Genomic DNA, 183,803 nt, shown 5'->3' with positions numbered 1-183,803 from the left:
GTACCACATCGCTGCGCGATGTGCAAGCGAAGGCACCCGCTTCGCGGTGCCGGCGGTTCGCTTCGCTCACCGCGCCCGGCTTCGCCGGGTAACTCCTCCGCTTCGCTTCGGGAGTTGAGGGAGGCCGCCGCTTCGCGGCCGGTGGGCCGCGCTGCGCGCTGCCCGGGGTTGACGGTGTGTCAGGTGCGGCTATTTGCGTTTTTAGCAAGGGAGTTGGGGAGTGCTTCGCACTCCTGGGGCGGGTCCGCTGCGCTCCCCCGCCCTGACGGCCCTTCAGGCTGCGCCTTACGGGCCGTTAGCCCGCTGCCGCGGGCTGGGCTGGCTGCCGGGGTGGTGGGTCGCTCGTTCGTGTTCTGGTTTCCGTGTAACGCATCGTCGATTTGATGCAGCATGTAGAGTTGGTGGAAACAGGAGACACACTCTGGCAGCGAGGGAGCCGGGTTCATGTCGGTCTACGAATATCTTCCGGCTGAAATAGCCCGGCTCGGTGTGACGAGAAAGGCCGCCGGGCTCGTCCTCGGCCAGGTACACGCGCATGCACGGCACTCCCGGGAGCGCGAGGAACGTGCACGCCAAGGACCAGCAGAGATCCTCAACTTGAGTGAGCTGATGATCGCCATGTGGGAGTGCGCTGAATGGGAGCGGATCGCCTACGTGATGACGGAGCAGCAGATGCCTGTCTACGTACCGGGGCAGGATCCGCGTGTAGGCCGTCGTGAGGAGCAGCGGATGCAGCGTGTAGCCCTTGACGTAGCCGCTGCAGAGCGGCACGGCGGGGCACCGGCCGAGATGCTGCGTCATCGGGTCTACCGGATCGTCGCCCAGCGGGCCGGCCCTCCGGGCGGAGGCGAACCACGGCTCACCGTCCACATGATGGCCTCCTCCCTCAGTGAAGCCGCCCACCGGGCCTGGACCGTCTACGGGCGGCCAGGCGGTCTCTATCAGCAGGGCGCATACCGGATTGCCTCGGTCGAGCAGGTCCTTCCCCAACCCGGAGAATTGCTGTGATCCAGCTTCGAGAACACCAGATGGACGCGAATACGCGTATCCACAAATGGGTGGGATTCCCTGCAAGATCACCTGTGCCCTCGCTGGGAGCGCGCGCCACAGTCGTGTCCGCCACCGGCTCCGGGAAGACGATCACGGCCGCTACGGCCGCGCTGGAATGCTTCCGGGGCGGGCGGGTCCTCGTCATGGTCCCCACCCTGGATCTTCTGGTGCAGACCGCGCAGGCGTGGCGCCGGGTCGGCCACAACTCCCCCATGGTCGCCGTGTGCTCGCTGGAGAAGGACGACGTCCTGGAGCAGCTCGGGGTCCGTACGACCACGAACGCGATCCAGCTCGCCCTGTGGGCCGGGCAGGGGCCCGTGGTCGTGTTCGCCACGTACGCCTCCCTCGTGGACCGCGAGGACATCGACGCACCGATGGGCCAGCGGAAGGTCCGCGGGCCGCTGGAGGCCGCCCTGGCGGGCGGGGAACGGTTGTACGGACAGTCGATGGACGGCTTCGACCTCGCCATCCTGGACGAAGCCCACGGACTCGCCGGGGACACCGCCCGGCCCTGGGCAGCCATCCACGACAACACCCGCATCCCCGCCAACTTCCGGCTCTACCTCACCGCCACACCGCGCATCCTCGCCTCCCCCCGCCCGCAGAAAGGCGCGGACGGCCAGGAACTGGAGATCGCCTCCATGACCAGCGACCCGGACGGGACGTACGGCGAGTGGATCTACGAGCTCGGGCTGTCCGAGGCGATCGAGCGGAACATCCTCGCAGGGTTCGAGATCGACGTGCTGGAGATCCGCGACCCCTCCCCCGTCCTCGGGCTGTCGGAGGAAGCGCTGCGGGGCCGGCGGCTCGCGCTGCTGCAAACCGCCCTCCTCGAGCACGCCGCGCGCCACAACCTGCGTACGGTCATGACGTTCCACCAGCGGGTCGAGGAAGCCGCCGCGTTCGCGGAGAAGATGCCGCAGACGGCCGCGGAGCTGTACGTGACCGAGGCATCCGACGAGGCCCTGGCCGACGCGGACGCGCTGCCGAAGTCGTCGATCGACGCGGAGCTCTACGAGCTCGAGGCCGGCCGCCACGTACCCCCGGACCGCGTGTGGTCGGCGTGGCTGTGCGGCGACCACCTCGTCGCCGAACGGCGCAAAGTCCTCCGGCAGTTCGCCAACGGCATCGACGCGGCGGGCCGACGGGTACACCGCGCCTTCCTCGCCTCGGTGCGGGTCCTGGGCGAGGGCGTGGACATCGTCGGAGAGCGGGGAGTCGAAGCCATCTGCTTCGCCGACACCCGCGGCTCCCAGGTCGAGATCGTGCAGAACATCGGCCGCGCCCTCCGCCCGAACCCGGACGGCACGACCAAGGTCGCGCGCATCATCGTGCCCGTCTTCCTGGAGCCCAACGAGGACCCGGCCGACATGGTCGCCTCCGCCTCGTTCCGCCCCCTCGTAGCCGTACTCCAAGGCCTGCGCTCACACTCGGAACGACTCGTCGAGCAGCTCGCCTCGCGGGCACTGTCGAGGCAGCCGCAGACCAAGCTGCACCACCTCGTCCGCGACCAGGACGGACAGATCACCGGCGCCGACGGGACGCGTGGCGAGGACCAGGAGCAGGACGACACACAGGGCGCGGTCGAATCCGCGCTGCTGCACTTCTCCACCCCCCGCGACGCCGCCACCATCGCCGCCTTCCTGCGCACAAGGGTGTACCGGCCCGAATCACTGGTCTGGCTCGAGGGCTACCAAGCCCTGCTCCGCTGGCGGAAGAAACACCACATCACCGGCCTGCACGCCGTGCCCTACGACACCGAGACCGAAGTCGGCGTCACCCAGGCGTTCCCCCTCGGCCGGTGGGTCCACCAGCAACGAAAAGCCCTGCGCGCGGGCGAACTCGACGACCACCGCAAGGAGCTCCTCGACGCCGAAGAAGCCGGGATGGTGTGGGAACCCGGCGACGAAGCCTGGGAAAACAAGCTCGCCGCCCTGCGCTCGTACCGGCGCGCCCACGGCCACCTCGCCCCACGGCAGGACGCCGTATGGGGCGAAAGCGACACCGAAGGCCTCGTACCCATCGGCCAGCACCTCGCCAACCTCCGCCGCAAAGGCGGCCCCGGGAAGGACCCCGAACGAGCCGCGGCACGGGCCGCGCAGCTGACCGCCATCGACCCCGACTGGGACTGCCCGTGGCCCCTCGACTGGCAACGCCACTACCGCGTCCTCGCCGACCTCGCAGACACCGAGGCCGGCGGCATCCTCCCCGACATCCAGCCCGGCGTGACCTTCGAAGGCGACGACCTCGGCAAATGGCTCGCACGGCAACGGGAAGCGAGCACCTGGGCGCAGCTGTCCACCGAGCAGCAGGAGAGGCTGACCGCGCTGGGCGTACAACCCCTTGAAGCCCCGTCCCCCGCCCCGGCGGCCCCGCGGTCGACGAAGGGCCCGAGCAAGGCACAACAGGCGTTCCAGCGGGGCCTGACAGCCCTCGCACAATGGGTCGAACGGGAAGGCGCGGACCGGCCCACGCCGCGCGGACACGCTGAGGAGATCGCGGTCGACGGCGAACCGGAGCCCGTAACAGTCCGGCTGGGCGTGTGGATCTCGAACACCAAAACGAGACGCGACAAACTCACCCAGGAACAGCGCGACGCACTCCGGGAGCTCGGCATCGAATGGGCTTGAGACCGCCGCGTGGGGCGGTCGCACACCGGGTCGCGGTGCACGGCGACGTACAGGCCCCAGTCGGCGTCACCGGCCATGAGCCATTCCCCGGCCCACGGAACATCGGTGGTCTCAAGCACGCGACCGGTGAGCGGGCCGCCCAGGAGTCGGACGATCACAGCAGTACCTCCATCCCTGCGGGACTCCCCCGCCTCACCCCTTAGATGAGGACTCAGCCCAAGCGGGACGGCGTCGGGATCGTCGGCGGATCCTCCGCTACGCGGGGTTGGCACCACCTGAGCGGGACCAGAACCTGCGCTGCCGGGGGGAGCTCGCCGTGCTCTGTGCCGTGCTTGGCTTGCTTGTCCGGCCGGAGTGGGGACGTCCGAGCGCGGACGTCCGCACTGCCGACCAGTCTTGAGCGCGCCACCAGTCGAAGAGCTGGCCGGTGGTGAGCACCGGAGAGTTGAGGGCGTCGACGAACTCTTTGCGCTGGTACGCCTCGGGTGGGCGCTGGGCTGGGTCGAGCCGGTGCTGATGGTTGACGATCAAGGCGGCGCAGGTGACCGGCTGGTTGGGGCGTAGCTGTGGCCAGGTTTCCAGGTGCCGTTGAAGGTGGGAGACCAGTTTCTCTGGTGCTGCGCCGGATGTGGATTTCACCTCGATCAAGCACGCGTCGCCGTCCAGCACGGCGAGCAGGTCGGCCAACTTGGTGGTGCACAGTTCCGCATCCAGGTCGGTGACGGTGAATCCGGCGGCGCGCAGCACGACGTCGACCGCGTCGGCAAGTTCGCCGCCGCTGCCGTACAGGAGTCCGGACCGTACGGGTTCGGCTTCCTGCCGCGTCCGTGCGAGGTCGGTCTGGAAGCGGGCCTTGTCGTCGATGTAGCGCCGCTCCAGGTCCTCGAGGGCGACGCGGGCTTGCGTCTCTGCGGGTGTCTCCAGGTCGGCGTCTATGCTGTGCGGGGAGCGGACTCGGCGCAGGGCGGCAGGGACGTGCGCGGGCAGGGCCCGCTGGACGATCCAGTCGATCACGGTGTTCCAGTCGACCGCGTCAGGGATCAGGTACCAGATCTGCTGGCCGTCACTCCGCGTCGGGCATCATGGGCGCGGAAGCCGCCACAGCTCGGTCCGCGCACGGGCCTGGTCCGCGGGGATCTCACGGACCAGGTGGTAGAGGTTCTCGAAGTACTCCTGCCAGCGGTTCGGATCCGGCATGGCGTTCCTGGCCCGCTTGGCCCGCTCTGCTTCCACCAGCGGCCGCATCCCTTCCCACACCGAGACCACCGACCCGCCCAGATATCCGGAGACAGGCTCGATGTCCACCACACCATGCGCGACCAGAGCACCCAAGTTGTCGTAGAACCAGGCCAGCTCGCGCACCAACTCCCGCTGGGCTTCCGGTACCCCGTCCAGACCTGCCGACAGATCACAGCCCGGCAGCCGCTCATGCACGAACTGCCGCGCACCCGCCAGACGGGCGCTGCGATGCTCACGGAAGAGATCCACCAGCACCGGCAGGGTGTTGGCATGCTGCGCCAACCTCAACTGCCGCAGCGACGCCCACCCGGACACCCCCAGCGCCACCACCGACACCACCAACGCCGCAACACCCACCACGCCCCCCAAGCACGGACCGTCACACTTCTCGCCTTCGCCCAGCAGGGTCTCAGGCCTGCTGCCAACGGGATACCTGAAGTCGAGCTGGGACTGTAAATCGTTCGGTGTCCCACTCAGTAGGAGGAGAGCAGGTGCAGAAGATGCGAATCAGAGCCGACAGCCCTGGAGTGGTGCTGAGTTGTCTGAATTGAATGGGACGGACGTGGCGGTTGGGGTCTTCGTTCTAGGATGGCGTGAGGGGCGCCGGGCGGCATACCGCAGTCATTTGCTGGCGGGCTACCTGCGGTGGCGTGTACGTCAGGAAAGTGAGCAGGCGCGTTGTACCTCAACAGCTTCTCCGTCAGCGGGTTCCGTTCGCTGACCGATGTCCGTGAGATCCCGGTCCGCAAACCGACGATCTTGGCCGGTCACAACGACGGCGGCAAGAGCGCTGTGCTCGACTCGCTGCACTTTCTCACCGGATCGCAGAAGCTCAAGGAAGACGACCGTACGTTCGTGGCGCAGCCCGGCGGACAGGAGCTGGCGGCTGGCTCTCCCCCTCAGCGGTGCGAAGAGACCGTGGTGGTCGGGGAGTTTCAGCTCGACGAGTGGGAGCAGGCGGAGCTTGAGTTGCCCGCACTGGTACGGATTCGCCGCCGGGCCGGTCAAGACCGTGTAGGGCACCTTGAGTACTGGAGCTCGTTTCCGGATGACGAGCGACTGCGTGATTTGTCGTCGCTTCTGGTCCCGGCGCTGAAGGCATTGGTCAAGGAGTACGGGCTCGACTCGGCGAGCGGCAAGAAGGAAGACCTGCAGAAGGCACTGCGCGCCTACGCGCGCGAGCACTCCAGCGGCGAGACATGGCTCCCCGCGCCCTCGTTGCTGGATAAGCGGATGCCACGACTGTTGCCCTTTGACGGCAAGACCGCTCACCCTGATGCGGAGATCAAAAGTGCCCTGAGCGGCCGGTTCAAGCAGTACATGGAGGATCCGCAGCTCAGGGGCAAGCTGAGTGAGCTGGAAGACGAGGTCAAGGATCGTCTTCGGACCGAAGCCAAGTCCCTCTGTGATCACATTCAGCTGCGCTGCCCGGACCTGGCTGACGTATACGTGGATCCGGACGTCTCCTTCGAGCATGGCTTTCGCGGCGCCCCGCTGCGGGTGGCCCGTGCTGCCGGGGAGTCCGTCGGGCTGGAGGGCTCGGGGCTCGGCCGCAGCAGACGAGTCGCCTTGGCCGTGTGGGAGTGGACCAGCGAGTTGCTGGCCGAGGAGGAAGAGGACCAGCCTGCGGTCCCGGCCGAAGAAGAGGACGCCAAGCCTCCCGCGGTGCAGACGATCGTCATCTACGACGAGCCTGACACGCACCTGGACTATCACCACCAGCGACGCGTCATGCAGCTCATCCAGGACCAGAGCGCGCTGTCACACGTCGGCGTCATCGTCGCCACCCACTCGATGAACCTCATCGACGGCGTCGAGATCTCCGACGTCGTCCACCTCAAGCTGGAGAACCACCGCACCGTCATCGAGCGGATCGGGGCCGGGGTGGTCGGAGACGAGCTCGAGCAGCACCTCTGGAAGATCGCCGCCGGGCTCGGCCTGCGGAACTCCGTTCTGCTGCACGAACGCTGCTTCCTCGCTGTAGAGGGCGACACCGAACAGCGCGCCTTCCCCCTGCTATTCAAGCTCTGCGAGAGGCTGTCGCTTCAGGCAGCCGGCATCGCCCTGTGGGCATGCTTCAACAATGAGGGAGCGCTGCATCTGGCCCGCTACCTCGCCGAACACGAGCGGTCCTTCATGCTGGTGGTCGACGCCGACAGCCGCAACCTGCCCAAGAGCATCTTCAAGCCCGCTAAGCTGACCCAGTTCTTCGGTCCGCGCGCGGCTGACTACGTCAAGTTCATCGGTGAGCCCGACCTGAGCCTCCCCGGCGGGGAGAAGTTCAACGAGCTCGAGGAGGCCTTCACCGACGAGGTCTGGGCCCGTGTCGCCAACAAGATCTGGCCCAGGACCGAAGGACTCTGGGCGCCCGAGGACTTCTTGCAGCTGCGCGGGGGCAAGTTCAGTGACGCGGTCAAGCAGACGTTGCGGGAGCAGAGCGAAAGTGGCCCCGGAGGCAAGCCCGACATGATGTATCAGCTCGCTTCGGCGCTCGAGGACCCTCAGGACGTCCCGGAGCAGTTGCGTCTCGTCTTCAGCCAGCTCAGGAAGCTAGCGGCATAGCCGCAAAACGCAGAAGCCGGTTACCGGACGCACGACGGCGCCGGGCCAGCATCCTGTCCTTGCGCTGCTCCAGCGTAGGTGGCTCCCACTTGTGCCAGCCCACCGGCGGCTTGTACCGCTGCATGTGCTCACGCTCGTCCACCCCACACCAGCGACACCCACTCGGCAAAGGTATATGCAGGTCAGAACCACTGTCCGCTGCGGACATCAAAGCCTCCCTCCACTGCCACAGATTCTTCCCCATCCCACTGACATCAGCCTTCCGAAGGCTGAGACAAACAAGCACATACGTTGCGATTGTGTGCGTCCGGACGAGCTGGGGTCCGCTTCGAAGCAGGAGAGCAGCACGCCGGACCTGTCGACTAGCAGCCTGGCACGCCTGTACGCACGCATTGACGGACGCGGCCGTGGGAAGGCCGTCGTTCACTGCCTTACAAAAGAAACCGTCACTGTACGTCTCCCGAGACGGCAGTGGTCATCCGCTTGGCCCGGGTGAGGGCCACGTAGAGCTTGCGGTGGTCTTCGCTGTCGGAGCTGAGGCCTTGTCGCAGGGTTTCGCGCTCCGGGCCGGTGAGGCACACGCCGACGGCGTCCCACTCGCGGCCCTTGGCCTGGTGGGCGGTGAGGCCGGGGATAATTCGGGATGCAGAGGTGTGGAGGCGGGCTCTCAGGTTCTCCAGGCGTGCGGTGTGAGTGTGGTTGCGGCGTCTGGGCAGGGGACGGTCGGTTTCGCTGGCGACGACTGTGTTGAGGGAGGTCCAGATCTCGGCGATGCCAGTCGTGCCCGCGAGGTCAGCGGCGATGGCCTGGAGGGGGGAGCGCAGGCGCTGCGCCGCCTCGTGGTCGATGCCGAGGGTGATGAGGGCGTCGCTGTGGAAGGTGGCGTTTTCCCCGAACGTCCGCTGGGTGACTTCGCTGAGCAGCAGGGTGCAGGCTGCTTCGTGGATTTGGCCTGTGGTCGATCCGTAGGCAAGGGGCAGGACATGGGGGCCGGCCTCCCACAGGGGTTTCCATCGCAGGGCGAGGAGGACGTCCATGTTCTCGGCCTGTCCTTCGGGAAGGGCCACACCCTGTCCTGCGCGCAGTCGGTCAGCCAGTAGGGCTTGTTGGGCACTCTTCCACCGGAAGGAAGCGCGCAGGTCACGCCGGACAAAGTGAGCGTCCTGGACCAGGCAGGGCACTTGTTCCGGGCGGGCGCCACGGAAGCCGTACAGCGCCTGCCACGGATCACCGACCACGGTGACTTCCAAGCCTGCGTCGACGGCGAGGCGGACCAGAGACAGGTCAAGGGCATTGGCGTCGAAGATCTCGTCGACGATCAGCGCCCGGGCAGTCTGGGCGAGGCGTGCGAGCAGGACGTCGCGAACGCCGTGGGCCCCCAGGGCTGATTCGAGGAGATGGCGTGCATCCTGGTGTGTGCAGTACCCCGCGGCCAGGGCCTCGCCAACGTCCACGGTGCTGGGTCTGTTCGCTTTCCCGGCCCGTCGCACGACCTGGGTGACGACCTGGCTTGTTTCCAGGACCACGGTGGGCTCTCTGTCGGTCCATTGAGTGGATAGCAGCACCCGCCAGTGGTCGATGACGGTGAGGTGGCGGTGGCCTGCGGGCCACCGCACGTGCCCGGTGTGCAAGAGGTGGGTGAGCAGGTCGCACACAATGGTGTCGAGTGTGATGATGCGATGCGGCCAGGCGAGAGCGTCCGGGCCCCATTGGCTGAGCACACGATCGCGGAGTTCGGCGGTCGCGGAGCGGGTGAAACTGACCGCGATGACGGCGCGCTGGTCATTGCCGTGGAAGCGCTGGATACCGAAGCGTTGAGCCGCCACGGTGGTCTTGCCGGATCCCGGGGCCGCTTCGATGTAGAGGCGGCGGCGGGGTGTTCCGGCCGCGGTCACTTGTTCACGGGTGAGAGTGCTGGCGGTGTCAGCTGGGGTCACGGTCCGTGTCCCCCCATGGGTCCGCTGCCCACGGCTCAGATCCCCAGGTACTGGCTGCCCACTGGTCGGTGTCAGCGGGCTGCGCCGGGGCGGTGGGCCAAGCTCCGGCGGGCACGGGCGCCGGCGGCGTAGCAGGGCTGCCAGGGTCGGCCGGAGACAGGCCAGGGACAGTGGGCGGCAAAGCGGGCGGGGCGTCTCTCTCCTCTGCTTCCTCCTCGGCGCCGTCTCCGTCCTGGGGCTCTGCGGGGTGTGGGAAGAGGAAGTCGAACAGGTTCCTGAGATGGCTGGGAACCTGGACCGGTTTGCCGTGTTCGACTGCATCGGCCAGGAGAAAGGCCAGTGCGTCGGCGAAAGCCGCCTTGTCCCTGGCGTGCGGGCCCGCCGGCACGTCGGGAGCGCCCTTCTTGCCTTTACGGGCGCTCTTGAACAGGTCGTGCACCGTCTGCGGGGTGATCGGCCCGATGGGTGCTGCGCCGATGTCGGTCAGCGCGGCCTCGATGAGCTGCTCGTTGCCCTGGGTAATAGACGGCTCCAGTGTCGGATGGCTGATGAAGGCCTGCACCACGGCCGGATCGTGGTCGGCCAGCCAGGCGGGCGAGGTGGGCTCTTCTTCGAAGGGCTTGTCGCTGTCGCGCAGAACGGCCAGCCGGGCGCATATTTCCGCGTCCTTTGTCGCCAGGAGCCGTGAGGTCCACGGCCCAACCTTCGTCCCGACGTACAGGATGCTGAGTGCCTCGACGAAGGCCCGCTTCGCCTCGTCCGGACCAGCCCAGGCCCTGCCGAAGTCGCGGAGGATGGCGGCTTCGGTCACGCCTTCGACCACGACGAGCCGTTCGGCAAACAGTGCGGCCGAGCGGCTGGCGTCCATGTGCAGGCGGGCCATGCGCAGTGTCTTGTCGCGCTCGACCATCGGGATCATGGTGATCGGTCGGCAGACGCGCTGACCGTCCGGCGTGCGCCGCAGCACGACCAGTTGTTCGGGGTCGCAGGAGGTGATGATGTCGGTGGCGTGACTGGAGAGCACGATCTGCAGTTCCGGACGCTCGCGCACGGTCTTGCGCAGGTAGCGCACGAGGGCGTGCTGCAGCTGGGGGTGGAGGTGGGCTTCGGGCTCCTCGATGACCACGGTGGCGTGGAACGGGGTGCGAGGAAAGAAGGAGTCCGCCTCGGATTCGGCTTCCGCCACTGCCTGCGTGCGGCGCTCCCGCGCCAGTTGCTCCTCCTCCGCTTGCGTCAGTTCCCCGGGTTCGCCGCTGGTTTCGGACGCCTCTCCTGCGGCTGCGGCTGCGGCGCGCGCGGCGGAGTCGGGTATCGCGGCCAGCGTGACGGCCATGTGAAGCAGGTTGACGTAGCCCAGACCCGAGACCTCCAGCGGACGGGCCGCTGTGCGGCCTTCGATGACGGCCAGCATCAGTTCCAAAACACGCGCAAGGTAGGAGTCGTCTATCACCTGTCCTCGCACGTAGGACCACTGGCGCTGCACGCCCGATGTGAGAGAGGCGAGATGGTTGCTGATGCGTTCTTCGACGGCTTCGATGAGCCCGTCCTTGGCGAGGTTCTCCAGGAGCCGGGAGGCCTTCACCCGCAGCGGCACCAGGCTGCGGCTGCCGTCGAGGCGTTCCTGCTGAGCGCGCAGCAGCTCGATGAGAATCCGGGTCTCCCGACGAGCCAGCTCATCCAGGGGGTGGCGCCAGGCTGGCAGGTAGATGAACTTGAACGGATCCGTCCCCAGACCCGGTTGCAGTATTCGGTGTCGGTCGACCTGAGCACGGACCGTGCCCAGGTTGCGCTGGAATCCGCTGAACCATTGCTGTGCGACGCCGCTGGCGGAGCGGTGCAAAGAGCCCTGAATCTGCTGCCCCAGAGGACCTTCGGCATCCGCGGCATGCTCCAGGCTGTACTGCACCTCAACGCCCGGTGCATCGCCTGTGCCCAGAACGGCCGCGCTCTGCCTGGGCAGCAGGGGGAAACGGCTGGTGTGCGCCAGGTACAGGGAATCGGTGATCGTGGTCTTACCGGCTCCGTTCGCCCCGATCAGAACGCTGAAGCGTCCCGGCAGCTGGCACTCGATCTCTCCCTCAGCGCTCGCTCTCAGCCCAGAGACCTTCACACGGCTCAGATACAACGGATCCCCCTAACAACCCTGGTGACACAACAGCCTCCATCATCACTGCTGGCACGGACATCCCGCACTCAAAAAGGACACTGCCCCCGACCATCCGTGCCGCCACTCCAGCAGCGCCTCAGACCATTTACACATCAGCCAGCCAAACTGCACAGTCCCAGGCGGGAGCCGAGAATCTTCACCGCGCCTACTGGGGCGGGACCGCAAGCAGCAACAAAGCGAACCCATAGCCCGGCAAGAGCCCGGCGGTGGTTGGTGCTTGGTGAGCCCCTGGCTTGGCAGCAGCGTAGAAACCGGAGTGGGCGAGGCTCGAGCAGTCGGCGAGCACGCTTCGATGCTGCTGGGGGTAAGTCGTACCGCGTCCGCAGTAGCGTCTCCCCAACTGACGTCGCACCAACCGGGGACTGGGTCGGCGGTCCCGTATTCAGTGGCGAGTGCTCGATCCAGTCGTGGCTGGCGAAAGGACTCCGTGAGTCGACTTACGGAGCTATGGGTAATGCAGTGGCGGCCCATCCCCGCGGGCGCGGGGATGGGCCGCCACTTCAACGAGTCGTCCGGCCTTCCACGTGAAGGCCTCATGGAGGCTGGTCTACAAAGACTCTCCCATCTGTGGGCGCGCGACGCGCTGTCGTGTCAGCACCGTGGCCCGCCGGTGGTGTGGTCCAGGTGCACCAGGAAGTCCTCAATCTCACGCACGAGAGCTTGCGTTGCTTCAGACAGCCCGACTCCGGCTTCCCCCAAAGCCCAATCGACCCTGTCTGTAGCTACGCGAATACCGGCCGACCGGCATACAAAGCCACTCACGAATGATCTGAAAGCTTCCTCAGCGTGTTCTTTCCCGTGCCCACAGCATGTCGATAGCTCTTCTTCTCTTTCGACATCGAGGATATGAAGATAGTCCCGCGCATCTTCGTCACCCTTGAGAGCTGCTCTTTCCCACCAGCTTCGCGCCACATTATCCCTGTCCAGGAACTCAAGGATTTCTGCTACGCGCCGCGTTTCCTGCGGTGTCGCGGAATCATCGATTTCCTTTTTCAGGAGACCGTGTAGTTCACGGAACGCACCGATTCGATGGTTTCCGTTTCCGTGGTCTTCCAGGCAGGGGGCGGGGGCCGGGGGCCAGCCCGAAGGCTGGCCCCCCTCCGCCTGGACGGGGTCCTCGCCGATCCGAGAACCCTTTGAAAATGCCTGCTCAGAGCCTTCAAGCAGGAGCCACAGGGCGAGGAGCCGGATGGTTCCCCGCTCCTCGGGCTGGTGCGTCCAAGCGGACAGGTATGTCATGCGGTGGCCTCCTCGCTGTACTCGTTGATGGATTTCTTCAGGTTGTTGGCGGCGGCTTTGATGTAGCGCTTCACCGACTCCTCCTTTATCTGGAGGCGCTGCGCAACCACTGCAGGGCTGAGGTCCTGCAGAACACACAGGGTGATGACCTCGCGCTGCCGTTCAGGAAGACTGGCGACGAGTTCGCCGATACCTTCCTTAATCATTTCGTAGGCGGCCTCGGGGATTCCGATGCCTGATTCCGTTTCGGGCAGTTCATGAACCGGTACCGCGACCATCCGCTTGTTCCGACGGAACTGGTCGATGACCGCCCGTTTCACCGCGGTGCGGCCGTATGCGGTGAGCGACCCCTCTTGCGCAGAGATCGTCGCCCACCGCCGGTACATGTTCAGGTAGACGTCCTGCACAGCATCTTCTGCGCTGTGCAGGTCGCCCGCCTCGACCCGGGCCAGTCGGGAGAACGCCTCAATGGTCTCGAGGACGAAGGACTCAAAGTCCGCTCCCGGGGCGGCCTCGCTCACGCAGCCTCCCGCGTGGCGATGGCCCGATGGCCTGCCGGATCGGCTGCGTCCTTGCGGAACAGCCAAGCCGGCCGTCCCTCCTCGAAGCGGGCCGCGGCGCCGCCGTCGGGCAGGGACTGCGCCATCGCGACCATGGTGGCGCGCTCCTCGCGCTCCATCCGGGTCTCGATGTACGCCTTCACAAGCATCTCCACGACGCCCTTGGCGCGGCGCATCGCGAAGAACAGCAGGAGCAGCAGGGGAACCCCGCCCGCTCCTGCCCAGTACGACCAAGTCATCGACCAGGCCTCCCAGTAGAAACGAACTCGTTGGTGAAGGCCCAAGGGCCTTCACTCCCTTACACGCCGCCGGAGGCCAGATCCGGATGCCGGAGACCAAGATCTTTTCCCAACTCCCCCTGATTCCCCGCCTGTCGCATCGTCTTCGCAGGTCACAGAGGTAGCAGGGGGACAGGAAAAACGGTCTGAAGGGCCCCGTCGAGTGGGAGTGACGGCCCCGGGGAGGACGGGGCGCCTGGGCATCCTCTGCAAAAGCGCCCGCCCGGGACAGCGGGCACGAGACCGTGGTGGAGTGATCCATCGCCCTGGCGTACTGCGGACCGCTCCCCTGCGGGGAGAGACGACCTCGTCGCTGATCTGCCGCATCGCGAACCGCTACGGGATGGAAGCGAAGGTGTTGCGGTCCTGCTGGCACTGGCGCAACTACCAACCCGGGCACGACGGCGGGGGCGCGCGGGCCGACGCCGAGGTACTGCTGAACGCAGCCGGACGGCAGCTCCTGGCGGGCCTGTGCGGCGTCAAGGAAGACGTGCTGGCGCGGGCGTTGCCGTCCTGGGAACGGGAGGACGCCAAGCTGCCCGCCGAAGAAGACGGAGTTCCGGCTGCAGCATGGCGGATCGGCGGCGCGGTCGCCGGGCCGGTGGCATTCGGCTGCCGCCTGTGCACGGCCCGGCGTACGGGGACGGCCGTGCGGGTGGTGCGGTACGCGCCGCTCTGGTCCCGGGTGTGTGTCCGACACGGGCGGTGGCTCCTGGACGCGGACGCCGACCAGCCGCACGAGTATCTGGACGTGCGGCATCTGCCGGAAGTGGCCGTGGCGCAGCGGCGGTGGGCGGGTGTAGCACGGCGGGCGGTACGGGCCGGGGCGGAGCCGGAGAGGGTGTTCGCGCTGGCGCACGCGGTGGTGGCCCGGTGGTGGGAGCAGGCCCTGCACTGGGAGCGGGAGACGATCTGGCCGCGGCGGCTGCACCAGGTCGCCGACGGCAACGCCGGAACGGATCTGGAGCGGTGGCGGATCGTGGGCCGGGACGCGGCCATCTTCCCCGACATAGTGGCCGTGGCCGACGCGCTGCTGGATCCGGCTATGGCCGAGCTGGCGTGGAGGGACAGCGGGGCCGGGCAGCCGCGGCTGCTGCCCGCCGACGGGGCGTTCTGCCGTCGGCTGGGCGAGCGGGTCGGGCGGGGGTGGCTGGGGCCGCTGGCCGCCACCGACTACGGCGGCCCGCTGACCTCGTGGATGGGCGCGGTCATCCGCCTGCGCCGTGGTGCTGGAGGACCGCCCGGCTACGGCAACGACCCCTGGTGGCTGAGGCAGGAGCACCAGCCCGCGTCCATGGCCACCCAGCTGCGCGTCCTGTCCAAGAAACGCAGCTCGCCCGGCTCGGGCACCACGTGGCGCTCTACGGTGCCGGCCGAGCAGCGGGCACTGATCACCAGCCTGGTCAACGACGCCGAAGAGCAGCTGACCCAGTTGCGCGGCGCCCAGTACGGCAAGACCGCCGACGCCGCACAGCAGTTGCTGGGCAACCTCGGCCATGCCGCCACGCTGATTGACCAGGCCATACGGGAGACCGCAGCAGCGGCCCTCACGGTCGGGGTGGCACTGGAGGATCTGGCGCGCTGGGCCCGTCTGCCAGCCGGGGCCCTGGCCGAAGCGCTCGCGGCCCACCGTAACGAGCGGCCCGGAAAACAGCGGTGAGTACGTATCCAGGAGGCGGCAGGCATGCACGGCCCGCCATCCCCGCGGCCGTACCTCATCGCCCGCGGCTACGTGATCAAAATCCGTGAAGCCGCCCGCCACCCGGGCAGGAAGGGCTTGACTGGGGCGCGTGGGCGGCACGGACGCAGCGGCCGCATCGGGCGGCCGCTCACAGCACATGCGGGCGGATACCGGATCCGGGTGGGAGGCGGTCTTCGTCGACCCCGTCGGGCAGGTGGTGCAGCAGCGGTGGGCGGACGCAGCTCTCGCGGTGGCTTTCGAGGAACTCGAGCCGGTGTCGGCGTTCCCGGTGGTGCCGGGGCGGCGGTGGGGGCCCGGGCAGTGGTGGTCGGCCACGACCGGCCGGCATGTGGCCTGCGGGTCAGCCGCGATGCGGGCGCAGCTGATGGTGCTGGACCGCGACCCTGAGGTGGTCGGCCTCGCCGGGAGGCCGGTCCGTCTGCTGTGGCGGGAGGGCCGCGGCCAGGTGCGCTCGTGGGTGCCGCAGCTCTTCGCCCGCTACCGCGACGGCGCCGCTCTGCTGGCCGACTGTCCCAGCCACCCGGAGGCCGGCGGTGAACGGGCCCAGAGGGCCGCGGTGGTTCTCGAGGCGGCGTGCGCGCAGGCCGGCTGGAGCTATCTGCGCCTTGAGCCGCTGGAGAAAACGCTGGCGGCAAACCTGAAATGGTTGGCCGGCTACCGCCACCCCCGCAACGCCGGCCGTCCCCATCTCGCGGCCGCCGTCCATGAGGCGTTCGCACAGCCGCGGCCGCTGATCGAGGGCGCCGAGACGGTGGGCGACCCGATCGAAGTCCTGCCCGCCGTCTTCCACGCCCTGTGGCACGGACACCTCGCCGCGCCCCTGGACGTACCGCTGAACGAGCGGGTCCTCGTCAGCCCCGGCGCCGATGGTGCGAACGGCCACGGCGGTACCGGCGGCCCGGGCAGCAGGGATGGACGGTGAGCGTGCGGCGTAGCGGACGGCCGGTGCTGCAGGTCGGAGCGCACGTCCGCTTCCGAGACCGCACCTGGCAGGTGGTCGCTCTGGCGGGGCAGCAGGTCCACCTGGCCGGTGAGACAGGAGGAGACGAGACGGTCGTGGCCGGGCATCTGTTCGCCGACCCGTCCTTCGCCATCGTGGGCGCCGAGATGCCGCAGGCCGTGACGCGGTGGGGGCTGTTCGAAACCGCACCCGAGGACGCGCGGCGCAAGGCGCTGGCCTGGCAGCGGCACATCCGCGAGGTGGAGTCCGGCCTGCCCGGCGGGACGGACAGCGGCGGGGTGCCCCGGGCCGAGTACGACCCCGACCGGTTCACACTCGCGCAGCGCGAGAAGGCCAAGGCGGCGGAGCTGACCGCGATCGGCTTCGGGCCCGTCTCCCGGACCACGGTGCAGCGCATGCGCCTGGCCTACCGCAAGCAGGGCCTTTGGGGGCTGGTCGACCACCGCACCACCCGCCGCCCCAGCCCTACCGGGCGCACCGACGAACGCGTCATCGCCGCGATCGAGGAAGCGCTGCGCCGCCAGCGCGGCCGTTCCAAAGGCACCGTCAAAGGCCTGACACCCCTGGTCGCGCAGATCCTGGAGGACCGGTACGGCTGCGGCGCCGTGCCGATGCCCTCCCAGGCCACCTTCTACCAGCTCGTCCACCAGCTCGCCCACCCCGCCGAACACCCTCACCGCCCCGCCCGCGCCCTTCCGGCCCCGGCCGGCAGACGGGCATTCACCCCGACCGTGGCGCTGCGGCCGGGCGAGCAGGTACAGGTCGACACCACGCGGCTGGACGTCCTGGCCGTCTTCGACGACGGCACCACCGGCCGGCCCGAACTCACGATCGCCGTCGACGTCGCCACCCGCGCCATCCTCGCCGCCGTCCTGCGCCCCGCCGGCACCAAGGCCGTCGACGCCGCCCTACTGCTGGCGGAGATGGCCGTCCCGCACCCGGCCCGCCCCACCTGGCCCGACGCCCTGCGCCTCGCCCACGCCCCACTCCCCCAGCTCCAGCGGCTGATGAGTCTGGACGAACGCCTTCAGGGCGCAGCCGCCCGGCCGGTCGTGGTGCCCGAGACGATCGTCGTGGACCGGGGCAAGGTCTACCTGTCCACGGCGTTCACCGCCGCCTGCGAGACCCTCGGCATCAGCGTCCAGCCCACCCCGCCCCACGCCCCCGCCGCCAAAGGCATCGTCGAGCGCACCTTCGGCACCATCAACGCCCTGCTCTGCCAGCACCTGCCCGGCTACACCGGCTCCGACGTCACCCGCCGCGGACCCGCTGCCGAAACCGAGGCCTGCTTCAGCGTCGCCCAGTTGCAGGACCTGCTGGACGAATGGCTGATCCACTACCATCACCGCCCCCATGAAGGCCTGCGCCACCCCACCCTGCCCAAGAAGGCCCTGACCCCGAACCAGATGTGGGCCGCCCTCATCGCCGTCGCCGGCCACGTGCCCCTCCCGCTGAGCGGCAGCGACTACCTCGAACTGCTGCCGGTGCGCTGGCAGGCCATCATCGAACGCGGCATCCGCATCGACCACCGCACCTACGACCACGATGTCCTCGCCCCCTACCGCGGCCAGCCCTCCCCCGTCACGGCGCGCGGCGGCAAATGGGAGATCCACACCAACCCCCACGACGCCCGCCAGGTATGGATCCGCCTGCCCGACGGACACCTGACAGAGATCCCGTGGATCCACCGCGACCACATCCACCAGCCGTTCAACAGCGCCACCTGGCAGCACATCAAAACCATCACCACCCGCCACGGCGACCGCAACACCCACGAAGCCGACCTCGCCGACGCCCTCGACCAGCTCATGCGCCGCGCTCACACCGGCACCGCCACCCCCGGCGAGCAACGCCTCCTCACCCGCACCGCACCGCTGAAAACACCCCCGCCCACGGCCGGCCCCCGCCCTCCCTACGCCCCGGACCCGCAGGCCGACGGCTCGGACGACGACAGCCTCGACGACCTGGACGACGGCCAGGAGCAGGCCGACGGCGAGGACGAACCCGGCGGCACCCCCGTCCCGTACACCGGACTCGGCCTCTACGACCCCGCCCAGGAAGCCCTCAACTGGTGACCACCCGCCCGCACATCACCACCGCCAGCCACACCCCCAGCTCGGCAGGCCAGCCTGTCCGCACCGCCGACGCCCCGTGGCCCGACGTCCACGAGGCCGAACCGCAGTGGCCGATCACCACCTGGCAGGGCTGGCAGCACTTCGCCAGCACCCCGCCCCAAACCCCGCCCAAGCCCGGCGATGCGCCCCGCAGCACGGAAGAACGCCTCGCCTACCACTCCGCGTTCGTCACCGTCCGCACCCCCGCCATCGACACCCTCGCCACCCAGGTCCGCACCCTGATGATCCTCGGCCGCCACCAGCAGACCACCGCCCGCCCCTCACTGATCGTCACCGGCCCCGCCGCGGCCGGAAAAACGACCGCCCTCCTCGAAGTCGGGCGCACCTGCCACCTCGCCCACACCCGCAAACACCCCGCCCCGCCCGGACGCACCCACCAGCAGATACCGGTCGCATACCTGCTGGTGCCGCCCGGCGCCACCGCCAAGACCCTCGCCACCGAATTCGCCCACTACCTCGGCATCCCCGTCACCACCCGCATGACCCAGACCCAGATCACCGAGGCCGTCTGCCACACCTACACCGCCGCCGGCGTCCGCCTGGTCCTCATCGACGAGATCCACCGCCTCAACCCGCGCACGACCACCGGCGCGGAAGCCGCCGACCTGCTCAAAGACCTCACCGAACGCATCAGAGCGACCTTCGTCTACACCGGCATTGACGTCGCCTCAACCCCGCTGTTCGCCGGAGTCCGCGGCGCCCAACTCGCCGGCCGCGCCAGCCTCATCACCTGCGGCCCCCTCCCCGCCCGCCACGGCCAGACCCGGCCCTTCACCGACCTCATCACCGACATGGAGAACGCCCTCGACCTGAACCGGCACCCACCCGGCACACTCCCCCGCCACGCCTCCTACCTCCACCAGCGCACCGCCGGCCGCATCGGCAGCCTCGCCCGCCTCATCCGCCAAGCCGCCATCACCGCCATCTGCGACGGCACCGAACGCATCACCAAGAAAGCCCTCGAAGCCATCCAGCTCGACCACCTCGCCGAAGAAGCAAACCGACCCCACACCCGACGAACAGCGACAACGGCATGATGCGGACGTGAAGAAGACGACGGGCACACCGGCCCAGGAAGAGTCCGCTGCTGTCCGCAGCCGGGCATGGGACGTCCTGATCCCCGCCCGCGCCAGCTACCTGGCAGACGTCTCACCGCACTACGACGAGGTCTTCCACGACGTCGCGCAGCGAACCGAGCGCGCAGGCAGCCTCGGCAAGACGGACATCGCAGCCCTGGTGGTCTGGAAACGGCTCTCCGCACAAACCCGTTGGGTGACAGAACTGATGTCCCTGCCCGACATCCACGTGCGAGCAGTCACCGAGCGGGCCGTCACCGCAGTCCGCGACACCACCCTCCCGCGCAGCGAGGCCGCCCGCACAGGGCGCGGCATCATCTGGGAACTGCCCGGCTTCCGCACCGGCGACGCCCTCGCCTCAGCCATCCTCACCGCAGCAGCACCACAGCGGATGGCCGTCTACGACAGCCGTGTCCAACACGCCCTCGACACCCTCGGTCTCACCCTCACCCCCTCGCCGGGACGCTACGGCCGCTACCTGCAACTCCTCGACGACCTCCTCCAACACCGCGGACCACACGCCGACAGCTGGACCGCACGCGACATCGACACCGCCCTGTACTGGACCGGCAGACCCGACCCCGCGCCAAGCCGCTGACCAGCACAAACCCGCACCGGTCCTTTAGACGCCGGAAGCCCTCGGCGCGGCAGGGACCGCTCTGCTGGTGGGTTGGTTCAGGACGGGCCGGGCTGGTCATCGGTGTCCGTGAGCAGGGGTGCGAATTGGTAGTGCCCGCGGTAGGTGGCTCGGTTGATGATGTCGCGGGCCAGTTCCTGGTACTCAGGAGAGGCAAGTCCGGCCAGCAGAACGGCGCGGATGTCGCTCTCCCTGATCCGTGGGGCGTAGTCGTACATGTCCAGCGTGGCGACCCATCTGTGCACCAGGTCCAGGACTGGTCCCAGGTAGCCGGTGGCCGCTTCGGCCAGGAAAGAGTAGACGCGTCGGTCACGGCCGAGGCTTCCGGTCGTCTCGAGGGCAACGCTCAGCTGCTGCAGGCGCCAGGTGACCGGGAAGGCGTCATTGCGGGCCAGCGGGCCGATCAGGGCGTGGATCTCGTCGGGTTGCGGTGCAGGTCCATGCGCGTTGTCGTCCCGAGCGGTCAGGCGCCAGGTCCACCACTGCATGATGCGGTCGCGGGTATCTGGTGGCAGGTCGCGGTCATGGACGACCTCGCTCAAGAACGAAGCGAGCTGAACAGCAACCACGGGTGAGGAGTACAGGTAGTCGGCCATGGTGCTCTCGTCGTCCAGTCCGAGCAGACCTGCCAGATAGATGGCCATGAGGTGATCACCCAGCCGCCGGTTCAAGTCCCGGTGATCCTGACCGTCCACTGCGGGTGTGCGTGCTGCGGTGCGGTAGATATCCATGAGGAGGCTCACGACGGACTCGGTGAGCGATGAGGTGCTCAGGTGGGCCATCCAGCTGGCACGGCCCAGTGCGGTGTCGAGGTTGAACAGGACCTCGATTCGGCGTCGCATCCACGCCGGGTCGAGAGCATCGAGTCGGGTGATCAAGGATCCGACGGTCCGACCGACGGAGCTGGCGCCCGGGGCAGCGGGCGTGCCAGCCGCGTCCAGCAGCAGGGTGTCCAAGGCGGTGAACAGCACCTGGAAGGCAGCGCCGTGTTCGCGACGCCACAGTGCCCACGCGACGGCGGCTCGCAAGGCTGTTTCCAAACTCTCGTCCCAAACAGACTGCTGGTCGTCGTCAAGGTCGTCTTGTGGTGACCTGGCGGCGCTCCAGACCGACTCGAGTACGTCCCACAGTGCGTCGCCGAGCAGGGTGGGGATCTGCTGGGTGTTCTGCAGCGCCAGTCCCGCCAGCACAAACCGGGCGACGGCCAGGTGCAGGGCGCCGGTGTCGGAGGTATGAGGGCGGCCGGTAGCCGACTGTACGAGCGGGAGGATGGTGTCCCAGCTGAGTTGCTGGCCAGCCTGAACAGCCGTACGGAATCCGTCGAGGACGGCGGCGAGGTGATCATCAGCCAACTCGGCGAACTGCGGGGCGTCCTCCTGGTAGACGAGGGCCTGGCTGGTCACGGCAGCTTGCAGCTGACTGCAGAAGGCCTCGGCGTTCGTGCCGAACCGGGTCGGTGTGGGCTGGAACTTCCGGGCGTGGCTGATCAGGCCGGTGGCCGTCATCGCAGCCAGGTTCTCCGGCGAACCCTCCTCTTCGGCCGCCGACCAGGCCAGAGGCTGGGGAATCGTGTCCAGCGACGGTGCCGGACCGAGGCTGTCGCACAACTCTCGGTAGCGCCGCAGCTGCTGCTCGGGCAGGGCATCGGCCAGTGCGGCATAGCGGTCTCGCTGCCAGGCGCCCGCCCACTGCTCGACGTACTGCTCCGGCGGTTCCGCACCACCGGAAGTGCTGCGGAACCGCTCTACGAACCGTTCGGTGTCCGGCCCGGCGTCGATGACGGCCAGTACCCCTTCGAGCGCGGCCGGGCCCAGCGAGCTGGCGCAGGCGCGCGCCAAGAGTGCCCACTCACGCTGCGACCGGGCGGCAGCAATCTGGTCAAGATCCGTCAGAATGCTCTCCACCACGTCCGGGGCGTTGGCACCGTGACGCTGGAGAATATGCAGGCGGAGCCTGCGGAAGACCAGCCACGGCTGAGACTCCAGGATGGAAAGGACCCGGCGGATGTCCGTGGCCGCAAGATGGTCGGCCGTGTCGCGGACCGCCTCGGTGAACAGGGCACGGTCATCAGAGCGCATCCCCCCGTGGCCCGGGTCCAGCACCGGGTACCACACCCTGGACAGGTCCTCCCCGCCGGCGCGGTCAGGGTCCATTCCGGTGGCAAGGAGCGTGCTTGCCAGGCTGCCGGTCAACGCCTCCAACCAAGCCGCCCCCAGGTGACGGGCCAAGGCGACATTGTGCGTACGCAGAATCTCCTGGAGATCGTAGTCGTCGATCCGGCCACCGTGCTGAGCGGCCTGCAGGAGCGCGGCCATCACCGCCAGAGCCTGCTCGGTGTGGCCGCCCTGAGCGCAGTGGACTGCGAGTTGGGCGTAACGGTCCGGGGCGATCAGGTAGGGGCCACGGATCGCTTCCACCGCCCGCGGCACCAGACGCGCCGCGTCCGCGGGGGGCAGCAGGAGTGCCACCTCCACAAGATCGAGGTTGACCCGCGGGTTATCCGTCGACGGGATCTGCTCGGCAATTGCTGCCGCGCCTGCTGGGGCAACACTGGTCATCCGCACCAGATACGTTGAGGCCGGCCAGGCGGGAAAGACCACCGTGCGCGCTTCATCGTCAGTTTCCGGTGCCGGCGGCGTACTGAAGAATCCGTACTCGCGCAGGTGCGGCAGCCACCGGGGGGCGTCCAGCAGTCCGAAAAAGCGTTCCTGGGTCAAGTAGTCCTGGGGGAAGGCATTCAGGAGCAGCTTCACATGGGCCTTGGCCGGCTCGCGGACGGCAGCCAGGGTCTCCAAACGCTGCAGCACGGCGACGTAGCGGGTCTCGAAGCGGTCGAGCACCACATCGAGCATGTCCTCCAGATCGGCCAGGCGCACACGGACCGCTGAGTCCATCGGCGTCTGTTCCATACGGACCCGGTGCGCGTAACCGTGCAGTTTCGTCGCCTCTGCCAACCAGACGACGCCCGCGGGGCTGTCGGTCGGGATGCCCAGCCAGTCCAGCACACCCTTCACTTCGAACAGGTGCCGTCGCTCCTTGGTCGGGTCATTCCGGGTGGCATCGGGCAGAAGGACCTCGCGGAGGGCGCTCTCCAGCTCCCGGAACAGGTGCGAGACCAGCATCCCGGTCGAACGCAGCGGCAGATCCTCATCCAGCAGGGTGCAGATATCGGCGTACCAGCCCGCGGGCCCGGGGCCGAACCGGCGCAGGCGGCTCAAAATCCGCTGCCGCCTGTCAAGGTCGGCCGGGTCGGAGTGTTGCCCGGACAACCGCTCCAGAGGAACCTCACGGTCCTGCGCCTGTGGCACCGGTGCCACCCCTATCGGCCGGCCCAGGCCAGCGCCCCCACCGGAGAGCTGACCGTCCCAAGGACACGCCGGACTACACCCTGATCGTTCCACAGCCACCCAGAATTGACGCAGTACCGGATGGCCGTACCGGAGCAGTTGCACTGGATGATCGCCTCGGGGATGCACATCGAGCGACCCGCCGACGACTGGCCCGGCTGCGGGAAGAAGATCTGGTCGAACCGCATCACCCTGCTGCAGGCCGGACGCATCCGGGTATGGTTCCCCACCCAGTACGACGTGCAACTCGTTGCCGAATGGCCCGAGATACGCGGGCGCCGGCCTCTCACGGGGGGGTGTCCGATCCGACCGCCATACGCCTCCAGGCCGCTCACACGCTGGCCGTGACCGAGACCGCGCTCGCCTTCCTCACCGATGCCCGCCGCCACGGCGCCCCGTGCCGACCGCTGAACTGGATCTGCGAGGTCCACCACCCGATTCCGGCTGGACGGCACCGACCCCACCGGCATCGAGAACCGGATCAGTGCCCTGCGCGCGGCCGCCAGGGGCCTAAGGTCGTTCCGCTTCGTGCACGACGTCCCCGTCCTCGCGGCCTCGCTGACCGACCTGCTCCACGGCCCCACCCGCCCATCCCGACCACACAGCAAGCCCCTGAGCAGCATGAACACGCATCGGTCCATTAGGTACTAGAAACCACCACCAACACCACACCACCCTTATCAACAGACCCCCAACAACCGCAGGTCAGAAGCCTCGTCACCACCCGCCGGAGCATCCCGCAAGCGCCCGCTCCCTTCTCAAGGAAGTCCCAACACCACAGCTCAGGCCACCCACACCACACCAACTACGAACCTCGGAATCACAGTGCTCTCGCTGTCCAGACGGATGCGGTGGACGTACCAGCGGCGGATCAGCATGTCCCGGTCCACGGGCACCGGCATGCCCAGCACCGGCTCGCTGTCCGCGTCCCACTCCGGCATCACCGCCTGGTCCAGATGCACGCGCAGCCCGCCGCGTCGTAACTGAATGTCCACCACGGAGCCGATCGGCGCTCCGTCGGGCTGGGCGAAGTCGAAACGGGCCTGCTCGCCCCGGCCGTGAAGCCAAGCCGCGGCCGCGGACTTCACGTACAGGTGGTCGGCGCTGTTCACCCCACGGGCGCGACGGCCGCACAGGTGAGGGTGCCCGTCAGGGCCCGGGTGGTGGGCAAAGTGGCAGACCCGGTCGGTGTACAGCTTGGTGGTCAGCTGAAGGCCGCAGCCGCCGAGTAGCAGCCCGCACCAGAACGTGTCGAGCTCGTGACGGCGGCGGAAGGCGTCCAGCTCGATCGCCTCCAGCAGCAGGATCAGCGGCTCCTCCGAGTCCGCTCCGCCCAGGACCGCCGTTTGAATCTGCCGCCTGTCACCACGCACGAAACCCCGCCTTTCGTCCCAACTCATCCTGCCACCCGGGCCGTTGGTCTCACAGATGATCGATGTGCTCACGCCGTCGTACGCAGCGGGGCAGGCTCGGCAGCAACAGCCGACGTGCCGGGCCCGCCGCACCGCAAGAGCCCGGGCGGCCTCTGATTCGCGGCGACGACGGACACGGGCCGCCTCGATCGGGGCCGGCGCAGCCATCTGCGACGGGATCAGCTCCACCGCCTGCCGGTCTGCTTCCCCCCGGGCGGGGCTCGGCCTGGGGACGGGACTGGCCGTAGGTGAGGGTGTCGTGGCCGTACGGGCTTCCCGTGCCGCCCACCGCACGGGAAAGTCCACGCGGCGGTCGTACGCGTCGCTACGAGTACGACGCGCGTGGCAATCTGACCGCTGTCACCGAACCCGACGGCTTCCGCACCGAGTACGAAACTGACGAATACGGTCATGTGTCGGCTATCCGCGACGCTGCCGGAGGAGCCACGGGGACAGGGACGAAATCCGTCGGTCTGCCGGTTTCCCTCACGGCACCGGACGGTGTCCGTGTGATCTTCGTACGGGACGCCTTCGGCCGCATCACCGAGGCCACCGATGCCCTGGGCGGGACTCTTCGGCAGGGCTGGACGGTCGAGGGCGAGCCCGCCTGGTGGGAACTGCCCGACGGCACCTGTGAGGAGTGGTCCTGGGACGGTGAGGGCAACCTGGTCAGCCACACGACCGTCTGGGCCGTACCAGCACACACGCTGTCACTCACGGGCGAGGTGGACGAGATCGCCGCAGCTTTCCCATATCTGTTGAGGCCTGATGCCCGGTGGACCACCGAAAGAGCGTATTCATATGAGTTCGAGGCCTCCGTCGATTGTGAGAATCTGGCCCGTCAGCCACGTCGCGGTGGGATCTGCGAAGCGGACGAGCCAGGTCGCTACTTCCTTCGGGTGTCCCCTCCTTCCCAGAGGGATCCGGGATGCCTGCTCTTTCTTGACCGCCATCACTTCCTCCTCCGTGAGCCCGCTGACGGACAGAGCCTCGCTCTCGGTCGGACCGGGGGCAATGGCATTGACTCTGATCCCGTCCTTGGCCAGCTCGACCGCCCAGGTACGCGTCAGCTGTTCCAGGGCGGCCTTGGTCGCCCCGTAGTGGGCACCGCCCGGGTGGGGGCGATGGCCGTAGGTGCTGGAGACGTTGATGATCGAGCCCTTGCTGCGGCGCAGGTGAGGCAACGCTGCCTGGGCGAGCATGGTAGGGGCAATGACGTTGAGGTCGAACAGGTCGGTGATGCGCGAGCGTGTCACCTCGTCGAACGAGACACGTGCAGTCGCGCCAGCGTTGTTCACCACCACGTCAAGCTGCTTCCATCGGTCGATCGCCGTACTGATGATCAGCTCAGGGGCATGCTCCAAGCGAATGTCAGTAGCGAGAGTCGCGATGCCTGGGTGCATGGCGGCAGTCTCGTCCAGGGCCACCTGGCGTCGGCCGACACCGAGGACGTGCGCCCCCGCCTCGGCCATCGCGACCGCCGTTGCCCGGCCGATCCCGGTACCGGCTCCGGTGACGATGACGACGCGGTTATGAAGGGGGCGAGTGTGCTGGTATTCCATCAGGGAGTCTTTCACTTGCTGTTCGACTGGCGTCTGTGGCCGCTGCCGGGTACGAGGACCTAGATCTCTGCCAAGGCGTTTATAGTGGTTGATCACTTCAGAACCACTGCAGGTACTGCGGCAGGCCGCCGGAGCGGATGCCGAGACCGCAGCAGCGCCCCTCGGACCGACTGCCGCTTGCCCGGCGATCCGGTCGGCTCTCGCCCTTCTTGAGGGCGTCGCCGGTGTGCATGCGCAGGCAGAAGACGCAGCCGTTGATCTGGGAGGTGCGGATCCTCAGCAGCTCGACCAGGAGCGGGTCGAGGCCCGCGGCGGTGGTGGTCTCTCCCACCTCCGAGGACAGGGCGATGAGGCTCTTGTAGGCGGCCGGGGCTGCTCGCCGATGTGGACGCGCTGGGGGTCGGTAATTGTTCCTATGATTCCTTCGTGTGGTATAAGCCGCGCTTTGGGCACGTTGGTGGAGAGTGGGCGTGCTTTGGCGGGGTGGTACAGGGTGATGCCGCCCCGCGCATGCCCCGGGGGCTACGACTTCGGATCGTCGATCTTGAGCTTGTCTCCGGTGTTGGAGACGAAGACGACCAGGAGCTTGGCCCGTTTGGTCCGGCTGGTGTTCTCGGTGAGGAGGTGGTGGGCGCCCGGCTGCTCGACCCAGTTCTCGCCTTGGTGGTAGGTAGTCGCGGGCTTGCCTTCGAGCTGGCTGCGCACGGTGCCTTCGAGGACGTAGGCGTAGACGAACGCCTGGCCGTGCCGGTGCGGCATCGCGCTTGCGTTAGGCGGGAAGTCCACGATCGCCGAGGTGAACGTCTTGCCCTTCACATTCGGAAGGGCCTGCTGGAGCAGCGGCTTGAGGGTTTCGGTGGGACGTGTCGATGCCATGGCCGCAGGCGATGCCATGGCCGCGGTCGTGCCCGTGGCGTGGATGGGCTGGTCCGAGGTCGAGCAGGCCGTGGCCGCCGTCAGCGTGCCGACGGCCAGGAAGCCGGTGGCGATTCGCATTCCGATCACGATGGGTCTCCTGATTCAGTCTTCCGTGACGCGGATGATCGTCTTGCCCGGGGTGCGCTTGCCGGGGGCGAACGCGGCGGCTGCCTCGGCGAGGGGCCGCACAGCACCGACGACCGGCTTGAGCCGGCCGTCCCTCAGCCGCGTGGCGAGGTCGGCGAGCCGGGCGCGGTCGGGTTCGACGACGAAGAAGACCGCCCGCCCGTCCTTGGGCTGGACCTTGGGCGGCATGACGATGGAGACGAGCGTGCCACCGGCCCGGACGAGGGCGGCCGAGCGGTCGAGGATGTCGCCGCCGATCACGTCGAACACGACGTCGGCCTCGCCGGCGTCCTCCAGCTTCTCGGCCTGCAGGTCGATGAAGGTGTCGACGCCGAGTGCGAGTGCGCTGTCCCGGCCTGAGGCGCGGCCGGTGCCGATGACGCGGGCGCCGGCCTCCCGGGCGAGCTGTACCGCGATCGAGCCGACGCCGCCCGCGGCACCATGGATCAGAACGGTCTGGCCTGTGGTGAGGCGGCCGTGGTCGAACAGGCCCTGCCAGGCGGTCAGCCCCGAAATGGGCAGTGCGACGGCCACGGTGTGGTCGACGTCCGCCGGCAGCGGGGCGAGGTTGCGGGCCTCCACCGCGGTGTACTCGGCGAGAGTGCCGTCACGGGTCCAGTCGGCCAGGCCGAACACCCGCTGTCCGACACTCAGGCCGGTGGTGCCGTACCCCAGCTCCACGACGACACCGGACAGCTCGTGCCCGGGCACGCTCGGCGTCCGGTCACGGCCGGCGCGATCGGTCCACGTGGCGGGCCAGTCCAGCTCGCCAGGGGTGAAGCCGGCGGCGTGCACCCTCACGATGACGTCGTTCTCGGCCGCGTGAGGGTAGGGAATGTCCGTCAGGGACATCCCGGCAAGACCAGCGTCACGGTCTCGCACAGTGATGGCTTGCATACAGATCCTTACTGGGAGGGGCGACCCGAGCGCACAGCGCACTCACGCGCAGGGCTCATAGCGGCTGCAGATGGATGTATGCCGTGCCGCATGATCGATCTCACCTGCTCGCGCGTATTCCTTCGTCGCCCGTTGTGCGTTCTCAGCAGGGAGACGAGATAGCCCCTCCGCGTGTGACAGCTCAGACGCGCACGAGTTTGTCGGGGTTCATGACCCTGCGGTACGCGGTGATCAGGCCGTCTGTGATCTGGACCGTGTCGACGGAGTAGACCCGGCCTTCCCGGTGGAACACGAGGGCCAGCTCGCCGCCGACCTCGGCGAAGTCGATGCGGTCCGGGTGCCACTGGCGTCCCGTACGCACCATGACCTCGGCGACGCGCTCGCCGCCGTGAATGAGCTTGCGTGCCGCCAAGATCTTGCCGCCGCCGTCGGTGACATACACGGCGTCCGGATGCAGGAGCCTGACCAGGCCGACCAGGTCCCCGGCCTCGTAGGCGGCGCGGAAGACCGTGAGGACCCGTTCGCGCTCCGCCTTCGACGCCTGCGGCGTGGAGTGCTTCGCCTTGGCCACCCGCCGTCGTGCCCGCGAGGCGAGCTGCCGGGCACCCGGCACGGAGACGTCCAGCACCTCGGCGATCCGGCCGAACCCAAGACCGAAGACATCGTGCAGGACGAAGGCCACCCGCTCCGGCGGACTCAGCTCCTCCATGATCAGGAGCATCGCCGAACTGACGGACTCGTCAACGAGTACCGGCTGCGACGCGTCCGGCCCTGTCAGCAGCGGCTCCGGCAGCCACGGCCCGACATAGGTCTCCCGGCGGACACGGGCGCTCTTGAGAATGTCGTACGACCGTCGCGCGGCCACCGTCACCAGCCAGGCCCGCAGATCACCGATGTCCTGCAGATCCGCTCCGGCCGCCCGCAGCCACACGTCCTGGGTGACATCCTCGGCATCGGCCACAGTCCCCAGCAGCCGGTAGGCCACGCCGAAGACCGCGGGCCGGTGCGTCTCCCATTCGGCTCCGAGCTCGTCCTCCAGCTCAGACCCTCCGGGCCCGTCTCGGCCACCCATACAGATCGCAACCTCCTCCAGCTTGCGGATGCAGCGTAGCTATTTCGATCTCAGGATCTTCGAAGACAGCTCCGCGGAAGCGAGCCGACCCGCTCCGACACGGCAGCCGTAAGTCCTGATCAAGCTGCTTCGGGGATGGTGTCGGCGTGGGACGTACGGCGTGCTCAGCAGCGGGACCGTTCGCTGCGAGGTCCGCTTTCCCAGCCCGTGCGTATCGGATCGCCGCTGGGCCTGCGAGCACGTGATCGTCCGGCGTGCAGGGCTGCACCCAAGGACAGCGCCCCGACGAAGCCGACGTACAGATAGCCCGTGGTCTCCAGCCCCCATGAGGGCGCCGCGAGCCCGGCCGCGAGGGCCGGAAGACTCAACGCCGCATAGCTGATCACGTAGACGGCCGAGAAGACCTCCGACCGCGACTTCGCGGTGGTGACCGCGCTGATGGCGCGGAGGTTGCCGTTGAACGTCAGGCCGACGCCCAGCCCCGCAATGACCGATCCGCCCACGTATATGGCCGGCGACGCAACAGCGATGGCCACCGCCAGTCCGGACGCACCCAGAGCCAGGAGAACCGCCCCCAGCAAGGTGGCGAGCCGTGCCGTATGCCGAACGGACCACAACCCGCCCACGCTGTTGGCCAGAAACAGCGCCGCGATGCTGAGCCCGCCCGCAGCGCCGGACCGCACATGCAGGACATTGCTCACCAGGGACGGAGTGAGCGCGAGGAACAGACCCGTGACGGACCACCCCGCGACCAGGGCGGGAACGGAGGCGAAGAACTCCGGCCGGGCTTCCCGAGGAACCCGGACGCTCGGTCGCAACGACGCAAGTCCCGTCGCGTGCGGGGCGAGGGTCTCTGGGATCGTGAGGACGACCGCGGCCAGAACGACGAAGGTCAGCATCAGGACGGGAAAGACATACGCATCGGGGCGTGAGGTCGACTGAACCAGCAGCCCCACCACTCCGGCACCGGCGGCCATGCCGATACTCGTGCCCACCGCTGTCGTGGTGGGCCCCAGTTGCGGATGTCTCTTGGGTGAGAGCTCGACCAGTCCGGCGGCAAGAGCGCCCGTGGCCGTCCCCGTAGCGATGCCTTGCACCACCCGGGCGATCAGGAGGGAGACGACGCCGTCGGCCGTCCAGAAGACCGCCGTGCTGGTCGCCGCCACCAGAAGGGCGGCGACCAGCACCGGGCGGCGACCCAGCTGGTCGCTCAGCGATCCGACCGTCAGCAGGGCGCCGAGCAGACCCACGACATACACCGCGAAGATCACTGTCAGCATCGTGACCGACAGGCCCCAACGCTCCCGGTACAGCGGATAGATCGGTGACGGTGCGCTTGCCGTGGCCATCATCACCACAGTGGCGCAGGCCAGCACGGCGAAGGCCGCACCTCGCCCGAGACGACGCCCGTCGGGAGGGCCACTCACACGTCTCATCACGTTTTATGGCGCCTTTGATCAGCTCGGCCACGGAGCGCCCATGATGCGCTCGACCGTGGTCGTGCGCTGGAAGCCGGGAATGAAATGCTCCAGCACATCCGAATTCACGGTTCCGTTCGTGGTCTCCGGGCGGTGCTTGAGTCCCTCGACGAAAGCCTGCAAAAACTCGTTCTTGAAGTCACCCCGCGGATGGACGGCGGTGATCTCGTCCACCTGGCTGCGATCCAGCTCGTTCAGGCCCAGGCCGAGCACGTCGGTCAGAACCCCCAGATTCGTGATAGCGATCTCCGGGCCCATCCGCCCGGGAATTCCCGGGGTCGTGTGCAGCGCGATCGCCGTCCACACCACGTCGGCAGCCCCGGCCGGGAAACCACGGTCGAGCATGAACTTACGTGCATGGTCGGCTCCATCGACCTCGAAGCGCTGCTCCACGTCGGAAAACGGCGTCAAGAGGCCCGTGTCGTGAAACATGGCGGACAGGTAGAGAAGCTCCGGGTCGGGCTCCAGGCCGAGCCTGTGAGCATGCATGGCGCCGAAGACGAAAACGCGCCGGGAGTGGTGGTAGAGGAGGGGGCTGGTCATCTCCTGCATGAGGCGGGTGGCCTCGGCGACCGCCGCCGTTTCAGGAATCTCTACCCCCGCGATGATCTCGCTCATGACCTCTGCTCCTTCCGATATCGGTGTGTTACGAATGGACGGTGCGTCCGTCTTCCACACTGCCAACCACCCGGCGTCCGGCGCTCCCTCGGTCCGGCCATGAGTCACCCGAATCCGGACAGGCGGGCAGCGGGGTTGTGGGCTCCGCCACGCATCGGGTCGCGATCCTCGTCTATGACGGGGTCAAACTCCTGGACGTCGTCGGCCCCGCGGAGGTGTTCGGGGAAGCGAACCGGCTCGGTGCCGACTACAAGATCGTTCTGGTGTCGCCGACCGGTGCCGATGTCACCTCGTCCATCGGGATCCGGATCGCGGTCGACGCCGCCGCCACGGAGCCCGCTCCCGACACGTTCCTGGTGGCCGGCGCGGACATCTACCCGCGCACACCGGTCCCCCGTGATCTGATCGAGGCCACGCGAACGCTGGCGGGCCGGGCCGGCCGGGTCGCGTCCATCTGCACCGGAGCATTCATCCTCGGCGCCGCCGGCCTCCTGGACGGCAAGCGCGCGACCACGCACTGGAAGGTCGCGCACGAGCTCGCCGCCCGCTGCCGGGCCAGCCGCGTCGAACCCGACGCGATCTACGTCCGTGACGGCACCATCTACACCTCGGCGGGCGTGACCGCCGGCATCGACCTGGCACTGGCACTAGTCGAGGAGGATCACGGCCCTGATCTCACCCGCGACGTCGCCCGCGCCCTGGTGGTCTATCTGCAGCGTTCGGGCGGCCAGTCGCAGTTCTCCGCCCCACTGCAAGGACCGCCGCCCCGGTCTCCGGCCCTCCGTAAACTCACCGACTTGATCACGGCGAATCCCGGGGGAAACCACTCACTCGGCGAACTCGCCAAGCACCTCAATGTGAGCCCTCGGCATCTCACTCGGCTCTTCCATGACGAGCTGTCCACGACGCCGGCCCGGTACGTGGAGATGATCCGGTTCGACATGGCGAAAGCTCTCCTCGACCAAGGGCATACCGCAACGCAGACGGCATCCCTTGCCGGATTCCCGAATTACGAGAGCATGCGGAGAGTTTTCGTGAGGGAATTGTCGCTCAGCCCTGCCGCCCATCAGCGACGCTTCAGCACGGCGCGCCGAGCCGACGAGGGGCAGTAAGACGAAGCTGTCGCTGCGCGTTACAGACGGTTGCGCTGCCCGTGTGCGTTTTGTTCCACGACGGGTTCGTCCACCACATCCGCGACAGCACAGCCTTCCCAGGCGGGCTCAGCGAGTACGAACTGGCCTGCTCACCAGAGCCCGCCCCGCGGGCCGACCTCGACCTGCCCGACCTCCCTGGCCACCAACCTCTGCGCCATCGGAGCCATGGCACCGGACCGCATCGCTGTACGCCTCGAAGCTGCACGAGCAAGCGCGCGGCATGCGCCAGCGCGGAGCAGTCGGCGAGGTGTTCGGGGCTGTGGCGGGCATAGCGGGCGAGCGCGTCAGCGAGGCGTTGGAGGTCGGCGTCGATGTCCTCGCCGCGGCGTTCGATGAGGCCGTCGGTGTAGAGCACGAAGGTATCGCCGGGAGTGAAGGTCAGGTCGGCCTGGGGGCGGGGGACGTGTTTGGGGCGGGCGCCAGCGGAGGGTCGCTGCCCTGATTGAGCAAGTCGCAGGTGCCGTCTGGAGCGCCGGCAGGCTGTTCGACGCCCGGCATACTGCACACCACCGATCTGTTCACAAAGGTGAGGGATGTGCCGGTCGGCCCCCTCCCCGCGAGGGCGTCTCTCGCGCACCGCGGCCACTCACCAGGCCGGCATGATGGGAGCAGGGATGAGCGTTGCGACAACCACGACTTCCGTGACCAGGGTCCTCAAAGTCTGGAGCCGGGCGGCGCTGCACCCGCTCTTCCTGGTCGTCCCCCTGGCCCTGATCGTCTCCATCCCGGCGGCCGACGCGTTCCTGCCTCCGGACATCCACCTCGCCCACCTCCTGGTCGTCGCCACGGCGGTGACCGCCATGGGCGCGGGCCCACGCCCCACGGCCCTGATCGGTGGCCTCGCGATACTCGCGCTGATCGCCGCGGGGGCGGAGCGTCGGACCCTGGGCACCGAGAGTGTGCTGGTCGAACTCGCTTCGCTCACCGTGCTCTCCGCCCTGCTGTTCGCCTTCACCCACCTGCGGGACCGGCATCAACGGGAACTGAGCAGAGCGCGCACCGTTTCCGACACCGCACAGCGGGTCGTCCTGCGCCCGCTCCCCCGGCGGGCCGGGCCGATGTCCCTCGCAGCGGAGTACCACAGCGCCGAGGCCGACACCTACCTAGGCGGCGACCTCTACGCCGCGGCCCGTACCTCCGACTCCACCCGACTGATCATGGGCGACGTCCGGGGCAAGGGCCTCGCCTCGATCAGCGACACGGCGATCGTGCTGGGTGCCTTCCGCGCCGCGGCCCATCGGCAGATCCCGCTGACGGAGCTGGTCGCCTACCTCGAGGACGCCGTCCGCTGGGGCCTCGCGGAGTTCTCGGAATGCGAGCCCGACGCCGCCGAACGTTTCGTGACCGCCGTGGTGCTCGACATCCCGGACGACGAGCCGGTGGTGCACATGATCAGCTGCGGCCATCCGCCGCCCCTGCTGCTGCGCCGGGCGACCGGGACCGTCACCGCGCTCCAGGTGAGCGAACCCGCCCCGCCGCTCGGCCTCGGCGCCATGTCCGACGACACGTATACGGTGGCGACCTTCCCCTTCCACGAGGGGGACAGGATCCTGCTCTACACCGACGGCGTCACCGAGACCCGCGACGGCGCGGGCATCTTCTACCCGCTCGCCGAACGCCTCGCGAGGTGGGTCGACCACGCCCCCGGGCCGCTCCTGAAGCAGATCACCGCCGACCTGCGGGCCTATGCGGGCGGTCTACTCGACGACGACATGGCCATGATGATCGCCCAGCGCGGCCAGGCACCGGCGGCCGCCTGAGCGGAGTCGGGAACGCTGCTGGGCCGGCGCCCCCGGACTACCCGGCGGGCCATGTCGGCGCGCAGTACGTGATCTGGACGGCGGACGGCCCAGACGACTTCCAGCGGTGCGAGCGCGTGCTCAGCGCCCGGTCCGGCCATGTGTACACAAGGCAGGCTGAGGGATTCACCTTCTCGAGGGCATGGACCCCAGCGGTCTGCCGGTGCTGGTGGCCTATCCGGGGCCGGACGAGGTGGCACGGCTTGAGATCATCGCCCGCTACCACGTGTGATGCCGAAAGAAGCGGAGTACCCAGCTCACCAGGAGGTTCCCCATGGCACGCAAGAAGACCGTGCACGTCCGCAGGGTCTACGAGGCTCCGGAGCAGGCCGACGGCACCAGAGTGCTGGTCGACCGCATCTGGCCACGGGGAATGACCAAAGAGAAGGCCCATCTCGACGAGTGGTGCAAGCAGGTTGCCCCGTCCACGGAACTGCGCAAGTGGTACAGCCACGACCCGGAACGCTTCACGGAGTTCAGCCATCGCTACCGGGCCGAACTCGAAGATCCCGAGCATGCAGACGCGCTGGCTCACCTGCGCGCCCTCGCCAAAGACCGGACTTTGACGCTCCTCACCGCGACCAAGCAGCCCGAGATCAGCGAAGCCGAGGTGCTGGCCGAGCTGCTCCGCGGGTAACCACGGGGCGCCGCCCACGCTGACGTCGATCAGGAGGGTAGTGAGGCCGGTGTCACCGGATCAATGACGTTTCTCGGGGAGCGGCGTGATCAATGTCAGTGACTTTTGGGTTCTGGCACAGATCTTGGGGAGCGGTCGCGGAGGGTGACGGTGGCGTTCGAATGCAGGGGATGGTCACGACCCTGGGCCCGTCACCGCGCACCTCGACCACCATGAGCCCTGTCCAACCTGGCACATACGCTGTCGCGACGGAACTGAGATCCTGAAGGTGGAGGCGGCATGTCTTTGACGTGGCTGGAGACGGAGGGCGGCCCGTTCATCGTGGTTCCACGCACCGCGCTGGCGCACTGGTCGGGAACGGAGGGCGACTACGACCGGGCTTGCGAGGTGAGGGATTTCGTTGGAGTCCTCGCACTGCCTGACGGAGCTGAGGCGCTGGTCCTGGGGGACGAACCTCTCTCCACCGCCTACCTTCCTGAGTACCGAGTCCTCGTCCGCTGGTGCTATGCGGAGAGCGAGGATGGTGTCGCCGACTTCATCCGGGCTGGGCTTCCCACCGCCGAGTGGGAGGAAGGACCTGTACTGAGCACCACTGGCGAGCTCGTGATGTTCGATGCCGCCTACTTCGGCACCGAGGTCGGGACACTCACGGACAGCACCGCTCTCGAACTCGCCGCTGGCCGCTACCGGGTGGACTCGGCAAGCATCGAACCCGACCAGCTGACGTCCTTTCGCGTCCACCGATTTGTCGAGCTGGCCTGACCCGACGTTGTAAAGATCCCGGGGCGTCGCTGCTGAGGGTCACTGAAGCAGGATCATCTTGCGTAGGAGTTCGAATCCGGCTCGCCCGTAGAGCTGCCTTTTGATCTTCTTGATGCGGTTCACGGCGCCTTCGATACTGCCGGAACTCCAGTCCAAGGTGAGGCCAGCTATCACGGCGTCGAGGTCCCGGAGCAGGTGGAGTGCGAAGCCGGTGAGGCCGGGCAGTTGGCTGGCGTCGACTGCGTCGATCCAGGCAGGGAGCACCGCTCCGAGGCGGCTCGTGAGTATCTCGCCGAAGTCACGGACATGCCCGGCGGCCGTCTCCAGTTCGGGGCAGCGTGCCAGGACATCCTTCAGGCCAGCCCGGTCTTCCTCGGTCAGGGTCGTGGGATGCCGGGTCAGCCAGCCGGTCACCTGTCGCACGTGGAAAACCGCGCTGACCGCTTGCGACATCACCTTCGACAGAACGAAGGCCACGTGCCCTCCTGTCGAGGGGCAGCCGTTGACCTTGTGGTGGGAGCCGGACGCGTCCGTCATCGAAGAGAGAGGATTCCATGGTGGCCGGTGAGAGGAATGGTGTGAGGTCAGGCGGGCTATCGCTGCTGGCGGACTTCAAACAGCTCAGCGCGCTGCCGTCTGCGCACAAGTGTGGCTACCAGCTGGAGGCGCTGCTGGAGCAGCGGTACAGGCGGGCGCACTTCCGCGTCGTCCGCAACGCGTCCATCGCGAAACCCCGGCAGACGGACCTGGTGGCCCGCTACGGGGATACCTGGTATTTGATCGAGGCCAAGTGGCACAGCGATCCCGCCGATATCGACATCTTCGACACGGTCCGGTCACGGATGGAGCGGGCCCTCCGTATACATGGGTGCTGGGAGTGTCCTGCATACCCAACGCCATCAACGCATCGGGGCGACCTCGAAGAACTCGTCCTGGGACGACAGCACTCGCATGCCCGCACGGACTACAAGCTGGTTCAGTTGCCGGTGACCGGGTATCGACTTGTAATCGCGACGCGGTTGAAGGCGTTCATCAACGTTGACAGCCAGGCCACCGCCGAGACCTGATCTGCGGAGAGCACGGCTGCTGCCGCGTTGTAGTCGTCGTCGCTCACGTGCCCCTCGGACACGTGCGCGATGGCCTCTGTAAGGCGTAGGGCCGCGCGGTCGGTCTCGGAGAAGTAATCGGTTTCTTCCCACGCGGGCAACACTGCGATCCGGTCCGGGTTCTCGCCCTTCTTGAGCGCGTCGCGGGTGTGCATTTTGAGACAGAACGCGCAGCCGTTGATCTGGGACGTGCGGATCTTCAAAAGCTCGACCAGAAGCGGGTCAAGACCTGCCGCGGTGGTGGTGTCTTCCACTGCCGAGGACAGGGTGATAAGAGCCTTGTAATTGGCCGGGTGCTGCTTTCCGATGTTAACGCGCTGCTTCTCAGTCTCTGAATCAGTCATGGGTTCCTCCTCTTCGCGTGGCCGGACGCACCCCGCAGGGGCATCCTCAGCCTCACCTAATCTGTGGCATTGTTACTAGCGGCGGGTGATACGCAATGGGAATTGCGACTTAAACCTTCTCGCCGCGCTTTTGTTCCCGTCTGGCGCCGATCAGGTACCCGGTCCCATCCGGTGCGTGGGGCATCTTTCGGTCGGCCTCCGGAATCCGGTCAAAGTGGAACTCCTCCACAAGACCAGCAGTCCTGGTAGTCGGCGAGCTTGAGGATGGCATCGGCGTCGTCGACCGGGGCCATATCCCTTCGGCTTTGATCCGACACTTGTCGCTCAGCCGTTCACCCGGGCACTTCCCAGGCGAGGTGGGAAAAACAAGAAGCGGATTCGCGACGCCACGACGCATCAGGCGCATGGGCGACATGAGACCGCGCGCCGAACTTACGAGCATCAACTCCTCCTGTCCGGTTCGAGCCCCCGGGAGGGCCTCCAGGCTCGGCAAACAGCTCACTGGGCTTCGACGGGGCGGCCTTCTTCAGCCGCCCGGCCAGTCTGGACCGGCAGGAGAGTGCTGCGCTCACGGACGTGGGGCGCCGGCGTTCGTTCGATCTGCAGGCTGACCAGTTCCGGGCGGCTGTAGTGGCCGCGCGCATCCATCAGGCGCTTGCGCAGGTCGATCTGCGCGAAGTCCAGGTCGGCGATCACTTCGCCTTCGCCGGATGTGAGCGGCTCGCCGATGATGCGGCCCTCGGGATCGATAATGGCGGTGAAGAAGCCACCGGAGATCGCGCCAACGGGGCCGCCGGTGTCCTTGGCGATCTGCGCCTGCTGGTCGGCCTCGAGCCAGGCGGTGGCGTTGACCACGAAGCAGGCCGATTCCAGCGCATGCTGGCGGATGTTGACCTCGATCTGGTCGGCGAACTGCTGGCCGCCGAAGGAACCGGGGTACATCGCGGCGTGGATCTGCTCGCCGTCGGCGATCAAGGCATAGCGTGCTAGCGGCAGGTAGTGCTCCCAGCATGCGAGCTGTCCGATGCGGCCGACGGCGCTATCTACCGCGCGCAGGCCCGAACCGTCGCCCTGGCCCCAGATCATCCGCTCGTGATAGGTCGGCGTGATCTTGCGGCGGCGCTGGATCAGTGTGCCGTCCGCGTCGAACAGCAGCTGCGTGTTGTAGATGGTGCCGCCGTCACGCTCGTTGACGCCGATCGAGACGACCATGTGGGCTTCCCGGACGGCTTCGGCGATCGCCTCGGTCTCGGCGGACGGTACGGTCACCGCCTGATCGAGCAGGCGCAGGTGCCCCTCGGCCATGGTGTAGGGCGGCTGCACGAAGGAGAAGTAGGGGTAGTAGGGAACGATGGTCTCAGGGAAGACCGCGAACTGGACACCCTGCTCACCCAGGTCGCGGATCTTTTTCACGACCTTCTCTACGGTGCCCGCGCGGCTGTAAAGCACGGGACTGATCTGGACTGCAGCGGCTTTTACGACAGTCATGGTGATACTCCTTGCAAATGTACGGTCGGTAAGACCTCGCGATGCTGCGCGAGCCCGGACGGGCACGCGATAAAAAGGCAGCCAAGGCGGTCCGGGAGGGATGGGGCCCGGCCGAGCGGACAACTTCAGCTCCGCTACGTGACTGTCGAGCCGATAGGAGCATATGCTCCTATCGGCTCGACAGCAAGGAGCAGATCCTCCCGAACCCTTTCGACTCGGCGACGCCGAGTCGCCCGGGCACCCATCGCCGCGCCCCGAAGGGGTGGCCGCGCCCACCCCTCACACGGCCATCACCTTTGGCGGCATGTCGCATCTGCGACGCCTGACGCCGGTGACATACCGGTACCACCGCGACCGCCTCCAAATGGGCAACAGGGAAGGCGCGGCGGGGTGCGCGTCGCATCCGGCGTCCGCAGCGATGAGGACGTCCGGGTCGCGGATGGATCACCGTCCGACCGAAATCAGCCGGGGGGCGACTCGACCATCCGGCGATGGACCGGGGGTCACGGTAGGTGTCGCCCAAGACCCGCCCCTTGCCATTTCGATAATAGGCGCATATGCTCCTATTGCCGGTAAGTCACGTCGCGACGACATGGCCCCGACGCGGGTGGACCTCGTCGACGCATGCAACAACCTGACACTGCGCAAGGTCCGCACCAGCAAGAGCATGGCTCGGCATCCAGGGCGGTCATCACCTGATTATCCGTCACCCCTATGGCAGGTGACGTAGGTTGTGTGAGTGTCGAAATGCCACCCCAACAGAGGTTGTTCACAAGTCGATCGGAGCAGGCGTCGGCCCCCGTGCATCCGGGCCGAGGTTCTGCCGCCACCGAATCGACACCACAGAACGGAGCGGCAAGTTGCCGACTACATTGAAGATCAACAAGCTGCGTTACCTGAGTGCAGCCGCCGGCATCGCCACTGTCGTCGCCGGTGGCGTCGCCATCGCCCCGCTGGCGTCGGCCGGCACGTCAACTTCTGCCAGTGCGCACGTCGTTGACCAGCGCGCGAAAACTTTCGAGCTGGTCGGCAAACAGACCTCGCTCGAAGACCTCGATCTGGGCCGGGCAGGAATCAGCCCGGGTGACCAGCGCGTCATCCACGAAGACCTCTACCGCGACGGCGAGAAGGTCGGCGATCACAGCGTCGTCTGTACCTACACCCACGTCGATCCGGCCGCGCTCCAGTGCCTGGGCACCTTCTCTCTGCCTGAGGGACAGTTCGCCGCGCAGGCGCTGCTCCACCTGCCCGCCCCGTCCTACGTCGACGTCGGCATCACCGGCGGATCAGGCGACTACCGCAACGCCCGAGGCTTTGTTCGCACCGTTCCTGCCGGTGACACCGAGAGGCACTTCACCGTCCACCTGAAGCGCTGACGGTTGGCTGTCGTACGCCCTCGCCGCCACAGCCCGCCCATCTGACACCTGTGCAGGTCGGGTCGTCGCGCTCGACCTGGTGGCCGGCGCCGAGATGCACCTCAAGAGCGGCGGCATCGAGCAGGCGTGCGCCACCTGGGACGCGATCGTCCGCCCTCCGGATCGCAATCCCCGAGCCGGTGGGCAGCTCGTACTGCTCCGCCGCCCCCGGCCCCCATCGACCGGTGACTCGCAGGTGTGAGATTCACCGACATCAAGAGAGAAAGACCCCTACATGTACATGAAGCTCGAAGTCACCGTGCTGGCTGTTTCCGATGTCGATCGGGCCAAGGCCTTCTACGAGCAGGTGGGATTCCGTCTGGACATCGACATGGCCGCCAGCGAGAACTGGCGCGCGGTGCACTTCACGCCGCCCGGTTCCGAGTGCTCGATCATGTTCGGCACGGGGATCACCTCCGCCGCGCCCGGCTCGGCCCAGGGCCTGTACCTCGCCGTCTCCGACATCGAGGAGGCCCGCGCGGAACTCGTCGGTCGCGGCATCGAGGTGGGCGAAGTCTTCCACGACGCCGCAGGACTGCTCTACCACGGCCATGAGGCCGGAGAGGTCACCCACCGGGTCGAGGGACAGGGGCGGCTTGCCGGCCTGCACCCCGGCCGCGCTTCCTACGGCTCCTTCGCCACCTTCAGCGACCCGGACGGCAACGGCTGGGTGCTCCAGGAGATCACGCAGCGGTTCCCCGGCCGCTGACATCTCATCAGCCACCCGGGAATGACGGGCGACGACCAGCCTGCAGGACGGCCGGCCCCGATCAGCCCCTGAACACAGCCCCGGCGCACCATCAGTCGGATTCCGAAGCCGACACAAATACGAGCATATGCTCCTTAGTCTCGAGGTCCTGGCTTCGCCCTGACGCTCGAGCAACGTTCGAAGGGAAAATTTTCATGACCATGTCTCCCATGGAGCCGCCCACGCAGGAAGGCCCCGGATCAAAGCCGGTGTCACACCGTGCCCGGCGCGGGCTGTCCCGACGCGGCTTCGTCGGCGGCGCGGCTGCTTCTGCTGCTGCCGCAGCCGGTATCTCGCTGGTAGGCGGATTGACCACCGTCGCCGCTGCCTCCCCCGCCGTGCGCAGGCCGAGGGGTTTGGGTTCGGTCTCCACGGCTCCGGGGCTTCCGGCCGGGTTCACCAAGACGTTCACCAGCCGGTTCATCCAGGCCGGCGGACTGCGCCAGCACGCGGTCATCGGAGGCGACGGGCCGCCGCTGCTGCTGGTACACGGCTGGCCGCAGAACTGGTACGCCTGGCGCATGGTGATGCCGGAGCTCGCCCGGCACTACACGGTCATCGCCGTCGACCAGCGCGGCATCGGTCTGACCGAGAAGCCCAAGAGCGGGTACGACACCGCTACCCTCGCCAACGACCTGGTCGCCCTTATGAACGCCCTCGGTCACCAACGGTTCGCCGTGGCCGGCCATGACACCGGCCTGATCGTCAGCTACGCGCTGGCGGCGGACCATCCACAGCGTGTCGCCCGCGTGGCCCTCCTGGAGGTTCCCGGACCCCCGACGCTGAAGGCCTCGCCGCCCCTGTTCATCGATGAGGACCACAACAACAGGCTCTGGCACATCCCCTTCAACCGGGTCAACCACAAGCTGACCGAGAAGCTGGTCAGCGGCCGGGAGGAGATCTTCTTCGGCTACGAGTTCGACATCCAGGGCGGGCAGAAGCTGCCCAACTACGCGCGCGAGTACTACTTCCGTCTCCTCTCCGACCCCGAGACCCTGCGCGGCAGCTTCGGTCTCTACCGCGCATGGGACACCACCACCGCGCAGAACGCGACGCGCGCCGAGAACAAGCTGACGATGCCCGTCCTGGCGATCGGCGGATCGGAAAGCTGGGGTGACCTGGTCGGAAAGGCGATGATTCCCCTCGCGAACGACGTACAAGGTGTGGTCATCCCCGGTGCCGGCCACTGGGTCGCTGAGCAGGCCCCCAGGCAGCTGCTGTCGGAACTGACGCGCTTCCTGGCCCCGTACCGCCGCGCCGCCGGCCCGTCCCGCTAGCGGACGGCCAGACGTCCGGGCATGCCCCGGGCGTGACGGCACGCGCTCGACCAGGCGGCAGTGTCGCCGCTTTCGAGCAGCCGGAGCTCCTCACCGAAGAGCCCGGTATGTTCGCCCGGCTCCTGCGCTAATCCCACCGCAGGGGCCCTCGACCGAGGTCGTCCTGCCCGCCGGGTGTCCCGGCGGGCAGGACCGGAGCGAACGCTCTTGCGCAGTTGTACCCGGGGTGGTCAGCCCCCGGGGAGCCGCACGCCGTCGTGCGGCTGGCCTGCGTTCGGCAGGCGCCCCTTCGGACGACTGGCACGCCACGCTTCGCCCCCTTCCAGGAGCGGCGGAGCCTTCACCATCCCCGACGGGAGGCATGGATGTTTTCCGACATCGGCCCACTCGAAGTTGTGACGCTGATCGTGCTGGCCGTCATTCTTGTCGGGCCCGACAAGCTCCCCAAGATGGTGTCCGACACCATGCGGACCCTGCGCAAGCTCCGCGAGTTCTCGCAGAGCGCTCAGGCGAGCATTCGAGACGAACTCCCCACCGAGCTCAAGGACCTGAATCTCGAGGACCTCAACCCGAAGACCTTCGTGGCCAAGAACCTCTTGGGTGACCAGAGCCTGGGCCTGGGCGACCTGACCGCCGACCTCGGCCTAGGGGACGAACCGCTTGACAGCGCCGGAACCAACACCTCAAAGGGCCTCGGCAAGACCACCGCACCCGACCCGCTTCCCGCGGCCACCGGCCACGGGCCTCGGGAAGCCACCGGCACGGGGCGCTACAGCCTCGACAAGAACGGCCCGTAACCGGGAAGGACCACGGCCGCCTCGCCGTCGGCCCGCCCCGTCAATGCACTGACCGGCACGCAGGGCCTGGCTGCCGCATCCGTCCGCAGCCAGGCCACCGCGCAGGAGCACCGCCCCTGCGCTTTCAGACCCTCGGAAAGGAAACGCCCATGTTCGGCAGGCTCGGAGCACCCGAGATCATCCTCATCCTCCTCGTCGTCGTGCTCCTGTTCGGCGCCAAGCGGCTCCCCGAAATGGCCCGCTCCTTCGGGCAGTCGCTGCGGATCCTCAAGAGCGAGACCAAGGCCATGCAGAAGGACGACGCGGACGAACCCCCGACCGTTCACGCCACCGCAGCCCACCAGCTCGCGGCCGAGAGCCGGCACACGGCCCCGGAGGCGACCGAGGCAGACACCTCCCCCCGGCGCTGAAACACCGAAGCCACCGACCAGCACCCGGCCGGTGCCGCACTTGAAGGGACCGGGACCGCCCATGCCGACCCAACCAGCACATGACGCCGCGCCTATGCCCCTGCGGGAGCACCTGCGCGAGCTGCGCAACCGCCTACTCAAGGCCGTCGGAGCGATCCTGCTCATCACCGTCGTTGCGGCCCTGTTCTACAAGCAGCTGATCGGATTCCTCATCGATCCCCTGCCCGGCTGCGCTCCGGGCCAACCGGCCGGCACGGACGACGCGGGCCGCTGCGGCGTGATCTCCCTCAACGGCCTTCTGTCACCCTTCACCCTCGCGCTGAAGGTGTCCATCACCGCGGGGGTCGTCGCCGCGAGCCCGCTGTGGCTGTATCAGCTGTGGGCCTTCGTCGCACCAGGACTGCACCGCAACGAGAAGAAATACACCCTGACCTTCCTCGGGGCCGGCATCCCCCTGTTCCTGACCGGTGCCGCCGTGGCGTACTGGACCCTGCCCACCACGGCACGGGTACTTATCTCCTTCACCCCGGACAACGCCACCAACCTCCTGCCCGTCGACGACTTCCTCAACCTCGCCACCCGCATGGTCCTCGTCTTCGGACTCTCCTTCGAACTCCCCGTCCTTCTCGTGCTGCTGAACCTCGGCGGCGTGATCAGCGCACGCCGGATGGCCGACTGGTGGCGCGGCATGTTCATGGCCATCGCCGCCTTCGCGGCGCTCGCCACCCCCAGCACCGACCCGCTCAGCATGCTGCTGCTCGCCACCCCCATCAGCCTGCTGTACCTGGCGGCGTGCGCCATCTCCTGGCACAACGATCGCCGCCGGCAGCGCACCGGCACCACCCGGCCAGGCGGAAGCCCGGACACCGAGGCATCCCCCATCGACCTCACCCCGGCCCCCCTCGACATCTCCGTCAGCCGACCCTGACAAGCCCCTTCTCAAGGAGCGGCCCGCCGCCGGTGGTCAAGGCAGTTGCTTGCGACGAGCCCGGGAGGCCCGCAGATTGACGGCGTTGCCGCAGTTGCGTACGTCGTGCCAGATCCCGCTTTACTGCGCGAGCGGTCGTAGAACGCCACGGCGCACTTGTTCGTAGTGACACGCCGGTTCCGGGGCGCCGGGTACCGAGGGCGTGACCGCGAGACCTGCGGAACGGCGGACCTTGCCCTCGGCGTTCAGATCGACTCCGTCATCGAGTGTGGATGGGGTTGGGGAAGAAGGAAGCGAAGGCCGCGCTGCAGGGCGTGATGCCGTGGCTGCCGCCGACTGGGAAGCTAACGGTGGAGGCGTCGTCGAAGCTGGACCGGCCGCTGGATGATGACGTTCATGCAGTGCGGTTGTAAGCGCTGATCAGGGCGATGAGGGACACCAACCCGGCCAACTGGTCCTCGTCGTAGCGGTTGGCCGCGTTCGCCCAGGCCTCGTCGGTGACGCCACCGGACGATGCGCGTGCCCTGTTCCGCCAGTTCCAAGGGCGCCCGCTCGGCCTCGGTGAACACCGTGCCCTCAGCCGTTGATCTGGCCGGCCCGGATCTTCATCAGTTCCTGCGTCGCGGCCGACAGAGTCGACTCCGTGATGACCTTGCCTGTCAGGCTGCGCAGCGAGTCCCTGCCGTCGACGCCCGATCTCACACACCCTCGACGACTCCCCCCATGCGCTCGCTCCTTGGAAGCAGCCGCGTCAAGGGGTCCGTCACGCCCGGCGTGTTCACGGGCACTTCGGTGACGTCAGGGCGGCCGACGCCAGCCCTCAGTAGCGCCAGAAGCGTCGTGTCCTACTCGGCCCAGGGCTCGAATCCGGTGTGAAGGACGGCGTCGAGGTACGCGCGCAGATGGGCTGCCTCGTCGGCGCCGAAGTTCTCCTCGAACTGGGCCTGCACGGCATTCCACAGTGGTAGCGCCGCCTTCAGTCGGGTGAGGCCGTCCGGCGTGATGGCGGCGATCCGTGCGCGGCGGTCGGCTGCCGATGACTCGACGGTTACCAGACCCTCGCGGGCAAGCGGCTTGAGGTTTGAGGCCATCGTCGTGCGGTCCATGGCGATCACGTCGGCAAGGCTGGTGATCGTCATTTCTCCGTGCCCACTCAGCTTCTGCAGGATGCTGAGCTGCGTCGCACGAAGACCGACGGGGGCCAGGGCCTTGTCGTAGGTCGCACCGAGGTACCGGGCCGCCTTGCGCAGGGCCAGGTTGTTGCACGAGTCGGCGGGATCCGTCGGCGCAGTGGTCATTGTCTCCTCCAGAGCTTCACCCACCCATGATACGAGCAGGTGCTCTCAAATGCGACAGTCACCCTGCCGCCAACGGTCGGCGACGGGCCGGCGGGTCCACCCCGAACCACTCGCTCTTGCCATCAAGGCAAATATGAGCATATGCTCATAGCTGTGGCGCGATGCCCCCTCCTGACCCCTCCAGCGAGCCTCGCACCCCTCCACCCGAAAGCCTTGCAGAAACCCCCATCGGATCTGCTCCCGTGCGTGGGCCGACACTCTCCGCAGCGGCCGAACTCTTCCCGAGGCTCCACCTCACCGCCCGCCGCCCGCCCGGTTTGGCGAGCTGCCGAAGCGAATCCTCCCCGAGGAGATGATCGAAGAACGGGCGACCACGATGCCGAACCCGGCGCCGAATACACACAACGCCGACAAGTGGCTCGTTCGGTACTGCCCGTAAGCCACATCAGCCCAAACAATGGAGGATTCCCATGCACGTACCCAAGCCCCTCATGGCAGTCTCGCTGGCGGTGCTCTCGATAGCTGTCACCCTGGGCTGCTTCGCCCAGGTCTTCTGACCGCCGGACAAGGCCTGGAGGCCGCCGGCACCGGCACCGGTGCCTCCCGCTCCTCAGGGTCTGCGGGCTCAATGAACGCCGCCCCGGCCCCTTCGCAGGCGTGGACCACCATCCGGCGAAGGCCGACGTCAAGGAGCTCGTCCAGGCCAAGCCGCCCAGGCCAGCGAGGAACCTTGCGGACGGCGCCCGACGGGGCCGATCCGGGGAGCGGCGTCACACCGGAGTGGGCGCGTGGGCGCACATCAAGCGGTGCCTGGCCAACCTGGCCGCCCGCGCCCTCGGCGACCTGGAGACTCTGCTCCCATGTACTCACAGCTTGCGGCCGTGACGAGGCCAGCCTGCCCCTGGTGGCGCCACGTCGGCCGGACGGCAGGCTTGCTACCAGGAAAATAAGAGCATATGCTCGTATCTACTGCTGGAATCACTGGTAGCCGGTCCATGCGTAAGCGGCCAGGGCCGGATCTCGGAAGTAGGCATGACATGACGAACGCGGAAGACAGCGATAACGGCCGCCAGGGACTCAGCTACTACCCATGGTGGCTGGACAACCTGGCCGACGACGTCACCCTGGAAGGCGCCGCCATGAACGGCACCGCCCGTGGCGCGGAGGCGGTCCGCGCCATCGTGGTCAAGGCCCGCGAACTGTACGAGTTCCAGGACTTCAGCTTCACCGGAGACTTCGGCGACAACGGCTTCCTCGAGATCTACGATGCATCAGTCCTCGGCGAGCCCATGAAGGTTGTCGTCACGGTCACCCGCAACGCCGTCGGACAGGCCCAGGAACTCGCGGTGCTCCACCGGCCGCGCAACACGCTGCTGCTCTTCTCCCGCGAGATGAACAAGAAGTTCGCCAGCACCCCCCTCGCCGAGCACTTCCTCGCCGACGAGTCCTGAGACGACGATTCCGGGGGCAGGCCTTACTGAGGCGCCCCCCGGAGTGTGGACACAGGGGATCATGCCGCGAGTGTGAGTCTACGTTCTGTTTGGTGCTGCTGTTCGAACTCGACGGGTGAGAGGTAGCCGAGCGAGCTGTGGCGCCTTCGCCCGTTGTAGTACGTCAGCCACTGGAAGAGTTCCAGCCTGGCCTGGCTGATCGTCGTGAAGAGCCTCTGGTGCATCGTCTCTCTCTTCAGCCCCTGCCAGAAGCTCTCGGCGAGGGCGTTGTCGTAACTCGACCCGACGCGGCCCATGCTCCTGCGGATCCCGAAACGGTCGCAGACCTGGGCGAACGCGCCCGAGGTGTACTGGGAGCCCCTGTCGGCGTGGAAGATCACCCCGGCCACGCTGCCGCCCCGGGTCGCCACCGCCATCTTCAGTGCGTCGATGACGAGTTCGGTCCGCATGTAGGTGGCCATCGACCAGCCGAGCACCCGGCGTGAACAGATGTCCAGGACACAGGCGAGATACAGCCACGTGCCACCGACCTGCACGTATGTGATGTCGCCGCACCACTTTTCGTCGAGCTGCCCGGCATGGAACACGCGGTTCACCAGGTCCGGGGCCGGCGGCGCGAGCCGGTCCGGGGCCGTGGTGCGTTTGCGCCGCCGCAGATGGCGGCCCTCGACCCCGTTGACGCGCATCAGCCGTTCGACGCGCTTGCGGTTGACGGTGTGGCCGAAGCCGCGCAGTTCGGCGTGGATGCGGCGGACTCCGTACGTGCCCTTGTGATCGGCGTGGATCTCGCGGATCTCCTCGACCAGGGCGTCGTCGGCCGCCCGGCGGGCCTGCCGGGCCTCCGCCCCCGCAAGCCACCGGTAGTAGCCCGAGCGCGAGACCTCAAGAACCCGGCATATCCGCTGCACGCCGAAGTCGGCGCGGTTGGGGCGGAGATGAAGTCCCAGCGGCCGGTCATGCCCTCATCTCCTTGGCGAAATACTGGGCCGCCCGGCGCAGGATCTCCCGCTCGAGTTCCCACTCCTTCTCGGCCTTGCGCAACCGGCCGAGTTCGGCCCGGAGCCTCGCCAGTTCCTCGTCCCGATCCTCTGCCGCCTCGTCACCACGGACCTGCCCACGGCCGGCGACCTCGTCGGCCTGCCGGACCCAACTGCGCAGCGTCTCGCCGCTCACCCCGACGTCCGCGGCGACCGCGGCATACGTCCGCTTCCCGCCCCCCGCGCGGTACAACGCCACCGCGTCGTTCCTGAACTCCACGGGATATGGAGACTTCCGTCCCACCAGACACCCTTCCTCGGGGCACTGTCACGTTGTCGGGTGTGTGGAGATCTGGCGGCGTGTCAGGGTGTGGTGTTGCTGGGTTCCGGGCCTTTGGTCAGACCGTGGTGGGTCGGCCGACAGCGTCGGTGATCTGGTCCCAGATGGCGAAGCGGATGGTCATCTCGGCTCGGTGGTCGGGGGCGGTCATCAGGTGGCGGTGAGGTCGGAAGTGGGGTGAGATGCCGCTGAACGCGGACAGGAACCGCTGTGCTCCACCGATGCTGCGGAAGCCCTTCATCGCGCGTTCGCGCTGCCGGGTGGGCTGGTGGGAGTTCTCGGCCCGGTTGTTCAGTCCCTTGTGTGAGCGGTGCTCGACGGAGGGCATGACCTCGCGGTGGGCGGCGCCGTAGGAGCGGAGCTTGTCGGTGACGACCACCCGCGGCACCGTGCCGGTCTTCTTCATCAGGCGGCGGAAGAAGCGCCTGGCGGCGGCCTTGTCCCGCCGGTTCTGCACGAGGATGTCGAGCACGTTGCCGTCCTGGTCGACGGCCCGCCACAGGTACTTGTGCTCCCCGTTGATCTTGATGAAGACCTCGTCCAGGTGCCACTTGTCGCCGGGCCGTGGCCGACGGCGGCGCAGTCCGTTCGCGTAGGCCTGGCCGAACTTGGCGCACCAGCGGCGGATGGTCTCGTAGGAGACGATCACGCCGCGCTGGAGCAGCAGCTCCTCGACCTCGCGGAAGCTGAGCGGGAATCGGTGGTACAGCCACACGCAGTGGGATATGACCTCGACCGGGTAACGGTGCCCCCTATACGACGGCGACGCGCTCTCCACGGACGATCCCCCTCCACCACGACCAACCAGAAGATCATCCCACCCAGTCAGTCAACGTGACAGCGCCCCTCATGGGGGTATCGCCGGATCCACGGTGAACTCGCGACCCTCGGCATCAAGGTCGCCGCATCCACCGTCTGGGAGATCCTCCGCGAGCACGGCATCCCGCCCGCGCCGGAACGACACAGCACGACGTGGGCCGACTTCCTTCGCAGCCAGGCCGACGCACTGCTCGCGTGCGACTTCTTCGAGACCCGCACCCTGACCGGGGCACGCCTGTACGTCTTTGCCGTCATCGAGCACTCCACCCGGCGCATCCGGGTCCTGGGCGTAACCGCGCACCCCACCGCGCAGTGGGTCGTGCAGGTCGGACGCAATCTCCTCATGGATCTCGAGGACGCGGGCAGCAGATCCAGGTTCTTGATCCGCGACCGCGACTCCAAGTTCACGCAGGCCTTCGACGCCGTGCTCGCCGACGCCGGACTCAGGATCGTCAGAAGCGGCATACGGATGCCGCGGATGAACTCCATCATGGAGCGCTGGATTCAGACCTGCCGACGCGAACTCCTGGACCGAACGCTGATCTGGAACCAGAGCCACCTTCTACACGCGCTCCGCGAGTTCGAGACCTTTTACAACGAGCATCGACCGCACAGAACGTTGGAGCACGCCGCTCCGCTCCGCCCGATACCCGAGCCGATCAGCGCGCCAGGACACATCAGCCACCTGGAGGTCCACCGCCGAGACCGCCTCGGCGGAGCCCTTCACGAGTACCGACATGTTGCTTGACCAGGCCGGATAATTAATCGGCACCCGCAGTGCAGCGTGGCCCACGGACCGTACCGCTCGGGCACATCCCTCCAGGCGGTGCCGGTCCGGAACTTCCACACGATCCCGTTGAGCACGGTGCGGTCGTCCAACCGCTTCCGCCCCCGCAAGGGCTCGGGCAGCAGCGGCCGGACGAACTCCCACTCGGCGTCCGACAGTTCATGGCGACGTATCACCCCACCATGATCCACCACTCAAGATCTTTTGAAGACACGACCTAGGGGACAACTGACCAGCGGGAGACCGAGGCTGGGGAAGGCGGACAGCCCCAGCCAAGCGACCGCGGGGAGCAAGAAGGCCGCGGGCGCCGGGCTTGTCAGACCCGGACGGTGCTCCTGTCTGGGCTCTGCCCGCCGCGCACCCTGTAGACGCCTGGACTCACCTCGTCGGACCGCTCGATAACAACCGATACCAAGTCGGCAGGCCACCTTGTGCGCGAATCCCAAGTTGCTCCTACCGGCAGGTGCATGTTCACAACACCTGTGAGCCGCGCACCCTTCAGGTCCGCGTCGGTCAGGTCCGCGCCGTTCAGGTCCGCGCCGTTCAGGTCCGCGCCGTTCAGGATCGCGCGGTACAGGATCGCGCGGTTCAGCTGCGCGTCGGTCAGGTGCGCGCCGTTCAGGTGCGCGGTGGTCAGCCTCGCGCCGTTCAGGTCCGTGCCGCGCAGGTCCGCGCCGTTCAGGTGCGCGCCGTTCAGGTCCGCGCCGCGCAGGTCCGCGTTGGCCAGGTCCGTGCCGCGCAGGTCCGCGCCGTTCAGGTCCGCGTTGGCCAGGCCCGCGCCGCGCAGGTCCGCGCCGCGCAGGTTCAGCTCGTCCAGCGGCGGCTTGGTGCGACTGAGCTGAAAGGCTTGCAGGAAGGGCGTTTCCTCTGCGTTCTCAGCGATGGCCTCCGCGGTTGCCGTGATGGCGGTGGCGGGGGCGTCGGGGCAGGCGAGGTAGAGCAGTCCGCGTAGGCGGGCTGCGTGCTCGGCGCGTTGAGCGTCCGTCACCACGTCTCCAGGGTAGGCCAGGGAGTCACAGCGCATCCCGTTGCTGCTTGACGCAGATGGGGCAGCGATAGCGCGGAACTGTGTTCAGCGTGAGCAGGAGTTGGACGGCTTCGTCTTCGGCCAGGTGGACGGTGTCCGTGCTGCGGGTCTGTGCAAGTGCCGCCGTTCCCATGATCACCTCGATCAAGCGGGTGAAGTGCTTCTCTGCCCATTTCCAGTCCGGTTCGGCGTCCGGCCTGGCGCCGTCGAAGGGGTGGCGGGCGCCGAAGGCCAGGACCGCGGCCTTGACGTCCTCGCCGTCCCGTTTGTGCACCTCGTGCAGGGTGATCACGAGCCGCTCCCGGATGGCGGGGGCGGGCCGGGGGGGTCGGCCAGGCGGCGCAGTTCGTCGAGGACGTCACTCAGCTCGCGCGCGTGGTGGGCCTGGATCTGCTCGGTGATGACGTAGCCGGCGGCAGCTCCGATGATGGCAGGGATTGCGGCCCAGCCGATCAGGGACAGCGGCCACGCGCACCACTGGGGGCGGACGGTCGCGGGCGAGGTGATGCCGGTCAGCACGTCGTAGGCGTTTGCCCAGCCGATCAGGAACCCGTTGAGCACGTACAGGGCACCGCACATCGTCAGCACGACGGCGCCCCGGCTGAGCAGCCAGTAGCCGAACCGGGGCAGGGCATGCCGGTCGGCCCAGCGTGCTCGCAGCCGCTGCCGTCGGCCCGGTGGCGGGGGCCCGCCGGGCGGGGGCGCAGGTGCGGAGGACACATCGCCCACGGTAGGGGCTAGATCGCCTCTCTGGCAGGTGAAGGGCGGTCTCCGCGGCAGGAATTGAAGTGTATTGCCCGGCGCATAGCGGCACGGCCGGGCCCGGCAGAGTGAGTCCGCGCGCTACAGCTGCGGTGCCGTGCCGAACTTGGCGCCGGCGTCGGTGAGCTTGGGCCCGTCCGTCTGCTGGAAGTCGGCGCCTGCCCGCGCTCACGCAGCGCCTCCAGCACCGACAGTGCCCTCTCCCAGTTCCTCATCTCGCTCCCCCAGCGTGTGCCCATGTACGCGTGCACCGAACGTAGACGCCGACACCGGTCCGGACAGCGCCAAGTCGGGGAAGGCCAGCCCACCGGGTGACACCGGCCGCCACAGACGTGCCGGGCGGGACGCCACCCGGTAAGACACTGCGGTACCGCCGGATCCGGCGGTACCGCAGTCGTCTGATGCAGGGTTTTGCGCCCGTTCACCCCTCCCGCTCAACACGTTCCAGGCCCAGCTACCGGGCCAGGGCGGGACGGCGCGACTTTCGTGCTTCGCAGGATCTACAATTGAAGAGTTCTTCAATTCGTTAATTGCATGATGTGGAGGTCGGGGTGGACACAGTCACCGAGGCGCTGTTGGCGCGGGTGCGGGCGGCCCGGGCCCAGCTGGCGGATGCCGTGGCGGCCGAGGACGTGTACGCCGTGGCGGTGGCGCAGGACGAGCTGGACGACGCGGTGCGGCTGGCCCACGGGCTCGGGCTCGACGTCGAGGCCGCAGGGGCAGACGAGGGGTGACGGGCATGCAGGTGCCGCTGTACGAGGCGAAGGCGGAGTTCTTCCGGATGCTCGGGCATCCGGTACGGATCAGGGTGCTGGAGCTGCTGCAGGACGGGGCGAAGCCGGTGCGTGACCTGCTGACGGCGATCGAGGTCGAGCCGTCGAACCTCTCGCAGCAGCTGGCGGTGCTGCGCCGCTCCGGGATCGTCACCGCCACCCGTACCGGCTCCACCGTGATGTACGAGCTGGCGGGCGGGGACGTGGCCGAGCTGCTGGCCGCGGCGCGCCGGATCCTGTCCGTACTGGCGGCGAGCCGGCGGGAGCTGCTGGACGAGCTGCGTGTCACGGAGTCGGCGCAGTGATGGGCGGACGCTCGTTCCGGCCGTGGCGCCGAAGCCGGCCCGCAGCAGCAATAGAGCATGTGCCGGCGCAGATGCGACGCCACTTCGTCTCCGTACCGGTAGGACCGGACGCGGTGCGGCAGGCCCGTGAGGCGGTGACCGGGCGCTTCGGCGGGGTCGGCGTCGCACCGGGCTCCGCGTTCGCCGACGCGGTGGTGCTGGTGGTCAGTGAGCTGATCGTGAACGTGCTGCGCCATGCACCACGGTCCCCGGTCGCGGACGTGGGCATGACGGTCGGGGCGGGGCGGCTGGTCGTCAGTGTCGCCGACGCCGAGCCGCATCTGCCCGAGCTTGAACCGGGCGCGACGGGCGCAGGGCTGCAGCTGGTGGCCGAGCTGGCCGCCGAGTACGACGGCGACGTCAGCGCGGAACCGGCCGCCGACCATGACGGCAAGGTGGTCCTCGTCCGGTTCCGCATGCCGTCGTAGGCCGTATCAACGTGGAGATCGCGGGAAGCAGGGAGACGACACTGTGAGTGATGATGCTGAGGCGACCGAGCGGCCGGAGAGCAAGCGGCGCGAGCGGAAGGCCAAGAACAGGGAGTGGCAGATCGAGCGCGGTGTCGCGATCCGGGCGGGCTTCTACATCTTCGGCACCCATCTGTTCGCCGGGTTCGTGTGGCTGCTCTTCTACCTGGGCGAGCACGCGCACAAGTAACCAGGAAGCAGAGAGGTCGCGTTCCCCACGGACCAGGGCCGACCGGCCTCGCCTTGGGGCCGGTCGACCCTATGGGAACACCGGTCCAGCAGTGAAGCTGTGGATCGAAGGAGCCGGCGGGCGGCCGTTCTCCTCGCACGCGGCCACCCCTGTCTCCCACCCCGCGCACTGCCCTGAAACACAGCTGAAGACCTCTTCGGTTGGCTGGTGGCCGTGACCGGGGTGGACGGGGAGAAAGGACTGCGGAGGTTGATCGCTGTAGTGGGGCACGCGGATCTCGCGCCCTGGACCCTGGCGCTGCTGGAGGAGGAGCTTCGCGTGCGGCTGGCCCAGTGTGCCGAGGCCGGCCGAACGGGCCTGGTCCGGGTCGGGCAGGGGCTGCCGGTGGCGTTCGGGCGGGCCGCGAAGAAGGCTGGGCTGGCGCTGGTGGCCGTGGTGCCCACGCTGAACCGGGTTCCCGCGCTGCTGCGGGAGCGGGATTGGCTGGCGGCCGGGGAGTTGCTGCTGCTGTCGCAGCAGGTGCGGCTGCTGGAGTACGACCCGGCGGACCGGGATGCCTGCGTCCGCGCGGACGAGCGGCTGTTGCGTTCCTGTGCCCGGATGGTGGCGATCTGGGACGGCACCGCGTCCAATGGCCATGACGCCACCGCTCACTTGGTGGCTTATGCGCGCAGCCACGGAATCGGCGTCGAGGTGTTGTGGCCGGACGGTGCCGAGCGTGTGCCGGGGCTCAGGGAGAAGTCGTCATGACGGCGGGTCATCACCGCGTACCAGACCGCGGCCTCCCGCACGGCGGGCCGGGCGCGGTGCTCGGCCAGGACAGGAGGAACGTCGACACCGAGGCCGCCGCGGGCACCAGCAGCAGGGTCAGCGCGAACAGCGGGAGCACTGCCTGCGCGCCCCGCGAGCCGAGGCCGTACGGCACATGCCCGGCCACGTAACCGATGCCGTAGACCGCCACCGCCGCCACCACGGCCCCGGCCACCGCCATGAACAGTCCGGACAGCGCGTCCACGGCCAGATGCGTCCCGGCCAGCGGGAGCAGCCCGGGGATCTCGGCCGACCAGCGGCTTCCGCCCAGTGCTGCCACACCCGACGCGTCACCGGCCATCCCCACGCCCGCCGTCAGCACACCCACTGCCCAGCCGCGCACCCGCTGCGGCAGGACCAGCCCGGCCGGCGCGCCCGCCACGCCCAACGCGGTGGCCGTCGCGAGGGCGGCCGGAATCAGGCTCACCGTCCGGTGACTCTCCTCAGCGCCGCCACAATCTCACCTGGCTCCGGCGGGCACCCGGGCACTTGAAGATCCACCGGAACGACGTCGGAGACGGCGCCCTCGACGCCGTACCCGCCCGCGAACTCCCCGCAGTTGATCGCACAGTCACCGACCGCCACCACCAGCCGCGGCTCGGGCATCGCAGCGACTGTGCGGCGCAGCGGCTCGGCCATGTTCCGCGTCACCGGCCCGGTCACCAGCGCCACGTCCGCGTGCCGGGGCGAGGCCACCAGCCGGGCGCCATACCGCTCCGCGTCGTACACCGGGTTGAAGGCCGCCGCGATCTCGATCTCGCACCCGTTGCAGGAACCGGCGGCGACGCACCTCACCTGCACCGAGCCGCCGAACTCCCGCGCCTGCGGCAGGACGCCCTCCGGGCGCGGCGGAGCCGGCTCGGCCACCCGCCCGGTGTCCCGGATCTTGCGCAGCAGGCCCATGAACCCTCCCTGGCACAGTGAGGACTTGTCGGCAGGTGCCCGACAGGCCACCTGCGACCGGACATACGTCACTCGGGGGTGAAGCGGCCGCCTCCCGCTACCACAGAGCGCTGTCAGTCCCGGGAAGCGGCCGCCGGTTGAGGGCCGCCGTTACGAAGGCGGTTTCGCCTGGGGCCGGGCGGCCTGCAGATCGGCGAGGAGTTCGGCCTGTCCGGTGAGCACGCCGGACAGGATCGTGCGGGCGACCCTGAGCAGCTCGGCGATGTGCGGGCTCGTCAGCGAGTAGTACACGGTCGACCCCTCCCTGCGGGTCACCACCAGGTTCGCCCGGCGCAGCACCGCGAGCTGCTGCGACAGATGCGCTGCTTCGATCCCTACCTCCGGGAGCATCTCCGCGACCGCGTGCTCGCGCTCGCTCAGCAGCTCCAGGACCCGGATGCGCGCCGGGTGGCCGAGCGTCTTGAAGAACTCGGCCTTCAGTTGGTACAGCGGCGTACTCATCGTGTCGTCGCCTCCCCGGTACGGCCACACGGCCGCACCAGGCCGTCCTCGGCGCATCGCATCAACCCACTCGTCAAACACATGTGGCCCATCCTCGCGTGGGGCAGCGGCCCAGCCGAATCCGCGCACGAGAACCGAGCCGCCCGAAACCAGCAGTGACGACCTAAGCAATTGCTAAGATTAGCAACTCTATACGCGATGTGAGGGAGGCTGGCGTGAGAATCATTCCGCTGCGTGGCGCGGGCGTCGCCTGGTTCAAGTGCCCCGCCTGCCGCCTCAAGTGCCGGCCCACCGCCGTCGGCCCGGACGGACAGTGCCCGCGGTGCGGCGGGGCCCGCATGCTGAAGCTGTCGTTCGGCGGCCGGGCCACCGCGCCGGACGGCGGCCGGAGCTGACCCGCACGCGGCTCCGCAACGGGGGGGATGGACCATGGGTGACTGGACGGTTCAGTCCGGCACCGGGATCCGCTTCGAGTGGGGACCCGCCGGCGCGGGGCGCCTCGCCGGAAAGGCTGCCTGTCTGATCGCCGTTGACGTGCTGTCCTTCACCACGGCGGTGAGCGTCGCCGCCGAGAAGGGCATCCGGGTTCTCCCGTTCTGGCTGCCGGACGGCCCCGCCACCACGGTCGAGCGGGCCGCATCAGAGAAGGCCGCCGCCGTCTACGCGCAGCAATCCGGAGCACGGCTGGCCGTCGCCCGCCACGCCGTCACGCCCGACAGTCCCTGGTCCCTCTCACCGGCCCACATGCGCCGCGCCCCGTTCGTCGCGCGCCTGGTGCTGCCGTCCCCGAACGGCGCGGCCATCGCCGCGGCCGCACCACCCCACGTGCGGGTGGTCGCCGCCTGTCTGCGCAACATCACCGCGGTCGGCAGCTGGCTCACCACCCGCGGCTACGGCACGCCCGCGCATCCGGTCGCCGTGATCGCAGCGGGCGAGCGATGGCCGGACGGCAGCCTGCGCCCCGCGCTGGAGGACCTGCTGGGCGCCGGCGGCCTCATCTCCGACCTGCACGCCCAGGGCGCGGGACCGCTGTCCGCCGAGGCAGCCGCCGCGAGAGCGGCCTACGAGGGCACTGCCGACCTCACCCGCGCGGTCGCCGCCGGTGTCTCCGGGCGGGAGCTGGCAGCCAGGGGCTTCGTCCAGGACGTGGCCATCGCCACAGAAGGAGACATCTGCGCTGCCGTGCCCGTACGGGACGGGGACGGAGCCTTCTCCCCCGGCTGAGCCCGGGCAGGATCAGTCCCGCTGCTGGTCTCCGGTCGGCCGCCCTGTCGGCCGCCACTCGTGGCGGCCCTGCGGCGGCTCGCCGTGCCGTGTGCTGTGTGCGGCGAGCGCGCCGGCCAGGTCGGCGTGCACGGGGATGAGCGGGCAGTCTCCGCCGGGGACGAGGGATCCGTCGGCGGGGATCGCGGCCAGTTCCAGGCTGCGGCCCGCTGCGGCGAGACGGCGCGCGGCCTCGGTGACCGCCAGCTGCCCCTCGGCCGACCAGCCGCGCAGTCCGGTGAGGTCGACGATGACCGGACCGGTGCCGCGGGCCAGCGCCCAGCCAACGGCACCGGTGAAGCGGTGGACGGCGTCCGGGCCCAGGTAGCCGGAGACGGAGAGGATGCCGAGGTCCCGCTCGACGGTATAGCGCCACTCGATGGTCATGTTCGTCAACTTCCTTGCGCGGTCAGCCCGTTGATTCAGAGAGGGAGGGTGATCCAGATGCTTTTGCCCTGGCCGTCGGCATCACCCCGTACGACGGCCGTGCCGCCCAGGCCGAGGGTGAGCTCCATGACCGTGCCCAGACCGCCGACACCGGTTTGGGTGACCGCGCCGTACAACGCCGGCTGGTAGGGGTGACGGTCATGGACGGCGAAGGCCAGACAGTCCTTGCCCGCCGCGTAGATGACGGTCAGCTGCGGAGAGAGGTCGACGGCATGCCGGACGGTGTTGGTGACCAGTTCACCGAGGATCAGCAGGGCCGGATCGACGCTGGGGTGACGCAGGCTGATACCCCACTCGGCCAGCGCCTGCTCGGCGGTTTCCCGGGCCATGCGGACCGCGGACGGCATCGTCGGCAGCGTGAGGACATGCCGGTAGGGCAGGGTTTCGAGCTGAGTGCTCATCACGCCTCCGCGCGGGCGAGACGGAAACCGGTCACCGTCTTGGGGTGCAGGCGCAGCAGGGTGTCGTGCGGGCCGTGGCTCCAGCCTGCGAGGGTGCGCTGGTAGTGGGCGGCCTCGTCAGGCTCGGTGATCACGTCGACCGGCCCGGCGACCGTGACGCTCCAGCCGGTACCGGTCGCCGCGCGGACCTCATCCACGTGGTAGGTCGCCGTGGCGGGGACCGCAGCGGCAGGTGCCGGGGTGCGCACCACCAGGCGGCCGTACTCCCAGGTGTGCCGGCCCGGGCGCAGGACGGTCAGGTCCCGCTGCGCGTACACCAGCCGTCCCAGCGCACTGCCCTCCAGCAGCCACAGGGCCTCGGCACCTGAGACCTCGACCATGCGCAGGGATGCGGGGGGAGTGCTCATCGGACGGTTTCCTCTGTTTCCTCGCTGCTGGGCCGGGACATCTGGGCGGGGCGGGGCGGCATGACACCGGCGGATTCCAGGTAGCTGCGCGCGCCCTGGATCGCCTCCGGCGTGGTGGCGTATTCGCGTCCCTCCAGACGCAGCAGCTCCAATGCGCCCACGGAGTCCAGGACCTGGCGCTGGCTGGGGCGTATTCCGGAGGCCAGAACGGCGATGCCGCGCCGGTTGAGTTTCTCCACCGCGTCCTTGAGGACCAGTGCGCCGGTGGCGTCGATGGTGGTCACGCGGGACATGCGCAGGATGACGACGCGTACGTCGGCGACCTCGGCCAGCTCCAGCAGGAAGCGGTGGGCGGCGGCGAAGAACAGCGGCCCGTCGATCCGGTAGGCGACGATGTGCTCGGCGAGCAAGGCATGTTCCTCGGCGCTGTGGTCGCCCTGGTCGAGGGGTATCTGGTCCAGGCGCGCCTGTTTGGCCACGGCGCGCAGGGCGAGCGTGCCCGCGACCATCAGGCCGAGGACCACGGCGTAGACGAGGTCGAGGGCGAGGGTGGCCAGGGCGGTCAATACGAGGATCAGGGCGTCGGAGCGGGTGGCCTTCGCCATCGCCTTGAGCGAGCCGACCTCGACCATGCGGACAGCGGTAGCCAGCAGCACTCCGGCGAGCGCGGCGAGCGGGATCCTGGAGACGAGGGGCGCGGCAGCAAAGACGATCACGGCGAGGATCGCGGCGTGGGTGAGGGCCGCCAGCCGGGACCCCGCCCCGGTACGGACGTTGACCGCGGTCCGCGCGATCGCGCCGGTCGCGGGCACCCCGCCGAACAGCGGGGCGGCGATGTTGGCCAGGCCCTGGCCGAACAGCTCACGGTCCGCGTCGTGCTTCTGGCCGACCGTCATGCCATCGGCCACGGAGGCCGACAGCAGCGACTCCAGCGCGGCCAGTGCCGCCACAGCGGCCGCTGGAGCGAGCAGCGAGCCGAGTGCGCCGATGTCGAGGAAGGCCAGCGAGGGGGCGGGCAGGCCTGATGGCAGGGCACCGATCGGCTTCGCCGCGTCCAGACCGGCTACCTGGGCGACGACGGTGGCCGCGATCACCGCGAGGATGGAGAAGGGCACCATGGGCCGCCAGCGAGCCCCGGCAAGCATGACGGCGGCGACCGCCAGGGCGAAAGCTACGGCGGTCCAGTTCGGGTTCTTCGTGAACGCCTCCAGGGCGCGCCAGGTCACCACGAGGACACGGTCGCCCTCCGGCTTGGGTACCCCGAGGGCATTCGGGATCTGCTGCAGACCGATCACACAGGCGATGCCCAGCGTGAAGCCCTCCACAACGGGCGCGGGCACGTATTGCATGTATTTCCCGGCCCGGAGCAGGGCGAGCGCGACGAGCATCACGCCCGCCATCAGCCCGACGGTGAGAACCCCGGACGGCCCGTGCTCGGCGACGATCGGCACCAGCACGACCGTCATCGCGCCCGTCGGTCCGGACACCTGCAGATTCGAACCACCGAACACCGCGGCCAGCGCGCCGGCGATGACCGCGGTCGCCAGACCCGCCTCCGCGCCCAGCCCGGAGGAGACGCCGAAACCGAGCGCGAGCGGCAGCGCGACGATCGCCACCGTGAGGCCGGCCAGCAGGTCCCGGCGCGGGTCGCGGCGTATCTCCGCCAGATCCGTACGGCCCGGCAGCAGCGCGGTGAGCCGGGCCCCGGCCCGGCCGAACGAGAGTCTCATCGCCCGGCGACCTGAGTTTCCCGCAGCTCTGCCAGCAGCTCGTTCTTCCCTGCCAGCATCTCGGTCAGAATGCGGCGCGCGGCCCCCATCAGGTCGGCGACATCTCCGCTGGCCAGTTCGTAGACCACCGTCGAGCCTTCGCGCCGGGAGGTGACGATGCCCGAGCGCCGCAACACCGCCAGCTGCTGCGACAGGCTGGCGGGCTCCACCTCGATCTCGGCGAGCAGCGCACGTACCGGCATCGGCCCGTCCTGCAGCAGCTCCAGCACCCGTATCCGTACGGGATGCCCCAGCATCCGGAAGAACTCGGCCTTGGCCTGGTACAGCGGAACGGACACGACTCCTCGACTTCCCCGGCAGCGCCCCACCCGGGGCAAGCGAAGGCTGCGCCCGCGACTACCTGCAGGCATAGCTATGACAGCATCTAATCAATTGCGAAATTTTGCAATTCGGCATCCGACTGCTGCCGGGGCGCCCCGGCGACTGGGGCGGGCTGGTCAGCCCTTCTTGACCACGCTCGACTTCAGCTGCATCGCCCCGAAACCGTCGATCTTGCAGTCGATGTCGTGTCCGTCGACTCCGTCGACCAGTCGGATGCTGCGCACCTTCGTGCCGGCCTTGATCCCCGAGGGGCTGCCCTTGACCTTGAGCGCCTTCACCACGACCACGGAGTCGCCGTCCTGCAGCACATTGCCGACGACATCCTTGACGACCCGCTCCGCGGGGGCGCCGGAATCCGTGCCGCCCTCGGCGGGCACCCATTCGTGGCCGCACTCCGGGCACACCACCAGGGCGTTCATCTCGTAGGTGTACTCACACGAGCACTTCGGACAGGGAGGAAGATTCTCGATCACCCCGCCAGCGTATCTGGCCTCGCTCTCCGTCCCGACAGGACGAGAAGGCCCCGGCGGCCGCCAGGCCGCCGCAGTCTTCGTGGCCCCGGTGACGCTTTCGTGGTCCGCGCTGTCGCGTACGTCTTGGTGATGCCGAGGCGGGAGGAAGAGCCCTCCACGACGCTCCTCTCGTCAGCGAAAGCAGCGATCAGCGCCTACAAGGCGATGTTGTTAACCGAGCCGGGCAGGCCGTGACTAGTGAGGTGGATCAGGCCGCCGGTGCCATCCGGGAACACCGGAGCGGGGCCGACCGGCCGTCGAACTCCCACCGCGACACCGTGTTCACGCGGCCCCAGTTCACCCCGGCCTCCCGATGGGCGGCCGGGGTGTCCGAGACGGCGTCCGTCAGCGGAGTCCGGGACGGGTCGGGCATCACCGGATCATCAGCGGCCGCGACCGGCGCGACAGTGAAGTACCGGCGATCGTCCTCCGACTGCCCGCGGAAGCGGCGGATCCAGCGTCGGACCGTGCGCTCAGCCCGGTCCAGATGCGTGGCGGCGGCCTGGCGGTGGCCCCAGAACCCGGGGGACGTTTCCAGACCAGCCCCTTTTCACCTCGGCCGCATCCGCCCACCGCGGCCAGATGGTCTCCGGGAGCAGCACGTGCGGATGCCGCAGTCCGAACACCGCGGCCGGCGCGGGCGTACGAGCAGACGGGACCCGAGATCACCGTGCACTTCCCGCGGCCGGCCGTGCCCCACGGCACGAGGACCACCTTGTTCAAACGGACCATTCAATTGACCCGCCCTCAAACTGGCGCCCCACGCACACGACACAGTCATCGACGATCCGCACGAGGCTGCCGTGAACTCAGCGCCGGGACATGTAGAGGTCGAGGGCCTTGTGCAGGGCCTTGCTGAGCGGAAAGTCCCACTCGCCGAGGTATTCCACGGCCTCGCCGCCGGTGCCGGCCTTGAACCGGAGCAGGCCCAGCAGGTGATTGTCCTCCTCCAGGGTGTCGGTGATGCCGCGGAAGTCATAGATGCTCGCGTCGAGTTCGTGGGCGTCGGACATCATCCGCCACTGGATCGCGTTGTTCGGCTGGACCTCGCGCTTGCGGCTGGTGGAAGCTCCGTAGGAGTACCAGACGTGTTCGCCGACGGTCAGCATGGTGGCCGCCGCAAGCACCTCACCCTCTTGGTGAGCGAGGTAAAGGCGCATGCGGTCCGGGTCCTCAGCCGTCAGCGCAGTCCACATCCTCTGGAAGTAGGCCAGCGGGCGCGGGATGAACCGGTCCCGCTCGGCGGTCTCGATGTAGATCTCATGAAAGGCGGGCAGGTCCTCGTATCCGCCCCGCACGATCTCGACGCCGGCCTTCTCCGCCTTCTTGATGTTACGGCGCCACTGCTGGTTCAAACCCCGCTGGACCTCCTCCAACGACCGCCCGGCGAAGGGAACTTGGAATACATACCGCGGCTGCCCGGCGGCGAAGCCGTCCTCGCCACCAGGCTCAGCCTGCTCCCAGCCCATCCTGCGCAGCCGGTCCGCGATGTCGAAAGTCCGCGGCTCGTGCACGGTGGCCTCCACATCCCGCAGCCGCCCGGCCAGCGGATCGGCGATCGCGGCCTTGACCGCCTCAGCACTCCAGCGGCGGGCCACCACCGGCGGCCCCAGCAGCATGGGCCTCGCCTCCACGGGTGGGGTCGGGCGGGTCAGGAGACGCGCAGGAGTGTGGTGGCGGGGCGGATCGCGCCGGGCCCGAACTTGGCGCGGATGCGGTCGCTGACTTCTTCGGCGACCAGCCGGGCCTCGCGCGCGCCGTCGAAGCTGATCTGCTCGGCAACCTGGTCGGCGGCGATGAGGTCCTCGCCTTTCAGGGTGATCCCGGTGAGGCAGCCGCGCTGGAGTCCTGCCGCGTCGATCAGCCGGTAGGCGAGCGTGCGGAGGTCGTCGTCGTGGGCGGAGGCCTCCGGGAGCCGGCGGGTCTTCTCCCACGTGGTGCCTTGGGCGAAGCGCAGCGCCAGGGTCAGGCCGCGGGCCGCCTGGCCACGGCGACGCAGCTGGAGGGCGAGGGTGACGACCAGGTCGAGCAGGGCCGCGCGGACGGCGGCGCCGTCCAGGATGTGCCGGGGGAAGGTGCGGCTCACGCTCGCGGAGGCGGGCAGGGCGCGCGGGGCCACAGGGCGGGGGTCGATGCCGCGGGCCCGGTCGGCCGCCTGGCGGCCGGCCCGGCCGCCCAGGAGGCGCTGCACCGTCGCCGGCGGAACGGCGGCGAGCAGGCCGACGCAGTGCACGCCGTAGTCGCGCAGGACCTGGGCCTGGCGGGGGCCGATGCCGTGGAGAGCTTCCACGGGCAGCGGTCCGAGCCAGTCGGCCACCTGGCCGGGGCCGACGGCGAGGACGCCGCCCGGCTCGGTGATCTGGCCGGAGGCGGTGGCCGCGACCGTGATGGACGGGCCGATCCCGACCCGCACGTCGACACCCAGCCGGGAAATGGTCCGCACCCGCAGCACCTCCCCCAGCCGACGCCCATCCACGCCGTGGTAGCGCAGCGCGCCCTTCAGCTCCACCAGGGCCGCCGACGGGGGCAGCGCCTGGACAACCGGGGACAGCTCCGCCAGCTGCTCAAGGACCTGCCGGTAGACGTCCTCCGCCAGCCGGTCCGGGCAGCGCACATGCATCACACTCCCCGCCCGTCGTGCCTCCGTCCCTGCCTCCATGACACCCACCTCCTCCACCCCACGTTATCGAACTAGAATTCGAACACGCGAGACGGAGAGACCGGTCACCCTCAGATCTAGAATCGGAAACATGTTCGATGACCTGCCACCTGACCTGGCGCGACTGCTCACCCTGCGGGTGTGGCACGCCATGTGGCTGCAGCGCATCGACACCAAGATCGCCGCCCTTCAGAAGCGGGAAGCCGAACAGGAACACGGCCAGAAGAACCGGCCGCAGGAGCCGGACTGGATCATCGAACTCGGCATCGGCAACGGACGCCCGCCCATCGAAGTCCATGTCGGCGGCTGCTACGCCGCGGGCAAACGACGACGCCCCGTCCCGCGCGACGAAGCCCGCCGCCTCCTCACCTCGGGCGTGCGCGCCTGCACCCACTGCAAACCCGACGCCCAGCTCCGCATCCTCGACTGACCCGCCGCCGATGCCGCGTCTCTACTCCCCCGTCCTGCACGGGACTTCGGCCTAGGCACCCCGCTGCCGCCGGGCCGGCTTCTTCGCCGCCGCGGCCTTCTTCGCAGTCCTCTTGGCGGGCGCCTTCCCCGCTGCCTTCTTCTTGGCCGCCGGCATCTCATGGACCTCGGCATCACCCGCACCCTCGCCGCGCGAAGCCTGGGCCTTGCGGACACTCTCCTGCAGCGCGGCCATCAGGTCGACAACCTGGCCGCCCGTCTCCTCAGCCTCGGTCGGTTCGGGCGGCTGCCGGCCCTCGGCCTTCGCCTCGATCAGCGCTTCCAGAGCCTTCCGGTACTCGTCCCGGTAGCCGGAGATGTCGTCCGTCGTCATCGAGTCGACCAACTGCAGCGCCTCGTCGATCTCGGAGTCCGTGACCTTGGCTTCCTTCGGGGCGAGCTCAGAGGGGTCGCGCACCTCGTCGTCCCACTTGAGCACGTGCGCGACCAGCGCCCCGTCCCGCACCCGCAACAGCACCAGGCGCTCACGCCCGTGCCACGCCAGCTTCGCCACGGCCACCTTCGTGTTGCGGGCCAGCGCCCGCGCGATCAGGACGTACGGCTTCGCCGCGACCGGGCCGTCGTACTGCAGGAAGTAGCTGTCTCCGCTCAGCCGCACCGGGTCGATCGACGCAGCCGGCACGAACGCGACGATCTCGATCGCCTTCGCGGTCGGCAGCGGCATCTGCTCCAGCTCTTCGTCCGTGACGGCGACCAGCGTGTCCTTGGAGACCTCGAACCCCTTGCCGATCTCGGCCGCGGACACCTCGCGGTCCTCCGCCTCGCAGTACTTGCGCACCCGCACCCGGCCCAGGTCTTCCGTATGGACCTGATGGAACCGGACCGAACGGTCCTCGGTGGCGCTCATCAGCTTCACCGGAATGGTCACCAGACCGAAGCTGATCGCGCCGCTCCACAGCGGTCGGGGCATCACAGACCTCCACGACAACCCCGAGCCCCACCAGCCTAGAAGCCCCCAGAGCGGCCCGCTTCCCGACGACACCGACGCGCACCACAGCTGACACCGCCGCAGGCTGGACGGGTGGACTGGCCCGCCTCCGTCGCCCTCGCCCAGCCCGTACCGGAACTGCCCACCGGAACGGACTGGAGCTATGAGGTGAAACTCGACGGCCACCGAATGATCATGTGGCGGACCGAAGCCGGGGTCCGCCTGCAGGCCCGCTCCGGACGCGACGTCACCGCCGCATGGGGAGACCTCGCCCTCGCCGGCCACCACCTCCCAGCCGGGACCGTTCTCGACGGCGAGGCCGTCATCACCACCGAGGACGGACGGATCAGCTTCGAGGCCGCACAGGCCCGAGCCGCCTCCTCCCCCACCCGCGCCCGCCGCCTGGCCGCCCAGCGCCCCGCGCACTACATCGCCTTCGACGCACTGCAACTGCCACCGCCGAACGGGGACATACGAGCGCAGCCGTACAGCGAGCGCCGCGCTGCTCTTCTCAGCCTCCTGGCAGGCCTGCCCGCGAACACCCCGATCCAGGCCGTCTCTAGCACCACCGACCGCGACACCGCACTCACCTGGTACGACACCCTCCACGACCAGGGCGTCGAAGGCATCGTCGCCAAACGCACCACCTCCCCCTACCGGGCCGGCCGTGCCGGAGCGTGGTTGAAGATCCGCCACGCGGACACGATCGAGGCGACCGTGGCCGGATTCACCGGCACCGCGCGCCAGCCGCGGGCACTCGCCGTACGGCTCCCCGACGGCCGCGTCGCGCTGTCCCAGCGCCTGACCACGGCCTTGGCCACCCGGATCGCCCCGCGCCTGGCCCCCCAGTCCGGACGCGCGTACACGCAGGGCGGCGACGCCTACACACCCGCGAGCGGGAAGGTCGTCGTAGAGGTCGTGGCAGGCACCACCCGGCACGCGGTCGTCACTGTGGTTCGCCTGCGCTGACCCGACCACAGGCTCCTGCTGGACTGCACCTCGGCCTGCTTGGTCTCCTCCTTCGCGGGCAACGGAGTTCCCGTATGACCGCGGAGCCGATATTCATCGTTCATGACAACCGCCGACCACGGGTCCGGAGCCACCAGCGCGCATGAGACCGATAGGGAGAAGCTCGACCGCATAGCCGCCTACGTGGACGACCAGCGCAAGGCGGAAAAGAGCTGGTTCCAGCAGTGGAGCACGTTCACCGTGTATCTGGCGCTTGCGGCGTTCTTCTTCGGGATCGGTACCTGGTCCGATCTGCGCAACCGTATCGCCGCACCGCCCCCGGATCCCGCCCAGTTGACCAAGGACAGCTTCGTCAAAACGCTCGAGACCTTTTGCAAGCCCTACGCGGGACAGGTTCCGAACAAGAACAAAGACACCGGATTCGCCCGGGTCGCCGCCGATGATCTGGACGTCCTGAAAGTACGCCAGCAGATGGGCCTCGTTTGGACCACCTATTCCGCCCCGACGGGCATGGCCCCAAAGGACATCGGCTCGTTAGCATCGATCAAGTCGAGCTACTTCGCCGCCAACTCCTTCCTCCAGGGCGCAATCGGCCGGGCAAAGGCAGGCGACCGCGACGGCTACGCGCTCGACGTCGGCCTGTACCGGCAGGCCAACGCCGCCTACCTGAAGGCACCAGCGACCTCGGCTTCACCATTTGCGCTCACTACTGGGGCGTCGACGACGTCCCACAGACACCCCCGTAAGGGTCACGGCCGGCGGCCGAGGCTGTGTTTGCCACCCCGGTCCCACCCGCCAGCCCTCCAGTGGAGTCAAGGCTCACTTACACACTTTCTCGGCGCCGCCAGACGGAGTCAAAACTCAGTAGCTGTTGTCGTTCCGATCTTGAGGGGTGCGCATCGAACGGGAGTCTCGATCGGGTGATCGCAGCTGGCTGCGGGCATGAGTACAGGGCCTCTTGGTAGCTCGGGGTTGCGAAGCCAACCGAGATCCAGGAGACCCTGTTGCCGCAGTTGTACGCGCTCGCGCCGGTGGAGTTCAACTCGGCTGCACCGACGTGTGATTGTGTCGCTCACCGGTTCGGGAATGCGGCCGATCACCCGGAACGTGTTCGGCGGTATCCCTCGGACATGACGGACGCGGAATGGGCCGTGGTCCGGCCGCTGCTGCCGGTGCCAGGCTGGATGCGCGGCCGGGGAGGGCAGCCCGAGGGGTACTGCCACCGGGCGATACTCGATGCAATCCGCTACCTCGTCGACAACGGCATCAAGTGGCGGGCCATGCCCGCCGACTTCCCGCCATGGGACCGGGTATACGCGTTCTTCCGCCGCTGGCGCGACCACGCCTTGGTCAAGGAGTTCCACGACCGGCTGCGCTCGAGGATCCGCGAGAGGGAGGGGCGGGACACGGAGCCGACGGCCGGCGTGATCGACTCGCAGTCCGTCAAGGCGGACGCCGTCGTCGGATCGGACAGCCGCGGGTTCGACGGCGGCAAGCTGATCAATGGGCGCAAGCGGCACGTCGTGGTCGACACCCTCGGTCTGCTGCTGGGGGTGATGGTCACCGCCGCGGACACCGGCGACCGCATCGCCGCCCAGGTCCTGCTGCGCCAAGTCGCCGACGCACACCACCGGCTGGCCATGGTCTGGGCCGACGGCGGATACACCGGCAGCCTCGTCGAGTACTGCCTGGCCACGCTCGCGCTGGTCCTCGCGATCGTCAAGCGCAGCGACGGCCAGAAGGGGTTCGTGGTGCTGCCCAAGCGGTGGATCGTCGAGCGCCTCTTCGCCCACCTGATGCGCACCCGCCGCCTGACGCGGGACTACGAGCGGCGCACCACCAGCGCCGAGGCGATGGTCTACTGGTCGATGATCCTGCTCATGACCCGCCGCCTGGCCCGGCCACACCCTGCGCGAGCGTGAACCGGCCCGGCGCGGGTTCGGCCAGCCAGCCGCGCGCGACCAGTCGTTTCGCCTTCGACCGCAGTGCCTCCACTCGCGCCGGCACCACATCCATGCCAAACACGGCGGCCATCTCCTGGCAGGTCACCGGCCCTTGATGAAGCCGGACACGGTCCGCGAGCGCCTGAAGGATACGCTGGTAGTCCACCGACAGCACCGACCAGGGCAACTCCTCACGCCACACCGGCACCTGCGATTTCGGCTTCACCGCACCCCGGGGCGCCGACGGTGCGTCCGCATCCAGCGCACCCGGGGTGATCTCCGTGCCGGCGGTGTCGCCGCCATCCGGAGCGAGCACCGTATCGACCCGCCTGCGGGCGATCCTCCACTCCTGCCATTCCTGCTCGGCCGCGGCCAGCTCGGCCTGGATGCGGTCGGCCTCCTCTCGCAGCTCGTCCACGCGACGGCGAGCACCCAGCTCACGCTGTTCCAACAGCCCAACCACCGACGGCATTCACGACCTCCCGAGGAGCGACTGCACGACAGGCGACTACTCCCACGGGATCTCCGAACCTACGCCCGACCAGCGGAAACACAGCCCTCAAGTCCGGAAACAACAGCTTCTCAGCCATGCTGTCCCCTCGACGCAAATGATCAACACGGCCCATCCTCTCCTACACCACTGACAGCGGCAGACATCCATCTCTGCGCACACTGACCCGTCGGACAGGCCCTTGGCGCACCGCCGTGGGACTGCAGGATCACTGATGCCTAATCAGGTCTGACTGCGACGTTTGGCTTCGGGCGACCTGAAACGAGGGTGTACGACTGAGTGCCGGTCTAGATCCAAATACCTCGGCATCAAACGCCATCGCAGCGACCCCGCACAGCGAGCCGGGTACCGTATGCCCGAACAGCACACCGCCGGACCACACGCGGGTGTGGTCGGGACCGACGGAGAGGGCTGGTAGGAAAGCTATGGAAGAGCCGCGTCGCCTCGGCGGCCGGTACGAGCTGGGCCATGTGCTCGGCCGTGGCGGCATGGCCGAGGTCTACCTGGCGCACGACACCAGGCTCGGCCGCTCCGTGGCGGTGAAGACGCTGCGCGCGGACCTCGCACGCGATCCGTCCTTCCAGGCCCGGTTTCGCCGGGAGGCCCAGTCGGCCGCCTCGCTCAACCATCCCACGATCGTCGCGGTGCACGACACGGGCGAGGACCACATCGACGGGGTCTCGATCCCGTACATCGTGATGGAGTACGTCGACGGGTCGACGTTCCGCACGCTTCTTCACAGCGGCCGCAAGCTGCTGCCGGAGCGGTCCATGGAGATGACCATCGGCATCCTCCAGGGCCTGGAGTACTCCCACCGCGCCGGAATCGTCCACCGCGACATCAAGCCCGCGAACGTCATGCTGACGCGCAACGGCCAGGTCAAGGTCATGGACTTCGGCATCGCCCGCGCCATGGGCGACTCCGGCATGACGATGACGCAGACGGCCGCAGTCATCGGCACCGCCCAGTACCTCTCCCCGGAGCAGGCGAAGGGCGAGCAGGTCGACGCGCGCTCGGACCTCTACTCGACCGGCTGCCTCCTCTACGAGCTGCTGACAGTCCGCCCGCCCTTCGTGGGCGACTCCCCGGTCGCGGTGGCCTACCAGCACGTCCGCGAGGAGCCGCAGCCGCCGAGCGTCTTCAACCCCGAGATCACGCCCGAGATGGACGCGATCGTGATGCGGGCGCTGGTCAAGGACCCGAACTACCGCTACCAGTCCGCCGACGAGATGCGTTCCGACATCGAGGCCTGCCTCGACGGCCAGCCGGTCGCCGCCGCAGCGGCCATGGGCTCCGTCGGCTACGGCGGCTACCCCGACGATCAGCCGACGACGGCTCTGCGCACGGACTCCAGCGCCGGCCCGACCACGATGCTGCCGCCGATGAACCTCTACAACGAGCGCCCGGACCGTCGCCGGCAGAAGAAGAACAACAACACGTCGACGATCCTGCTGGTCGTGGCCGGTGTGCTGCTGCTGGTCAGCGCGATCCTCATCGGCAAGTGGTTGGGCAAGCAGTTTTAGTCTGAAAGAGCGCTTTGTCCCACCGGTCGTAACCACTGGCACTGACATCGCCACGAGGCTCCGACCGAGTACCGCGCTGGGCCGTCCCTGGGCCGTGCGAGGCCGACCGGCGACGACAGGCGACACCCACAGGCGACCGCCCCCACCCCGCTCTGGCCTGGGCTGGCGGAGTTGATCTGCGACAAGTCGAGAGCCACACCACTCCACGGCAGAGCCCCCGCCCAAGTTGCTTCGGGACGAAGGCATCTTGGGTTCAAATCCCCGGTAGAGAAGTGACGGATCAGAGGGTCCTTACCGAATCGGTGAGGACCCTCTGGCCTTGCTTCCATCGACCGCGGTCTGTAAGGACGTGGGAGACTCGCGGGTGGGTAACAGGGCCGCCAGCGAGGTCTACCGGGGGATGACCATGTCAACGTCGTTTGCGGGCATGCTTCTGCCGCTGATTGCCATGGTGGGGGCGATCTGGCTTGCTTGTGCTGTTCTCGGCCTCCACGCCCTGCTCCTGGGACGTATGCCAGGCCGATGGCTACAGCGCCATGTTCGGCAGCCGAGACTCTGGGGAGCGGGTGCCCTGTTCGTTGCGTGGAGCGGGTTCGAGCATTCGTCGTTTCTCGTGGTCGGAATCGGCCTCATCGCCTTGGGGCACGTAGTGAAGCCAGCCTCATGATCGACTGTTAGCTCTTAACGTGTCCGTGTCTTGAGCGACGCGGCGGACGATACCGAAGGCTGAAGCGGCTGTCGGCACGTGCCATAGCCCGTGACACATCGTGCGGTCAATCACAATCAACGGCGGTTTGCTGTAGTCGAGATGCACCGCTGAGCTGGGCCCTCACCGAACCCAGGGTGAGCCACGCGGGCGGCCCGTACGGCTACGGCCGGTGGCACATGCCTTCCGGGAAGCTCGACCAGGGCGAGCCCCTGCCCGTCGGCGCTGCCCGCGAGCTGTACGAGGAGACCGGCATCACCGTCGACCCGGCGCACCTTCGCCTGGTCCAGGTTGTACACCACCGGCAGAGTCAGGACGTCGAGCGGATCGGCTTCTTCTTCGAAGCCACGAAGTGGGAGGGACAGCCCGTCAACAAGGAGCCAGAAAAGTGCATGACACTCGAATGGTTCACTGTCCACGACCTGCCCGACGACATCATCGAGTAACCGGAAGCCGGCCTGAACGGCTACCTGAGCGAGAGCAGCCCTCTCGTGGAACACGGCTGGCAGTAGCGCAAGTTCTGGCCAGACGTACACGCGTCTGGCCAGAACAACCCAGAGCGATGCGGAGGACGAAGCAAGGTGCCCCAGCTCCCCGTGAACGACGTTATGATCATTCCAGACGACCTGCCTCGCGGGAGTCCAGCTCACTGCCTGAGCGGCACCGGCCTCGTCCGAGAAGGACCCGTCTTGCCGAGGCAGGAACTCGGGTCCGATACGCGCACTTGTTGGGTAATTACTGAGGCCCTGCGTCGTCAGGAATTGTCCCTGGTTCGTGCGGCCACCCACAGAGCGATCCGGGTGCGTGAGCGCAGGCCCAGTTTGTCGCGGACCTTGTCCAGGTGGGTGGCGACAGTACGCTCTGAAAGACCTAACCGTGCAGCGATCTGGCGGTTGGTCAGTCCCTCGGCGACGAGCTCGGCGACCGTGAACTCCCGGCCCGTGAGCGGGAACTGGTCCACGACGACCGCCGTGGCGTCAGAGGCCGAGCTAGGGTAGCCGCTCCCTCTCCGCAGGGCGTATGCGACGAGCCGGTCTCCCCGCAGTCGCCGGCCACCGCTGACAGCAGCGTCCTGCGCAGCGGCCGACAGCCCTGCTCGCGCACGAGCCGCGGTCAGTTCCACCCGTCGGCGCCACGGGTCCTCCGGCTCGGTGTCCAGCCGACGGCGTGCCTGCGCGCTCGCCTCGTACAAACGCAGGGCTCGCCGCAAGTCACCGCTCTCGGCGGCCACGAGGGCCAGGCCCTCGACCGGGTACAGCGCGTGGAAGCTTGCTTCGGGGACGATCCGGAGCACCTCGCCGAACAGTGCCTCGGCGTTGTCCAGACGGCCCAGGGACAGCCGTACGGCGCCGGCGGTGTGTAGGGCGGCGGCAGCCCGGCTCCAGTGCGCCTGCGCCCTGAGCACCGGAAGACAGCGAGCCATGAGCAAGTCGGCCTCGGCCTCCTCGCCCGCCTGAAGCAGGGCCCAAGCCAGGTGATGGGTGCACCATGCTGTGTCCTCCCGTCGGCCGAGCGCGGAGACGACACGCAGGCAATAGCGCAGGTCCGCGACGGCGGCGGCGAATTCACCACGGCACAGCCGTGCTGCCGCCCGCGCGTCCAGTGCATTGGCGAGACCAGCGGGGTGGTCACGCGTGCGTTCCTGGCGTACCGCCTGCTCACCAAGGCGTAGCGCTGCGGCCAGGTCGGTCTGCTGGCAGGCGACACGGGTGGCGAGTGCCGCTACCGCGCGGCCGAGGCCAGGCCCGGCAGGCAGCCGCAGAAGTCCGTCCAGTAGCGAGCGAGCGGCCGAAGGCTGTTCATGCTGGTAGTACACGCGGGCCAGTTCCAGGGCCAGCCGGTCACTCAAGGGGCCATCGCTGCCGTTGGCGCTGGCCAGGGCCGCTGCGAGATTGTCCCGTTCGCCGGTGAGCGGCCCACCTGCCTGGTCGGCGAACACCTCGCCACCGGTGAGTTCCGCGAGGCTGCCCAGCCAGTCGAGGGACCGCCGCCGTACGGCGTCCAGCTCGCCCGACACGATCAGACGCTCCATGGCGCAGGCGCGAACGGCGTTCAGCTGCCGGAAGCGCGCGGGGTACGCGTTGCCCGGCAGCCGTACGATCAGCGACTTGGCCTCAAGTCCGCACAAGATGCCGAGAATTTGGCATGGGGCGACGCCGCCGCCGGCGCAGACTGCCTCGGCGGCGCCTGTGTCGAATCCTCCGACGAGCACCGCGAGGCGCCGGAAAACCGCCTGTTCCGTCGGCTCGAGCAGCCGATGGCTCCAGTCGATCGCGGCGGTCAGTCCGTTGTGACGACGGGGACCGGTCCGGCTTCCGTCGGTCAGAAGCGACAGCTGGAACAGCCGGTTGTCCAGTCCGGCGAGGATGTCGCCCAGTGGGAGCGTGCCGACGCGGTGCGCCGCGAGTTCGATGCCGAGCGTCAGACCGTCCAACCGACGGCATATCTCGGCAACGGTCGCAGCGTTGCTACGCCAGAGGGTGAAGCCGGGCACACGGCTGGCGGCGCGTTCGACGAACAAGCGGACGGCGTCCGAGCGCATGAGGGCGGCAGGGTCGTCACCGGTGCTGGTAGGCGGCAGAGACAGCTCGCCGACCCGGAACACGGTCTCTCCGGGAACCCGCAGCGCCTCCCGGCTGGTGGCCAGGATCCGCAACCGGGGGCAGTGACTCAGCAGGGTCGCGGCCAGCTGAGCGCACGGCTCTGCCAGATGTTCGCAGTTGTCCAGGATGACAAGCCAGGAGGTGTTGCCGATCGCACGGACCAGGGCGTCGGTGCCGGATCGCCCCGCTCGCTCGCCCACGCCCAGCGCGGTGGCCACGGACTGCGCGAGCGGAGCGTCGTCGTGCAGCGAGTCGAGTTCGATCAGGTCAACCCGCGCGTAGCGCCCAGGCAGCCCTTTGGCGAACTCCAGCGCCAGCCGCGTCTTGCCGACGCCTCCGGCTCCGGTCAGCGTGAGCAAGCGCGATGTCCTCAGCAGGGTGCGCAGGACGGAGAGTTCCTGGCGTCGCCCCACGAAGGAGTCGAGCGCTCGCGGCAGCCCGCGACCTGGCTAGGGCGTCCGCTATCGGCCCCACCGAGGCGAGTTGAACTGGCCCCGGTTCGCGGATGATTCGTGAAGATTGGGCGCTGTGTGGTGGCCCCGGTGGGCGGCTTGATTTGGGACCACCGCTGACAAAGGTGCGGAGCGGCGAGCGCCTGGTCGGATTTCAGCGCGGGCGGTGATCTTCGGCGCGTCGAGCGAGCGCGTCATGCCGTATTCCCGTCGGCGTGGGTGTGGCGTGGGAGCAGGCAGTCGAAGACGACCTCTGCCAGCCTCCCGGGCCTCTCACTCGTGCCGCGTCGGCGGCCGGCCGTCAGTGCGGCCACGACGATGGCCTGCACGTCTGCTGCGTCCACGTCGTCGCGCACCGCCCCGGCCTGCTGGGCGCGGGAGAGGAGCGTGCCGAACAACTCGCGCAGCTGTGCCGCCAGTTCCTCGGCCTCGACGCCCATGGGGGCGCCCGCCGCCGTGATGGCCTCGGTCAGGTCCTGCTTCGCATCGGCCTCGGCGGTCATCCGGGCGAGGAAGGCGAAGAACGCCGGCCCGGCCTCTGCCTCGGCCAGGGTGGCGCGGGCGTCGAGCGTCAGCTGCTCCAGGTGCTCGCGCACGACCGCTTCGAACAGCACCTCCTTGGTGGGGAAGTGGCGGTGGACTGTGCCCGGCCCGACCCCGGCCCGCCGGGCGATTTCGTCCAGCGGGACCGCGAGGCCCTCGGCGGCGAAGGCTGTGCGGGCCGTTTGCAGGATGCGCTCCCGGTTGCGGCGTGCGTCTGCGCGCAAGGGGCGCTGTCGCTCGGTGGTCAAGTGCCCTCCAGGGACGGGGGTTTGGAGTATTGATAAGCGGGGCCTGCGCCCCGTATATTCAATCACGTAACCGGGGCCATCGCCCCGGTTGCGTCGAGAGGAGTGTCCCATGACCACTGCAGCACCGTGTGAAGTCCTCCAGCATTTCCTCCGTCTGACCGCCGACGGCCCCAGCGAGGCGATGGCCGACCTGTTCACCACGGACGCCGTCTTCGAGATGCCCTACCTGCCGCCGGGCGCACCCGTGCAGGAGCCGGGACGGGACGCCTTCCGGGCCCACCTTCACGAAGGGGCGAAGCTGCAGAAGTTCACGGCCGTGGACCACGTCCAGGTGCACGAGACGACCGATCCCGAACTCGTCGTCGCCGACTACCGCCTCCACGGCCGCGTCCTGGCCACCGGGAAGCAGTTCGCCTTCGACATGGTGATGTTCGCCCGCATCCGGGACGGACTGATCACCTGGTCGCGCATCTACTCCAATCCGCTCGACGGGGCGATCGCCTTCGACGCAGCCGAGGGACTGCTCGCCGCGATCACGGCTGCTTAGGGCCCCTCGTCCCTGCTGATCACAGGCGATCACTTGGTCCCGTCGGCTTTGTTCGCCCTGGTGCGAGCCAGGCGATAGGACTCGGTGCCGGTCTCGATGAGGCTGGCATTGAAGGTGAGCCGGTCCACGATCGCCGCGCAAAGCCGCGGATCAGTAAAGGTCTTGGACCAGCCCGTGAACGCCTCGTTGGAGGCAATCGCGATGCTGTTCTTCTCCTCACGCTCCGTCAGAACCTGGAAGAGCATCTCTGCGCCGCGACGGTCAAGTTCGAGATAGCCGAGCTCGTCGATCTCCAGGAGGTCGACGCGTCCGTAGCGGGCGATGGTCTTGCCCAGCTGCTTGTCGTCGGCCGCTTCGACCAGCTCGTTCACCAGGGCGGCGGCGGTGGTGTAGCGGACGCGGTAGCCGGCCATCGCGGCCGCGGTGCCCAGGCCGATCAGCAGGTGGGACTTGCCGGTGCCGGAGTCCCCGATCAGACACAGCGGGTAGCCCTTGGTGATCCAGTCGCAGGTGGCCAGGGAGTGGATCACCGCCGGGTCGACGTTGGGGTTGGCGCGGTAGTCGAAGTCACGCAGGGACTTCTCGCGCGGGAAGTGGGCGGCCCGGATGCGGCGTTCGGCCCGGCGGCGGTCGCGGTCCTCGCACTCGGCCATCAGCTACTCGGCGAGAAAGCCCGCATAGGAGAGCCCTTCGCGTTCGGCTCGGGCGATGAGTTCGCGCCCTCGGGCTTGAGGCGGTGCAAGAGTACGCGTGTGGCCCAGCTCTACCGCCAGGGCGCCGGTGAGGTCGCCGAGGATCGCGGCGTCCGGGCCGGTGCCGGGCTTGGGAGTCAGGTCCAGCCGAGCGGGGGCGGTGACGCATGGAGGAACGTCTCCCCCACCGCAATGGCACCCCGGGACGTACCCGGTGCACCCTGGGAGTGGGCCTCTCCCGCGCCTGGAGCCACAGGCGTGTCCCGCTCTGCCGAAGGGAGGAGGCGTGATGTCCTCATCGGCTGGCTGGGGCCGGCTGACGATCTACCTCGATGAAGCGCGGCAGTGGCGGGGTCGGTCGCTGGTCGAGGAGGTCGTGCTCCGTGCGTGGGAAGGCAAGCTGCGGGGGGCAAGCGTGCGCCGTGGTATTGCAGGGTTCGGCGATGCCGGCACCGTACGCAGGCAGAGTGTGCTCCCGCTTGTTCAGCATCTGCCAGCCGAGATCGTCCTCGCCGACGACATGGTCGTCCTGCAGGCCTTCTTGACCCGCCTGGACCGTATGCAGGCGGTTCTGCTGGCGACCCTCCAACCCGTCGAGGTCGTCGATATCTCCGCCGGGGCCAGCTGCGATGCGCACGAGTGGTGAACGCCCCCGCCTGCGGCCATCCGCCCCATCCCGGCGATCCTCCCCGGAAAGGAAGCTTGCGATGACCCCGCACCTTCCCCGGCACCACCACGGGGACGACGACCTCCCTCCGCGCGCGCCCCGTGCGCCCCTCAAAGGCCCGGTCCTGCGCATGACCGTCTACCTCGGCGAGTGGGACCAGTACCACCACAAGCCGGCCTACACCGAAATCTTCCACCGCGCGCACCGCGCCGGGCTCGCCGGCGCCAGCGTCTTCCGCGGCTTCGAGGGCTTCGGTGCCTCCTCGCTCGTGCACACCACCCGCCTGCTCGACCTCGCCGAAGACCTCCCCCTGACCATTGTGGTTATCGACGAGGAGGACCGCGTGCGTGCCTTCCTCCCACAGGTCCGCGACGTCGCCCCCGAGGCGCTGGTCACCCTGGAGCCGCTGCAGGCGGTCTGCCATCTCACCGGCGTGCCTCGCCCTGCCGCCGGAGAGGAGATGCGCTGATGCCCGTCCTCATGGTCTTTCTGGCACGGGACTCCGGCCCGGCGTAGTCGGATCGAAGAGCTGGACGACCGGGTCGAGGACGTCGCATACGTCGGCTGGAGCGGTCCGCGCTCTCCACGGGGGTGTCCCGTCCCGTTCGAATTTCCCTCCCGGGCGGCAGGGCGACCAGCAGATAGGTAATTCCCGGTGAGATCACCGGCCTGTCCTGTCCCAGGTCTTGTTGCCGCTGAGTGAGCTTTGGGGTGTGACCGTCCCGCTCTTCGTTGTTTGCGAGACGGGAGTGCGGGTGGGCATGATGCCGCGCATCCCCAGGAGCGAGGTTTAGGGTGGTCGTACGGCATCGGTGGGGTCGCAGGAGATGGTGCCCGAAGGGCGGCAGTGACGCGACGACGGTCCTTGCTCACCTGGAGCAGGGACGGGTGCACGGTGGTCGGTGTGCAGAGGCGCGCGGGACGTAGCGGTTTGAGGAGTGTGGCCGGAGGGCTGAGGACGGTTGCCGGGCCGGCCGAGCGGGCTACGGCAGGCGAGGAGGCGCAGCTGCGGCGTGCAGCGCGCCGCCGGGAGTTCGCGGTGCTCTCTGTGATCGCCGTCGGTGGGGCGGTAGGGGCGGGCGCCCGCTACGAGGCGGGGCAGCTGTGGCCCACCGGCAGCAGCGCGTTTCCGTGGACAACGCTGGGGATCAATGCCGTTGGCTGCCTGATCATCGGCGTGTTTCTGGTGGCGGTCACCGAGGTGTGGTCGCCGCACCATCTGTTGCGGCCGTTCTTCGGCACCGGGGTGCTGGGCGGCTTCACCACCTTCTCCACGTACTGCGCCGACATCGAGCGCCTGGTCGCACAGGAGCGGGCCGGTATTGCGCTGGCCTACCTGGCGGTGACCGTCGTGGCCGCGATGGTTGCGGTGACGATCGGCGTGGCGGCCGGGCGCCGCGCCCTAGCCGGAAGGATGCAGTAATGAAGCTCACTGGTCGCGCGTTGCGCATGACGGTCTTCGTGGACGACACAGACACCTGGCACCACAAGCCGCTTTACACCGAGATCGTGCATCGTGCTCACGCGGCGGGACTGGCCGGGGCGTCGGTCTTCCGCGGGGTGGAGGGGTTCGGGGCGTCCTCGATCGTGCACACCACCCGGTTGCTGTCGATGGCGGACGACCTGCCGACCGCGGTTGTCATCGTGGACGAGGAAGACCGGATCCGTTCCTTCCTGCCACAGCTGGACGAACTGGCCATCGAAGGCCTGGTGACCCTGGAGGAGGTTCAGGTGGTGCACTACGTGGGACGGGAGGCCGTGAGCCGATGAGGCTCCTGCTGGTGCTGCTGGGCGGCGCCATCGGGGCCCCGCTGCGGTACCTGACCGACCGGGCGGTCCAGGCGCGCCACGACACGGTCTTCCCCTGGGGCACCTTCGCCGCCAACATCACCGGCTCGGTGATCCTCGGCGTGCTGACGGGGGCGGCGCTGTCCGGCGCCGCGTCGAAGGACGTGCAGCTGTTCCTGGGGACGGGGCTGTGCGGGGCGCTGACCACGTACTCGACGTTCTCCTACGAAACGCTGAGCCTGGCCGCGGCTGGCGCGAGGTTCCTGGCGTTCGCCAACGTGGCGGCTTCGGTCATCGCCGGGCTCGGAGCGGTGTTCATCGGCTTGGCCGTGGCCAAGGCGGTGTTCGGATAGGCCCCGCCCTCACCATCCGGACACCGCTAGGGCCACCGTTCGCTCCGGCAGCGCCGCCCGCGTCAGACGGCGTCGGCGTGCGTCTGGCCGATGCGGCCCACCTCGACCTCTTCGACGATCACCAGGCCCTCGGTGACCAGTTCCTTCAGCGTGGGCAGGAAGCACCGGATGCGTTCCTCTTCGTCGACGATGACGATCGCGAGCGGCAGATCCTGCTTGACCGACCACAGCCGGTAGCCGTGGATGACCGTGGATGCCCCGTAGCCCTCCACTCCGCGGAAGACGGACCCGCGGAAGACGGACGCGCCGGCCAGTCCGGCCTGGTGGGCCCGGTGCACGATCTCCGCAACCAGCGGCCTGTGCCCCCAGGTGTCGGATTCCTCGATGAACACCGTCAGCCGCAGGGCCCTGTCAATTAGCCTCATGATGTCCTCCTGGCCGCCACGCAGTGCATGTCGCGCCGCACCCCGCACCGCTCGCGGTGCGGCCGATCCCGTGCAGCCCTGGCCCGCAGCCGGGCCCCGCCGCCCAGCCGGTAGCCTCTCCGAGGCGGCCGGCTCACCGCCACTGGCGAGGTTGTCCCCTGCCTGCCGTGCGGGCTGTCATGACGGCTATCAGCACCAGGGCCAGGGCCTGGAGCCGTACGGACCTGCTCCGCCAGCCCATCAGCGGGCGGCACACGGAGCCGGCCGGTCCTCTCAGCGGTCCAGTGCGGGCAGGTGGCAAGGCCGGTGTCGAACATGATGCGGTCGACGGTCTCGTGCAGGGCGCTGTCGGCGCCGAGGACGGTCTCGAACCCGTCGGGCAGCAGATCGCGCGGCCGGTGCCAGTCGCACAGCTGCCCTTCCGGCTCTTCCACGAGGCGGGCGCCGCCAACGCCGCCACCTCTCGGCTCGTCCCTAAGCGACCGTGAGCACAACCTTGCCCCGGATGTGCCCCCGGGCGACGCGCTCGTGCGCCGCCCTGGCATCCGCGAGCGGGAACATGCTGTCGATCGCGACGCGAATCTTCCCCGCGTCGACCAAGCTCTGCAGTTCGGCGAGCTGCGCGCCGCTCGAGCGAACCGACACGGCCGTGACCGTGACACCCAGTTTCGCGTTCTCCTCGTCGTCGAACTGGCCGAAGTACACCGGGTAGAGGAACCCGCCGCGCTTAAGGGTGCGCAAAAAGCGCCTGCTGTCGGGACCCCCGACGGTGTCCAGGACCAGGTCGACGTCACGAACAACCTCCTCGGGCCGCTCCTTGGTGTAGTCGATGAACTCGTCGGCGCCGAGCTCGCGCAGGAACGTCTCGTTAGCGCCGGAGGCCACGGCGATGACGCGGGCCCCCTTCCACTTGGCCAGCTGGAGAGCGAGGTGCCCCACGCCACCGGCAGCGCCGTTGATGAGCACCGTGCTCTTGCTGCCGAGTGCCATCGGGCGGTGCTGGGCCTCCTGGAACGGCGAGGGATGATCGTGCCCGAGCTCGATCAGGAACTGCCACGCCGTCAATCCCGACATGACCAGGGCGGCGGCGCGCACGTGGTCGATGCCGGTCAGCTTGCGGGCGAGGTCGGACGCCGGCGCGGTGACGTACTCGGCGTACGCGCTGCTCTGGAGAAGGGTGGGAAAACGCAGAAGGCCGATCACCTCGTCTCCGACCGCGAAGCCGTTGACGTCGGCGGCGACGGCTTCCACGACGCCTGAGACGTCGGTCCCCGGAATCAGGGGGAGCTGGAACTCGGGCCTGATCTCGGGAGGTATGTCGGGCATCCCCTCGCGTGCATACCGGTCAGGAGGGTTGATGCCGACCGCGTGCACGCGCACGAGCACCTCACCCGACCCCGGCACAGGAACCGGCACCTCCTCGTAGCGCAGCACCTCAGGGCCGCCGAACTCGTGCAGCCGGATCGCTTTCATGGTCTGTCTTGGCACAGCGCTCTTCCTGCGTCTCTCGCGGGGACAAATGAAGTGAATCAGTGATCCACTTTTCCGGACCACTGATCCGAATATATGGACCACTGATCCGAATAGTCAAGAGGGGGCAGACGCGGGCCGACGCCAGGACGGACCCCGACCACCTGTTCGCCGCAGCGGGGACCGCCATCAGCGAGCAGGGCGTCGACATTCACGGCGCGACATCGCGCGCAGGGCCGACGTCAGGCTCGCGAGGCTGCTCCAACTCAGCACGCGTGGGCGTCACTTCGAAGGCCTGAGGCCTGGCGCGAGCGAGATTCCGACGACCGCAAGGAGCGTCCGGGCCCGACGGGGAGCGTCACCCTCAAGCCTGCAGACGAAACCGTCTCGCTCGCAGACCGACAAACTGGGCCGCACGCTCGACGGGAGCGGTTCGAGGCCGCGTTCGCCAAGACGGTCAAAGGGTGCCGGCATCGAGCCCCCCCGGGAGCGGACCGCGATCGCCGCGAATCGGCTGACGATGGCGGCGCGCACGAACAGTTCGAGACCCAGGGCACCTTGTTCGCTCCCTGCTTCTCGCCGGCCCGGGTCGACTCAGCAGCTACCGCGAGCCGACGGGACCCCGAAGAGGCGGTCGGCGCATGGTACGAGCGAGCGCTGATCGCCGAGCCGAGCGAAGCGTCGCCGACAGTGCAAACAAGTCGGCGCCATCAATCCGCGCCATGACCGCGCCCCAGGCGCGGGCAAGGAGTCGCGCACCGTGACGCAGCAGCGTCTCGAGTCCGGCCTCCGCCTTGCGCGCGATCTCGCGCAGCGACACATCGACGCCCCGCTCATGCATCAGCCCACATCTCCCCCTCTTGACCATTCGGATCAGTGGTCCATATATTCGGATCAGTGGTCCGGCAAAACGGACCATTGGTTCAGGTCGGACTGCAGCGGATCAGCCACTCCCCCTTCGGCGTCACGCCGCCCGCCGCAGCAGCCGGAGGCAACGAGACCCCGGCCGCGACCACCACCTGTTGAACCGGTGACGCATTGGGCGTAATCCACCGACGTCAAGAAACAAGGACACCCCCCATGAAACTGAAGCTCGAAATGATCGTGCTGCCCGTCTCCGACATCGACCAGGCCAAGGCCTTCTACGCGAAGGCCGGATTCCGCCTGGACGTCGACTACAAGGCCAGCGAGGACGTCCGGGTCGTGCACTTCACACCGCCCGGCTCCGAGTGCTCGATCATCTTCGGCGAGGGGATGACCCCCATCACGCCCGGCTCTTTCCAGGGCCTGTACCTCATCGTCTCGGACATCGAGGAAGCCCGCGCGGAGCTCACCGGCCGCGGCATCGAGGTCAGCGAGATCTTCCACGACGCAGGCGGCCTCTTCCACGGCCACGAGGACGGGAACGTCACCCACCGCCGCCCCGGCCAGGAGCGGCTGGCCGGCCTGCACCCCGAGCGCGCCTCCTACGGCTCCTTCGCCACCTTCAGCGACCCGGACGGCAACGGCTGGGTGCTCCAGGAAATCTCGGAGCGCCTCCCCGGCCGCTGACCTCCCCCACAAGCCGCCAAGCCACCGTCCAAGGGCTGCAACAGGCCGTCGCCGGCCCGGACGACAGCCAGTCCGGACCAGCACCTCTCGCGGTCCGGACCGAAGACCGGCACCGGACCGCCGGGCGAGCGCACGGGTGGGTGCTCTCCGCCGCCCGGCAGTCCGGCTGCCACGGGGCCGCGCTGGCCGCCACGGCCGACCCAGCCCGTGACCGCCCCTCGACCCCGTGCGGTGCGGCGGCCCCGCCGTCCGGCGGCAGGCAACGGCGAACGCGGCCGGCAAGGGGCCGCGGCCGTGGAGAGTCCGGCCCAGGCACGCAAGCAATGACGAACGAAACAGTGAGGAACACAGCAGTGACGAACGCAGCAGTGACGAACGCAGCAGTGACGAACGAGACCACCCGCACCTACGACGTGATCGTCATCGGCGCAGGGCCGGTCGGCGAGAACGTGGCCGAACGCGCCCGCTCCGCCGGACTCAGCACCGTGATCATCGAGCGCGACCTCATCGGCGGCGAATGCTCGTTCTGGGCCTGCGACCCCAGCAAGGCGCTGCTGCGGCCGGTGGTCGCACGTGCCGACGCGAGCCGCGTACCCGGACTCGACCCGGCCGTCGCCGGCCCCCTGGACGTCGAGGCGGTCCTCGCACACCGCGACAAGATGTCCTCCTACTGGAAGGACGAGGACCAGGTCGACTGGCTCAACTCCGTCAACGTCGACCTCATACGCGGTCACGGCCGCCTCACCGGCCCCAAACAGGTCGCCGTGCAGACCCCGGAGGGCGACACCGTCCACCTGACCGCCCGGCACGCCGTCGCCGTCTCCACCGGCACCCGCGCCGCCCTGCCCCCCATCCCCGGATACGACACCGTCCGCCCCTGGACCAGCCGCGAGGCCACCACCGCCACCAAGGCACCCGGCCGCCTCGCCATCGTCGGCGGCGGCGTCGTCGCCGTCGAGATGGCCACCGCCTGGCAGGCCCTCGGCTCCCAGGTCACCATGCTCGTCCTCGAAAACGGGATCCTGGAGCGTATGGAACCCTTCGCCGGCGACCTGGTCACCGAGGGGCTGCTCGAAGCAGGCGTCGACATCCGCTTCAACACCACCGCCACCTCCATGACACGCGAGGACGGCGAAGTGCGGATCACGCTGTCCGACGGCGGACAGCTGGCCACGGACGAGATCCTGCTGGCGACCGGCCGCGCCCCACAGACCCGCGACATCGGCCTGGAAAGCGTCGACCTCACCCCCGGCGACTGGCTCACCGTCGACGACACCTTCCGTGTCACCGGCGTCGACGGCGGCTGGCTCTACGCCGTCGGCGACGTCAACCGCCGCGCCCTGATGACGCATCAGGGCAAGTACCAGGCCCGCATCGCCGGCGCCGTCATCGGCGCCCGCGCCAACAGCGAGCAGGTCGACGACGCCCCCTGGGGCGCGCACGTCGCCACCGCCGACACGGCCGCCGTCCCCCAGGTCATCTTCACCACCCCCGAAGTCGCCTCCGTCGGCCTGACCAGCCGCGAGATCGAACAGAGCGGCCGCCGCATCAAGGTCGTCGACTACAACCTCGCCCACGTCGCCGGTGCCCACCAGTACGGCGAGGACTACCGCGGCCACGCCCGCATGCTCATCGACACCGACCGGGGCACCGTCGCCGGCGTCACCTTCGCCGGCCCCGGCGTCGGCGAACTCGTCCACTCCGCCACCATCGCCGTCGCCGGCGAAGTCCCCCTCGACCGGCTCTGGCACGCCGTCCCCGCCTTCCCCACCCTCGGCGAAATCTGGCTGCGACTGCTCGAGACTCACCGCGGCTGAACATGCTCCCGCCGGCATGCGGGGCGGTCCTGGCCCGCGCCCGGCGACCCAGCCGTCCGCAGGCAAGGAACGGACCTCCGACGCCCCTCCTTCTCGGGGCAATAGCCAGCCCTCTACCACCTTCTCGGACCATAGCCAGACCCTCTGTCAGAGGGCGCAGACCAAGGAAAATGATCATGAATCACATGTTTGGACGACGGGCCACCACCATGGCCGCCACTCTCGCTGTCGCAGCAACCACCCTGCTGGCAGTAGGCGGCAGGGCATCGGCGACGTCCGACCCGTCCGTCGACCGCACTGCGGACGCCTCTCACTCCTCCAGCATCACCGTCCAGTACGGCGACAATCGCGGAGGCGACCGTGACAGCGACCGCGACCGCGAGAGCAGCAACCGTCGCATCGACCGCGACAGCAGCGACCTGTATGTCTACGACAGCCACCGCAGGTGGGAGCGGAACGACAACAAGTGGCACCACAACAACGGCGGCCAGCAACACTCCTACGACGGCCAGCAGTTCCACCACTGGAACGCCGACAAGTGGGTCACCGTGAGTGCCAAGGCACACGGGCTCAACGACCACACCTCCCGCTGACCGTCGGAGCACAGGACAGGTACGTGCGTGTGCCCGGACATGCGCGGGCACCGACTTCGGAGGGTGTGGGTGCACCGCTGCCGGCTGCAGTGGTGCACCCGTCAGCCCGTCAACCTACAGCTGGAATCATGAGCGTTGCATAGATCAATCTCTTTATGCCGAGTTCACACTCACGCCGGACCAGCGGGTGAAGGTGCCGACCCGTCTCCTGTACGAACCGCGCGACCCTATGCCGTGCACATCATCTTCTATGCCGATACCGACGAACCGGTCGCCTGGGTGTTCGACCGCGATCTGCTGGCGCAGGGCATACTCCGGCCGAGCGGAGAAGGAGACGTGCGACATTGGCCCACCCACACACGGCCGGATGCCGTGCTGAGTCACGTACTGCCCCCTCCGCACAGGGCCGCCCACCTCACAGCCTCCCTCTCAGTGGTGACGCACTGGTTGGAGCGCACCTACCACCTGGTGCCGTCCGGGCGGGAGGGTGACGGCATCGACCTGAATGCCGAGCTGTCCCGGCTGCTACACGGGACGGCCTGATGAGGAGACATCCAGACCGCCGGCAGAGACCTCGTGTCACACCTGAAGCTGCCCCGTGATGGCAGGTTTCCAGGTAAGGCCGGCTCTCGTCGTTGGCGCTGAAGGCGACGTCGCCGATGAGCTTCATCCCGGGCCTACGGATGACACTCGCTTTCCCACCCGCCGCCCGCGCAACGAACCGTCCAGGGAGCCATCCTCCGGCGCGCCGCGAGCAAGCACCCGCGCCTGCGCTTGGACGGACCGTCCCCGTCTCGACAGGGACCTCGGCCGCACGACGCACTCCGCGTCAATTGACGCATCAGCACGGACGGCGGTAAAGGCCGCAGGAGGCGGCTCGCCCCTGCCCGCGCTACACGATACCCTTATCCGGATCAGTGATCCATGTAATCGGACCACTGATCCTAATAAATGGATCACTGATCCGGATACTCAAGGGGACAGATGCGGGCCGATGCCAGGAAGAACCGCGACCACCTGCTCGCAGTAGCGGGCGCCGCCATCAGCGAGCACGGCGTCGACGTGTCACTGCGCGACATCGCGCGCAGAGCCGATGTCGGTCTCGCGACGCTGCTGCGGCACTTTTCGACACGCGAGGCGCTGCTCGATGCCCTGCTCCACACGAGCTTCGGCGAGCTGACCGCCAAGGCGGACGCCCTCGCAACGGACGACTCGCCCGGCGATGCTCTCGTTTCATGGCTGCGCGAATGCGTCGGATGGACAACCGAGTACCGGGGCGCGGTCGTGCTGATGGCCGCCGCCATCGCGGACCCCGATTCCGCACTCCACGCTTCGTGCGTCACCCTGCGCGCGGCCGGTGCCCGGCTCCTTGCCCGCGCCCAGGCCGCGGGCCTGGCGCGGACCGACATCGACGGCGACGATCTGTTCGCGCTGGTGGAGGCGCTCGCCTGGCTCGGCGATCAGCGCTCGCTCGCGCCCCGCGCCGATCACCTCTTCGACGTGGTCGCAAGCGCGATCCTGACCAGCACGGCGAACAGCACCCGCAGCTGAAATCGTCACGCACGCAGACCGGCGAACTCGCCCCGCGCGCTCGGCAAGAGCGGCGCGGCGCCCAGGTCGCCATGGCGGCCAAGGTCGCCGGCGTCGGGCCGCGCGATACCAGGGAGCGGACCGCGACCGCTGGGAAGCGGCCGGCGAAGATGGAGGCGCGCTGCTGATACGACCTCACCCATATGCTTAGCAGTTTCCTGCCGCGCCGGCGCTGAGGGCGGTCACCATCAGACGCAGGGAATCCCGGTCTTCAGGCCGGGCGGGAATGCGCTCCTCGGTCTGGAGGCGCGAAGCGCCGGATTTCTCTGCGCCTTTGTGGTGACGGTCAGGCTGGGCGCTTCTGGTTGCTCACGCGGGGTGGAGCAGCTCGGTAGCTCGCTGGGCTCATAACCCAGAGGTCGCAGGTTCAAATCCTGTCCCCGCTACTGAAACCTGAGGGGCCGGCACGATGTGCTGGCCCCTCAGGCGTGCCCAGCCCGGGGCACGCGGTCGCAGAGCGCGGATAGGCACCTCTGAGGGAAGAGCAGGGGCGGCCGACGCCACCACGTCAACAACCCCGCTCAGAGACGCGCGGCCTGGGTTGGGAACCCGAAGAACACGCAAGCTCGAAAGGCGGCATGCTCTGCTCGCTCCTCTCACCCACGTTCCACGCGGCAAAGGCAAACGCGTGGGCCGCAACCGGCGGGGAGCCACACCCTGGACTCCGTGCCGACCAGCTGCGCGTCCGGGCTGCCCGCACTCCTGGGACAGCGCCACGGTCGCAACCTGACTGGATCCCACCTCAGGCACCGGGCGCAGCCACCGCAGACACCGGGCAGCGTGGACGTCGGGGCTGCGCACCGCCGAGCAGCCAGTCGACTGACCGGCGGGCGCCCTCCTGAATGCACGGCTGCTGTCCGGGGTGGTCATGCCCGTGCGGCACCCCGTGGGAGCGCGCGGGCTACCGGCCGGTGTCTGCGTACGGGGAGTTGCAGTAGTCGACGCTGTCGATGACCACGCATGCCGTGAAGAGGACGATCGGATTGCTCTGGATGTCGGTGGTTTCGCTGCAGGTGTTGTTGCCCTTGAAGTTCGACAGCGTCTGAAGGTTTCCGATCTTGCGGTAGTAGCGGACGGCGACCGTAGCCGTGACCTGCTGCGCTGGTTCCCTTCAGTACGACATCCCTGGTGAGAGGCGGGCTGAGCCGATCGGCGTGACGATGAGGGCGGAGGTGTTTTCGCATGCCCACCGGTGACGTGCTCCTACTCGTCGATGAGAGTGGCCGGGTGATCGAGTGGGGGCGTCCGGCCGAGGAGCTGTTCGGTTGGTCCGCCGAAGAGGCCGTCGGCCAGTCCGTGACCGCACTCATGCGTGAGCTCGCCGCTGACGGCAAACATCGGGGGGAAAGCTTCTCGGATGCGGCCGCGGTGCTGGTCAAGCCGGTGTTGCGGGGTACTTCCGTGGTGTGGCAGATGCTCGCAGCGGGGGACACCATGTCGGGGCAGGACGTGGCGATCTTGAAGGCTGCGTTCACCCATTCCCCGGTGGAACTGCACGTCCTCGACAATCAGCTGCGCGTGGTCCGCATGAGCACCGCCACCGGCGGGATGCCTGACACACCAGTGAGGCACCTGCTGGGCAAGCATTTCACCGAGGCGTGTGAACTCGCGGACTCCGAGGAAGAAACCGCTGTGGCGCAAAGGGTCCTGGAGAGCGGAGAACCGGTCGTGAACCGGATCGTCCATTGCATCAAGGCACCAGGCCAGCCCGCGCGTATCCAGTCCGTCTCCTACTTCCGTGTGGAGGACTCTCACGGCAATGTGGTCGGACTGGTGGCGTCCACGGTCGACGTCACCGAGCGGGAGAACGCACAGAACCGCCTGGCCCTCCTGGACACGGTCCGCACACAAGTGGGGCACCGGCTGAGCGTGATGGATGTCTGCTGGGAACTGGTGGAGGCGGTAGTGCCAGCCTTCGCCGGCATCGCCGACGTCGAGGTGATCGAAGACGTCGTCCGCGGAGAGGACCCTCCCCTGGTACCCGTCCACGGGGACGTCCCACTGCGCCGAGCAGCATTCCAAGGCCCAATCGCGGGTCACCCGCTCGGAGCCGTGCGGCCCCTGCCGGTCGGCACCCCCTTCTCGGACGTCCTGTCCGACCTTCGGCCGCGCCTCGTGGCGATCGAGGAGGACAGCTCGTGGCTGGCCGCCGACCCGGCCCGAGCCGACGTCATCAGGCGATCCGGTGCCCACTCCCTGATCGTGGCACCGCTGACATTGCGCGGTCATGCCCTGGGCGTGGTCAGCTTCTACCGCCACCAGCAAGAAGACCCCTTTGAAGAGGAGGATGTCGCGTTGGCGTCCGCGATGTGTACGCACGCTGCGCTCTGCATCGACAACGCCCGTCAGTTCATGCGCGAGTGGATCATCGCGCGCACCGTCCAGCGCAGGCTTCTCCCGCACCAACCGGCCACACATTCCACCGTGGAGATCTCCCCACTGCACCTTCCCGCTCCGGAGGGCGGCGGCGCGTGGTCCGACGCGATCGCGCTGCCCGGTGCACGGACCGCGCTGATCGTCGGCGACGTGGCAGGCCAAGGCATCGCCGCAGCCATCGCGATGGGACTCCTGCGGACGGCCGTCCATACGCTCGCCGCCCTGGATCTGCAGCCCGACGAGCTGCTGGCCCGCCTCAGCGACACCGCAGCCCGTCTCGTGGCCGCGCGGGCAACGCTTCCTCCCACGGATCCCCTCAACCGCGAGCCGCTCACCGCCGGCTGCATCATCGCGATCTACGACCCGGTCGATCTCACCTGCACCATCGCCCGCGCCGGCCTCCCCGAGCCGGTCGCGGTCTTTCCCGACGGCACCTCGGCCAGCTTGCCCGTTCCCCCAGGCCCCCAACTCGCCGAAACGGGCAACGCCCCTTTCCCCGCGACCACCGTCGACCTCCCCGAAGGAAGCACTCTGGCGATGGGCACGGCCGCGCTCGCGGACGCGGTCCTGGCACCATCGGGTCCCCTGCGCCCGCTCCTGGACGGCGCCAGCACAAGGCGCCTGCCGGACGTGTGCGACGACATCGCGCACGCGCTCACAGCCGGCCACCCGACCGGCGAGAGCCAGATGCTGCTCGCCCGCACGAAGGCGCTGCCCCAAGACCGGGTACTGACCCTCGCTCTGCCTGCGGACCCCGAGGCTGCCCCGATCGCCCGCGCAGCGGCCCGCCGCCAACTGGAAGCCTGGGGCGTGGACGAGGAAACGGCGTTCACCACCGAGCTCATCGTCAGCGAGCTCGTCGGCAACGCTGTCCGCTACGGCGCTCCGCCCCTGCAACTTCGCCTCGTCCTGGAGCGGATGCTGACCTGCGAGGTCAGCGACACCGCGGCCAGCGCTCCGCAGGTGAAACATGCCCGCACCATCGACGAGACAGGCCGAGGGCTGTTCATCATCGCGAGCGTCGCGGAACAGTGGGGCACCCGCTATCAAGCCCGGGGAAAGACCGTCTGGGCTGAGCAACCGGCAGTGGTGTCAGCGGAGCGCCGGAACGCTGCCGGGCGTCCTGCGTGAGCGCGGCAGGGGCTGCCCGCCACGCCGAGCGGCTCAGCGAAAAGACCGCAATACGATGGAAAAGGATCGTTTGGGCCATCGCTCGAGGATTGTCAGGGAGCGGCAGATGGATACCTGGGACGAATTCCTTCGCTGGGCCACCCCATCGGCTCTTCTGACGCCAGATGGCACCATCCACTCCCTCAACGCCCCGATGGCCGCGACGCTGGGCAGGCCGGCGGAGCAGTGCGTAGGTTACGACTTTCTCGACTTGCTGCCCGAAACGCAGCGAGCCTCGGCCGAGAGCCTGCTGATACACGGGGCCACGACGAAGACGGTCGCGATGCGTGTGCTGGAGTTCTCCGGACCGGACAGAGCGTCCGTGGTCAGCCTCATCGAAGCCCGGCCGGTGAAGGATCCCGCAAGTCGCGAGCGGCTGGTGTGGGTGCACTCGGTGGACGCGCGAAACGACCCGGGCGGCCTGCTGATCCCGTTCCGGCTGGCGGCCGCAGCCGCGGACCTCGGCCTGTGGATGTACGAACCCCGGAAGCGCCGGCTGGACTGGCTGGGGGGCGCACCCGCGCTGGCCTCGCTGTTCCCGCATGCCTCGACGTCCTTGGCCAGGGTGGTCCGGCGGGTTCACCCAGGCGACCGGGAGGCCCTGAGACGGCTCGTGCGCTCGACCGGAGCCCAGTCCTCCTGGATCAGCCTGCGGTTCCGTGCTGAGAACAACGGGTGGAACCACATCGCCTGCCAGACCCGTCGGATCCAGCTGGGCTATGGCGGCCCTGAACAGGTCTTCGGGGTGATCCGCGACGACACCCTCCTCGAGGCGGGCCGACAGAAAGCGCTGGCCACGCTCTGGGCAGAGCGGCAGCGTGCCGACGAGATCGCCGCCTTCTCCGCCGCCCTGATCACCGCCGCCACGGAGCAGGAACTCCAGCAGGTCGTCCTGACACGGGTCGCCGCGACCTTCGGCGGCACGGGCGCCGTGCTTACGCTCCTCGACGGTGAGACAGGGCGGCTGCACGCCTCCTCCGATGCCAGGATCGACCCGCGGCAGGCCGACGCCATGGAAGGCGTGTCTCTGGATGAATCGCAACCGCTGACCTGTGCGATCCGAACCGGCACGCCGCACTTCATCCCCAATCACGAAGAACTCATACGCGACTGGCCGCAGACAGCCAGTATTCCGTGGCTCGGCTCCTTCGTCGCCATTTCGATCGCCCCGCTCAGTCCGGTCGGCGACCAGCCGCTCGGGGCCTGGGCGGTGACCTACGACAGCGAGCACCACTCGCCCCCGGACGAACGTGCCCTCATGAGTACTCTGGCCGACCTGGCAGGCCAGGCACTCAGACGCATCCGATTGCAGCAGGCCCGCGTCGACCTGGCCGCGGCGCTCCAGCAGAGCATGCTGCCCACGCTGCCCGAGCATCTCCCGGGCCTGGAGGTCGCCGCCCGCTACCGGCCCAGCCGCGACGGGCTCGACATCGGCGGGGACTGGTACGACGCCTTCGTGATGCCCGGCGGTGCGGTGGCCCTGGAGATCGGCGACAGCCAAGGACACGACGTGGATGCCGCTGCCTTCATGGGACAAGTACGCACCTCCATCCGCGCGATCGCCCCACACGAACCGGAGCCGGCCACCGTGCTGACGCGCACCAACGAACTGCTCGTCACGATGAACGCGGCACGATTCGCCAGCTGCACCATGCTCTACATCGGCCCACGCGAAGGACAGGTCACCGGCACCAGCGCAGGCCATGTGCCGTTGCTCTGCATACGCGAGGACGGCAGCAGCGACATCCGCGAACTGCCGGGCGGTCCGGTGCTGGGAGTCCTGTCAGGCACCGACTACCTCGAGGAGACCTTCACGCTCGAGGAGGGCACCGCGCTGATCATGGTCACCGACGGTGTGGTCGAAGGACCGGGCCTCACACTGGACGACGGCCTGGAGCGAGCCGGAACACTGGCCGCCCAAGCCCTCCACGACGGGCTGAACGCCGAGGCGATCGCTGACCGAATCCTCGACGCCGCGGTCGCGGTGGACCACCTCGACGACGTGGCCGTGCTGGTCATCAGACGCATATGACGACGCCCTTCGTGAAAGCAGTGCGTTCGAGATCCAGTTCATAGCGCGGCAACGTATGGCTGCCGCGCGTTGCGGGGCGGTCCTTTCCAGGTCATCGGTCGCCTTGGCTCTCACTGCGGCGGTGCCCGGCTACTGGCGGGTGAGCCCGGCGGGATCGATGTCGACGGGAAACGGTGCGTGGATCCGGGTGGTCGCGCCCCGTTCTCAATCCATATGCGGCCGTCGCATCCGACCTGCAGCACCGCAGATCAAACGGCCTGCCAACGTAGCAAAACCCGTCGCAATCTACCTGCGGGGGCGCAGGTCAACGATAAGGCGCTCGCAGCAACATCAGTGAGACCTCACAGCCGAAGTCGGCGGCCACCTGCTCGAGTGTCACGTCCGGACCGCGGTTCCTCGCGACCCGCGCGACGTCCCCGCGGAACTCCTCGGGATAAGGCTTGGGCACAGCGACATCCTTCCGACCCGCCCCACAGGGCAAGCCAGTTCAGATGTCACCCGGTCGTGCACCAGACCCTCACGTCCGATAGCTTGTCATGCCTTGAGCTGCCGACCTATGTTTCGATGATCATGCGCACATCCCCAATGATCAGCGTCATAGTCGCCGCTCACGACCTGCAGGGTCAGCTGGAGAGCTGCCTGCGTTCGATCCTGAACCAGTCCTTCCGGGATCTGGAGGTCGTCGCGGTCCTGGACCAGTCGCCTGAGTGCCCTGCGAACGTGGTGGATGACTACGCTCAGCGTGACGGGCGCGTGTCCGTCGTGCGCTTGAAGGGTGTCGTCGGCATCGGCCGGATACGTAACGCAGGCGCGGAGCACGCCGCCGGTGATTACCTGCTGTTCCTGGACAGCGATCACATCGTCGGGGGTACAACACTTCAGGCCATGGCCGACCAGCTGCAAGCTACAGACGAGCCGGACGTTCTTCTCTTCGGGCATACGCGTCTGCATCACCGTCGCTCCTGGCACGGTGCCGCCGCCGAGCTGATTGCCCAGCAGGGGCGTGAGTCCTTCGCCCCGATCGATCTGCCTGAGTTGTTCGGTGCCCCCGCCTACTCCTGGGACCGCTTGTTCCGCCGCGACATGTGGATCCGGCAGCACCTCTCATTTCCCGACGGTCTCTACGAGGAGGTCTCGGCCGTCCACCGCGCCATGCTCGCCGCTGACCGGATCGGCGTTCTGAGATGGAACTGCGTGCAAATCCGCCGCCGGCTCACCCAACACCCCGCAGACGCGCCAGGCGGCACCCACTTCGACGTCTTCGCCAGGTACGAAGAGAGCTTCGGTCTGCTGCAGGAGCGCACCGCCCTGGACGCTCTGGCTCCCTTTCTCTTCACTCGCATGATTCGTCACTACCTCTTCCTTCTCAATCTTGAGGGGTGCCTCTCCCGCGCCGAGCGCCCGCAGTTCTTCCAACGCGCCAGCGAGCACTACCGCCGATTCCTCCCCGACGGCTACGAGCGCCCCGATGGCCGCGAGGGCGTCAAGTTCCAACTCGTCGCGAGCGGGATGTACAGCGCTTTCGAGGCCGCCAGGCTCCCTCAGCTCGCACGCGGCTTCGTCTCCCGGGGCGCCACCGTCCGCGGAGGGTAGCGCAGGCTGAGCGGCACCGACCGGGACACTCAATGTCAGGACGTGGCCTCACGCCCGTGACACGGCTTCCCGCCGCGCCGACGGGTGAACTCACCGAGCAGCCAGTCCTGATCCTCGACCTCCTCGCCAAAGTGGGTCTTCAAAGTTGAGCGGTCCTAACTTGTTCGTGGGTTGGACGGGCCATCGTAAGGTCCAGAGGCCCAGAGACACCGGGTATGGCTTTTGAGGGCGTTGTCACGTTGCTGTGTGTGTGGGTGCCTGATGGCGCGTCGGAGCGTGGTGGGGCCCGGGTGCCGGCCTGTGGTCAGGCCGTGGTGGCTGTGGCGACGACTCCGGTGACGTGGTCCCAGACGGCGAAGCGGATGGTCATCTCGGCGCGGTGGTCGGAGGCGGTCATCAGGTGACGGTGGGGCCGGAAGTGGGGGTGAGATGCCGCTGAATGCGGACAGGAACCGCTGGGCCGCGCCGACGGAGCGGATGCCTTTCATCGCGCGTTCGCGCTGGCGGGTTGCGATGTGCCGGCTTCGTGGCAGTGACCCAGCTGGGGATGTACCACCCCATGACAGCCGCGAGGTCGCGAAGTACCACCGCCGTGTCAGTGGCAAGCCCCCAGCCACAGGCCGACGACCAGCAGGTACACAGTTCTCCCACTCAACCGTGACTGACACGCTCTCACTGACACGAAGCCGACACATCGCACCCAGGAGCCACGTAGAAGCTGTTGTCTTTTCGATTTTGAGCGGTGGCGGTCGAACGCGGATTCCCGGTCGGGTGATCCTGTCGTGGCCAGAGCATGAAGGCGGGGCCTCCTGAACAGCTCGTGGGTGTCGAATCCATAGAGCAACAGGAGGCCCCTGTGCTGCAGTCTTCCGTGTCGATGGCCGGACGGTCCAACTCGGCCGCTCCAACGTGTGATTGCCTCGCGCACGTGTACGGCAACGCGGCCGACCGGCCCGAACGGCAGCGCCGGTACCCGACGGACATGACGGACGCGGAGTGGGCCGAGGTCCGGCCGCTGCTGCCGGTGCCGGGCTGGATGCGCGGGCGGGCGCTGTGTTCGTTCCTGCGGTCACGGGAGCCCTCTAGTCCGCCGACGCGTCCACTGGGTGGGTTACAGCGCTGGCGATTGCCGCGGTCCAGGGGGGACTTGGCTCGCCGTCAGCGTCCAAGCCGTACGGCCAGCGATCTTTGAGCCCAGTGTGGTTCAGCTCGCCGGCGTTGACGGCTTGCCGGTCGAGGGCGTCTGCTCCCACCTGGTCGCCTTGAGCGCGACGCAGCTGTGCCAGTGCGATCAATATGCTTGTGTCGCCCCCAGCACCTGCTTGCTGGGCCAGAACCTCAGCCCCCTCTCGGTCGCCAGTTTCCTCTCGTCGCAAGGCCAGGTCGAAGAGGGCGTTGGTGTCGCCGGCGTCGGCAGCCTGTTGGGCGAGGGCCTCGGCTTCGGCATGGGCCCCGGCTTCTTCTCGCATACCCGCGAGGTGGGTTAGGGCCGCAGCGAGTCCGGCTTTGGCCGCGCACTTGTAGAGGGCATCTGCTCGGTCGTGCTCACCGGACTCTTCTCGTCGAAGGGCCAAGTCGAAGACGGCACTTGCGTCACCGGCTTCGGCGGCTTGCTGCGCGAGTGACTCAGCCCTCTCATGTTCTCCGGCTGCTTCTCGAAGACGGACTAGGTCCACGAGGGCGCTGGTGTCGCCCGCGTCGGCAGCCTGCCGAGCGAGGGTCTCGGCCTGCAGATGCTCTCCACTTTCCTCTCGTCGCAGAGCGAGGTCGAAGAGGGCGCTGGTGTCGTCGGCGTCGGCAGCCTGTTGGGCGAGGGATTCGGCTTCGACATGGGCTCCAGCCGCTTCCCGTAGACGTGCGAGGGCTGTCAATGCCGCGACGGAACCGGCCTCGGCCGCACGCTTGTACAGCGCCTCCGCTCGGTCACGGTCACCTGAGTGCCCTCGCGCTCTTGCCAGGGACAGCAGGGCCTGTGTGTCGCCGACCTCAGCAGCCCGTTGGGCGAAGGCCATTGCTCCGTCGTAGTCTCTGGCGTCCTCACGACGGAGAGCAAGGTAGAACAGGGCGCTGGTGTCACCGGTGTCTGCGGCTTGCCCTGCGAGGGCTTCCGCATCATCGTGGGCTCCGGCTTCCTCCCGTAGCCGAGCGAGGACGACCAGGACGCTCGCGTCGCCGACATCAGCCGCCTCTCGGGCGAGAGCTTCGGCGTCGGCATGGTCTTCAGCCTCCTCCCGGATCTGCACTAGGTGAGCGATCGCTCTGGCATCGCCGGCGTCGGCTGCCCGACGGAAGAGACGCGCAGCCCGGTCATAGTCCTCAGCTTCTTCCCTCCACAGCGCGAGGTCGAAGAATGCGCTGTTGTCGCCGGCGTCAACGGCTCGCTGGGCGTACGCCTCCGCTCCCTCATAATCGCCGGCTACTTCCCGGATTCGCATGAGGTCGAAGAATGCGCTGTTGTCGCCGGCGTCAACGGCTCGCTGGGCGTAGGCCTCCGCTCCCTCATAATCGCCGGCTACTTCCCGGATCTGCATCAATCGGAACAACGCTGGGGCACTGCCCGCATCTGCGGCGTTCTCGTAAAGCGCCTCGGCGGCCTCGTGGTCCCCAGTCTCTGCCCGATCCTCCGCCAGTGCAGTGAGGGCCGGCGCGTCGCCGACTTGAGCAGCACGGGCAGCCAAAGTATCGACCGCGCCAACGTCGCCGGCTTCTTCTCGGACTCGCGCCAGTGCGATCAGTGCGTGAACGTCTCCCATCTCGGCAGCCTGCCGGTAGACGGCCTCCGCGCCATCGCGGTCTCCAAGCCGCCTCCGTAGCAGGGCAATGCTGAAGTAGGCGCCGGTGTCCCCCGCTTGGGCGGCTTGCTGGGCGAGGGCTTCAGCTTCGTCATGATCTCCGGCCTCCTCGCGCAGCCAGACGAGCTTGACGAGAGCCTGGATGTCACCGGCATCAGCGGCCTTCCTGTAGATGGCCTCGGCTGCGTCATGATCCCGAGCACTGGCGCGAAGGAGTGCGAGGTTATGAAATGCAGTGGCGTCCCCTGCATCAGCGGCTCGCTGGGCAAGTTCCAGAGCCTCCTCATGGTCTCCAGTCCTTGCCCGATGCTGCGCAAGCGTGATCAGAGCATCGATGTCGCCAGCCTCAGCGGCTTTGCGATAGAGAGCCTCGGCCCCGTCAGATTCCCCAACCGCGGCACGTTGGCGCGCAAGCTGGATAAAGGCGCTCGTGCTGCCGACCTCACCACTGCGATAGAGGAGGTAGTAGGCCCACTGGAAGCGCGCACGCGCATTGGCTGCTTGAGCAAGCGATCTGAGGTCTTCGGGCCTTGTGAGGTGTCGGCGGCGGCTGAATCCTGACCCAGTTTGGACGGTCGAGTTCTGACCCACCGGGTCTGGTTGCCGGTGTTCAGTCGGTGTCGTGTGTCGCGGTGGGGACGCGTCCCAGTTGGCGTCCGCGCATGCGGTAGGAGTCGCCTTTGAGAGAGTGGACCTCGGCGTGGTGGACGAGGCGGTCGATCATGGCGGCGGCCACGGTCTCGTCGCCGAAGACCTCGCCCCAGCGTCCGAAGGGCTTGTTGCTCGTGACGATCACGCTCGCTCTCTCATAGCGGTTCGAGACCAGCTGGAAGAACAGGTTCGCGGCCTCGGCTTCGAAGGGGATGTAGCCGACCTCGTCGACCACGATCAGCGGATAGCGGGACAGTTTGGTGAGCTCGGTCTGGAGGTGTCCGGCGTGGTGGGCTGCGGCCAGGCGGTCGACCCACTCGGCGGCAGTGGCGAACGCGACCCGGTGACCGGCCTGGCAGGCGCGGACCGCGAGCCCGATCGCCAGGTGCGTCTTCCCGGTGCCCGGCGGTCCCAGAAAGACGGTGTTCTCCTTCGCGGCGATGAAGTCCAACGTGCCCAGATGCGCGAGCTGTTGGCGAGTGATGCCGCGCAGATGGGTGACGTCGAGTTCCTCGATCGTCTTGATCGCGGGGAAGCGGGCGGTGCGGATGCGGGCCTCGCCGCCGTGGGACTCACGGGCGGAGACCTCCCGCTGGAGACAGGCGACGAGGAACTCGGTGTGCGTCCAGGTCTCCTTCAAAGCGCGTTCGGCCAGCCGCTCGGCAGCGTCCAGCAGGGCCGGGGCCTTCATCGCCCGGGCGAGGAAGGACAGGTCGGCGGCGGTCTGACGGCCCGTCCTGGGCTTGTCCGCGGCGGCGGTCTTGGTGGTGGCGGGCATCAGGAGACCTCCGGCTCGTCGTGTCCGCCGCCACCCTCGATGAGGGTGAACATGCGGTCATAGGAGTCGAGTTGGCGCTGCTCGACCTCGACGAGATCACTGGCTGTCGCAGCGTTTTGCCCACGGGCGGCGAGGGCCTGGGAGGCTTGGTGGTGGCGATAGTCGCCGCGCAGGAGGGCGGCGGCGCGGGCATGGTCCGGGTCGGTGATGGTCTGCTGCTTGGCCCAGCACCGCGGATGGCGCGCGACTTCCGCCCCGCCGGGGGTGAGAGTGACGATGACTTCGTCGGTGTCGGTGCGGACCTGGACTTTCTTGCCGATGGCCAAGGGGTGCACGGAATAGTCGCAGGTGTCGACGCGGATGTAGTGGTCGCGGCCGATGCGGGTCGCGAAACGCCACCAGCGTGGCGGGTCGACCGGCGGCAGGGCGAGCATCTGGGCCCGGTCGGCCTCCCACCGGTCAACCGGACGGGCGCCCAGGGTGCGGTGCTGGCGCCGGTTGGCGACGGCCAGCCAGGCAGTCAGCTGGGTGTTGAAGTCATCGGCCCCGGTGAAGGTGCGGCCGGGAAGGAAGCTGGTCTCCAGATAGCCATTCGCCCTCTCCACCAGCCCTTTCGCTTCGGGATCGCGAGGCCGGCAGAGATAGATCCGGGTGGCGAGCAGGCCCGCGAACGCAGCGAAGTCCCCGGTCACCTTGCCCCGGCCGATCCCGGCCTCGTTGTCCCAGACCAGCATCCGCGGCACTGCATCCCAGCCGGTCAGAAGCTTCCAGTGCCCGTCGATCAGGTCGCCGGTGGTGCGGGTGGGCAGCATCCGCGCGGCGATGATCCGCGAGTAGCCGGACACCATCACGAGCACCGGAGGCCGGCCGCTCTGCCCGTATCCGAGCGGGATGTCGACGGGCGGGAACCACAGGTCGCACTGAGCCAGCTCGCCGGGCTGATACGTCGTGCGCGAGACCGGATCGACGGGCAGATAGGCCGGCCGCAGCTCGCGTACGCGTTCTTTGAGGACGGTCATCCCGCGCTCCCAGCCGATCCGCTCGGCGATCACGGTCGCCGGCATCGTCGGGGTCTGCTTCAGCAGTTCCCGGATCTGCGGCTCGACCGCGTCGACCGCCGAGCCCTTCGGCGGCCGCGAGTAGACCGGCGGCCGGTCCGTGGCCAGGGCCCGCTTCACGGTGTTCTTCGAGATGCCCAGCTGCCGGGCGATCGCCCGGATCGGCATCTGCTCGGCCCGGTGCAGCCTGCGGATCTCTGCCCAGTCCTCCACGGAAATCACCCTCTTCTCCTGACCTTCGATCAAGATCAGGTTGGTCAGAAGACCACGAAGTGGGTCAGTTTTGATCCGCCGTCAGAGGGTCACGATTCACCCGTCGCCGACATGAGGTGCCTGTACGCAGCGTCCCAGAACGATGCGAGCGGGCAGACGAGGCCGCGTGTAGCCCGGCCGTGCTGTTCAAGATAGTCGGCGAGCCGGAACACAGGCTCTTCCGGAGGTGACGGAAGAGCGGATTGCGTAAGACTGCCAGGCGAGCGCCGCTTGGGGCGGACTGGAGTGTGGCGAAGGGGAGCCTGCTTCCCGTGGACCGGATGGGCAAGTTCAGCCAATGCGGCCTGTACCCAGTCCTCGCTGAGCTGGGCATGGTCGTTCTCACTGAGGTAGTCGATCGCGGCATCCACGAGGAAGGCCTGTGGAAGGTTCAAGCTCACTCCGAGACGACGCGCGTCCATGGCGACCTCCAGGACCGCTCTCGCCGCGGGCGAACTGTGCTCGAACCGGCGCAGCAGCTCCGGCGCCCCCGCGAGGTCTTGTGTCACACGCCCATCACCGCCAGCCCGGCTGAGGGCATCAGCCAGGAGACGGTCTCCATCCCTAGCAAAAGCGGCCGCTGCCCGCAGAGCCCTTTGGTTGAAGGCTTCTGGGACGGAGAGCATGCGGTCAGCGAGCAGTTCCCTCACTCGACTATGGGGGTCCGGGGCGCCGGCACCAGGCAGGGCAGTGAACCGATTCGCGTACTCCGGCCACAAAGTGGCCAAGATGAGCACTGGCTGGCGTTCGTGTTCAGTGAGCAGGCTGTGCAGGGCGGCTGCGATCCGCTCGCCGCTTTCCATGGCGCCGAGGTAGTGCTGAGCTTCGTTCAGCCACACCACCGTGAACGGCTCTACACGCACGAGATCGGCGAGAGCGGCCTCTGCGCGCGTGGGGTCGAAGGGGTGCCACAATCGCCATCCTTGATCGGCAAGAGGTTGAACCGCTTCCCAGCACGCTCGTGTCTTGCCAGTGGACGAGGAGCCGACCAAGACCACCATCCGGCTTTTGCTCTGCTGGACATCTCGCACTGCGTCAGCCAGTAGATGGTCATGGTCACGTGGCACATATCGAGGTAGCGCCGACACAGGGTGGGAGGCATACCCACGTCCAAGAGGCCCGGCCGGATGCACCTCCAACTGATGCGGGCCCCACTCGCTGATTCGCTTGCCCAGACCTGAAGCGAAGACGGTTTCGTCGTCGTCCCCCGACGCGGTCCTGCGCAGATCCAACAATGGCTGCTCTGGCAGCCGCAAGGCGCGAGCCAGAGCAGCGACGGTCTCAGCCGAGGGTGCGGGAGCATCAGCCTGGAACGCGAGCTGCACAGTGGTACGGCCCAACGCTGCTCTGCGGGCGAGTGCCGTCTTGGTCAGTCCAGCCAAAGCCAGACCGTCGGTCAGCCTGCGGCGTAACTCGACGTGCGCGGCCTCGCGCTTCGTACGCCCGTCGTGCATCCGACCGTCTCCTGCTCGGTGTGTTCGCCGATGTTCATCTTCGCCCGGCTGAACCACGGCGAACACCGCTTCCGGGACCTTGGGTCACGTCAATGTCCCACCGTCCTCTGGGAGCTCGTGGTGTCGAGTGTCGCTGTTGTACTGTTCGCCGTCGTCTTGGTGGTACTCGTCGCGTTGCTGGTAGCCGCCGGCACCGGCAAGCTAGCCCGTCTGGACGGCGCCACATACCCGGCCGCCCTGATGCGGTCCGCCGCCGCCTTCGCGGCAGTCCTCACCCTTGCTGCTGCCGTGACAGGCGCCCTCTCCGCCATCCTGAACTGAAGAGTTGGTCCCGTTGGGCAAGCCCCGGGTCTGACCCGATCCAGTCCCGGTAGGTCCTGCGAGCTGTGGCGCCGGACGTCCATTCCCCGGCGCGAGCGGCCCGGCCCCCCGCCCCTGGTGACCCGGCCTGGCCGCCCCGCGGACACGACCGGCTGGCCGTACCGGCGGCGCAGGGCCGCGCTGGAGTCCGTGTTCGCCGCCCGCCAACTGTCGGCGCCGTGGACGCTGTGCCCGTCGACAGCAGAGGCCGACGTCGTGCGCGAGTGGCTGACGGGGTCGACGGTCGGGATGGAGGCGGTGATCTTCAAGAGGCTGGACGATGCCTACCGGCCCTCGGTGAGGGGCTGGCAGAAATACAAGGTCCGAGAGACGAGCGAGGCGATCGTCGGCACAGTCACCGGCCCTCTGGCCACTCCCCGCACGCTGCTGCTCGGCAGGTACGACGACCAAGGCCGCCTTCAGTACGTCGGGCCGCACCACCACCCTCGCCCAGGCGGCAGGTGCGGCGGTCGCTGGCCTACTCGCTCCGGGACGGGGCGGTCATCCGTGGACAGGCTGGTCGTTCAGCGTCGGGTGGGGCAGCCGGGAAACGTTGGACGTCACGCTGGTGGAACCCGAGCTGGTGATAAAAGTCGACGTCGCACGCGACGCTGCCGGCCGGTGGTGCCACCCTGCAGGCCGGCACCGCGCCCGCCCCGACCTCTTCCCCACCGATGTCGCCCGTCTGACGGCGCCGCTCTGACGCGGCGCAGCGCGGCGGCCCCGGCCGACGCGCGAGGAGCACCGCCGGCGCCCGATCCCCTCGCCCGCCGCCCGGGACCTGTCCCACCCACCCACTTTCCTTGTTCTTCCTGCTGTGGGGCGTGTCCGGGGGCGTAGAGGGGATGTCGGCCTCCCCACCACGGCCGCACCAGCGTGGTGACCTGCGCGTTCCCGGGCGGGTGCGGGAGTGGGTGCGGACGGTTGTCGGCCGGGTTGTCGGAAGGGATGTGAGCCTGGTCCACGGAGGCGTTGTCGCTTCGTGACCGTGGTCGGGCCTTCGTGGTCGGGGTTCTGGTGAGGGCTGGCTGCTGCTGTGACCGGTACGCGCGGCGCCGGACAAGCCGGTGCCGCACCGGACGGGAAGCGAGCAGATCCGTGATGATCGGCGTGGACGCGGGCAGCGGAGACCGGCTGGCGCTGGGCGTGCTGACGCAGTACCGGATGGCCACCACCGAGCAGATGCACCGGATGATCGCCCCTTCGGCGCGCTTCGAACAGACGAGGCGCAGGCTGGCCAGGCTGCGTGCCGAGGGGCTGGTCGACCGCGTCACCCAGCCGCAGGCCGGCGGAAGCCTCGGTGGAAGGCTGGGCGGATGGAGTCCTTCCCCGCGAACCCTGACAGCCTGCACGACCCTGTGACACTCCTCGACGAACAGGGCACCGCTTGGGTGCTCCACCGTAGGCGGGTGGACCTCCGCATCGTGCGCCGACTCATCAAGGACGCCGCCACATCAGTGGTGTGGGCGGACATGGGCGGCATCAGACCGCGTCCCACGACCGAAACCGAACGCTCGGCACTCTGGGACCGGATCAAAAACGACTACAGGGGACCTGGTGGAAGCGGATCGACCGGGCGCTGCCTGGCTCACGAATTCCGCACCGAGCCGGGGCGCCGCATGCTCTACGTGGCGGAAGACTGCTGACGCCACAGAAATTGCGCCAGAGCCCGTTCTCATGAACATAGCCACTGCACGAAGCGGTGAAAGGTCAGGCCCGGACAACTAGGCGCTGTGTGGCTTCTTCGGCGCCGGCTTCTTGGTGGCCTTCTTGGTAGCCGCGTTCTTGGTGGGCGCCCTCTTCGTCGTCTTCTTGGCCGTCGTCTTCTTGGGTATCTCGTTGACGGTGGCCTCGCCGCGGGAGGCCTGCGCCTTGCGCACGGACTCCTGGAGGGCGGCCATCAGGTCGACGACCCCGCCTGGGGCTGCCTGTTCCTCGGACGCCTTGGGCGGTTCCTTGTGCTCCCGCTTCGCGTCGATGAGCTTCTCCACGGCCTCCGTGTACCGGTCGGTGAACTCGTCTCCTTCGAGGCCGTCACGGGACATCCGCTCGATGAGGTGCTGAGCCTCTTCGATCTCGTTGTCGGTGAGCTCGACGGCCTCGGGAGCCAGCTCGGCGGGGTCGCGGATCTCGTCCGGCCAGCGCATGGCGTGCAGCACGATCACGTCGTCCCGCACCCGCAACATGCCCAGCCGCTCCCGCCCGGACCAGGCGTACTTGGCGATGGCCACCTTCGACGACCGCTCCAGTGCTATCCGCAGCAGCTTGTACGGCTTCGCCGCGGCACTCATGTGCTTCCGGCGCCTCTCGCCGCAGGCGTGAGGCAGCGGCACTGCCGCTACGGGACGTTCCAGGCGGCGATGAACGGCTGCCCGTCCTCGGTGGCCAGGAAGCTGAGCGTGCCTGGATGCGGATGGCCGAGCAGCCGGCTGGCGGAGGCGTCGAGGCCGAGCCAGCGCACCGTGAGCACGCGCGCCAGATGACCATGCGCGACGACGGCAACATCGCCGTCGTCCAGCAGCGGCCGGATCCGGTCCAGCACCGCGTCCGTACGCGCTGCCACCTGCTGGAGCCGCTCGCCAGGATGGTCGTCGTCGCCGGGAATGACGCCGTCCCGCCACAGGTCCCAACCCGGCTTCATCTCCTGGATCTGCGCCGAGGTCAGGCCCTCGTAGCCGCCGTAGTCCCACTCCAGCAGACCGGGATCGGGCCGGACGCCGGCCAGGCCCGCCAGCTCGGCCGTCCGCAAAGCGCGGCTCAGCGGGCTGCTGAAAACCGCCACCAGATGGCGTCGTGCCAGCCTCGGAGCGAGCTCCTTCGCCGCGGCCTCGCCCGCGGCAGTCAGCGGAACGTCGGTACGGCCAGCGTGCTGGCCCGACAGGCTCCATTCAGTCTGGCCATGCCTGATCACTATCAGTTCACCCATGGCCGCGCACGATATCTGATCATGCGACACGGCCGACCACTCCTCGCCTTCGCCGCCACCGCCCGCTCCCTGATCTGCGACGGCTGACTCGCCAACTGAGATGACCTCTTATCCACGGGCCGGACGGTGATGGGCAGTTCCTACATACGCTGCTGGCCAAGTCGATCACACGGGGGTGTGCGGAATGCGGTACGGCGTGGTGGTGGAGGAGCTCGCGGTGGAGGTCATGGCGCAGCTGCCGGACGACCAGGCCCAGCGGGAGGTAACGGCGTGTCGACGACGGCGTAATTGGCTTTGACCGCAGTTCCGCGAAGGCTCATGACTGCCAGGTCAGATGGAGTTCTCGCGAATCAGCTCGATCCAGACCGGCTGAGGATCCTCAGCCGCGACTGCATGGTCGAGGCGTCGTGCGGCGTCCACGACAAGCTCCACGCATGCGTAGAGACGGTCGTAGTGGCGGACATGGTCCGCTTCTGAAGCCGTGTATGCAGGTTCCTCGACCTTCCGGAGGATCTGGATCGCCGCGCTCCAGCGCCAGGCAGTCTCGACGTACTGGGCAACCGAGGAGCTCAAGAAGGAGACCGCTGGCTTGTGCAGGCCTGCATGGTATGGCCGGAGGACCTCTGGGATGTCGTCGACGGTGATCGGTGCGGGACGAAGACACATGACACGGCCATCGCCGGGAACCACGCCGACGACGAAGCTGTCCTCGCTGGGCCCCCAGAATCCCAGGTCGTAGAGCTGCTGGCCGTCTTTGACCAGCCGGCGCTCGTGCTCGCCTGCCACGTTTGGTACCAGGACTGGATCCGGTCCGGCCTGCGGCCTGGGCGTGAAGAGCGGCAGTTGCGGCAGGCCCCACTCGCTCAGGGCAATCCGGTCGCCCTGGGGGATGTCCCACTCGTGAGCTACCCCGATGAACAGTGGCCGATCCTCAGTGGTGACCAACCGCGCCAGCGGCTGCGACAGCATGAACCGCAGTTCGTCCTCCACCGCCGCCCGCTTGTCTCCGCGCTCGTTCCTCACAAACTGCAGCATCTCCTGGCGCGCCAGCCCAACTCAAGATCGTTCACGAAATCGCGGTCAGAGCCGCGTAGTTCCCCAGGGGCTGTGGTCACGTAATTCCCCAACCTCTGGCCTGTCGGCGTGCGTCTGTTCTTGAAGTGATCTTGCCGAGTGGATTCTCGGTGCTGAGCCCGGGGGCTCAGCACCGGAGGAAGATCAGACGCAAGTGCCTGAGGCTTGTCGCATGCCGGAACTCTTCAAGTCCCCGGGCATGAAGACAGCCGCGGCAATGCGGAGTTGGGACGGCAGCCCCGACCACAGCTCGTCGAGGAGATCACTGCTCGTCTCAGCGGTGGTGCGGATTTCCATGAATGGGTCACCGGTGGCGATCTCCTGCCCATCCGAGCGATAGGTCGTCATGAGCACTCCCTCGCCGGGAGCCAGGTCGCTGACGTGCAGGGTGAGCCTGTTCGTGGCGGTGCGGTCCGCGGTGCTGCGTCGCGCGGCACCGAACCAAGCCTCGCCGCCCTCGTGGTTGTCCGCGATCACGGTCAGACGGGGAGTGAAGATCGGCGGGTCCGGTTCGTAGTCCAGCCCGTCCAGAGCCGGGAGCGGATCCTGCCCGGAGGCCAGTCGGTCGGCCACCGTGGACACTTGCTCCCCGTTGCCGAAAACCAGCCGAGTACCGATTTGACGGGCGCGTGCCCCGGCCCGCAGTTGGTGGTGAAACACCATGACCGAGGAGACCAACAACGTCGGAAACGTAAGCCAGTCCCGTTACGAGCAGATCGTGGCCGAGCTGCGGGACGTGGTGGAGCAGCAGACTCGTGGCCAGTTCACGATCGGGGACCGCGCCCTGGAGATCGAGCCGATCCGGGAGCACGGCGGCAACAGCCGAGGCGATGCGGAATGGTCGGTGACCGCGACGCTGATGCGGCTTGCCGAGGACATCGGCCTGAAGTTCAGCACAGTGAAGTCGGCGAGGTGGACGTCCTCGCGCTGGCCGGCGGAGCGCCGGCAGAAGGGCGTCTCCTACACGGTTCACCGGACACTGGCCTACATCGAGGACGACGAGGAGCGGTTCGCCGCGATCCTCACGCCGCCCGAGGGCAAGGGGCGATGGACACCGGACGACGCCAAACGGCGGGTGGGCAACCAAGTCGAGACGCCGGTGACGCCGACGGAGAAGATCACCGCGATTCACTCGCTCGCCTAGGACGACCAGGTCGCCGCGGCGGTGACGAGTGACTTCCTGAAGCGGCCCGAGGTGACCGCCAAGGTGACCACGGTGGACAAGGCCCGGGTGGTGGAGGAGTTCACCCGCGACGAGTCGGTCGCGGCTAACGCCGCGACCAGCCTGCTGCGCAGGCCGGACGTCGCGTTCAGGGCGATGAGCGACGACACCGCCCGGTTCCAGGTCAACCATGCCCAGAACGAACGCAGCCGGCAAGCCCGCGAGGACTTCGAACGCACCAGCCCGGTCGCGCCCGCGGTCCGGCACATCGAGCGGAGCATGGAGTTCCTGGACCTGGTCACGGCCTTCCACTCCTTCGTCGCGGCGGCCGGGCGGATCGTTCCCGGACTGCGCAACCACACCTTCAGCGACGACGAGCGCACGATCGTGCACGAGAACGTCGCACGTTGCCGGGCGACGCTCGACTGGGTCGAGACGGCCGTCGACACCGGCAGGGTCGACGTCGACGACGAGCTCGCCCGTCTTCTGAAGGGCGAATGAGGATGCCCCGTCCCTCACGGCGACGGGGCGATGCAGCCAGACGTCACGCGGACACTCTCCGGTTCGTGCTGTTCGAGGCCAGACCCGCCGGCCTTGAGTTCCCCCAGCTGGTACGCGCCAGCGACCTGACCGCTAGCCAGGTCCGCTCCGGACTTGCTGCGCTGAAGGACCAGGCCGCGGAGAAGGGATGGCCCCCGCTGACTTGGAACCGGGCGGGCGGTTACCAGCTCGGAGCGGAACGGGACGTGCTGGAGGCATACGAACGGGCGGTGGTCAGGGAGAAGCTGACCGAGTTCCGCCGGTTCATCACCGGCACGGTCGCCCCGCACGCCGCCGCCCACCCGGGTGACAAGTGGGTCAAGCACATCGTCGCCCAGCTCAACTCCATCGAATCCACCCTCGACCTCGTCGCCAGCTCCTGACCTGCGGTGGGGCCGCCCTGTGGGCGGCCCCACCGCACAGCTCGAAGGCCTTCGTCATGCGCTCTCGCCGCTACCCCTCGGACACCACGAACTCTGAATGGGCGCTGATCGAGCCGCTGTTGCCCACTCCGGCCTGTGAGACGTCCACCGGCGGGCGGCCGGAGAAGCATCCGCGCCGCGAGATCGTCGATGCCATCCGCTATGTCGTCGATACGGGCTGCAAGTGGCGGGCCTTGCCTGCGGATTTCCCGCCCTGGCGCACGGTCTGGGGGTTTATGGCCCGCTGGGCAGCGGCCGGGATTGTCGGGCAGATCCGCGACCAGCTCGCCGGTCGGATCCGCCGGGGCATGGGCATAGGCCCCCGGGCGGTCGCCACCGTGATCGACTCCCAGAGCGTGAAGGCTGCCGAGACGGTCTCCAAGGCCACTCGCGGCTACGACGCGGGCAAGAAAATCAACGGCCGCAAGCGCCATATGGTCGTCGATACCCGCGGACTGCCTCTCATGGTGATGGTCACCCCCGCTGACCTGCACGACTCGGCTGCGGCGAAGGAGGTCCTGTTCCGCCTGCGCCTGATGCACCTCGAGATCACGATCGTGTGGGCGGACTCCGCCTATGCCGGCAAGCTCGTCGACTGGGCCAAACAGCACCTTAACCTGACGATCAAGCCGGTCAGCCGTCCCAAGGACGCCTCAGGCTTCGTCGTGCTGCCTCGTCGTTGGGTCGTCGAACGCAGTCTTGCGTGGATGATGCACGCGCGCCGGCATGCCCGGGACTACGAACGGCTCGTCCAGCACTCCGAGACTCTGATCACCTGGGCTGCCATCACCCTCATGACCAGGCGCCTGGCCCGGAAAGGCGCCACCCCCAGCTGGTCGAGGAATCCGGTGCCAGCCGACTCGACCAGGTAGGCAGGTCAGTTGTCGATTGCCTGGTAGAGGGTGGTCCAGAAGTCCTGCATGGCCCGTGCCGAGTCCGGGGTGGACATCCCGGTCTGGGTGAGCAGGATGCCGACGAGTTGGTTGTGCGGGTCGGCGTAGGTGGTGGTGCCGGCTCCGCCGTCCCAGCCGAACTGGCCGATGGGCGCGTAGTCGCCTCGGTAGGTGCGCACGGTCATCCCGAAGCCCCAGCCGCCGGTCTGCCCCTGGCCGTGTGACAGGTGGATGACGCTGCGGGCCCAGGCCTGTAGGGCGGATGTCTGCTCGGGTGTGAGGCGGTTGGTGGTCATCAGCTCGACGGCGGCCCGGGACAGGATCCGTTCGGTGCCGTGCATTCCGTGGTTGAGGAGCATCCGGAAGTAGGCGTGGTAGTCGTCGGCGGTGGAGTCGAGTCCGCCGCCGCCGGACTGGAACGCCGGAGGCCTGCTGTGGTGTCCCCCCTCGGCCTTGTCCTCCACGGTGAACTCCCCGGTCTGCGGATCGGGGGCGTACAGGGGCGGCAGCCGGTCGATCTTGTCGGCGGGCACGTGGAAACCGGTGTCCTTCATGCCCAGCGGATCGAAGATGCGCTCGCGCAGGAACGCCTCGAACGACTGGCCGGTGACCCTGGCCACCAGCACCCCGAGCACGTCGTCGCTGACGTTGTACAGCCACCGCTCTCCGGGCTGGTACATCAGCGGGAGCGTGCCCAGGCGGCGCATCCACTCATCCGGCTCCACCGCCGGCAGCATCCATCCGTTCTCGCCGTAGACCTTCTGCTCGAAGTACGCGCTCATCATCGGGGAGCCCATGGCCGTCGTGTCCAGCCCGAGCCCGCAGGTGGAGGTGAGCAGGTCCCGCACGGTGATCGGACGCCGTGCCGGCACGGTGTCGTCCAGCGGGCTGTCGGGCCGCTTGAGTACCTGCCGGTCGGCCAGTTCCGGTAGCCACTGATCTATCGGGTCGTCAAGTCGCAGCCGGCACTCGTCCAGCAGGACCATCGTCGCGGAGACCGCGACCGGCTTGGTCGTCGAGGCCATCCGGAAGATGGTGTCCCGGCGCATCGGCGGGCCACCGTCATGGCGCATCGTCCCGATCACCTCGACATGGGTCTCGCCGCCCCGGCCGACCAGGGCGACGAGTCCGGGGATCTTCTTGGACTCAACATGCGCTTCCAGTACCTCGCGCAGTCGGCGCAGCCCTGCTTCGGACAAGCCGTTGTTGCCGTTTCCCATCATGAATCTCCTTGCACGCAGTGGTCGGTCTCGACGGCGCCGCGGGCATGCGACGCGAGGCGGCCGGCCGGGCATGACCCCGCGGCCGCACTGTGCAGAAAGGCGATGAAAGTGGCGCTCGGCCCCCCTCGGGGGGCGATGTGCTGAGGCGCGATCAGACCGTCTTGTCGTCTGTTCCGGTCTCGTTGCCGGCGGCGCGCTCGATCTCGTCGGTCAGCTGCTTCCGTGCACGGGCGGGGACGTAGCCGCCCTCCGAGTAGTTCTCGGCGAACGCGTTGACGAACTCCACCGGGTCCTCCCCGACAACCTCGCGGATCGGAGTTCCGTTCACCGCAGCCTGCTCGAACAGGTCGGCGAGGTCTTCGAACATCGACGCGTTGCTTTCGCCGTCGGTCGGCACGAAGTGCATCAGGTACCGCTCGATCGCCTCGACCGCCGCACGGTAGTTCTCGGGAAGCTCCTTGACGCGCGCCTTGTACGCCCTCCAGCGCTTCTTGGGCCCGATCACCTTCGAGATGAAGCCGCTCTTTTCCACATCGGACATGGCTACTTTCCCCCTTCGCGGAGCTGTTCCAGTCGTTCCGTGAGGAAGCTCCACGTCCTCCAGAACTCTTCGAGGTACTCCCGTCCCTGAGCGTTGAGGGAGTGCACCTTGCGTGGCGGCCCCTTCTCTGAGGGAACCTTCTCCACGTCGACGAGACCGCGCTTCTCCATCCTGAGAAGCAGCGCGTAGATGGTCCCTTCGGCGATGTCGGAGAAACCCTGCTCCCGCAGCCGCGCCGTGATCTCGTAGCCGTAGGCAGGCCGACCGGCCAGGGACGCGAGGATGATGCCCTCCAGCGTGCCCTTGAGCATCTCCGTCTCCAGCTTGGTCACAGAACACCTCCTCCCTGCACTAGTCAGCGCTATTGAGTACCGGTACACAGTAACGCTGACTACCGGTACTTAGCAAGACGGAATAGTGGAGGCGGCAAGCCGACATCGCAAGCGCCCGGTCCAGCAGCCTCACCGGCAGGACCCCGAGCAAGCCGCTCGGCGCGCGGAGATCGACGGGCACCCGTACGTGGGCCGCGTCGCCATCCGTCAACTTCTCTATCTATCGCCCCCGGCCCGCCACGTCTTCGACGCTGCGAGTTGAGAAACACGCACTAAGAGAGCATCTGATCAGCTTTCAGATTGCTATGGCAGTGTTGTCCGTTTCGATTCGCCACGTTGGGGTGGATTCTCCGGTCAGCTCGCGGGACATTTTGTTAGCCATTGCCCAGTGGATCATCGTGCGGGATCTCTGTGGGAGGGCTTCGTAGTCCCGCGCGAGGCGGCGGTGCTGCATGAGCCAGCCGAAGGTCCGCTCGATCACCCATCGCTTCGGCAGGGGCTCGAACCCCTTCGCCCGAGGCCGCTGCACCACCTCGACGTCGATGCCGAGTCCGGCGCCGTGGTTGAGGATGCTGGTCTGGTAACCGCCGTCGGCCCACACCTTGGTCACGCCGGGATGGGCGGCGGCCAGGTCGTCGAGCAGGAGCTTGCCGCCGGCGGTGTCGTGCACGTTGGCGGCGGTGATGAGGACGGCCAGCACCAGGCCGAGTGTGTCGGTGATCAGGTGCCTCTTGCGTCCTTTGATCTTCTTGCCGGCGTCGATGCCCTGGCTGGTCTCGGCCACGTTTGCCGAAGTCTTCACGCTCTGCGCGTCGATCACGGCGGCGGTTGGCTCCGCGTTGCGGCCGTGGGAACGTCGGGTCCGTTCACGCAACAGGTCGTGGACCCGCTGGGTCGTGCCATCCGCTTCCCACTTCGCGTAGTAGTCATAGACGGTTTTGTACGGCGGGAAGTCGTGCGGCAGGTACTCCCAGGGAATGCCGGTTCGGTTGACGTAGAGGATCGCGTTGACGATCTCCCGTAAGTCGTGGACCCGGGCCGCCGTACCGGGGCCGGTCCGGCCGGCTCGCCAGGCCGTGAAAACCGGTTCGATCAAGGCCCAGCGGGCATCGGAGACATCACTGCGGTACAGGCGACGAGCGTTCACGCCTCGCTCAACGACAGCCATCCCCGACAGTCACAAAAACATCCCTAACTACCAACTACCTAGATCAGATGCCCTCTTAGCGATCGAGTGCGGGAAGGCCGACCAAGCCGGTGTCGAGCATGATGCGGTCGACCGCCTCCTTGAGGGTGCTGTCGGCGCCCATGACGGTCTCGGTGCCGCCGGGCAGGAGATCGAGCTCCCGGCTTGCCCGCCTCGACCTCTCCCTCGCCGCGTGACCGAATAAGCCAGCAGGATCGGTGACACGGTTCTTACCGCCCTGCTGACTGCGCGGCTTCTGCGGCTCGCCGCCGAGAGATGATCTCCGGACCCGCTCGGAGACCGAGGCCCGCTCAGAAGTCGTAGCAGACGTAGGCGCCCTCAGGCCCGCGGGCAATCCGGTCCGAGCCCCAGCAGTGGAGCATTGGCCCGACGCGGTACAGGGCGGTGCCACCGGCCAGCAGGACAAGGACGGCGAGCAGTGCGGTCACAATCCGCATGGCGGTCATCCGCCGCACGAGCCACCAAGCCCCGGCGACCGCAAGCGCCCCCAGCCCCAGCATGACGGCCGATATCGGGGCGGTGTTCTTCTGAATCCCGGGAAAGCGGCCTGGGTGCGCGGCGTGTTGAACGGCGGCGAAGGCGAAGAAGAACAGCAGCAGCCCCAGCAGCAACAGCCCGACGGAGGCGACCCCGCGGCCGACGGCCCGGCCCCGGCTCCGCGGGCTTCCGGGCGCCTCGGCGCCGTCCGCGCGCACGAGTCGCCGGTCGAGGACCGCCCGCAGCCGGTCCACCTCCTCCGGGTCCGCCACGGCCCGCTTGGGCAAGACGGCGAAGCCGACGGCGGACTTGTCGGCGCTGAGAAGCACGAACAGCTCCGGCGTCTCCACATAGCGCGAGTAGAGGTGCCAGTTGTGGCTGGCCGAGCTGTGCGCGGTGGTGAGCCGGACCCCGGTGTCGTCGACCGTCCCGCGGATGTCCCCCTGCCGTTCGGCGAGCCGGTGGAGGCGGCGCGCCTGCAACCACGGCACCGCAGTCATGAAGGCGACGAAGACCACCACCCCTGCATACAGCGGCCAAGGTGTGTCCCGGTGGCCGGAGCCAGCCGCCGACAGCAGGGAGCCGATGCTCGTGACCGCCACCGTCCAGACCAGCGCCCCGCGCTGAAAGCGTCCCGCGCCGGTGCTCCTCGCGCGTGCCCGCAGCGCGGACGCCAATTCGCCGACGGTCGGCCGGTAGGCCAGCTCCACCGGTCTCTCGGCGACCGCGTCCGTTTCCCGGCCCTCGGCCATGTCCCCTCCCCCGTTCGGTGATCAACCGGATCGTAGAGGCTTTCTCAGCCGCTCCGGCGACCTGGCGGTGGTCGGCACCGTACGTCATCGAGGTCACGTAATGGTCGGAGTGCCGCGGTCGACGGAGCACGGGCACCTCGAGAGGACCAAGACCGTCCCCCGCGAGCCTAATAGGACTCCGGGGTCGAATTGGCGGGGCCAGGCCAAGATCGGCCCCCCGGTCAACAGCTCGCCGGCCAGTCGCACGGTCACGCTGCCGAAGTCGACTTCCGCCTCGTGGCCCGGCAGATGGGTCTGCAGCACGAATGCTTCCACCGGGACTTTGCCCGAGGCCGCGAGGACCTCCGGCTTCCGGTCGGAGACGTAGCGCCGGACCATCGGGTAGGACACATCGGTGCCGTGCTCCGGTGAGTAGCGGGACCGCGAGGCCGACCCAGGTCAGTACATCGGTCTTGCGCTTCAGACGGTCGGCCCGCTTCTGAGACGCGGCACTCAGATGACGCCGGCGTTTCCGGAGGTGGTGTCCGGGGCTGCGCAGCTGCCGGACGCGACAGCGCTGGACGGCGTTATGTGACCTGTGGGGGTGTCTCAGGCGGCGCAGCTCCCATAGACGAGACGTGAGGGGCGTCGCGGCCACGTGCCGCAGCGGCCGCTCACAGGTGGCCGTCCAGGAACTCCCGTACCTCGGCGATGGTCATGGGCCCCGTGCCGTGCGCCACCGCCTCTCCCTCCTTCAGCAGGACGTAGGACGGGGCTCCGGTGATCCCGTATCGCTCGGTCGCAGCCGGACAGCGCGTGATGTCAGCGCGGACGGCCGTCAGGCGGCCCGTGTACTCGTCGGCGATGCCACCCACGACGAGGTCCATCACCCGGCAGGGCTCGATCGCCTTGGGCCATGTCCCGGTGAAGTACGCGAGGACCGGAACTGTGCTCATCCCGAGGATGAAATCGAACTCCGCGTCCTCACGGGGTTGGTGAACCCGCTTCGCCATGGATACTCCTGACCTCACGTTCCGTCATTCCATCCCCATCATCCCTCGCGCGGTGTGCCAGGCCGGCCCGGTCGGTCGTCCGGTTGACCTGTCGGAAGGGAGGCACGGGGCCGTCGCAGAACCACGGTGGTCCCCGGCGCGAGCGGCCCGGCCCCCCGCCCCTGGTGACCCGGCGTGGCCGCCCCGCCGGTCACCCAGCTGCAGCCCGCCGCGCGCCCGTGGGTCAGCTCGTGCCAGGACAGCGCCATCCACGACGATATGAAAGCCGTTTTCCAGGGCATAGCTGCCCAGATCACCGACCAGATGCTCGATGAGCGCGTCGGCGAGCGGGCCGGTGCGCATCGTCCACCGGATCCAGTCGAGCCGTATCCGCCACCGCGCTTCTCGGAGACAGCGCCCCCGACGGGCTTCCTGAGGCCTTGTCTGGTCTTCACATCAACCCCCGGTCTCAGCTGGCTAATACCGCTCTTCCCCGGGCCGCATGAGCTAGCTGATGGCACCGAGAACGAGGCACGATTCCTGGTCCGCTCGCGGGCGCGGGCGTGGACGGTCGAAGTACGCGTCAGCTGACCCGAAGACCGACCGCCAGCGTCAGTTCAAGGACCCGCTGTGGCGATGCGAGATCCGGAAACAGCTCCCGCAGCTGCGACATCCGGTACCGGACCGTCTGGGGATGGACGAACAACGCCGCCGCCACCTCGTCCCGCCTGCCCTGGTGCAGCAGCCACGCCCGCAACGTCTCCTCCAGCCGCCGTGCGGTCGCGACAGGCAAGGTCCGCAACGGTGCGAGGGCCCGGGCACGCAGATCTGCGAACGCGTCCGCGTCAGCGCTCAGCACCAGCTCGGGCAGGTGGTCCTCGGTGTCGCGAATATCAGAGGAGAGGAGCGCGCGCGTACGGCTCGTGCGTACGAGGCGGACGCACGAGTCCATGGCCGGGCCGGGCCGACCACGGCGGTGCGGTCGGTCAGCTGCCGCAGGAGATGTGACCGGTCGGCATCGGGGACGAGCAGCACACCGGTGGCGTCCGGCAGATCGTCGAGGACGAGGGTGCTCGGGTCGAGCGCGCGGTAGGCAGGCCTGGCCTGGGCGGCGGGCAGCAGGACCGCGGTCAGTGACACCGGGGGCTGCCACCCGGCCCGTTGAACAGAGGCCAGCAGCACGTCCGGGCTCGCGCCGGCGAGGAGGTCGCGGGCCAGGTGTTCCAGGTGCCGCTCGTGGTCCCTGCCCCGGGCGGCCAGTTCGTCGGCGTGACCCGCGGCGCTCGCGGCGGAGAGCTCGTCGATGTAGGCGAAGGTCAGCTCGGCGAACTTGGCGACCTCGGCGGCGGGCAGACCTGCGGGTACGGCACCCGCCGCCAGGCATCGCCAGGCCACGCGGGCGCCGACGCGGTAGGCGCTGAGCAGGGCGTCCATCGAACGGCCGTCGCGCACCTCGCCGCGGCCCAGCTCGTAGGCCGCGTCACCGCCGTCGCCGCCTGCGGCGCTCCCGCTCGCGAGGTCCAGGTAGTGCCCCAGGGCGGTGCGGACGGCTCGGCGGATGGTGCCGCCCATGCTGCCCGAAAGGGCGTTGGCGTAGGAAGGGACCTCGTCGATGATCGCCTGGACGACCTCGTCGGCGGTGGTCTTCAGCGCGGCCCGAAGCACGGTGACCGTCGTCTCGTCCAGGGCCAGTTCGCTGGCCCTCCGGGTTACATGGCTCACGTTCTTATTCCCTGCGAACAATTCCGCCGATCAGATTCACGTCCTGCGGTCAGGACTTTACGCCCTGAGACGCAGCAAGCTGGAGCCATGACGAGCACAGCCCTCCGCAGCAGGGCGTGGAAACTGCTGGAGATGGTCACGACGCCGCTGCTGCCGTCGGACTACCTCGACCTGGTCAGCCCGCTGCGTGCGGGCGCCGACCTGCGCGGGCGCATCGAGGCCGTACACCCCGAGACGGGTGACGCCGCGACCATCGTGATCAGGCCGGGACGGGGCTGGCGCGGCCACACAGCCGGTCAGTACGTGCGGATCGGGGTCGACGTCGACGGGGTGCGCCTGTGGCGTGCCTACTCCCTCACCTCGCCGACCAACCGCCCAGACGGCCGCGTCACGATCACCGTGAAGGCGATCCCGGACGGCAAGGTCAGCAACCACCTGGTCCGCAGGGCGAAACCGGGCACGCTGATCCAACTCGACCAGGCGACCGGTGACTTCGTGCTGCCGCAGGCCAAGCCCGCCAAGGTGCTCTACCTGACGGCCGGCAGCGGCATCACGCCCGTGATGGGCATGCTGCGCGACACCGAGTTCGACGACGTCGTCATGGTCCACTGCGCGCCACAGCCGCAAGACGTGATCTTCCGCAGCGAACTGCACGACCTGGTCACGGACAAGAAGCTGCGGCTCACCGAGGTGCACACCGACACAGACGGCATGCTCGACATCGCCCGTCTCGACGAACTCGTGCCCGACTGGGCCGAGCGCGAGACCTGGGCCTGCGGGCCAGCGGGCCTGCTCGACGCCGCCGAAGAGCACTGGACCCAGCACGGCGTACACGAGCGCCTGCACACCGAACGCTTCCGCCCCAGCATCGTCGTCACCGGCGACGGCGGCGAGGTCACGTTCAGCGCCACCGGCAAGAGGGTCGACGCGGACGGCGCCACGCCGTTGCTGGACATCGGCGAGGAGGCCGGCGTGCTCATGCCCTCCGGGTGCCGCATGGGCATCTGCTTCGGCTGCGTCTCGCCGCTCAAGGCGGGCGCCGTCCGCGACCTGCGCACCGGCGAGATCACCGAGGCCGAGCCGGGCGTCCTCATCCAGACCTGCGTGTCCGCCGCCGCGGGCCCCTGCGACATCGAACGGTAGGAGCACCTTGACCGCCATCGACCCCACCGCCCACCTGACCGCGGAGCAGATCGAGGAGCTCGGCCGCGAGCTGGACGCGATCCGCGACGAGGTGATCGCCGGCCGCGGCGAGAAAGACGCCGCCTACATCCGAAAGGTCATCTCGGCGCAGCGCAAGCTCGAACTGGTCAGCAGGGGCGTGCTGCTGTTCTCGATCTTCCCGCCCGCGTGGGTGATCGGCACCGCCGGTCTGTCCGTGGCGAAGATCATGGACAACATGGAGATCGGCCACAACATCCTGCACGGCCAGTGGGACTGGATGCGGGACCCGAAGATCCACTCCACCACCTGGGAGTGGGATCACGTCTCGCCGGCCGACCAGTGGAAGCACTCGCACAACGAGCTGCACCACACGTACACCAACGTGATCGGCAAGGACAACGACCTCGGCTACGGCATCATGCGCGTCGACGAGGACCAGAAGTGGCACCCCTTCCACCTCGGCCAGCCGCTGTGGAACTTCCTCAACGCCTGCTTCTTCGAGTACGGCATCGCAGCGTACGACCTGGAGCTCGGCAAGAACCTGCACAAGCGCCGCCGCAAGAACCCGGAGTTCCGCGCGCGGGCCAAGGCCGTGGGCCGCAAGATCCGCAAGCAGGTACTCAAGGACTACGTGATCCACCCGCTGCTGTCGGGCCCGTCGTTCCTCACCACGCTCGCCGCCACGTTCACCGCGAACCTGGTCCGCAACATCTGGTCCCACTCGGTGATCATGTGCGGGCACTTCCCCGAGGGCGTGCAGGTCTTCGAGCGCCGGTCGATCAAGGGCGAGACGCGCGGCCAGTGGTACCTGCGCCAGATGATGGGCTCGGCGAACATCAGCGGCAGCAGGGCCATGCACTTCATGACCGGCAACCTGTCGCACCAGATCGAGCACCACCTGTTCCCGGACCTGCCGAGCAACCGGTACGCCGAGGTCGCGGTGAAGGTGCGCGCGCTGTTCGAAAAGTACGAGCTGGAGTACGTCACCGGGCCGCTGCCCAAGCAGGTGTTCTCCGCGTGGCACAAGGTCTTCCGGCTCTCGCTGCCGAACAAGAAGCCCAAGGTCAAGACGCCGGACCGCGAGCAGGAGCTCGTCGCGGCCTGATTCCCGGTATTGGTTCAGATCTTTCGGCCGTACCGGCGGCACCGCCGGGTTCGGTGAGATCCGTTGCGGACGGTGGGCGGCCGCGACATCAGACCGTACGACACGGGATCCGGGCAGCCCGTGTCCGGCTGCGCTGCCTGGACGTGCGCCAGGAGCTCAGCACACAGCCCCCGGCGAGGTGTTGTAGTGCGCTGACCTGCCGTGGCCGGGCCGGTAGTCGGGTGCGTACGCGCACCCGGTTTGCCGACGGGCGGGCTGGGTGAAAGGCATGGGCTGTGACGTGGACACTGCCGGAACCGATGCTCGCCGCCCCTGTGTCCGACCCTGCGCTGCTGCCGGGGTGGGCGGGTGAGCCGAAGCAAGACAGGTGGCAGGCCCTGGTCTCTATCGACGCGGGGCGGGTGGTACTGCGCTCGAGGCGCGGCACCGAGATGGGGCCGGCCTTCCCCTGCCACTTGTCTTCGGGCCGGGGCAGGCGGCGGCGCGGTCCGTTCGCGTAGGCCTGGCCGAACTTGGCGCACCAGCGGCGCACTGTCTCGCAGGAGACGATGACGCCGCGCTGGAGCATCAGCTCCTCGACCTCGCGGAAGCTGAGCGGAAAGCGGAAGTACAGCCGCATACAGTGCGAGATCACCTGGCCCGGGTACCGGTGCCCCCTGTACGACGGTGACGTGCTCCCCACGGACGACGCCCTCCCAGCATGATCAACCAGAAGATCATCCCACCCGGTCAGCCAACGTGACAGCGCCCTCCCCCGTCCTAGGTGATGCGAGAGGCGCCCGGGACCGACGGGACGTCTGCGCACGGGGTTTTGAGGAGAGGATCATTGATCCGTGCCCGGCGAATATGTGTGACCGCCGTGGCGGTGCTGGCGGTCCTGGCGGGCTCGCCCGGACTGGCACAGGCTGAACAGCCGCACGAATCAGGGCTGTTGAGCGCGACGGACGACAGCCCACTTCCGCCGGGGTGGCGGATCGACGGGGAGGGCGGGGCGCGTGAGCTGGTCTGGCGTGCGCCGAAGGCCGTGCCCATGGGGGATGCGCGGGTCGAGTTCCGTACCGGGGACCGGCTGCTCGGGGTGCCGAAGCCGGCGAGGGATGGGCGGACCTTCCGGCTCGCCCTCGGCGAGACGCGGCCCGAGCAGCTGACGGACCTTCAAGTGACGGCCGCGGGACGTCGGCTGGACGCGGCGGCCGACGACACGCACAGGTCCGGCTCGAGCGTGGCACGGATGCCCGCGCAGGCGCCGGCGAACGGCGTTGATCCGGGCAAACCCGGCGCGTACCGCACGGTCGCCGGGGAGTACGACCTCGACCTGGTGCGCCTGCCCGGGTTCGACACCCCGGTGGAGATGACCGCCGAGGTGGTGGCGCCGAAGGGTGCCTCCGGCAGCCGGCCGCTCGCGCTGTTCCTGCACGGCCGCCACGACACCTGCTACAAGCCGGGCTCCGAGGACGACGTGACCGGCGACTGGCCCTGTGCGGACGGCTACAAGCCGATCCCGAGCTACCTGGGCTATCTGCGCGACCAGCAACTGCTGGCCTCCCAGGGCTATGTGACGGTGTCGATCTCGGCGAACGGCATCAACGCCCAGGACTGGGAGGCCGAGGACGCCGGCGCGCAGGCGCGTTCCTCGCTGGTACGGCAGCACCTCGCCCGCTGGGCCGACTGGAGCGCCCATCGCTCTTCCGCCCCGGCCGTCGTACGCGAGGCGGCGAAGGCGGACCTCTCCCATGTCCTGCTCGTCGGCCATTCGCGCGGTGGCGAGGGCGTCAACCGGGCCGCCTTGGACAGCCTCTACCCGCCGCCGGCCGCCGAGGACGGCTACCGGGGCCCGGTGCGCTGGAAGGTGCGCGGGACTGTGCTTATCGGACCGACGATCTTCGGCCAGAATCCAGTCGCCGACGTGCCGTCCGTGACGCTGCTGCCGGGCTGCGACGGCGACGTGTCGGACCTGCAGGGCGAGACCTTCGTCGACGGGACGCGCGGGATCAGCCGGGGCGCGGCACTGCACAGCGCGGTGTACGTGGTCGGCGCCAACCACAACTACTTCAACAGCGAGTGGACGCCGGGCGAGGCCGTCGCACCGGCCAGGGACGACTTCCGGACCGACCCGGAGGAGGAACCGGACCCGGTGTGCACGCCGGGTGCCGCGACCCGGCTGACCGCCGCCCAGCAGCACAAGGCGGGCGCGACGTACATCGCCGCCGCGGCCCGGCTCTTCCTCGCCGGGGACGACCGGGTGCGTCCGCTGCTCGACGGTTCCGGCACGCGGGCCCCGTCCGCGGACCCGGCCCGGGTGCTGACCCACGCGGTCGGCGGCCGCCGCAGCGGTGGTTTCCTGCCGGACGGCGGGGCGAAGGTGACCGGCGCCCGGCTGTGTTCGGCGGTCGACCCCGACCCGGCCGTGGCCTGTCTGGACCCGGAGACCCTCGGATCGTCACCGCACTTCGCGCAGTGGGTGACGCAACAGGAGACCGGCCGCAGCGCGGTGGGCCTGAAGTGGTCCGCGCCGGGCACGGCCGCGCGCATCACTCCGGCCAAGCCGCTCTCCCTCCGCGACTCCCAGAAGCTCGCGCTCCGGGTCTTCGTACCGCCGAACACGACCGGCACGAAGTTCGACGTATCCGTCACCGACTTCTCCAACCGTCGGGTGACGCTGGGCTCGGTCAAGGTGGACGGGCTCCCGGGCTCCGGGCTCACCGCCTCCTACTGGGCTCAGGAACTGCGCGTCCCGCTGTCGGCCGCGACCCGGGCCGGCCTCGATCTCAGCCATGTCAAGTCCCTTGAGCTGACGCCCCGTTCGCAGTCCGGGCGGGCCTGGCTGATGGACGCCTGGGGCTGGGCGCCCGGCACTCCGGCGGTGAACGCGGCCGCACTGCCGCGTGTCGACGTGGGCCGCACGGTCGTCAAGGAAGGCGACTCGGGCACCCGCACCTACCGGATCCCGGTCAAGATCTCCGGGCACGGCAGCGGGCAGGTCCGCGTGTACGTCCTCGACCCCGACAGCGGCCGGGCCGAGAACCGCCTCGTGACCGTATGGCCCGGCAGCGACGCGATCGACGTGCCAGTCGAGGTGAAGGGCGACACGGCCTACGGCGACGACGACGTAGAGCACGACATCGCCGTCAAGGCCGTCCACAACGCCGTCGTCGGCAAGCCCCGGGGCGGGCTCACCGTCCAGAATGACGACCCCGAGCCGGTGGTCACCCTGTCACAGGTCGCGGGCCGGGTGACCGAGGGAGAGGCGCTGACCTGGCGGCTGTCCATGGACGCGCCCGCGGCGGTGGACATCGGGCAAGCGGTGCGGGTGCTTCCGGTCACCGAGGGCACCGAGCTGTCCACCAAGGACGTGGACCCGCAGTGGCTCAAGGACTCGTCCGGTGACGTGCCCGACCCCGAGCGGCCGCTGTCCGACGCGCACCTGTGGGTGTGGCTGAGCATCCCGGCCGGGAACACCAGCGTGGACTTCGTCGTGCCGACCGTGCGGGACCAGGTGGCCGAGCCGACCGAGTCGATGCGCCTCGCACTGACCGACAGAAACGCCGTTCCGCTGCCCGACAGGCCGGTGCTGACGGGGACGGTGCTAGACAAACCGTAAGCACGATGTACGAGGGCACCCTCTTGCGCGGGGTCCGGTCTGTCCGGGCCCCGCGCTACAAGGTCACGCGGATCCCGACCGTCCCGTCCAGCCCCCGGCGCAGCCTGCTGCCGAAGAGCGTGAGCCGGCCGAGGATGCCGTACTTGCGGGCCAGGAGCTGCCGGTAGCGGGCGGCCGGCGACCCGACGGCGGCGAAGGCCGCGAGGGCCATGAGCGCGGCAGCAAGAACACGCGGGGCGTCCGCAACGGAACTCCTCGAATGATCTGGGCGGTTCAGCCTTCTGCATCCGGCTCTGAGTGCCAGTCCAGTCTCACCGTCCAGGCCGACGGCACCCATCATCAGTACCGCTGCCGGGTGCGCCCGCTCGGCGGCCGCCCTGAGTAGGGTCGGGGACCTGTCAGCCGTCTGCCCCACCCCGGCCGATCACCATGCCCGGACTGGGCTACCGTTTCGCTCCATGAAGGCTGGCATAGCACTGACGCTGGTCATCGTGGGGGCAGCCGCAGTGGTGGGTTCCGCCGCGGAGGAGACCCACACGAGCAGAAACAGCGGTCGCAGCAGCTACGGCAAGTCCGGCGAGCCGGGCCAGACCCCTCAGGACCAGGACCCCTCGGCGACCGCCCCCGCCCAGGACGGCACCGCGTACACCCCGCGCAGGACCGATGAGAACGCCCGGATCGGCACGGTCTTCGAGAAGGACGACCACGGCGCCCACTTCTGCACCGCGAGCGTGGTGCAGAGCCCCGGCCGGAACATGCTGATCACCGCGGCCCACTGCGCCTTCGACGCCGACGCCGGGAAGCCGGTGGACGACCTGGTCTTCGCCCCCGGCTACCGCAACGGCGACGAACCCACCGGCCTGTGGAAGGCCAACAAGGTCGTCGTCGACGACCGCTGGGCCAAATCGCAGGACGAGGACCTCGACGTCGCCTTCCTCACGGTCGACCCGAAGGACGGCAAGAACATCCAGGACGTCCTGGGCGGCAACAGCCTCGGCATAGACCGCGGCTTCAACAACGAAGTCAAGATCACCGGCTACCCCACCAGCCGTGACACCCCGATCTCCTGCCAGAACCGCACCACGAAATACAGCGACACCCAACTGCGCATCCAGTGCACCGACTTCGAGGGCGGCACGAGCGGCAGCCCCTGGCTCGCCAACTACGACCCCAAGAGCCGCACCGGCACCGTCATCGGCATCCTGGGCGGCCATGAAGGCGGCGGCGACGAGGACGACGTCTCCTATGCCGCGTATTTCGACAACGACATCGCCAAGCTCTACCAACGCGCCCAGGACGAGGACGGAAACTGACCCCGGGCTCCGGCCGCACGCGGCGGCCCCGCCGACTATCCAACCCGCATGGGTACGGACTGTTCTGCCAAACACCTCAACAGGCCTTCAAGACACTGCCAGAGCGCGTCGTTGTCGCTGCGCCGGTACCAGCGGCGCCGCTCCCCCGGCGTCCTCGTCAGCCGCTCGGCCAGCCCGGCCTCCACCAGGGCCCGGATCGGCGCCTGGTAGACACTCGCCGGTGCGTTGCGGGCGGCGGCAAGGTCTCCCAGGCACACACCCCGCTCGTCCGCCGATGCGAGCGCCCACATCAACTCCGCCCGGTAACGGTTGCCGAAGACCCGCACGGACACCTCACGCAGCCGCTCCACGTCCTGTTGAGGCATAATTCATGATTCGCGAATCATGCCTCAGCGAGACAGGCCGGCCCAACGAACGAGCCAACGCCACCGCGTCGGCCCTGAACTCCGCCGAGTACTTGTAGGTCCCCACCCGGGACTCCTCTCCCTGGACTCAAAATCCAGTGTCGAGGTGTCCACGATCAAGGTGGAGGGCCCTGTCTCGCAATGTGCCGACAGCCGTCTGCACCTCGTCTCGTTCTGGCGATTACTGCGTGACCTGTGCGTGGCGGTCGCGTTCATCGGCTGTGCGAAAGATCATCACGTGTGGCCGCTGGATCTGGTGTGCTCCGGGGGCCGGCATTCTCGGTAGCGTGACCATCTGCTGCATGGAGTGTCCATGTGTCCGGCTGGTCCGTGCGACGGCTTCCGACGGAGAGTGATGAGGCTGCAATGAGTGAACTGACGAAGCCCGAGGTCGACGTTCCGGAGGGTGACGCTCCTACCGAGCTGACCATCCGGGACCTGGTCGTCGGGGACGGGGCTGAGGTGAAGCCGGGCATGGTGGTCAGGGTCCACTATGTCGGGGTGACCTTCGAGTCCGGGAAGGAGTTCGATGCCTCCTGGGACCGGGGCCAGCCGTTCAAGTTCGCCCTGGGCAGTGGCAAGGTCATCAAGGGCTGGGACCGGGGGGTGAGGGGGATGAAGGTCGGCGGTCGGCGCGAGATCATCGTTCCCCCGCGTCTCGGCTACGGCAATCAGTCGCCCTCGCCGTTGATCCCGGCGGGCTCGACCCTGGTCTTCGTGGTGGACCTGCTGGACTCGTATTCCAGCACAACCGGGTGGAGCAACGCCTAGCACCCCTGACCGCTCCTCCCCTACGACGTGCTGCGTCGTCCCCCGGGGTTGGCGCCGCCGCGCTCCTCGCTGCCGCTCCTACTTCCGCCTCCGCAGCGTGAACCGCCCCGGGTTCGGTGGATTCGAACTGGGGTGGTTCGCCTGGCGCACCGTCAGTCGAGGTCGAATGCGCTCACCGCCGAGCTCGCGAAGGACCCGCACCGCACCTTCCGCCGCGTGATGTACGGGCTCTGCGGCGACAATCCGCACAGCGACCCGCAGGTCGAGCCGTTCGTCCCACCGGGCAACGGATTCCTGGACCTCTTTGAGGACCCTGAGGAACTTCCCTCCTGGCTCGCCGAAGCCGACATCGACACGCTCGCGACCGAGTTCACCGAAGCTGGGTTCACCAGCGCTCTCAACTGGTACCGCAACTGGCAGCTGACCGCCCCGTGGGAGGGCGCGCAGTACCGGATGCCCGGCCGCTACGTCACCGGCGACCGTGACCGTGACCTGGTCTACGGGTTCCCAGGGATGGACCAACTGATCCCCGCCCTGCCCACGCTTCACCCGGGCATCGGACCGGCACACATCCTGCCCGGCTGCGGCCACTGCATCGCCGAGGAGTACTCCGACCAGGTCAATGCGACGCTGCTGGGATTCCTGGGTTCGCTGAACAGTTGACCGGCTGACAAGTTGACGGGCACCGGATAGCACGCTTCCGGAATACCGCCTCTCCACCAGTCACCCCGACCGCGAGGCGATCGTCGATCGCATGTGCGAGCCCGGAGCGCTCACCGCCGGCAGGGCCTGAACCATGGGCAGGTGCGCCGCCGCAACGACTGCCGCGCCCTGGACGGTCGCGGCTCCATGTCGGCTGCATCACCGCCCGAGGTCGGTTACGTTGATAAAGCACCTGGTCACAGGGGGGTAACAAGCCGTAACCCACCCGGGACACTCCATGACCGGCCTGACCGTCATCCTGCTGCTCGTGGTTCTGGCCACCGCCGTGGCGACCGGTGCCCGACGCTGGAGCTTGCCCGCCCCCTCGCTCCTCGTAGTTGCCGGTCTGGTCGTGGGGCTGATGCCCTGGGTTCCAGAGGTGAGCCTGCCGCCTCACGTGATCAACGTGCTGGTGCTGCCACCGCTGCTCTACGCCGCGGCCGGAGAAATCTCCGTCCGCGACCTGCGCACCGTGTGGCGGCCGGTGACCGGCCTGGTCTTCGGCCTGGTCCTCGCCTCGGCCATCGCCGTCGGGTACGTGGCCCACGCGATCACCCCGCTCACGGCCGCGACCGCGTTCATCCTCGGCTCTGTCCTGGCCAGCACCGACCCCGTGGCCGTGACCGCGCTTGGCCGGCGCCTGTCTCTCCCACCGCGCGTGTTGGCCATGGTGCAGGCGGAAAGCCTGTTCAACGATGCCACCTCACTGGTCCTGTACAAGGTCGCCGTGGCCACCGCGGTGTCCGGCAGCGCCATCAGTGTGCCCGGGACCGTTGAGCAGTTCCTGATCCTTGCAGGCGGAGGAGGCCTCATCGGCGCGGCGGTCGCCGCAGTGGTGGCCCTGATCCGCAGACGGACCGAGGACCCCATGCTGGAGACCGTCATCGCATTGGTCACGCCGTACGCCTCTTACGTCATCGCGGAGCAATCGCACACCTCCGGCGTGACCGCCGTCATCGTGTCCGGGGTCGTCCTCGGCAGCACCGGCCACAAGCTCAGCAACGCCCCCGTCCGCCTCCAGGTCCACGCCGTCTACGACACCGTGACCTTCCTGCTGGAGAGCGTCGTCTTCGCCCTGATCGGCCTCGAGCTCCCCTCGGCCGTCCGTCATCTCGCGCGCGACGAGCACGGCTGGCCGCTGTGGGTGCCGGTGATCGCCTTCACTCTGCTGGCGATCCGCCTGCTGTGGATCTTCCCGCTGTCCGCCCTGATCCATCACCGGCACGGGGAGGGCGACAACCGCCTCTCCTGGCGCGTCCCGGCTGTCCTGTCCTGGGCGGGCACCCGAGGCGTCATGCCGCTGGCAGCCGCGCTCTCCATCCCCCTGGTCACCCACACAGGGGCGCCGCTGCCGCACCGGGCGCTCATTCTCACGCTCACCACCGGGACCATCGCGCTCACTCTGATCTTCCAGGGTTTCACCCTGGTCCCCGTCGTCCGCCGCTCCGGCATCGCTCTGGAACCGGAGCGCACCGCCCGTGAGGAGGCCCGGACCCGCCGACACATTGCAAACGCCGCTCTCGAAGAGCTCAAACAGCTTGGCGATCTGGATCAGCTCGCTGATCTGGGTGCCGCCGCCGAGGCCGCCTTGAAACAGGCCCGTCGTCATCTGGAAGCGCGCATCCACCAGGTTGAAGACGCCCACTACAGCGACCCGGACGCCCGTCCTGCCGACGCCTACCGCGAGATACGCCGGACACTCATCGCCATCGAGGCGGCCGAGCTCCAGCGCCTCTACGAAGCGAACAAGATCAGCAACGCCACCCGGCGCCGGATCCAGCACGAACTCGACCTCGAAGAAGCCAGCCTCCGTGACCGCGGCTGACTGCCAGTCCCGGTAACCCCTAGGTGTACGAGGCCACGACGTTGGTGACGCCGTCACGTAGTCGGGCAGCTGGCGGTTGCCCTCCCGCGCCGCTGTGGGGCCGGTGGTAGTTGTAGTGGATGTTCCACATGTCGAGCGCCTGGCTTCGTTGGTCTTCGGATTGCCAGGTCCTGGCGTAGAGGAACTCCTCGGCAAGGATCCGGTTGTATCGCTCTACCTTGCCGTTGTGGCGGGGCGTGTATGGAGCGATCCGCTGGTGCCGTGACCCGAGGAGAGCCCGAGTGAAGGCGTCGGCTCGGTAGCAGGAGCCGTTGTCGGTGACGATCCGCTCGATGCGAGTGATGCCGTGCGCCGCGAACCAGGCTCGCGCTCTGTGCATGAACGCAATGGCGGTGCTGGCCTTCTCATCGCTCAGCGATTCGGTGTAGGCGAGTCGGCTGTACCCATCGACGGCCGAGTGCAGGTAGGCGTATCCGGCACGCCGGCCCTTCCGCTTCCGACGCTCGGCAGCCTTGGCTTGAGCGCTCCCTCGGCCATGGACTCGCCAACCGCCGCCGTCGGGTATCCGCCCGACCTTCTTCACGTCGATGTGGACCATGTGTCCGGGCCGGCGGGCTGTGATCCGCCGTGGCTCGCGGTTGGATTCTCCGTTCGGGTCGAGGAACCGGCGATGGTTCAGCCCGAGCGTGTGCAGGTACCGCGAGACGGTACGGCGGCTGATCTGCCAGCCGTCTTCTTGAAGCTCAAAGGCGATTCGGGAGGCGGACCACTTGTTCCTGCGTCGCAGGTCCTCGATCTGCGCAACGACGTCTGCGTTGATTGCGGTCGGCTGGCGGGACGGAGTCGAGGATCGGTCGAACAATCCGAGGTCCCCGTGTTGGCGATAGCGGTTAACCCACTTTGAGGCGCACGCCCGGGAGATACCCATCTCGGCGGCGACGTGCGCGATCGGCCGGGTGCGGCAGCGTTCGATCAGGCGACGGCGACCTTCGATGGACAGTGGCGCATTGCGGTGAACCATCCGCGTCAGCTGGCGTCGGGGCGCATCGCGGCCGCGGTGTCCGTGGCGACGGTGAGCGGGTCGGTGATCGGTCGGCCGAGTAGTTGGGCGAGGTCGGGGCCGGTGGTGCTGAGGAACCCGTGGCGGACACTGGTCGCGATCGAGGCGAGCATCGGCGGCTGGAACGGCAGTAGCGTGTCGTCAGCGAGGAGTTGGGCCCGGTACTCCCCGAGCCCAATGGTCCGGTGCGCGACTCCGAGGGATTCGGCGATGCCGACGGCGGTGATCGGTTCGCCGACCAGGTCATAGGTCTTGCCGGCGTGCGCGGTCGGATTGCCGGCCACGACGGCTGCGGCCGCGGCCAGGTCCGCCCGCGCCACAGCGACGAGCGCTCCGTCGCCGAACGCCGATTCCACACCGTCAGCGGTCCAGGTCAGGAGCGCCCCGAAGAGTTCGGCGTAGAGCCCGTTGCGCAGGACCGTCCACCCAAGTCCACTGGACTTGATCAGATGCTCGGTGGCCCGATGGGCGAGGGCGAAGCCAAGGTGGTCACCGTCGCCAGCCAGGCTGGTGTACACCACGTGGCTCACGCCATTGCGCACCGCAGCGTCTACAGCTGCCTGGTGCCGGGTGATGACCTGATCGTCCTCGGCGTACCCCGCCGAGACGAGGACCAGCGTAGAAACGCCGGTGAGGTCGAGGCTCGCGGGGTCGTCGAAGTCGAGTCGCCGCTGCCCTTCTGCGGGCGATCGAGTGCCGCCCAGGGCGGGCACGTGGCGCTCAGCCAACTCCTGGAGCGTGAGAGAGGCGAGCTGTCCGTTCGCGCCGGTCACCATGATCATTGTGGTTCTGTCTCCTACCGTGGTTCTCTTCAGTAACTACGGTGAGATCTTCAACCGGCCCAGGTCGACCCACAAGGAGGCAGTTTCGTGTCAGTGACGCACACCGAGGTAACCGCTGAACCCGCTGAACTCGAACCCTGCGGACAGCAGGACCACCCCGACTGCGGGATCCGCGACGTCCTCGACCGGGTCGGTGACAAGTGGTCGGTCCTCGTCATCGTCGAGCTCGCCAACGGCCCGCGACGCTTCCGGCAACTTCAGCGCGCCATCGATGGGATCTCCCAACGCATGCTGACCCTTACGGTGCGCCGACTGGAGCGAGACGGCCTGGTCCTTCGGACCGTGTATCCGACCGTGCCGGCCCAGGTCGACTACCGGCTCACCGAGACGGGCGCGAGCCTGACACACCTCGTCAAGGCACTTGCCGACTGGTCACTCGAACACCGGGCCCGCATCGCCCGCGCCCGTGAGACCTACGACAGCGAGCACCCCGACAACGAGATCCGCTGATCAGCGAAACGTCATCAACCTCCTGACCCGCAACACCTAGACGAGCAAGTCCTATGTGCTCAGTGATCAAATGCGATGAGGGAGCGCATGATGGGTGCTCCGGCCTTGTGGTTGTGTCAGATCGTGGCGGCCATGGCGAGGATGCGCTGGGCGACGCGGACGGCAACACCCTCGTGAGTGCGGCCGCCGTGCTGTTCCAGGCCCAACTGTCCCTTGAGCGTGTCGTTCACAGACTCGATCAGCTGGCGTACGGACTTGAGCAGTCTCTCGCCCTTGCGCTTCTTCTCCCGCTTGAACGACGGCCTCAGCAGCTCGATGCCCCGCATCGCGAGATCGTTCTCGAACTCCTTGGAGGCGAAGCCCTTGTCGGAGATCAGGAGGAGTCCGGGCCTGTCTGTGACCAGGTCGGCCTCGACGTCAAGCATGGACTGCAGTACTTCACGCTCATCCATCTTCGGGTTCGCAAGGGCCCACAGGATTGGCATGCCAACCGGCGTGCAAACCAGGTACAGGCGTAGGCCCCAGAAGAACCGGGAGTGGGACGCGCAATACCCATATCCGGCCCAGCCCACCATCTCTGAACGTATCGCTGTCGGCCGGGACATCCCACACGGCACTGGTGTCGAGTCGACGATCCAGTGGTTGTCGAACCAGAAGTCCGTGTCCACGGCGAGCATCCGTATCGCCTTCTTCACCAGTGGCAATGCCGCCTTGAGGCGCTTGTTGTACCCGGACTGCTGCGGCAGGTACGGGAACATCGCGGCCAAGTGCGTGTGCGCGTACCGCAACCAGCGCGTCTCGGAATGGAAGCCGAGCAGCGCCTGCGCGACCGCGAGGGTGACCAGCTCGGCATCGGTCAGCTGCGGCGGCCTACCCATCCAACGGCTGGCTTCCAGCTCATCATCGACCTTCACGTACAGCGCGGTCAGCAGAGTGTCCAGGTCATTCGTCACGCAACGATCTTGGACACCCTCTGTGTGTTCCCGAACGCACCGCCAACCTGATACGGCTGGGGCGGACTCAATGCCTGACCAGCCACAACACCCGGTCCCACGACAGAAGGTGGTACACGACCAGCACACCGGCGAGCATCACGGCGAGAGTGCGGGATCCCGCCGCGTACAACGCCGCCGCACCGCCGAAGAACACAGCCAGCTCCAGCAGGAACCGCAGCGGACCAGGTGTCGCAATCACCGTCCCCCCGGACCGGGATGCATCGTCTGGGGTGGCGAAGACTCCCCACAGCACGGCCACGATCAGGGGAACGGCAACCACGCAGACATACCGCAGGGAACCAGGCACGACAGCCCATGCCCAGAGCCCGAAGCACCCCAGAGCCACCAGCTCCAACACGAACCTCACACCGAGAGACAACGGGTGAAAGCCATACCCGGACGACATACGCGCAGTTCCCTCCGTCGTAGTCCCTCCAGGATCACAGACCGCCGCACGGGAAGTTCAAGAACCACCAGATCAGACATCGGACTTATTCGTCTAGGTGACCCGGCATCGCGGGCCTGCTCTGCCTCGCCAGGCGCCGGGCCGATGTCCTCTTCGCGATGCTCCGCGACGGGACCTTCTACGAGCCGCCACCACGGGCGGTGGAGCCTAGGAGGAAGTCGCGTCTCCGGCAGGCAAGTGAGCAGCCACGTCATAGTTGGCGATGCGTACCGCCAACACCCGCGGGCTCATGCCATGGCCGTTGTCTCGGTCAGGGTCGGCACCGGCCTCCAGCAGCAGCCGGATCGTCGCGCCCTCGCCCTGTGAACAGAACACCGCCCTCCACAACGGCGTATTGCCATGACGATCCGCGGTATCAACCGCCGCACCCGCGGCCAGGAGAACCTCGACAACCGATGGGGCTTGAGCCTGAGCCGCGAAATGCAGCGGCGTCCAGCCCGCATCGTCGACTGCCTCCGCGGCGGCACCTCCGGCCAAGAGCACCCTCAGGCCATCCGCGTCCCCATCGGCAGCCGCATAGTGCACCGCCGTCCGCCCCAACCGATCCCGATCCGTCATGCCGACCATCCTCACCCGGCTTGACCAAACAGATAGGGGCACCCCCCAATCGGCGCCTCCACCTGGACACCCAAGGAGCGCGAGGCCTACGCCAACGACCTGGACGACCTGGACGACCCGCGCGCGCTCATCGCGGTCTCCGCTGCCTCCAGCCGCCAGCCCATCACCATCACCCTCGCCCGCTGAACACACAAGGCCAGGCCCGCCACTACGGGGAAATCGGTGGGCCCGGATTCCGCATCCAGCCTTCTGCTGGCGAGTCGCAGACTGCCTGGCCTGCCCGACGGCCCCAAGACGTCCTAGGTCATTTTCGGTATCGCCGGCACGCACAGCCACGCGAGGCCTGCGGCGGCCAGGTAGGCGAGCGCGCCGATGGCCATGCTGGTGCGCAGCCCGGTGTTGTAGTCGGTGGCTGTGGCGAGCAGGCTGCCGCCGAGCGCGACGCCGGTGGCGCTGCCGATCTGGCGGGTGGTGTTGAACAGGGCGGAGGCGGCGCCTGAGTACGCCGAAGGCGCGGCACCCATCACGGTGGCGGTTGAACCGGTGAGGGCGAAGGAGGTACCGAATCCCGCGGCCATCATCGGGGCCAGCAGCAGCGGGTAGGCGGGGTCGGCTCCCGCCGCGGCCCAGCCGGCCAGCCCCAGGGCAGCCAGGAGCATGCCGGAGATCACCAGTGGACGGTCGCCGGTGCGGCGGGTCAGCCGCCCGGACAGGACGGAGGCGAACATGGTCATCGCCACCGTCGGGAACAGCGCCAGCCCGGTGCCGAGGGCGCTGAAGCCGCGCTGGTGCTGGAATTCCAGACTGGCGGTGAACAGCATGCCGTAGAAGCCGAAGTTGAACAGCAGGCCGATGACGGCTCCACCGCTCATCGTACGAGAGCACAGCAGGCTCGGCGGAAGGACAGGAGAGCGGGCCAGCCGCTCGCGCACCGCGAACGCCGCGGCGGCCAGCACGGCCAGGCCCACCCCAGCGAGAACAGCCGGATCGGACCAGCCCCGCCGCCCGGCCTCGTTGAGCGCCGCGGTCAGCAGCGCCACCGCCGCCACCACCGCGCACTGCGCCGGCCAGTCCAGGGCCCGGGCGGCGCGCCGGGGCGAGCGTGCCACATGCCGCAGCGTCAGCACCAGGCAGGCCACACCGACGGGCAGGTTGATGAGGAACACCCAGCGCCAGCCCATCGTGGAGACGAGCAGCCCACCCAGCAGCGGACCAGCAGCGGCCGCGATGCCCGCCATCGAACCCCACAGTCCGAAAGCCCGCGAGCGTGCGGCCGGCGCCGAGTAGGCCTGCTGGAGCAGGGCCAGGGAACCGGGCACGATCAGAGCCGCACCGAGCCCCTCCACCAACCGGGCCGCAACCAGGGACGGGGCGCCCGGCGCGAGCGCGCACGCGGCCGAGGACAGAGTGAACACCGCCACGCCCGTGCAGAAGACCCGACGGTTGCCCAGCCGGTCACCGAGCGCGCCACCGGTCAGCAGGAACCCGGCGAAGACCAGGGTGTACCCATCGGTGATCCACTGGATGCCGGTGAGCGAGGCCGACAGTTCGCGGCCGATCACCGGCACGGCGACGTTGATGGCCGTCACATCCAGGATCACCATGAAATACCCGGCGCACACCGCCAGCAGCGGTGCCCAGAACCGTCGCTCGGACTCCGGGGCCGGCTCGGGAGAGGGCATCGACTCACCACCGCCGGCCGACTCCGCGAACGCCACGGCCCAACTCCGTCCCATCCGCCGAGACACGACATCAAAAGCCACAATAAGGGACATATGCGGGACTGCGAGATCACCCGGTGGCAGCTCAACCTCTCGAACCCGCGTAGCGCGTGGAGCAGGTGGTGTTGGTTCCGGATCAGGGTGCGGTCCAACAGCTCGCGCCGGCAGGTCGGCACCCACCGTTCCATGATCGAGTTCATGCGAGGCATCCGTACTCCGCTGAGTACTACCTCGATCCCCGCATCGTTGAGGACGGCGTCGAACAGGCCGGGAAACTTCCCGTCCCGGTCCCGGATCAGCAACCTGGCCCGGCAGCCGGCGTCTTCGAGGTTCATGACAAGGTTCTTCGCGGCTTGCGTCACCCACCTGGCGGTGGGGTGCGCGGTGGCGCCGAGGATCCGGATCCGGTGGCTGGCGTGCTCGATCACCGCGAACACATACATGCGCGCCCCGGGCAAGGTGACCGTTTCCAGGAAGTCACACGCCAGCAGGGCGTCGGCCTGGGAGCGCCGGAAGTCCGCCCCCGTGCTCGTAGCACGCTCGGGTGCCGGATCGATCCCGGCTTCCTGGAGGATCTCCCAGACGGTGGAGGCTGCCACCCCGACGCCCAGAACGAGGAGTTCGCCGTGGATACGGCGATATCCCCAGTTGGAGTTCTCGCGGGCGAGCCGCAGCACCAGCAGCCGGACGGAGCGCACGGTCCGCGGCCTCCCCGGCCGCTTGGGCCGGGAGCGCGCAGCGTGGCGGCGCGCGACCAGATCACGGTGCCGGCGCAGCACCGTGTCCGGACGCACCACCAGCCGAATCCTGCGCAGCACCTCCGAGGGCAGGCCGTGCAGCAACGCTGCCAGGAACGCGCGATCGCCTGGAGAGAACCGGATCCTCTCGCCACCGAGTTGGCGCTCCAGCACCGTGATCTGATGGCGCAGGGCGAGGATCTCTGTGTGCTTGTCCCGATCGCTCATGGGCAGCAGGCGCAGCACGGCGAACGCTTTCGCCACGGTCAGGCAAGCCAGTCACAGCAGCACGACCGGCGATCATGCCGGGGTGATCGCAGGCCGCGCGAGAGTACCAATCCGAGCATCCGCGCACGCGGCCTTCCAGCGTCTCGCACACCGACTTCCACCTGAGCGGATGAGGTTTTCGGCAAGGGCAGCGTCGGCCGCGGGAGAGCCGAGCGGTGATGTCGGACGACATCCCCGATGCGCAGGTCGCGGCGCAGGCGGCGCCTGATCCCGGCGGCTCCCGGCGCGCGCTTGGCGTCGGCGCCCCGGGTCCCGGGTGCCCGTTCCTGCGGGTCGGGCCGGGCGCCCGCCGCCTCGGCCGTCGTCGCCCTGCTCGTGGCATTCGACCCCTCCGACGTGCTGTGATGAGCCTCACCGTAAACATGAGGGCCCCCTCGAGTACGCTGGGCAACGCCGAACATGAGGACCCCCTCCGGATGATCCTCGCAGTTCGGCACCCGGCCGATCCGGATTCCCCGGATCACGGACAGGACGGCCGCCCGGTCAACGGAATCGCGGCACATCACAAGGAGATGACCATGAACAAGTGGATCAAGCGCGTCTCGACCGCTGTCGCTTCCACGGCGCTGGCAGGCGGAGCCCTTCTCGGAGTCAGCGGCACGGCGTCAGCAGCGACGGCCTCGGCGCCCGGGACGCACACGCAGACCGCGATCACCGCCTTCACCACCGGCGGCGACCGCACGAACGGATACCAGAGCACTCACCACGACGCACAGAACGACAGCTGGGGCGCACCCCGCGGCTGGTACACGAACGACCACCGTCAGGGCCACTACGGGGAAGAGCGCTGGAACGGTAGCCACCTGTACGTCTGGGACGGGTACCGCTGGGAGGAGGCGACGACGTACCGCGTCAGCACCGAGCGCTGGTACCTGGACCAGGTCGCGTGGTACGCGGACCAGCGCTGATGCGGCCGCAGGCCAGCACGGTCGGTTTGACCGGCCGCAACGACGCGGCTTTGGGATGCGCCGTTGCGACTCGTCAAACCGACCGCTCGCCGAGCCGACATCGGGCGCAAGCCGGTGAAATCGCCCCCCGGGCGAACAAGGACAACACGCGGGAACCGCGTGGGCTGCTCCCGCCTACCGGCGCTTCCGATCGCGCCGGCGGTACCGCCACCCCCGCGCCTCGAAGCACACAGGGAGCCATCGCAGTGCCGGGCGAGCGGGGACATGAAAGTGAGGGACAGTGAGATCGGTCAGAACCGTGGCACACGAGCTGCCCGTGCGGCTCGTCTTGTCGCACGACCTGTCGGTGTCGATACCTGCAGCACTGCAGTACGACGCGGATGACCCCTATGCCGTGCGTGCCGTCTTCCACCCCCTGGACCAGAGCGGAACGGTCGAGTGGTTCCTCAGCCGCGACATGGTGGCTCAGGCTCTGAGCGAGCACACCGGGCACGCAGACGTGCGCATGTGGCCGACCAGTGACTCGGGACGCGATGTGGTGCGCATGGTTCTCAGTTCGCCTGCAGGATCAGCCCTGCTCGAATTCCCCGCGCAGAGCGTGGAATCCTTCCTGCGCGAAACGCGGTCCGCGGTGCCGCCGGGGACCGAATCCAGCCGGTTCGACCTGGACGCCGAACTGGCACAGCTGCTGGCGGAAAACTGAGGTTCCCCCGAGATGCGGAGTGTATTGACAGAGGGTCAGATGGGACTCATGAGAGGAACATCGACCATGGCCGCTCCCAGAAAGTACTCGCTGGAGTTGCGTGAGCGTGCGGTACGGATGTACCGCACCTCCGACCCCAAGCCGCAGATCAAGAAGCTCGCCGTCGACCTCGGCGTCCACCCCGAGGCCCTGCGCGGCTGGATCCGCCAGGCCGAGGCGGACGCCGGCGAGCGCGACGACCGGCTGACCACCGATGAACGCGCCGAGCTCGCCGCGCTGCGCAAGGAGAACGTCCAGCTCAAGCGGGCCAACGAGGTCCTGCGGACGGCCTCGGCTTTTTTCGCGGCGCAGCTCGACCCGACCCGGCCCAGGTGACGGCGCTCGTTGACGAGCACCCGCACCTGGGAGTCGAGTGCGTACTCCGGGAACTCTCCATCGCCTCCTCGACGTACTACCGCTGGCGTCGTGCCGAGCGCGAGCCGTGCGAACGCCGGCGCCGCGACGTGGAACTCACCGAGCAGATCAAGGAGATCCACGCCGACTCGGGCGGGATCTACGGCTCGCCGCGCGTGCACGCCCTGCTCAAGCGCGAGGGCGTCCACGTGGGCCGCAAACGGGTCGAGCGCCTGATGCGCGAGGCCGAGATCGCGGGCATCAGCCCACGCCGAAGCGCCTTCACACGCCGCGATCCCAAGGCCACACTCGCCCCGGACCTGGTCGAGCGGGACTTCACCGCACCCGCGCCGAACCGGCTGTGGGTCACCGACCTCACCATGATCACCACCGGTGAGGGGCCCTTGTGGCTCTCGGCGATCCGGGACGCGTTCTCCCGCCGGGTGGTCGCCTGGGAGACCTCCGCCCGCGCGGACGCCGACCTGGTCCTGACCACCCTCGAGTACGCCCTCGCCTCCCGCGAGGTCGAGCCCGGCACGCTCGTCCACCACGCCGACCACGGCTGTCAGTACACGTCCGTGAAGCTGACAACTCGCTTGGTGCGAGCGGGAGTTCACGCGTCCATGGGCTCAGTCGGGGACTCTTACGACAACGCCCTCGCGGAGAACCTGTGGATGATCATCAAGACGGAGTGCATCCGCGGGCGCGTCTTCGCCACCCGCGCCGAGGCGAATCTCGCTCTGTTCGAGTACATCGACGGCTTCTATAACTCCCGGCGCATCCAGAAGCGGCTCGGCTACCTCAGCCCGATCGAGTTCAAGGAGAAGCACTACGCCGACCAGGCAACGGCCGAACGAACGAGCCTGAAACCCCGTCAACCCGCCCTGACCAGCTGATCAGCACCTCCCGCACACCGGGGGAACCCCAAACTGAACACCATCCCCCTGGACGGTGACGCCCCCGTGGGACTGAGGGCCCGGATGCCGACGGCGGCACCGGGCCCGCCGCATGTCCCGCTGCATGCCGTGTTGCACGACCTCGTCAGCCGCGGCTCATGCCTCCTCACGGCACTCGCGGCACTCCTCTTCGGGGCACTCGAGAGTGGTGAGGGTCTGCGCGAACTGCTGAGGGGTCAGCGGGGGTTCGGGCAGTTCGTGGGCACACTCGGCGCGGAAGGCGTCGAGCAGCAGGTGGAGATGGCGGCGCCAGGCGTGGGGAGCGACGGCACGGGTGGCCTGGATGATCCCGACCTGGGACCAGATCACGAAAGCGACGTCCTCCGGAGTGACATCGTCACGCAGGACGCCCTGCTCCTGGGCGTTCCGGAAGATCTGAGCGACCCATTCCTCCGTGCGCTCGAACATTCCCCTGCCGAGCGCGTGGACGGGCAGGCGGGCCGAGACCAGGTCGTTGAAGGCCCGGTCACAGGCCTGCAGTTCACAGAGCTTTTCCAGGTAGGAGCAGAACCCCTCCCAGGCGTCGTCCATGGCCGCGGCATCTTCGGCCGCAGCGAGCAGATCCGTGAACTTCGCGGTGAAGAGCTCCTCGACCAGGTCGAGCCGGCGCGGGAAGTGCCGGTAGACCGTGCCGATCGCGACACCCGCCTCGCGGGCAACACCCTCCAGGGAAGCGTCCAGCCCCTGCTCGGCGAAAGCCTTGCGGGCAGCGGCCACGATCGCGTCCCTGTTGCGCTGCGCGTCGCGGCGCAGCGGTTTGGCCGGCGCCTGGGGCGCGGACAGGACGTGCTGGTGACTCATACATCAAGACTAACATGAGGGACCCCTCGAATTAGGCTGTGATCGTGCTCACGGTACGGACGGAACGTGGTCCAGAAGCACGCACGCAGGGCGCGCCGAAGACGACGAGACTCCGGCACAGGCCGCTGGTGTGATGCGCCTGAATTTGCAGGCGCATCACGCTAGTAGGCGAAGTCGTAGGCGATGAAGGCGAGGCAGACGACCGTTCCGTCCTCCTCCAGTGCCTCGTAGCCGTCTCGTTCCTCCTCATTGACCGGGAAGAACAGGGCGTTGCCACCGCGGTCCGGATCGGTGACGATCTCGGCGTAGTTGACCCGGCGGCCCTGGCCGTCGCCGGCCGCGATGATCCGCTCGGCCTCGCGGAGATCGGCCTCGGCATCGCGGCCGTCGACGTGCAGCGGATCGAACGGATCGCCGCACAGGACGGCGTATCCGTCCAGCGCCGCCGGTTCGTAGCCGTTGTATCCGTCGGTCCAGTCGGCCGCGACGATCCGGGCGGGATCCGCCAGCGGCAGGACGACCATGCTGACCCGGGCCACCGCCGGTTCGTCGCCCACCTGAGACCAGTAGAAGCCCGCGTACACCGGAGCCCTGCTGGGGTCGGAGAGCAGGCCGCCATGACCCCATCGACCGGTGGTCGCCATCCCGTACCAGGTGACGTACTCCGCGAGTTCCAACTCTCCGACGCACGCGAACCATTCCGGCCGCGTCATTCCCTTCTCACCGTTCCGATTGACGTGATCCACCCACCGCCATAACAGGGCGTCCATGGTGGCCGTTGGGGTGGCGGAAGCGGGCGAATCCTTGGCTGCTGTCATGGGTCACAGCATGGCAGGGAGGTGTGACAGTCCCGCCGCGTCCAGGCAGGTGGCCGACGACAAGTCGCAGCTGTGCGTGCCACACCCCGCGTGTGTGCGCGATCGGCCGGACAGGTCCTGGACGTGCCCCGGGTCGGCGCGGCTCACTGATGCTGGACCGGCGGGCAGTTGCCGGTCTCCCGATGGTGTTGATGTCGGCGCTGGACCGTGAGTCCCCCGCGTTCGCGGCGATCTGGCGCTGGGCGATCACGGTCCGGCAGGCGTGGAGTGCGGAGGCGAGCAGGTGGACGGCTGCGCCGTCGGTGCGGGGTCCTCGCACGGTCTTGCCGTCGACGGCCAGACCGACCAGGGTGTCACCGGGTTCGTCGACCGGTGGCGGCGTACCGGGCGAGCCAGGCGCCCACGGCGTCGTCCAGGGCGTCGCCGTCCAAGCGGGCCAGAAGTCGTCCCAGCGTGGAGGCGTTCGGCGTGCTGGAGGTCAGTCCGAGTTGTCCGCGCAGGTCGGAGTCGGTATCGGCGGCGAAGCGGGCGATGGCCGCCAGGGACGTGGCTCCGCCGAGGACGGCGACCATGCACAGCGCGGGCAGGGAGCCCAGACACCTCACGTTGCTCACTCGTCAAGTCGTCGGGATGAGACCTTCGAACACCGTTTGGTGACCGACCAGGTGACTTACTCCAGATGGAGAGCGGCCAAGCGTGGCAGGCGGCGGGTCATCTCTCCTCGGTCGTCGAAGTCGAAGTCCCAGGCAGGGTCTAGCTCCGGGTATCGGATCGTCAATGCGTCGGCAGGGAGCTGCTCACCAGTCGCCATGTTGTGGGCGTTCCAGGCGATGCTCAGCACTTCCTCACCGTCCAGGTCCAGGCCGTCGGCCGCCGAGGCTTGCACGATGGGCAGTTGTGCGAGGGCGTCAGGCTCAGAGACTATGCGCTCGAAGACCTCACACCCCTGTGCGATCAGCCAACCGCGGAAGTAGTCGAAGCCGTCGTCGGAGCAGCCGCCGTTGATGACGTAGGCAGCGGCCCACAAAGGGTTCGTGTAGGAGTCGGCCATCAGGTCCCACAACACCTGCTGGGCGGCGACGATCTCCTCGGCCGGACGGGTGGCAAGCAGTGAGGTTGCCTCGCGAGCGACCGTCCCGCTCTCATTCGGGTCGAGCGCCTGGTTGCGTGCTGCCGCGATGAGCTGCCAGAACTGCTGTTTGTTCATGATGGCAGAGCATGTCACCCGATACTGACAGCGCATTCGGTCCCGCTGATCGGATGTCACGCTGCCGCTGTCTCCATCTCCTGGCCGGAGGCATCGCAGCCCCGTGCTCGAACATCCCGAGCAGCATCCGCTCCATCGGCACGTCCTCAACTACGGATTAGGCGGTAGCGGCGGCCCCGGACCCGGCGGGGACCGGGGTATCCGGCCCAACACGTCCGCCAGGCAGGTGAGCTGTGACGGTTCCGGGCAGGGGAATCGGTGTCCGCGCAGTTTCGAGAAGCTTGCTCATCAGGGGTCGCGTCTCTCGTTGCCGAACTGGGCGAACCGACCACGGCGGCACGTACGCAGGCGATCAGCTCATCTCGCCGAATCAGAGCGCATCAGCTCTGCCCCTCGACCGCTGCCAAGCGGGTCGTCTGTAGGAAGATTGGCACGGTGCCCACATGAGCCATGGCGACGTACTGCGGAACACGAGCACCACAGGATGGCGTTGAAGCAATGACGGTGAGGGGATCAGAGAGTCATGCACAGTACTGGAGCGGGGGTCGACGGCGCGCGCGGGGTGCTCGCAGTGGACTCGACCGCCCCGGACGCCGCACCGTGGGGACTCGACGCCTTCCGGCGCGGGTGGCAGACGCAGATCGGCGACGATGTCTTCCAACTGCCGGCCTTCAGCCCGGACACGATCGGTGACTTCCGGGTCAAGGGCAACGTGGCCAAGGTGCACGGCGCGGCGATCGCCGATCTTCACGCCGCGTCGGCAACCCGGACCGCGGACGCCCCAGGCGGCGATCAGGATCTGGTGGCCATGTACGTAGTGCAGCGCGGCGCATGGACGCTGGGCGGGCCGCCCGGTCGCGGCGAGCAGACCGTATCGGCCGGGCAGTTCCTCGTCCGGCACGTCGGGCGCCTGACGGCCTTCGAAACGTCGGCGCACCTCACGGCGAAGTTCTTAGTCCTGCCCCCCGGCGAGCTCAAACCCCTGCTCGGGAACCGGGTCATCACCGGGCCGGCGGACTCGGCCGAGATACGCCTGCTGACGGCCCTCACGGACATGATCCACACAACTGTGGCCGACCTCGGCCCAGCCGGTGTGGAAGCCACCCACGGCGCCCTGATCGAGCTGGCCAAGGCGGTGGCGAAGGGCCGGTTCGACGACGTAGAACCCCGGCTGGCTCCCGCGCTCACCCAGGCAGCCAAGGACCTCGCGGACCGCCGGCTCGCTGATCCCGAACTTTCTCCTGCGATGCTTGCGCGTGAACTCAACATCTCCGTCCGTACGCTGCACCGGGCATTCGCCGCGGTGGGAGAACAGGTGGCCACCTACATCCGCCACCGGCGACTGCAAGAGGCCCGGCTCGCCCTCACCGCGCCGTCAGGTCGCCTGAGTATCTCGGAACTCGCCGCACACTGGCAGTTCGCGGACAGCAGCCACTTCACCCGGACCTTCAAGAACCACTACGGTCAGACTCCCACCGAGTACGCCCGCTCGACCGGAGCAGCCTCGCTCTCGCCGAACAGGCACCTGCCGGGCCACGGGCCGGCCGAAAGCGCGTGACCAAAGGTACGACCGCAGTTCAGCGGATGCCGCCAACTCGTGTCCCGGGCAAGGCAGGCCGGCGCTGTGGGCGGCCTGGGCATGTGACCTGGGCGAGATGCTGCCGATGAGGGCGCGGATCTGGGTGACCTCGCCGGCGGTGCCCGCGTGGCCCTCGGACTTCAGGAACTCGGCGCTTCCCGGCGACTGAGAGGTGATCCACCGCCCCGCGGCTCACCATTGGGTGGTGCTTGCTGCCCGCCTCGGCAAGCAGGATGCCGGCAGCTGGTCGAAGACTCCGACCAGCTGCCGGCGGTCCAGGCGTCGGGGATGAGCGCGTTGTGGAAGCGCCGTGGGCGCTGAAGAAGGCTCAGTCGATCAGTTCGGCAGCCCGTTCGGCGATGGCGTAGACGGTCGCGTTGGTGTTGGCCGAGGGAATGGACGGCATCACCGAGGCATCGGCGACCCGCAGTCCGGCTATCCCGTGCACGCGAAGGTTCGCAGGGTCGACGACGGCATCGGCGTCGGTTCCCATGCGGCAGGTGCCGGTGAAGTGGAAGTAGGGGCCGGTGGCCTTGCGGATGAACTCGTCCACGGATTCGCCGCTCGTCCCGGAACCCGGCACCGCTTCCTGCTTGCGCCAGTCGGCGAACGCGTCGGCCTCCCCGATGCGGCGTGCCAGGGCCAAGCCCTTGCGCATGACCTCCAGATCACGGTCGTCGCTCAGGTAGCCGGGGTCGACGACGGGAGCGCTGCCGGGATCGGCGTCCGCCAGGCGCACGGTGCCGCTGCTGTGCGGAGCCATCGCGGAGAAAGCAATGGAGTAGCCGTTGGCTGGCGGCTGCCCCCATGCCGACGGGAGCGGTGCGGCGACGATGTAGACCTGAAGGTCCGGCCGGGCCGCGGCATGGTCGCTGTACAGCAGGCCCATCATTTCGGCCGGCGGGTTGGCAGGAACGAACGGTACGGGCTGGATGGCCTCGTACACCACGCCCGCCATCGGATGGTCCTGCAGATGGGAGCCCACTCCCGGCAGGTCGGCGACGACGTCGATACCGTGTTCCTCAAGGTGCTGTGCCGGGCCGATCCCTGACAGCATCAGGAGGTGTGCGGAACCGATGGCCCCCGCGGTCAGTACCACCTCGGCGCCATCGACGGACAGGTGCTCCCCACCAATGGTGTACTCGACGCCGGTGCAGCGGCCCGCGGTGGTGCGCAGCCGCTGCACGGTCGCGTCCGTGACGACGTCCAGGTTCGGCCGGTCGAGGAACGGACGGATGTAGGCGTCGGCCGCGCTCTGGCGGGCACCGCCGGGCAGATTCATGTCACTCCACCCGAACCCGATCTCCAGCCCGCCGCCGATGTCATCGACGCATGCGAACCCAGCCTCCACCGCGGCGTCGACGCCCGCCGTGGCCAGGGGATGGGGTTCCAGGACCGGGGCGACCACGACCGGCCCGTCCGTGCCCCGCACGGAGGCATCACGGCTGCGAGCGCTCTCGCTGCGGCGGAAATAGGGCAGCAGATCGTCGAAACCCCAGCCCTGAGCACCGAGGCCGGGCCATTCGTCGTAACCGGAGCGGTGCCCCCGCAGGTGGTAGAGGCCGTTGATGCTCGACGATCCCCCGAGCGCTTTGCCGCGCAGCACGTCAGCGGCCCTGCCTGTACCGGCCTGCACGGTCGAGGCGCCCAGCCAGAGGGATGACGGGTCGAACCCCAGGAAGCCCCAAGGAGATGCCATCGTCTCGGTTGCGTCCCGGGCTCCGGCCTCCAGCAGCAACACCCTCACACCGGGGCGTTCCGAAAGTCGGGAGGCAATCACGCATCCCGCTGTCCCCGCTCCCACCACGACATAGTCATAAGGACTCTTGCCCATCATGTCTCCGCTTTCCACGGCAGCCTTGTCCGACCACCGGATTTCAGAAAATCAGCTCCTCGACGATCAAGGAGCTGATTACGCTTTTGTACTAAAGGGGTCTAAAAGTGAGGATGGCTGTCTTTGCGTCAGACCTATGGGTCGCCCAGCCGCGTCCGGGCTCGGTGCGCAGAAGGCGTGGAACCGGCTGATCAGCAGCGAGCGGGCTCCAGTGGAGCGCGGCTGTCCGGATGGTGGCCCGCCACGCGCCCCTGCTGGTCTGGGCGTTGTTGGTGCTGACGAACACCGAGGTGACCCGGTGACAAACGATCACCTTGATCCGGCGGCCCTGGGCACGCCCGATCCGCACACGGCCGATCACCCCGTTGGGGCTGTCCATGTCGGCGCCGGTACCTGCGATGACGGCCACGCGGCCGGAATTCTCTTGGTTCACGAGCTTCTCGTCTTTGATGTTTACCCGTCCAGGAACAGCCCGGGTGTTCCCTCTGCCGTCGAAGCTTAGGAAAACCGACACAGCTCGCACTTGAACCACCGCGACGTCCGTTCGGAACCTGAGCGCCATAGGCAACGTGGGAGCGCGCGCGGCCGGGCTCACGGTGGAGTACATCGACGAGCGGCCGGACGAACCGGCGATGTGGAGGTGCCTCTACCGGCTGTGGCAGCCTCACGAAGCGGAGCCGCGCCGGGAGTTCGGTGATGACCAGGCGGCGCGGGAGGCCGGACTGGTCCTGCCCCGGTTGGCGACGCGCGAGGCCTTGGCCGTGACGCTGAGGAGGCCTTCGGGTGGCGGACAGGGTCACCGGGGTCAGGGCTCGCGAGGTGGATGGGGTGTCGGGTGGCTCGGGTTGCGGTGCTCTCCGCAGGGTCGTGGGGGACGACGCTGGCGAAGGTGTTCGCCGACGCCGGCAGCGACGTCACGATCCACGCCAGACGGCCTGAGGTCGTCGCCGAGAGGAAGTCGGAGTCGCCCGCGACGCTGCCGGTCGGTGGCGCCACCCCGCACGCTGGCACCGCGCCCGCGCCGGCCTCTCCCCCGCCGACGTCCCGCGCACCACGATGCCCGCGTGATCGATACGCAAGCAGCCCCGGCCGGGACGGAACCCGGCCGGGGCTGTCGACGTGCGTGGTCGTGAAGGGCGGTCGCCTACGCGGCGAAAGACGGCTTCCTCTCCCGCGACATGGTCGGCCTGGGCATCACCCACGTCGAGACGGCCATCGTCAGCCGCACCGCCAAACGCACCCCGCGCCAGTCCAGCCAGCGCCGTCGATTGACGGCCCGCCACCGGGTCTGTGCTGATTCGATGAGTGGCTTTGTTCACGAGAACGGGCTCTGGCTCTCGTTGTGTGGAGCGTGCCGCTGCGTACACGACGTCGTGGGCAGCGCAAGACTGTTGATGTCGCCGGGAGCCGCCGATACCTAGTGGTCGCCGGACATCTGCGCAGTTCAGCGATGGTCTCGGTCGTTGAGACACGTGAGGCACGTCCTCATGCGGTCCGAGGCAAACCGTGGGCGAGGCCCGGGGCTATAGTCTGCGGCGAGAAGCGGGAGCGCGAGAGATCGCGTCGGGAGTGGGGGACTCATGACCTTCGGCTACGGACGGGCCGCGGCCACCGCCGCACTGGCACTCACAGCCTGTTCGGGCCTGGCGGCCTGCAACGACGGTTCCGGCTCGGCAGCGAGTGCGAGCGCCGCGGCTACGGCTGCCCGCAGTGCGTCGGGATCCGCAACGTCCTCGGCCTCGCCCACACCGACGGACTCGCAGACAGTGACGGCATCCGTCAGCCCGACCGCGGTGGCGAGCACCTCTCCGGCCCCCACCGCCAAAGCGATAGCCGGCGCCTCCCGGCCGACGGCAACGCCGAGCGCCGCCGCTGCAGTCTCTGCCGCGTGTAAGAACCTGGCGGTCCACGCCGACGTGAAGTCTGCAGTGACCCGAACCTGGGAGCACGCCAAGGGGGCCAGCCACATCCAGCCGAAGCCCGGCAACTTCTACTACGGCAGCTGCGGCACCACGCTATATGCAGCCGTGCGCTTCGAAGCTGGTGCCGGCGCGACAGGCGACGACCGGGTCCAACTCCAGGACGAGGGCTCGGGCCTGCAGTTCTTCCGGTTCACCCCCAGCAACGGGTGGTGGTTCGTCGGCTCCGACGCTTATCCGGCCACCGATGGCTGCTCGCGGTTCGCGCCCGTCGCCCTGGCACGCCAGTGGAACTGCTCCTGAGCGGAGCCTCACCCGGCGGCCGAGCAGTGCGGCCCTGGCGGGGGTGCAGTTCTTCTTGACGGAGTCAGCCCAGGCGATCGCAACCTCGGGATGTTTGAGGCGGAGCCGGGGCTCTGGTCCCACTTGTGTGGTGCGCTCACACCCGGTGGCGACCGAGATTGAGTCAGGGGTCTGACAAGGGCTTGTTGATGCCCCTCCTTGGACCTCTCTTACGGATCACTGACAGAGAGATCTCAGGACCTGCTGGTGGCGACGGAACTGTTGCCTGCGACGATGCGCCTGTGAGCTACGACCTTGCTGTGTGGGACGGCGACCGTCCATTCGACAACCGTGCTGCGAGCTCGATGTATGACGAGCTCTACGAGCGCTATCTGGAGTCGGACGATGTCGTCGTGCCTCCGGCGCCGCGCATCGTGGCGTACGTGGAAGCTCTCGTCGCGCGATACCCGGACGACGTCGACCACAGTGTCGTGGGGGCGTCGCCCCCGGTCATCGATGAGGCATCGGGTCCGATCGTGTACCTGCTCATGTCCTACAGCAAAGGTGAGGAAGTATCCGAATACGCCGCTGCACTGGCCCGCGAGCACGGCCTCTTCTGCTTCGATCCGCAGGGAGAGTGCCTCCGGCCGTGAGCTGCCTGCTCTTCAGCGGGCGAACCAAAGGAAGATGCCCGCGATGAGGAGACCGGCGCGGTAGACCGTGGCGGTCTTCTCGTAGCGAGTGGCCAGGCCGCGCCATTGTTTGAGGCGGTTGATACAACTTTCGACGGTATTGCGCTGCTTGTAGGCATCACGGTCGAATCTGGGCGGGCGCCCGCCGCCGCGACCCTTGCGCTTGCGGTTGGCGATCTGGTCGGCAGGCTGCGGGATCACAGCTCGCACTCCACTCAGGATGAGCTTCTTCTTGTCGGCCCGAGTGAACTCGTCGGCCTCCTCGCCCCGGCCCCGCCGCAGACCGACGGCGCCCTGCACCCAGCCGTCCAGGTGTCCGGCGACCGGCCGGTCCGGCTCTCCTCCCGTCGGACGACCTCGCTGTCGATTTCCCTACGGAGCGATCATTCGCAATTCCTCATGGGCAGCCGAGTCGTCGTCGGGCGGCCAATCAACGGAAGCCACAAGCGGCAGAACCTTGAGAGCCACACCCGACGCCCCTGGATGGGCCAGCCATACGAAGGGCCCGCACGGTCCCGCAGACAACGCAGGGAACCTTGACGGGTCTCACCGATTCTTGACCGGCGCGCCAGAAGGTCTCCGCCGGCTGGGTCAGTTGAAGAGGGCGATGAGCCCGTTCACCCAGATCGCCAGCATCCCAAGGAGCACCACCAGGCATCCGACCCCCGCCAGGGAGCCGGTGAACGACCTTTTCCCGGAGCCCGGCTCGTCGTCCTGAGCCGAGGACACCGTGTCCCAGTCGATGGGGCGCCCCAGGGCGTCGGAGCAGGCCGTCCTTACCGCCGCCAGTTGCTTCACGGCAAAGGCGGAACGGGCCAGCGACTCGGGTCCGCTCCACGCAAGTGCCCCCATGCGCTGTTGGGGCGTCTGGTATCTCGCCTGGAAAGCGGAGGTCTCGTCGGCCTTTTGGTCCTCTTCGAGGTACATCCAGCGACCCGCTTCCGCAGGCTCGTCGTACAGCCGGTACACCTCAGCCAAGCGCCGGCGAAGCGGCAGGTCGTTGGGGAAGGACGAAACCAGTCCGCGCAGACGCTGGCGTGCCATGGGCACCCGGCCGGCGGCCAAGTCTGCGTCGACTCGGGCGAGGGTGTCTATCAGTGGCATGAGCTCATGATCGACTGGCGCAGCACAAGGTGTCGACCTGTTTTCGCCGCTCACGCCTTGCTGTTCTGCTGCTGCGCTGATCAAAGTTCGATGAGATCGGTCGAGGTTCAGTGAGACGGGGCAACACGCGAGGCGACAGGCACGAGACTCGCTGTCCGCTGTCATCCAACCGAGGCGTTTGACAGCGAACCCGGTCGTTTCGGCTTCCTTGCCAGCAAACCTAGACGAGCAAGTCCGATGTCTGGTCTTCCCGTTCGCCGGTCTGTGATCATGGAGGGGCTGCGACGGAGGGAATTGCGCGTATGTCGTTCGGGTATGGCTTTCGCCCGTTGGCTCTTGGTGTGAGGTTCGTGTTTGAGCTGGTGGCACTGGTGTGCTTCGGGCTCTGGGCATGGGCTGCCGCGCCTGCTTCCCTGCGGTACGTCTCCGTTGTAGCCGTTCCGCTGGCCGTGGCTGTGCTGTGGGGAGTGTTTGCCACCCCAGACGATGCATCCCGGTCCGGGGGGACGGTGATTGCGACACCTGGACCGCTGCGGTTCCTGCTGGAGCTGACTGTGTTCTTCGGCGGTGCGGCGGCGTTGTACGCGGCGGGATCCCGCACTCTCGCCGTGATCCTTGCCGGTGCGCTGGTCGTGTACCACCTGCTGTCGTGGGACCGGGTTCTGTGGCTGCTCAGGCATTGAGTCCGCCCCGGGGGTATCAGAGGGCGGTGCGTCCGGGAACGTGAACGGGGTGTCCATGATCGTTGTGTGACGAACGATCTGGACACCCTGCTGACGGCGCTGTACGCGAAGATCGATGACGAGCTGGAGGTGGAGCGATGGATGGGCTGTCCACCGCAGTTGAGCGATGCCGAGCTGGTCACGCTCGCCGTGGCCCAGGCGCTGCTCGGCTTCCACTCCGAGGCCCGGTGGCTGCGGTACGCCCGCAAGCACCTCACCGCGATGTTCCCGTACCTGCCGCAGCAGTCCGGGTACAACAAACGTCTCAAGGCCGCGTTGCCTTTGGTCAAGTACGAATGCTCGCGGTGGACACGGACTTCTGGTTTGACAACCACTGGATCGTGGACTCGACACCCGTGGAGTGCGGGCGTTCGCGTCCGACGGTGAAGCGGTCGGAGATGGCCGGCTGGGCCGGATACGGGTACTGCGCCTCGCACTCGCGGTTCTTCTGGGGGCTTCGCCTGTACCTGGTCTGCACCCCGACCGGGATGCCCATCGTTTGGGCGCTCGCGAACCCGAAGCTGGACGAACGCGAGGTGCTCCAGGCCATGCTCGACGTCGAGGAAGACCTGGTGGCAGACCGGCCCGGCCTGCTGCTGATCGCGGACAAGGGCTTCGCCTCCAAGGAGTTCGAGATCGACCTGGCCATGCGCGGGATCGATCTACTGCGGCCCTCGTTCAAACGGGAGAAGAAGCGCAAAGGCGAGTCCCTCCTCAAGTCGGTGCGCCAGCTGATCGAGTCCGTAAACGACACACTCAAGGGCCAGTTGGACCTGGAACAACACGGCGGCCGCACCTTCGAGGGCGTCACCGTCCGCGTCGCCCAGCGCGTCCTCGCCATGGCCGCCGCGATCTGGCGCAACCACAAGACCGGGCAGCCAGTCCTTCGATCCCTGACCGCATTCGATCACTGAACACATCGGACTTATTCGTCTAGTCGGACTCCAAAATGCGGTCGAGTGTCCGGCGCCCCATTCTGCTCATCGTCGGATTGCTCTCGACGTAGTACCAGACAACACCCATGGCCTGTTCGAACGCCCATGCCTTGCCGCGCTCCCACTCCAGATCGTCACAGGCCAGTGTCTGCCGGAGCACTTCCCGCGGGCCTGGCTGCAACAGGTGCCAGGCACTGACCAGATCCAGCGCGGGGTCGGCCGGGCCGAAGCCGCCGGTGTCGAGTACGCCGCTGAGCCGGTCTCCCGCGACCAGTACGTTGCCGGGAATCAGGTCACCATGGCTCATCACGTCGGCAGCCGTGCGTGGCAACTCCCGGAGGTGCCTCCACACTTGGCGCAGCCGGGGCACGTCGAGCAGCCCCTTGCTCTCCTCGAAGCACTTCGCCATCCAGTCGTCGTGGTGAGCGAGAACGCCGCCACGGTTCTCGCCGCTGAAACGCCGCCCCCGCGTCTCGGCGTCCCGCAGGGCTGCGATGAAGGCCGCAAGGTCCTCGGCGAAAGCGTCCGACCCACTCGGGTCGGCATCGAAGGCGACCGTTCCCGGCAGCCATGTCTGGATCGACCACGGCATGGGGTAACCCGCTCCAGGCTTTCCCAGGGCGACGGGTTCCGGAACGGGGAACCGAGACACCTGTGCCAGCTCCGCGCTCGCCTGGGCTTCCCGTTCCAGAACCGCCTGCGCCTCCGCGGCATCGGTCAGACGCAGCGGGAAACGCGCGGAGAGGTCGTCCCCGATGCGGAAGATGGAGTGGACCGTCCCGGTCGACGACAGGAGTTGGATCGCCTTGCCGCTCCACTGAGGGAACTGTTCTTGGATCAAGGTCGCAACGATGTCGGTGGTCACGTCCACTTGGTCATCGTGCATGGTCAATCTCGCAGGCCCTTCCACTAATCCAGTTCGAAACGACGGAAGCAGTCCAGATCAACTGAGACGACAGCCAGTATTCAGACGCCAGGTTCCAGATCAACTGAGATTTTTTCGGCCACCCAGGTGTCTCAACCGTTCTGGTCGCCCCAGGTCACAGCCGCGGCTTCGGACCAGATCACTGAGACGGAACATGAGAGGCACCCACCGAGAGCGATCGTTTGCCATCGAACCTAGTCGCTCAAGGTCAGGGCATCGCAACCGACTAACTTCGCTGTCAAAGGACACTCGCGGTCTGTCTCAACGGACCCTGGCCGCGGCGGCCGAGCACCTCAGCGCCGACCACTACGACGACCGCTTCGCCTACAGCGTCGAGCTGATCCTCACCGGCCGCTCCGGCAGCACGTGACCGCGGCTCAGGTGCCTCTGCCGGACGGTGCGACGCGGATCGCCCGGTACAAAGGCGGTCTCGGTGGGGGGTTCGGGCAGCGGGGGAAGCAGGCCGGGGCCGGCACCCTGTTGTTCACCACCGGCGCCGGTTCGAGGGGCCGTCCACCCGGGGTGCGGGGCTTCGCTGCCCCGATGCACGCGACCGCGGAGACGGCCGGCCCGTTCACGGCCGGCCGGCTCCGCGTCCGGTCACTCCTCGGCGGCGGCGAGGGCGGCCAGTTCGCGGTCGACCGCCAGCTGGTGCGCCTCGGCGTCCTCACGCGCCTTCTTCGGGCTCCAGCGACCTGCCATCACGAAGACGAAGGGCAGGAAGAGCACCTGGCCGCCGACGCAGATCCACCACCAGTTGCGCCACTCGCCGGGCCCGTCCTTCGACGCCTTCTGGACCTCGGGGCCGTACTCCTGCAGCAGCTTCAGCTGCGGCGCCGCCTTCTGCACGACACCCAGGTCCTCCGCACCGACCTCCTTGACGGCGCGGGCGCCCAGCGCGGGCGGCACCGTGGTCGGGGTGTACTTGTTCAGCTCGGCGAAGAGCTGAGGGTGCGCGTTGACGATGGCCAGCGCGGGCGCAGCCTGCACCGAGGCGGCCTTGACCTCGGCGCCGTGCTCCACGAGCGGGGTCACGGAAGTCACCAGCACCGGGATGAAGGCCGCGGAGACGGCGACCACGATGCGCACCGTCCAGCCCCACACCGCCAGGCCCGCCGCGGTTGCCGCCGGGTTGTGCTTCTCCACGGTCTCGGTGAAGCTCGCCATCCAGGGCGCGTAGGCGATGCCGCTGAAGACGCCGATGCCTATGAACAGCCAGGCGAAGGTGTAGTAGTCGGTCGTCAGGTGGGTGGCGCGGGTGGCGAAGATCGCGGTCACCACGACGGAGCCGACCGCGCCGACGATCATGAAGGGCTTGCGTACCTTCAGCCGGTCCGAGAGCAGGCCGACCAGGACCAGGGCGATGGCGTTCGCCCCCCAGTACCAGTTGGCCAGCGCGTTGGTGCGCTGCTCGCTGTAGCCGAAGGTGGTCGCGAAGTAGACGACGAAGTTGCCGACCGCCGCGTAGTACAGCAGCAGGAACACGGCGATGGCGAAGGCCGAGCCCAGCACGTCCAGGCGCATCATCTGCCGCCACTCGCCGCGGCGCACCGCCTCGGTGTCCAGTCCCTTGGCGCGTGCCTCGACCAGTGCCCGGTCCCGCAGCGACACCATGGTCTGGTCGCGCAGCGCCGGGGACAGCTCGCGCAGCGCGAAGATCGCGACGACGAAGACGACGAACCCGGCGATTGCCGAATAGCGCAGCTCGTCCTGCCAGGTGGCGCTGTCGAGGGTGTTGCTGGTGACGGTGGTGACCACCAGGGAGCCGATGACCGGGCCCATCGTCCAGTACCCCATCGCGGTGGCCCGGCCGAGCTGTGGGGAGAAGTCCCTGATCAGGGCTGGGGTGGCGACCAGCACGATGCCCTCGACGAAGCTGACGAGCGCGAAGAGCACCAGATAGGCGGTCTTGTTCGCCGCGTTCGGCAGCCCGAAGAAGACCAGCAGCGCGGCGATCAGCAGTCCGTAGACCACCAGATTCGCCCGGCCCCAGCGGTCCGCAAGACCGGCCACGAGCGAGGCGAAGGCCCCGATCGCGTTGCCGATCACCGAGACCCAGACGAAGTAGCGGTACGTCATGTCGAAGTGCGTGATGATCGACGTCGCCACCGCGTACTGGATGTACAGCATGTAGTACAGGACGACGGTGGTGATGACCACAATCGCGAGATACGCCATACGGCGACCGGTGGGCGGGTAGTCCGCCAGGTCGCGGCGGTACAGCCGGGCCAGCGGGCCGCGGGCGTCCACGGCGGGCCCATCGGGCGTGGGTCTGCCGGCGTCGAACGCCGTCGGAGTGGCGGACATACGGTTCCTCCTGGGATACGGAAACCGGGTGTTGGTGTCGGGGCGACGGGAGCGCGCTGCGCCCGGCTCCGAGAGCGTGGCCAGAGGCTAGTACCGACTAGTCGGTACGCCTAGGGTCTGCGCAAGGTTATTCACCCCGTTCCTCACCCGGCCGCCGACGGACCCCAGCGAAGCCGTCCAGAGCGACGAGCAGATCCGCAGCCGCACCATGACCCTGCTCATCGCCGGCCACGACACCACCGCCGGCGCTCCGGCCCGGGCCCTGCACCAGCTCGAACGTGACGGGCACCATCCATGGGACGTCAGTCCCGCCAGCCAGGGCGACCGTTCCTTCGCCTTCTCGGTGCGCTCCGACCGGTTGTGCTCGACGGGCCTGCCCAGCACCGTCGCCCGCCGCGCCTCAGCCGGGCTCTTGCCCGCGTCCAGGCGCTCGCGCCCGATCCGGTCGGCGTCCGGGTGCCGGCCTTCCCCCAGCGGCAGTTCGGCCTGCCGCTCGGTCACCACGTCCCCGGCCGCGAGACCGACTGCGGCCAGCCCCCGGCCCGTCCAGAAGCCGACTTTTGCAGCCGTGCGCCCGACGTTCCGCGCCGGTCGTCGCCCTCCACCGTCGGCGGCATGGGCCCGGCGGCCCCCGGCCAGTGAACCCCACCTGCGTTTCGCTGCTGCGCTACGGACGGTGCGCTTCGCACCGCCGGCCAGCCGCGTAGAAGCGGGCCGGTGTTCCGCATCCTCGACTGACCGCGCGCGGTCGCATCGGGTGGACGTTGAATCCTCCCCCTCGTAAGCGAGGGGGATTCCTAGCTCACGCTGCCTGCCGCCCCGGCGGGGTGTCAGGTCTTCTACGATCAGCACTAGCCGGGTTGAGACCAGCCCGGACGAGCATCACGCGGGCGGAGTTCTTGTCCCTGGGGGATGAGATTCCGCACGCGGTGCAGGTGTAGGTGCGTTCCGACAGTGGCAGTGCGTGCTTGGCTCTCGCTCCGCAGTGCGCGCAGTCCATGGTGGTGTGCGCGGGGCGCACGAGCCGGAGGTCCCGATCGTGCTTACGCGCCATGTTGATCAGCTCCGCCTTGGTGGCGGAGATCGCCGCGTCGGCCGCCTTGCGGGCCATGGTGGACTTGGCGAGAAACTTCGGGCGGAAGTCTTCGACGGCGATGGTGTCATGATCGCGGACGACCTGCTTGGCCCATTTTCGGCCGGTGTCCTGGCGCTGCCGGGCGACCTTCTTGTACAGCTTCGCCGTCAGCTTCTTCGCTGTCCGGTAGCCCTTGGAGGCGGCCTGCCCGGCCTTGGGCTTACGGCGGGCCATCATCCGCTGATACCCGGTGAGTTTCGCGGCGGCCTTCCGCCCGTGCTCGACGTGAGGAAGGTCGTGGGTGTCGCTGGTGGTGGTCGCGGTCTGCTTCACCCCCCAGTCGATACCCAGCACGTTGCCGGTCTCCGGCAGCGGCTGGACCTCGGCTGCCACGACGAACGAGGCGTACCAGTGGCCGAGGCTGTCGCGGTGGACACGCACGGACGACGGGTCGCCAGGAAGGTCGCGCGACCACACCACCGTCACGCCGATGCCGCCCGCGAGGTGCAGGCGCCCGTCCTTGAGCCGGAAACCGTTGCGGTTGTAGTTCAGGCTCGGGTCGGCCAGGGACTTCTTCTTGTACTTCGGCATCCCCGCCCGCTGCCGCATCGGCAGCCGGTCCTTGATGTCCTTCAACGCCCTGGCACGGGACTTGCCGAAGTCCCGGATGATCTGCTGCTGCGGAACACTGCTGCCCTCACGCAGCCACGCATTGCGGGTGCGGGCCTCGGTCAGCATCTTGTCCAGCCGCGCCGGACCGCCTTCTCCTCGTCCCGGCGGGCCTTCTTGGACCGGGCGCAGCATTCGTTCCAGATCCACCGGCACCGGTCCCACTCGCCCAGCAGCGCCGTGAGCGCGGTGGATGACACCCGAAGCCGGTAGGTGTACCGGGCGTGCCCGGCCTCCCCGACTTCCAATGGTGCCGTCATGGTGTGCCAGCGTAGCGACCATGGACGACGGGATACGCATAACTGCCAGGATCCCCACCGCACTTCATGCCCGCCGGACTGCCCACGCCAAGCGCGAGCGGCGGTCACTCAACGCCGATCTCATCTACCCCCTGGAAGGCGTCCTCGGCACTTCCGCAGTGGACGCCGAATCGCCCGGCGGCGACTCGGCTACCCCTGCCCCGCTACGCGGGAAGCCGGATTCCTCCCCGGCCTAAAGGCCAGGGCATCCTCCGGTTATCCGGTGAACGTCGTTCTGGCTGGTGGCGGGAGGTGGCGCTGCGGGGTCGCCCCGTGCGGCCGTAGTCGCACGAAGCTGCCCGGGCGCTTCAGCTGAGTTGTGCCTCAGCGGAAAGCGGCGATGCTACGGGCGACCCAGTTGCTGAAGGGGCTCGGGGCGCGGCCGAGGACTCGTTCCACGTCCGAACTGATCCGTAGTTCGGCGGGGTTCGGGGCGGCGATGATGTCCAGGGTGTCGTCGGCGAGTTCCGGCGGCACGAACTGGGTCATTGCGGCCTTGGCCTCCTCGCGGGTGAGTTCGTGGAACCGCACTGGCGAGCCGAGCGCGGCGGCGACGGCTTCCGTCTGCTGACGCGGCGTGATCACCTCGGGCCCGGTCAGCTCGAAGACTCCGCCGGTGTGCCGGTCGTCCAGCAGACAGGCCGCCGCGACCTCGGCGATGTCCGCCGGGTCGACGATCGGAACCCCGACGTCGCCGAAGGGTGCGGCGACCATCCCTTGCGTGCGGACGGACTCCGCCCAGGCCAAGGCGTTGGAGGCGAAGCCGCCCGGTCGCAGGACGGCCCAGTCCAGGCCGGACTCTCTCAACGCGTCCTCCACCGCGCGCATCGCGATCCGCGACGGGCCGAGCGGCCTGGTCGCCACGCCCTGCGAAGACAGCAGGACGACCCGGCCGACCCCGCTGGCCGCGGCCAGGTCGATGATGTCGGTCGGCCTGGCTTCGGGGGCGTGCAGGTCGCCGGACAGCAGGAGGAACAGCGCCTTCGCCCCGTCCAACGCGGGAGTGAGACCCTGCGGCTCGGCCAAGTCAGCCGGCACGTGCCGGACCCCGTCCGGCACCGCCGCCGCGTGCCGCGACACCGCTGTCACCTGCTCGCCCGCTTCGGCCAAGGCCTGCGTCAAAGGCCGGCCCACATTCCCGGTAGCCCCGGTCACCACGATCATGTTCAGCTCCTAGTCCGTTGTGCACTGCGGCAATTGACGCTAGGAGTCGGGCTTACTTTCCGTAAGAACATACCCAGAGGTAAGCTCCGGACATGGGGGAAGGCGCGCAGCTGACGCAGGCCGAGGCGGGCAATCGGTATGAGGTGTTTCACACCGACTGCCCTGCGCGCGACGTGGTCGACCACGTGACCAGCAGGTGGGGTATCTGGGTGCTGATCTCCTTACGGAGCAACGACCTTCGGTTTTACGAGCTGCGTGACAGCATCCAGGGCATCAGCGAGAAGATGCTCGCTCAGACACTGCGCGCACTGGTCCAGGACGGCCTGGTCTGGCGGGAGGTCGAGCCGACGACGCCGCCCCAAGTCACCTACGGGCTGACCGAGTTCGGTCAGGACGTCGGCGAGCCGCTGACGGACTTGTTCGACCGGATCACACAGCGACTGCCACCCAGCGGAACGTCCGCCGCGGAGCGGCTGAGCGCAACAGGTCGAGCGAAGCAGCTGACCACCCCAGATCCTTAACAACTTCACCATCTCTACGACGGACACTGATCGTGACGGCAGAAAGGTTCATGCGTACTCCCAGCACGGAGCCAATCTGAGATCCCACAGCTGGTAGTGCTCCGGGCCCCGGAGGTGTGCCATGCCCGCGAGCATCTTCAACGGCGCTATCTCATTCGGGCTCGTCAGCGTCCCGATCACGGTCCTGAGCGCGACCGAAGACCATGCCGCGCGCTTCCGCCAGATCCACACCGCCGACCACGGCCTGGTGCGCAACCACCACTGGTGCGAGGCGGAGGACCGCGAGGTCACATTCGCAGAGATCGGGCGCGGCTGTGAACTGCCGGACGGCCGGGTCGTCCCGGTCACGGACGAAGAGCTGCGGGCCCTGCCGCTGCCCAAGGCGCGTGCCATCGAGCTGATCGCGTTCGTCCCGGCCGCTGTGGTCCCCCCTCCGGTCACCCTGGGCGAAGACGAGATCGACGAGGCCATGGCGCTGATCGAGGCCATGACCCGCGACGACCTCACCGGCCCCGAGTTCACCGACCGGTACACCGAAGTCCTGCACGCGGTGATCGAGGCCAAGCAGGCAGACCGCCCGCCGCCGGAGGCCCCCGAGCCGACGGCCCTGCCGGGACAGCTGGTGGAACCTGATGGCCACGCTGCAGGAGTCGGTCCACAAGGCCCGGGCGGCGCGCGGCGAGACGGATGCGCCCAAGGTGCCGGCCAAGCCCGCGAAGAAGGCACCCTCCCGAAGGGCTTCCTCAAAGAACCCCGGGCGCACGGGAGGTCGGCCAGGTACGCCAGCGCGCTGGCCTGCTGTGGTCGGGGTCATGGGGTGTCCGCCACCGTAGTCGGGCCTGCGTGGGAGGTGGGGTGCGTCACGTGGGTGCCCGCCCCCGACGTGCGGGGGTGCGTCATGTGGATGCCGGACCCCCGACGTGCCGCGTGGGGCGGGCGGAGTCTGTCCGCCCGCCCCACACCTCGGCGTCAGTCGGTCCGGCGGTCGTTGAGTCCTTCGCGCACGACCCAGTACGGGTAGCCGAACCGCTCACCGAGAGCGACGAACCTGCCGTACGTCTCCCCGTCGGCCGGCACCGGCACGAAGTAGGCCTTCACCGCGCGCAGGAAGAGCCGGTAGCCGAGGTCGGCGCACGCCTCGGTGACCACCCGCTCCAGCGCGGGGACCAGGCCGGTCACCGGAACCCCGTACGGGGGCTGCTCCGAGGCGAGGCGCAATGGCTCCGCGACCGTGTGGATCACCTGGATCACCGCCCGCCGCAGCTCCTCGTCGACCACTGGCTGTGGTGGCGGAGGCGCGAACGCCGGATCGTCCTGGTGCACGCGGGCCAGCCACGCCTCCTCGATCCGCCGCAGCCAGGTACGGGCCGTCATGCCGTGCTCGTGCGGGTCGAGGATGCCGTGGGTGGCGGCGAGCCACACCGTACGGATCGTCTCGTCCGGCAGCGGTGAGCGCAGCAGTCGCTGCACGTCCTGGCCCAGTTGGGCGGCCTTGGAGCGGTCGAACTGGTCGACCGATGAGTCCGCCAGCATGAGCCACACCGTGACGGGGCCGGGGTCCACGGCACGGGACGGGAAGTGCTCCCTGTAGAACTCTTCCAGCACCTCCCATCGAGAGGCCAGCCAGGTCAGCCCGAGGTCCGTCACGTAGATGTCTTCGATGAATTCGGCCTCGACGAAATCGTCCTCGACATCGCTCTCATGCTCGTGGGCCACGGTCACCCTTCCAGATAGGAGGTGTACACGACCCATTTGCCAAGAGGGTGCGCGCGGTTGCCCTTGCCGATGTATTTCAGATGGACGATGACCCACTTGGAGGTCACCGCGCTCTTTTCGGCGGTAGTTCCGTCCTTGACCCACTTGTAGCCTATCGGTCCGCCCCTGGTTTCGACGTCCCTCACCTCCCAGCGGATCTTCTTGAGATTCAGCAGCTTCCCCTTGGCCTTTCTCTGCGCCTGCTCGTTCTGCCATTTGACGAGCTGTTGCAGGTGGTCCGGATCGTGTTCGAGCCACTGGGTGACGGCCTTGTCGACGGCCTCTCGGGCGATGTCGAGACTGGCCCAGCGCGTGGCGATGCCCCGGTTCTCGGGTCGAGGGCCTTCGCCTCCATGACGTCGTCGTCCGGGGTCCCGTGGTCGCCGATGGTGTGCGCCCCTTCGACATCCTCGTCGACGACGAGGTCCTGGCAGTTGTGGACGAGGAGGTTCTGCGGGTGGGCACCTTCGGTGCTGACGTAGAACGTGTGGATACCGTCGACCGTCAGGTCGTAGACCTCGCGGGATGCCAGACCGGCCCGGTCCTCGACGGCCATCACGGTCCGGAAGGTGCTCCCGCGTCCGGCCGCCCTCATCCACCGGCCGCCCGGCGCGGCTCTCCGCCGTGCGCAGTTCCCCCGCCCGTCGGCGGTGAACCGGGGAGCACAGACGAAGAAGAAGCGCGCCGCAGCGACCGAGTAAAGGACGGCGGGTGCTGCATCGCGGAAGCAACGCGCTGCGGCCTGTGACGTGTTCAGCAGGACCAGTTGACCTCGGATGTCGGCCCCTCAGAACACTGCGCCCCTGCCCGCCTCGACCTGGATCTGACCGCCTGCGCCGCCGTGCCCGCGCCGGAAACTCGGATGCGGGTGCCGCACGGCCGCCCCTAGGCTGCGCCCGCGCGGAGGGCGAGTCGCCGTGTCGACCGTCGATGGATCGGAGATGCACGGGGTATGACCAGTCAACTGTTCGCGATCTGCTTCAACGCGACCCGGCCGTCGGGCCTGGCGCGCTTCTGGTCCGGGGTCCTGGGCTGGGAGTTGGCCGACGGTCCGGACGACGGCGTCGCGATCCTGCCCCCTGATGCCGACGGGTTCCGCATCCGTTTCCTGCCGAGCCAGGAGCCGAAGACCGGCCAGAACCGGGCACACTTCGACCTGACGAGCACCTCCCCGGAGGACCAGCAGCAGACGGTGGCCAGGGCACTGGAACTCGGCGGGACACACATCGACGTGGGCCAACTCCCGGAAGAAGGACATGTGGTGCTCGCCGATCCGGACGGCAACGAGTTCTGCGTGATCGAGGCGGGCAACAAGTTCCTCGCCGACACCGGTGTCATCGGAGCGCTGGCCTGCGACGGTACGCAGGAGGTCGGCTACTTCTGGAGCAAGGCGCTGCGGTGGCCGCTGGTCTGGGACCAGGACCAGGAGACCGCGATCCAATCGCCGGACGGCGGTACGAAGATCACCTGGGGTGGTCCTCCGGTGGCGCCGAAGACAGGCACGAACAGGCTGTACTTGGAGCTGGCGCTCCCCGCCGACGCCGACGGGGAGGCGGAGGTCGAGCGCCTGATCTCGCTCGGTGCGACGCGCACCGGCATCGGCGCGGGCGACGGCGTCCGGGTGCTGATGCTCGACCCCGACGGCAACGAGTTCTCCGTACAAAGGCCCCGGTAGCGGGGCCGGGCACGGTCGCTGAGCAGTTCGGCGGCCGCGCTGAGGGCCTGGTGGAGATCGACGTGTGGTCCGCGGCAAGACCGACGGGACCGGTTCGGTCACCGCGGGCGCGTGGCGCGCCCGCGCCTCGACGTGCCCGGAGTCCGTCGGCACCGCACGATGGCGAGCCGATCACCGCGAACGATCCGGCCGGCCGCGCGAGCAGTCCTGCTGACCGCTTCGGCGTCCGGGGCTCCCCCGGCTCGCTGCAACCGGAGCAAGGAACTGCCGGCCATGCGTACGGCTGCACGTCGTCGGCAGACTCATCGGGCACGTCTGTGACCACTGCGGCCCCGGATCCGGCCCGGCCGGTCGATCGCCCTGGGGTGGTGTTCTGGGCGTTCGCGTCGGGTGACTGTCCCGGCGTGGAGTGGACCTGCCCGGTCCGGCGGGGTGTCACGGCGTGTGGGGAAGCGATCGGCAAGAAAGGCGGTCGACGGGGTTCATGTGTCGGTGCGGGCCTGGCCGTGGTCGGCGTGGCGGGCGCTGAGGGCCAGAGTGCCTTCGCCTTGCGTGTGGCGTTCGTCTCCATGCGGGCGCGGACCGCCGTGGGGCGCGCGATCCGGGATCCTGGCCGGCCGGGGTGCGGCCGTGTTGCTGTGTGGGCAGGCGCCGGCGTTCCGGAGTGGGGCGGCTCGGGCCGCGTCAGCTGTGGTTCAGGGACCACATGACCTGGTCCTCGTACCAGCGGGCGGCGCTGACACCGTGCCACGAGGCCGCTTCGTCGACCTGGTCCTGGTACCAGCGGGCGGCGCTGACGCCGCGCCACGAGACCGCTTCGCCCTCGTGGTCCGCAGTCCGTACGTAGCGCACGGTGTCCTGCCCACGGTGGTCGTCGTCCGTGTGGCGGCCGGCTTGCTCGCTGCTGGTCGCGGAGGTGGCGGACACGTACTGCGTGTGCTGCACGGGCACCGAAGCCGTGGCTGCCGACGCCGAGCCGCCGGCTCCGAGAAGGGCTCCGCCGGCCAGTGCCGTGGAGGCGAGTGCCATCGAGACGCGCTTGGTCATGCTGTTCATGGTCATTTCCCTTGCGAGACTGCCGCGGTTCCGCCGAACTGGCGGCCGCCGCTTCTGTGTGAACCGAGATCCGGAAATCCCGGGTCAGTCGGCTTGCCGCAAGGTCATCCGGAGGGGTGCCTCACGTTCGGCTCTGCCACCGTACCCGAGGGGTGCCTCATGTTTGCAGTGAGGCTCATCACAGCACGTCAGAAGGGCAAGATTGCGATCGGAAACATGACAACACCCGAATTCGAGGGGGGCCTCATGTTACGCTCGAGTCATGAGCCACCAGCACGCCCCGTCCGCGAGGGAGACACCGGCGAAACCCCTGCGCCGTGACGCACAGCGCAACAGGGACGCGATCATGGCCGCCGCCCGCGCGGCCTTCTCCGAGCAGGGCCTCGGGGCGTCCCTGGAGGGCGTCGCCCGCGAGGCCGGCGTCGCGATCGGCACGCTCTACCGCCACTTCCCCACCCGGCTCGACCTGGTCGAAACACTCTTCAACGCGAAGTACACGGAACTGCTCACCACCGCGGAAGAAGCCGCGGCCATGGACGACGCCTGGGAGGGGTTCTGCCGCTACCTGGAGAAACTCTGCCAGCTGCAGGCCTGCGACCGCGCCTTCAACGACCTGGTCTCGGCACGGCTGCCCCTTCACGTGGCCGGCCGCGAGATGTACGAACGCGCCAAGGAACTCTGCATCCAGATCATGCGCAACGCCCAGGAACAGGGCGTCCTGCGCGGCGACGTCACCGCGCAGGACATCGCCTTCGTGATCTGGTCCCAGGCCGGGATCATCCGGGCCACACGCACCATCGCCCCCCAGGCCTGGCGCCGCCACCTCCACCTGATGCTCGACGCCTTCCGCACCGAGGGCGCCCACGAACTGCCCGAACCTCCTCTGACCAGCCAGCAGGTCGACCAGACCCTCGTCACTCTCGAGTGCACCGAAGAGGACTGCCGCGAGCAGTCCTGACCACACGAGGGACAGCGCTCCGGGCGGCAGGGGGTCGTCCGACCGCCGTCCTCCGGCCGCCCCGGCCCGTGCCGTCACACGCCGCCCACCTCACAGGGCATCCGCAGACGCCGGTGACTGAGGGCGCCTTCCCCGTTCATGGGATCAGCGACGCGATGGCCGCGGATGCGTCGGCCTGGGACCAAGTCGATCCGGGAGTCGGCGTAGGCACCGGTGGCTCACGTGAAGAGTTGTTCGTCTGCCACGACGTATCCGAAGCCGTGGAGCATGTGCGCGAGAGCACGCGGGCAGCAGTCGCTGGCGTTCAGCATCTCTCAGCATCGGAGAGACACGGCAAGTGGCGGGCAGCGGCGAAGGCCGCCCACGGCGACGCAGTCGGCCTGCTGCCTTGCTGACTGCGGAAGTCCGTCGGCAGCGGTCGTGGCCGCCCCCTCGGCTCCGGCGACCGGCGGCGTCAGCGTTCGCGCATCCTGCCCATCACTGCCGTGAAGGAAGCCGTGCCGCCGTCGAAAGCCTCGATGCCGCGGATACCGGCGCGGAAAGTCCATGAACCCGATTCGTCGCGCACGAACTCCGCGACCGTGACCGCCGTCGCCTCCAGGACGCCGCTGAAGTCGTCCTCGTCCAGGACCGTGTATCCCTCGCGGATGCGCAGGGCCGGGTTGAGCACGCCGGCGAAGGTGCGGTGCACGGGACGCTGCTGGATGACGACGCCGACCACCACGCGCGCATACCGGTCGGCGAGCCGGCCGAGCTCCAGGGTCATCACCTCATCCCATCCGAAGCCCGCGCCGTCGTTGCTGGTCCGGTTCAAGTGCATCGTGCTGTCCGGGGAGCGGCTGCCGAAGTGCACCGCGTACACCGGATCACCATACGGATCGCCCGCCGCGTAAGCCGCCGCGACGAGGTCCAGGTTGGTGGGCGGTTGTCCTGCGGGACTCGGGTCCCACTTGATGGTGACTTCGACCTTCTGGATTCCCTTCGAGAGACCGCTCCCGGCGCTCTCCCGACCCCGGGACGGGGACAGGGCGTTCACAGAACCACCAGGGCTGCCCCCCGGCCCGGCCAGGGCCCGCAGCTGATCAGGGCGGAGAACCTCGATGCGGCGCCGGCCGGTTGTCACGATGTTCCGCTCGCGCAGTTCTCTGAGCAGCCGCTGCGTCGTCTCCCTGCTCGCGCCTACGGACCCGGCCAGTTCCTGGGTCGTGAGGGGCAGGGCAAGCTCGATGCCTTCCTCCGTACGGCGTCCGTGTGTCCGCGCCAGGTCCAGCAGCAGCGAGGCGAAGCGCTCACGCACGGACATCGAGGCCAGCTCCAGACGGCGGCGGTCCGCCGCCTGTGCCCGGTCGGACGTGAGTCCGAGCAGGTGGTAGGACACGTCGGGATGCCGCTGCAGGAAGCCCATGAACAGCTCGCCCGGCACGGCCCTGGCCCTGACCGGTTCCAGCGCTGTGACCGTCGTGCTCCTGGGGCGTCCGGTGAGCACCGCTTCCTCACCCACCAGGTCGCCCGACCCGCGCAGGCTCAGCAGGGCCTCGTAGCCGGATGCGGTGGCAGCGGTCACCTTGGTCCAGCCCGAAAGGATGATCAGGATGTGGTTGCTCGGTTCGTGCTGACGGAGAAGCGGAGTACGGGCGTTGTAGGTGATTTCGCTGCCGAGGGCGAGCAGGTCGGCTCGATCCTGCTGTTCGAGCCGGGCCAGGAAAGGAATTCGGTCGTCAAGTCCGTCATCCCCCCACTGCGTGGTGCCGCGCCGTCCCACGGACTCCCCTTCGGGTTGCCGGTCCTGGGACGGCTGCTGGGGCGCCCTCCCCCGCGCGGCGTCGATCCGCCGGCCGGTCACCAGCGTCAGGCCGGCGTCCGTGACGCTCGTGACCACCCCGGCGATGTATCCGCGCTCGTCGAGCACGGGAGCCCCCGTCACCGTGCGGGTCGTCCAGGGCGCCGAGGACTGCGGCTTGAGGGTGTCGGGGGCGACCACCGTGGTGTCGAGGAAATCGCAGGCCGCCGGCGCGACGGACGGCTCCGGTGGCCGGCCCACCACGGTAAAGCGCTGCCCCGGGACCGGGTCGGTCCGGCTGAGAGCGGCGATGTCGCTCGAGACCTGCGGCCAGCGCACGTCCGTCACAGAGACGAGTGCCAGTCCGGTGACCTCGTCGACCCAGTCGATCCCCGCCTCGTACAGGGCGACCGCCGGGTCCCCCGCGCGGGAGACCCGCAGCCGGGACACCGGCTCGCCCAAGGGGCCGGCCGGTGCCGTGACAAGTGCAGGACCGAGCAGCACGCCCGAGCACAGCGGGCGGTCCTGGTCCCACAGGCACACGGCCGAGCTGCTGGGGGGTGGTCCCAATCGCTTGGTGGGCCACTGCGGCAACGTGAGTCCGAGTTGCCGGGCGGACTGGATCACGGCCGCCAGGTCGAGGCGGGACGCATGGTTGCCGAGCGCCCGCAGGAGCGAGGGCCGCCGGAGCGCGGTCGGGTGCACGGCCAGCATGTTCAGCGCCACGTCATGCGCGAAGTAGACCATCTCGTCACGGCCCAGGTGCGTTGCCAGCAAGGGAATGCCTCCCACGACAGGGGCGGTGGCGCGCTCAAGGGCCTGGAGCAGCTCGATGTCGCCGTCTGCCGGGCCTGACAGGTAGTCCCTGGCCGCATGCACCAGCACCCGGGCGGGCAACGGCGCCCGACAGCCCAGGGACCGCGCGCCCACGGCTGCGTCGACCAGGACCCGGACCATCTCATCGGCGTTCTCGTAGGCGTCGAGGAACGCCGGGCCGGCCGTCAGTCCTTCGAAACCACCGCCGTGCCCCGCCAGTTCCAGTACGGCGTCGAGAACGGGGTGGCCGGAGCCGGCCCAGGCGGAGCGCGCGCGCTCGACCTCGGCGGCGGTCAGGGCGTGCGGGACGTGGATCACCGTGGCCCCCTTCCAAGCGGGGTCCTGGTGCGTCCTCTCCCAGTGCTCCGGCCGCACGGTGGCGAGCACGAGCCGTGGCGCGCCCGTGGACCGAAGAAGTGTTTCGACGGCCGGGAATCGCTCCAGACCGTCGAGCCACAGCACGGTCTCGGGACCCACGCGCCACACGGCGTCCTGACCGCTCGTGCCGCCGTCCGGCGTGCACACCTGCCAGCCGGGGAGGAGGGCCCGGATCGCTTCCCAGGCGGAGCGTGTCTTGCCTGACAGCGCCCCGCCGACCAGGACGACACGCGCTCGGTCCCCGGAGGCGGCACGCCGCACGGCCGTACGCAGGCGGGCGTCGTGGTCCCGCTCCACGTAGTCCGGGAGGGGGCGGGCCCGGTCCGTGAAGACGACCGGGTGGACCCCCAGGGCCATCGCGTCGGTCTGCCCCACCGGGGTCACGTGCCGCGGAGCGCCGATGGACTCGGCGAACGGTACGGCGCCCGCCCCCACCGCCCGGCCGCGGCCCGCGCCGTTGGCCGGCTCGCCCGGTCCTACTCGCACCGCCGTGAAGTCGGTGCCGGGACCCGTCGCACGGCGTTCAAGATGACGGCCCATCCTGCGGCGCACCAGCTCCTGCACGGCCGTCACGTCATGGCGGAGCTGCGCCCCGAGCAGTGCCTCGCGCACTCCGGGCAGGAAGTCGAAGGCGAACACGGACATGTCGTCGGGCCGGTCGCCCGCCTGCTCCCAGGGGAGAAGCAGTCCGCCCAGCGCCACCTCGGCGAGATGTCCGTGCTCCGCGTGGGGCAGCATGACCCGGCGGACGAGGGTCATCACGGGCAGGGTGAGCGGCACCGCCGACAGGTAGCCGGCCAGTTCCAGAGCCAGGGGGGACGCGGTCTCGTGGAAGCGTCGCAGAGCGGCGGGGCCGGACAGGGCGGGAGCTGGTGCGGGTGGCTCTTCCACGGGTGCGTGGGCTCGGGGGACCGCCAGACAGGACGTCCGGTGCCAGCGCCCGCCTCCGGTGACGATCGAGGCGAGGGAACCCAGCCCCGGCGCAGTGGCTTCGACGACGGGAACAGCGATCGTCCCGGCCGGCTCCGGTGGCCATGGGCTGCCCTGCCGGGGCTCGGAGCGCCGCCGACGGGCGCGGGCCGGCAGCAGGCGCCAGGACGCGTTGGGGGCGGCCGGCTGACTCGCCTGCACCAGCATGCCGGTCGTCGGCAACGACGTGCTGCCCCACAGCCGGCGTGGCAGTACCTGCACCATGCAGAGCGGGCTGTGCACGGCCCAGTGGCGCAGCACGTCGTGCAGGGCACCGCTGCCCCAGCCGGGCGCCACTCCGTCCGTCAGGACCACGGTGAGCCGGTGCCCCGTCGGATCGGCGACCTCCTGGGGACTGCGGGCCTCACCGCCGCGTGCGGACGCGATCCGGGGAGGGGAGGTGCCGTCGGTGCCGCTGAGGAACCAGGTGCGTACGTCCCGGAAGACCCCGGCTCGCTGGACGGTTCTGGACAGCTCCGTGACCAGGTCGTGCCAGAGCAGCATCGAGTGGTGGGTGTCCACGACCAGGGCGAGGTCGATCCACCGGCTGCGGCGCGGGGTGAGGACCGGCACCGCCACGCGCTGTTCGACGCTGGCGGCCACGGTGCGTTCTTCGTCCAGCTCGGTGCCGGTCACCCCGGGAACGGTCCGCTTGGCCAGGGGGCGCAGGGCTCGCATGAGGGCGAGCGGGTCGGCGAGGTCCGGCGCGCGCCGCACCTGGACCGGCCTGCCTCGCGGTAGGTCACGGGGTCGGCCGCCAGGTGAGGCGGAGGCGTAGTGGCGTACCGTGCCGGCGGAAGGCGTGGGGGTGTCACTCGGCGGCGGGGAAGCCGTCGGCGTCCGCTCGCCGAGGGGCGGCGGCCGCTCGGGCTCCTCGTCCCCGCGTGGTCGGCGGTGGGCGCCCGTTCGGCTCGCGAGCCAGAGGATGTCAGCCAGTTCCTCTGGTCCGGCCTCGACTCCGGCTGCCAGCAGCGCCGCACGCAGTTCCGCCAGCATCACAAGGGTCCCTGACCGGTGGTGGGACCGGTGAGGCGTTGCAGGACCGCGTCGAGGAACTCCCCCTCGCCGGCGGTGTCGGGCCAGGCCCCGCGCAGCCGCAGCTGTACGGCGTTGAGGAGCTGGTCGGTGGCGAGATCGCCGTCGAGTCGCCGTTGCAGGAACTGCTCGACGAGCCCTCGCTGGCGGTCGGCCTCAGCGGTGTCCAGCCTCAGGCGCCGCCGGACGATCTGCACCAGTTTCTCCTCGCCGGGCTGTTCCATGTAGAGCCGGATGCAGCGGCGCAGGAACGGTGGCGGGAAATCCCGTTCCCCGTTGCTGGTGAGGACGATGACGGGGAACGACCGGCACCGTACGAGGCCCCGCCGTACGTGGACCCGAGCCTCGGGGTCGTCGTGCGTGCCGACCCGCACCTCGGGTTCCTGACCGGCGACCCGGGCCAGCTCGGGAATGTCGTAGGTGCCTTCTTCGAAGACGGTCAGCAGGTCACCGGGCAGGTCGATGTCGCTCTTGTCGATCTCGTCCACGAGCAGCACCCGGGGCTGCTCGCGAGGCAGCAGGGCGGTGCCCAGGGGGCCGAGGCGGAGGTAGGGCGCGATCGAGGGGCCCTCGCCGTCGGGGTCCGGGTTCTGCCCCCGCAGATGCCGCAGGTTGGCCTCGTGGAGCCGTCCGATGGCGTCGTACTGGTAGAGCCCGTCGCGCAGCGTGCTCCGGCTGGTGATGGGCCAGTGCAGCACGGGGCCGAGCCCCAGATCCGCGGCGATGCTGTAGGCGAGGGAGGACTTCCCCACTCCCGGTTTTCCGGTCACCAGCAGCGGACGGCGCAGATACAGAGCGGTGTTGACCGCGTTCGCCTCCGCCGTGTCCGGAACGTGGTCGGCTCCCCGCCGTAGGGTCTCCCTCCAGGCCGCGCTGTCGCGGTCCGGGAAGTCGTACCCGGGATCCGTCTCGCCGTCGAAGGTGCGCCAAGGAGGACACTCGGCCGCGAGCTTCGCCCGCCGGTCGTCACGGGCTCCAGGGCCTCGGTAGATCCACCAGTCCTCCGCCGTCATGACAATGCCCGCCTTTCGGGTACACGTTCAGGGTCGTCCCACATCAACGCAAGACGGGCGGCGGACGTACGTCCTGTCCGCGCGGTGGAAGCCGCGTTCGGGATCCTGGACTGCCACACCAGGAAGGGCAGCCGTCGGACGTTCAGTTCCTCCGGGTCCCACTGTTCGGCGAGGATCGCGGCGATGCGACCGGGTTCACCGCCGTCCCGGTGCCACACGGCGATCGGAACGCCGGCGTCGAGCACTGCTTCGATCGTCTCCGTCAGACGCGGCCCGGAGACGTCGGCCAGTACACAGACGGGGGACTCGGCGGCCTGGAGTATGGTGCCGAGTTCCACGGACACGCCCTCGTCCCGCAGTTCCCTCACCGCCTGCGGATCCGTTCCGCCATGAGCCTTCAGCCACTGCCACTTGCGAAGCCAGAGCGCCCCGGCCAGGCCGTCCCGCTCTTGCGGGCAACGCACCACGACCTCGAACGTCTGGCCGAGCTCGACGGGTTTGCGGCGCCTGCCGATGGGCAGCCGCCAGGATTCGAACGGCTCGGCCAGCAGACCGAGCGGTACATGGAACTCGATACGTCGCACGTCGCACGCGTGCGTCTCGTCCAGGAGACGGGCCAGCGCCCGCCGGGTCCCGGCCGGGTCCAGTGGCTGGTCCGACTCCCAGAGCGTCTCGAAACCCTCGTTGCGGTAGAGCCACATCCGCACCCAGTAGGCGCCATCCCGTTCTGTGTCCTCCTCGAACCGCACATGCAGGCCGACCTGCTCGGGGTCGGCTCGGGGAGGGACCGGGACCGGGGACATGCCCAGCCGCGTACGGGCCGACTCGATCCAGACGAGGACCTGCTGCGCCCACACGCTGTCCGTGCAGTGGGCGGCGAGATACCTCATGAACGGCAGCACCAGGGGCATGCCCGGTCGGCCCTGGCGTGCATCGAGGTCGTGCGTGATGCCCGCCAACTCGGCGGTCGGCAGGCCACGTCGGGCGGGATGGGCGCAGTCGGTGATCTCGAACGCCCAGCGGTAGGCGTCGTACGTGTGGGAGGGAAGGCGGGGCAGGTGGAGCAGCGGCGCCAATTCGTCCCACGCTCGCTGGTCGAGGCAGGCTGCGCTGTGTGTCGGCGTGCCGCCCGTCGGCCGGTCGTCCGTGTGCCGGCTGTCGCCGAGGAAGGTGGAGCCGGTCCAGTCCCGGTCGACGACGAACTGGGGCTGCTGCCACGCCAGTCCGCGGGAGCGCATCTCCAAGAGGTCGGCCTGCACGGTCCGGACGATCGGAACGAGCTCACGCACGCTCGTCTGCGGCGAGGTCTCCCGGAGCCGGCGGATGAGCGCGTCGGTGAACTGCCCGGCTCCGCTGTCCGGCAGATTCTGGGCGAGTTCGCCGACCCGGGAGGCGTACAGCGTGAACTGGAGCCGGTCAGGGTCCGGGGGACGGGCGCCGTACTCCGCCACCCCGAAGGAGAGCTTCCGGGCGAGACGGGCGTCCACTCGGCACGCGTCGCCGATCGCTATCTGCCGGCGGAAGCGGGCCGCCATGGGACCCGATCCCTTCCACCAGCGAAGCGCGGCCTCGAGATTGAGATGGGACGTCCAGTCCCGGGTGGCGTCGGCGTACGGCAGGAGCAGTTGGTGGGCGTGGTCCAGGTAGCCGTGTCCGGCCCAGTAGATCCACAGCAGGTCCCCGTCGCACGCGGGCAGTTCCTTGAACAGCAGACGCTCGACGTGATCGCGTGTCGGCGCCGGGCCGTCGGAGTCCGGCAGGCCCGCCGCGGTCCGGTCCAGGGGAGACACCAGGACATGGACCTGCTCCTCGGGCACGCCGCCGGCCGTCAGCCAGTCCGCGAAGCGCACGGCGTCCCGCGCCGCGCCGGGCAGATCCCACCTGTGGCTGATCGCGTAGGACTCGATGCCGACCACCAGGGCGAACATCCTGCGCGGATCGACTGGTTCCATGACATCGGCCGTGCTCACCGCGATGCCTCGATCTCCTTGACGATCCGGTCGTACACCGCGTCGAGTTTCCAGTAGGCGCTGTGGCTGAGCGGAAACGGTTGGCGGCTGCTCACCTCGTGGTCGGTCACCCGGGAGTCGTCGGTGAATACCGGTTCCGCCCGGTAGGCCAGCAGGTCCCTGCGGTCGTAGACGTTGAGCCAGCGCGGGAACCCCGGGGGCAGACCGGCCGACGGCGGCAGACCGGTGAGCGCGCCGAGTTCGTGCAGGAACGGTGCCTGAGAGCCCACGGTGACCAGCAACTGGGGCTGTGGCAGAGCCGTCTGTCCGATCGCGGCCAGTGCGCACGAGTCCACCAGTGCGATGCCCCCGAGACTGTGGCCGATGACGACTGTCGGCCCGTCCTGGGAGACGATCGTCTGCTCCAGGCGGTCGCGCAGCGGCCCGCCCCTGGCCTGGTAGCGCAGGATGTCGCCGAGTGCGGGGACCGCGCCGGTGGTCAGCGGCGTGCGCCAGCGGTCCAGCACGGGCTGTGTCGTCAGGCGCAGCGCCAGGGTGCCCAGCACGGCTCCGACCCGCTCGCCCGGGAACCGTCCCGTGCCGCCGAGACGGGCGGAGACGAGGTCGACGAGGCGGTCTCGTTCGTCCCCCGTGCAGACCACCTCGTCGCCGACGGCGGCCAGTGCATGCGCGACGACCGCTCGTGCCGTCGAGGTCACCAGTTCCCGCACGGCCGGCGCGTCCACGGCGGTATCGCAGGCGTCACCGAACTCCGGAGCGGACGCCACTGCTTGCGCTGCCGCGAGGACGTTCGCCATTCCTCCCGCCGCCTGCGCGATCCCGCTCGCGGGCGGGTCGGCGGACAAAGCCGCCGGTAAGGCCTCCAGGGCGCGGGCGACTTGGCGCCCCTCGGCGAGTACGCCGGGTGCCCCGATGTCGTCGTCCTGTAAGCCGCACTCGGCCAACACCCGCAGTTCGCAGAGCGGATCGACGAGCAGAAGCCCCCATACCGCGGCCTCCTCGTCCAAGGGGGTGGCGTCCGACGGGCCACGGGCCCGGCCCCTGCGGGGGATCGAGACGCCGCCCGCTCCGAGGGAAGCGCCGTGCGCGTCACCCCAGTAGACGGCGGACACCTCGGCCTGGGGAAGGCGCGACCCCAGGTTGTCGAGGACCAAGTCCGACAGACGCGCGAACCGCTCCCGGCGTACTCCGGTCCCGTGAACGAAGATGACGCGCAGCCGCTCACCGCTGGGCAGGTCCGCCACCCCCTCCCCTTGGAGACCCACCCCGAAAGTGTGCACCAACTGTGCGTGGCCACGCAGGCACTCGATCAATGTGCCGCGTCCGCCCCGCCGTGCCCCGAGGCAGCGGCGTGAGCCGGCATCGTCGATGGGGGAACGTGTCTCGCCCCGGCTGCCTGGGGCCCCGCCGGCACACGCAGGCCTCCGTCCTTCGGCCCACGGGCCTTCGATCTCCGCTGCCGCGGCGGGAGTTCGGCGTGCCCGGCGGGTATGCAGCAAGGCATGGCGGGATTCGGGGGACGACGGGAACGGGAGCGGCGCCGGGTGGGGGTCGCGCTCGCTGCGCTCCTGCTGATGGCCAGTGCCGGATACGCGGTGTCCCAGTTGGTGCGCGGTGGGCTCGGTCCGGCTGACACCGCCGGGCTGCTGGGGCTGCCGCTCGGGGCGGCCGGACTGGTGGCCGCGGTGGCTGCGCTGCGGCGCCCCTGGCAGGGCACGGACGCCGAACTGGTACGGCAGTGGGCGGCGACGCTGGCCGTCCAGGTGCAGGAGAGCGAGCGCAAACTGCGGCACCAGTTGCTCGGCGGCGACACCCGGCGCATCGACCTGCGCTACACCCTGCGCGCGGTGCCGGGGCGCGCGGCCGAGGCCCCCGTGGCGGGACGCACCTTCCGCGGCATCGGCGCCCCCGGCCCGGACTGTGACCCGGCCCCCGACATCGCCGGGTTCTTCCAGACCACCCGGCCCCGGCGACTGGTCATCGCGGGAGTACCCGGCTCCGGCAAGACGGTGCTGGCCCTGGAGCTCGTGCTGGCCCTGGCTTCCGACCGGGCCGACGGCGACCCGGTGCCCGTGCGTATCCCCATGGCTCAGTGGGACACGGCCCACACGCTGCCCGAACTGCTGGTGGACCACCTCACCCAGGCCCTCGACTGGCCCCGGGAGATGGCGGAGGGGCTGGTGGCCCACGGCATGGTGCTGCCGGTCCTCGACGGCCTGGACGAGATGGATCCGCCGCGAGCCGACGGCTCACCGGACCCGGACGCCCGCCGGGCACGAGCCGCCGTACAGCACCTCAACGCCCACCAGCAGGGCCTGAACGCAGGCCCGCTCGTCCTCACCAGCCGGATCGCGAACTACGACGCGCTCCTCGCGCACGAGCCGCTGATCGACTCCGCGCTGGTAGTCATCTCGCCCGTGGCGTCCGCACCCGCGCTGACCTATCTGCGCGACCGCTGCCACGACCCGGCCCGCTGGCGGACCCTGCTGGACCACCTCGCCGCCCACCCCTTCGGCGTGCACGCCCAGGCGTTGTCGACCCCCTGGCGGCTCGGGCTGACCGCCACCGTCTACCGCTACCACGGCGACCCGGCGGACCTGCTTGTGCTGCACGACATCGACGCGCTCGACCGGCACCTGCTGGCCCGCTACATTCCGGCCGCCGTGGAACCGGCGGCCGGCGCCCCGGGCCCGCCCCGCTACCGGCCGGCACAGGTCCACCGGTGGCTGCATCACCTCGCCGGGCACCTGGCGGGAACCGGCGCCACCGCGTACCCGACCACCGACATCACTGTGCACGGCCTGTGGCCGCTGGCCGGGCCCCGCACGGTGCGCGTGGCGGACGCGCTGCTGACGTTCTGCCTGATCAGCGCCGTCCTGCCCGGCGCCTGGCTCACCCCTCTGGTCGGCGAGGTGGCGTCCAGCGTGCTGGCCTTGGCCGGGGCGTCCAGCCTGGCCGCCGCTCTCGCCCCCAGCCCCAGCAGACTGGACTGGCAAAAGCGGCACGTTCCCGGCCTGCGGGGCCGCTTCGTGGTGGGTCTCGTCGTCAACCCTGTCCTCGCCACCGTCGTCGGCATCGCCACCGGGCTGGCGCTCGGCGCGGCCCTTGTGGCGGCAGGACATGCCTCGGCCGCGCTTGCCGCCGGGACGGTCGTGAGCTGGGTGGCCGGGCTGGGCGCCGGCTTCCGGTTCAGCATGGCGGCCGGCCTGCGCGGGGCGCCCACGACCGCCGTCAGCCCTCCCATCGCGCTGCGCGACGACACCGTGTACGGGCTCATCTACGCGGTTTCCACCGGACTGTTCGGCGGGCTGGCGGTCGGCGGCACGGTGGCCCTGCTCCTGGATCCGAGCACGGGTCTGGTCATCGGGGCGGCCACCGCGGTCGCCTCCGGCCAGGCCTCGGGCCTCAGCGCCGCGCGCCGCTACCTGGTTTTTCTGCTGTGCTCGCGCCGGCGGCTGCCCTTCCGGCTGGGCCGCTTCTTGGACTGGGCCTGTTCCGCGGGCCTCATGCGCTACTCCGGTCCCGCCTACCAGTTCCGGCACGCCGAACTACAGCACTGGCTCGCGGCGCATCCGGCTTCCGGGGTTCTGCCTTGAGGGCGCATCGGAACTCCCGAGGACGTCGCCCAGGCCGTCGTCCTCGCCCTGACCAACACCTTCATGACCGGTGTCACCCTTCCTGTTGACGGCGGGCAGCCCCTCGTTCAGCCATGCCCGGCGTCATAGGCGGCCGGCCCGTCAGGCCGCCGTATGGACGACTGGCAGACCACGGCGCCGGAGATCTGCCAGGAACTGGGAGACCAGGGCGTCGGAGGGTGTCGACGTCGTCGCGACGACGCCGCGGTGTATCCGGGGTTCGAAACGTCGCACCACTCCGGCGGGACGGGCAGTCAGTGCGGATGCGGGCTCCTCAACACCACGCCGGTGGTGGGCGGGGTCGTCCAGGACCAGCTGGCAGATCCGGAATCGGCCAGGCCCTGGCAGCGGGTTCACGGCGGCAGCGGCACCCCGGACGAGCACCGACACCTCCTGCAGGCGCGCGATGCCCTGCAGAGCGTGGTGTGCGCGCTACCCGGCCGGCCGCGTCGCTCGCCCCGCTCCTCAAGGACGTCACCTCCCACCCGCACCTCTCCCCCACCGGGGTGTCCTGGGAGATCGACGCCCCGCAAGAGCGCCGGATGGCGGTGGAGGCCGTCCTGGCCTGGAGCACACTGCAGGAGACGATGCCCGGCCGCCTGCGGCCGTGTGCCAACCCGGAATGCCGGCGGTTCCTCCTCGACCGCAGCAAGGCCAACAAGGCCCGCTGGTGCTCGATGGCCGTCTGCGGCAACAGGATGAAGGCCAGGCGCCACTACCAGCGCACCCGCGACGACGGCGCCGCCGAGTAACGAGTCAGCACGCGGTAGCGGCGGCTGGACCGTGACATGACGGTGGCCGCGACGGGTTGGTGATGTTGTGACGCATTACCGGGCCCGTGCGGCCTTGTCCCATCGCGCCTCCTGCGGCCTTGACCGTGCACATCTCGGCGTTTAGATCGATGAGTTGACCAGCGCGTGGATGGCCCGGTGCGAGTCCGAGCTGCGCGAGCGTCGCGGCGGAGAACGCAAGCGGGCCGCCGGAGCCGGGCCGAACCACAAGCTGGTCTTCACTACAGCTGCCACACGCAGCACTGACCGAGTTGTACGGGGTCACCCGGCCCACCGTCACCCGCGCCATCCACGAGATCGGCCGCTACTGGCCGCCCGCGGCTTCGCTGCCCCCCGGTCGGCCCGGCATCCGGCTGCACACGCCGGCCCACTACGTCCTCGCCTCCGCCCGGGCCGAAGGCGTCGAGCTTCGTATCGACGGCACCCAGACGCAGGTCCGACGTCCCAAGGCCGACCGACCCGGCCGCAAGGTGTTCGTCTCCGGCAAGAAGAAGCAGCACACCGCCAAGACCACCACCGTCAGTGACGGTTCGGGGCGCCTGCTGTGGCCCGGGGCCGACCGGCCCGGCCGGATGCACGACCAGGCCGCGCTGCGCACCGAAGGCATCGCCGAGCAGCTGCGGACACCTCCGCAGGTCACTGTGATGGTCGACGAGGGCCACCGGGGTCTGGCCAACGACTTCCCCGAACCCACCAGCCGACCGCCACGCAAGCACACCGTTCCTGGGCAGTGAGCAGGAGTGAGTCCCGGCTCGCCGGTACGCCCCGAACGGTCCTTGGGCGCATTGGTCCTCCGCTTTCGCGTCCCGGGGCCGGCAACGCATGTTCTGTATGCGCTCCGTCCCAGGCGGGCGGAATCCCTACGGCTTGGCCATCCCTTGCTCTTCGCAGGGAATCCCGGCCTTGAGGCCGGGCGGGAATGCGGTCCTCGGTCTGGAGGCGCGAAGTGCCGGGGTTCTCTGCGTCTGTGTGGTGACGGTCAGGCTGGCCGCTTCTGGCTGTCGATGTAGTCCTTGACGATGCTCAGTGGTGCGCCGCCGCAGGAGCCCGCGAAGTAGGACGGGGACCAGAACACCGAGCCCGTGCCGATTCGGTTCATCCGGCCGGTGTACTCCGCGCGCAGGTAGCGGGAGCTGACGCCCTTGAGGGAGTTGACGAGTTTGGACAGGGCGATTTTCGGCGGGTAGTGGACGAGCAGGTGGACGTGGTCGCCTTCGCCGTTGAACTCCCGCAGCTGTGCGCCGAAGCTCTCGCACACGTCCCGCGTGATCGTCTCGCAGCGCGTCAGCATCTCGCTGTTGGAGATCTCACGCCGGTACTTGGTGACGAACCACCAAGTGTGCATGGAGGTTGTGGATGACCTGGTTTCCCCGACGGATATCGGGATCTGGTTCCCAGCGTGATGACATACGCCAAATGTGCAAATGTATTAGGATTGGGTGAAATCGACGGGAGGGGGCGGGTGTTGGGGTGATACGTGCGTACAAGTTCCTCATGCGGCCCACCGTCCGGCAGGGTCAGGCGCTGTCCGAGATGCTGCGGGATCACTGCTCCCTCTACAACGGGGCGTTGCAGGAACGCCGTGACGCCTACCGGCATGTCTCGAAGACGAGCGTCAGATACGGGATGCAGTCCGCGCAGCTCAAGGACATCCGGGCGTTCGACCCGGAGCGTCAGGGCCGCTGGTCGTTCTCCTCCCAGCAGGCCACCTTGCGCCGCCTCGACAAGGCGATGCAGGCGTTTTTCCGCCGGGTCAAGTCCGGTGAGACGCCCGGCTATCCGCGTTTCCGCGGGGTGACCTGGTTCGACACGGTGGAGTTCCCCAAGGACGGGGACGGCTGCCGGTGGGACTCCACCCCGCACGACCCCGTTACCCGCGTCCGCTTCCAGGGCGTCGGCCACGTCAGGGTCCACCAGCACCGCGCCGTGGCCGGGCGGGTCAAGACCGTGTCGGTCAAGCGGGAGGGCCGTAAGTGGTTCGTCGTGCTCACCACCGAGCAGGACCAGCCCGAACCGCTGCCCGCGACCGGCAGCGTGGTCGGCATCGACCTGGGCATCGCGAACTTCCTCGCCGACTCGAACGGCGGGTTCGTGCCCAACCCGCGCCACGGCCGCCGAGCAGCCCAGAAGCTCCAGGCAGCGCAGCAGGAACTGTCCCGGTTCCCGCGCCGCAAGGCGAAGGACCGCACCGCCAACCACCAGCGCGCGGTGGAGAAGGTCGCCCGGCTCCACGGCAAGGTGCGCCGCCAGCGGCTCGACCACGCACACAAGACCGCGCTCGGTCTGGTCCGCGCACATGACGTCATCGCGCACGAAGACCTCAAGATCCGCAACATGAGCAGGGCCCCCGCACCGAAGCCCGACCCCGGCCGGCCGGGCACCTTCCTGCCCAACGGGGCCGCCGCGAAGGCCGGGCTCAACACGTCGATCAACGATGCCGGATGGGGGGTGTTCCTGACGATCCTGCACGCCAAGACACCTCACGGAGCTAAGTCGTCAAGCAGCTTCGAGAAGTTGTGTGGGGAAGGCGAGGTTCTCGTCGAACAGGATGTGCTTCTGGAGGCAGTGGTAGAGCTGGCCGATCATCTTGTTGAAGAGGTTTCTCTGAGCGGCGGCGTGCCAGTCCCCGGCCTCGCGGCGGCGGTCGTAGTGGGCCTTTGCGCCCGGTGAGTGGGTCAGTGAGGCGAAGGCCCACAGGTAGCCGGTGTGGTTGAGCCGGTCGTTCTTCACCCAGCGTCTGGTGATGCTGGACTTCTTGCCGGACGCCCTGGTGATGGGGGACGCACCGGCGTAGGCCTTCATTCCGCGGGCAGTGGCGAAGCGGGCGTGGTCGTCCCCGATCTCAGCGAGGATCCGGGCGCCGAGCTGGGTGCCGAGCCCGGGGAGGCTCAGGATGATCTCGGCGTCCGGATGCTGAGGGAAAACCTCTTCAACCGCCTCGGCGAGCTGGTCGGCGGCCGTGCAGGCGGCTTCGAGCTGCCGCAGCAGAGCGAGCATCTGCTTGCCGAGCGCGTCCTCGACCAGTAGCGGCTGGTGCGCGTATTCGGCCCGCAGGACCTCGCGGATGCGCTCGGCGTCGGCATCGATCCGGCGCTGGCGGCCGGCGCGCTTGAGCGCCGAGCGCAGTTGCGCGAGCGACAGCCGGGCCGCCCGCGAGGGCGTGGGGGCGAGTTCCAGCAGGACGCGGGTCTCAGGGCGGCAGAGACCGTTCTGCCAGTGCAGGTAGGCGTCGAGGGCGGCGGGGAAGTACTCGCGCAGGAGCGAGCGGAGCTGGTTGGCGAGCTGCTGCCGGTTCCAAACGGCGTCCTGCTGGGCGCGGGCGAGGACGGCGATGGCGCGGGCGAGATCGCTGTCCTGGGGCAATGGCCGGTGGGCGTGCATATCGGTGCGGAGGATGTTCGCCAGGACGAGGGCGTCGCCGGGGTCGGACTTCTTCCGTGTGACCGCGTGGCGGTCGCGGTAGCGTGCGGCGGCCATCGGGTTGATGGCGTAGACCTGGCGCTTCCCGGTGCGCAGGACCGCGACGAGCAGACCGCGGGAGGTCTCGATGGCGACCGGGATCGGGTTGTCCTCGGTGTCGCCGTGCTCGGCGAGCAGATCCAGCAGGATCTTGTAGCCGGTCGCGTCGTCTGTGATGTGGCGCTTGGCCAGGAGCGTGCCGTCGTCGTCGACCAGGGCGACGTCGTGCGTCTTCTCGGCCCAGTCGATGCCGCAGTAGATCAACTTTCCCTCCTCGAAGTGCGGGTGTTTGCGCTGGTCACGAGCGCATGCGGGGCCACGCAGCGACCTAATTCCAGGCCTCGATCAAGGAACGGGCCGACACCTCACAAGCCGTTCGTGGCACCAGCTCACCGCACGGGCCCCGGTCTGTTCCCAGAGCTCAGACGGCTCGGGGAATGCAAGAGATCACCGTGCGACGGGCTCGCACCACCAACTCCAACGAGTGATCAAGCAAACAGTGTTGACGCCGCTGGTGGCCGTGAAGGCGCCGAACGCCGCCGATCTTGGCGGAGACATGATGGCCGGGCTGAAAGAAGGCGTGCGTCCGGAGCCCACACAACCGCCAGCAGCGTCAGTGCTGGGTGGGTGGCGGCCACGAGAGCACCGGATGGCGCCGCTCTCTGGGAAGGCATCTTGGCCGTGACGTTGAGAGGTATCCACCGGCACTCACGAGACCACCACCCGCCAGCTGGGTTGCGCAGCCGTGCTCGTCGCAGACCTGCGGCCCGGCGGGGTGCAAGCGTCACAACCCGTTCGAACCACCTCACCGACCGGCGAGGGCCGGTGAGCTGGTTACACGGGAATTAGGCTGAAAGCGCCGGACGGGAAGTGATCGCCGTGGACCCCCGCAACACCTCCCGCACCTGCCCCGCATGCGGGCACACCGCGAAGGAGAACCGGCCCACACAGGAGAAATTCCACTGCGTCGCCTGCGGCCACCACGCGCACGCCGACACAGTGGCAGCCACCAACGTTCTACGGGCCGGGCTGGCCCGTCGCAACGCCAACCCGGCATAGCGAGAAGCCCCGTCCTTCAGGACGGGGAGGAGTCACTCCACGCTGCGTACTCCGTCGACCAGCACCACGACCGCGTCGGTCGCGGCCAGTTTCTCGGCCCGGTGCAGGATGTCGTTCTCGTCGGTGGCGTCCGTACGGGCCACCACCAGGTCCTGCCGGGTCGCCAGTACCATCTCCAGCTTGGCGAGGTACTCGGACAGCGGCAGCACCTGCTTGCCGTCGGCGTGCCCGCACCGGCGCGGGCGCTTCTGGTCCTCCAGGATCACCCCCGACGCCCCGATCCGCTCCAGTCCCTCCACGACATGGCAGGCGACCTCAGGGTCGACGTATCGGTCGTCGATGTCCACCAGGAGGTGGTGGCGCGGGAATGCGCCCCGCAGCCGCTGGACGAACGCCACCATGTCCGGCCAGGCGATGAAGCCGATGTCCGGCAGCCCGTAGTACGAGGCCGCGAAACCGAAGCCGGAGACGAACATCCCGTCGTAGTGCTCGGCCGCGCTCGACGCCGAGTACATGTCATACACGCCGATCAGCGGAGTGGTCTCCGGCCCGGCGATCTGTTCCCTCAGCTTCTTCCCGTAGGTCAACGTCCGGTTCCTCTCGTGGGGTTGGACACGTCGCGCGGAGAGGGCCGTCGCAACACGACTGCCCTTTGCCAGAACAAGAGGATCCCTATAGCGACGGACTCTCTCCTTGGAAGGGCTTTGCTCACCTCAATGGCGCAAGCAGTTCACCGGCGAAACGTCACTGGTCCTCCGTCCGGGCCGCCCGGTTGATCCCGCCGTGCGGACGGGCGCGGAAGCCGGGGTGCGCGCAGGCGGGCGGGGCGGGGCCGAGGGGGTGAACGAGACCCGGCCGAATGTCCTGTTCCTGGCACCAGACCAGCGGGGGGGGCGCCCGTGCCGCCACCGGGGTTCGGCGACTCGTCGGCGACGCTGTCGTCCGGCTGCCCGGGAGGTCTCCTGGCGGCGCTGCGGTCCCCGGCGTTCAAAAAAGCAGCCCCGCCTCCGGGAGACCGGAGGCGAGGCTGTGTGGAGCGCCGGGCAGGCCTTGCACCTGCATCTCCCCGCAGGAAGCGGGGCGTCTTTCCTTGGACCACCAACGCGAGGCCGGCCGCCGGAAGTTCGGCGGCTTGCTCAAGATCAATGATAGCGCAGTCCCAGCGTCCCGGATCACACGGCGGCGCAGGAACCGGACCGGCTGCCTGGCGGGGCAGCGTCCGGGTTCTCGGGTGTTCAGGTCAGGGGAATGGTGACTTCGTCCTCGACCGGTGGGTCGAGTTCCTGCGCGCGGTTTCCGGTGGCCGCGAAGCAGCGCAGCCGGACCGCCTCCGGGGTGACGTCCAGGCGCAGGAAGCACTTGAAGAAGGGCGGGCTGTAGGTCGCCGAGCCCGGTGAGAAGAGCTGGGTGTAGATCTTCCGTACGGGCAGGCGGAAGCGCGAGGTGCGGTCGGGGCGGCCGCCCGCGCCCAGCAGGTTCGCGATGAGACGGGTGCGCCGGGTGACGCGGGCGGGCGGGCCCTGGGTGCGGGTCGGCGGGATGCCGAGGCGCTCGGCGACGACGGCTGTCGCCTCGGCCTCGGTGAGGGTGAACAGGCGGCGCAGGCGGAGCCGGTGTCCGTAGAGCCTGCTGTAGAAGGCGAGGGAGTCGCCGCGCAGCGGGTAGCAGCGGAACTCCTGCTCGGTGACGTTCGCGACACAGACGCGGGGGATGGTGTGGGTGGCGTGCATGAAGGCTCCGCCGCCGCCCGACACCACGTACTGGATGGTGCGGCCGTCGACCTGCACCGGGTAGCGCTGGTAGTTGTGGATGTCGCCGCCTATGGCCGCGAGGTAGCGGTGGTCCGGGTCGCGGACGAGGTCGTCGACGGTGCCGCCGCCTTCGATGGGGCAAGGGTGGTGTTCGCCGTCCACGTACAGGGGCGAGCCGGTGACGAGGATCTTGGGGAGGGGGCCCTTGGACACCTCGCGCAGCCATGCGCCCTGTTCGGCGTCGATGGTTCCCAGCAGTCCCGTGTCGATGCCTATGATCCGCACCGGACCGGCGTCGATGGCCCAGTACGGGCCCGGCTGGACGGCCTGTTGGGCCGGTGAGGAGCGCAACTTGCGTGCTTCGGTGAGGTGTTGTCCGTCGGCCGGGTGCGGCCGGTGCCACAGCAGTGACCGCAGCCAGGCCCGTGAGAGGGGGCGCGGCGCGGGCTGTGGGGCGAGTGGCGGGGCGTCGTCGCAGAAGACGCGCATGAAGCCGCCGAGGTCTTCGTACCAGTCGTGGTTGCCGGGTATCGCGTATATGGGTGCCTGGTAGTCCTGGTAGGGGCGGAAGAACTTCGTGCCGTAGTCGTCCGTCCGGCCGACGGGGTAGATCACGTCGCTGGCGATGACGGCGAATTTCGTTTCCTGACTGGCTTTCAGGAAGCCGGGGACGACGGCGTATTGGGGATCGTCGCCCTCGCCGGTGTCTCCGATGACCATGAAGGAGAAGTGGTCCGGGTCGTCGCGCCGGATCACCTTGGTGGCGGGTGCTCCGGCGGCCGTCCGCTGTGCCACCCAGCGGCTGCGGGTGCGGCCCGTGGGATCCCCGAACCAGGAGGCCAGTACGCCGTTGCGTGCGGCCCACAGGGTCTTCGGGTTGAGCCATGAGAGCTTGTCGACCTGGTGCGGCATGAGGTGCTTGTACTCGCCGTGTTCCAGGGTTCCCCAGCCGGCGCCTTCGGCGGTATCGCGTGAAGAGTCAGACACCGGTGAACCGTAGCAACGATCACGGACGGGCCGGGGAAGGGGTGCGTGGCGACGCTGCCGTCTCACCCCGCCGCCTTGTCGGGCCGCGGGGTGACAGGGAGAGGCACGGGCAGGGGCAGGCGGCGGCCGGTTCGGCCGTCAGTGCTCGGTCAGCTGCTGCTCCCCCGGCAGGCGCCGGCCGCGCACGTGTCGAGCCAGGCGTCGAAGTCCGCGTCGTAACGGGTGCCGATGCCGGTGTTGTAGACCGCGTAGGCTCCGGCGTAGTCGCCGGTGCGGAACTTGGTGAGCATGGCCTGCACGTCGTCCGGGTGGTTCTCAAGCATGTAGCGGACGGCCAGGTAGCCCCAGGGGTAGGTGCGGGTCAGGTCGGAGTTGGCGTACGTGCTCTGCCACAGGGTGCTCAGGGCGTAGGTGTGCTTCCCGGCATCGAAGAGCGCCTCGGTGTCGGGCATGCCCCGGTAGCTGTACGAGACGTACTCGGCGAAGCCCTCGATCCACCAGATGTCCGGGACCGTCTGGCCCGCGGAGAAGTCGCCGTAGGTGTCGTAGCGGCCGTCGAGGTAGTGGGTGTACTCGTGGTTCAGGTTCCAGATGTCCGCCGGGAAGCCGTCGCCCACGCTCTTCACGTAGGCGACGAAGCGGGCCTGGTTGTCGGGGTCGGCGGGGTTGCCCTCCAGGTATTCGCCGCCGTTGTCGGTGCTGTTGCCGAAGATCCAGCCTGAGTAGGTCCGGTAGTCCCTGGGGCTCGCGAAGACGACGATCTGGATGGTGGTGTTGCGGTCGTCGGCGACCGGGCCGCTGTCTTTGACGATGCCGTGGAAGTAGGCGTCCTGTCCCTGCACGCTCTTGCAGGCCTCGGCGAGCGCCGGGCCGGTCAGGGACTGGGCCAGGAACGTGTGCCCGTCATCGCACCTGTAGGTGATGGGGAGTGCCGCCGCGGTGAGCTGGGACGTCAGGTCGCAGGTGTCGTAGTACGAGCATTGGGCCGCGTCGTGCGCGGAGGTCATCTCGGCGGCGCCGACCCACAGCGCAGCGGTCGGGCCGGTGATCGAGGAGGCGCCGAGCAGGCCCTTCACCATCGGCCGCACCTTGTCCTTGAGCCCGGCCGTGTCGAGGAAGCGTGCCGTCTCCGTTCCGGCGTTGGAGGCCATGAAGTACCAGGTCCCGCTCAGCATCGACAGGTGGTTCAGGGTGAACGAGTTCAGCGTGTCGATGATGCTCGGGTCGGCGGTGACCGCGCTGATGAACGCGGGGTTGAAGTGGCCGCGGAAGAGCGGGGTGAAGACGTCGTTGACGGCCGTGTCCATGCTCCAGTAGGCGTCGTAGGAGCTGTCGTAGGCGTTCAGCACTCGCTGGTACGTGTCCAGGTAGCGGGCCTGCTCGTTGGCGCTGTCCGTCAGGATGATGACGTCGCCCAGGATGTTGCCGTGTTCCGAACTGACGTCCATGAAGTGGGAGTTGGCGGTGAACGTGTCCAGTCCGCATTCGATGGCCGCGGCCAGGGTCGGGCCGTAGTCGCCGACGTCGGCCGAGTCGTTGTACTGCACGTAGTAGCCGGCGCGCAGGAACAGCACGAGCTGCCACACGTGGGTGGAGTTGTCGCCGGGGTACGTCTGCGACGCGTCCTGGAAGGCGCCTGCGACGGTCACCATCTGCGCCTCGCGGAACACGTTGCGGGCGTCGGTGCCGGTGATGCCGAACAGCGTATTGATGCAGTCGGTGGTCGAGTCCTTGATGTATGCGACCAGTTCGGATCCGGTGCGGGTGCCGAAGTCGGCCGGGGTGCACGACGCGGCCGCCGCATCTTTCGTGGCCTTGGGAGGCCGTACGGCCTTCGAGGATGAGGAGGTCTGCGGCAACTGCGGGCTGAGCGGCCGGACATGGGCGGCGGCCAGTCGCCCGCTCTGGACGTCTGCCTGCTCGGACGCAGCGGTGTTCGCGCCGAGCGGCGACAGCGCGCGCGGCTCGGGCCTGGTCACGGCGGGGGTTGTGGGAGCAGCTGTCGCGGCGGTCTTCGGTCCGGCTGCTGCGAGGGCCGGTGCGGCCGGCAGGCCTGCCATCAGGGCGCTGGCCGCCAGGCTGACGGCCAGGAATCTGGGCGCGAATCTGGACGTGAATCTGGACGGACTTCCGGGATGGAATCGGGGCAGGGCAGGTCGACGACGCATCAATGCTCCTTCGGGAGTGGGGGGTCGCTTCGAGCACGAGCGGCGAGGCGTGGGGGGAACGTCCCACCCACCGTGGCCAATGACAACGGACCGAGGGATACGACAATGGAGGGGCGGGCCATAACATCCGTGCCCGCAGAGGCAGTTGACGGTCCAGGCGGGACGCCGAGCAGGTCTTCGCCCCGTGTTATGCGTGCGGCGGGAAAACGGTATGGGGCGGGGCGGCCCCCTGCTCCCTACGATCCCGGCATGACGACGAAGAAGCCGCTCCACACCGGTTCGCACGACCTTCCGGTCTCCTCAGCGCTCGCCGAGTTCCTCATGGGGAACTGGGAGTCTTCGCCGCGAGCCGATCCGCCCCCGCAGTCGATCGCACCGTGGGCGGCCAAGCGGCGCGACCGGCTGTCCGCGCGCTTCCCCGGCGAACGGCTCGTCGTTCCCTCAGGCGTCCTCAAGGTGCGCAGCAACGACTGCGACTACCGGTTCCGGCCGCACACCGCGTTCTCGTACCTGACGGGTGGGACCGAGCCGGGCAGCGTCCTGATCCTCGAACCGACCGCCTCTGGTCACGAGGCGGTGCTGCACGTCCGTCCGCGATCCCCGCGCGACACCGGGGAGTTCTACCGCGACCGCCGCTACGGCGAGATCTGGGTCGGCCGCCGCGCCACCCTCGACGAGGCCTCCGCACTGCTCGGCGTGGCGACCCAGGGTCTCGACGACGTGCCCGCCCGGCTGAAGGGCGCGCGGCCGGCCCGCTTGCTGCGCGGCGTCGACCCGGAGATCGACGCGCTCCTCGACAGCACCGGCCGCGAAGAGGCCGACCTCGAATTCGCCTCGTTCCTGTCCGAGATGCGCCTGGTCAAGGACGAGTGGGAGGTCGAGCAGCTGCAGATCGCGGTGGACGCCACGGTGGCCGGATTCACCGACGTCGTGCGCGCACTGCCCGAGGCCGTCCGCCATCCGCGCGGCGAACGCTGGGTCGAGGGCGTCTTCGGCCTGCGCGCCCGCCTCGAGGGCAACGGCCTCGGCTACGAGACGATCGCCGCCGCCGGAGTGCACGCGTGCGTACTGCACTGGATCGCCAACGACGGTCCGGTCCGTCCCGGTGACCTGCTGCTGCTCGACGCCGGCGTCGAGTCGGACACGCTCTACACCGCCGACATCACGCGCACCCTTCCGGTGAGCGGCACCTTCACCGCCGCGCAGCGCGACCTCTACGACCTCGTGCTCGCCGCGCAGGACGCCGGTATCGCGGCGGTCCGGCCGGGCGCGCGTTTTCGTGACTTCCACCTCGCCGCGATGCGGGTCATCGCCGAGGGGCTGCACTCCTGGGGCCTGCTCCCGGTGACGCCGGACGAGGCCCTTGAGCCCGGGAGCGGTCTGTTCCGCCGCTACACGTGGTGCAGCAGCGGCCACATGCTGGGCATGGACGTCCACGACTGCGCCGCGGCCCGTGCCGAGCAGTACCTGGACGGCGTCCTGGAGGCGGGCCATGTCCTGACCGTCGAGCCGGGCCTGTATCTCCAGCCGGACGACCTGACGCTGCCGCCGGAGCTGCGCGGCGTCGGCGTGCGCATCGAGGACGATCTGGTCGTCACCCAGGACGGCGCCCGCCTCATGTCGTCGGCGCTGCCGCGCACCGCGTCGGCGATCGAGGCGTGGATGGGCGAGCTCCTGGCCTGACCCCGCGCCCCGGGGCGCGGGCGCCGCCGTAACCGGCCCTAGGAATAGGGCAGATGGAACGTCTGCGCCGCCCACGCCTGGAAGTGCGCCGACCGCGTGATGAGGTCGCGGTAGGACGCGTGCGCGGAGCTGAACAGTGTCTCCGTGATGTCCTCCGTGACCTGGTC

General features: G+C 68.6%; 169 protein-coding genes, 1 tRNA gene and 22 pseudogenes (1 of these 192 cut by a window edge). 88 read left to right on the top strand and 104 right to left on the bottom strand.

What is annotated here, in order from left to right; all coding sequences use genetic code 11:
• The first annotated feature begins 444 nt into the window (after nt 1–444).
• Both OG798_RS54770 and OG798_RS54765 read left to right on the top strand, forming a co-directional pair.
• Nucleotides 445–1,008 carry a hypothetical protein gene (locus OG798_RS54770; protein ID WP_328755765.1) on the top strand — a complete coding sequence of 188 codons (564 nt, stop codon included), beginning with the start codon at nt 445–447 and terminating at the stop codon, nt 1,006–1,008.
• On the top strand, nt 1,005–3,680 hold the full coding sequence (locus OG798_RS54765) for a DEAD/DEAH box helicase (protein WP_328755766.1): 2,676 nt from the start codon (nt 1,005–1,007) through the stop codon (nt 3,678–3,680). Before OG798_RS54770 ends, OG798_RS54765 begins: the two co-directional genes overlap by 4 nt.
• Nucleotides 3,681–3,935: 255 nt before the next feature.
• Here OG798_RS54765 and OG798_RS54760 read toward each other — a convergent pair whose 3' ends face one another.
• A complete protein-coding gene (locus OG798_RS54760) occupies nt 3,936–4,694 on the bottom strand; it encodes a hypothetical protein (protein WP_328755767.1) in 759 nt (252 codons plus the stop codon).
• Between the two features lie 66 nt (nt 4,695–4,760).
• On the bottom strand, nt 4,761–5,279 hold the full coding sequence (locus OG798_RS54755; RefSeq protein WP_443054174.1) for a DUF4760 domain-containing protein: 519 nt from the start codon (nt 5,277–5,279) through the stop codon (nt 4,761–4,763).
• A gap of 318 nt (nt 5,280–5,597) precedes the next feature.
• On the opposite strand from OG798_RS54755, the gene OG798_RS54750 reads away from it, so the two are divergent.
• A complete protein-coding gene (locus tag OG798_RS54750) occupies nt 5,598–7,481 on the top strand; it encodes an ATP-dependent nuclease (RefSeq protein ID WP_328755769.1) in 1,884 nt (627 codons plus the stop codon).
• Between the two features lie 446 nt (nt 7,482–7,927).
• On the opposite strand, the gene OG798_RS54745 is transcribed toward OG798_RS54750, so the two are convergent.
• The 5 genes from OG798_RS54745 to OG798_RS54725 all read right to left on the bottom strand — a co-directional run bounded on the left by OG798_RS54745 (nt 7,928) and on the right by OG798_RS54725 (nt 13,623).
• A complete protein-coding gene (locus OG798_RS54745) occupies nt 7,928–9,418 on the bottom strand; it encodes a UvrD-helicase domain-containing protein (protein ID WP_328755770.1) in 1,491 nt (496 codons plus the stop codon).
• Entirely contained in the window at nt 9,405–11,528 is a 2,124-nt protein-coding gene (locus tag OG798_RS54740) for an ATP-dependent nuclease (protein WP_328755771.1), read from the bottom strand. Before OG798_RS54740 ends, OG798_RS54745 begins: the two co-directional genes overlap by 14 nt.
• A gap of 648 nt (nt 11,529–12,176) precedes the next feature.
• Nucleotides 12,177–12,824: a hypothetical protein gene (locus tag OG798_RS54735; RefSeq protein ID WP_328759955.1), complete on the bottom strand. Its 648-nt coding sequence runs from the start codon at nt 12,822–12,824 to the stop codon at nt 12,177–12,179.
• A complete protein-coding gene (locus tag OG798_RS54730; protein WP_328755774.1) occupies nt 12,821–13,345 on the bottom strand; it encodes an RNA polymerase sigma factor in 525 nt (174 codons plus the stop codon). The genes OG798_RS54735 and OG798_RS54730 overlap by 4 nt, the downstream gene beginning before the upstream one ends.
• Entirely contained in the window at nt 13,342–13,623 is a 282-nt protein-coding gene (locus OG798_RS54725) for a hypothetical protein (protein WP_328755775.1), read from the bottom strand. The genes OG798_RS54730 and OG798_RS54725 overlap by 4 nt, the downstream gene beginning before the upstream one ends.
• A 292-nt stretch (nt 13,624–13,915) precedes the next feature.
• Here OG798_RS54725 and OG798_RS54720 point away from each other — a divergent pair, with 292 nt between their 5' ends.
• The 5 genes from OG798_RS54720 to OG798_RS54700 all read left to right on the top strand — a co-directional run bounded on the left by OG798_RS54720 (nt 13,916) and on the right by OG798_RS54700 (nt 20,134).
• Nucleotides 13,916–15,322 (top strand): DNA-binding protein, encoded by a 1,407-nt coding sequence (locus OG798_RS54720; protein WP_328755776.1) that lies wholly within the window; start codon nt 13,916–13,918, stop codon nt 15,320–15,322.
• A gap of 178 nt (nt 15,323–15,500) precedes the next feature.
• Nucleotides 15,501–16,286, top strand: coding sequence for a TnsA-like heteromeric transposase endonuclease subunit (locus OG798_RS54715; RefSeq protein ID WP_328759956.1), 786 nt, complete (start codon nt 15,501–15,503; stop codon nt 16,284–16,286).
• Nucleotides 16,283–18,400, top strand: a complete 2,118-nt coding sequence (locus tag OG798_RS54710; RefSeq protein WP_328755777.1) for a transposase — start codon at nt 16,283–16,285, stop codon at nt 18,398–18,400. The genes OG798_RS54715 and OG798_RS54710 overlap by 4 nt, the downstream gene beginning before the upstream one ends.
• A 113-nt stretch (nt 18,401–18,513) precedes the next feature.
• Nucleotides 18,514–19,497: a TniB family NTP-binding protein gene (locus OG798_RS54705; protein ID WP_328759957.1), complete on the top strand. Its 984-nt coding sequence runs from the start codon at nt 18,514–18,516 to the stop codon at nt 19,495–19,497.
• A gap of 7 nt (nt 19,498–19,504) precedes the next feature.
• A complete protein-coding gene (locus OG798_RS54700) occupies nt 19,505–20,134 on the top strand; it encodes a hypothetical protein (RefSeq protein WP_328755778.1) in 630 nt (209 codons plus the stop codon).
• 77 nt (nt 20,135–20,211) lie between these two features.
• On the opposite strand, the gene OG798_RS54695 is transcribed toward OG798_RS54700, so the two are convergent.
• The gene (locus tag OG798_RS54695; RefSeq protein ID WP_328755779.1) at nt 20,212–23,481 is read right to left on the bottom strand and encodes a hypothetical protein; all 3,270 of its coding nucleotides are present in this window, start codon (nt 23,479–23,481) and stop codon (nt 20,212–20,214) included.
• Here OG798_RS54695 and OG798_RS57010 point away from each other — a divergent pair.
• Nucleotides 23,475–24,164: a replication-relaxation family protein gene (locus OG798_RS57010; RefSeq protein WP_443054173.1), complete on the top strand. Its 690-nt coding sequence runs from the start codon at nt 23,475–23,477 to the stop codon at nt 24,162–24,164. The two genes, OG798_RS54695 and OG798_RS57010, sit on opposite strands and share 7 nt — an antisense overlap.
• Before the next feature lie 138 nt (nt 24,165–24,302).
• Here OG798_RS57010 and OG798_RS54685 read toward each other — a convergent pair whose 3' ends face one another.
• The 8 genes from OG798_RS54685 to OG798_RS54645 form a co-directional block, all read right to left on the bottom strand.
• On the bottom strand, nt 24,303–24,893 hold the full coding sequence (locus tag OG798_RS54685) for a hypothetical protein (protein ID WP_328755781.1): 591 nt from the start codon (nt 24,891–24,893) through the stop codon (nt 24,303–24,305).
• A gap of 836 nt (nt 24,894–25,729) precedes the next feature.
• Nucleotides 25,730–26,494: an SDR family NAD(P)-dependent oxidoreductase gene (locus OG798_RS54675; RefSeq protein WP_328755782.1), complete on the bottom strand. Its 765-nt coding sequence runs from the start codon at nt 26,492–26,494 to the stop codon at nt 25,730–25,732.
• A 97-nt stretch (nt 26,495–26,591) separates the two neighbouring features.
• The gene (locus OG798_RS54670) at nt 26,592–26,825 is read right to left on the bottom strand and encodes a carboxymuconolactone decarboxylase family protein (protein WP_328755783.1); all 234 of its coding nucleotides are present in this window, start codon (nt 26,823–26,825) and stop codon (nt 26,592–26,594) included.
• A 191-nt stretch (nt 26,826–27,016) separates the two neighbouring features.
• Nucleotides 27,017–27,490, bottom strand: coding sequence for a cupin domain-containing protein (locus tag OG798_RS54665; protein WP_319753020.1), 474 nt, complete (start codon nt 27,488–27,490; stop codon nt 27,017–27,019).
• 24 nt (nt 27,491–27,514) lie between these two features.
• A complete protein-coding gene (locus OG798_RS54660) occupies nt 27,515–28,435 on the bottom strand; it encodes an NADP-dependent oxidoreductase (RefSeq protein ID WP_328755784.1) in 921 nt (306 codons plus the stop codon).
• A 181-nt stretch (nt 28,436–28,616) separates the two neighbouring features.
• The gene (sigJ, locus tag OG798_RS54655; protein ID WP_328755785.1) at nt 28,617–29,507 is read right to left on the bottom strand and encodes an RNA polymerase sigma factor SigJ; all 891 of its coding nucleotides are present in this window, start codon (nt 29,505–29,507) and stop codon (nt 28,617–28,619) included.
• A 164-nt stretch (nt 29,508–29,671) separates the two neighbouring features.
• A complete protein-coding gene (locus OG798_RS54650; RefSeq protein WP_267059672.1) occupies nt 29,672–30,934 on the bottom strand; it encodes an MFS transporter in 1,263 nt (420 codons plus the stop codon).
• A gap of 30 nt (nt 30,935–30,964) precedes the next feature.
• Nucleotides 30,965–31,603 carry an HD domain-containing protein gene (locus OG798_RS54645; RefSeq protein WP_267059674.1) on the bottom strand — a complete coding sequence of 213 codons (639 nt, stop codon included), beginning with the start codon at nt 31,601–31,603 and terminating at the stop codon, nt 30,965–30,967.
• A 137-nt stretch (nt 31,604–31,740) separates the two neighbouring features.
• Here OG798_RS54645 and OG798_RS54640 point away from each other — a divergent pair, with 137 nt between their 5' ends.
• Complete coding sequence (locus OG798_RS54640; protein ID WP_267059676.1) at nt 31,741–32,715, top strand: GlxA family transcriptional regulator; 975 nt, start codon at nt 31,741–31,743, stop codon at nt 32,713–32,715.
• Here OG798_RS54640 and OG798_RS57005 read toward each other — a convergent pair.
• Nucleotides 32,681–33,262, bottom strand: a complete 582-nt coding sequence (locus OG798_RS57005; protein ID WP_413253632.1) for a SpoIIE family protein phosphatase — start codon at nt 33,260–33,262, stop codon at nt 32,681–32,683. The genes OG798_RS54640 and OG798_RS57005 overlap by 35 nt on opposite strands.
• A gap of 109 nt (nt 33,263–33,371) precedes the next feature.
• Between OG798_RS57005 and OG798_RS54630 the strand changes: the two genes are divergently transcribed.
• The 3 genes from OG798_RS54630 (at nt 33,372) to OG798_RS54620 (ending at nt 35,955) form a co-directional block, all read left to right on the top strand.
• The gene (locus tag OG798_RS54630) at nt 33,372–34,517 is read left to right on the top strand and encodes a PP2C family protein-serine/threonine phosphatase (RefSeq protein WP_267059678.1); all 1,146 of its coding nucleotides are present in this window, start codon (nt 33,372–33,374) and stop codon (nt 34,515–34,517) included.
• Between the two features lie 313 nt (nt 34,518–34,830).
• Nucleotides 34,831–35,193, top strand: coding sequence for a DUF488 domain-containing protein (locus tag OG798_RS54625; RefSeq protein ID WP_267059680.1), 363 nt, complete (start codon nt 34,831–34,833; stop codon nt 35,191–35,193).
• Between the two features lie 279 nt (nt 35,194–35,472).
• Nucleotides 35,473–35,955 carry an Imm21 family immunity protein gene (locus OG798_RS54620; protein WP_328755786.1) on the top strand — a complete coding sequence of 161 codons (483 nt, stop codon included), beginning with the start codon at nt 35,473–35,475 and terminating at the stop codon, nt 35,953–35,955.
• Between the two features lie 39 nt (nt 35,956–35,994).
• On the opposite strand, the gene OG798_RS54615 is transcribed toward OG798_RS54620, so the two are convergent.
• A complete protein-coding gene (locus OG798_RS54615) occupies nt 35,995–36,492 on the bottom strand; it encodes an ISL3 family transposase (protein ID WP_435864231.1) in 498 nt (165 codons plus the stop codon).
• 17 nt (nt 36,493–36,509) lie between these two features.
• Between OG798_RS54615 and OG798_RS54610 the strand changes: the two genes are divergently transcribed.
• Entirely contained in the window at nt 36,510–37,022 is a 513-nt protein-coding gene (locus tag OG798_RS54610) for a hypothetical protein (RefSeq protein ID WP_328755787.1), read from the top strand.
• Here the strand turns inward: OG798_RS54610 and OG798_RS54605 are convergent.
• Both OG798_RS54605 and OG798_RS54600 read right to left on the bottom strand, forming a co-directional pair.
• Nucleotides 36,932–37,405: a carboxymuconolactone decarboxylase family protein gene (locus OG798_RS54605; RefSeq protein WP_267059725.1), complete on the bottom strand. Its 474-nt coding sequence runs from the start codon at nt 37,403–37,405 to the stop codon at nt 36,932–36,934. The two genes, OG798_RS54610 and OG798_RS54605, sit on opposite strands and share 91 nt — an antisense overlap.
• Nucleotides 37,406–37,903: 498 nt before the next feature.
• Complete coding sequence (locus tag OG798_RS54600; RefSeq protein ID WP_319753445.1) at nt 37,904–38,893, bottom strand: nitrilase-related carbon-nitrogen hydrolase; 990 nt, start codon at nt 38,891–38,893, stop codon at nt 37,904–37,906.
• Nucleotides 38,894–39,765: 872 nt separating this feature from the next.
• Between OG798_RS54600 and OG798_RS54595 the strand changes: the two genes are divergently transcribed.
• The 7 genes from OG798_RS54595 (at nt 39,766) to tatC (ending at nt 44,468) form a co-directional block, all read left to right on the top strand.
• Nucleotides 39,766–40,269, top strand: coding sequence for an allene oxide cyclase barrel-like domain-containing protein (locus OG798_RS54595; protein WP_267059727.1), 504 nt, complete (start codon nt 39,766–39,768; stop codon nt 40,267–40,269).
• Between the two features lie 79 nt (nt 40,270–40,348).
• Nucleotides 40,349–40,510: a hypothetical protein gene (locus tag OG798_RS54590; RefSeq protein WP_267059728.1), complete on the top strand. Its 162-nt coding sequence runs from the start codon at nt 40,349–40,351 to the stop codon at nt 40,508–40,510.
• Nucleotides 40,511–40,543: 33 nt separating this feature from the next.
• Nucleotides 40,544–41,017 (top strand): VOC family protein, encoded by a 474-nt coding sequence (locus tag OG798_RS54585; RefSeq protein ID WP_267059729.1) that lies wholly within the window; start codon nt 40,544–40,546, stop codon nt 41,015–41,017.
• A gap of 194 nt (nt 41,018–41,211) precedes the next feature.
• Nucleotides 41,212–42,333, top strand: coding sequence for an alpha/beta fold hydrolase (locus tag OG798_RS54580; RefSeq protein ID WP_267059730.1), 1,122 nt, complete (start codon nt 41,212–41,214; stop codon nt 42,331–42,333).
• Nucleotides 42,334–42,698: 365 nt separating this feature from the next.
• Nucleotides 42,699–43,130: a Sec-independent protein translocase subunit TatB gene (locus tag OG798_RS54575; protein WP_328755788.1), complete on the top strand. Its 432-nt coding sequence runs from the start codon at nt 42,699–42,701 to the stop codon at nt 43,128–43,130.
• A gap of 149 nt (nt 43,131–43,279) precedes the next feature.
• Nucleotides 43,280–43,540, top strand: coding sequence for a Sec-independent protein translocase subunit TatA (tatA, locus tag OG798_RS54570; protein WP_267059732.1), 261 nt, complete (start codon nt 43,280–43,282; stop codon nt 43,538–43,540).
• A 94-nt stretch (nt 43,541–43,634) separates the two neighbouring features.
• A complete protein-coding gene (gene tatC / locus OG798_RS54565; protein WP_328755789.1) occupies nt 43,635–44,468 on the top strand; it encodes a twin-arginine translocase subunit TatC in 834 nt (277 codons plus the stop codon).
• Between the two features lie 394 nt (nt 44,469–44,862).
• On the opposite strand, the pseudogene OG798_RS54560 reads toward tatC, so the two are convergent.
• Nucleotides 44,863–45,170 (bottom strand): annotated as a pseudogene (locus tag OG798_RS54560) (carboxymuconolactone decarboxylase family protein).
• 143 nt (nt 45,171–45,313) lie between these two features.
• A complete protein-coding gene (locus tag OG798_RS54555; RefSeq protein ID WP_075033844.1) occupies nt 45,314–45,766 on the bottom strand; it encodes a MarR family winged helix-turn-helix transcriptional regulator in 453 nt (150 codons plus the stop codon).
• Nucleotides 45,767–46,803: 1,037 nt separating this feature from the next.
• Here OG798_RS54555 and OG798_RS54550 point away from each other — a divergent pair.
• Nucleotides 46,804–47,217, top strand: a complete 414-nt coding sequence (locus tag OG798_RS54550; protein ID WP_267059734.1) for a hypothetical protein — start codon at nt 46,804–46,806, stop codon at nt 47,215–47,217.
• Between the two features lie 59 nt (nt 47,218–47,276).
• Here the strand turns inward: OG798_RS54550 and OG798_RS54545 are convergent.
• A pseudogene (locus OG798_RS54545) lies at nt 47,277–48,498 on the bottom strand (IS3 family transposase).
• Between the two features lie 94 nt (nt 48,499–48,592).
• Entirely contained in the window at nt 48,593–49,312 is a 720-nt protein-coding gene (locus OG798_RS54540; protein WP_266637504.1) for an IS6 family transposase, read from the bottom strand.
• 60 nt (nt 49,313–49,372) lie between these two features.
• Between OG798_RS54540 and OG798_RS54535 the strand changes: the two are divergent.
• Nucleotides 49,373–50,101 (top strand): annotated as a pseudogene (locus tag OG798_RS54535) (integrase core domain-containing protein); the annotation flags it as partial.
• Here the strand turns inward: OG798_RS54535 and OG798_RS54530 are convergent.
• The 4 genes from OG798_RS54530 to OG798_RS54515 all read right to left on the bottom strand — a co-directional run bounded on the left by OG798_RS54530 (nt 50,077) and on the right by OG798_RS54515 (nt 51,887).
• On the bottom strand, nt 50,077–50,316 hold the full coding sequence (locus tag OG798_RS54530; protein ID WP_328755790.1) for a transposase: 240 nt from the start codon (nt 50,314–50,316) through the stop codon (nt 50,077–50,079). The pseudogene OG798_RS54535 and the gene OG798_RS54530 sit on opposite strands and share 25 nt — an antisense overlap.
• A gap of 140 nt (nt 50,317–50,456) precedes the next feature.
• Nucleotides 50,457–51,131 carry a pentapeptide repeat-containing protein gene (locus tag OG798_RS54525; protein ID WP_267059773.1) on the bottom strand — a complete coding sequence of 225 codons (675 nt, stop codon included), beginning with the start codon at nt 51,129–51,131 and terminating at the stop codon, nt 50,457–50,459.
• A 22-nt stretch (nt 51,132–51,153) separates the two neighbouring features.
• Nucleotides 51,154–51,459: a hypothetical protein gene (locus tag OG798_RS54520; protein ID WP_267059775.1), complete on the bottom strand. Its 306-nt coding sequence runs from the start codon at nt 51,457–51,459 to the stop codon at nt 51,154–51,156.
• Entirely contained in the window at nt 51,456–51,887 is a 432-nt protein-coding gene (locus OG798_RS54515) for a DUF6313 family protein (RefSeq protein ID WP_267059777.1), read from the bottom strand. The genes OG798_RS54520 and OG798_RS54515 overlap by 4 nt, the downstream gene beginning before the upstream one ends.
• Before the next feature lie 593 nt (nt 51,888–52,480).
• On the opposite strand from OG798_RS54515, the gene OG798_RS54510 reads away from it, so the two are divergent.
• The 5 genes from OG798_RS54510 (at nt 52,481) to OG798_RS54490 (ending at nt 54,453) form a co-directional block, all read left to right on the top strand.
• Nucleotides 52,481–52,663, top strand: a complete 183-nt coding sequence (locus OG798_RS54510) for a hypothetical protein (RefSeq protein WP_267059779.1) — start codon at nt 52,481–52,483, stop codon at nt 52,661–52,663.
• A gap of 5 nt (nt 52,664–52,668) precedes the next feature.
• On the top strand, nt 52,669–53,007 hold the full coding sequence (locus tag OG798_RS54505) for an ArsR/SmtB family transcription factor (protein ID WP_267059780.1): 339 nt from the start codon (nt 52,669–52,671) through the stop codon (nt 53,005–53,007).
• 71 nt (nt 53,008–53,078) lie between these two features.
• Nucleotides 53,079–53,474 (top strand): ATP-binding protein, encoded by a 396-nt coding sequence (locus tag OG798_RS54500; protein WP_267059782.1) that lies wholly within the window; start codon nt 53,079–53,081, stop codon nt 53,472–53,474.
• 43 nt (nt 53,475–53,517) lie between these two features.
• Entirely contained in the window at nt 53,518–53,703 is a 186-nt protein-coding gene (locus OG798_RS54495; protein WP_267059784.1) for a DUF6126 family protein, read from the top strand.
• A 249-nt stretch (nt 53,704–53,952) separates the two neighbouring features.
• Nucleotides 53,953–54,453: a DUF834 domain-containing protein gene (locus OG798_RS54490; protein ID WP_267059786.1), complete on the top strand. Its 501-nt coding sequence runs from the start codon at nt 53,953–53,955 to the stop codon at nt 54,451–54,453.
• 10 nt (nt 54,454–54,463) lie between these two features.
• Here OG798_RS54490 and OG798_RS54485 read toward each other — a convergent pair whose 3' ends face one another.
• The 3 genes from OG798_RS54485 to OG798_RS54475 all read right to left on the bottom strand — a co-directional run bounded on the left by OG798_RS54485 (nt 54,464) and on the right by OG798_RS54475 (nt 55,917).
• Nucleotides 54,464–54,940, bottom strand: coding sequence for a hypothetical protein (locus OG798_RS54485; protein WP_267059788.1), 477 nt, complete (start codon nt 54,938–54,940; stop codon nt 54,464–54,466).
• Nucleotides 54,937–55,416, bottom strand: a complete 480-nt coding sequence (locus OG798_RS54480; protein ID WP_267059790.1) for an NADH-quinone oxidoreductase subunit B family protein — start codon at nt 55,414–55,416, stop codon at nt 54,937–54,939. Before OG798_RS54480 ends, OG798_RS54485 begins: the two co-directional genes overlap by 4 nt.
• Before the next feature lie 150 nt (nt 55,417–55,566).
• A complete protein-coding gene (locus tag OG798_RS54475) occupies nt 55,567–55,917 on the bottom strand; it encodes an ArsR/SmtB family transcription factor (protein WP_267059792.1) in 351 nt (116 codons plus the stop codon).
• A gap of 215 nt (nt 55,918–56,132) precedes the next feature.
• Between OG798_RS54475 and OG798_RS54470 the strand changes: the two genes are divergently transcribed.
• Entirely contained in the window at nt 56,133–56,312 is a 180-nt protein-coding gene (locus OG798_RS54470; RefSeq protein ID WP_267059794.1) for a hypothetical protein, read from the top strand.
• Between the two features lie 34 nt (nt 56,313–56,346).
• Nucleotides 56,347–57,141 (top strand): 2-phosphosulfolactate phosphatase, encoded by a 795-nt coding sequence (locus OG798_RS54465; protein WP_267059796.1) that lies wholly within the window; start codon nt 56,347–56,349, stop codon nt 57,139–57,141.
• 12 nt (nt 57,142–57,153) lie between these two features.
• Here OG798_RS54465 and OG798_RS54460 read toward each other — a convergent pair whose 3' ends face one another.
• The 9 genes and pseudogenes from OG798_RS54460 to OG798_RS54420 all read right to left on the bottom strand — a co-directional run bounded on the left by OG798_RS54460 (nt 57,154) and on the right by OG798_RS54420 (nt 63,717).
• On the bottom strand, nt 57,154–57,567 hold the full coding sequence (locus OG798_RS54460; protein ID WP_267059798.1) for an anti-sigma factor antagonist: 414 nt from the start codon (nt 57,565–57,567) through the stop codon (nt 57,154–57,156).
• A 35-nt stretch (nt 57,568–57,602) separates the two neighbouring features.
• On the bottom strand, nt 57,603–58,028 hold the full coding sequence (locus tag OG798_RS54455; protein WP_328755794.1) for an ATP-binding protein: 426 nt from the start codon (nt 58,026–58,028) through the stop codon (nt 57,603–57,605).
• Complete coding sequence (locus OG798_RS54450) at nt 58,028–58,435, bottom strand: pyridoxamine 5'-phosphate oxidase family protein (RefSeq protein WP_267059800.1); 408 nt, start codon at nt 58,433–58,435, stop codon at nt 58,028–58,030. Before OG798_RS54450 ends, OG798_RS54455 begins: the two co-directional genes overlap by 1 nt.
• A complete protein-coding gene (locus tag OG798_RS54445; RefSeq protein ID WP_267059802.1) occupies nt 58,432–60,165 on the bottom strand; it encodes a SulP family inorganic anion transporter in 1,734 nt (577 codons plus the stop codon). Before OG798_RS54445 ends, OG798_RS54450 begins: the two co-directional genes overlap by 4 nt.
• Nucleotides 60,162–60,503, bottom strand: a complete 342-nt coding sequence (locus tag OG798_RS54440) for an ArsR/SmtB family transcription factor (protein WP_267059804.1) — start codon at nt 60,501–60,503, stop codon at nt 60,162–60,164. The genes OG798_RS54445 and OG798_RS54440 overlap by 4 nt, the downstream gene beginning before the upstream one ends.
• A 159-nt stretch (nt 60,504–60,662) precedes the next feature.
• Nucleotides 60,663–61,019: a zinc ribbon domain-containing protein YjdM gene (locus tag OG798_RS54435; protein WP_323138662.1), complete on the bottom strand. Its 357-nt coding sequence runs from the start codon at nt 61,017–61,019 to the stop codon at nt 60,663–60,665.
• A gap of 247 nt (nt 61,020–61,266) precedes the next feature.
• Nucleotides 61,267–61,431, bottom strand: coding sequence for a hypothetical protein (locus tag OG798_RS54430; RefSeq protein WP_267059805.1), 165 nt, complete (start codon nt 61,429–61,431; stop codon nt 61,267–61,269).
• 436 nt (nt 61,432–61,867) lie between these two features.
• Nucleotides 61,868–62,671 (bottom strand): annotated as a pseudogene (locus OG798_RS54425) (lipid II:glycine glycyltransferase FemX); the annotation flags it as partial.
• A gap of 38 nt (nt 62,672–62,709) precedes the next feature.
• Entirely contained in the window at nt 62,710–63,717 is a 1,008-nt protein-coding gene (locus tag OG798_RS54420) for a DNA polymerase Y family protein (protein WP_267059806.1), read from the bottom strand.
• A 91-nt stretch (nt 63,718–63,808) separates the two neighbouring features.
• Between OG798_RS54420 and OG798_RS54415 the strand changes: the two genes are divergently transcribed.
• A complete protein-coding gene (locus tag OG798_RS54415) occupies nt 63,809–64,147 on the top strand; it encodes a DUF6233 domain-containing protein (RefSeq protein ID WP_267059807.1) in 339 nt (112 codons plus the stop codon).
• Between the two features lie 51 nt (nt 64,148–64,198).
• Here OG798_RS54415 and ku read toward each other — a convergent pair whose 3' ends face one another.
• A complete protein-coding gene (ku, locus tag OG798_RS54410) occupies nt 64,199–65,116 on the bottom strand; it encodes a non-homologous end joining protein Ku (RefSeq protein WP_267059808.1) in 918 nt (305 codons plus the stop codon).
• A gap of 111 nt (nt 65,117–65,227) precedes the next feature.
• Here ku and OG798_RS54405 point away from each other — a divergent pair, with 111 nt between their 5' ends.
• The 3 genes from OG798_RS54405 (at nt 65,228) to OG798_RS54395 (ending at nt 68,025) form a co-directional block, all read left to right on the top strand.
• The gene (locus OG798_RS54405; RefSeq protein ID WP_267059809.1) at nt 65,228–66,103 is read left to right on the top strand and encodes an ATP-dependent DNA ligase; all 876 of its coding nucleotides are present in this window, start codon (nt 65,228–65,230) and stop codon (nt 66,101–66,103) included.
• A gap of 102 nt (nt 66,104–66,205) precedes the next feature.
• The gene (locus OG798_RS54400; protein WP_328755796.1) at nt 66,206–67,027 is read left to right on the top strand and encodes a hypothetical protein; all 822 of its coding nucleotides are present in this window, start codon (nt 66,206–66,208) and stop codon (nt 67,025–67,027) included.
• Nucleotides 67,028–67,233: 206 nt separating this feature from the next.
• Nucleotides 67,234–68,025, top strand: coding sequence for an IS5 family transposase (locus OG798_RS54395; RefSeq protein ID WP_267059812.1), 792 nt, complete (start codon nt 67,234–67,236; stop codon nt 68,023–68,025).
• Here the strand turns inward: OG798_RS54395 and OG798_RS54390 are convergent.
• Nucleotides 67,982–68,518 (bottom strand): hypothetical protein, encoded by a 537-nt coding sequence (locus tag OG798_RS54390; RefSeq protein ID WP_328755797.1) that lies wholly within the window; start codon nt 68,516–68,518, stop codon nt 67,982–67,984. The two genes, OG798_RS54395 and OG798_RS54390, sit on opposite strands and share 44 nt — an antisense overlap.
• Before the next feature lie 464 nt (nt 68,519–68,982).
• Here OG798_RS54390 and pknB point away from each other — a divergent pair.
• Together pknB and OG798_RS54380 are read left to right on the top strand one after the other, a co-directional pair.
• Nucleotides 68,983–70,062: pseudogene (gene pknB, locus OG798_RS54385) on the top strand (Stk1 family PASTA domain-containing Ser/Thr kinase); the annotation flags it as partial.
• 861 nt (nt 70,063–70,923) lie between these two features.
• On the top strand, nt 70,924–71,232 hold the full coding sequence (locus OG798_RS54380) for an NUDIX domain-containing protein (RefSeq protein ID WP_323138663.1): 309 nt from the start codon (nt 70,924–70,926) through the stop codon (nt 71,230–71,232).
• A 308-nt stretch (nt 71,233–71,540) separates the two neighbouring features.
• Here OG798_RS54380 and OG798_RS54375 read toward each other — a convergent pair whose 3' ends face one another.
• Both OG798_RS54375 and OG798_RS54370 read right to left on the bottom strand, forming a co-directional pair.
• Nucleotides 71,541–73,748 carry an ATP-binding protein gene (locus OG798_RS54375; RefSeq protein WP_328755799.1) on the bottom strand — a complete coding sequence of 736 codons (2,208 nt, stop codon included), beginning with the start codon at nt 73,746–73,748 and terminating at the stop codon, nt 71,541–71,543.
• Nucleotides 73,749–74,035: 287 nt separating this feature from the next.
• Nucleotides 74,036–74,632 carry a TetR/AcrR family transcriptional regulator gene (locus tag OG798_RS54370; RefSeq protein ID WP_121413735.1) on the bottom strand — a complete coding sequence of 199 codons (597 nt, stop codon included), beginning with the start codon at nt 74,630–74,632 and terminating at the stop codon, nt 74,036–74,038.
• Between the two features lie 109 nt (nt 74,633–74,741).
• Between OG798_RS54370 and OG798_RS54365 the strand changes: the two genes are divergently transcribed.
• A complete protein-coding gene (locus OG798_RS54365; protein ID WP_120984829.1) occupies nt 74,742–75,179 on the top strand; it encodes a nuclear transport factor 2 family protein in 438 nt (145 codons plus the stop codon).
• Nucleotides 75,180–75,208: 29 nt separating this feature from the next.
• Here OG798_RS54365 and istB (OG798_RS54360) read toward each other — a convergent pair.
• Nucleotides 75,209–75,874 (bottom strand): annotated as a pseudogene (gene istB / locus OG798_RS54360) (IS21-like element helper ATPase IstB); the annotation flags it as partial.
• A gap of 286 nt (nt 75,875–76,160) precedes the next feature.
• Between istB (OG798_RS54360) and OG798_RS54355 the strand changes: the two are divergent.
• From OG798_RS54355 to crcB (OG798_RS54335), 5 genes are all read left to right on the top strand, one after another.
• Nucleotides 76,161–76,517, top strand: a complete 357-nt coding sequence (locus OG798_RS54355) for a DUF190 domain-containing protein (protein WP_328755801.1) — start codon at nt 76,161–76,163, stop codon at nt 76,515–76,517.
• A gap of 151 nt (nt 76,518–76,668) precedes the next feature.
• Entirely contained in the window at nt 76,669–77,007 is a 339-nt protein-coding gene (locus OG798_RS54350; RefSeq protein WP_267063688.1) for a DUF190 domain-containing protein, read from the top strand.
• A gap of 570 nt (nt 77,008–77,577) precedes the next feature.
• Nucleotides 77,578–77,961: a fluoride efflux transporter CrcB gene (gene crcB / locus OG798_RS54345; protein ID WP_323138664.1), complete on the top strand. Its 384-nt coding sequence runs from the start codon at nt 77,578–77,580 to the stop codon at nt 77,959–77,961.
• On the top strand, nt 77,961–78,308 hold the full coding sequence (locus OG798_RS54340; protein ID WP_121413739.1) for a DUF190 domain-containing protein: 348 nt from the start codon (nt 77,961–77,963) through the stop codon (nt 78,306–78,308). Before crcB (OG798_RS54345) ends, OG798_RS54340 begins: the two co-directional genes overlap by 1 nt.
• Nucleotides 78,305–78,679, top strand: coding sequence for a fluoride efflux transporter CrcB (gene crcB, locus OG798_RS54335; RefSeq protein WP_121413740.1), 375 nt, complete (start codon nt 78,305–78,307; stop codon nt 78,677–78,679). Before OG798_RS54340 ends, crcB (OG798_RS54335) begins: the two co-directional genes overlap by 4 nt.
• 62 nt (nt 78,680–78,741) lie before the next feature.
• On the opposite strand, the gene OG798_RS54330 is transcribed toward crcB (OG798_RS54335), so the two are convergent.
• On the bottom strand, nt 78,742–79,107 hold the full coding sequence (locus OG798_RS54330; RefSeq protein ID WP_435864178.1) for a DUF190 domain-containing protein: 366 nt from the start codon (nt 79,105–79,107) through the stop codon (nt 78,742–78,744).
• A 176-nt stretch (nt 79,108–79,283) separates the two neighbouring features.
• On the opposite strand from OG798_RS54330, the gene OG798_RS57000 reads away from it, so the two are divergent.
• Nucleotides 79,284–79,592: a hypothetical protein gene (locus tag OG798_RS57000; protein WP_413253495.1), complete on the top strand. Its 309-nt coding sequence runs from the start codon at nt 79,284–79,286 to the stop codon at nt 79,590–79,592.
• Here OG798_RS57000 and OG798_RS54320 read toward each other — a convergent pair.
• Nucleotides 79,579–80,577: an NADP-dependent oxidoreductase gene (locus OG798_RS54320; protein WP_121413742.1), complete on the bottom strand. Its 999-nt coding sequence runs from the start codon at nt 80,575–80,577 to the stop codon at nt 79,579–79,581. The two genes, OG798_RS57000 and OG798_RS54320, sit on opposite strands and share 14 nt — an antisense overlap.
• Nucleotides 80,578–81,168: 591 nt before the next feature.
• Nucleotides 81,169–81,409: pseudogene (locus tag OG798_RS56995) on the bottom strand (hypothetical protein); the annotation flags it as partial.
• A 245-nt stretch (nt 81,410–81,654) separates the two neighbouring features.
• Here OG798_RS56995 and OG798_RS54315 point away from each other — a divergent pair.
• The 9 genes from OG798_RS54315 to OG798_RS54275 all read left to right on the top strand — a co-directional run bounded on the left by OG798_RS54315 (nt 81,655) and on the right by OG798_RS54275 (nt 93,296).
• Nucleotides 81,655–82,125, top strand: a complete 471-nt coding sequence (locus tag OG798_RS54315) for a VOC family protein (protein WP_328755803.1) — start codon at nt 81,655–81,657, stop codon at nt 82,123–82,125.
• A gap of 383 nt (nt 82,126–82,508) precedes the next feature.
• A complete protein-coding gene (locus OG798_RS54310) occupies nt 82,509–83,942 on the top strand; it encodes a dihydrolipoyl dehydrogenase family protein (RefSeq protein WP_443054176.1) in 1,434 nt (477 codons plus the stop codon).
• Between the two features lie 176 nt (nt 83,943–84,118).
• Nucleotides 84,119–84,535 carry a hypothetical protein gene (locus OG798_RS54305; protein ID WP_147474116.1) on the top strand — a complete coding sequence of 139 codons (417 nt, stop codon included), beginning with the start codon at nt 84,119–84,121 and terminating at the stop codon, nt 84,533–84,535.
• 135 nt (nt 84,536–84,670) lie between these two features.
• Nucleotides 84,671–85,078, top strand: a complete 408-nt coding sequence (locus OG798_RS54300; RefSeq protein ID WP_267059819.1) for an SsgA family sporulation/cell division regulator — start codon at nt 84,671–84,673, stop codon at nt 85,076–85,078.
• Between the two features lie 441 nt (nt 85,079–85,519).
• Nucleotides 85,520–86,086 carry a TetR/AcrR family transcriptional regulator gene (locus tag OG798_RS54295; protein ID WP_121413747.1) on the top strand — a complete coding sequence of 189 codons (567 nt, stop codon included), beginning with the start codon at nt 85,520–85,522 and terminating at the stop codon, nt 86,084–86,086.
• A gap of 351 nt (nt 86,087–86,437) precedes the next feature.
• Nucleotides 86,438–86,511: transfer RNA gene (locus OG798_RS54290), tRNA-Met, on the top strand.
• A gap of 796 nt (nt 86,512–87,307) precedes the next feature.
• A complete protein-coding gene (locus OG798_RS54285; protein WP_328755806.1) occupies nt 87,308–89,632 on the top strand; it encodes a SpoIIE family protein phosphatase in 2,325 nt (774 codons plus the stop codon).
• Nucleotides 89,633–89,738: 106 nt separating this feature from the next.
• The gene (locus OG798_RS54280) at nt 89,739–91,703 is read left to right on the top strand and encodes a SpoIIE family protein phosphatase (protein ID WP_267059821.1); all 1,965 of its coding nucleotides are present in this window, start codon (nt 89,739–89,741) and stop codon (nt 91,701–91,703) included.
• 504 nt (nt 91,704–92,207) lie between these two features.
• On the top strand, nt 92,208–93,296 hold the full coding sequence (locus OG798_RS54275; protein WP_075033438.1) for a glycosyltransferase family 2 protein: 1,089 nt from the start codon (nt 92,208–92,210) through the stop codon (nt 93,294–93,296).
• Nucleotides 93,297–93,600: 304 nt separating this feature from the next.
• Here the strand turns inward: OG798_RS54275 and OG798_RS54270 are convergent.
• Together OG798_RS54270 and OG798_RS54265 are read right to left on the bottom strand one after the other, a co-directional pair.
• Nucleotides 93,601–93,814: pseudogene (locus tag OG798_RS54270) on the bottom strand (IS6 family transposase); the annotation flags it as partial.
• A 564-nt stretch (nt 93,815–94,378) separates the two neighbouring features.
• A complete protein-coding gene (locus OG798_RS54265; protein ID WP_328755807.1) occupies nt 94,379–96,049 on the bottom strand; it encodes a tetratricopeptide repeat protein in 1,671 nt (556 codons plus the stop codon).
• Between the two features lie 96 nt (nt 96,050–96,145).
• Here OG798_RS54265 and OG798_RS54260 point away from each other — a divergent pair, with 96 nt between their 5' ends.
• On the top strand, nt 96,146–96,649 hold the full coding sequence (locus OG798_RS54260; protein ID WP_328755808.1) for a hypothetical protein: 504 nt from the start codon (nt 96,146–96,148) through the stop codon (nt 96,647–96,649).
• Between the two features lie 49 nt (nt 96,650–96,698).
• Here OG798_RS54260 and istB (OG798_RS54255) read toward each other — a convergent pair whose 3' ends face one another.
• From istB (OG798_RS54255) to OG798_RS54245, 3 genes are all read right to left on the bottom strand, one after another.
• Nucleotides 96,699–97,517, bottom strand: a complete 819-nt coding sequence (gene istB / locus OG798_RS54255; RefSeq protein WP_328755810.1) for an IS21-like element helper ATPase IstB — start codon at nt 97,515–97,517, stop codon at nt 96,699–96,701.
• On the bottom strand, nt 97,517–98,797 hold the full coding sequence (gene istA / locus OG798_RS54250; RefSeq protein WP_328755811.1) for an IS21 family transposase: 1,281 nt from the start codon (nt 98,795–98,797) through the stop codon (nt 97,517–97,519). Before istA ends, istB (OG798_RS54255) begins: the two co-directional genes overlap by 1 nt.
• A gap of 80 nt (nt 98,798–98,877) precedes the next feature.
• On the bottom strand, nt 98,878–100,281 hold the full coding sequence (locus OG798_RS54245) for a helix-turn-helix domain-containing protein (RefSeq protein ID WP_328755812.1): 1,404 nt from the start codon (nt 100,279–100,281) through the stop codon (nt 98,878–98,880).
• 30 nt (nt 100,282–100,311) lie between these two features.
• On the opposite strand from OG798_RS54245, the gene OG798_RS54240 reads away from it, so the two are divergent.
• The 3 genes from OG798_RS54240 (at nt 100,312) to OG798_RS54230 (ending at nt 102,287) form a co-directional block, all read left to right on the top strand.
• Nucleotides 100,312–100,602, top strand: coding sequence for a hypothetical protein (locus OG798_RS54240; RefSeq protein ID WP_328755813.1), 291 nt, complete (start codon nt 100,312–100,314; stop codon nt 100,600–100,602).
• 1,140 nt (nt 100,603–101,742) lie between these two features.
• The gene (locus OG798_RS54235) at nt 101,743–102,003 is read left to right on the top strand and encodes a replication-relaxation family protein (RefSeq protein WP_328755815.1); all 261 of its coding nucleotides are present in this window, start codon (nt 101,743–101,745) and stop codon (nt 102,001–102,003) included.
• Nucleotides 102,004–102,050: 47 nt separating this feature from the next.
• Complete coding sequence (locus tag OG798_RS54230) at nt 102,051–102,287, top strand: hypothetical protein (protein ID WP_328755817.1); 237 nt, start codon at nt 102,051–102,053, stop codon at nt 102,285–102,287.
• A gap of 78 nt (nt 102,288–102,365) precedes the next feature.
• Here the strand turns inward: OG798_RS54230 and OG798_RS54225 are convergent, their stop codons facing one another.
• The 4 genes from OG798_RS54225 to OG798_RS54210 form a co-directional block, all read right to left on the bottom strand.
• On the bottom strand, nt 102,366–102,932 hold the full coding sequence (locus OG798_RS54225; RefSeq protein WP_328755819.1) for a Ku protein: 567 nt from the start codon (nt 102,930–102,932) through the stop codon (nt 102,366–102,368).
• 47 nt (nt 102,933–102,979) lie between these two features.
• Entirely contained in the window at nt 102,980–103,567 is a 588-nt protein-coding gene (locus tag OG798_RS54220) for a histidine phosphatase family protein (RefSeq protein ID WP_121413752.1), read from the bottom strand.
• A 330-nt stretch (nt 103,568–103,897) separates the two neighbouring features.
• Entirely contained in the window at nt 103,898–104,602 is a 705-nt protein-coding gene (locus tag OG798_RS54215; RefSeq protein ID WP_328755820.1) for an SUKH-4 family immunity protein, read from the bottom strand.
• 183 nt (nt 104,603–104,785) lie between these two features.
• Nucleotides 104,786–105,304 carry an IMP cyclohydrolase gene (locus OG798_RS54210; RefSeq protein WP_328755821.1) on the bottom strand — a complete coding sequence of 173 codons (519 nt, stop codon included), beginning with the start codon at nt 105,302–105,304 and terminating at the stop codon, nt 104,786–104,788.
• On the opposite strand from OG798_RS54210, the pseudogene OG798_RS54205 reads away from it, so the two are divergent.
• The 3 genes and pseudogenes from OG798_RS54205 to OG798_RS54195 all read left to right on the top strand — a co-directional run bounded on the left by OG798_RS54205 (nt 105,303) and on the right by OG798_RS54195 (nt 107,637).
• Nucleotides 105,303–106,304 (top strand): annotated as a pseudogene (locus OG798_RS54205) (DUF6192 family protein). The gene OG798_RS54210 and the pseudogene OG798_RS54205 overlap by 2 nt on opposite strands.
• Before the next feature lie 2 nt (nt 106,305–106,306).
• Nucleotides 106,307–106,726, top strand: coding sequence for a RacP protein (locus OG798_RS54200; RefSeq protein WP_267059851.1), 420 nt, complete (start codon nt 106,307–106,309; stop codon nt 106,724–106,726).
• A gap of 56 nt (nt 106,727–106,782) precedes the next feature.
• On the top strand, nt 106,783–107,637 hold the full coding sequence (locus OG798_RS54195) for an IS5 family transposase (RefSeq protein WP_328755823.1): 855 nt from the start codon (nt 106,783–106,785) through the stop codon (nt 107,635–107,637).
• Nucleotides 107,638–107,642: 5 nt separating this feature from the next.
• Here the strand turns inward: OG798_RS54195 and OG798_RS54190 are convergent, their stop codons facing one another.
• From OG798_RS54190 to OG798_RS54160, 7 genes and pseudogenes are all read right to left on the bottom strand, one after another.
• Entirely contained in the window at nt 107,643–108,878 is a 1,236-nt protein-coding gene (locus OG798_RS54190; RefSeq protein ID WP_121413758.1) for a serine hydrolase domain-containing protein, read from the bottom strand.
• A 154-nt stretch (nt 108,879–109,032) separates the two neighbouring features.
• Nucleotides 109,033–109,422 (bottom strand): DUF1048 domain-containing protein, encoded by a 390-nt coding sequence (locus tag OG798_RS54185; protein WP_121413759.1) that lies wholly within the window; start codon nt 109,420–109,422, stop codon nt 109,033–109,035.
• 2 nt (nt 109,423–109,424) lie between these two features.
• Entirely contained in the window at nt 109,425–109,754 is a 330-nt protein-coding gene (locus tag OG798_RS54180; RefSeq protein ID WP_267059823.1) for a PadR family transcriptional regulator, read from the bottom strand.
• A gap of 295 nt (nt 109,755–110,049) precedes the next feature.
• On the bottom strand, nt 110,050–110,901 hold the full coding sequence (locus OG798_RS54175) for an IS5 family transposase (RefSeq protein ID WP_121413298.1): 852 nt from the start codon (nt 110,899–110,901) through the stop codon (nt 110,050–110,052).
• 350 nt (nt 110,902–111,251) lie between these two features.
• Nucleotides 111,252–112,190, bottom strand: coding sequence for a YcxB family protein (locus tag OG798_RS54170; protein ID WP_121413762.1), 939 nt, complete (start codon nt 112,188–112,190; stop codon nt 111,252–111,254).
• Nucleotides 112,191–112,843: 653 nt separating this feature from the next.
• Complete coding sequence (locus OG798_RS54165) at nt 112,844–113,182, bottom strand: thioredoxin family protein (RefSeq protein ID WP_121413763.1); 339 nt, start codon at nt 113,180–113,182, stop codon at nt 112,844–112,846.
• 562 nt (nt 113,183–113,744) lie between these two features.
• Nucleotides 113,745–114,883: pseudogene (locus OG798_RS54160) on the bottom strand (PucR family transcriptional regulator).
• Nucleotides 114,884–114,970: 87 nt separating this feature from the next.
• Here OG798_RS54160 and OG798_RS54155 point away from each other — a divergent pair.
• Nucleotides 114,971–116,026, top strand: a complete 1,056-nt coding sequence (locus OG798_RS54155; RefSeq protein WP_328755827.1) for a ferredoxin reductase — start codon at nt 114,971–114,973, stop codon at nt 116,024–116,026.
• A gap of 7 nt (nt 116,027–116,033) precedes the next feature.
• Nucleotides 116,034–117,152 (top strand): fatty acid desaturase family protein, encoded by a 1,119-nt coding sequence (locus OG798_RS54150; RefSeq protein WP_328755828.1) that lies wholly within the window; start codon nt 116,034–116,036, stop codon nt 117,150–117,152.
• A gap of 451 nt (nt 117,153–117,603) precedes the next feature.
• Here the strand turns inward: OG798_RS54150 and OG798_RS56990 are convergent.
• A pseudogene (locus OG798_RS56990) lies at nt 117,604–117,834 on the bottom strand (IS6 family transposase); the annotation flags it as partial.
• A gap of 144 nt (nt 117,835–117,978) precedes the next feature.
• Here OG798_RS56990 and OG798_RS54140 point away from each other — a divergent pair.
• Nucleotides 117,979–120,753 carry a hypothetical protein gene (locus tag OG798_RS54140; protein ID WP_328755829.1) on the top strand — a complete coding sequence of 925 codons (2,775 nt, stop codon included), beginning with the start codon at nt 117,979–117,981 and terminating at the stop codon, nt 120,751–120,753.
• A gap of 55 nt (nt 120,754–120,808) precedes the next feature.
• Here the strand turns inward: OG798_RS54140 and OG798_RS54135 are convergent.
• Nucleotides 120,809–120,925, bottom strand: a pseudogene (locus OG798_RS54135) (PPOX class F420-dependent oxidoreductase); the annotation flags it as partial.
• Nucleotides 120,926–121,211: 286 nt separating this feature from the next.
• On the opposite strand from OG798_RS54135, the gene OG798_RS54130 reads away from it, so the two are divergent.
• Nucleotides 121,212–122,066 (top strand): trypsin-like serine peptidase, encoded by an 855-nt coding sequence (locus OG798_RS54130; RefSeq protein ID WP_328755830.1) that lies wholly within the window; start codon nt 121,212–121,214, stop codon nt 122,064–122,066.
• 35 nt (nt 122,067–122,101) lie between these two features.
• On the opposite strand, the gene OG798_RS54125 is transcribed toward OG798_RS54130, so the two are convergent.
• On the bottom strand, nt 122,102–122,431 hold the full coding sequence (locus OG798_RS54125) for a transcriptional regulator (protein WP_095849801.1): 330 nt from the start codon (nt 122,429–122,431) through the stop codon (nt 122,102–122,104).
• Between the two features lie 405 nt (nt 122,432–122,836).
• On the opposite strand from OG798_RS54125, the gene OG798_RS54120 reads away from it, so the two are divergent.
• The 3 genes from OG798_RS54120 to OG798_RS54110 all read left to right on the top strand — a co-directional run bounded on the left by OG798_RS54120 (nt 122,837) and on the right by OG798_RS54110 (nt 125,768).
• The gene (locus OG798_RS54120) at nt 122,837–123,241 is read left to right on the top strand and encodes an FKBP-type peptidyl-prolyl cis-trans isomerase (protein WP_093479447.1); all 405 of its coding nucleotides are present in this window, start codon (nt 122,837–122,839) and stop codon (nt 123,239–123,241) included.
• Between the two features lie 132 nt (nt 123,242–123,373).
• Complete coding sequence (locus tag OG798_RS54115) at nt 123,374–123,904, top strand: alpha/beta fold hydrolase (RefSeq protein WP_328755834.1); 531 nt, start codon at nt 123,374–123,376, stop codon at nt 123,902–123,904.
• A 277-nt stretch (nt 123,905–124,181) separates the two neighbouring features.
• Nucleotides 124,182–125,768: a Na+/H+ antiporter gene (locus OG798_RS54110; protein WP_328755835.1), complete on the top strand. Its 1,587-nt coding sequence runs from the start codon at nt 124,182–124,184 to the stop codon at nt 125,766–125,768.
• A gap of 19 nt (nt 125,769–125,787) precedes the next feature.
• On the opposite strand, the gene OG798_RS54105 is transcribed toward OG798_RS54110, so the two are convergent.
• Complete coding sequence (locus tag OG798_RS54105) at nt 125,788–126,789, bottom strand: IS481 family transposase (RefSeq protein ID WP_328755836.1); 1,002 nt, start codon at nt 126,787–126,789, stop codon at nt 125,788–125,790.
• Between the two features lie 5 nt (nt 126,790–126,794).
• Nucleotides 126,795–127,610 carry an NAD(P)H-binding protein gene (locus OG798_RS54100; protein ID WP_121413773.1) on the bottom strand — a complete coding sequence of 272 codons (816 nt, stop codon included), beginning with the start codon at nt 127,608–127,610 and terminating at the stop codon, nt 126,795–126,797.
• 87 nt (nt 127,611–127,697) lie between these two features.
• On the opposite strand from OG798_RS54100, the gene OG798_RS54095 reads away from it, so the two are divergent.
• Nucleotides 127,698–128,120 (top strand): winged helix-turn-helix transcriptional regulator, encoded by a 423-nt coding sequence (locus tag OG798_RS54095; protein WP_121413774.1) that lies wholly within the window; start codon nt 127,698–127,700, stop codon nt 128,118–128,120.
• Nucleotides 128,121–128,236: 116 nt separating this feature from the next.
• On the opposite strand, the gene OG798_RS54090 is transcribed toward OG798_RS54095, so the two are convergent.
• The 3 genes from OG798_RS54090 to OG798_RS54080 all read right to left on the bottom strand — a co-directional run bounded on the left by OG798_RS54090 (nt 128,237) and on the right by OG798_RS54080 (nt 130,139).
• Nucleotides 128,237–129,073, bottom strand: coding sequence for an IS982 family transposase (locus tag OG798_RS54090; protein WP_328755837.1), 837 nt, complete (start codon nt 129,071–129,073; stop codon nt 128,237–128,239).
• 67 nt (nt 129,074–129,140) lie between these two features.
• Nucleotides 129,141–129,521, bottom strand: a complete 381-nt coding sequence (locus tag OG798_RS54085; protein WP_121413437.1) for a YrdB family protein — start codon at nt 129,519–129,521, stop codon at nt 129,141–129,143.
• 207 nt (nt 129,522–129,728) lie between these two features.
• Complete coding sequence (locus OG798_RS54080) at nt 129,729–130,139, bottom strand: ankyrin repeat domain-containing protein (protein ID WP_328755841.1); 411 nt, start codon at nt 130,137–130,139, stop codon at nt 129,729–129,731.
• Nucleotides 130,140–130,190: 51 nt separating this feature from the next.
• On the opposite strand from OG798_RS54080, the pseudogene OG798_RS54075 reads away from it, so the two are divergent.
• Nucleotides 130,191–130,295 (top strand): annotated as a pseudogene (locus OG798_RS54075) (HNH endonuclease); the annotation flags it as partial.
• 143 nt (nt 130,296–130,438) lie between these two features.
• Here OG798_RS54075 and OG798_RS54070 read toward each other — a convergent pair.
• Nucleotides 130,439–131,821, bottom strand: coding sequence for an MFS transporter (locus OG798_RS54070; protein ID WP_328755843.1), 1,383 nt, complete (start codon nt 131,819–131,821; stop codon nt 130,439–130,441).
• Nucleotides 131,737–132,825, bottom strand: coding sequence for an integrase (locus OG798_RS54065; RefSeq protein ID WP_435864136.1), 1,089 nt, complete (start codon nt 132,823–132,825; stop codon nt 131,737–131,739). The genes OG798_RS54070 and OG798_RS54065 overlap by 85 nt, the downstream gene beginning before the upstream one ends.
• A 578-nt stretch (nt 132,826–133,403) precedes the next feature.
• Between OG798_RS54065 and OG798_RS54060 the strand changes: the two genes are divergently transcribed.
• The 4 genes from OG798_RS54060 to OG798_RS54045 all read left to right on the top strand — a co-directional run bounded on the left by OG798_RS54060 (nt 133,404) and on the right by OG798_RS54045 (nt 135,785).
• Nucleotides 133,404–133,793, top strand: coding sequence for a hypothetical protein (locus OG798_RS54060; protein ID WP_328755845.1), 390 nt, complete (start codon nt 133,404–133,406; stop codon nt 133,791–133,793).
• A 298-nt stretch (nt 133,794–134,091) separates the two neighbouring features.
• Complete coding sequence (locus OG798_RS54055; RefSeq protein WP_257016064.1) at nt 134,092–134,496, top strand: SsgA family sporulation/cell division regulator; 405 nt, start codon at nt 134,092–134,094, stop codon at nt 134,494–134,496.
• Between the two features lie 66 nt (nt 134,497–134,562).
• Nucleotides 134,563–134,871: a transposase gene (locus OG798_RS54050; RefSeq protein WP_179436216.1), complete on the top strand. Its 309-nt coding sequence runs from the start codon at nt 134,563–134,565 to the stop codon at nt 134,869–134,871.
• Nucleotides 134,868–135,785, top strand: coding sequence for an IS3 family transposase (locus OG798_RS54045; protein ID WP_328755846.1), 918 nt, complete (start codon nt 134,868–134,870; stop codon nt 135,783–135,785). Before OG798_RS54050 ends, OG798_RS54045 begins: the two co-directional genes overlap by 4 nt.
• 156 nt (nt 135,786–135,941) lie before the next feature.
• Here OG798_RS54045 and OG798_RS54040 read toward each other — a convergent pair whose 3' ends face one another.
• From OG798_RS54040 to OG798_RS54025, 4 genes are all read right to left on the bottom strand, one after another.
• Nucleotides 135,942–136,646, bottom strand: coding sequence for a TetR/AcrR family transcriptional regulator (locus OG798_RS54040; protein ID WP_095849810.1), 705 nt, complete (start codon nt 136,644–136,646; stop codon nt 135,942–135,944).
• A gap of 161 nt (nt 136,647–136,807) precedes the next feature.
• Complete coding sequence (locus tag OG798_RS54035; RefSeq protein WP_143669577.1) at nt 136,808–137,359, bottom strand: hypothetical protein; 552 nt, start codon at nt 137,357–137,359, stop codon at nt 136,808–136,810.
• A gap of 458 nt (nt 137,360–137,817) precedes the next feature.
• The gene (locus OG798_RS54030; protein ID WP_328755849.1) at nt 137,818–138,078 is read right to left on the bottom strand and encodes a transposase family protein; all 261 of its coding nucleotides are present in this window, start codon (nt 138,076–138,078) and stop codon (nt 137,818–137,820) included.
• A 56-nt stretch (nt 138,079–138,134) separates the two neighbouring features.
• Nucleotides 138,135–138,671: a DUF4240 domain-containing protein gene (locus OG798_RS54025; RefSeq protein WP_121418137.1), complete on the bottom strand. Its 537-nt coding sequence runs from the start codon at nt 138,669–138,671 to the stop codon at nt 138,135–138,137.
• Between the two features lie 523 nt (nt 138,672–139,194).
• Here OG798_RS54025 and OG798_RS54020 point away from each other — a divergent pair.
• Nucleotides 139,195–140,229, top strand: a complete 1,035-nt coding sequence (locus OG798_RS54020) for a helix-turn-helix domain-containing protein (RefSeq protein ID WP_328755851.1) — start codon at nt 139,195–139,197, stop codon at nt 140,227–140,229.
• A gap of 349 nt (nt 140,230–140,578) precedes the next feature.
• Here the strand turns inward: OG798_RS54020 and OG798_RS54015 are convergent, their stop codons facing one another.
• Nucleotides 140,579–142,084 carry a GMC family oxidoreductase gene (locus OG798_RS54015; RefSeq protein WP_328760220.1) on the bottom strand — a complete coding sequence of 502 codons (1,506 nt, stop codon included), beginning with the start codon at nt 142,082–142,084 and terminating at the stop codon, nt 140,579–140,581.
• A gap of 91 nt (nt 142,085–142,175) precedes the next feature.
• Nucleotides 142,176–142,517 (bottom strand): hypothetical protein, encoded by a 342-nt coding sequence (locus OG798_RS54010; protein WP_328755852.1) that lies wholly within the window; start codon nt 142,515–142,517, stop codon nt 142,176–142,178.
• Nucleotides 142,518–142,907: 390 nt separating this feature from the next.
• On the opposite strand from OG798_RS54010, the gene OG798_RS56985 reads away from it, so the two are divergent.
• Nucleotides 142,908–143,381 (top strand): hypothetical protein, encoded by a 474-nt coding sequence (locus OG798_RS56985; RefSeq protein ID WP_435864132.1) that lies wholly within the window; start codon nt 142,908–142,910, stop codon nt 143,379–143,381.
• 294 nt (nt 143,382–143,675) lie between these two features.
• Here the strand turns inward: OG798_RS56985 and OG798_RS54000 are convergent, their stop codons facing one another.
• A complete protein-coding gene (locus OG798_RS54000; protein WP_328755853.1) occupies nt 143,676–143,903 on the bottom strand; it encodes a hypothetical protein in 228 nt (75 codons plus the stop codon).
• Between the two features lie 109 nt (nt 143,904–144,012).
• On the opposite strand from OG798_RS54000, the gene OG798_RS53995 reads away from it, so the two are divergent.
• Both OG798_RS53995 and OG798_RS53990 read left to right on the top strand, forming a co-directional pair.
• On the top strand, nt 144,013–144,306 hold the full coding sequence (locus OG798_RS53995; protein ID WP_328755854.1) for a hypothetical protein: 294 nt from the start codon (nt 144,013–144,015) through the stop codon (nt 144,304–144,306).
• A 281-nt stretch (nt 144,307–144,587) separates the two neighbouring features.
• Nucleotides 144,588–144,938, top strand: coding sequence for a hypothetical protein (locus tag OG798_RS53990; RefSeq protein ID WP_328755855.1), 351 nt, complete (start codon nt 144,588–144,590; stop codon nt 144,936–144,938).
• Nucleotides 144,939–144,950: 12 nt separating this feature from the next.
• Here the strand turns inward: OG798_RS53990 and OG798_RS53985 are convergent, their stop codons facing one another.
• Both OG798_RS53985 and OG798_RS53980 read right to left on the bottom strand, forming a co-directional pair.
• Nucleotides 144,951–145,277: a hypothetical protein gene (locus OG798_RS53985; RefSeq protein WP_435864134.1), complete on the bottom strand. Its 327-nt coding sequence runs from the start codon at nt 145,275–145,277 to the stop codon at nt 144,951–144,953.
• 291 nt (nt 145,278–145,568) lie between these two features.
• Entirely contained in the window at nt 145,569–146,081 is a 513-nt protein-coding gene (locus tag OG798_RS53980; protein WP_328755857.1) for a DUF6584 family protein, read from the bottom strand.
• Nucleotides 146,082–146,383: 302 nt separating this feature from the next.
• Here OG798_RS53980 and OG798_RS53975 point away from each other — a divergent pair, with 302 nt between their 5' ends.
• Entirely contained in the window at nt 146,384–146,764 is a 381-nt protein-coding gene (locus OG798_RS53975; protein WP_328755859.1) for a DUF2568 domain-containing protein, read from the top strand.
• Nucleotides 146,765–146,830: 66 nt separating this feature from the next.
• Nucleotides 146,831–147,717 (top strand): annotated as a pseudogene (locus OG798_RS53970) (IS982 family transposase).
• A gap of 19 nt (nt 147,718–147,736) precedes the next feature.
• Here OG798_RS53970 and OG798_RS53965 read toward each other — a convergent pair.
• The 5 genes and pseudogenes from OG798_RS53965 to OG798_RS53945 all read right to left on the bottom strand — a co-directional run bounded on the left by OG798_RS53965 (nt 147,737) and on the right by OG798_RS53945 (nt 154,177).
• Nucleotides 147,737–148,624, bottom strand: a complete 888-nt coding sequence (locus tag OG798_RS53965; protein WP_328755860.1) for an aminoglycoside phosphotransferase family protein — start codon at nt 148,622–148,624, stop codon at nt 147,737–147,739.
• Between the two features lie 639 nt (nt 148,625–149,263).
• Entirely contained in the window at nt 149,264–150,970 is a 1,707-nt protein-coding gene (locus OG798_RS53960) for an MFS transporter (RefSeq protein ID WP_095849821.1), read from the bottom strand.
• 87 nt (nt 150,971–151,057) lie between these two features.
• Nucleotides 151,058–151,471: a hypothetical protein gene (locus tag OG798_RS56980; protein ID WP_443053686.1), complete on the bottom strand. Its 414-nt coding sequence runs from the start codon at nt 151,469–151,471 to the stop codon at nt 151,058–151,060.
• Between the two features lie 301 nt (nt 151,472–151,772).
• A pseudogene (locus OG798_RS53950) lies at nt 151,773–152,974 on the bottom strand (RNA-guided endonuclease InsQ/TnpB family protein).
• Nucleotides 152,975–153,337: 363 nt separating this feature from the next.
• Nucleotides 153,338–154,177: an SDR family oxidoreductase gene (locus OG798_RS53945; protein ID WP_328755861.1), complete on the bottom strand. Its 840-nt coding sequence runs from the start codon at nt 154,175–154,177 to the stop codon at nt 153,338–153,340.
• Between the two features lie 92 nt (nt 154,178–154,269).
• Here OG798_RS53945 and OG798_RS53940 point away from each other — a divergent pair, with 92 nt between their 5' ends.
• Both OG798_RS53940 and OG798_RS53935 read left to right on the top strand, forming a co-directional pair.
• The gene (locus tag OG798_RS53940) at nt 154,270–154,698 is read left to right on the top strand and encodes a winged helix-turn-helix transcriptional regulator (RefSeq protein ID WP_328755863.1); all 429 of its coding nucleotides are present in this window, start codon (nt 154,270–154,272) and stop codon (nt 154,696–154,698) included.
• Between the two features lie 121 nt (nt 154,699–154,819).
• Nucleotides 154,820–155,719, top strand: coding sequence for a Ku protein (locus tag OG798_RS53935; RefSeq protein ID WP_328755865.1), 900 nt, complete (start codon nt 154,820–154,822; stop codon nt 155,717–155,719).
• Here OG798_RS53935 and OG798_RS53930 read toward each other — a convergent pair.
• Genes OG798_RS53930 through OG798_RS53920 form a run of 3 tightly spaced genes read right to left on the bottom strand, consistent with a single transcriptional unit; the run spans nt 155,668 to nt 157,012 of the window.
• Nucleotides 155,668–156,414, bottom strand: a complete 747-nt coding sequence (locus OG798_RS53930) for a hypothetical protein (RefSeq protein ID WP_328755866.1) — start codon at nt 156,412–156,414, stop codon at nt 155,668–155,670. The two genes, OG798_RS53935 and OG798_RS53930, sit on opposite strands and share 52 nt — an antisense overlap.
• A gap of 2 nt (nt 156,415–156,416) precedes the next feature.
• Nucleotides 156,417–156,599: a hypothetical protein gene (locus OG798_RS53925; protein WP_328755867.1), complete on the bottom strand. Its 183-nt coding sequence runs from the start codon at nt 156,597–156,599 to the stop codon at nt 156,417–156,419.
• Between the two features lie 23 nt (nt 156,600–156,622).
• Nucleotides 156,623–157,012, bottom strand: a complete 390-nt coding sequence (locus OG798_RS53920; RefSeq protein ID WP_328755869.1) for a hypothetical protein — start codon at nt 157,010–157,012, stop codon at nt 156,623–156,625.
• A 393-nt stretch (nt 157,013–157,405) separates the two neighbouring features.
• On the opposite strand from OG798_RS53920, the gene OG798_RS53915 reads away from it, so the two are divergent.
• Nucleotides 157,406–158,128, top strand: coding sequence for a VOC family protein (locus OG798_RS53915; RefSeq protein WP_328755870.1), 723 nt, complete (start codon nt 157,406–157,408; stop codon nt 158,126–158,128).
• A gap of 684 nt (nt 158,129–158,812) precedes the next feature.
• On the opposite strand, the gene OG798_RS53910 is transcribed toward OG798_RS53915, so the two are convergent.
• Nucleotides 158,813–159,184 carry a hypothetical protein gene (locus OG798_RS53910; RefSeq protein WP_328755872.1) on the bottom strand — a complete coding sequence of 124 codons (372 nt, stop codon included), beginning with the start codon at nt 159,182–159,184 and terminating at the stop codon, nt 158,813–158,815.
• Between the two features lie 262 nt (nt 159,185–159,446).
• Between OG798_RS53910 and OG798_RS53905 the strand changes: the two genes are divergently transcribed.
• Nucleotides 159,447–160,142, top strand: coding sequence for a TetR/AcrR family transcriptional regulator (locus OG798_RS53905; protein WP_328755874.1), 696 nt, complete (start codon nt 159,447–159,449; stop codon nt 160,140–160,142).
• Nucleotides 160,143–160,596: 454 nt separating this feature from the next.
• Here the strand turns inward: OG798_RS53905 and OG798_RS53900 are convergent, their stop codons facing one another.
• The 6 genes and pseudogenes from OG798_RS53900 to OG798_RS53875 form a co-directional block, all read right to left on the bottom strand.
• A complete protein-coding gene (locus OG798_RS53900) occupies nt 160,597–161,169 on the bottom strand; it encodes a TerD family protein (RefSeq protein ID WP_328759959.1) in 573 nt (190 codons plus the stop codon).
• Nucleotides 161,170–161,196: 27 nt separating this feature from the next.
• Nucleotides 161,197–161,904, bottom strand: a pseudogene (locus OG798_RS53895) (Crp/Fnr family transcriptional regulator); the annotation flags it as partial.
• A 1,746-nt stretch (nt 161,905–163,650) separates the two neighbouring features.
• Nucleotides 163,651–165,081: pseudogene (locus OG798_RS53890) on the bottom strand (SAV_2336 N-terminal domain-related protein); the annotation flags it as partial.
• On the bottom strand, nt 165,081–166,133 hold the full coding sequence (locus OG798_RS53885) for an AAA family ATPase (protein WP_328755875.1): 1,053 nt from the start codon (nt 166,131–166,133) through the stop codon (nt 165,081–165,083). The pseudogene OG798_RS53890 and the gene OG798_RS53885, both read right to left, overlap by 1 nt.
• Nucleotides 166,130–168,103, bottom strand: coding sequence for a VMAP-C domain-containing protein (locus OG798_RS53880; RefSeq protein ID WP_095849827.1), 1,974 nt, complete (start codon nt 168,101–168,103; stop codon nt 166,130–166,132). The genes OG798_RS53885 and OG798_RS53880 overlap by 4 nt, the downstream gene beginning before the upstream one ends.
• Nucleotides 168,100–169,368: a hypothetical protein gene (locus OG798_RS53875; RefSeq protein WP_328759953.1), complete on the bottom strand. Its 1,269-nt coding sequence runs from the start codon at nt 169,366–169,368 to the stop codon at nt 168,100–168,102. The genes OG798_RS53880 and OG798_RS53875 overlap by 4 nt, the downstream gene beginning before the upstream one ends.
• Before the next feature lie 237 nt (nt 169,369–169,605).
• Here OG798_RS53875 and OG798_RS53870 point away from each other — a divergent pair, with 237 nt between their 5' ends.
• From OG798_RS53870 to OG798_RS53860, 3 genes and pseudogenes are all read left to right on the top strand, one after another.
• A complete protein-coding gene (locus tag OG798_RS53870) occupies nt 169,606–171,699 on the top strand; it encodes an NACHT domain-containing protein (protein ID WP_328755877.1) in 2,094 nt (697 codons plus the stop codon).
• A gap of 327 nt (nt 171,700–172,026) precedes the next feature.
• Nucleotides 172,027–172,490, top strand: a pseudogene (locus OG798_RS53865) (CGNR zinc finger domain-containing protein).
• Between the two features lie 290 nt (nt 172,491–172,780).
• Nucleotides 172,781–173,263, top strand: a complete 483-nt coding sequence (locus OG798_RS53860; protein ID WP_328755879.1) for a transposase family protein — start codon at nt 172,781–172,783, stop codon at nt 173,261–173,263.
• 245 nt (nt 173,264–173,508) lie between these two features.
• Here OG798_RS53860 and tnpA read toward each other — a convergent pair.
• A pseudogene (tnpA, locus tag OG798_RS53855) lies at nt 173,509–173,938 on the bottom strand (IS200/IS605 family transposase).
• An 85-nt stretch (nt 173,939–174,023) separates the two neighbouring features.
• On the opposite strand from tnpA, the pseudogene OG798_RS53850 reads away from it, so the two are divergent.
• Nucleotides 174,024–174,992 (top strand): annotated as a pseudogene (locus tag OG798_RS53850) (RNA-guided endonuclease InsQ/TnpB family protein); the annotation flags it as partial.
• 33 nt (nt 174,993–175,025) lie between these two features.
• On the opposite strand, the gene OG798_RS53845 reads toward OG798_RS53850, so the two are convergent.
• Nucleotides 175,026–176,252: an IS110 family transposase gene (locus tag OG798_RS53845; protein ID WP_328755881.1), complete on the bottom strand. Its 1,227-nt coding sequence runs from the start codon at nt 176,250–176,252 to the stop codon at nt 175,026–175,028.
• 585 nt (nt 176,253–176,837) lie between these two features.
• Here OG798_RS53845 and OG798_RS53840 point away from each other — a divergent pair.
• Nucleotides 176,838–177,047 (top strand): annotated as a pseudogene (locus tag OG798_RS53840) (zinc ribbon domain-containing protein); the annotation flags it as partial.
• A gap of 35 nt (nt 177,048–177,082) precedes the next feature.
• Here the strand turns inward: OG798_RS53840 and OG798_RS53835 are convergent.
• The 3 genes and pseudogenes from OG798_RS53835 to OG798_RS53825 all read right to left on the bottom strand — a co-directional run.
• Nucleotides 177,083–177,634 (bottom strand): annotated as a pseudogene (locus OG798_RS53835) (isocitrate lyase/phosphoenolpyruvate mutase family protein); the annotation flags it as partial.
• 648 nt (nt 177,635–178,282) lie between these two features.
• The gene (locus OG798_RS53830) at nt 178,283–179,785 is read right to left on the bottom strand and encodes a metallophosphoesterase family protein (protein ID WP_121413789.1); all 1,503 of its coding nucleotides are present in this window, start codon (nt 179,783–179,785) and stop codon (nt 178,283–178,285) included.
• A 149-nt stretch (nt 179,786–179,934) separates the two neighbouring features.
• Nucleotides 179,935–181,764: a collagenase gene (locus OG798_RS53825; RefSeq protein ID WP_328755882.1), complete on the bottom strand. Its 1,830-nt coding sequence runs from the start codon at nt 181,762–181,764 to the stop codon at nt 179,935–179,937.
• Nucleotides 181,765–182,202: 438 nt separating this feature from the next.
• Here OG798_RS53825 and OG798_RS53820 point away from each other — a divergent pair, with 438 nt between their 5' ends.
• Nucleotides 182,203–183,636 carry an aminopeptidase P family protein gene (locus OG798_RS53820; protein ID WP_328755883.1) on the top strand — a complete coding sequence of 478 codons (1,434 nt, stop codon included), beginning with the start codon at nt 182,203–182,205 and terminating at the stop codon, nt 183,634–183,636.
• Between the two features lie 38 nt (nt 183,637–183,674).
• Here OG798_RS53820 and OG798_RS53815 read toward each other — a convergent pair whose 3' ends face one another.
• Nucleotides 183,675–183,803 carry the 3' end of a LysR family transcriptional regulator gene (locus tag OG798_RS53815; RefSeq protein ID WP_328755884.1) on the bottom strand. Its footprint extends 831 nt past the window's final position, so only the last 129 of its 960 coding nucleotides appear in the window; its start codon lies beyond the right edge, outside the window — the gene reads right to left on this strand; its stop codon occupies nt 183,675–183,677.

This window comes from Streptomyces sp. NBC_00271, assembly GCF_036178845.1.
Classification (GTDB): Bacteria; Actinomycetota; Actinomycetes; order Streptomycetales; family Streptomycetaceae; genus Streptomyces.
The sequence above is the reverse complement of the archived record's forward strand: the minus strand, read 5'-3'. Positions and strand labels throughout refer to the sequence as shown.

Coding starts and splice junctions, on each gene's coding strand:
- OG798_RS54190 (WP_121413758.1), bottom strand. CDS start 108,878: ATGGGAAACGGCAACAACGGCTTGTCCGAAGCAGGGCTGCGCCGACTG.
- OG798_RS54155 (WP_328755827.1), top strand. CDS start 114,971: ATGACGAGCACAGCCCTCCGCAGCAGGGCGTGGAAACTGCTGGAGATG.
- OG798_RS54280 (WP_267059821.1), top strand. CDS start 89,739: ATGGATACCTGGGACGAATTCCTTCGCTGGGCCACCCCATCGGCTCTT.
- OG798_RS54105 (WP_328755836.1), bottom strand. CDS start 126,789: ATGGTTCACCGCAATGCGCCACTGTCCATCGAAGGTCGCCGTCGCCTG.
- OG798_RS54505 (WP_267059780.1), top strand. CDS start 52,669: ATGCAGGTGCCGCTGTACGAGGCGAAGGCGGAGTTCTTCCGGATGCTC.
- OG798_RS54445 (WP_267059802.1), bottom strand. CDS start 60,165: ATGAGACTCTCGTTCGGCCGGGCCGGGGCCCGGCTCACCGCGCTGCTG.
- OG798_RS54200 (WP_267059851.1), top strand. CDS start 106,307: ATGCCCCGTCCCTCACGGCGACGGGGCGATGCAGCCAGACGTCACGCG.
- OG798_RS54225 (WP_328755819.1), bottom strand. CDS start 102,932: ATGAGTGCCGCGGCGAAGCCGTACAAGCTGCTGCGGATAGCACTGGAG.
- OG798_RS54040 (WP_095849810.1), bottom strand. CDS start 136,646: ATGAGTCACCAGCACGTCCTGTCCGCGCCCCAGGCGCCGGCCAAACCG.
- OG798_RS54725 (WP_328755775.1), bottom strand. CDS start 13,623: ATGACTTGGTCGTACTGGGCAGGAGCGGGCGGGGTTCCCCTGCTGCTC.
- OG798_RS54035 (WP_143669577.1), bottom strand. CDS start 137,359: ATGACGCGGCCGGAATGGTTCGCGTGCGTCGGAGAGTTGGAACTCGCG.
- OG798_RS54320 (WP_121413742.1), bottom strand. CDS start 80,577: ATGAAAGCGATCCGGCTGCACGAGTTCGGCGGCCCTGAGGTGCTGCGC.
- OG798_RS54285 (WP_328755806.1), top strand. CDS start 87,308: ATGCCCACCGGTGACGTGCTCCTACTCGTCGATGAGAGTGGCCGGGTG.
- OG798_RS54340 (WP_121413739.1), top strand. CDS start 77,961: ATGAAGCTCACTGGTCGCGCGTTGCGCATGACGGTCTTCGTGGACGAC.
- OG798_RS54600 (WP_319753445.1), bottom strand. CDS start 38,893: ATGACTGTCGTAAAAGCCGCTGCAGTCCAGATCAGTCCCGTGCTTTAC.
- OG798_RS54125 (WP_095849801.1), bottom strand. CDS start 122,431: ATGCCTCAACAGGACGTGGAGCGGCTGCGTGAGGTGTCCGTGCGGGTC.
- OG798_RS54500 (WP_267059782.1), top strand. CDS start 53,079: ATGCGACGCCACTTCGTCTCCGTACCGGTAGGACCGGACGCGGTGCGG.
- OG798_RS54460 (WP_267059798.1), bottom strand. CDS start 57,567: ATGACCATCGAGTGGCGCTATACCGTCGAGCGGGACCTCGGCATCCTC.
- OG798_RS54315 (WP_328755803.1), top strand. CDS start 81,655: ATGAAACTGAAGCTCGAAATGATCGTGCTGCCCGTCTCCGACATCGAC.
- OG798_RS54065 (WP_435864136.1), bottom strand. CDS start 132,825: ATGAGCGATCGGGACAAGCACACAGAGATCCTCGCCCTGCGCCATCAG.
- OG798_RS54100 (WP_121413773.1), bottom strand. CDS start 127,610: ATGATCATGGTGACCGGCGCGAACGGACAGCTCGCCTCTCTCACGCTC.
- OG798_RS54675 (WP_328755782.1), bottom strand. CDS start 26,494: ATGGAATACCAGCACACTCGCCCCCTTCATAACCGCGTCGTCATCGTC.
- OG798_RS54245 (WP_328755812.1), bottom strand. CDS start 100,281: ATGCACGACGGGCGTACGAAGCGCGAGGCCGCGCACGTCGAGTTACGC.
- OG798_RS54550 (WP_267059734.1), top strand. CDS start 46,804: ATGACGAACGCGGAAGACAGCGATAACGGCCGCCAGGGACTCAGCTAC.
- OG798_RS54305 (WP_147474116.1), top strand. CDS start 84,119: ATGAATCACATGTTTGGACGACGGGCCACCACCATGGCCGCCACTCTC.
- OG798_RS54165 (WP_121413763.1), bottom strand. CDS start 113,182: ATGGCGAAGCGGGTTCACCAACCCCGTGAGGACGCGGAGTTCGATTTC.
- OG798_RS54605 (WP_267059725.1), bottom strand. CDS start 37,405: ATGACTGATTCAGAGACTGAGAAGCAGCGCGTTAACATCGGAAAGCAG.
- OG798_RS54015 (WP_328760220.1), bottom strand. CDS start 142,084: ATGGGCAAGAGTCCTTATGACTATGTCGTGGTGGGAGCGGGGACAGCG.
- OG798_RS54715 (WP_328759956.1), top strand. CDS start 15,501: ATGCGGGCGGATACCGGATCCGGGTGGGAGGCGGTCTTCGTCGACCCC.
- OG798_RS54025 (WP_121418137.1), bottom strand. CDS start 138,671: ATGAACAAACAGCAGTTCTGGCAGCTCATCGCGGCAGCACGCAACCAG.
- OG798_RS54645 (WP_267059674.1), bottom strand. CDS start 31,603: ATGAGCGAGATCATCGCGGGGGTAGAGATTCCTGAAACGGCGGCGGTC.
- OG798_RS54050 (WP_179436216.1), top strand. CDS start 134,563: ATGGCCGCTCCCAGAAAGTACTCGCTGGAGTTGCGTGAGCGTGCGGTA.
- OG798_RS53940 (WP_328755863.1), top strand. CDS start 154,270: ATGGGGGAAGGCGCGCAGCTGACGCAGGCCGAGGCGGGCAATCGGTAT.
- OG798_RS54070 (WP_328755843.1), bottom strand. CDS start 131,821: ATGCCCTCTCCCGAGCCGGCCCCGGAGTCCGAGCGACGGTTCTGGGCA.
- OG798_RS53935 (WP_328755865.1), top strand. CDS start 154,820: ATGCCCGCGAGCATCTTCAACGGCGCTATCTCATTCGGGCTCGTCAGC.
- OG798_RS54580 (WP_267059730.1), top strand. CDS start 41,212: ATGACCATGTCTCCCATGGAGCCGCCCACGCAGGAAGGCCCCGGATCA.
- OG798_RS54110 (WP_328755835.1), top strand. CDS start 124,182: ATGACCGGCCTGACCGTCATCCTGCTGCTCGTGGTTCTGGCCACCGCC.
- OG798_RS53980 (WP_328755857.1), bottom strand. CDS start 146,081: ATGCCACTGATAGACACCCTCGCCCGAGTCGACGCAGACTTGGCCGCC.
- OG798_RS56985 (WP_435864132.1), top strand. CDS start 142,908: ATGGGGTGTCGGGTGGCTCGGGTTGCGGTGCTCTCCGCAGGGTCGTGG.
- OG798_RS54625 (WP_267059680.1), top strand. CDS start 34,831: ATGGCACGCAAGAAGACCGTGCACGTCCGCAGGGTCTACGAGGCTCCG.
- OG798_RS54130 (WP_328755830.1), top strand. CDS start 121,212: ATGAAGGCTGGCATAGCACTGACGCTGGTCATCGTGGGGGCAGCCGCA.
- OG798_RS54465 (WP_267059796.1), top strand. CDS start 56,347: ATGGGTGACTGGACGGTTCAGTCCGGCACCGGGATCCGCTTCGAGTGG.
- OG798_RS53885 (WP_328755875.1), bottom strand. CDS start 166,133: ATGACGGCGGAGGACTGGTGGATCTACCGAGGCCCTGGAGCCCGTGAC.
- OG798_RS54085 (WP_121413437.1), bottom strand. CDS start 129,521: ATGTCGTCCGGGTATGGCTTTCACCCGTTGTCTCTCGGTGTGAGGTTC.
- OG798_RS54020 (WP_328755851.1), top strand. CDS start 139,195: ATGCACAGTACTGGAGCGGGGGTCGACGGCGCGCGCGGGGTGCTCGCA.
- OG798_RS54235 (WP_328755815.1), top strand. CDS start 101,743: ATGATCGGCGTGGACGCGGGCAGCGGAGACCGGCTGGCGCTGGGCGTG.
- sigJ (WP_328755785.1), bottom strand. CDS start 29,507: ATGGGTGGCCGAGACGGGCCCGGAGGGTCTGAGCTGGAGGACGAGCTC.
- OG798_RS53975 (WP_328755859.1), top strand. CDS start 146,384: ATGTCGTTCGGGTATGGCTTTCGCCCGTTGGCTCTTGGTGTGAGGTTC.
- OG798_RS54620 (WP_328755786.1), top strand. CDS start 35,473: ATGTCTTTGACGTGGCTGGAGACGGAGGGCGGCCCGTTCATCGTGGTT.
- OG798_RS54630 (WP_267059678.1), top strand. CDS start 33,372: ATGAGCGTTGCGACAACCACGACTTCCGTGACCAGGGTCCTCAAAGTC.
- OG798_RS53910 (WP_328755872.1), bottom strand. CDS start 159,184: ATGAACAGCATGACCAAGCGCGTCTCGATGGCACTCGCCTCCACGGCA.
- OG798_RS54415 (WP_267059807.1), top strand. CDS start 63,809: ATGTTCGATGACCTGCCACCTGACCTGGCGCGACTGCTCACCCTGCGG.
- OG798_RS53905 (WP_328755874.1), top strand. CDS start 159,447: ATGAGCCACCAGCACGCCCCGTCCGCGAGGGAGACACCGGCGAAACCC.
- OG798_RS54185 (WP_121413759.1), bottom strand. CDS start 109,422: ATGTCCGATGTGGAAAAGAGCGGCTTCATCTCGAAGGTGATCGGGCCC.
- OG798_RS54455 (WP_328755794.1), bottom strand. CDS start 58,028: ATGAGCACTCAGCTCGAAACCCTGCCCTACCGGCATGTCCTCACGCTG.
- OG798_RS54665 (WP_319753020.1), bottom strand. CDS start 27,490: ATGCGAATCGCCACCGGCTTCCTGGCCGTCGGCACGCTGACGGCGGCC.
- OG798_RS54080 (WP_328755841.1), bottom strand. CDS start 130,139: ATGACGGATCGGGATCGGTTGGGGCGGACGGCGGTGCACTATGCGGCT.
- OG798_RS53965 (WP_328755860.1), bottom strand. CDS start 148,624: ATGCACGATGACCAAGTGGACGTGACCACCGACATCGTTGCGACCTTG.
- ku (WP_267059808.1), bottom strand. CDS start 65,116: ATGCCCCGACCGCTGTGGAGCGGCGCGATCAGCTTCGGTCTGGTGACC.
- OG798_RS54210 (WP_328755821.1), bottom strand. CDS start 105,304: ATGGTGTTTCACCACCAACTGCGGGCCGGGGCACGCGCCCGTCAAATC.
- OG798_RS54215 (WP_328755820.1), bottom strand. CDS start 104,602: ATGCTGCAGTTTGTGAGGAACGAGCGCGGAGACAAGCGGGCGGCGGTG.
- OG798_RS54610 (WP_328755787.1), top strand. CDS start 36,510: ATGGTGGCCGGTGAGAGGAATGGTGTGAGGTCAGGCGGGCTATCGCTG.
- OG798_RS53870 (WP_328755877.1), top strand. CDS start 169,606: ATGGCGGGATTCGGGGGACGACGGGAACGGGAGCGGCGCCGGGTGGGG.
- OG798_RS53945 (WP_328755861.1), bottom strand. CDS start 154,177: ATGATCGTGGTGACCGGGGCTACCGGGAATGTGGGCCGGCCTTTGACG.
- OG798_RS54355 (WP_328755801.1), top strand. CDS start 76,161: ATGTCCTCATCGGCTGGCTGGGGCCGGCTGACGATCTACCTCGATGAA.
- OG798_RS54555 (WP_075033844.1), bottom strand. CDS start 45,766: ATGACCACTGCGCCGACGGATCCCGCCGACTCGTGCAACAACCTGGCC.
- OG798_RS54735 (WP_328759955.1), bottom strand. CDS start 12,824: ATGACATACCTGTCCGCTTGGACGCACCAGCCCGAGGAGCGGGGAACC.
- OG798_RS54475 (WP_267059792.1), bottom strand. CDS start 55,917: ATGAGTACGCCGCTGTACCAACTGAAGGCCGAGTTCTTCAAGACGCTC.
- OG798_RS54060 (WP_328755845.1), top strand. CDS start 133,404: ATGAACAAGTGGATCAAGCGCGTCTCGACCGCTGTCGCTTCCACGGCG.
- OG798_RS53820 (WP_328755883.1), top strand. CDS start 182,203: ATGACGACGAAGAAGCCGCTCCACACCGGTTCGCACGACCTTCCGGTC.
- tatA (WP_267059732.1), top strand. CDS start 43,280: ATGTTCGGCAGGCTCGGAGCACCCGAGATCATCCTCATCCTCCTCGTC.
- OG798_RS54400 (WP_328755796.1), top strand. CDS start 66,206: ATGACAACCGCCGACCACGGGTCCGGAGCCACCAGCGCGCATGAGACC.
- OG798_RS54395 (WP_267059812.1), top strand. CDS start 67,234: ATGACGGACGCGGAATGGGCCGTGGTCCGGCCGCTGCTGCCGGTGCCA.
- istB (WP_328755810.1), bottom strand. CDS start 97,517: ATGCCCGCCACCACCAAGACCGCCGCCGCGGACAAGCCCAGGACGGGC.
- OG798_RS53915 (WP_328755870.1), top strand. CDS start 157,406: ATGACCAGTCAACTGTTCGCGATCTGCTTCAACGCGACCCGGCCGTCG.
- crcB (WP_121413740.1), top strand. CDS start 78,305: ATGAGGCTCCTGCTGGTGCTGCTGGGCGGCGCCATCGGGGCCCCGCTG.
- OG798_RS54480 (WP_267059790.1), bottom strand. CDS start 55,416: ATGGGCCTGCTGCGCAAGATCCGGGACACCGGGCGGGTGGCCGAGCCG.
- OG798_RS54660 (WP_328755784.1), bottom strand. CDS start 28,435: ATGCAAGCCATCACTGTGCGAGACCGTGACGCTGGTCTTGCCGGGATG.
- OG798_RS54365 (WP_120984829.1), top strand. CDS start 74,742: ATGACCACTGCAGCACCGTGTGAAGTCCTCCAGCATTTCCTCCGTCTG.
- OG798_RS54420 (WP_267059806.1), bottom strand. CDS start 63,717: ATGGAGGCAGGGACGGAGGCACGACGGGCGGGGAGTGTGATGCATGTG.
- OG798_RS54770 (WP_328755765.1), top strand. CDS start 445: ATGTCGGTCTACGAATATCTTCCGGCTGAAATAGCCCGGCTCGGTGTG.
- OG798_RS54615 (WP_435864231.1), bottom strand. CDS start 36,492: ATGACGGACGCGTCCGGCTCCCACCACAAGGTCAACGGCTGCCCCTCG.
- OG798_RS54450 (WP_267059800.1), bottom strand. CDS start 58,435: ATGAGCACTCCCCCCGCATCCCTGCGCATGGTCGAGGTCTCAGGTGCC.
- OG798_RS54170 (WP_121413762.1), bottom strand. CDS start 112,190: ATGGCCGAGGGCCGGGAAACGGACGCGGTCGCCGAGAGACCGGTGGAG.
- OG798_RS54430 (WP_267059805.1), bottom strand. CDS start 61,431: ATGCCCGACCCGTCCCGGACTCCGCTGACGGACGCCGTCTCGGACACC.
- OG798_RS54575 (WP_328755788.1), top strand. CDS start 42,699: ATGTTTTCCGACATCGGCCCACTCGAAGTTGTGACGCTGATCGTGCTG.
- OG798_RS54585 (WP_267059729.1), top strand. CDS start 40,544: ATGTACATGAAGCTCGAAGTCACCGTGCTGGCTGTTTCCGATGTCGAT.
- OG798_RS54295 (WP_121413747.1), top strand. CDS start 85,520: ATGCGGGCCGATGCCAGGAAGAACCGCGACCACCTGCTCGCAGTAGCG.
- OG798_RS54240 (WP_328755813.1), top strand. CDS start 100,312: ATGTTCATCTTCGCCCGGCTGAACCACGGCGAACACCGCTTCCGGGAC.
- OG798_RS54350 (WP_267063688.1), top strand. CDS start 76,669: ATGACCGTCTACCTCGGCGAGTGGGACCAGTACCACCACAAGCCGGCC.
- OG798_RS54120 (WP_093479447.1), top strand. CDS start 122,837: ATGAGTGAACTGACGAAGCCCGAGGTCGACGTTCCGGAGGGTGACGCT.
- OG798_RS54220 (WP_121413752.1), bottom strand. CDS start 103,567: ATGGGTGAACTGATAGTGATCAGGCATGGCCAGACTGAATGGAGCCTG.
- OG798_RS57000 (WP_413253495.1), top strand. CDS start 79,284: ATGACGGCTATCAGCACCAGGGCCAGGGCCTGGAGCCGTACGGACCTG.
- OG798_RS53960 (WP_095849821.1), bottom strand. CDS start 150,970: ATGTCCGCCACTCCGACGGCGTTCGACGCCGGCAGACCCACGCCCGAT.
- OG798_RS54195 (WP_328755823.1), top strand. CDS start 106,783: ATGCGCTCTCGCCGCTACCCCTCGGACACCACGAACTCTGAATGGGCG.
- OG798_RS54265 (WP_328755807.1), bottom strand. CDS start 96,049: ATGGGAGACGTTCACGCACTGATCGCACTGGCGCGAGTCCGAGAAGAA.
- OG798_RS54390 (WP_328755797.1), bottom strand. CDS start 68,518: ATGCCGTCGGTGGTTGGGCTGTTGGAACAGCGTGAGCTGGGTGCTCGC.
- tatC (WP_328755789.1), top strand. CDS start 43,635: ATGCCCCTGCGGGAGCACCTGCGCGAGCTGCGCAACCGCCTACTCAAG.